The organism is Faecalicatena contorta (genome assembly GCF_022835095.1).
GTDB classification, from domain to species: domain Bacteria; phylum Bacillota; class Clostridia; order Lachnospirales; family Lachnospiraceae; genus Faecalicatena; species Faecalicatena contorta.
On record NZ_BQNQ01000001.1, the window covers coordinates 3,342,553 to 3,573,238 of the forward strand.

The 230,686-nt window shown below is 45.1% G+C and carries 207 protein-coding genes, 1 tRNA gene and 2 pseudogenes (2 of these 210 running past the window's edge); 29 read left to right on the plus strand and 181 right to left on the minus strand.

Annotated features, from left to right (window positions below; translation table 11 throughout):
- Both fucO and MWG26_RS15060 read right to left on the minus strand, forming a co-directional pair.
- On the minus strand, positions 1–796 hold the 5' portion of the coding sequence (gene fucO, locus MWG26_RS15055) for a lactaldehyde reductase (protein WP_025656837.1). It extends 353 nt beyond the left edge of the window; only the first 796 of its 1,149 coding nucleotides appear in the window; the start codon lies at positions 794–796; the stop codon falls past the left edge of the window.
- 287 nt (positions 797–1,083) lie between these two features.
- A complete protein-coding gene (locus tag MWG26_RS15060) occupies positions 1,084–1,653 on the minus strand; it encodes a TetR/AcrR family transcriptional regulator C-terminal domain-containing protein (protein ID WP_025656836.1) in 570 nt (189 codons plus the stop codon).
- Between the two features lie 189 nt (positions 1,654–1,842).
- Here MWG26_RS15060 and MWG26_RS15065 point away from each other — a divergent pair, with 189 nt between their 5' ends.
- Positions 1,843–2,019: a hypothetical protein gene (locus MWG26_RS15065; protein ID WP_173005595.1), complete on the plus strand. Its 177-nt coding sequence runs from the start codon at positions 1,843–1,845 to the stop codon at positions 2,017–2,019.
- Positions 2,020–2,087: 68 nt separating this feature from the next.
- Positions 2,088–2,228: a hypothetical protein gene (locus MWG26_RS15070; protein ID WP_153918368.1), complete on the plus strand. Its 141-nt coding sequence runs from the start codon at positions 2,088–2,090 to the stop codon at positions 2,226–2,228.
- Positions 2,229–2,609: 381 nt separating this feature from the next.
- Here the strand turns inward: MWG26_RS15070 and MWG26_RS15075 are convergent, their stop codons facing one another.
- The 10 genes from MWG26_RS15075 to MWG26_RS15120 form a co-directional block, all read right to left on the minus strand.
- A complete protein-coding gene (locus MWG26_RS15075; RefSeq protein ID WP_025656834.1) occupies positions 2,610–3,875 on the minus strand; it encodes a peptidoglycan-binding domain-containing protein in 1,266 nt (421 codons plus the stop codon).
- Positions 3,876–4,037: 162 nt separating this feature from the next.
- Positions 4,038–5,072, minus strand: coding sequence for an RIP metalloprotease RseP (rseP, locus tag MWG26_RS15080; protein ID WP_025656833.1), 1,035 nt, complete (start codon positions 5,070–5,072; stop codon positions 4,038–4,040).
- A 3-nt stretch (positions 5,073–5,075) separates the two neighbouring features.
- Complete coding sequence (gene dxr, locus MWG26_RS15085; protein ID WP_025656832.1) at positions 5,076–6,218, minus strand: 1-deoxy-D-xylulose-5-phosphate reductoisomerase; 1,143 nt, start codon at positions 6,216–6,218, stop codon at positions 5,076–5,078.
- 143 nt (positions 6,219–6,361) lie between these two features.
- Positions 6,362–7,171, minus strand: a complete 810-nt coding sequence (locus MWG26_RS15090) for a phosphatidate cytidylyltransferase (RefSeq protein WP_025656831.1) — start codon at positions 7,169–7,171, stop codon at positions 6,362–6,364.
- Entirely contained in the window at positions 7,164–7,880 is a 717-nt protein-coding gene (locus tag MWG26_RS15095) for an isoprenyl transferase (protein ID WP_025656830.1), read from the minus strand. The genes MWG26_RS15090 and MWG26_RS15095 overlap by 8 nt, the downstream gene beginning before the upstream one ends.
- Before the next feature lie 100 nt (positions 7,881–7,980).
- Complete coding sequence (gene frr, locus MWG26_RS15100; RefSeq protein WP_025656829.1) at positions 7,981–8,532, minus strand: ribosome recycling factor; 552 nt, start codon at positions 8,530–8,532, stop codon at positions 7,981–7,983.
- Between the two features lie 14 nt (positions 8,533–8,546).
- Positions 8,547–9,242, minus strand: a complete 696-nt coding sequence (gene pyrH / locus MWG26_RS15105; protein ID WP_025656828.1) for a UMP kinase — start codon at positions 9,240–9,242, stop codon at positions 8,547–8,549.
- Between the two features lie 34 nt (positions 9,243–9,276).
- Entirely contained in the window at positions 9,277–10,848 is a 1,572-nt protein-coding gene (locus MWG26_RS15110; RefSeq protein ID WP_117440709.1) for a ClC family H(+)/Cl(-) exchange transporter, read from the minus strand.
- A gap of 60 nt (positions 10,849–10,908) precedes the next feature.
- Entirely contained in the window at positions 10,909–11,586 is a 678-nt protein-coding gene (locus MWG26_RS15115) for an LrgB family protein (protein ID WP_025656827.1), read from the minus strand.
- Positions 11,586–11,945 carry a CidA/LrgA family protein gene (locus MWG26_RS15120; RefSeq protein ID WP_025656826.1) on the minus strand — a complete coding sequence of 120 codons (360 nt, stop codon included), beginning with the start codon at positions 11,943–11,945 and terminating at the stop codon, positions 11,586–11,588. Before MWG26_RS15120 ends, MWG26_RS15115 begins: the two co-directional genes overlap by 1 nt.
- 235 nt (positions 11,946–12,180) lie before the next feature.
- On the opposite strand from MWG26_RS15120, the gene aroF reads away from it, so the two are divergent.
- From aroF to aroE, 3 genes are all read left to right on the plus strand, one after another.
- A complete protein-coding gene (aroF, locus tag MWG26_RS15125; RefSeq protein WP_117440702.1) occupies positions 12,181–13,194 on the plus strand; it encodes a 3-deoxy-7-phosphoheptulonate synthase in 1,014 nt (337 codons plus the stop codon).
- Between the two features lie 78 nt (positions 13,195–13,272).
- The gene (gene aroB / locus MWG26_RS15130; RefSeq protein ID WP_025656825.1) at positions 13,273–14,328 is read left to right on the plus strand and encodes a 3-dehydroquinate synthase; all 1,056 of its coding nucleotides are present in this window, start codon (positions 13,273–13,275) and stop codon (positions 14,326–14,328) included.
- Between the two features lie 2 nt (positions 14,329–14,330).
- Entirely contained in the window at positions 14,331–15,161 is an 831-nt protein-coding gene (gene aroE / locus MWG26_RS15135) for a shikimate dehydrogenase (protein ID WP_117440701.1), read from the plus strand.
- Between the two features lie 49 nt (positions 15,162–15,210).
- Here the strand turns inward: aroE and MWG26_RS15140 are convergent, their stop codons facing one another.
- A complete protein-coding gene (locus tag MWG26_RS15140; RefSeq protein WP_025656824.1) occupies positions 15,211–16,194 on the minus strand; it encodes a D-isomer specific 2-hydroxyacid dehydrogenase family protein in 984 nt (327 codons plus the stop codon).
- Between the two features lie 27 nt (positions 16,195–16,221).
- Complete coding sequence (locus MWG26_RS15145; protein ID WP_025656823.1) at positions 16,222–17,013, minus strand: Cof-type HAD-IIB family hydrolase; 792 nt, start codon at positions 17,011–17,013, stop codon at positions 16,222–16,224.
- A gap of 181 nt (positions 17,014–17,194) precedes the next feature.
- Between MWG26_RS15145 and pdaA the strand changes: the two genes are divergently transcribed.
- Positions 17,195–18,025, plus strand: a complete 831-nt coding sequence (gene pdaA, locus MWG26_RS15150; protein ID WP_044927192.1) for a delta-lactam-biosynthetic de-N-acetylase — start codon at positions 17,195–17,197, stop codon at positions 18,023–18,025.
- Between the two features lie 300 nt (positions 18,026–18,325).
- Here the strand turns inward: pdaA and MWG26_RS15155 are convergent, their stop codons facing one another.
- The 7 genes from MWG26_RS15155 to MWG26_RS15185 all read right to left on the minus strand — a co-directional run bounded on the left by MWG26_RS15155 (position 18,326) and on the right by MWG26_RS15185 (position 24,465).
- Positions 18,326–18,604, minus strand: coding sequence for a BMC domain-containing protein (locus MWG26_RS15155; protein ID WP_025656821.1), 279 nt, complete (start codon positions 18,602–18,604; stop codon positions 18,326–18,328).
- Positions 18,605–18,621: 17 nt separating this feature from the next.
- The gene (locus MWG26_RS15160; protein WP_025656820.1) at positions 18,622–18,921 is read right to left on the minus strand and encodes a BMC domain-containing protein; all 300 of its coding nucleotides are present in this window, start codon (positions 18,919–18,921) and stop codon (positions 18,622–18,624) included.
- A 142-nt stretch (positions 18,922–19,063) separates the two neighbouring features.
- Complete coding sequence (locus tag MWG26_RS15165; RefSeq protein ID WP_117440700.1) at positions 19,064–20,407, minus strand: MATE family efflux transporter; 1,344 nt, start codon at positions 20,405–20,407, stop codon at positions 19,064–19,066.
- 142 nt (positions 20,408–20,549) lie between these two features.
- Positions 20,550–21,743 carry a dicarboxylate/amino acid:cation symporter gene (locus MWG26_RS15170; protein WP_025656819.1) on the minus strand — a complete coding sequence of 398 codons (1,194 nt, stop codon included), beginning with the start codon at positions 21,741–21,743 and terminating at the stop codon, positions 20,550–20,552.
- Positions 21,744–21,852: 109 nt separating this feature from the next.
- Entirely contained in the window at positions 21,853–22,866 is a 1,014-nt protein-coding gene (gene xdhC, locus MWG26_RS15175) for a xanthine dehydrogenase accessory protein XdhC (RefSeq protein WP_025656818.1), read from the minus strand.
- A gap of 29 nt (positions 22,867–22,895) precedes the next feature.
- Positions 22,896–23,882: a diaminopimelate dehydrogenase gene (locus tag MWG26_RS15180; RefSeq protein ID WP_025656817.1), complete on the minus strand. Its 987-nt coding sequence runs from the start codon at positions 23,880–23,882 to the stop codon at positions 22,896–22,898.
- Positions 23,883–24,099: 217 nt separating this feature from the next.
- Entirely contained in the window at positions 24,100–24,465 is a 366-nt protein-coding gene (locus tag MWG26_RS15185; protein ID WP_025656816.1) for a heavy-metal-associated domain-containing protein, read from the minus strand.
- Between the two features lie 338 nt (positions 24,466–24,803).
- On the opposite strand from MWG26_RS15185, the gene MWG26_RS15190 reads away from it, so the two are divergent.
- Positions 24,804–25,484, plus strand: coding sequence for an ABC transporter ATP-binding protein (locus MWG26_RS15190; protein ID WP_025656815.1), 681 nt, complete (start codon positions 24,804–24,806; stop codon positions 25,482–25,484).
- Positions 25,484–28,162 (plus strand): ABC transporter permease, encoded by a 2,679-nt coding sequence (locus MWG26_RS15195; protein ID WP_117440699.1) that lies wholly within the window; start codon positions 25,484–25,486, stop codon positions 28,160–28,162. Before MWG26_RS15190 ends, MWG26_RS15195 begins: the two co-directional genes overlap by 1 nt.
- Here MWG26_RS15195 and MWG26_RS15200 read toward each other — a convergent pair.
- From MWG26_RS15200 to MWG26_RS15255, 12 genes are all read right to left on the minus strand, one after another.
- Positions 28,143–29,402: a sensor histidine kinase gene (locus MWG26_RS15200; protein ID WP_025656814.1), complete on the minus strand. Its 1,260-nt coding sequence runs from the start codon at positions 29,400–29,402 to the stop codon at positions 28,143–28,145. The genes MWG26_RS15195 and MWG26_RS15200 overlap by 20 nt on opposite strands.
- Positions 29,399–30,064 carry a response regulator transcription factor gene (locus tag MWG26_RS15205; protein ID WP_025656813.1) on the minus strand — a complete coding sequence of 222 codons (666 nt, stop codon included), beginning with the start codon at positions 30,062–30,064 and terminating at the stop codon, positions 29,399–29,401. Before MWG26_RS15205 ends, MWG26_RS15200 begins: the two co-directional genes overlap by 4 nt.
- Entirely contained in the window at positions 30,061–30,282 is a 222-nt protein-coding gene (locus tag MWG26_RS15210) for a hypothetical protein (RefSeq protein ID WP_181969561.1), read from the minus strand. The genes MWG26_RS15205 and MWG26_RS15210 overlap by 4 nt, the downstream gene beginning before the upstream one ends.
- Before the next feature lie 331 nt (positions 30,283–30,613).
- Positions 30,614–31,972, minus strand: a complete 1,359-nt coding sequence (locus tag MWG26_RS15215; RefSeq protein ID WP_025656811.1) for an MATE family efflux transporter — start codon at positions 31,970–31,972, stop codon at positions 30,614–30,616.
- Positions 31,965–32,402, minus strand: coding sequence for a MarR family winged helix-turn-helix transcriptional regulator (locus tag MWG26_RS15220; protein WP_025656810.1), 438 nt, complete (start codon positions 32,400–32,402; stop codon positions 31,965–31,967). Before MWG26_RS15220 ends, MWG26_RS15215 begins: the two co-directional genes overlap by 8 nt.
- Positions 32,403–33,066: 664 nt before the next feature.
- Complete coding sequence (locus MWG26_RS15225) at positions 33,067–34,248, minus strand: phosphopentomutase (protein WP_025656809.1); 1,182 nt, start codon at positions 34,246–34,248, stop codon at positions 33,067–33,069.
- Between the two features lie 40 nt (positions 34,249–34,288).
- A complete protein-coding gene (gene cdd / locus MWG26_RS15230) occupies positions 34,289–34,702 on the minus strand; it encodes a cytidine deaminase (protein WP_025656808.1) in 414 nt (137 codons plus the stop codon).
- Positions 34,703–34,784: 82 nt separating this feature from the next.
- Positions 34,785–35,561 (minus strand): uridine phosphorylase, encoded by a 777-nt coding sequence (udp, locus tag MWG26_RS15235; RefSeq protein ID WP_025656807.1) that lies wholly within the window; start codon positions 35,559–35,561, stop codon positions 34,785–34,787.
- 54 nt (positions 35,562–35,615) lie between these two features.
- A complete protein-coding gene (locus MWG26_RS15240; RefSeq protein WP_025656806.1) occupies positions 35,616–36,806 on the minus strand; it encodes a GGDEF domain-containing protein in 1,191 nt (396 codons plus the stop codon).
- Positions 36,807–37,201: 395 nt separating this feature from the next.
- The gene (gene ilvC / locus MWG26_RS15245; protein WP_044927189.1) at positions 37,202–38,188 is read right to left on the minus strand and encodes a ketol-acid reductoisomerase; all 987 of its coding nucleotides are present in this window, start codon (positions 38,186–38,188) and stop codon (positions 37,202–37,204) included.
- Between the two features lie 212 nt (positions 38,189–38,400).
- Complete coding sequence (locus tag MWG26_RS15250; RefSeq protein ID WP_025656805.1) at positions 38,401–39,117, minus strand: FadR/GntR family transcriptional regulator; 717 nt, start codon at positions 39,115–39,117, stop codon at positions 38,401–38,403.
- Positions 39,118–39,412: 295 nt separating this feature from the next.
- Positions 39,413–40,333: a ketopantoate reductase family protein gene (locus tag MWG26_RS15255; protein WP_025656804.1), complete on the minus strand. Its 921-nt coding sequence runs from the start codon at positions 40,331–40,333 to the stop codon at positions 39,413–39,415.
- A gap of 234 nt (positions 40,334–40,567) precedes the next feature.
- Between MWG26_RS15255 and MWG26_RS15260 the strand changes: the two genes are divergently transcribed.
- A complete protein-coding gene (locus MWG26_RS15260) occupies positions 40,568–41,158 on the plus strand; it encodes a TlpA disulfide reductase family protein (RefSeq protein ID WP_025656803.1) in 591 nt (196 codons plus the stop codon).
- A 225-nt stretch (positions 41,159–41,383) separates the two neighbouring features.
- A complete protein-coding gene (locus MWG26_RS15265) occupies positions 41,384–48,943 on the plus strand; it encodes a GEVED domain-containing protein (RefSeq protein WP_240285798.1) in 7,560 nt (2,519 codons plus the stop codon).
- 309 nt (positions 48,944–49,252) lie between these two features.
- Here the strand turns inward: MWG26_RS15265 and MWG26_RS15270 are convergent, their stop codons facing one another.
- The 6 genes from MWG26_RS15270 to MWG26_RS15295 form a co-directional block, all read right to left on the minus strand.
- Positions 49,253–50,443, minus strand: coding sequence for a tyrosine-type recombinase/integrase (locus tag MWG26_RS15270; RefSeq protein WP_118610115.1), 1,191 nt, complete (start codon positions 50,441–50,443; stop codon positions 49,253–49,255).
- Positions 50,444–50,521: 78 nt separating this feature from the next.
- On the minus strand, positions 50,522–50,725 hold the full coding sequence (locus MWG26_RS15275) for an excisionase (RefSeq protein WP_002347229.1): 204 nt from the start codon (positions 50,723–50,725) through the stop codon (positions 50,522–50,524).
- Between the two features lie 399 nt (positions 50,726–51,124).
- The gene (locus tag MWG26_RS15280) at positions 51,125–51,364 is read right to left on the minus strand and encodes a helix-turn-helix domain-containing protein (protein ID WP_054344675.1); all 240 of its coding nucleotides are present in this window, start codon (positions 51,362–51,364) and stop codon (positions 51,125–51,127) included.
- A gap of 4 nt (positions 51,365–51,368) precedes the next feature.
- On the minus strand, positions 51,369–51,797 hold the full coding sequence (locus tag MWG26_RS15285; protein ID WP_002347231.1) for an RNA polymerase sigma factor: 429 nt from the start codon (positions 51,795–51,797) through the stop codon (positions 51,369–51,371).
- A gap of 367 nt (positions 51,798–52,164) precedes the next feature.
- Positions 52,165–52,530 carry a hypothetical protein gene (locus MWG26_RS15290; RefSeq protein ID WP_002347232.1) on the minus strand — a complete coding sequence of 122 codons (366 nt, stop codon included), beginning with the start codon at positions 52,528–52,530 and terminating at the stop codon, positions 52,165–52,167.
- Between the two features lie 16 nt (positions 52,531–52,546).
- Positions 52,547–52,771: a hypothetical protein gene (locus MWG26_RS15295; RefSeq protein WP_118610114.1), complete on the minus strand. Its 225-nt coding sequence runs from the start codon at positions 52,769–52,771 to the stop codon at positions 52,547–52,549.
- A 159-nt stretch (positions 52,772–52,930) separates the two neighbouring features.
- On the opposite strand from MWG26_RS15295, the gene MWG26_RS15300 reads away from it, so the two are divergent.
- Positions 52,931–53,299: a helix-turn-helix domain-containing protein gene (locus MWG26_RS15300; protein ID WP_002347234.1), complete on the plus strand. Its 369-nt coding sequence runs from the start codon at positions 52,931–52,933 to the stop codon at positions 53,297–53,299.
- A gap of 37 nt (positions 53,300–53,336) precedes the next feature.
- Here the strand turns inward: MWG26_RS15300 and MWG26_RS22935 are convergent, their stop codons facing one another.
- The 31 genes and pseudogenes from MWG26_RS22935 to MWG26_RS15460 form a co-directional block, all read right to left on the minus strand.
- Positions 53,337–53,573, minus strand: a complete 237-nt coding sequence (locus tag MWG26_RS22935; protein WP_025478642.1) for a winged helix-turn-helix domain-containing protein — start codon at positions 53,571–53,573, stop codon at positions 53,337–53,339.
- Between the two features lie 189 nt (positions 53,574–53,762).
- Positions 53,763–54,395 (minus strand): ATP-binding cassette domain-containing protein, encoded by a 633-nt coding sequence (locus tag MWG26_RS15310; protein ID WP_002347235.1) that lies wholly within the window; start codon positions 54,393–54,395, stop codon positions 53,763–53,765.
- A 13-nt stretch (positions 54,396–54,408) separates the two neighbouring features.
- A complete protein-coding gene (locus MWG26_RS15315) occupies positions 54,409–55,719 on the minus strand; it encodes an ABC transporter permease (RefSeq protein WP_054344611.1) in 1,311 nt (436 codons plus the stop codon).
- 12 nt (positions 55,720–55,731) lie between these two features.
- Complete coding sequence (locus MWG26_RS15320; protein ID WP_054344610.1) at positions 55,732–57,054, minus strand: ABC transporter permease; 1,323 nt, start codon at positions 57,052–57,054, stop codon at positions 55,732–55,734.
- Between the two features lie 73 nt (positions 57,055–57,127).
- Positions 57,128–58,501 (minus strand): sensor histidine kinase, encoded by a 1,374-nt coding sequence (locus MWG26_RS15325; RefSeq protein WP_226855677.1) that lies wholly within the window; start codon positions 58,499–58,501, stop codon positions 57,128–57,130.
- On the minus strand, positions 58,491–59,162 hold the full coding sequence (locus MWG26_RS15330; RefSeq protein WP_002347239.1) for a response regulator transcription factor: 672 nt from the start codon (positions 59,160–59,162) through the stop codon (positions 58,491–58,493). The genes MWG26_RS15325 and MWG26_RS15330 overlap by 11 nt, the downstream gene beginning before the upstream one ends.
- A gap of 119 nt (positions 59,163–59,281) precedes the next feature.
- Positions 59,282–59,518 (minus strand): winged helix-turn-helix domain-containing protein, encoded by a 237-nt coding sequence (locus MWG26_RS22940; protein WP_025478644.1) that lies wholly within the window; start codon positions 59,516–59,518, stop codon positions 59,282–59,284.
- A 246-nt stretch (positions 59,519–59,764) separates the two neighbouring features.
- Positions 59,765–59,956 carry a PspC domain-containing protein gene (locus tag MWG26_RS15340; protein ID WP_004614926.1) on the minus strand — a complete coding sequence of 64 codons (192 nt, stop codon included), beginning with the start codon at positions 59,954–59,956 and terminating at the stop codon, positions 59,765–59,767.
- A complete protein-coding gene (locus MWG26_RS15345; RefSeq protein WP_120136714.1) occupies positions 59,949–60,698 on the minus strand; it encodes an ABC transporter permease in 750 nt (249 codons plus the stop codon). The genes MWG26_RS15340 and MWG26_RS15345 overlap by 8 nt, the downstream gene beginning before the upstream one ends.
- Before the next feature lie 9 nt (positions 60,699–60,707).
- Positions 60,708–61,442, minus strand: a complete 735-nt coding sequence (locus MWG26_RS15350; protein ID WP_120136713.1) for an ABC transporter permease — start codon at positions 61,440–61,442, stop codon at positions 60,708–60,710.
- A complete protein-coding gene (locus MWG26_RS15355; protein ID WP_002347243.1) occupies positions 61,435–62,358 on the minus strand; it encodes an ABC transporter ATP-binding protein in 924 nt (307 codons plus the stop codon). Before MWG26_RS15355 ends, MWG26_RS15350 begins: the two co-directional genes overlap by 8 nt.
- A 151-nt stretch (positions 62,359–62,509) precedes the next feature.
- Positions 62,510–63,427 carry a sensor histidine kinase gene (locus MWG26_RS15360; protein WP_095906132.1) on the minus strand — a complete coding sequence of 306 codons (918 nt, stop codon included), beginning with the start codon at positions 63,425–63,427 and terminating at the stop codon, positions 62,510–62,512.
- 2 nt (positions 63,428–63,429) lie between these two features.
- Positions 63,430–64,128, minus strand: a complete 699-nt coding sequence (locus MWG26_RS15365; protein ID WP_002347245.1) for a response regulator transcription factor — start codon at positions 64,126–64,128, stop codon at positions 63,430–63,432.
- A 61-nt stretch (positions 64,129–64,189) separates the two neighbouring features.
- A complete protein-coding gene (locus tag MWG26_RS15370) occupies positions 64,190–64,414 on the minus strand; it encodes a hypothetical protein (protein WP_117995142.1) in 225 nt (74 codons plus the stop codon).
- Between the two features lie 16 nt (positions 64,415–64,430).
- Positions 64,431–64,631, minus strand: a complete 201-nt coding sequence (locus tag MWG26_RS15375) for a helix-turn-helix transcriptional regulator (RefSeq protein ID WP_002347247.1) — start codon at positions 64,629–64,631, stop codon at positions 64,431–64,433.
- Positions 64,632–64,719: 88 nt separating this feature from the next.
- The gene (locus MWG26_RS15380; protein ID WP_002347248.1) at positions 64,720–65,622 is read right to left on the minus strand and encodes a conjugal transfer protein; all 903 of its coding nucleotides are present in this window, start codon (positions 65,620–65,622) and stop codon (positions 64,720–64,722) included.
- Between the two features lie 16 nt (positions 65,623–65,638).
- Positions 65,639–66,646 carry a C40 family peptidase gene (locus MWG26_RS15385; protein ID WP_095906133.1) on the minus strand — a complete coding sequence of 336 codons (1,008 nt, stop codon included), beginning with the start codon at positions 66,644–66,646 and terminating at the stop codon, positions 65,639–65,641.
- Positions 66,643–68,853, minus strand: coding sequence for a CD3337/EF1877 family mobilome membrane protein (locus MWG26_RS15390; protein ID WP_118609937.1), 2,211 nt, complete (start codon positions 68,851–68,853; stop codon positions 66,643–66,645). The genes MWG26_RS15385 and MWG26_RS15390 overlap by 4 nt, the downstream gene beginning before the upstream one ends.
- The gene (tcpF, locus tag MWG26_RS15395; RefSeq protein ID WP_118609938.1) at positions 68,853–71,303 is read right to left on the minus strand and encodes a conjugal transfer ATPase TcpF; all 2,451 of its coding nucleotides are present in this window, start codon (positions 71,301–71,303) and stop codon (positions 68,853–68,855) included. Before tcpF ends, MWG26_RS15390 begins: the two co-directional genes overlap by 1 nt.
- Complete coding sequence (locus tag MWG26_RS15400; RefSeq protein ID WP_003061368.1) at positions 71,281–71,679, minus strand: conjugal transfer protein; 399 nt, start codon at positions 71,677–71,679, stop codon at positions 71,281–71,283. The genes tcpF and MWG26_RS15400 overlap by 23 nt, the downstream gene beginning before the upstream one ends.
- A gap of 114 nt (positions 71,680–71,793) precedes the next feature.
- The gene (locus MWG26_RS15405) at positions 71,794–72,300 is read right to left on the minus strand and encodes an antirestriction protein ArdA (RefSeq protein WP_054344650.1); all 507 of its coding nucleotides are present in this window, start codon (positions 72,298–72,300) and stop codon (positions 71,794–71,796) included.
- A gap of 15 nt (positions 72,301–72,315) precedes the next feature.
- The gene (locus MWG26_RS15410) at positions 72,316–72,813 is read right to left on the minus strand and encodes an antirestriction protein ArdA (RefSeq protein ID WP_002606084.1); all 498 of its coding nucleotides are present in this window, start codon (positions 72,811–72,813) and stop codon (positions 72,316–72,318) included.
- Complete coding sequence (locus MWG26_RS15415; protein ID WP_002606083.1) at positions 72,801–73,028, minus strand: hypothetical protein; 228 nt, start codon at positions 73,026–73,028, stop codon at positions 72,801–72,803. Before MWG26_RS15415 ends, MWG26_RS15410 begins: the two co-directional genes overlap by 13 nt.
- 87 nt (positions 73,029–73,115) lie before the next feature.
- Complete coding sequence (locus MWG26_RS15420; RefSeq protein ID WP_002606082.1) at positions 73,116–73,586, minus strand: GyrI-like domain-containing protein; 471 nt, start codon at positions 73,584–73,586, stop codon at positions 73,116–73,118.
- Positions 73,583–73,825, minus strand: a complete 243-nt coding sequence (locus MWG26_RS15425) for a DUF3781 domain-containing protein (RefSeq protein WP_002303262.1) — start codon at positions 73,823–73,825, stop codon at positions 73,583–73,585. The genes MWG26_RS15420 and MWG26_RS15425 overlap by 4 nt, the downstream gene beginning before the upstream one ends.
- An 85-nt stretch (positions 73,826–73,910) precedes the next feature.
- On the minus strand, positions 73,911–74,132 hold the full coding sequence (locus MWG26_RS15430) for a hypothetical protein (RefSeq protein ID WP_002323342.1): 222 nt from the start codon (positions 74,130–74,132) through the stop codon (positions 73,911–73,913).
- Positions 74,133–74,246 (minus strand): annotated as a pseudogene (locus MWG26_RS15435) (DUF3789 domain-containing protein); the annotation flags it as partial.
- A gap of 33 nt (positions 74,247–74,279) precedes the next feature.
- Positions 74,280–75,476, minus strand: coding sequence for a MobT family relaxase (gene mobT, locus MWG26_RS15440; RefSeq protein ID WP_023921737.1), 1,197 nt, complete (start codon positions 75,474–75,476; stop codon positions 74,280–74,282).
- Positions 75,477–75,659: 183 nt separating this feature from the next.
- Complete coding sequence (locus tag MWG26_RS15450; protein ID WP_000813488.1) at positions 75,660–77,045, minus strand: FtsK/SpoIIIE domain-containing protein; 1,386 nt, start codon at positions 77,043–77,045, stop codon at positions 75,660–75,662.
- A 28-nt stretch (positions 77,046–77,073) separates the two neighbouring features.
- Positions 77,074–77,457, minus strand: coding sequence for a YdcP family protein (locus MWG26_RS15455; protein ID WP_001234286.1), 384 nt, complete (start codon positions 77,455–77,457; stop codon positions 77,074–77,076).
- Between the two features lie 18 nt (positions 77,458–77,475).
- The gene (locus MWG26_RS15460; protein ID WP_000420682.1) at positions 77,476–77,790 is read right to left on the minus strand and encodes a YdcP family protein; all 315 of its coding nucleotides are present in this window, start codon (positions 77,788–77,790) and stop codon (positions 77,476–77,478) included.
- A 469-nt stretch (positions 77,791–78,259) separates the two neighbouring features.
- Between MWG26_RS15460 and MWG26_RS15465 the strand changes: the two genes are divergently transcribed.
- Together MWG26_RS15465 and MWG26_RS15470 are read left to right on the plus strand one after the other, a co-directional pair.
- Complete coding sequence (locus MWG26_RS15465) at positions 78,260–78,496, plus strand: helix-turn-helix transcriptional regulator (protein WP_244062750.1); 237 nt, start codon at positions 78,260–78,262, stop codon at positions 78,494–78,496.
- Positions 78,497–78,663: 167 nt separating this feature from the next.
- On the plus strand, positions 78,664–79,434 hold the full coding sequence (locus tag MWG26_RS15470; protein ID WP_025656799.1) for an AIM24 family protein: 771 nt from the start codon (positions 78,664–78,666) through the stop codon (positions 79,432–79,434).
- 129 nt (positions 79,435–79,563) lie between these two features.
- Here MWG26_RS15470 and MWG26_RS15475 read toward each other — a convergent pair whose 3' ends face one another.
- The 5 genes from MWG26_RS15475 to rpsB form a co-directional block, all read right to left on the minus strand.
- Entirely contained in the window at positions 79,564–80,493 is a 930-nt protein-coding gene (locus tag MWG26_RS15475) for a metallophosphoesterase family protein (protein WP_025656798.1), read from the minus strand.
- 146 nt (positions 80,494–80,639) lie between these two features.
- Entirely contained in the window at positions 80,640–82,067 is a 1,428-nt protein-coding gene (gene glnA / locus MWG26_RS15480) for a type I glutamate--ammonia ligase (RefSeq protein ID WP_025656797.1), read from the minus strand.
- A 439-nt stretch (positions 82,068–82,506) separates the two neighbouring features.
- Positions 82,507–83,907 carry a glutamate decarboxylase gene (locus MWG26_RS15485; RefSeq protein ID WP_330587842.1) on the minus strand — a complete coding sequence of 467 codons (1,401 nt, stop codon included), beginning with the start codon at positions 83,905–83,907 and terminating at the stop codon, positions 82,507–82,509.
- Positions 83,908–84,135: 228 nt separating this feature from the next.
- Positions 84,136–85,056 carry a translation elongation factor Ts gene (gene tsf / locus MWG26_RS15490; protein ID WP_153918300.1) on the minus strand — a complete coding sequence of 307 codons (921 nt, stop codon included), beginning with the start codon at positions 85,054–85,056 and terminating at the stop codon, positions 84,136–84,138.
- Between the two features lie 88 nt (positions 85,057–85,144).
- Positions 85,145–85,903: a 30S ribosomal protein S2 gene (rpsB, locus tag MWG26_RS15495; RefSeq protein ID WP_025656793.1), complete on the minus strand. Its 759-nt coding sequence runs from the start codon at positions 85,901–85,903 to the stop codon at positions 85,145–85,147.
- 382 nt (positions 85,904–86,285) lie between these two features.
- Between rpsB and MWG26_RS15500 the strand changes: the two genes are divergently transcribed.
- Positions 86,286–86,654, plus strand: a complete 369-nt coding sequence (locus MWG26_RS15500; RefSeq protein WP_025656792.1) for a VOC family protein — start codon at positions 86,286–86,288, stop codon at positions 86,652–86,654.
- 50 nt (positions 86,655–86,704) lie between these two features.
- Here MWG26_RS15500 and MWG26_RS15505 read toward each other — a convergent pair whose 3' ends face one another.
- From MWG26_RS15505 to argS, 15 genes are all read right to left on the minus strand, one after another.
- The gene (locus MWG26_RS15505; protein WP_044927183.1) at positions 86,705–87,853 is read right to left on the minus strand and encodes a C40 family peptidase; all 1,149 of its coding nucleotides are present in this window, start codon (positions 87,851–87,853) and stop codon (positions 86,705–86,707) included.
- 227 nt (positions 87,854–88,080) lie between these two features.
- Positions 88,081–89,253, minus strand: a complete 1,173-nt coding sequence (locus MWG26_RS15510; protein ID WP_025656790.1) for a coiled-coil domain-containing protein — start codon at positions 89,251–89,253, stop codon at positions 88,081–88,083.
- 362 nt (positions 89,254–89,615) lie between these two features.
- Complete coding sequence (locus tag MWG26_RS15515) at positions 89,616–94,430, minus strand: InlB B-repeat-containing protein (protein ID WP_117440694.1); 4,815 nt, start codon at positions 94,428–94,430, stop codon at positions 89,616–89,618.
- Complete coding sequence (locus MWG26_RS15520; protein WP_025656788.1) at positions 94,431–95,108, minus strand: hypothetical protein; 678 nt, start codon at positions 95,106–95,108, stop codon at positions 94,431–94,433.
- 86 nt (positions 95,109–95,194) lie between these two features.
- Positions 95,195–95,527, minus strand: a complete 333-nt coding sequence (locus MWG26_RS15525; protein WP_025656787.1) for a hypothetical protein — start codon at positions 95,525–95,527, stop codon at positions 95,195–95,197.
- A gap of 75 nt (positions 95,528–95,602) precedes the next feature.
- Positions 95,603–96,076 (minus strand): hypothetical protein, encoded by a 474-nt coding sequence (locus MWG26_RS15530; protein WP_025656786.1) that lies wholly within the window; start codon positions 96,074–96,076, stop codon positions 95,603–95,605.
- A gap of 25 nt (positions 96,077–96,101) precedes the next feature.
- Positions 96,102–96,257 carry a hypothetical protein gene (locus MWG26_RS15535; RefSeq protein WP_167702492.1) on the minus strand — a complete coding sequence of 52 codons (156 nt, stop codon included), beginning with the start codon at positions 96,255–96,257 and terminating at the stop codon, positions 96,102–96,104.
- Between the two features lie 172 nt (positions 96,258–96,429).
- Entirely contained in the window at positions 96,430–97,932 is a 1,503-nt protein-coding gene (locus MWG26_RS15540; RefSeq protein WP_025656785.1) for a hypothetical protein, read from the minus strand.
- Positions 97,929–99,002, minus strand: a complete 1,074-nt coding sequence (locus MWG26_RS15545; protein ID WP_025656784.1) for an ATPase, T2SS/T4P/T4SS family — start codon at positions 99,000–99,002, stop codon at positions 97,929–97,931. The genes MWG26_RS15540 and MWG26_RS15545 overlap by 4 nt, the downstream gene beginning before the upstream one ends.
- A gap of 22 nt (positions 99,003–99,024) precedes the next feature.
- Positions 99,025–99,192, minus strand: a complete 168-nt coding sequence (locus tag MWG26_RS15550; protein ID WP_167702491.1) for a hypothetical protein — start codon at positions 99,190–99,192, stop codon at positions 99,025–99,027.
- A 1,135-nt stretch (positions 99,193–100,327) separates the two neighbouring features.
- Complete coding sequence (locus tag MWG26_RS15555) at positions 100,328–101,827, minus strand: glutamate synthase subunit beta (RefSeq protein WP_117440693.1); 1,500 nt, start codon at positions 101,825–101,827, stop codon at positions 100,328–100,330.
- 12 nt (positions 101,828–101,839) lie between these two features.
- A complete protein-coding gene (gene gltB, locus MWG26_RS15560; protein WP_025656783.1) occupies positions 101,840–106,375 on the minus strand; it encodes a glutamate synthase large subunit in 4,536 nt (1,511 codons plus the stop codon).
- A 317-nt stretch (positions 106,376–106,692) separates the two neighbouring features.
- A complete protein-coding gene (locus tag MWG26_RS15565; RefSeq protein ID WP_025656782.1) occupies positions 106,693–107,625 on the minus strand; it encodes a CPBP family intramembrane glutamic endopeptidase in 933 nt (310 codons plus the stop codon).
- Positions 107,622–108,791, minus strand: a complete 1,170-nt coding sequence (locus tag MWG26_RS15570) for a serine-tRNA(Ala) deacylase AlaX (RefSeq protein WP_025656781.1) — start codon at positions 108,789–108,791, stop codon at positions 107,622–107,624. Before MWG26_RS15570 ends, MWG26_RS15565 begins: the two co-directional genes overlap by 4 nt.
- A gap of 9 nt (positions 108,792–108,800) precedes the next feature.
- Positions 108,801–110,567 (minus strand): arginine--tRNA ligase, encoded by a 1,767-nt coding sequence (gene argS / locus MWG26_RS15575; RefSeq protein ID WP_025656780.1) that lies wholly within the window; start codon positions 110,565–110,567, stop codon positions 108,801–108,803.
- A 164-nt stretch (positions 110,568–110,731) separates the two neighbouring features.
- On the opposite strand from argS, the gene MWG26_RS15580 reads away from it, so the two are divergent.
- The 4 genes from MWG26_RS15580 to MWG26_RS15595 all read left to right on the plus strand — a co-directional run bounded on the left by MWG26_RS15580 (position 110,732) and on the right by MWG26_RS15595 (position 113,602).
- Complete coding sequence (locus MWG26_RS15580) at positions 110,732–111,646, plus strand: deoxyribonuclease IV (protein WP_025656779.1); 915 nt, start codon at positions 110,732–110,734, stop codon at positions 111,644–111,646.
- A gap of 94 nt (positions 111,647–111,740) precedes the next feature.
- On the plus strand, positions 111,741–112,109 hold the full coding sequence (locus MWG26_RS15585; protein ID WP_025656778.1) for a GntR family transcriptional regulator: 369 nt from the start codon (positions 111,741–111,743) through the stop codon (positions 112,107–112,109).
- Complete coding sequence (locus MWG26_RS15590; protein WP_025656777.1) at positions 112,110–112,808, plus strand: ABC transporter ATP-binding protein; 699 nt, start codon at positions 112,110–112,112, stop codon at positions 112,806–112,808.
- Complete coding sequence (locus MWG26_RS15595; protein ID WP_025656776.1) at positions 112,802–113,602, plus strand: hypothetical protein; 801 nt, start codon at positions 112,802–112,804, stop codon at positions 113,600–113,602. Before MWG26_RS15590 ends, MWG26_RS15595 begins: the two co-directional genes overlap by 7 nt.
- Before the next feature lie 176 nt (positions 113,603–113,778).
- Here the strand turns inward: MWG26_RS15595 and MWG26_RS15600 are convergent, their stop codons facing one another.
- From MWG26_RS15600 to MWG26_RS15675, 16 genes are all read right to left on the minus strand, one after another.
- A complete protein-coding gene (locus tag MWG26_RS15600; RefSeq protein ID WP_025656775.1) occupies positions 113,779–114,111 on the minus strand; it encodes a branched-chain amino acid transporter permease in 333 nt (110 codons plus the stop codon).
- On the minus strand, positions 114,102–114,806 hold the full coding sequence (locus tag MWG26_RS15605) for an AzlC family ABC transporter permease (RefSeq protein WP_117440692.1): 705 nt from the start codon (positions 114,804–114,806) through the stop codon (positions 114,102–114,104). Before MWG26_RS15605 ends, MWG26_RS15600 begins: the two co-directional genes overlap by 10 nt.
- Before the next feature lie 178 nt (positions 114,807–114,984).
- Positions 114,985–115,056, minus strand: a tRNA-Arg gene (locus MWG26_RS15610).
- A gap of 281 nt (positions 115,057–115,337) precedes the next feature.
- Positions 115,338–116,282: a DUF5688 family protein gene (locus MWG26_RS15615; protein WP_025656773.1), complete on the minus strand. Its 945-nt coding sequence runs from the start codon at positions 116,280–116,282 to the stop codon at positions 115,338–115,340.
- 460 nt (positions 116,283–116,742) lie between these two features.
- Positions 116,743–117,300, minus strand: coding sequence for an elongation factor P (gene efp, locus MWG26_RS15620; protein WP_025656772.1), 558 nt, complete (start codon positions 117,298–117,300; stop codon positions 116,743–116,745).
- 91 nt (positions 117,301–117,391) lie between these two features.
- Entirely contained in the window at positions 117,392–117,904 is a 513-nt protein-coding gene (locus MWG26_RS15625; protein ID WP_025656771.1) for a YqeG family HAD IIIA-type phosphatase, read from the minus strand.
- Entirely contained in the window at positions 117,904–118,689 is a 786-nt protein-coding gene (locus tag MWG26_RS15630; RefSeq protein ID WP_025656770.1) for a shikimate kinase, read from the minus strand. Before MWG26_RS15630 ends, MWG26_RS15625 begins: the two co-directional genes overlap by 1 nt.
- A gap of 148 nt (positions 118,690–118,837) precedes the next feature.
- Positions 118,838–119,530, minus strand: a complete 693-nt coding sequence (locus tag MWG26_RS15635; RefSeq protein ID WP_025656769.1) for a peptidoglycan recognition protein family protein — start codon at positions 119,528–119,530, stop codon at positions 118,838–118,840.
- 325 nt (positions 119,531–119,855) lie between these two features.
- Positions 119,856–121,310, minus strand: coding sequence for an IMP dehydrogenase (gene guaB, locus MWG26_RS15640; RefSeq protein ID WP_025656768.1), 1,455 nt, complete (start codon positions 121,308–121,310; stop codon positions 119,856–119,858).
- Between the two features lie 981 nt (positions 121,311–122,291).
- Entirely contained in the window at positions 122,292–123,917 is a 1,626-nt protein-coding gene (gene groL, locus MWG26_RS15645; protein ID WP_025656765.1) for a chaperonin GroEL, read from the minus strand.
- Positions 123,918–124,025: 108 nt separating this feature from the next.
- Complete coding sequence (locus MWG26_RS15650) at positions 124,026–124,310, minus strand: co-chaperone GroES (RefSeq protein WP_025656764.1); 285 nt, start codon at positions 124,308–124,310, stop codon at positions 124,026–124,028.
- Positions 124,311–124,532: 222 nt separating this feature from the next.
- Positions 124,533–124,859 carry a hypothetical protein gene (locus tag MWG26_RS15655; protein WP_025656763.1) on the minus strand — a complete coding sequence of 109 codons (327 nt, stop codon included), beginning with the start codon at positions 124,857–124,859 and terminating at the stop codon, positions 124,533–124,535.
- Positions 124,860–125,000: 141 nt separating this feature from the next.
- Entirely contained in the window at positions 125,001–125,780 is a 780-nt protein-coding gene (codY, locus tag MWG26_RS15660; protein WP_025656762.1) for a GTP-sensing pleiotropic transcriptional regulator CodY, read from the minus strand.
- A 96-nt stretch (positions 125,781–125,876) separates the two neighbouring features.
- Positions 125,877–127,949: a type I DNA topoisomerase gene (topA, locus tag MWG26_RS15665; protein WP_117440690.1), complete on the minus strand. Its 2,073-nt coding sequence runs from the start codon at positions 127,947–127,949 to the stop codon at positions 125,877–125,879.
- A 36-nt stretch (positions 127,950–127,985) separates the two neighbouring features.
- Entirely contained in the window at positions 127,986–129,068 is a 1,083-nt protein-coding gene (gene dprA / locus MWG26_RS15670; protein ID WP_025656761.1) for a DNA-processing protein DprA, read from the minus strand.
- A 4-nt stretch (positions 129,069–129,072) separates the two neighbouring features.
- Positions 129,073–130,605: a YifB family Mg chelatase-like AAA ATPase gene (locus MWG26_RS15675; RefSeq protein WP_025656760.1), complete on the minus strand. Its 1,533-nt coding sequence runs from the start codon at positions 130,603–130,605 to the stop codon at positions 129,073–129,075.
- A gap of 151 nt (positions 130,606–130,756) precedes the next feature.
- On the opposite strand from MWG26_RS15675, the gene MWG26_RS15680 reads away from it, so the two are divergent.
- Positions 130,757–130,903, plus strand: coding sequence for a hypothetical protein (locus MWG26_RS15680; protein ID WP_155857968.1), 147 nt, complete (start codon positions 130,757–130,759; stop codon positions 130,901–130,903).
- Positions 130,904–131,430: 527 nt separating this feature from the next.
- Complete coding sequence (sigK, locus tag MWG26_RS15685) at positions 131,431–132,048, plus strand: RNA polymerase sporulation sigma factor SigK (RefSeq protein ID WP_025656759.1); 618 nt, start codon at positions 131,431–131,433, stop codon at positions 132,046–132,048.
- A gap of 756 nt (positions 132,049–132,804) precedes the next feature.
- Here sigK and MWG26_RS15690 read toward each other — a convergent pair.
- From MWG26_RS15690 to mtaB, 8 genes are all read right to left on the minus strand, one after another.
- Entirely contained in the window at positions 132,805–134,043 is a 1,239-nt protein-coding gene (locus MWG26_RS15690) for a peptidase U32 family protein (RefSeq protein WP_025656758.1), read from the minus strand.
- A gap of 16 nt (positions 134,044–134,059) precedes the next feature.
- Complete coding sequence (locus tag MWG26_RS15695; RefSeq protein ID WP_025656757.1) at positions 134,060–134,722, minus strand: O-methyltransferase; 663 nt, start codon at positions 134,720–134,722, stop codon at positions 134,060–134,062.
- Positions 134,723–134,725: 3 nt separating this feature from the next.
- Positions 134,726–136,396, minus strand: coding sequence for a ribonuclease J (locus MWG26_RS15700; protein WP_025656756.1), 1,671 nt, complete (start codon positions 136,394–136,396; stop codon positions 134,726–134,728).
- A 292-nt stretch (positions 136,397–136,688) separates the two neighbouring features.
- On the minus strand, positions 136,689–137,156 hold the full coding sequence (locus MWG26_RS15705) for a Fur family transcriptional regulator (protein ID WP_025656755.1): 468 nt from the start codon (positions 137,154–137,156) through the stop codon (positions 136,689–136,691).
- Positions 137,157–137,262: 106 nt separating this feature from the next.
- Positions 137,263–137,523, minus strand: a complete 261-nt coding sequence (locus tag MWG26_RS15710) for a DUF1292 domain-containing protein (RefSeq protein ID WP_025656754.1) — start codon at positions 137,521–137,523, stop codon at positions 137,263–137,265.
- 51 nt (positions 137,524–137,574) lie between these two features.
- Positions 137,575–138,021 carry a Holliday junction resolvase RuvX gene (gene ruvX, locus MWG26_RS15715; RefSeq protein WP_025656753.1) on the minus strand — a complete coding sequence of 149 codons (447 nt, stop codon included), beginning with the start codon at positions 138,019–138,021 and terminating at the stop codon, positions 137,575–137,577.
- Positions 138,022–138,026: 5 nt separating this feature from the next.
- The gene (locus MWG26_RS15720; protein WP_009003184.1) at positions 138,027–138,290 is read right to left on the minus strand and encodes an IreB family regulatory phosphoprotein; all 264 of its coding nucleotides are present in this window, start codon (positions 138,288–138,290) and stop codon (positions 138,027–138,029) included.
- A 127-nt stretch (positions 138,291–138,417) separates the two neighbouring features.
- On the minus strand, positions 138,418–139,740 hold the full coding sequence (gene mtaB, locus MWG26_RS15725) for a tRNA (N(6)-L-threonylcarbamoyladenosine(37)-C(2))-methylthiotransferase MtaB (RefSeq protein ID WP_117440689.1): 1,323 nt from the start codon (positions 139,738–139,740) through the stop codon (positions 138,418–138,420).
- A 277-nt stretch (positions 139,741–140,017) separates the two neighbouring features.
- On the opposite strand from mtaB, the gene MWG26_RS15730 reads away from it, so the two are divergent.
- Entirely contained in the window at positions 140,018–140,254 is a 237-nt protein-coding gene (locus MWG26_RS15730) for an HPr family phosphocarrier protein (RefSeq protein ID WP_025656752.1), read from the plus strand.
- A 204-nt stretch (positions 140,255–140,458) separates the two neighbouring features.
- Here MWG26_RS15730 and thiI read toward each other — a convergent pair whose 3' ends face one another.
- The 30 genes from thiI to MWG26_RS15880 form a co-directional block, all read right to left on the minus strand.
- Positions 140,459–141,640 carry a tRNA uracil 4-sulfurtransferase ThiI gene (thiI, locus tag MWG26_RS15735; protein ID WP_025656751.1) on the minus strand — a complete coding sequence of 394 codons (1,182 nt, stop codon included), beginning with the start codon at positions 141,638–141,640 and terminating at the stop codon, positions 140,459–140,461.
- 53 nt (positions 141,641–141,693) lie between these two features.
- A complete protein-coding gene (locus MWG26_RS15740) occupies positions 141,694–142,851 on the minus strand; it encodes a cysteine desulfurase family protein (protein ID WP_025656750.1) in 1,158 nt (385 codons plus the stop codon).
- Between the two features lie 119 nt (positions 142,852–142,970).
- Entirely contained in the window at positions 142,971–143,714 is a 744-nt protein-coding gene (locus MWG26_RS15745) for a 16S rRNA (uracil(1498)-N(3))-methyltransferase (protein ID WP_025656749.1), read from the minus strand.
- A 52-nt stretch (positions 143,715–143,766) separates the two neighbouring features.
- Complete coding sequence (gene prmA, locus MWG26_RS15750; RefSeq protein WP_025656748.1) at positions 143,767–144,720, minus strand: 50S ribosomal protein L11 methyltransferase; 954 nt, start codon at positions 144,718–144,720, stop codon at positions 143,767–143,769.
- On the minus strand, positions 144,717–146,096 hold the full coding sequence (locus MWG26_RS15755) for an MATE family efflux transporter (RefSeq protein ID WP_025656747.1): 1,380 nt from the start codon (positions 146,094–146,096) through the stop codon (positions 144,717–144,719). The genes prmA and MWG26_RS15755 overlap by 4 nt, the downstream gene beginning before the upstream one ends.
- 265 nt (positions 146,097–146,361) lie before the next feature.
- The gene (locus tag MWG26_RS15760; protein WP_025656746.1) at positions 146,362–147,264 is read right to left on the minus strand and encodes a DMT family transporter; all 903 of its coding nucleotides are present in this window, start codon (positions 147,262–147,264) and stop codon (positions 146,362–146,364) included.
- A 12-nt stretch (positions 147,265–147,276) separates the two neighbouring features.
- Positions 147,277–147,750, minus strand: a complete 474-nt coding sequence (locus MWG26_RS15765; protein ID WP_025656745.1) for an MOSC domain-containing protein — start codon at positions 147,748–147,750, stop codon at positions 147,277–147,279.
- 2 nt (positions 147,751–147,752) lie between these two features.
- Positions 147,753–148,754 carry a GTP 3',8-cyclase MoaA gene (gene moaA / locus MWG26_RS15770; protein ID WP_025656744.1) on the minus strand — a complete coding sequence of 334 codons (1,002 nt, stop codon included), beginning with the start codon at positions 148,752–148,754 and terminating at the stop codon, positions 147,753–147,755.
- A complete protein-coding gene (locus tag MWG26_RS15775) occupies positions 148,751–149,275 on the minus strand; it encodes a MogA/MoaB family molybdenum cofactor biosynthesis protein (RefSeq protein WP_025656743.1) in 525 nt (174 codons plus the stop codon). Before MWG26_RS15775 ends, moaA begins: the two co-directional genes overlap by 4 nt.
- An 814-nt stretch (positions 149,276–150,089) precedes the next feature.
- Complete coding sequence (locus MWG26_RS15780; RefSeq protein ID WP_025656742.1) at positions 150,090–151,439, minus strand: alanine/glycine:cation symporter family protein; 1,350 nt, start codon at positions 151,437–151,439, stop codon at positions 150,090–150,092.
- A gap of 75 nt (positions 151,440–151,514) precedes the next feature.
- Positions 151,515–152,252 (minus strand): PepSY domain-containing protein, encoded by a 738-nt coding sequence (locus MWG26_RS15785; RefSeq protein ID WP_025656741.1) that lies wholly within the window; start codon positions 152,250–152,252, stop codon positions 151,515–151,517.
- A gap of 247 nt (positions 152,253–152,499) precedes the next feature.
- Positions 152,500–153,873: a sensor histidine kinase gene (locus tag MWG26_RS15790; protein WP_025656740.1), complete on the minus strand. Its 1,374-nt coding sequence runs from the start codon at positions 153,871–153,873 to the stop codon at positions 152,500–152,502.
- A 101-nt stretch (positions 153,874–153,974) separates the two neighbouring features.
- Positions 153,975–154,655 (minus strand): response regulator transcription factor, encoded by a 681-nt coding sequence (locus MWG26_RS15795; RefSeq protein ID WP_025656739.1) that lies wholly within the window; start codon positions 154,653–154,655, stop codon positions 153,975–153,977.
- Positions 154,656–154,679: 24 nt separating this feature from the next.
- Entirely contained in the window at positions 154,680–155,171 is a 492-nt protein-coding gene (locus MWG26_RS15800) for a GNAT family N-acetyltransferase (protein WP_025656738.1), read from the minus strand.
- A 45-nt stretch (positions 155,172–155,216) separates the two neighbouring features.
- On the minus strand, positions 155,217–155,843 hold the full coding sequence (locus tag MWG26_RS15805) for a CatA-like O-acetyltransferase (RefSeq protein WP_025656737.1): 627 nt from the start codon (positions 155,841–155,843) through the stop codon (positions 155,217–155,219).
- 60 nt (positions 155,844–155,903) lie between these two features.
- Complete coding sequence (locus MWG26_RS15810) at positions 155,904–156,323, minus strand: pyridoxamine 5'-phosphate oxidase family protein (protein WP_025656736.1); 420 nt, start codon at positions 156,321–156,323, stop codon at positions 155,904–155,906.
- Positions 156,324–156,620: 297 nt separating this feature from the next.
- Entirely contained in the window at positions 156,621–157,634 is a 1,014-nt protein-coding gene (locus tag MWG26_RS15815) for a DUF5643 domain-containing protein (RefSeq protein ID WP_025656735.1), read from the minus strand.
- Between the two features lie 2 nt (positions 157,635–157,636).
- On the minus strand, positions 157,637–158,191 hold the full coding sequence (locus MWG26_RS15820) for a sigma-70 family RNA polymerase sigma factor (RefSeq protein WP_025656734.1): 555 nt from the start codon (positions 158,189–158,191) through the stop codon (positions 157,637–157,639).
- 444 nt (positions 158,192–158,635) lie between these two features.
- Positions 158,636–160,480, minus strand: coding sequence for an ABC transporter ATP-binding protein (locus MWG26_RS15825; protein WP_025656733.1), 1,845 nt, complete (start codon positions 160,478–160,480; stop codon positions 158,636–158,638).
- Positions 160,473–162,893, minus strand: a complete 2,421-nt coding sequence (locus tag MWG26_RS15830) for an ABC transporter ATP-binding protein (protein WP_025656732.1) — start codon at positions 162,891–162,893, stop codon at positions 160,473–160,475. Before MWG26_RS15830 ends, MWG26_RS15825 begins: the two co-directional genes overlap by 8 nt.
- A gap of 34 nt (positions 162,894–162,927) precedes the next feature.
- On the minus strand, positions 162,928–163,383 hold the full coding sequence (locus MWG26_RS15835) for a MarR family winged helix-turn-helix transcriptional regulator (protein WP_025656731.1): 456 nt from the start codon (positions 163,381–163,383) through the stop codon (positions 162,928–162,930).
- A 337-nt stretch (positions 163,384–163,720) separates the two neighbouring features.
- Positions 163,721–164,929, minus strand: a complete 1,209-nt coding sequence (locus MWG26_RS15840) for an MFS transporter (protein WP_025656730.1) — start codon at positions 164,927–164,929, stop codon at positions 163,721–163,723.
- A 57-nt stretch (positions 164,930–164,986) separates the two neighbouring features.
- Positions 164,987–166,360: an MATE family efflux transporter gene (locus tag MWG26_RS15845; protein WP_244062751.1), complete on the minus strand. Its 1,374-nt coding sequence runs from the start codon at positions 166,358–166,360 to the stop codon at positions 164,987–164,989.
- 324 nt (positions 166,361–166,684) lie between these two features.
- Positions 166,685–167,452 carry a glucose 1-dehydrogenase gene (locus MWG26_RS15850; RefSeq protein WP_025656728.1) on the minus strand — a complete coding sequence of 256 codons (768 nt, stop codon included), beginning with the start codon at positions 167,450–167,452 and terminating at the stop codon, positions 166,685–166,687.
- A gap of 17 nt (positions 167,453–167,469) precedes the next feature.
- Positions 167,470–168,822 carry an ABC transporter substrate-binding protein gene (locus tag MWG26_RS15855; protein ID WP_025656727.1) on the minus strand — a complete coding sequence of 451 codons (1,353 nt, stop codon included), beginning with the start codon at positions 168,820–168,822 and terminating at the stop codon, positions 167,470–167,472.
- A gap of 33 nt (positions 168,823–168,855) precedes the next feature.
- Positions 168,856–169,164 (minus strand): hypothetical protein, encoded by a 309-nt coding sequence (locus tag MWG26_RS15860; RefSeq protein ID WP_244062752.1) that lies wholly within the window; start codon positions 169,162–169,164, stop codon positions 168,856–168,858.
- Positions 169,165–169,199: 35 nt separating this feature from the next.
- Entirely contained in the window at positions 169,200–170,045 is an 846-nt protein-coding gene (locus MWG26_RS15865) for a hypothetical protein (protein WP_240285802.1), read from the minus strand.
- A gap of 1 nt (position 170,046) precedes the next feature.
- Positions 170,047–172,365, minus strand: coding sequence for a glycoside hydrolase family 31 protein (locus MWG26_RS15870; protein WP_465221127.1), 2,319 nt, complete (start codon positions 172,363–172,365; stop codon positions 170,047–170,049).
- A gap of 165 nt (positions 172,366–172,530) precedes the next feature.
- Positions 172,531–173,361, minus strand: coding sequence for a carbohydrate ABC transporter permease (locus tag MWG26_RS15875; protein WP_240285803.1), 831 nt, complete (start codon positions 173,359–173,361; stop codon positions 172,531–172,533).
- Complete coding sequence (locus MWG26_RS15880) at positions 173,361–174,236, minus strand: carbohydrate ABC transporter permease (protein WP_025656724.1); 876 nt, start codon at positions 174,234–174,236, stop codon at positions 173,361–173,363. The genes MWG26_RS15875 and MWG26_RS15880 overlap by 1 nt, the downstream gene beginning before the upstream one ends.
- Positions 174,237–175,586: 1,350 nt before the next feature.
- Here MWG26_RS15880 and MWG26_RS23045 point away from each other — a divergent pair.
- Positions 175,587–175,727: pseudogene (locus MWG26_RS23045) on the plus strand (histidine kinase); the annotation flags it as partial.
- 38 nt (positions 175,728–175,765) lie between these two features.
- Here the strand turns inward: MWG26_RS23045 and MWG26_RS23050 are convergent.
- The gene (locus tag MWG26_RS23050; RefSeq protein ID WP_334301680.1) at positions 175,766–176,437 is read right to left on the minus strand and encodes a dicarboxylate/amino acid:cation symporter; all 672 of its coding nucleotides are present in this window, start codon (positions 176,435–176,437) and stop codon (positions 175,766–175,768) included.
- Between MWG26_RS23050 and MWG26_RS15895 the strand changes: the two genes are divergently transcribed.
- Positions 176,333–176,611 carry a hypothetical protein gene (locus tag MWG26_RS15895; protein WP_240285880.1) on the plus strand — a complete coding sequence of 93 codons (279 nt, stop codon included), beginning with the start codon at positions 176,333–176,335 and terminating at the stop codon, positions 176,609–176,611. The genes MWG26_RS23050 and MWG26_RS15895 overlap by 105 nt on opposite strands.
- A gap of 308 nt (positions 176,612–176,919) precedes the next feature.
- Here the strand turns inward: MWG26_RS15895 and MWG26_RS15900 are convergent, their stop codons facing one another.
- The 11 genes from MWG26_RS15900 to MWG26_RS15950 form a co-directional block, all read right to left on the minus strand.
- The gene (locus MWG26_RS15900) at positions 176,920–177,777 is read right to left on the minus strand and encodes a DeoR/GlpR family DNA-binding transcription regulator (protein WP_025656720.1); all 858 of its coding nucleotides are present in this window, start codon (positions 177,775–177,777) and stop codon (positions 176,920–176,922) included.
- Positions 177,778–177,841: 64 nt separating this feature from the next.
- Positions 177,842–178,822, minus strand: coding sequence for an NADH-dependent methylglyoxal reductase (ydjG, locus tag MWG26_RS15905; protein ID WP_025656719.1), 981 nt, complete (start codon positions 178,820–178,822; stop codon positions 177,842–177,844).
- An 81-nt stretch (positions 178,823–178,903) separates the two neighbouring features.
- Positions 178,904–179,890 carry a carbohydrate kinase family protein gene (locus tag MWG26_RS15910; RefSeq protein WP_025656718.1) on the minus strand — a complete coding sequence of 329 codons (987 nt, stop codon included), beginning with the start codon at positions 179,888–179,890 and terminating at the stop codon, positions 178,904–178,906.
- Between the two features lie 3 nt (positions 179,891–179,893).
- Positions 179,894–180,730, minus strand: a complete 837-nt coding sequence (locus MWG26_RS15915; protein WP_025656717.1) for a ketose-bisphosphate aldolase — start codon at positions 180,728–180,730, stop codon at positions 179,894–179,896.
- Positions 180,731–180,753: 23 nt separating this feature from the next.
- A complete protein-coding gene (locus MWG26_RS15920) occupies positions 180,754–181,809 on the minus strand; it encodes an NAD(P)-dependent alcohol dehydrogenase (protein WP_117440687.1) in 1,056 nt (351 codons plus the stop codon).
- 43 nt (positions 181,810–181,852) lie between these two features.
- On the minus strand, positions 181,853–183,229 hold the full coding sequence (locus tag MWG26_RS15925) for an MFS transporter (protein WP_025656715.1): 1,377 nt from the start codon (positions 183,227–183,229) through the stop codon (positions 181,853–181,855).
- A 114-nt stretch (positions 183,230–183,343) separates the two neighbouring features.
- The gene (locus tag MWG26_RS15930; RefSeq protein ID WP_025656714.1) at positions 183,344–184,030 is read right to left on the minus strand and encodes a beta/alpha barrel domain-containing protein; all 687 of its coding nucleotides are present in this window, start codon (positions 184,028–184,030) and stop codon (positions 183,344–183,346) included.
- 59 nt (positions 184,031–184,089) lie between these two features.
- Positions 184,090–185,166, minus strand: a complete 1,077-nt coding sequence (locus tag MWG26_RS15935) for a zinc-binding dehydrogenase (protein WP_117440686.1) — start codon at positions 185,164–185,166, stop codon at positions 184,090–184,092.
- Between the two features lie 463 nt (positions 185,167–185,629).
- Positions 185,630–187,219, minus strand: coding sequence for a sodium:solute symporter family transporter (locus MWG26_RS15940; RefSeq protein WP_025656712.1), 1,590 nt, complete (start codon positions 187,217–187,219; stop codon positions 185,630–185,632).
- Between the two features lie 88 nt (positions 187,220–187,307).
- Positions 187,308–188,519: an MFS transporter gene (locus tag MWG26_RS15945; protein ID WP_025656711.1), complete on the minus strand. Its 1,212-nt coding sequence runs from the start codon at positions 188,517–188,519 to the stop codon at positions 187,308–187,310.
- Positions 188,520–188,550: 31 nt separating this feature from the next.
- Positions 188,551–191,535 carry a glycoside hydrolase family 2 gene (locus MWG26_RS15950; protein ID WP_025656710.1) on the minus strand — a complete coding sequence of 995 codons (2,985 nt, stop codon included), beginning with the start codon at positions 191,533–191,535 and terminating at the stop codon, positions 188,551–188,553.
- Positions 191,536–191,687: 152 nt separating this feature from the next.
- Between MWG26_RS15950 and MWG26_RS15955 the strand changes: the two genes are divergently transcribed.
- Positions 191,688–192,548 (plus strand): helix-turn-helix transcriptional regulator, encoded by an 861-nt coding sequence (locus tag MWG26_RS15955; RefSeq protein WP_025656709.1) that lies wholly within the window; start codon positions 191,688–191,690, stop codon positions 192,546–192,548.
- Positions 192,549–192,809: 261 nt separating this feature from the next.
- On the opposite strand, the gene MWG26_RS15960 is transcribed toward MWG26_RS15955, so the two are convergent.
- From MWG26_RS15960 to MWG26_RS16005, 10 genes are all read right to left on the minus strand, one after another.
- Complete coding sequence (locus tag MWG26_RS15960; protein WP_025656708.1) at positions 192,810–195,011, minus strand: ABC transporter permease; 2,202 nt, start codon at positions 195,009–195,011, stop codon at positions 192,810–192,812.
- Positions 195,012–195,016: 5 nt separating this feature from the next.
- Positions 195,017–195,697, minus strand: a complete 681-nt coding sequence (locus tag MWG26_RS15965) for an ABC transporter ATP-binding protein (RefSeq protein ID WP_025656707.1) — start codon at positions 195,695–195,697, stop codon at positions 195,017–195,019.
- A gap of 88 nt (positions 195,698–195,785) precedes the next feature.
- Positions 195,786–196,970 (minus strand): sensor histidine kinase, encoded by a 1,185-nt coding sequence (locus MWG26_RS15970; protein WP_117440685.1) that lies wholly within the window; start codon positions 196,968–196,970, stop codon positions 195,786–195,788.
- Positions 196,967–197,638: a response regulator transcription factor gene (locus tag MWG26_RS15975; protein WP_025656706.1), complete on the minus strand. Its 672-nt coding sequence runs from the start codon at positions 197,636–197,638 to the stop codon at positions 196,967–196,969. The genes MWG26_RS15970 and MWG26_RS15975 overlap by 4 nt, the downstream gene beginning before the upstream one ends.
- Before the next feature lie 250 nt (positions 197,639–197,888).
- Entirely contained in the window at positions 197,889–199,031 is a 1,143-nt protein-coding gene (locus MWG26_RS15980) for an aldo/keto reductase (RefSeq protein ID WP_025656705.1), read from the minus strand.
- A 284-nt stretch (positions 199,032–199,315) separates the two neighbouring features.
- Complete coding sequence (locus MWG26_RS15985) at positions 199,316–201,307, minus strand: thioredoxin domain-containing protein (RefSeq protein ID WP_240285804.1); 1,992 nt, start codon at positions 201,305–201,307, stop codon at positions 199,316–199,318.
- A 389-nt stretch (positions 201,308–201,696) separates the two neighbouring features.
- A complete protein-coding gene (locus MWG26_RS15990; RefSeq protein WP_025656703.1) occupies positions 201,697–202,314 on the minus strand; it encodes a manganese catalase family protein in 618 nt (205 codons plus the stop codon).
- Positions 202,315–202,770: a spore coat protein CotJB gene (locus tag MWG26_RS15995; RefSeq protein ID WP_025656702.1), complete on the minus strand. Its 456-nt coding sequence runs from the start codon at positions 202,768–202,770 to the stop codon at positions 202,315–202,317.
- A gap of 148 nt (positions 202,771–202,918) precedes the next feature.
- Positions 202,919–203,473, minus strand: a complete 555-nt coding sequence (locus MWG26_RS16000) for a DNA-3-methyladenine glycosylase I (protein WP_025656701.1) — start codon at positions 203,471–203,473, stop codon at positions 202,919–202,921.
- Positions 203,474–203,498: 25 nt separating this feature from the next.
- Positions 203,499–203,744 carry a Uma2 family endonuclease gene (locus tag MWG26_RS16005; protein ID WP_025656700.1) on the minus strand — a complete coding sequence of 82 codons (246 nt, stop codon included), beginning with the start codon at positions 203,742–203,744 and terminating at the stop codon, positions 203,499–203,501.
- Between the two features lie 343 nt (positions 203,745–204,087).
- Between MWG26_RS16005 and MWG26_RS16010 the strand changes: the two genes are divergently transcribed.
- Positions 204,088–205,242, plus strand: coding sequence for a Gfo/Idh/MocA family protein (locus MWG26_RS16010; protein WP_025656699.1), 1,155 nt, complete (start codon positions 204,088–204,090; stop codon positions 205,240–205,242).
- A 79-nt stretch (positions 205,243–205,321) separates the two neighbouring features.
- Here the strand turns inward: MWG26_RS16010 and MWG26_RS16015 are convergent, their stop codons facing one another.
- The 6 genes from MWG26_RS16015 to MWG26_RS16040 all read right to left on the minus strand — a co-directional run bounded on the left by MWG26_RS16015 (position 205,322) and on the right by MWG26_RS16040 (position 211,519).
- Entirely contained in the window at positions 205,322–206,197 is an 876-nt protein-coding gene (locus tag MWG26_RS16015; protein ID WP_025656698.1) for a helicase associated domain-containing protein, read from the minus strand.
- A 367-nt stretch (positions 206,198–206,564) separates the two neighbouring features.
- Positions 206,565–207,398 (minus strand): tyrosine-type recombinase/integrase, encoded by an 834-nt coding sequence (locus MWG26_RS16020; RefSeq protein WP_117440684.1) that lies wholly within the window; start codon positions 207,396–207,398, stop codon positions 206,565–206,567.
- 150 nt (positions 207,399–207,548) lie between these two features.
- Positions 207,549–208,334 (minus strand): ABC transporter permease subunit, encoded by a 786-nt coding sequence (locus MWG26_RS16025; protein ID WP_244062753.1) that lies wholly within the window; start codon positions 208,332–208,334, stop codon positions 207,549–207,551.
- An 11-nt stretch (positions 208,335–208,345) separates the two neighbouring features.
- Positions 208,346–209,242 carry an ABC transporter ATP-binding protein gene (locus tag MWG26_RS16030; RefSeq protein ID WP_025656695.1) on the minus strand — a complete coding sequence of 299 codons (897 nt, stop codon included), beginning with the start codon at positions 209,240–209,242 and terminating at the stop codon, positions 208,346–208,348.
- A gap of 227 nt (positions 209,243–209,469) precedes the next feature.
- Complete coding sequence (locus MWG26_RS16035; RefSeq protein ID WP_025656694.1) at positions 209,470–210,093, minus strand: TetR/AcrR family transcriptional regulator; 624 nt, start codon at positions 210,091–210,093, stop codon at positions 209,470–209,472.
- Positions 210,094–210,322: 229 nt separating this feature from the next.
- Positions 210,323–211,519 (minus strand): MalY/PatB family protein, encoded by a 1,197-nt coding sequence (locus tag MWG26_RS16040; protein WP_025656693.1) that lies wholly within the window; start codon positions 211,517–211,519, stop codon positions 210,323–210,325.
- 340 nt (positions 211,520–211,859) lie between these two features.
- Here MWG26_RS16040 and MWG26_RS16045 point away from each other — a divergent pair, with 340 nt between their 5' ends.
- Complete coding sequence (locus MWG26_RS16045) at positions 211,860–214,640, plus strand: hybrid sensor histidine kinase/response regulator (RefSeq protein ID WP_025656692.1); 2,781 nt, start codon at positions 211,860–211,862, stop codon at positions 214,638–214,640.
- 75 nt (positions 214,641–214,715) lie between these two features.
- Positions 214,716–216,161 (plus strand): GntR family transcriptional regulator, encoded by a 1,446-nt coding sequence (locus MWG26_RS16050; protein WP_025656691.1) that lies wholly within the window; start codon positions 214,716–214,718, stop codon positions 216,159–216,161.
- Positions 216,162–216,260: 99 nt separating this feature from the next.
- On the opposite strand, the gene MWG26_RS16055 is transcribed toward MWG26_RS16050, so the two are convergent.
- Positions 216,261–217,454, minus strand: a complete 1,194-nt coding sequence (locus MWG26_RS16055; RefSeq protein ID WP_025656690.1) for a DUF4317 domain-containing protein — start codon at positions 217,452–217,454, stop codon at positions 216,261–216,263.
- 534 nt (positions 217,455–217,988) lie between these two features.
- Between MWG26_RS16055 and MWG26_RS16060 the strand changes: the two genes are divergently transcribed.
- Positions 217,989–219,290 (plus strand): MATE family efflux transporter, encoded by a 1,302-nt coding sequence (locus MWG26_RS16060; RefSeq protein ID WP_044927155.1) that lies wholly within the window; start codon positions 217,989–217,991, stop codon positions 219,288–219,290.
- 87 nt (positions 219,291–219,377) lie between these two features.
- Here the strand turns inward: MWG26_RS16060 and MWG26_RS16065 are convergent, their stop codons facing one another.
- Positions 219,378–220,655, minus strand: coding sequence for an HD-GYP domain-containing protein (locus MWG26_RS16065; protein ID WP_025656688.1), 1,278 nt, complete (start codon positions 220,653–220,655; stop codon positions 219,378–219,380).
- Positions 220,656–221,002: 347 nt separating this feature from the next.
- Here MWG26_RS16065 and MWG26_RS16070 point away from each other — a divergent pair, with 347 nt between their 5' ends.
- Positions 221,003–221,869, plus strand: coding sequence for a tyrosine-type recombinase/integrase (locus tag MWG26_RS16070; RefSeq protein WP_044927153.1), 867 nt, complete (start codon positions 221,003–221,005; stop codon positions 221,867–221,869).
- A gap of 1,024 nt (positions 221,870–222,893) precedes the next feature.
- Here the strand turns inward: MWG26_RS16070 and mgrA are convergent.
- The 7 genes from mgrA to MWG26_RS16105 form a co-directional block, all read right to left on the minus strand.
- Entirely contained in the window at positions 222,894–223,892 is a 999-nt protein-coding gene (gene mgrA / locus MWG26_RS16075) for an L-glyceraldehyde 3-phosphate reductase (RefSeq protein ID WP_025656685.1), read from the minus strand.
- 130 nt (positions 223,893–224,022) lie between these two features.
- Positions 224,023–225,339: an MFS transporter gene (locus MWG26_RS16080; protein ID WP_181969560.1), complete on the minus strand. Its 1,317-nt coding sequence runs from the start codon at positions 225,337–225,339 to the stop codon at positions 224,023–224,025.
- Positions 225,326–227,122: a sensor histidine kinase gene (locus MWG26_RS16085; protein WP_025656682.1), complete on the minus strand. Its 1,797-nt coding sequence runs from the start codon at positions 227,120–227,122 to the stop codon at positions 225,326–225,328. The genes MWG26_RS16080 and MWG26_RS16085 overlap by 14 nt, the downstream gene beginning before the upstream one ends.
- Before the next feature lie 21 nt (positions 227,123–227,143).
- Complete coding sequence (locus MWG26_RS16090; RefSeq protein ID WP_025656681.1) at positions 227,144–228,667, minus strand: response regulator transcription factor; 1,524 nt, start codon at positions 228,665–228,667, stop codon at positions 227,144–227,146.
- 85 nt (positions 228,668–228,752) lie between these two features.
- The gene (locus MWG26_RS16095) at positions 228,753–229,568 is read right to left on the minus strand and encodes a carbohydrate ABC transporter permease (protein WP_025656680.1); all 816 of its coding nucleotides are present in this window, start codon (positions 229,566–229,568) and stop codon (positions 228,753–228,755) included.
- On the minus strand, positions 229,569–230,477 hold the full coding sequence (locus tag MWG26_RS16100; RefSeq protein ID WP_025656679.1) for a carbohydrate ABC transporter permease: 909 nt from the start codon (positions 230,475–230,477) through the stop codon (positions 229,569–229,571).
- A 106-nt stretch (positions 230,478–230,583) separates the two neighbouring features.
- On the minus strand, positions 230,584–230,686 hold the 3' portion of the coding sequence (locus MWG26_RS16105) for an ABC transporter substrate-binding protein (protein ID WP_025656678.1). The gene runs 1,241 nt beyond the window's last position; only the last 103 of its 1,344 coding nucleotides appear in the window; its start codon lies beyond the right edge, outside the window — the gene reads right to left on this strand; the stop codon is at positions 230,584–230,586.

Genomic DNA, 230,686 nt, shown 5'->3' on the forward strand with positions numbered 1-230,686 from the left:
GTGCCATAGAATGCACGATTCCCAGCCCTACATTGGAGAATCCCATCCCTGCCACATACTGTCCAAGCGCCATGTCCGCTCTTCCCTCCGGCGTATTGTCAACTGCGCCTCTCAGGGACCGGGCAATAATCTCAATAGATTTTAAGTGGAACATATCTGATAATTCCCATGCTCCGGCCGTAATATACCCCTCAATTGCATGTGTCAGCGCATCCATGCCCGTAGATGCAGTCAGCCCCTTCGGCATACTGGACATCATGTCCGGATCAATCACCGCCACGATCGGGATATCGTGGGGGTCAACGCATACAAACTTTCTGTTCTTTTCAACATCTGTTATCACATAGTTAATCGTAACTTCCGCTGCTGTACCAGCTGTTGTCGGAACCGCAATAATCGGCACACACTTATTTTTCGTAGGCGCGGTGCCTTCCAGGCTTCTGACATCCTCAAATTCCGGGTTGTTAATGATGATACCTACCGCCTTGGCTGTATCCATAGAAGATCCACCGCCAATTGCAATGATGTAGTCCGCACCGGAGGATCGGTACGCAGCGACTCCCGTCTGCACATTCTCAATGGTCGGATTGGGCTTAATATCTGAATAAAGTTCATACGGCAGATCATTTGACTCCAGCACATCCAGCACCTTCTGTGTAACCCCAAACTTCACCAGATCCGGGTCAGAGCACACAAATGCCTTCTGAAATCCCCTGGCCTGAACTTCAACCGCGATATCATTGACCGCCCCTGCTCCATGGTAAGATGTTTCATTCAAAATAAATCTGTTTGACATAGCACATTTCTCCTTTACCTTTTATAGATTGCCTTGCGGCATCATTGATTGTTATAATTATAACAACCTTGAACACACAGAGACAAGTTACAAAATGGCGGCTATGTAACATTTATCGTTACTATTCACGGGGCCGTGCACCACGCTGCACGGCATCCGAGCCAATAAAATGATGGGGTCGGGCATCTGGCTCCTCGCCACAGGCGACTTTAAATGAGCCAGATGCCGTTACTATGCACGGCCCATAGGCCGTGAATAGTAACCATTTATCATCACTATTCCCAATCCTATTCATCCTGTAAATCAGGCTGCAGTTCAGAGAGCAGTTCTTCCAGTGGCTGCGGGAGCGCCTGTATGAGCAGATCGGCCATCTTCTCCGGGGCCAGATCCATATTTCTCCTGGCCCACCTGGCAGTCATATAGATGGAGCCTCTGCAGTACATCTCCAGCAGAAAACAGATATCCTCATCCAGCGGTTTTTTCGTCTTCTTTTCTATGATATTCTTGTAAAACTGCAATATGCATTCATAGTCATAAGCAACCAGGGAATTGTAATCCTCTGACTGAAAGGCTGCAGCAAAGAAAGTCTGTTCGTTTTTGATAAACCAAAACTTTTTCTCAAGCCCCTCCCTTAAGGTCATGCTGACACCCATCTGCAGAAAAGACTTCTCCGCAAGACGTTCAAAATGCCAATTCACCAGATCATATTTATCCAAAAAGCAGCGGTAAAAAGTCTGCCGTGTCATACCACTCTTTTCTACGATCTCTTTTACCGTTATCTTATCCAGCGGTTTCACGCCCATCAGTCCTGTCATGGCCGTCACGAACTTTTGTTTTGTCCTATCCCCATTATCCATGTTTTCACCTCAATTAAATTATAGTTTAGGATCTTCTAAACTTCAAGGATGTTGTGTTATAAATTACCTCAAAATACATTATGATCAAGCTACGTGTTTCTTTCCGTCACACATAACTCTCACCCTTAACAATATTTTAATTCTCACAATCCTTATTTTATGGTATGATAGCAGAAAGGAGTGATACAAATGATGCATGTATTTTATTGTATAAAATGCAAAAGATACCATTACACCAACAATCAGTCGCACGCAAACTGCTGTGGAGAGCAAATGTATTATGTAGACGTGGATTTCACAGAATTTGTCAGAATGAACCGGGAAGAGCGTGCAAACTTCTTACAGCTTTATTCTCTCGCAGAATAAGGCTGTGTTTCTGCATATTTACATCAATTTTGCACACACTATCATAAAAAGTGTAAGGAGGTTGTAATATGAGAGAAATCAAAATGCCCTCAAAGACAGCTGAAGAAAATGAATACGATGACCATAACATTCCCGAAATTGATCTGCCGGGAAAAGCAAGCGTAGGAAACATCATCCCCGATGAGGTTCCGCGGCGCGACGGGGATTAAGTAAGGGGACGCTAAGTAAAGCAGGAGGCACCCAGCCACTTCAATCCGCCGCCCCCGCCCAGAATCCCCACCGGTAAATTCATACCCCCGGCCGGATGCAAGCAGCCGCCGGAACCGGAGATAGGTGTGGCTGGAGGCGTAGCAGCGGTTGTAAGCTGGAGTAAAGTAAAATAGAAGGAAAACCGGGGCAAAAAATGTAATCTCCAAATTACATTTTTTCCTGGGCCCAGCGCGCGAACCCATCAGGGGTTCGGGTGATGTGCCCAGGCTGCCCCGGTTTTCCTTCTATTTTACTTTACTCCAGCTTACAGCCGCAGCCCCGTCTCCAGCCACACCTATCTCCGGTTCCGGCGGCGGACTATACTTCCCCCCTGCAAGAATTCACCCCAATTCCGCGATACGTGATACTCCTACGTAGATTTCTGATATTTTATACCAAGTTCTATAGTCCACGGTTCCCGTCTGCGGAAGGCCGAACACGGACTGGAATTTTTCTACAGTTGCGGCCGTTGCCGGACCGTATATTCCGTCTGCAGCGATTTTGGGGATGGCGGGATATGCCCCGGCTATGACGTTGAGCTGTTCCTGCATCTGCCTGACTTTGTCGCCGCTGGAACCGATCTCCAGGATGTAGCCCGGCCAGGAGGACGGGACTCCGGATATTTCCTGGGCAGTGTTGATATACATATCATCTCCGTAATAATAACGCAGAATCTCGATCGGGCTATAGCCCTGTTCCCCGAGTGCCATAGAGCCCCACTGTGTCATCCAGTTTGGACAGGTTACCCTGCGCCCATCACAGTACTGTGTCAGGATCGGCTGCCTTACATTCGGCCTGGACAGATAATCCGCAAACAACTCATCCACGATTACCGAGATTGTATCAAAAAAATTTCTCTCCGGGATCCATTTGTGGTCAAATGCTGTGGAGGATGTAATTGTAAAATCATATCCTTTATTGCGGTACCATTCTGTGTACACGCGGTTTAGAGTAAAAGACATAATGGCCAGGACATTTGCCCGGATTGTATCTGCCGGCCATGTGGCGTAGATTTCACTGGATGCCACATTTTTGATATAATCTTTATATTTTACATAATAATTCTGTGCGGTAGTATCCCGTGGAGAACCGTCATGCACAATTATAAATTCCGGCACTACTACCCTGCTCAGAACGATTTCGCCGGTCTCGTTTATCGGCTTTATTTCGTCCTCCGCTATCTTCGGAGGATATTCACCGTATAATGTATGTGCAGGTATTACAAAAACCTGTTCATTCACACCCGTCTGGTCATTCGGCCTAAGCGCCACATTCTGTATTGCTCTTACATCCGGCAGAATCTCTGTCCCCGCAATGCTCATAGGTTCAAAACCCGGTGCACTGATATCCAGTGTGTATTCGGAGTAAGGCTGGTACTCAATTGTAGGATTCAGGCTGTACTCCAGGGGCGGAGCATCCAGATCCAGTATATCCGTCTGTCCGGATGAATCCGTGTTCACCTGCTCCAGTGTACTCTCCGGAACTCCGGTATAAGATATCGATATTGTCGCCCCAGTAACAGGAAGTGCTGTGATCTCTGATGTAACGTTAATCTGCAGCTGGCCTTTGTCTACAGCATTATTCTGCATTGCTCTTAAAGAAGTCATATATTCCCTCGCAAAAAATTCATCTCTATTATATATATGCACCGGAATTTAAAATGTGCCTGCGGGCCAAACAGGGAAATTACCGTCAATTCAAATACGCCCCTGAAAAGACACCCGCTGTTTACCGCACGTATCTTCTCCGAGGCGTCCACACTTATCTCGTCAAAAAATATTCCGTATATCATTGAAAAGAACTACGACCATAAGAACCATCAGCAGTGCAAAGCCTGCAAAGTGCACCATCCCTTCTTTTTCCGGGGGCACACGCTTCCGGCGTACGGCCTCGACGATCAAAAAAACCAATCTGCCGCCGTCCAGCGCCGGAATCGGCAGCAGGTTCATCACTCCCAGGTTGGCCGACAGCAGAATGGCAATGTTAAGCAGATTCAAGATTACCGTTACGGCCCCCGACGGAGCCGCCTGCTTGTATGTGTCATCCACAAAATTCACAATCCCCACAGGCCCTGACATCTGTTTGATTCCGATCTGCCCGGTAACAAGCATCCTGAGGCAGTCAAACGTATAATTTACCCAGTACCGCAGCGTGTATGCCCCATATTTAACAGAGTCTACCAGCCCGGCCTTTGTGTTGGCCGTGCTGCCACGGATTCCCAACCGTTTCATGCTGTCCCCCTCAAGCTGCCTGGGTACAATCGTGGCCGTATACTCCTGCCCGTCTCTTTCGTATGTGACCTCCACGGAATCTGCATCGCTGTTCATCATATTAAAGAGGCTGACCTCTCTCCATAGATGAATATCCTTTCCATTCAGTCCCGTAATGACATCGCCCTCCTGCAGTCCCTGCTCCATGGCTGAATATCCTGCATCCACCCCCTGGACTACCGGAGCATCATACCCGATCCAGGCCACCAGAATGACTGAAAATATCAAAGCCATAATAAAGTTGAACACCGGGCCTGCCGCAATCACAGATATCCTTGCCCAGACAGACTTGCTGTTAAAGCTGCCCTCCGACAGATCATCCGCATCATCTTCCCCCATCATACATGCCCCGCCAAATGGCAGAAGCTTCAGAGAAAACTTTGTCCCCCCGAATTCTTTTCCTATGATTGTAGGACCAAGTCCCAACGAAAATTCGTCCACGCGTATGCCATTAAGCTTCGCCAAGGTAAAATGTCCCAGCTCATGGAATATAATAACCACGCTGAACAGAAGTATTGCTAAAATTATCCCCATATACTACCACCTGTTTTTTATAAATTCATATGTTGCCTGCTCCGTATTTAGTATCTCTTCCACTGTAGGATGTTCAATTATTTTATGTTTCTCCATACAAGCCTGTATCATCTCCGGAATCTGCAGGTAACGGATCTTCCTTTCCAGAAAGAGGGCTACGGCCTTTTCATTGGCTGCATTGAAGACAGTAGGCAGGGATCCCCCCCGCCTTCCGGCCTCGTATGCCAGCTTCAGGCCATAAAATGTTTCCATATCTGGTTTCTCAAATGTAATCTGTGACAGCGCCCCAAAGTCCAGCCTGCCGCCCGGAAGATATCTTCTCTCCGGATAATACAGGGCGTACTGAATCGGAAGCTTCATATCCGGTGTCCCAAGTTCAGCGATAACAGCTCCGTCCTCGTACTCAACCATAGAATGGATAATGCTCTGCGGCTGCACGACTACTTCAACCTGGTCTACCGTTACATCAAAAAGCCACTTCGCCTCGATGACCTCCAGGCCCTTGTTGACCATTGTGGAGGAATCGATCGTGATCTTGCGCCCCATCTCCCAGTTCGGATGCTTCAGGGCGTCTTCCACCTGAATGTTCTCAAGCTCCGTTTTTGAACGGCCCCTGAAGGGCCCTCCGGAGGCCGTCAGCAGTATCTTGTGGAGAGCGGCCCTCTGTCCGCCCTGCAGGGACTGAAAAATGGCGCTGTGCTCGCTGTCCACGGGCAGGATTGACACTCCATATTCCCTGGCCAGCGGCATGATGATATGCCCTGCCGTGACAAGTGTTTCCTTATTGGCAAGCGCAATATCCTTCTTCGCACGTATCGCCTCAATCGTAGGCAGTATCCCGATCATACCGACAACGGCCGTTACCAGAATCTCCGATTCTGGCTCTGCCGCTGTTTCCAGGATTCCTTCCATTCCCGCCGTTACTTTTACATCCAGATCCCGGATATGCGCTTTCAGTTCCTTTGCTTTTTCCTCTGACCACACTGCTGCCATCTTAGGATGAAACTCCCGGATCTGCTTCTCCAGCAGTGCAATGTTGCTGCCCGCAGCCAGTGCGGTTACTTCTATATCGCCATTCTCACGCACGACTTCCAATGTCTGGGTCCCGATAGAACCTGTGGAGCCCAGTATTGCAATTTTCTTCATATGCAGCTCCTTCCTTTATCATCATTTGTTCAGGACTATAAGCAGATACACTGCAGGGCAATAAAAACCACCACAAATGATGGACGTGCCAACGAATGTTTCCTGTTTCAGAACAGTCCTGTACCAAAGAGTTACTCTTTCCCCTAAAGAAGAACCGCCAGGTAATATATGATAGGTGCCGTAAATATCACACTGTCGAATCTGTCAAGTATCCCGCCATGCCCCGGAATCAGCTTTCCATAATCTTTTATATTGTGGTTGCGCTTGATTGCGGAAGCCGCCAGATCACCCACCTGTGAGATCGCGCCTCCCGCTGCGCCAATGATTGCAAACCTGACAATGCCTGCGCCCGCATTCCCCCACTTGTTGATTGCAAGGGCATAAAGCACGCCCAGAAGTGCGGCTCCTGCGATCCCGCCTATGCCGCCCTCCACTGACTTTTTGGGACTCAGCTTCGGAGCCATCTTATGTTTTCCGATCAGCATGCCCACGCAATAGGCACAGGTATCGCATCCCCAGGAGCAGATGAACACAAGCCATACAGTAAATACCCCGCCCGGCAAGATGCGGATCTGGTAAATATAGGACAGCATCACAGCCACATAAAATACACCGAAAAATGCTGCCAGTATCTGCTCTGTCTTGTATTTGGGAAAGGAGAATACAAGTACTCCCATCATACAGATTAAAAATGCCATGAACAAAAGCATAAACCAGTCTGTCCCAGCCGGCAGAACCGGCTTCAAATAGATCAGCGCATAATAGGCGGCCGCAAAGAGGTAGCCGCAGATTCCCGGAGCCTTGTTACGGATATCAAAGACTTTGTAAAGTTCGCTCAGGCCGATCATGCTGATGATTAGCAGCACTAAAAACAGAATGCTTCCGCCGGAAATCACTGTAAATAGTGCAATGAGTACTAATAGTATTCCACTGAGTAGCCGTGTCTTAAACATCCTGTTCCTCCTTTACGCCCCCGTAACGTCTGTCTCTGCTATTATACTGCTCGACAGCTTTTACCAATTCCTCTTTTGTAAAATCCGGCCATAAAACATCTGTAAAATAAAATTCCGTATAGGCCATCTGCCAGAGAAGATAATTGGAAAGCCTCTGCTCACCGCTCGTCCGGATCAAAAGATCCGGATCCGGAATCCCATGTGTATCCAGATACGACTCATAGACCGGGTCACTGATCTCATCCACACATATCTTCCCATCCACACAATCCTGCGCCAGACATTTGACTGCCCTTATCATCTCATCCCTGCTGCCATAATTAATGGCAATTGTGAAGTTCAGGCCATTGTTGTCTTTGCTGGCTTCCTCCAGTTCTATTATCCTGTTCTTAATATCTTCATCCAGCGCTTTTATATCCCCGATTACACGGATTTTCATATCATTTTTCTCAGCCGTCTTCAGACAGGTCTTCATGTAATTGCGGAGCAGCTTCATCAGCGCATCTACTTCGCTCTTCGGCCGGTTCCAGTTTTCCGTGGAAAATGCATAAACGGTCAAGTATTTTATTCCCATCCGCCATGCCTCCTCGCAAATTCTTTCCACATTTTTGCTTCCCTGCGCATGTCCGTAATTTCTCGGCATTCCTTTTGACTTTGCCCACCGGCCGTTGCCGTCCAGTATGATTGCTACATGCTGTGGTACGTTCATTCTAAATATCCTCCTAATACCGACAATTTTATCGCATGCCTTATATCAGCAAAAGAGAGGCTGCATACGAGCCCCTCTTGTTTACAAGTTAACCTACCCGCTAAACTGTAAGCACTTCTTTGGATTTTGCTTCCACACAGCTGTCCACTTTTGCAATGAATTTATCGGTCATCTTCTGAAGGGATGCTTCCAGATCTTTGATGCCGTCCTCAGAAATCTCTCCGCCTTTGAGCTTCTTGAAAGCTTCGTTTCCGTCGCGGCGGATATTGCGGACTGCAACTTTCGCCGCCTCACCCTTTTTCTTAACGTCCTTAACCAGCTCTTTTCTTCGCTCTTCCGTTAGTTCCGGAAATACCAGGCGGATGGTGCTGCCGTCGTTCGTCGGATTGATCCCGATATCTGACATATTGATTGCTTTCTCTACCTCTTTGAGCAGGCTCTTTTCCCAGGGCTGAATCTGAATCAGGCGCGCCTCGGGTACAGAGATGTTCGCCACCTGCTGAATCGGTGTAGGGGAGCCATAATAATCAACGGTCAGCTTGTCCAGTACATGCGGATTGGCACGTCCTGCCCTGATGGTTGCCAGTTCACTGTTCAGGTTGTCTACGGTCTTCGTCATCTTTTCTTCATATTTTTTTAATTTTTCATCCATGTCAATTGTCCTCCTTATACTGTTACTTTTGTGCCGGTAAATGTCCCGCTCATCGTCTCTGCGATACTGTTCTCTTCATTCAGTCCGAATACAAGCATCGGCATCTTATTCTCCATACACAGGATGGATGCTGTCAGGTCTACTGCCGCAAGCTTCTGGTCAATAACCTCCTGAATCGAAATCTCTTCATACTTCTTTGCCTCCGGGTTCACCTTCGGATCGCTGTCATAGATCCCGTCGATTGCCTTCGCAAGAAGCATAGCATCTGCTTCTATCTCGATTGCCCGAAGCACCGCCCCTGTATCCGTCGAAAAATACGGATGGCCTGTGCCGCCGGCAAAAAAGATAACCTTACCTTCTTCCAGGGCCGCGACTGCCGCATCCTTGGAAAATAATGTGGTAAATGCCCCACATACAAACGGGGTAAAGATCTCTGTCTTCATTCCCACATGTCTGAATATATCGGATACATAAATACAGTTCATAACCGTTGCCAGCATCCCAATCTGATCTGCCTTTGTCCGGTCTATTGTCTCGCTGGTGCGGCCCCTCCAGAAATTGCCTCCTCCGGTCACTACCGCGACCTGAATTCCTTCGTCCACAAGCTGTCTGACCTGTTCTGCCACACCAATGCAGGTAGCCTCGTCAAACCCGGTCTTCTTATCTCCTGCAAGTGCTTCACCACTCAGCTTTAACAATACTCTTTTCATACGTTTTTAGCTCCTTCAAATTCTGTTGATTACTCTAAAATGAAGTATAACATAACTTTTCCATTTTGTCATGCACATATCCGGCATCTCTTTCATCTGTCATCGTAGTCAGTGTATCCCCTGCCATTAACATGGTCCGCCCCTTTGGAATCCGCTCTTTTCCGCCCCTTTCCAGGGCAACGAGAAGGCAGTTGTCGGGCCAGGTAATCTCCTCCACGCTTTTGCCTTCCAGCACGGAACCGTTCATGATCACAAAGGTGCTAAGCACCTTCTGTCCCGGGCTTTTCATATTCTGAGTCTGGTTTTTTCCGGAAGTATACAAAATACGGTCCAGCATACTTTCATAGATTGGTTCCGACTTCATCAGCGTAGCGACGATATAAGCAGTAACCGAAACGATTGCCAGGGAAAGCATCTGGCTTACGGAACCTGACATTTCAAACAGAAGGATGATACCGGTTATCGGAGCCCGCACAATCGCCGTAAAATATCCAGCCATGGCCAGCAGGACAAAATTATTGATATACATTTCCTCCAGTCCGAAGAATTCAACGCCTGTCATGGCAAAAACACCGCCGATCATGGCTCCCAATATCAGAAGCGGGAAAAAGATCCCTCCCGGGGCCCCGGATCCGAAACTGACTGCAGAGAAAAGAAATTTTACAACAAAGGTCACGATGACCAGACTGAGCGCCATTTCCCCGTTTGTTAATGTGATGATCAGTTTGTGGCCGCTGCCCAGCACGGACGGCATTACAAGTCCCAGGATTCCTGCTGCCAGAAAGGCAATCATCAGCCTGGAAGTCTCATTTAAAAACTTTGGCTTTTTATACAAATCCTGGGCTTTCAGCATGACCCAGTTATAGAAGACTCCCATCACACCGCAGACCGCTCCCAAAAGAATCAGCATCCAGTAATAATTCTGCGGAAGATAGTGTTCGAGCTGCAATTTAAAAACCGGATCCAGACCGAGGATATGGGAGGATATAAAGTCCGACGTTACGGATGCTGTCATGACGGAAATCAGTATGGACATGGAAAAACCTTTATGTATCTCCTCCAGAGCGAACATCATGCCCGCGAGAGGTGCGTGGAAAGCCGCGGCAAGGCCTGCGCTGGCCCCGCATGTCATAAGAAACCTTTCCTCCGTCTTACCCCGGTCGAGCATCCTGGACAGTCCCTGTCCTGCCATCGCCCCGAGCTGGATGGAGGGGCCTTCTCTTCCCAGCGATAATCCGCCGAACAGGCAGAGAAAACCGCCAGCAAACTTGGCAGGCAGCACCTTTTTCCAATTCTGCGTTAGTTTTCCGGTTACTTCCCCTTCCACCTGGGGGATACCGCTCCCGGATATCATTGGCGCCCATTTTACCAGTCTGCCAACCACATATGCCATCAGAAGCAGGATTATGAACCATCCTGCGATCCGAATGGGGTTGCCCCTGATATATTTGAGCACAATATCCAGCCACTTTCCCGCATACGTCAGTGCAACCCGGTACAACAACACCAGCAGACCTCCCACTGCACCTACAAGAAGGCCCTCTCCGATCAGGATAACCGGAAAGCGCTGTGCCCGTTTAATGGTATGTGTAGTATCCTTTTTCAATGTTTTTCCCTCTTTTCCTCTCATTGAGGTGCGCCCCCGCAGCACCCGCTTTATAAAACTCTAAATGAACATGGAAAACAAAACCGTCACCACTCCGCAGATTCCAATGGCGAGGCCACTCATAGCCCCTTCTACTTCACCGATCTCAATTGCCTTGGATGTCCCCACCGCATGGCTGCAGGCGCCGATGGCAAGGCCTGCCGCTACGGAATCCGATACTTTAAAAATCCGTATAAGCAGCGGCGCGGCAATGCTCCCTAATATCCCTGTGAAAATTACCGCCACGACCGTTACGGGTACGACGCCGCCGTGTGCCTGCGCAACGCTCACAGCGATCGGTGTGGTAACGGATTTGGGAAGCATGGACATGGTCAGGCTCTGATCCAGTCTGAACAGTCTGCACATTCCGTACACGCTGGCCATGGACGCCAGAGAACCTGCTATACATCCTACTATAATAGGAAGCCAGTATTTTTTCAAGATGGAAAGCTTCGTAAAGATAGATACTGCAAGGCAGGCCGTTGCCGGAGCCAGGAACATATTAATGATTTCTCCGCCTTTATTATAGGAATCATATGGTATTTTAAAAACAAGGAGCACGCCTATAATAAGAACGATTGCAATAATAAGAGGATTACAGAGAGGCGATTTTGTTTTCTGCTGAATCCTGACTCCTGCGCCGAAAGCAATTACGCTGAGAGCCACTCCAAAGTAGGGAGATGTATACAAAGCTTCCATTATTTTTTCCTCCGATCTATTAATTTCATGGTCAGCTTCACACTGTATGCCGTCACCGCAAACGTGATGACTGTAGATACGATACAGATAATCAGCAGCTGTACCGCACTGCTTTTGAGAATGTCAAAATAATTCATGATGCTCACCCCTGCCGGTACAAAGAAAAAGGCCATATTCCCAAGAAGAAAGTCCGACTTTTCCTGGATATGTTCTATCTTCAGCATGCCTGTCAGCAGACAGATAAATAAGAATATCATTCCTATGACGCTTGCCGGAAAATCAAAGGGCAGAAACTCAGCGATCACCTGGCTCAGCCAGCAGACAGTAAAAATGATTCCAATTTGCCTGATTATTTTCATAATAATATCCCTCAATTCTTTTATGTTTTATATCTAGATCCATATGGCTATCTTCCAAAATACACCCGCTGGTTTCTGTTGTCAACGGAATGGGCCAGGATTGCTGATTTCTCTTATACTATTTTCCCCAAACTTATTGACATTAAGCCCGGGATGTTTTATGATACTTATGTTTTCACACTTTAAACAGTTAAAATTTTACAGTGCGAAGTCATTGTAAATGGGAGGTAATAGAATGATTATTGTATTAAAACCACACACATCGGAAGGTAATATCGACCGGGTGGAAGGCCTTGTTAAAAAGCGCGGACTGGATACCCACATTGTCAGAGGACAGGAAATGACGATCATTGGCTGTATTGGGGATACTACAGCGATTGATCCCAAATTATTTGAAGTCGATGACTGCGTGGATAAAGTCATGCATGTCCAGGAACCTTACAAACTTGCAAACCGGGCATTCCACCCGGAGGATTCCATCATTGATGTCTCCGGCGTGAAGATCGGCGGGAACCACCTAGCCCTTATAGCCGGCCCCTGCTCCGTAGAATCTTTTGCTCAGGTGATGGACATAGCCAAATCCGCAAAGGCCTCCGGTGCCAACCTGCTGCGCGGCGGTGCATTTAAGCCCCGTACAAGTCCATATTCTTTCCAGGGACTCGGCATGGAGGGCCTGGATATCCTCTGTGAGGTCAAGAAAGAAACAGGGCTTCCTATTGTAACGGAATTAATGTCCCCTGAATACCTGGAGATTTTCAACGAGAAAGTAGATTTAATCCAAATCGGCGCCAGAAATATGCAGAATTTCGATCTGCTCAAGCAGCTCGGACAGCTGGACCGCCCCATCCTTCTAAAGCGGGGCCTCAATGCAACATACGAGGAATGGATCATGTCCGCCGAATACATTATGGCATCCGGTAACGAGAACGTTATTCTCTGCGAACGTGGAATCCGAACCTTTGAGACATTCACAAGAAATACGCTCGATCTTCAGAGTATACCTGTTCTGAAGAAAAAAACACATCTGCCTGTCATCGTAGACCCGAGCCATGCAGGCGGAAAATGGTGGCTGGTAGAGCCAATGGCAAAAGCGTCTGTTGCTGCGGGTGCTGACGGACTAATGATCGAGGTTCATAACGATCCCGAATCCGCTTTATGTGACGGGGCTCAGTCACTGAAACCGAAAAAATATAACGATTTGTTAAAACAAATTAAAGAAATAGCTCTGGTAGTCGGAAAAGAAGTATAGGAGCGCAAGGGGGTCAGACCCCTCTGCAGAGGGGTCTGACCCCCTTGCGTACCATTTTGTCTAAAAAGGAGAAATCTCGTGGAATTAACAGTAAACTTAGGTGAAAACAGCTATCCAATCTATATAGAATCCGGAATTCTAGCAAATGCAGAAACTTTTGTAGCACAAGTCTTTCATGGAAAACGCATTATGATTATTTCTGATGATCATGTTTTTCCTATTTACGGCCAGAAACTGGTAAAGGCACTTCCGTCCTATGAATGCCACAGCCTCGTACTTCCACACGGGGAGCTGACGAAGAGTTTTCAGTCTCTCCCCCGGATTTATGCCGCTATGCTGGAAAGTAACATTACCCGCAGTGATCTCGTCATTGCACTGGGGGGCGGTGTCATAGGTGATCTGGCCGGTTTTGCTGCCGCAAGTTATCTGCGCGGTGTGAAGCTGGTTCAGATACCAACCTCTCTTCTGGCTCAGGTAGACTCCTCCGTGGGGGGAAAGGTAGCGGTTGATCTTCCACAGGGAAAGAATCTGGCAGGTGCATTTTTTCATCCCAAGCTGGTGCTGATAGATCCCGACGTGCTGGATACCCTTCCCAAACGGTATATCACTGACGGCATGGGGGAAGTGATCAAGTATGGCTGTATTAAGGATGCCAGCCTCTTTGAAACCTTAAGTTCCACTCCTTCGTTTGATGGATTAAAAGACAGGCTGTCCTCAATCATATACCGCTGTGTAGATATCAAAAGAATCGTTGTGGAAGGCGACCAGTTTGACACTGGTGAGCGGATGCTGCTGAATTTCGGCCATACTCTGGCACATACGATCGAGCAGTATTATCACTATGAACGCGAAAGCCATGGTGAAGCCGTTGCAATTGGCATGTACCAGATGACAAAGATTTCCGAAAAGGCCGGGCTTACTGTCCCCGGCGAAGCAGAACGAATCAAACAGGTGCTGGATACCTACGGTCTCCCCTGTGAATGCGGACTTCCGGTGTCCGCACTCCTGGATGCTGTCAGGCTGGACAAAAAGAATCTGGATAATCATCTAAATGTAATTCTTTTACACGCTATTGGTGACAGCTTTATTTACCCTACCAATCTCGATTTTTTTGGAATAGCAGGAGTGATTTAACCATGAATACAGAAAAGAAGGAACCTCTGCATTTTGGTGTACTGGGTAACCAGCTTGGACACAGCCTTTCTCCTGAGATCCACGAAGATCTGCTTCGGCAGCAGAAGATCTCCGGTACGTATAAAAAATATGAAATGAACGAAAACGAAGTCCCCCGTATACTGGAAGTAATGAGGGACGAACATATTCTGGGCATGAATGTAACAATGCCATATAAAGAAGTCGTTTATCAACTCGTGGATGTCCTTGATCCACATGCAGAAAAAATAGGCGCTGTCAATACTGTTTTAATGAAAGACGGTAAATTTTACGGTTACAATACAGATTATATCGGGGCCGTCAGCATGTTCCACAAAGCCGGCATCACACTGGCTGGGAAAGAAATTGTCATTCTCGGTTCGGGCGGGGCGGCCCGGGGGCTGATCTATGGATTCCATACGGATGGCGCCGCTAAAATTACAGTCGCAGCACGTAACGAAAAAGCGCTCGATTATCTGCAAGAACGTTTTCCTTATATTAAAACCTGTAAACTGACAAATGTTCCTGCCGGTGATATTCTGGTCAACACCACTCCCCTGGGCATGCATCCCCACGTTGGCGAAAGTCCGGTAGATGCAGCCGTAATCCGGCAGTTTAAAGCAGCCTCCGACATTGTCTATAATCCTTTGATTACGGAATTTTTAAGAATTGCAAAAGAAGAAGGACTGCAGATCGTAACCGGACTCATGATGCTGGTAGACCAGGCAATCGGATCTGAAGAAATCTGGCTGGGTAAAAAGCTGGATTATAATATGGGCAATCGGATACACGATGAATTAGCCAGAAAATTCTGACAATGGTGTTCAAAAGGGTCAGACCCCTCTGCAGAGGGGTCTGACCCCTTTACGCAATTTCCCATGGATTTTCTTTCCCTGCCTCATTCAGACAACAGCTTTCTATGGAATGTCTCACCATATCACTCACTGCCTGATCCGTATAAAACGCCATGTGAGGTGTTACGATCACATTAGGGAATCCCCGCAGTATATATAACTCCCTCTTACTTATAATATCGGATTTTCGGTCATAATAATACATCCCAAATTCATCTTCAATCACATCCATTGCAGCCGCACCAATCTTCTCTGACTCCAGACCGTCCAGCAACGCTTTTGTATCGATCAGACCACCCCGGGCCGTGTTAATCAGGACTACCCCCTGTTTCATTTTAGCAATGGCATCTGCGTTGATCATATGGTAATTGTCATCCCCAAGGGGCATATGGAGTGTTATCATATCACATGTTTCAAAGATCGTATCAAGTTCCGCGTATTCTGCATATGCTTTGACCTTTTGGGATGGAAACAGGTCATAAGCATAAATCTGGCATCCAAATCCACTCAGATCGCGGATTACGGCCTGCCCAATCTTTCCGGTGCCTATCACACCCACGGTAAAATTGTGCATCTCATGTCCCTGTATGCCCGGAAGGGAAAAATCATTGATCTCCGCTCTCTGCATGATCCGTTTCATTTTACGGATCGCCATAAGCATGAGCATGACCGTGTAATCCGCCACACACTCAGGCGAGTACGTTACATTGCTAACTTTGATTCCAAATTTCTGCGCTGCCTCCAGATCCACATGGTCATACCCTATTGTCCTGGTTGATATCATCTTTACCCCCAGCTCGTGGAAACGCTTGATTAGCTGTGCATCCATCTTGGTGGTAATAATACTGATATATTCATATCCCTTGGCAAGACTGGCATTTTCCATGCAGGGGTCATCATAACAGATCCCCAGCTCCACGCCGTATTCTTTGGAAAATCTCTGAAAATATACAGCCTCATCGAACTCCCGGTAATTATAAACAAATATCTTCATCACAAAACCTCCCTGCAAGAGCGTACTTTACATCAGGCCATAGTGGCTGAATGCACGGGCTATCCCGTCCTCCTCCACCTTAGCCGTTACATATTCGGTGTACGGGTCAAGTTCTTTTGCATGATCTCCCATAGCTATCGCATGCCCCGCATATTCGAACATTGATAAATCATTCGAGCTATCCCCAAATACATATGCCTGCTCAGTCTCTATTGCAAACTTCTTCAAAATATACTCACACGCGGTTGCTTTAGAATAGCCCTTCTGAATGCACTCATAAGTATCGCCGCCCCGGTTGATCGGCTCGATATCTTTCTCCACAAACTTGAAAAAAGTGTCTTTGTCGCTGAGTTCATCCGCATAAACAAACAATTTGTCATACACAAAGCTTCCCTTTTCAATATACTCCTCCAGGCCCAGCCCGGCGTTCTGAAAATATCGTCTGGAGCTCTCCAGCCTGTCAAAACGCGACATTCTGCTTGGCAGATATATGTCCTGAGTCCCCTCCATAATCCCATCCAGCCTGCATTCTATCATTTTATCAATAATCTCTCTTCCCCGCCTTTCGGGAATTGATCTGGAAAATAAAACCTCGTCATGATAAGTGAGATATGTCCCGCATCCACACAGGAATCCATCAAATTCAAACTGGCTGATCTTCGGCGGTATACTGCAGAATGTCCGCCCTGTATTTATAAAAAGCAGGTGTCCCGCACGCTTTGCCGCACGCATGGCATCCAGCGCGCTCTGCGGGATCTCCTTCGTAATCTCACTCAGTATGGTGCCATCAATATCCAAAAACAGTGCTGCTCTTTCCATCTTTTTCTCCTAACGTTTCAGATTTTCTTCTATCACTTTATCACTCTTTCCCCGAAAAATCCATTTCTATACCTCACAAAAAAATAAGATTTCTCCCTGCAGCTTCCGCTGATTTGCCATATGATGAAAATATTTCTGCATTTTCATCATATACTATAGGAAATAAGATACAGGAGATGTAATGAGAATCAATCTAAAACCCGATACGAAAAAGAAAGCTCTTCTAAAAAACACTGCCAGACTCGCTCTGCTCCTTGCTGTTGCATTTTTGGCCGGACGCGCCGCCGGAAGGGCTCAGGATTATTTTGCCCCCCAGGCTGTTGCCACCTCCGCAGAAGGGAACTGGGGATTAAGCTTCCAGGACGAGGGCCAGCCGCCGGTCGCTAATGCAACCGCCGAAGAGCTGAAACAATTTGACGCATACTATTCCGGAAATACGGATGAAAAGGTCATATACCTGACCTTTGACGCGGGATTCGAAAATGGCAACACCCCTGCGATTCTAGATGCGCTGAAAAAACACAATGTACCTGCGACATTCTTTGTAGTAGGCACCTTCATATCGTCCAATCCGGATCTGATTAAAAGGATGGTGGAAGAGGGCCATACGGTGGGCAACCATACATATCACCATCCCGATATGTCACAGATATCAACCCAGGAAGCCTTCCAAAAAGAACTGGGAGATGTTGAAGAGGAATATAAGAAAATTACCGGTCAGGACATGACGAAATACTATCGTCCTCCGCAAGGAAAATACAGTGAAACAAACCTGAAGATGGCAAAAGAAATGGGGTATAAAACCTTTTTCTGGAGCCTGGCCTATGTAGACTGGTATGAAAATGACCAACCCACAAAAGAGACGGCTTTCGAAAAACTGCTTGGCAGGATCCACCCCGGTGCAATCGTACTGCTTCACAGTACCTCAAAAACAAACGGCGAAATACTCGATGAACTGCTGACAAAATGGGAGGAAATGGGGTATACATTTAAACCACTGTCGGAAATTTAAGGAGATGGGCCGCCTATCGAAACATGGAGCAGGAAGATACAGGGAGACAGGAGTGTTTCTATGGACGGACCCTTTGTGAAGAAACTCTTACAGCAAGACAGAAGAATCTTATGACTATAGACAGATTTACGGAAAAAGCTTGATGCTTTCTCGGCTCAGCCGTCTCAAATCTTTATTTTGTGAATCAAGATTTGGCCATAAGATTCTTCTGTTTTTCTGTAAGAATTTCTAATCACACGCTTTATGCCCACAGAAACACCCCTGTCACCCTTCTGTCCTGCGTTCCTTCGGCCCATTCGGCTATCTTGCCTTAAATTCCTCCACAATATGTATCATTTCCTCTGATGGATTGGATATTACTGCTGAGTTAAGTATCTTACACGGTGAATTTACAGCTGCGCTCTCTACTGCCGCAGTTACTGCAGAAACACTGCCACTGATAAATATGAGGGCATGTCCTCCGCATTTTGTGTCCTGTGTCTCATAGGTTACTTCTGCCGCTTTCAGCATCTGATCCGTGACCAGTACGGCGTTTGCTTCCCCAAGGACTTCTACAAGTCCGAATGCTCCATATGCCATAAAAATATACCTCTTCCCTACTTGTTGATTGTCATTGTAATTGCTGGTTCAGTCTCAGCTAACGGTGCTGCTATTATCGTATGGGATACAATCTTGGAGATTGGTTCCGCTGCTCTGAGCGCAACTTCCATGGCTGCATTGACGTTGGAGACATTGCCTCTCATCTTTACACATGCACCCGCTCCCAGACGATTTCTCTCTACTGCCTGGATCTTTACATCCGCAGCTTTTGCTGCCGCATCTAATGCTACAAAACATGCGCACTCACTGTCGAGCTCGAATACGCCTATTGCCATACCTTCATACTGTCCGGCCATAATTCCCTCCTGCCTGCAGAACTACTATTTTTTCTATTCTGTCAATATTTTTATTATATATAACCAAAGATAAAATTTCAACAAAAAAGTGGAGAATCTTTAGTTACTATGCGCGGCCTATGGTCGTGAATAATAACAATCTTTACCATTTCTCCACCTTATTTATTTTATAAAAATAATACGGAACCAAAGGGATTAGTGCCGCAAGCCAGGCCGCCGGGTCTGAAAGGCAGACCCCGAAGAAGCTCGTCTTTCCGGCAACCGCTGCTACAACCAGGGCGCGCGCAGCCAGTTCAAACACCCCGCCCAGCATAGGCACCAGGCCGTATCCCATTCCCTGCAGTGCATTGCGGTACAAAAAGATGCTTCCAAGGAACGGATAGCACCAGAATACCGCCAGGAAATAAACCACAGCAGCATCAATTACACCTTTCTCCGCAGGGGAAACAAACATAAGCACCATGTATTTTCCAAAGAAAAATATCAATACCATCAGTACCGCGCTGCAGATTAAGATCATCGCCTGTGTATACCAAACGCCCTTTTTCACCCTGTCTAACCTGCCTCCCCCCCAGTTCTGCCCTACATAGGTTGCAATGGTTGCGCCGAATGCTATAAAGACACATGCGATCAGGTTCTGGATCTTGGCTCCGGCGGAAAAGCCTGCAATATAGACTGCCCCGTAAATGTTAACCGCACCCTGTACAATGATCGTTCCAATCCCGGTGATGGAAAACTGCAGGCCCATCGGTGTTCCCAGCGCCAGAAGTTTTTTTATACTGTTCCAGGAAATATGGAAATCCTCTTTTTTCAGATGCAGAATCAAAAATTTCTTTTTGATATACAAAAAACACAGCAGCGCTGAGATTCCCTGCGCGATCACTGTTGCATAGCCGCACCCTGTTACACCCATGTGAAACCAGGTGATAAATACAATATCCAGAAAGATATTAATCACTGCGGAAATGATCAAAAAATACAGCGGTGATTTGGAATTCCCCAGTGCCCTGAGCACGGCAGCCAGAGAATTATAAGCGGCCGTCACGATCAGGCCTGCATAGATAACTGTCATATAGCCTTTCACATCCGGCATCAGTTCTTCCGGTGTATTCATGAGCCTGAGTATCGGCTCATTTGCTGCCAAAAGCCCCACTGTCATAACTACAATAATGACAAATGTCAGATAGACCGACATGGCTGTATAATGCCGCATCCGGTCGTATTTGCGGGCACCAAACCATTGTGCCACTAAAATAGAAAAACCACTGCTGATTCCGGTGATCCAGCCGGTCACCATAAACATGAGTGAACCTGTGCTCCCAATGGCGGCAAGGGCATTCACCCCTAGGAACTGCCCTGCTATAATCGAATCCGCAATATTATAAAACTGCTGAAATATATTTCCCAGGCACATCGGGATCATAAACCAGATTACCAGCATTACCGGGTTTCCTGTGGTCATATCGTTTGTCTTATTCTTTCCCATTTATCTCTTCTGCAGCATCGCTGCCTTCCTCTTTTTTTATACCGGTCTTTTATTTCCTATGGCCGGACTTTCCTGCTAAGATAAAATACGGCTGTACTCTCGTGCTGCCTTACTGCCAGGCACGTTTGTACAGCCAGATATTTTATAAATCTATGCTGATTTCCTGTTTTTCGATATTATGCTTCTTGGCATAGCCGGTCAGGATCATGGTCAGCGCACCGTCCCCGGTCACATTGCATGCGGTTCCAAAGCTGTCCTGCAGGGCAAATATCGTAAGCATCAGCGCGGTTCCGGTCTCATCAAATCCAAGCACCCCGGTAATCAGCCCCAGTGAAGCCATTACGGTGCCGCCCGGAACCCCGGGAGCCCCGATTGCAAAGATTCCCAGCAGCACACAGAACAGTATCATTGTTCCCGGTGAAGGAATGCTGCCGTAGAGGATTTTGGATACTGTCATGACAAAAAATACTTCCGTCAGTACAGAACCGCAGAGATGGATATTTGCAAACAGCGGGATCCCAAAATCAACCATATCCTCTCTGAGAGGCGGCTCTGATTTTTTCGCACACCGCAGGGCAACCGCCAGAGTCGCTGCAGAAGACATCGTTCCGACCGCGGTAATATATGCCGGGCCATAATTCTTGATGACATCCAGCGGGTTACTCTTCGAATAAGCACCGCCTGCTGCATAGAGCACAGCCAGCCAGATATAGTGTCCTGCCATAACGATCAGTACGACTTTAATAAATACCGGCAGCTGTTTTGTGATTGTACCTTCATAGGACAATGCACAGAATGTAAAGGCGATAAAGATTGGAAGTACCGGAATCACGACTTTGGTCACGATCTCCAGTACGATTTTCTGGAATTCATCCAGTACTTGTGTAATCACTTTTGCTTTTGTCCACGCAGCCGCAAGTCCGATCATAACGGAAAATACCAGTGCGCTCATGACCGGCATGATCTGCGGAATATCCAGCTGGAATACTACACCGGGAAGTTCTTTTAGCCCATCCACCTCGGATACGATGGAGAGGTGCGGGATCAGGCCGTAACCTGCCAGCATGGAAAGAAGCGCTGCCAGCACGGAGGACACATAGGCGATAACGATTGCCACACCCAGCATCCTGGAGGCATTGTTGCCCAGCTTCGTAATGGATGGGGCAATAAAGCCGATGATAATCAGCGGAACACAGAATGTGATCAACTGTCCGAGAATGTATTTTACAGTGACTACAATATTCATAAATCCCTCATTGGCAATCTGGCCAATCAGGATACCAGCCACCACTCCGAGCAGCAGCCGGAATGGCAGATTATTAAATAATTTCTTCATAGTTTCAATCCCTTTCCTATAGAATCGCTATATTATAACATCTCTCTCTTTCTCTCCGCAAACATCCGCCTGCAGTTCCTGTATTTACCAGCCGTCTGATGGCTATGGCTCAATATCTTCCGGCTCTATGCTGAATCAACTGAGCCGTGATGCTCACCGCAATCTCCGCAGGCGTTTCTGCTCCGATGGCAAGGCCGATCGGAGTCGTGATTCTGTCCAGATCTGCATCCGTAAACCCCTGTTCTTTTAATTTTGCAAACACACCGGCTTTTTTATGTCTGCTCCCGATCACTCCGATATAAGCTGCGGAAGTCTTTAAAACCTGTGCCTGAACCGCCAGATCGTCCTTATGCCCGCGGGTCATGATACACACATAATCCAGGGCATCGATTGTAACATAATCTGCAATATGGCTGTTCTCAATTAACAGGACCTCTTCTGCCCCGGGAAATAATTCAGCCCTGCTGAACTCCTCCCTGTCCTCCAGAACTACACACCTGAAATCAACTGCTGCTAGAGCCGGCACCAGCGCCTGTGAAACGTGTCCTCCCCCGAAAATATAGACACGCTCCTGCTGCTGCATATTCTCACAGTAAAACTTACGCCCCTGTGCTTCTATCTGCACGGGTTTCTTCTGCAGACCTTCAAGAACAGCCGCTGGAAGTGATATCCCTGCGATAGCTCCAGAACGGCGGCAGACCGCCATACCTCCCTCTCCGTCCTCAGAAATCTCGCTGACAAGCCAGAATTCTTCTTTTGTTTGATATAATGCCCCAATCTGCCTAAATAGAACCAGTTTCTGCTCATCACCTGCAGAAATGTATTGAAACTGCACATTCACATCCCCCCCGCAGATCATTCCCAGGTCCTGGATCTCATTTTCCCTGAGCCGGAAGTATTCCAAGCGCGGCTTCTTGCTGCGCAGTACCTCTGCCGCCACGTCTTCACTGCGGTGCTCGACCGCCCCGCCGCCTACCGTCCCCCAGATTCTGCCGGCGGAAGTAACCAGCATACGCGCCCCCGCCCCCCGCGGGGTGGAGCCGGAGCTTGCAACAACCGTGACCAGAACCGCATCCTGCCCCTTTAACATACACTCATACAGTAAGTGAAATAATTTCTCCATGCCATCATCCTTTCATAGGGGTCAGACCCCTATAATAATTGCGCCCTCAGTTCTTCTGCTGTTTTCATGGAAAGCATACCCGGTGCGATATCGAATACTGTCTTTGCACCGGAATCTCCATTTTTAGAGAGACGGTATGCCGCACGCGCGTAGCATACCAGTACGCTGGATGTAAATTCCGGATTGGAATCCAGCTTCAGTGAGTATTCAATTACGTGCTTACTGCCTTCTCTTCCCGTCTCACCACTGCGGATGACAAATCCACCGTGCGGCATTTTGCTGTGTTCGGCTTTCAGTTGTTCTTCTGTGATAAAAGTTACGGTTGTGTTGTAATCCGAGAAGTAGTTCGGCATGTTTTTGATTGTTTCTTCGATCTCCTTCAGATCCGCGCCTTCCTCAGCCACTACATAACATTCTCTTAAGTGTTTGTCTCTTGTAGTGAGTTTGGGACCGCACCCGCTTCTTACCTGCTCTACAGCTTCTTCAACCGGCACGGTATACTGGATGGCGTTCTTCACACCCTTCACGCGGCGGATCGCGTCTGAATGTCCCTGGCTTACGCCTTTTCCCCAGAATGTATATGTATCTCCCTGTACAAGGATGGACTCCGCATAGATCCTGTTCAGTGAAAACATCCCCGGATCCCAGCCTACGGAAATGATTCCGATATGGCCGCCGGCTTTTGCGGATGCGTCTACATTTGCAAAATATTCCGGTATCTTGGCATGAGTGTCAAAACTGTCGATCGTGTTGAAGTTCTTTACAATCTCAGGTCCGATTACCGGCAGGTCCGTTGCTGAGCCGCCGCACAGGATCATAACATCAATCTCATCTTTCATGCTAAGTATATCATCCATATGAACGACCGGAACACCCTCTGTCATAATCTGAACGCTCTCGGGTTCACGCCGTGTAAAGATGGCTTTTAATTCCATATCCTCATTGCGCTCAACCGCAAGCTCTACTCCACGTCCGATGTTTCCATAACCAACAATTCCAATTTTGATTTTCTCCATCGTATATCCTTCCTCTCCAATATTTCTTTCTTAAATTTTTTGAATCGTTAATAAGTATAACATATGAATCCTGCGTGTACAATTTAAAATTAAAGCGCACCCAGGCATATTAACCGCGGATGCGCTCTGTGTTTTCCTCTTTAAACTTATTCGCTGCTTCTAAAACGGAATCTCCGGTACATCAAAAATCAAATATTCGGACTCATGCCCCACCATGTCACAGCTTCTCGATCCCTGTTGCAAAATATCCTGCCGATCGGACGGCTTCTTTCAGTTGACTGTCTTCGCACTCCTTCTTCATTCTGACCGTTACGCACCCCTCTGCAAAATCAGCCTTAGCTAATACGCCATCCATACTGTTAAAAACATTTTCCACTCTTTTAGCACAATTTGTGCAGGTCATTCCCTCGATCCGTATTTTTCTGATGTACGGATAGTGGGCAATATTTTTATCCGCAGGCCTCACGCGTTTCACCGGATCATGGCCGCTCCCGCAGCACCCGTGCGTCAAACGCTTTGTATAGCTTCTGATCCCCAACACACAAACGATAATAATCATGATACATATAATTCCAGTTGCCATAATACTTTACTCCTGTCTGATCTTGTTTTAGTAATTCATCTCTCTTCCTATAGAGGCGGGAGAATTTCCACATCTTGTGAAACATTCAATAGGAGGAGACACACGCCATGAGTTCATTATGCTCTCTTCTTCTCAGTTAGTCCTCCCTAACTATATAATACAACATAATTGCAAAAAAGAAAACCCCTTTATATTTTTTCTGCTTTAGATCATAAATCAAAATGAATTCTATCTTAGGCAGTTACATCTGTGAATGCGCCGATTCATACCTTTGTCACTTTCCTGTCACTTTTCTTTTTTAATATGGTATCATCAAACATGAAAGGAGTTATTAACTTATGGAAATTTTACGCTGCAGCCATCTTACAAAAACATATGGCAGTGGTTCCAATACGGTAACAGCATTGGACGATGTCTCGCTTTCGCTTGAACGGGGCAGCTTTACGGCTATTGTCGGTGCGTCCGGTTCCGGGAAATCCACTCTGCTGCATATGCTGGGAGGCGTAGACCGCCCTACCAGTGGCAGCATTTTTATCGAAGACACAGACATTTCAACACTCAGTATGGAGGAACTTGCGGTTTTCCGGCGCAGAAAGGTAGGGCTGGTCTATCAGTTTTATAATCTGATCCCAACACTGAACGTAAGGAAAAACATTCTCCTGCCTGTTCTTTTAGATAATCAGAAGCCGGATGAGGAGCGGTTTCGCCATCTGGTTTCCACCCTGGGGCTTACAGACCGTCTCGCACACCTTCCCAGTGAATTATCAGGAGGCCAGCAGCAGCGCACCGCTATCGCAAGAAGCCTCATCTACCATCCGGCGATCCTTCTTGCCGATGAACCAACTGGCAATCTGGACCGTAAAAATTCAGAAGAAACCATCGAGCTTCTGAAGCTCTCTAACCGGCAGTACGGACAGTCTGTCCTCCTGATTACACACGATGAAAAGACCGCTCTAAAGGCAGACCGCGTAATTACTCTGGAGGATGGGAAAATTCTGCATGACGAGGTGGTGTCCTGATGAAAATTTTACGAGAATATGTTTGGGACACGATACGAAGAAATAAGAGAACCAGCATTGCCATCATGACCGCATTATTTCTTATGACCACGATGATGTCCTGTTTCTGCGGTTTTGTCTACACAATGTGGACAGATGCCATTGTCCTCACGAAACTCGAAGACGGGGACTGGCACGGAGAATTGTTCGATACAACGTACGGAAAGGATCTTGAACACATTGAGAACTACGCCTCTGTCTCTGCCGTTCTGGTCAAAGGCCCGTGGGAAGCCGCGAAGCTGGAAGAGGAGGGACGCAGGACATACCTCATTACCCGCGGCGCCAACCAGGAATACTGGGATTCTATGCCGGAAAAGGATACTCTGACCGAAGGCAGGCTCCCGCAAGCCGCCAATGAGCTTGTACTTTCAAAACAGTATTTTGATGACCACCCCGGCACAAAAGTGGGCGATACCCTCACGCTTCCGATCGGGCAGCGCATGTATCAAGGGAAGGTATGCATGGAAACAGACGGATATCACGAGGATGAGACCTTCCGTCAAACAGGTACAAAGACATACAAAATTGTAGGAATTCTTGATGTTACCACATCCTCCTCCGTACCAGCCTATACTGGAATGAGTTATCTGGATACAAAGACTGTGAACCCGGCCGATGAGCTAACGGTCTATCTTCGTTTTGACCCCATGAGGAGTACTTATAAGGAGCTCCCGGAACTGGCGCGCTCCTTAGGCTACCAGGCCGATGAATACGGAGACTATACGCTCAGATATAATGCAGGCCTGCTCTCAAAATACGGGATACTCTCGCCGGATCAAATCGGAAGCATCAGCAGCCTCTCTGTTCTTGCCGTACCTGCCATGTTTCTGGTCATTGCGCTTCTGCTGATCGCCGTATTTGTACTGGTCATCCACAATGCTTTTGCCCTTTCTGCCAGCGAAAAACTGGTGCAGCTCGGAACCCTGGCCGGTATTGGCGCATCCCCCAAACAGATCAAGGCGGCGGTGACATCCGAGGCAATGATCCTGCTGATTGTGCCTCTCCCTGTCGGAATATTATGCGGCTGGCTGCTGGATACAGAGTTGTTCCGTCTGATTAATGCTGCAAATAATATCGGCAGAACCGCGCCGGATATTGTACTTACATTCGGGCTTCCCGCCATACTTCCTGCAATTCTCCTGTCCGCTGCCACAGCCTGGCTTTCGGCGAGAATACCGGCCCGCAGAGTTGCAAAACTGATGCCTGTAGAGGCCCTGAGGCAGGTGGAGGTGCTGAAAGGAAAAAAGATCCGGCAGGGACGCATATCCAGCCATTTTGGAATCAGCGGTGAACTGGCTTCCAACGCCCTCACTGCCCGTAAAAAATCGTACCGGGCCGCAACGATTTCCCTTTGTCTATCTTTCCTTCTGCTCACCGGATTTTTATATATTATTACTACCCAAAATGCATCGAAAGAGGTTTACAGGGCGCAGAATGAATCCCAGGGCCATGTCTTTTTCAGCATCAGCGATGGCCGGCAGCCCGAACAGAAGGCGTTAGATGAGGTTTTAAAAGTGCCCGGTGTCTCCAGGGGAATAATCATGAATAAAATGCCTTGTGCTACCTGGATTACAGAAGATCAGACTTCAGATGATATCGAGACATATCTGGGCGGATTTGATGAGATAATTTCTGAGAAAAAGTACTCTCCCATTGAAAGGGATGGAAAATACAGGATTTATTCTATACTTATTGGCCTGGAGGATGACAGTTTCAGAGAATACTGCAAAGAAATGGGGACAGATCCTGATTCCTACTATAAAGATCCTGCAAAGGCGCTGATCTATAACCGTACCGAAGACCCTGAGGTAAGTACCCGTAAGCAGGGTGTCTACCGGGATATCCTGAAACTTCAGCCGGGACAGACCCTCACTTTTACAGAAAAGGCCTATGATGAGGACACCGGTAACTTTGAATTCCGTCTGACCGCAGGGGATCTGGTAACTGAACTCCCCGCCGAAGGCATCGGCCTGCCGCGTTTTTCCTTAGCCGCTGTTATGCCTATGGAACATGTACTGGATATCTCCGCGTCTTGCAGCGAAAAACGGCAGTATTCTGCTTCGGCCGTCAACGGAATCTTTCTGACAGACGATAAAGACGGCATCTCTTATCCGCTGATCCAAAATGTTTCCGGCCAGATCTCCCAGATCCTTGGTAAATACTACGGCAGCGGTGACTACATGGTATCTGACCTGGCAGAAAAAGAAGAGGTACAAAGGCAATCCACCAGCGTTATGAGTATTGTTGTCGCGTTCTTAGCCGGGCTGCTGGCACTGATCGGCATTTCCAATGTATGGGCAAGTATTTCAGGCAACCTGCGCCAGAGGAGCCGGGAATTCGCTATGCTCAAGTCGGTCGGCCTCTCACCCGCACAGCTCTGGCGCATGCTGTTCCTGGAGGGATTGGATCTGGGATTGAAGCCGCTGCTTTACAGCCTGCCATTCCAGGCCGCGGTACTTGCGTGCTTCCTTTACCTCAATGAGGTAACCTTGATCGAATATCTGCCTTTTGCGCCATATGCAGCTGTCCTTGGCTACACCATGCTTGTTCTCGCTTCCATTATCGGAGCTTACTATATGGGCGGACGCAGAATTGTACGCCAGAACATCATATCCGCAATTAAGGATGATACCATCTGATGCAGAAACGGGCATGTCCCTGCGCAGAATTCTCTGCCCGGACCTGTCCGTTCTGCTTTTCTATAATGCCTTTTGCAAGCGCCAGCCCGATTCCGGCGCTACCTTTTGCCGCATCCGCTCCTCTGTAAAATCGTTCGAACAGATGTGGAATATCCTTTTTAGAAAAGCCCCGTCCACCGTCCTCTATCACCATCTCCGTATAAAGAGGATTTTCTTCACAGATTACACGAATCTTACTGTTTTCAGGAGTATGCTCCAGACAGTTCTTCAAAATATTCAACAGAGCCTCCGCTGTCCACTGCATGTCTGCAGAAAGCCAGACTTCCTGTTCTCCCTGCCCTTTTGATAAAATTTCCAGATCAACCTGTTTCTGCTGCAGCATGGCTCTGAGCGGTTCTGCTGCAAGTTCCGTCAGTTCCTTTGCTTCTACATCCTCCCTATGAAATTCAAGCGTATGCGAATCCAGCTTTGCCAGGGTCAAAAGCCCATCCACCAGTCCCTTCAAACGCTCTACCTGGCCCTCCAGCCGGTTCAGATACTCCTGGTCTTCCGCCTCCAGGGCAGGACTTAAAAGCTCTGTCATCAGCGACATGGAGGTCAATGGCGTCTTGAGTTGATGCGCGATATCGGCTGTTCTCTCTGCCAGGATCTCGTGGTCCCTGACCGCCTCTTCCCTGGTACAGGCAAGCTTGGCAACAGTTTTGTAAATTTCATCCTCCAGATGGGAAAACATATCTTCCCGCCGGTTCAGTGCAGCTGCCTCGCCGCGCCCTGCCGCCTTCAGATACTCTGTAAGGTCTTCAATCCTGGTCCTGAAACGCATTTCCTTTCTCTCTCTAACCAAGAACACGATTCCACCGGCTATTTCAAACAGAACAATTCCTGCTGCCAGGGCATATGGCAAATGATCCGGGAAACGCGTCAGTCTCCTATGTCCATATTTACGCAAATAGGCATCCGCATCTGCTGCATCCGCATCCGTTTTAACCGCACCGCCGCCAGATTCCGGCATGACTTGCTTCCCCTGGCTGCTGCCCTGATCCGGACCGTCCGCTCTTCCTGCTGCATATTTCAGGCCCTCTGGAATTGAACTGCCTTCAAGCGCGGCTTCGGTCAGACGAACCGTGTAATCGTACTCACGGAAGCTGAAACAGACAGCAGTCACTACGCCCGCCAGTATCCCGGGAATCAGCCAGAATACACAGGATAAAAGAAATGCCTGCACCCCACGTCCTTTCATATCTTTTCCTCCATCCGATAGCCAATCCCACGGATCGTTACAATATACCCCGTATCCATCAGTTTTCTCCTCAGGCGTTTTACAGTCACTGTTAATGTATTATCATTGACAAAATTCCCCTCTGTATCCCAGAGCTTATCCAGGATCAGGTTCCGGGGCAAAGTCCGCCCTTTATTCTCCATAAGCACCTCAAGCAGGCGGTATTCCAGTGCCGTTGCATCCACGGACTGCCCATCCACCATCACCTGCATTTTCTCCCGGTCAAGCTGTATATTCCCACAGGAGAGCACATTCCCTCCATCGTCAGACGTACGGCGGAGCACCGCCGCAATTCTGGACTCCAGTACTGCTATATGAAATGGTTTGGTAACATAATCGTCGGCCCCCATATCCAGTCCCCTGGTAATATCCTTTACATCGTCACAAACCGTCAGGAAGATAACCGGGGTATCCTCCCGTTCCTTCACCCATTTACAGAAATCATAGCCACTGCCGTCAGGCAGATTCAAATCCAGGAGAATCAGCTGGAATCCCTCCGCAAACAGATCCTTCGCCTGCCCTGCAGAAGCACAGCTTGTACACATATACCCTTTTCTCTTTAATGCCGACTTGATTCCAAATGCAATTGTCTCGTCATCTTCCACCAGCAATATCTTTGTCATATTTCCTCCATCCGGTCAAATTGATTATAATATCTGCGCGCCGCTTCAGGGCTCAGGGAAAAACGTCGGATCAATTTTTCTATGATTTGTTCCTCAGCCTTGTTCTCCTCCAGATTATCCAATATCATGGCCTTAATGCCCTGTTCTACATAGCGCAGAAAATCAATGAGCGTCTGTTCCACCTCATCGTTATTTGCTCCTTTTGTATTAAGTATCACTTTTTTACAATCACCTCCCAAGGCGAGTCCCTCCACTTCACAGCACCGGTTTTCGAAGGTATATCTGTATCTACTTATTCTGTTATTTCTTCTCCTGCATGTATCTTATTTCTCCTTAATTATAGTATTTTCCAACTTTCTTTGCAATCATAAGCAAACTGATATTATACGCCTAATAGGCACCATCCCCTCTTCGTTCAGTTCTCTAACATTGTGCTGAATGTTCCGGCGGACCGCCGGCAGGGAAAGGCAGAGGCAGCAGGAGCCAGACACAACTGTGCCCGCTTTCTGCTGCCTCTGCCTTTCCCTGGTTTCGTAGTGTCCCCACGAATTAATTCTCTAAAAGTTTCCTTGCCTTCCATTTCCCACTTCTAATCCGCAGGAATGAAAAGATCGATCCGATTCCCCATCCGATAGGTATTGACCACCAGATGGCACTTGACCCGATAAAATAAGCCAGCAGGTAAGCAATCACCACTCTTGTAACCAGATTTGATATGGAACTCAGCATAAATGCCCCCATATCCCCAGCCCCCCGAAGCAGACCATTTCCCACAAACATAAAGCCCATCAGCACATAAAATACAGAAACTGTCTTCATATATTTCAGCCCGTATCCCATAGCAGTACCTGCAGAGCCGGCATTCAAAAAAAGCCCCAGAAGATGCGGTCCAAACAAAAAGATAACGCTGGTGATTATGATTGAAAAAATCAGAACCATCAGCAGACACGCCTTATACCCCTGTGTCACCCGTTTTTCCTTGCCTGCTCCAATATTCTGCGCCGTATAGCTCGACATTGCATTGGAAAAGTTCATATTGGGCATCATGGCCAGAGTATCGATCTTAGTAGCCGCTGTATATCCTGCAACAAACACTTTTCCATAAGAGTTTACAAGACCCTGCATAAACATCATGCTGACAGATACAATGGACTGCTGAATCATAGAAGGCACTCCTACTTTTGCGATCCTTTTCACCGCAGACATCTCAAACAGCCCCGGCTTCTCTCCTATAAATTCGGGTTCATTTTCCATCTTCCTCATCCTGCGCATCAAAACGTAAAATGAAAACACTGCGCACATCCCCTGGGCAATCAGTGTGGCCCACGCCACTCCCGCCACTCCCATATGAAAACGGATAACAAAAAGCAGATCCAATACGATATTGGTCAGCGCCGAAACAATCAAAAACTTAAGAGGCGTCTGGCTGTCCCCCAGTGCGTTATAAATACCATTCAGAGAATTATACAAAAACAGGAAAATAGCGCCCCCAAAATAAATCCGCAGGTATGTAAGTGAATCCGCAAAAATTTCCTTGTTCGTCCCCAAAAGCCCAAGCAGAGGAGAGGAAAAAATCTCTCCCAGCGCCATGATAAACAGCCCAACCACACCCAGCGTAATCAAAGCCGTATAGATCGTTGTCTTCATCTCTTTAATCTGCGCGGCTCCGAATAACTGTGAGATCACAACCGTGCACCCCATAGAAAGCCCTGCCGCAACTGCAATGGAAAGAAACACGACGGGAAAGGACGACCCAACTGCCGCCAGCGCATCCTCGCCAACGAACTTTCCCACCACCATAGAGTCCACCATATTATATAGCTGCTGGAACAGATTCCCCAGCACCATAGGCAGCGCAAAGAAAAACAGCAGCTTCAGCGGCTTGCCGTTTGTAAGATTCTTAACCATGATTCTTTCCCCCATTCTCCTTTTTGTATCCCACTACATTTTGGGAGATACGCTTAACAAATTCCTGATTTATCTTCCGTTCTTCCTCCGTGAATCCCCTGTAACAGATATCATCCCAGGCTTCATAAATATCACAGATAGCATCATAAACCTTCAGTCCATTTTCAGTCAGCGAAACAATCTTCTGACGTCTGTTCTTTTCATTAACCACCCGATGTACCAGCCCTTTTTCTTCCAGAAGAAACATTGTGCGGGCAATTCTGCTTTTATCAATGTCAAGATCCTCAGCCAATTGTTCCTGGCTGCAGAACTTATCCTTTAAAAGCCGTATCAGGCGCCCTTCCAGCGGGCTCAGTCCAAACTCTTCCAATTCACTGCGAATATATGCCAACTCACACCGCCTGATAATACTGACGTAATAATTCTTCATGCTTCCTCCCATAATTACCTTTGTTGCTCGTACAACTGTTGTGTTATACAACTGTTGTACAACACAACAATTATACCTTCACTTCCCCCAAAAGTCAAGGAGATTGTGAACTTGTGCGGAAGGGGGGGATGCGAAGGGGGCGCTAAGTGTGAGTGAAGGATGGAGACCGCAGGGGATGGGGAGGCGATTTCTGGATCCTGTCCGTTTGCGGAGAACCCGTAGGAGAAAAAACAGAAAATAGGGAGGGTACTTGCCGCAGTTGGCCCGAATGCCGATGCATTCGCGCCGCCGGCGGCAACAGAATTTGTTTTAGTAAAACAAATTCTGCCCTCCCTATTTTCTGTTTTTTCTCCAACGGGTTCTAACCGCGCTCTCTATGGACTCAGAAATCGCCTCCCCATCCCCTGCGGTCTCCATCCTTCCCTCACACTTAGCTAGGTGCATCCTATATGCACGTAAGTTCATTGCCCATAGGGCTGCTCCTAACGGGAACAGCGGATGTATTACGACTGTGCGTGAATGTTCAGTACTCTGTACGGTATCATTATTTTCTTCGTTCAAATACTTTTAAAAAATCTTCAGAAATGAACTATTTACTGCAATTGTGCGTCTCCTATATCCAGCTCCATCAGCCGGGCGTCCCCATACCAGCCACCGCTTCCGCTTACAACAAAGCCTCCCCTATGGTACCTGAAGGCATTTGTATATTAAAGTTTTTTGTGATTGTCGCTCCAATTACCGCAAAAGTATCTGCCTCAGGCAGTTCACCTCCGCTTTCCATGGATTTGGAATAGGCCAGGAACGGTACTTTTTCTCTTGTATGGTCTGTACCCGTATAAGTAGGGTCATTCCCATGATCGGCTGTTATGATCAAAAGATCATCTTCTCTCAGCCTATCCAGCAGGATTCCCAGTTTTTCATCGAACCGTTCCAGTTCCTGGGCATACCCCAGGGGATCCCTTCGGTGGCCCCATAAGGCGTCAAAGTCTACAAGGTTGACGAAACACAAACCCTTGAAGTCTTCGTGCTCCGCAACTTCGATAGTCTGCTCCATTCCGTGTACGGAGCTTTTGGATTTCAGTGCCTTTGTGATCCCCTGGCCTGCAAAAATGTCGTTGATTTTACCGATTGATATAACATCCAAGCCATTTTCTTTCAGCGCATCCAGCGCGGTCTTCCCGAATGGCTTTACTGCATAATCATGCCGGTTGCTTGTTCTTTTGAATTCTCCCTTCTTTTTCCCCACATAAGGTCTTGCTATCACGCGTCCGACCTTCCATTCATCCCTCATGGTCAGCTCCCTGGCTATCTCACAGCAGCGGTACAGCTCCTTTAGGTCAAAGGTTTCTTCATTGCCGCAGATCTGGAGCACAGAGTCTGCAGATGTATAGACGATCATATGGCCGGTCGCAATCTCTTCTTCTCCAAGTTCGTCCAAAATCACCGTACCGCTCTCACTTCGGTTTCCGATGACTTTGTGGCCGGTACGTTTTTCCAGTTCTTCGATCAGTTCTTTTGGAAACCCGGTTTCTGTAAACGTAATAAACGGCTTTTCTGTCCTTAGCCCCATAATTTCCCAGTGGCCGGTCATTGTGTCTTTTCCCCTGCTGCATTCATTCAGCTTTGTATAATATGCCAGCGGATGTTGTACAGGCGGAACCTGTGCAAGAGGATGCAGGTTTCCGATCCCCAGCTTCCCAAGATTCGGGATATGGAACTGTTCCACACTCCCGGATATATGTCCAAGCGTGTCGGCACCCGTATCCTGGTACTCTGCCGCATCATCGGCCGCGCCCACCCCCAATGAATCCACAACAATCACAAAAATTCTCTGATATTTGCTCATCGTATCCCTCTTTTCTGTATATAATGTCTTCTTTCCTATATTATGCTAGATTTGCCGGACCGAATCCCACAGGAAGCAATTCTTCCAGGGTATGGATTTCATAATGCTCCGTATCCAAAGCCAGGATAATCTGAAACTGGTCCGGGCGGCAGAATTCCATCATTACCTGTCTGCATACGCCGCAGGGAGCCGTCAGATCCGTTACGATTCCATCCATTCCTCCCACAATACAGATTGCCTCAAACTTTTTTTCTCCCTCGCTTACAGCCTTAAAAAATGCCGTCCTCTCCGCACAGCAGCTGGGGGAATACGCTGCATTTTCAATATTACAGCCCTGGTAGATACGTCCGTCTTCCGTCAGAAGGGCTGCCCCCACTTTAAATCCGGAATAGGGAGCATACGCGTTCCCCATTGCTTCTATCGCCTGCCCAATCAATTTTTCCACCGGCGCCATTCCCTATCACACTCCTTATGATCTAAACCGATTCGATATGTGAAAATTCTCATCTATCTCCTTAAAGCTTATAACAGTCCATTTAAACCTGATCTTCTTTTATCAATTCTCTCACAGCCTCTACCGCCACACGGATTGCCGCGTCTGTATCATGAACAACCGGATTCTCCAGTCCCTGTTTTGCCCTTTCCTGATTTGCCATCACGAGAAATACCGACCCCGCCCTCACTCTCAGATAGGAGGCTGCTATAAATATTGCCGCAGACTCCATCTCCGAAGCCTTGCAGCCCAGTTTCACCCACGCATCCCATTTTGCTGTAAGTTCATATCCCACAGGCTTTGTCTCCGGTGAATGCTGGCCGTAAAATGAATCTTTGCACTGCACCACGCCTACATGGTAAGTTTTTTCCAGTCTTTGTGCCGCTCTTACGAGTGCATTCGTTACCCCAAAGTCCGGCACTGCCGGAAATTCTATGGGTGCATATTCTTTACTTGTCCCTTCCATGCGGATTGCCCCGTTAGCAATGACAAGATCCCCGCTTTTTACATCAATATCCATCCCCCCGCTGGTTCCGATCCTGATAAATGTATCTGCACCGGCCATCACCAGTTCTTCTACGGCAATCGCCGCAGACGGCCCTCCGATCCCGGTGGACGTCACACTGACCTTCACGCCGTCCAATGTGCCTGTATAGGTGATGTATTCTCTATTGTCGGCAATCAGTACCGGTTCCTCCAGATATTTTGCAATGAAGGCACAGCGTTTCGGATCACCTGGCATAATCACATACCTTCCCACATCTCCCTTGCCAACCTGAAGGTGATATAATTTCTCTTCATTTTCAGAATAATTGATCATAATCTCAGTCCTTTCCTATTCTTTCCGTTTGCAGCAGTTCCGTTTTACTATTTGTTATGAATTCACCTGCATACTGCTTCTACGATAATAACAGATACAGTCCCTTCCTGCTTTTTTTGCGTCATACAATGCCCGATCCGCATACTTCAGAGCCTCCTCGAAACTGTCCAGTTCCTGAAGACTGCCTTTCCATACACCAATGCTGACAGTCACCCTGCCGGTTTTGACATCCGCTCTTGGCAGGCCGGCTTTTGCTATCCGTTCCTGCAGTTCTCCTGCAAAATCTCTGTCCCCATGAGCCTCAGAGAACTTAATGGCAAGAAATTCTTCCCCGCCATACCGAACTGCTATCATCCCGTTTTCCTGGGAATAGGCCCTAATTACAGCTGCCATCTGTTTCAGGCATTCGTCTCCATTTAGATGACCGTAAGTATCATTATACTGTTTAAAATAGTCGATATCCAGCATCAAAATTACTGCATGCATCCGGCTCTTGTGATAGGCCTCAAAAAGCCCGCGCACATTTTCTATCAAATACCGGCGGTTATAAAGCCCTGTCAGCTGATCCGTGCAGGCCATTTTGTTCAACATCACATTTGCTTTTTCTATTTCCCTGTACTGCCGGGCAATTGTCTCCCTGTCACGGTATGCTACCGCCATGCTCTGGTAACTCCGTATCGAGATAAACAATGCCAGGATCGTCGCAAACGAACTATTAATCAGATCTGCCGTAAAGTTGGGTAATGCAGTAAATGCAAGCATTCCTGTCAGCACGCTCCAGGAAACCCCGAAGATCAGAATGCTTTCCAGCGGCGGCTGAAGCATCACTGCCGCCAAAGTCGGAACCAGATAGCAATAAATGACAATCCCCATTCCATTTCTCTTATCGAGAAGGGTTATCCCAATAACCCAGGCATATAAGATCACCACGTAGAGCCTTCTGATCCACAGATACTCCCGATATTTCTTTTTCTTCACTAACCATGCATGAATAGGAAGAATACCTGCTGTTGAAAGAAAGAGCATCGCATACATAAAAAAATACCGGGCTGATTCTGCATCAGCAAAAGGCCCTCCTGCCTTGCATGCCGAAACCAACAGCATACAGAGCTGAGTGCCTGCTACGATCATGGCAATATTCCGTTCCGTTTTATACACCTTTTGGGGAAAATAATCACGGAAGCCCATTTTCTGATCCGGAGTCAGTATGGGATCCAGCTTCTTAAAAAATATGCCAGCCTTCATTCAGTATGCCTCCACATGCCATAATCCACTTACATACACAATGGCATTTCCCACGCTCGCTACTATAAAAGATATAATGATATTTTAACACGAGATGCATTTTTTCTCTACCATAATTACAGGATTTACATATACAGACAAAATTAACCTCCCCTTTTCATCCCCAGTCAAGAAACCAAGTTGACAAGCTTTAGCCTTATCAACAAATGGTTCTCCAACTAAAAGGATAGCCGCCAGCCTCCCAAGGGCGCACATGCAGTTCAAATCTACTAGAACAGGCCTTAGAATTTCTTAGGTCTGTGTCCGCAGATTTGAACTGCATGTGCGCCCTTGGGGGACTGGCGGCTATCCCTTCCTTTAGCGTCTCACCTCCCCCGTGTCAACTAATCTCCAATTTATTTTAAACGCTCCTTCAACCGATCTTCTGCCTTTGTAAATTCGCAATTAAATGCTTCTTCCTCCAGTTTGTTCAGCGTACTTAAGTGATTCTCATGCTGTTCCTTATCCCACTCCTCTGCAAATGCGCCGCCTTTAATCCCCTCGTACTGTTTCTTCAGGAAATTCCGGATCTCGGTCGTGTCCACTTTTTGGAATCCGGTCAGTTGTCCATACTGGCTGGTATGAGAGTGATAGGGAAGCTGACGGAAGAATCCCACTTCGGCTGCCTTTTCCATCATGACCGCCGGCTCTTTGGATAGATACATTTCCATCAGAACTGCTTCCTCCGGATGCCCCATTTCTACCTGGAGTTTAAATGCCTCCATAAATACATTGTAAATAATCGGCCAGGTTCCCTGCTCTGCCATTAGATCCAGACAGGTCTCGTCATCAAACGTTACTTCAATTGCGCCTTTTCTCGTAGCTCCGATTGCTTTACACAGCGCTTTTCCATATTCCAGGGCCTTTCCGGATGCGTCCTGATGAACGCCCACAAATGCCGGAGCGCCTTCCCCCTGTTCATACAGTTCGCGCACGCCTTTTCCAATCATTCTCGGAGCTGCCATGACAACGTCCAGATCTGCCGCCGGTTTGATCCGATGGAATGTAATATTATATGCGGATGCAAAGTTCACGATATTGCCCGCTTCCAAATTCGGTGCAATCTGTTCTTCGTAAATCTCCGGCGCCACTTCATCCGGAAGCAGCAGGAAGATGATGTCAGCCCGCTTCGCGGCCTCATCAATCGGATATACCATAAATCCATCCTCATTAGCCTGGTCATATGACTCATCATGACGGCTTCCAACGATCACATTCTTTATACCGGAATCACGCATATTGAGCGCCTGGCTCCGTCCCTGGTTTCCATAGCCAATGATTGCGATGGTCTTGTCGATCACCATGCCCAGATCTGCATCTTTGTCGTAATAAATGTTTGCCATAATTTTCTCTCCTTTGACCATTTCTTCTAGACATCAGACATCTGATGTCTGTTCTCTAGTGTTAGCGTACCACCTGAAACCCTCTCCGTCAACAGCATTTTTAATTTCTGTGGATTTCAACAATATTTATCATCTATTTTTATAAATACTGCACAACCCCCGGCCCCTTATGACCGAAGAAGGCAGGTACCATTTCTGATACCCGCCCTCTTCTAATCCGGATTCTCGTCCAGAGACAGTTCTTTCCATTTGTCCAGCGAATCGGCAACCGCAACCGCCATAGCCTCTTTATCCCTATGCATCAACGCTTCCAGGATCTTATCATGGTTTTCTGTTACGATTTTGGAATAATCCCGGTTCGAGATTACAAGCGACGGCTGGAACATTTCCATGATACTGTTTCCGATACTGGCCACAAAGGGATTGTGTGTGCTCTTGTAAATCCCTGCGTGGAATTCCATGTCATTGTCCACTGTCGCCCGGCCCTTTTTGAAATCATTCATCGTCTTTTCGTGAATCTCTTTCAGCCGCTCTATGTCTTCCTCATCTGCATTGTCAATGGCCAGGAGGCTGGCGGACATTTCGATCATCTTACGGAATTCCACCAATGCATCCTTGCTTTCCGCTTTACTCATCAGGATCATTTGAAAAATTAGCGGATTCATAACAGAAGCATCTACTGTGCTGCAGATACGGCTCCCATTTCCTTTACAGATCTCCACAACCCCCAGAGCCTCCAGCATTTTGACCGCCTCGCGGATACTGGATTTGCCCACGCCGAACCGCTCAGATAATTCTGCTTCCGAGGGCAGGAAATCACCGGGCTTTAACTCCCCGCTGATCAGGCCTTCTTTGATCTTTTCCACCACCATTTTTGATAGCGACTGCTTGGGAACCGGGGTCAGCCAGTCTGATTTTTTCTGTTCCATCCTTTTAAGTCCTCCTCCAGCAATGTCAATTTTGCTTTTGTTTCATTATAATCCGTTTTTAGTTTACCCTTTTCACACACCTGCTGTCAAATCTTATTAAATTGTGACTTTATGATTTAGATGAAACACAGTAAAAGGTGAGACTGATTCCTGGGTATTGAGATAAAAATTCAGAAAATATTAAGTCTTTATTGGTGAATTCTTTAGAACGTGGGTGTACTATGGGATGAATGGTAATGTTTTCTAAAACGTAAATGGAGGAAATATGAAAAAATTATTGTGTGCGTTTTATACTTTAGAAGCAGTTCTTCTCTTCCAGCACTTTGATTCCCTGCAGCAGCATCCAGCAGACCGGGGTCTCAATTCCCAGTTCTTTTCCCATTCGTACCATGCCCCCTGCAAACATATCGATCTCCGTTTTATGTCCTGCTTCCAGATCCTGGAGCGTAGAAGGCTTGTTATTATATGGGATTCTGCAGACCGTATCGTACTGCTTTCTCATCTGCTCTTCCGTTATAATGATTCCTTTTGCTGCCGCTACCGCCTGAACTTCCTTCATTGCCGCCCAGCGGATTTCATTGGCCGGTTCGCTGCTGCGGAATGCACCGAAGGGAATCCCCAGCAGTGCACAGGTCAAGTTTTCCCCGACATTGCACATATATTTAAACCAAAGCCCCCACATCATATCTTTTTCTACTTTATATGGGATATCACAGCGTTCCATCAATTCGCTGACCGTCTTTACCCGCTCTGTTTGGACAGTATTTTCTGATTCACCAAAATACACCTTGCCCCAATAAGGGTCGAAGTCAGCCCTGCCATTTTTCATGACAATGGACATTCTCATATAAGAATAAAGTACATGATTCCATCCATAAGCGGCTGCCACCTTTTCCTCACTCTCCACACCATTCATAACACAGAGTATCTGTGTCCTGTCACCCACAAAATTTCTGATATCCTCTATGGCCTGCTGCAGCCCCATATCCTTCACTGCCATGATAACCAGATCCGTCTCACGGCCTTCTTCCGGAGTGCAGATTGGAAAATGATAATTCACACCATTCACCGTGACACCCCGATTCTCGAGGCGCTCTTTCCGCTTCCCCTGTGCGATTACGCAAAAGTTGTCTCTCCCCAGATGCTCCTCCAGCCTTGGCGCAAAAAACACCCCCATGGCTCCAAGCCCAATCAGTGCCACTTTTTTTATTTCCATTTAAAATGCCTCCTTTTTCTTGCAATTCCCTTCCTTAATAAATACTATATATGCGGTTTTCACGAAAATCAATCATTTGCAGCCGAAACATTCCCTTTTCCAATATTAATGTAACATTCGGGCGGACCTGAACTGTTACATATTAATACCAAACGCTTGACAGTTCATACTGTAACTGTTATGATTACAGTATGAACTGTATTTCTTTTCGTTACAGAAGGAGGTGAAAAAACCATGAAAAAAAGAAACACGGTCTTTGCCGTTCTGTTAAGCGCAGCGTTTCTGCTGACAGCCTGCCAGAATTCTACAGAACCGGCAGCCGAAGATACAGCGGTGAATACTAACTCAGATACTGCCGGCTTTGAGAATATAAAAGTCCGGAAACTGGACGGAACAGAGACAGATATGAACAGTATCCTTAGCAGCGCCGAGCTCACAGTCTTTAATGTCTGGGAATCCTCCTGCATCTCCTGCCAAAGCGAAATGGAGGCCCTCGCAGCGCTTGGAGATCAATATTCCGGCAGGGGTGTCCAGATCATAGGGGTCATGAAGGGAGTTACCCAAAAAAGGGATGAGGAGGCTCTTGCGGTCATTTCCAAGACGGGCGCAAATTATATCCAGCTGCTGGATTCCGAAGAGCTGCAAAAAATGATGCCCGGCCTTTACGAAGAGACTCCGTCAACCGTTCTTTACAGCAGAGACAAAGAGCAGCTGGGAACTGTATATGCAGGTGCCCGGGATGAAGATTTCTGGGGAAAGGAAATCGAAAAATATCACAGCGAAGTCTGTGAAAATGATCATCCTGCAGATTGCGCTGTCGGGTGAACACCCTGGTAGCAGCAGGCTGCTGCTTTCCGCAAACCTCCGGACCACTGCCGGCTTCTCCGGCTTTTGTCCGGAGGTTTTTTCTACTACATTCAGCTTCATTTCCCCATCCAAACGGCATGCACCTTATTTTTCTACTTTGAATACAATAAAAACAGGCAAACTGCGCCGATACACAAACTATGTAATCAACCAGAATCTTAACTGATCAAGGAGGAATAGATCATGCCCGCAACCCTTAATGGAACCGTATTTCATGACCTGAACCATGAAGGCCAGTACGTCCCCGGCTCACCAGGTATCTCCCAGGTGGTCCTCGTACTTTATTCAGATTCTGCCTCTGGCCCCGTCTGTGCGTCAACAGCCACAGGTTCAGACGGCCGATACTCTTTTTCAATCACAGTCCCAGGAACTTATACTGTCTATGAGACTGTAGCACATTCCGGAAGCTGTCCGCCCACTTATGCGGTACAGCCCGCCGGTTATGCATTTTCCAACAACCCCAGAAAACAAACCATCACAGTCAGTGCCGATCAGATTAACAACCACGAAAATATTGTCAATCTGAACTTCGGCCATGACCCGCTGAGCGCCCCTTATCCCTGCAGCCAAGAGATGATACTTTTTGAGGGCAGGCCCACCATGCGGCACACCGTCAATCTGATCACCGGTGCATCCCTCCTGCAAGGCCCCCTGTCTAATAATGGGTCCGTGAATGCGATCGGTTTCAGCACAATAGATTATCATGTCTACGGATATGACCAGACAAACAATACTATTGTCCGTGTCGATAATCATGGCGAAGTGGCTCTTCTCAATCCCCGCCCTGCCGGTATGCCCGCTGCCCCTTATTCCGCCGGCACAATGGATATGGCAGGATTCTATTATATCTACGTCCCTGGAACCAGCCGTTTCTATACGGTCGACCTGCGCGCAGATTCTCTTACTTTCTTAAAGCTTGTAGATCCTGCTAACGGCTTTACTGAACAGACCTCCAATTACGGCACTCCCATATCCTCCCCTCTTACCATCGGAGACTGGGCTTTCAGCCCTGCGGACCAGAGGTTGTACGGTGTAGAGAGAGACGGTACCGTATACCGGATTGATGAATACACCGGAATCGTGACGCCTCTGGAAACAACCGGGCCTAATCCCGGTGATACCTTCGGCTCTGTAGTCATAGACGGCAGCGGAAACCTCTATGCGGTTAACAATGGAGACGGCACCATTTACCGTTACCGGATCAGCGGAGATACCGCAGCGGGCACACGTTTTTCCATGACACGTGCGGACGCATTCAATGACGGCGCTCTCTGCCCCTATGCGCTCATCGAACTGGATTATGGTGACGCACCGGATGCAGGCGGAGGAGGAACTGGAAGCTATCATACCCTGCTTGCAAACAACGGCCCGCGCCACGGTACCGGAAGCCCCCTGTACTTAGGAACACAGGTGACATCCGAGGAAGACGCTTATCAGAACGCCACCGCTACCGGAGATGACCTGTTCCAGGGAATCCAGGATGACGGCCTTTCCGTCCCTCTGCCCATGCTGGCAGTGGCGGCCCTGAATTACTCTCTATCTGTCACTGCTACAAATGATACGAGTGAAACGGCATACCTGTACGGATGGATTGATTTTAACAAAAACGGGCTGTTTGAAGCCTCCGAGGCGGCGCCTGTGATTCCCGTTCCGGCCTATTCAGGAACCAGCCAGTATACCTTAGATTTTGCAATTCCCGCCGGTACTGTGATAAGACCTGACCATACCTTTGTGAGACTCCGTCTTACCACAGAGCTTTTGACAGACACGGGCCTGGAAACACAGGATACCCGAAGTGTAGGCCCTGCCGCTGACGGAGAAGTGGAGGATTATATTCTCAAAATCGGCGCCACTACGGATTTGGCACTCACAAAGACTGCCGACAGAGACGTACTGGTAACAGGAGATCTCATCCATTACACAATCACCATCATAAATCACGGCCCGGAAACGGCACTGAATGTCATTCTGGAAGATTTGATTCCGCCGGAGATTACAAATCCCATGTACAGCCTGGATCAGGGTTCGTTGGATTACTGGCCGGGAACCCTTACACTGGGCGATATGCAGCCCGGTCAGGTCATCACAGTTGTGATCCAGGGTGTTTTTGATGGCTCCACACTGGGACCGGTCGTAAACACGGCTTCCGTCACCTCTCATTCCGAAGACTCCAATCCTGTCAACAACTCGGATACTGTGATTATCCCAGTCAACCGGGCCGCCAGCCTTGTCATTGAGAAAACGCCTGACACAGATCCTGCTGTGATAGGAGAACGCCTCACATTTACCATCTCAGTAACAAACAATGGCCCCGATGCCGCCGAAAATGTCATCCTATATGACATGGTTGAAACAGATTTTGAAAATCCCGAATATTCCCTGGACAATGGCGCCACCTGGTATCCATGGTATGGCCAGCTTTTCGCGGGAACACTGGATGCCGGATTTGTTTACACTTTTCTGCTTCGCGGAACCGTTCTTTCCGGAATTTCTGATGCACTCACTAATACGGCCTCTGTCACTAGCGATACCGATGACCCGGATCCGGATGACAATACCGTTACCGTTATCGTCCCCAAGTCTTCGTCCGCGGACCTGTCTGTGGTGAAAACCGGTGTACCAAACCCAGCGGCTGCGGGGCAGACATTAACTTATATTATAACTGTTACAAACGGCGGCCCTTCCCCGGCACAGGATGTTGAAATAACCGATGTACTTTCCCCGGATCTATTAAATGCGGAATATTCTATGGATCAGATCAGCTGGTTTGCGTGGAACGAAAGCCATACGGTAGGAATCCTGGAGGCAGGCGCCGTTTATACACTGTATCTGCGTGCATCCGTCAGTCCGGATGCAGTGCCGGGAACGATTTCTAATACGGTGAATGTCACCTCCCAGACGCCGGACCCGGATCCGGGCAATAACGAATACACGGAGGTAATAACGCTGGAAGGATCTGCGGATCTCAGTATTACGAAAACAGCGTACCCGGATACCGCCATATCAGGTGAAAAACTGACCTATACCATTTATGTTACGAATAAAGGCCCCTCAGATGCGGTAAATATCCTAATATCCGATGCACTTCCTCCCGCACTGGAAAATGCACAACACTCCATAGACGGAGTCAATTTTCTGCCTTGGAACGGACAATACAATCAGATATCCCTGTCTGCCGGCGACGCCATTACCCTGACGATCATAGCAGATGTTTCCCTTTCCCAGGCAGAAGACCTGTTCAACACGGTTTCGGTGTTCAGCGATACCTTTGACCCGGATATGGATAATAACACAGATTCGATCCTGACACCGGCTGACGCCCTCGCAGACATGCAGATTGTAAAAACCGGTCCTGACTCTGCGGCGGCTGGTGAGACTGTCCGATATACACTCACCATTACAAACAATGGCCCCAGCAGAGCAATGAATATTAATATAACAGATGTCCTTCCGGCCGCAGTCAAAGATCCGGAATTCGCCTTAAATGGTATATATACAGGCGTATGGAATGGCAGTTATTTTCTGATATCCCTGGATCCGTCTGAATCAGCGGAGCTGGTAATCACAGGAACACTTAGCCCTTCCGCATCAGGAACTCTGGAAAACGTTGCCTCCGTATCTGCCTCCACACCGGATCCAGATCTCACAAATAACACCTCTGAGACCACGACAACGGTCACATCCTCCGCAGATCTTTCGGTTATAAAAGCGGCCTCTCCTTCCCCTGCCATAGCCGGGCAGTATCTGATTTATACGATTGTGGCAGGCAATGCGGGTCCATCTGCCGCGGAGGGCGTGATCCTGGAAGATACGGTTCCGTCCGGCCTCTCTGATCCGGAGTACTCCACAGATGAACAGAACTGGAGCCCCTGGGTTTCTCCTTTTACAATCGGTGCAATCAATCCCGGAGAGCCGGTCATCATTTATATCCGTGGAACTGTTGCTGCATCCGCCTCAGGGCTGATTACCAATACCGTGGCCATATCCTCCCAGACGCCGGATCCTGATCCAGATAATAATACGTCTGCCACTACAACACCTGTCGAGACCTCCGCAGATCTTTCCATTGTAAAGACTGCAGCCCCGAGCCCCGCAGTACCGGGCAGCCTCCTTACCTATACCGTGTCCGTTTCCAATGCAGGTCCCTCCGATGCACGGAATGTACAGTTGATAGATCCCATATCTTCGTTGTTATCTTCCGTTGAATACTCGGTTGACAGCGGAGAAAACTGGACGCCATGGCAGGGAACTTTCAATCTGGGAACACTCCAAGCCGGAACAGGCGCTATAATATTGATACGGGGGAATTTGAGCAGCGCAGCAACGGGCGCCATAGAAAATATAGCCATCATCAGCTCCACAACTCCGGATCCCGATCCGGAAAATAACGCTTCCACCCTATTTACGCCGGTACAGAATTCTGCCGATCTATCTGTTGTAAAATCTGCAGAGCCGGTTCCCGCAGCACCGGGACAGTACCTGACCTACACGGTTACCGTCCATAATGCCGGGCCGGATGCGGCAGAAGATGTCTCGCTGTCCGACATACTGCCGGCAGAGCTGTCTCAGCCGGAATTATCAACGGACGGAGGCACTGTCTGGAATCCATGGTCCAGCCCCTATCTCATAGGGACGCTGGAGAGCAATGCCGATGCCGTCATTCTGCTGCGGGGCGCATTGGGCGCATCCACTGCCAGGCTTTTGACAAACGAGGCATTTGTCTCCTCTTCCACTCCGGATCCTGACCCGGATAATAATACGTACACGCTTCAGACACCGGTCGGAGCTTCGGCTGATCTCTCAGTCACGAAAGCTGCATTACCGGTTCCTGCAGTTCCGGGCTCACTGATTACCTACACCATTACGGTTGCCAACGCAGGACCGGATACCGCGGATCAGATTGTCCTGACGGACCTTCTGTCTGCAGAGATCCAGAATCCGGAGGCCTCTCTAAACGGAGGCGACTTCTCCACCTGGGACGGTTCACTGAATATCGGCAGCCTGGAAGCTTCCCAAAGCGCCCTCGTTACGATTCGGGGAACGATTGCTGCCGATACTGTCACACCGATATATAACAGGGCTTCTGTGTCCTCCGATACGCCTGATCCGGTTCCGGACAATAACACGGCTGACCTGGAGACTCCGCTTGTTCCCTCCGCGAATCTCTCCGTCACTAAAAGCGGAAGTCCCAATCCTGCTGTTCCAGGAGAACCGGTAACCTACTCGCTGACAATACGCAATGCAGGCCCCTCCCAGGCCAGCAGCATCATTGTGATTGATGCGGTTTCCAGTCTTCTGGGGCAGGCAGAATACCGCACCGATGATGTCTCCGGCTGGGAACCGTGGACCGGAACCTGGCAGCTGTCTTCCCTGGAACCTGGCGGATTTGCCGTACTGACGATCCGCGGCACATTAAGCACATCTGCCGCAGGAGTGCTTAAGAACACAGCTGTCGTTACCTCCTCCACACCTGACCCCGACCCGTCAGATAACCAGAATACAGAAGAACTGCAGATCGCACCGTCTGCTGATCTTTCCATTACAAAATCCGTCAGCCCTGTGCCGGCAGTTCCAGGCGGCCTGGTAATCTACACACTGACTGCATCCAACGCCGGGCCTTCCGATGCTGCAAACGTAACTCTAAAGGATACACTTCCGCCGCAGCTGGCCGGCCAGGAATACTCTGCCGACAATGGCCGTACCTGGAATGAATGGAAGGGCTCCTTTACGCTCGATCAGCTGAACGCCGGAACGACCTGCACACTGCTGCTGCGCGGCCTGCTCGCAATCCAGAATCTGGGTGCAAAGGAACTCATAAATACAGTTTCCATAGACAGTGATACCCCAGACCCTGATCCGGATAATAATACAATGATCCTCATAACTCCTGTCAGAGCCACGGCTGACCTTACGATTCGTAAAACAGCTTCACCTTCTCCCGTTTCACCGGGGGAGGCCATCACTTATGATATCTCTGTAAACAACCTGGGACCGGATGCGGCCGAGAACGTGCTTATCACAGATGCCGCCATATTAAGTGAACTGGAAAATCCCCTATATTCCACGGATGGAGGAGCAACTTGGAGCAAGTGGAGCGGCTCTTTCTCCATTGGTACTCTGCAGCCAGGGAGTACTTTTTCCGCCCTGCAGATAAGAGGAACCGTCCCCGAAGGAATAGCAGCTGTTCTGAACACAGCAGCGGTCAGCAGCACGACTGCAGATCCGGATTCCAGTAATAATACGTTTTCTATCACAACACCTGTAATTCCATCGGCGGACCTGTCGATCACAAAAGAAGCCGCACCTTCCCCTGCCATTCCCGGGGAAACACTGACTTATACCATAACTCTGGAAAACCATGGCCCCGGGAACGCCCGGAATATTACACTGATTGATACAGTGCCTGCGCAGTTTATGAATGCGATGTTCTCACTCAATCAGGGGCAGACTTGGCAGACCTGGCACTCCCCTTACCAGACTGCGGACCTGGCAGCCGGAAGCAGTATTGTGGTCCTCATTCGGGGTACACTAAGTAAAACTGCATCCGGCACCCTAACAAATACAGCCGCAGCAACCTCCTCTACACCCGACCCGGATCCCACAAACAACACTGCAACTGAGGAGACGCCCGTTGCGGACACGGCGGATCTGTCCATCACCAAACTGGCCCATCCCGATCCTGCTGTTCCAGGCCAGTACCTGACGTATACCATCCTGGTTTCCAACGCCGGTCCTGCTGATGCGCTGAATGTATTATTAACTGATCCCGCCGCAAACGCCGAATACTCCCTTGACTCCGGCATACACTGGCTGCCATGGTCCGGTTCATATACCCTGGGAACCGTCTATGCCGGCACGGTAATCAGGGTTCTGCTGCGCACGATTCCTGATGCGGACAGCACCGGCATACTCAGCAATACTGCTGGTGTAACATCCTCGACACCAGACCCCGCCCCCGATAACAATACAGTTACCATTGATACACCTCTTGCGGACACAGCAGATCTAAAGCTGCAGAAAACCTCCGATATCACTTACGCAGTTTTGGGCGACACGGTCACTTATCAGATCAAAATCTCGAACCTTGGGAATAGAGATGCGGAAAATGTAATGCTCCGGGATGATCCTCCGGAAGGACTAGAAAACCTGGAATATTCCACCGACAATGGAGACACCTGGCGCCGCTGGAACAGCCCTTTCACTATCGGAACCATACCAGATCAGGAATCACGGATTATTCTGCTGAAGGGAACCGTGACGGCAGCAAGCGGCAGCATTGTAAATATGGCTTATGTCACCAGTGATACACCCGACCCGGATCACAGCAACAACAGCGGATATTCCAATATCAATGTAGGCAATGTACCGTCAGCTGACCTGGCTGTTACCAAAAAGGCGCATTGCCGGACCGTGTGTCCCGGACGATTTGTAGAATACTGTATCACTGTGACCAATCTGGGCCCGGATATGGCAAAAGATGTTCTTATTACGGATCTGCTTCCGACAACCATACTGGAACCGCGCTATTCTTTGAATAACGGCCATACCTGGCAGCCCTGGACAGGGCAGCTTACGATAGGAAGCCTGGCTGACCACGCCTCTGTAACTCTGTTTCTATCCGGAAAAATAGATTGCTGCGCCCATGGTACTATTACAAATACCGTTACCGTATCCGGCTCCGTACAGGATCCAAATCCGGATAACAACAGCGCAGATGCTGCTGTTACTGTATGTAGTAACTAAAGGCTTCATAAAATAAAGACAGGAAACCGGTTGCGGGATACTTCATCTCTCCGCCCGGTTTCTGCGTATGGATGTATCTTATCGCAAACCCTTATACGTTCCAGTTCACATTTTCGTAACAATTTATCGTATAAAAAAACTTACTAAATTTCTGATTATCTTTTCATAAGTTGGTAAATGCCGATATATCCCGTATTTTAGGGCTTTATCGGTATTTTCTTTTCGGAAGATACCTTGCATAAGCTGGCATTTACCAGCATGAAAATGCAACCAAAAGTAGTAAATAAGTAGTAAATATAAGTTCCGATATTAACAAGCCAGTCTTTCCAGCTCCGCTTTTGCAGATTGAAATGTACCGTGTGCGTAATAACCAAGTGTCATGGTTATGTTAGCGTGTCCCATAAGATATTGCAGAGTGTTTGGGTTCATTCCTTTGTTTGCCATATTCGTACAATAAGTATGTCGGAATGAATGTGGTGTAATGTTCGGTAACTTGTCCGTATGATACTTGTTATACTTCTTAATCAGTCCTCGCACCATGCCCTCATAGTTTCCTGCAACTTTAGGCAAGCCCTCACGGTTTAAGAATAGGAAATTGCTGTAACCACCTACAATCAGCGGTTGTGCCTTTTCTCTGTTCTTTAATATTCTTTGGATTGCTTGATAAGCCCGTTCTGTCAATGGAAGTTGCCGTTTTCCGTTTTTGGTCTTTGGCGTTTCAATATAGTAACCGATTTCGCTATCTTTCAATAACTGGTGGTCTATATTGAGTATTCTGTTCTGCATATCAATATGTGTCGTCAATCCGCAAAATTCAGAAATGCGAAGTCCCGTTTCCAGCAGAAGCACAACCTCATCGTAATACTTACTGTAAATCTTGTCCGTTTCCATAAAAGCAAGCAGGCGTTCTTCCTGCTCTGGTGTAAGGATAACTTTCTGTTCGGTATCATCTTCCAGAACATCACTTAGCTTAAACTCAAACGGGTTCTTTCTAATACAGTCGTCTTGTATCGCCATGTAAAATGACGCTTTCAAGGAACGCTTATAGTTATCAATCGTTTTATAGGCATATCCTTTTTCACTCATTCTGATAGCCCATTCTTTAGCGTCAGACTGCTTCACAGTATCAATCGCCCTCATACCCAATGGGTCATTTTTCAAAGTGTTCATAAGATACTGTCGTCCCTTTTCAGTAGCCCTCTTGATGTTCTTTCTTTGGCTGTTCTTCTTCTCGTAGAGCTGGCAGACTGTCATTTTACCGCCGACTGTGTCGATACCATCGTTAAGGTCTTTTTTTATCTGTGCTTCTTTTTCCCTCAACGATATATCATCACGCTTTCCAGCAGGTGTCTTATCTGTCGGTACAAGTTTCCAAGAATAGATAAATTGTGGCTTTCCGTATATATCGGTATATTTATAAACGTATCTTCCGTCTTTTCGCTGGCTCTCTCCATTACGCAAATTGCGATTTTTACTGTCTTTTCGTTTTACATTAGACATAGTGTAAAGCTCCTTTCCGTCATGGAATGAGCCGTGATACGCTATACCTTATTATACCATATCTACGGCTCAATGACATTAGATTTCGTCCAATGTATCTATGATTTTTTCAAATTGTTTTCGCTTAATCTGAATACGATTACCGTTCACGATAACCCAGCCAGCGTCAAGATTTTCTTCGGCTAATTTACGCAATTTCTTTTCGCCGATACGGAAGTATTTGGACGCTTCTTCAATCGTCAGCGTATATTTTTCCCAGATAGGCACATCAGTATTGTTCATAATCTATGCACCCCCTTTACTGTGTGTCATTTTTTACAAGCAGGCAGACGGCTTTGGAAAGCTCCGTTAGTATCTCAACTATTCCCATTCTTGTGGGCAGAACCGCACCATGCGGACGTATCATTATTCTGTGAGGGTAGGTCGTGGCAAAGCGACTTTTCCAACGGTCGCTCTCGGATCACTGCGTGGGTCGCTCGCTTTCTTTTGGAAAGGTCGTGGCGTACAGTTCCCGTGGCTTGCTACCTCACAAACGTATCTGTCTGCTTTATTCAGTTTTCAAAGAACAATCGGCTTGTCAGCCTGTGAAACCTATCAACTTTTGATAGGTTTTCATAGATTGGCAAGTTTTAATATTAGGACAGGAAAGAGGGAAAGTGTCAAATCATGTCCTTGATGGATTTATTTTATTTCCACTTCAAACTTTGGTATCATCAGCATAATTGCTTCACGAATAAGTCCCTTTAATTCCATATCAATGGCAAAGTAAACATTTCCGTAATTATCAAACAAGGGACGCATACTGGCTTTTGAAATATATGGGTCATAAAACTGTAACAGTTTTTCAATAGCCTTTTCGTTGCCATCAACAGCAGAAGCAATCAGATGATAGGGTGGACATTTCTTTACTGATTTTTCCATTTCCTCATTCCTCCGTTTCGCTCTTTTGCAAAAGTTCACGCATTTTATTCAAAGCGTTCTGCCTGTTCTTAAATGCACCAGCTCTGGAAATCTTTTGAAGTTCTGCAATTTCCGTATCACTCATATCAAGAAAATAGAACATCAGAAGATTATTGCGTTTCTTTTCTGGCAGTCTTTTCAATGCCTTGCATAGTTCATCTCCAGATACACGGGCTTCCATGCCATATACATCAAATACGGTTACGTCCATTTCATAGTTGTCTTGTATAGCAAAAGAATTTACCTTGATTTCTGGAAGCTCACAGAATGATTTTTCATGGCTTGAGAGAAACTTCATGTGTCTATCGTAATCCTTGACGGTCGTGTCAATAACTCTTTTTACCAAAGTATCAAACTGTAAGCGGATTGCGTTTTCAAATGTGGTCGGCTTCATCATTACACCTCCTCCCTGTCTGCTATGAAAGATTGTTCTATCCCTCTTTCCGCACCAACACTCGATTGAGAGGTGTGATTTGCTAACCAATTTTTGAAAAAATTTTGAAAAATTTTTTGAGCATGAAAAAAGCCCGCACAAAATAACGGTTCTGTACGAGCTGAAAATACGGTATGTATGGTTGTTAAGGTAGTTTGACTAGATAAACTTTTTATAGATTATGTCTTGTGTTTCCATGATAATTGCTCCTTTTATGGCAGAGTTTATATTTCCCCTATATAACTATCTTATCAATCAAAACTGTCCAAATTCTGTCTAAATTATCACTTTTCGGCAAGAATTAAAAAAGCCATTGAAATTCAATGGCTTAATATTCCTGCTTATTCTCTTTGATAAGTGTACGATAGTATTCCTGCCTGTCCTTTGGTATCTGAGAGCAAAAATCTTCAATCCATTTGTCGTATTTCTCATAGATTTCTTCATCATCATAATATTCTGGATATTCTAAATAGATTTTTCTTTCCCGTTCCTCATGTTCTTCAAGTTCCACAGCCAAATCCATGTGTTGACTGCAAATAAGCTGTGTATAGGGTATGAAGCCCAGTGCCATAGTGATATGCGTGATACGTTCAAAATCTTCTTTCTTCATTTCTTCTTTCCCCGTCAATACAGCTCTGTCATAAGCAGAACAGATAGACAGGAAGATGTTCTGTTCTTCTTCTGATTTCTTCATAGCCAGTTCTCCATTTCTAAGGTTTGAAATTGTTTGTTGCGATACATAAAAATTCTTCTGGAGTAGGTGTTTTGTTTCCGAAAAGCCTGTAAAATTCTGTCTCTGTGTCTGGGGCTGGATTGTTTCTGGCTTCTTCAATCGCAATTTCCAATTCCTCTCGAATTTCGGAAACAGAAATCCCTCTTAGACGTGCTACTTGCTTTAGTATTTTTTTGCTGTCCCGTTTGGTATATCTTATCATGTATTACACCACCTCTTTTCTTGTAAACTATCATACAACATAAACAAAATAAATAAAAATATAACTTATACAATAGTTACCTTTATCAGTCTATTATAAAGCATTTCTACAAAGGTTACAATGTATAAGAATAGTTTTTATGAAAGGAGTGTGCCAGCTATGGAGCTTGATTATAAGGCAATCGGGAAAAGAATAAAAATCGCTCGTATCAAGAAAAATCTTACCCAAGAAGCCATTGCTGACAAAATCGGTATCACTCCGCAACACGTCAGCAATATTGAAACTGGAAATGCTTCGGTCAGTCTAACAACCCTAGTAGCGATTGCAAACACATTAACTGTTTCTGTAAATGATTTATTATGCGATACGGTCTTGATTTCAAAAGCCGTATTTGAAAAAGAAGCAAAAGAATTGTTTGAGGATTGCAATGAGTATGAAATCCGTGTACTGGTTGATGTATTGAAAGCAACAAAGCAGTCTTTACGGACAGTTAAATTATTTGAAGATAAGATAGAAGATAACAGATAAAAACCGTACCTGTCAGATCACACAAGTGTGAAAACAGTTACGGTTTTTCTTCACTGAATTTATAGCCCACACCCCAGACAGTGATAATGTATATCGGATTGTCTGGGTCGGGTTCTATCTTTTTTCGCAATTTACGAATGAACGAGGGAAGATTACTAGTATCTTTTGGCATATCTTCAAATCCCCATACATTCTCGTAAAGCTGTTCTTTGGTAAATACCTGTCCTTTATGTAAATAAAGGAAGTATAATAAGTCAAATTCTTTTGAAGTCAAGGAAATAGCAATACCATTTTTGTCTATAACAGTTCTCTTAAATAAGCTGAATTGCAGTTCCTTTGATTTATTTTCTGAAATGGCAGAAGTAGATAACTGCTCAGCAATCCATTCAATAGCCTGCTGAACTATTTTTTCTTTATTGTCTGAAATTTCAATTAGTATAATTTTCCCATGCTAATCGCTCCTTTACTTGTCAATTTTTAACTCTCCACGTTTTAGACGAAATATGACATCAGCTCTTTTTGCAATCTCATTTGAATGAGTAACAATTACAGCACATTTGTTCATCTGATGTACGTTTTCTTCCAATATATCCATAATTGCCATTGCTGTATCTTCGTCAAGATTTCCTGTCGGCTCATCAGCAAGAATGACAGGTGCTTCCGTTGCCAATGCACGAGCAATCGCTACACGCTGTTGCTGTCCGCCAGAAAGCTGTAGCACATTTCTTTTTGCTTCTTCTTTTGTCAGCCCCATTTTTTCTAAAATTGGAATTGGGGGCAACTTACTTGTCAATTCTACATTTTCTTTCGGTGTCAGATAATCAATTAAATTATAAGACTGAAAGATAAAAGATACATGATTACGTCTGTGATAAGCAAGTCCTTTTTCAGTAATATCTTCTCCATTAAAAAATATTTTTCCTTTTGTTGGACTGTCCAATCCGCCAAGCAATGAGAGAAGCGTTGTTTTTCCACAGCCAGATGAACCAAGGATTGCATAAATCTTTCCAAGTTCTAATTCAGCGTTCAGCCCCTTAAACACCGTTTTCTTTTGATTGTAACTATAAGATAAGTCTATAAATGATAGTATGCTCATAATAAAATTCCTCCTATTCCATTTTTGTTAAAATATCTTTTGGTCGTAAACGAATGATTGTATAAGAAGCAATTATAACCGCAAGACATATCAATATGAAGCCAATTCCAAATACTTTAATCATATCTGATGTAGCAATCTGAATATTCAGATTAGAGATATTTTCTCCCGCTTTACTGATAATGAATGAACCAATCTGATTGGCAAGTCCAAAAGATAATGCCGTTGACGCAAAGATGGATAATATTCCAATCAATATATTTTCTACTAGGAACTGTGCGATAATTTCCACTTTACTTCGACCAACTGCAAGTAAAATAGCAATTTCCTTATTACGACTTCTTGTCCATAAAACAAGGAACAGTACAATAATAAGCATACCGATGACTGTTATTGTCAATACCGCTGTATCAACCATACTTCCAAAAGAGGAAAGTGGAGTAGATACCATATCAAAATCCTCTGTATTAACATCAAAAGTAAAGGTTTTTCCTTTCACTTCTGGAAGATCCTTGATGGTTTCCATAAGTTCTTTGGCTTCCTCTGGAGAATGTGTATAAATATCAAGATTGTCATATCCTTCTAATTTTTCATTTCCTCTGCTATAAAACTTTTTAAGTCCTTCCATATCAATATAGCCACAGTTCGCAGGAATACCATCTGGTGTGATAGCCTGCTTTGTTGTTCCCTCTGTACCGCTATAAATTCCTACAATGGTAAAGGTACATTCAGTTTTTCCCGTTTCAAACTCTTGAAAAGTAATTTTATCTCCTACAGATAGATTATTTCTATCTGCCAGTTCTTTAGAAATTAAAGCAGTACAGGAATCATTGGGTTTAATATGCCGTCCTTCTTCCAGTTTGTATGAACCATTTAGAAATTTTACATCTAATGAAGAATCCAATATTGCAGTATAAGGAATTGACAACCCTGGTGCATTGACCATGCCTGGGATTGGTTCAAAATTTTCAGGAAGTCCCCAATACGCATCTTCTATTTTAGCATTATAACTTACGACATTTGGAAGTTCTGCAATAGAGTTAATTATTTTTTCTGTAATTCTATCGCCATTATAGGTATAGCCAGAAGCACCATTTCCAAAATCCTCGGCTGGACCAAAATTATTTTGATTATTCATATCAATTTCCATACGAACGGAAGCACCTACTGTTTCCTTTATCTGCTTTGTTCCTTGCTGGACTGCTTTTTCGCTGGAAAGTGCAATTAAAATAGTTGTAGATAGCAGAGTAAATGTCAAAAATAGCAATAGACTTCGTAACTTCTGTCTGGCACTATATTTTATAGCTCGTTTGAAAAAATTCATTGTAATATCCTCCTAGCTCATTTTTGTTAAAATCTCTTTTGGCTTCAATGACAAGATGGCTCCACTGCATACAAGAACCGTCACAAAAGTGCCTAGACTTTCTAAAACAAACAATATAGCAAAGTGCAGAAAATCTGGTTGCAAGTAATTCTTATGAACAGTTGCCTGTGTTATCGAATCAAATAGGAATGAATTAAATGTATCCGCAAGTGGAAGAAAGATAATAGTTGAAAGCAAAAATCCAAGCGACAGTAAAATCATTGCTTCCAATAGAAATTGCCCGATAATCTGCTGTTTTGTTTTTCCTATCGCAAGAAGAATACCAGCTTCCTGTATTCTTCCACGAATCCTCAATGTCAGTATCAGCATGAGTACCACAAGTCCTAATATCGAAGTAATTATAGTCAATGCTATAACGACTTTTTGCATACTTTGTAGCTGTTCTGCAATTTTGGAATACTTGAAGTCGTTCGTATTGACGATATGATTTTTCCAGTCAATCGAAGCAATATCTTTAATTTCTGTTACCATTTTATCAAGGTGTAGTGGGTCAGCAATGAAAAAAGAAATTTCTCCCTCATAGATACCTTGTGTCTGCTCTTTCAGATTTATAAGCAGTTGACTATCTGAGAAAAGAAGATTTTCTACCTTTTTTGCTGTTGGATTTAAGGCATTGTCGGAATTGTTTTTTATTTGATAGATGCCTTTTATCTCCACCGTTTCATAAGCACTTTTTTCTTTTATTAAGTCTGTATAAACACCTTTATCTGAACCTAATTTTGCATGGGTAAGGGTAATCTTATCTCCGACAGAAAGATGATTCTGCTTTGCAAGAGCTTCACTGATAAGTATTTTATCCTTATCCTCTGGTTTGATATGCTCGCCTACGCTCAGTTCGTATTCCTCATCTAAAAAATTTTGACATAAACTGGAATCTCGAACCGCTTTTACAGTTCCCATATTGCTTTCTTCATTGTGTCCTGCTCCTGCCAAGAATGTAAGTTTTTCTCCTTTTACATAGCCCGAATGTTCCGTATTATAACATTTCAGTTCTTTCCCAACTGCTGAAATAACACGCTGAATAGACTGTTCATCAATCGTAGGAGTTCCTTTGCTGGAAACCTGTCCATTATCCATGTCAAATTGTTCATACGGTCTAATAGAGAAAGATGCACCAATATTGGAACGTAAATCTTTAGAAATTTGCTGTATTCCTAGATATACTGAACTTCCAGTCAGTAAAGAGAATGAAATCAATAGAAATACAATAGCAAGCAATAGATTTTTTCCTTTTTTGCGGGTCAGATATAGAAAAGCCCGCTTTTCTAAGTTCATAATAAACAAACACCGTCCTTTCTTTACTTCTACAGTATAAGAAAGAACGGTTTAAATTCGATTTAGATTTGATTTAGTTTTGATTTAGATTTTGCGAATTTAATGTGATTTCAAAACAAACGCTGTCATTTATGTTTTCAATCTTAAAAGATAAATTATGCTGTTCCAAAATAATTTTTACAAGATATAGCCCAAGTCCACTTCCACCAGTCAATCTGTTATGTGATTTTTCCACACGATAGAAAGGCGTAAACAGCTTGTCCAAATCTTCCTTTGGAATATTAACACCACTGTTTATAACACAAAGAGATTGAGGAGATAAGTCTATCTTCATTTCAGCTCTGTTGGGAGAATGTCTTATTGCATTATTGATAATATTGTGGACTGCCTTTTCCAAAAGTGGTTCATTCCCCATAAGTATAATATCTGCTGAAATATTATTATTAACGTGCATATTTTTTTCTGTCGCAAGTGGAGCAAGATGTTCACATACACGTTTAAGAATATCTGTAAGAGAGATAAACTCCATATGATTGATTGTATTCATTTCCAGTTTGGATATAGAAAGTATCTCCTTTACTAACTGTTCCATGTTCTCTATTTCTTTTAATGTTTCTGGAAGTACCTCATGTGTATCTTTGTATCTTCCAATCCCCATAATCATACTTTCCACTTGCCCTTTGATAATAGTGATAGGAGTTTTCAATTCATGGGAAGCAGTTGCAAAGAAATACTGACGTTGTTTATTCAATTCATCTATATGCTCCATGTCCTGTTTTAAATGTTGGTTTGCTGTTTCTAATTCCATCATTGTATTTGATAAATTGTGTGACATGGAGTTAAGACTGTTCGCCAAAACACCAATTTCATCAGTGCGGTTGATTCTACATTCCCATGTCATATCCAAATTTGCCATTCGTCGGGAAATTTCGCTGATTTCTGTAATAGGTCTAACAATAATACGACTGCATATCCACGCAACCAAAAGAGAAACTGAAAAAATAAGAGCAAGAAGAAACGGCAATAATTTCAATAAGGCACTTATCAATTCTTGATTGGAAGAAGTAAGAGAAACAATCGTAAAAAGGTACGATTGAGGTCTATCAGCAAACATCATTTCCTGTGATAATGATGATATTTTATCTGTGCTTGTTTTCACTTTATTCGTATCGCCATATTGATAAATTCTTCCGTTTTCTTCAAAAGAAACAATCATTTGATTCTTTTTACAAAAATCTTCAATGACGTTTTCTGCGTCCTCAAATTTAGTATTTACAAGAGTTTCAGAAAGGTTTCCGATTTCTGATTCGATATGTGTAGATAAAATCATTTCGTAACTTCTAGGCAGAAAAAACAGTATGCTTCCATAAATAATCAGACAGCATAAAACCAAAGCACTAAAAATCCATAAAAAAACTTTTATGTTAAGACTATCTTTAATCTTCACTTTCAAATTTATATCCCACCCCTCGTACCGTTTGAATACAGTCAATATCCAGCTTGCGTCGAAGATTCATGACGTGGATATTGACAGCCTTTTCATCTCCTGTAAAATCATATCCCCATACTTGATTGATGAGGTTATCTCTGGTCAACACTTGATTTCTATGTTTCATAAATACTTCCAATATATCAAATTCCAACTGTGTAAGATTTATTTCTTTCCCATTTACTTCAACGGTATGTCTATTTGTATCCAGCTTGATACCATGAGAAATAAAAATGTTGTGATTTTCTACTTTTTCTTTAGTGCGTCGAAGTACAGCTTCTATTCTCATTAAAACCAGTTTTAAAGAAAATGGTTTTGTAATATAGTCGTCAGCCTGTAATTCAAATGCTTTAACCTGTGCTTCTTCTTCGTCCATAGCTGTGAGCATGATAATTGGAATATCTGAATTTTTGCGTATTATCTCACACACCGCATACCCGTCGATTTTCGGCATCATAATATCCAGCAGTATCAGTGAGAAATACTGTTTTTCAAATTGTGAAAGACCCTCCAAGCCGTCATTTGCTAAAGTAACTATATATCCAGCTTCTGTCAGTAATTCATATAGAACAGACTGAATGGCTTTTTCATCTTCGATTATCAATATATTATCAATCATATAAGCACCACCTAATAGTTATTATTCAATGTTCATTTTATCATACAATTATTTAGATTTGATTTAGATTTGTTAAATAAATAAAAAACCGTAGCTGTCAGATCACACAATGAAAACAGTTACGGTTTTTCTTCGTTGAATTTATAACCTACGCCCCAGACAGTGATAATGTATATCGGATTGTCTGGGTCGGGTTCTATCTTTTTTCGCAATTTACGAATGAACGAGGGAAGATTACTAGTATCTTTTGGCATATCTTCAAATCCCCATACATTCTCGTAAAGCTGTTCTTTGGTAAATACCTGTCCTTTATGTAAATAAAGGAAGTATAATAAGTCAAATTCTTTTGAAGTCAAGGAAACAGCAATACCATTTTTGTCTATAACATTTCTCTTAAATAAGCTGAATTGCAGTTCCTTTGATTTATTTTCTGAAATGGTAGAAGTAGATAACTGCTCAGCAATCCATTCAATAGCCTGCTGAACTATTTTTTCTTCATTGTCTGAAATTTCAATTAGTATAATTTTCCCATGCTAATCGCTCCTTGTAAAATAATGTGAAATTTAAATTTTAATGAAACACTCTTAATATATATTGCAAATTTAACGTATTTTAACCTCCTTAGGTATAACAATCATAAGAATGATATATGCAATAATGATTTTTGGAAAAACAAAAACCGTTACAGTAAATAGTAATCTTACTATTTTAGCGTCTACATTAAAACACTTTGCTAAACCACCACAAACCCCAAAAAAGATTTTCCCTTTTCTTATTCTATATAGTTTATTCATTAGCCTTTTTCCTTTGTCTATGGTTTAAATTTTTTAATAAGATAGCTGAGATACAACCGCATAAGATCAATATTCCCAAACTACAAATATAATTCTGAATAGTTGTTTCGTAATACCCAGAAATACCAAATATTGCTGTGATAGGATAAAAAGTTCTCGCAGTATTTGACATACTCATAAATAGTCCGGCAAATGAATAGATTTCTGCTAAAAGAAGAGCTAACCAGTAACTTTTCTTTAGATATGGCACGATTGCAATAATAGGGGAAACGGCAAAAAATACACCAATACCTTCTAATAAATACATTTTTAAAAATTCTACAAATACCACCATAGATAAATCAGAAAAATGTAAAATAACTTCTGTCATAAATGTAATTACAAAAAGTAACAAATACACCAGCATACTAAATACCAATGCAACAATCATTTTTGCAGTTGTCAATTTTGTTTCATTTACTGGAATTAGACGTAGAGATTTTAATGTATCGTCTTGTTCCTCACGACAAATCATATAACTTCCCAAAAGTGCAATAACGGCTGGAAGAACAAACATAGTCGCCCAGACTTGTGTAATTGTCATATACCAACCGACTGTGCTTGTAGTTAATTGATTGTCAGACACCGTTGTTACACCGCTAACAAAAACAATTACAGCAATTAAAATTGTAGCAAAGATTGTAAACATAATAATATTTGAACGGCGGAGTTTTTGAAATTCCGCCCATAAAAGTATTCGCATTTTTCCACCTTACTTTCTCTTGCTTAATTTAATTTTAGCAAGTAAAACTGAAGCAATTCCCCATACACAAATACTCAAAAGTGCTAATGATATACTATTCTGTGGAAGTGCCAATCCTAAAATTGCTTCATTTCTTGCAACAATAACACTAATACAAGAAAGCGGGTGCAGACAAGAATTTATCGGTGTTATTAAGAACCCAGCAAACACATAAAGCAATGTAATACAAATAGGGAATATATATCCTTTTTGCGAAGCAGAGATTGCTAAAATAGGAAGTATAGCAAATGCTGTTAAAATGGCAATTTCCAAACATCTTTCAAATAATAATAGAATGCTACTGAAATCAAATGCTACATAGTTTGGAATAACACTAAACAATACAGATGCAAATGCTGTAATAAGCATAAAACAAACGGAATAAATCAATACAACGAAAAATTTACTGAAAAAATATCCCATTTTACTTACTGGCACAATCCAAAGTTGTTTTAGCACATCATACCTATTTTCATCATGCATAAGCATTGTGCCAAATAAGCCTAATATAAATGGCAGTATAATGAATAATGTATATCCAAATGCAGACCACTTATAAAATAGTCTAGGGTCAATATTGGTCTGCCCCAAATAACCAAAATATAAAAATGCAAAGAATGGCATGACAAAAGCAGATAGTAACATCAACCAAATAAGTTTTTTACGACGCAACTTGCAAAATTCAAGTTTAACTAGCTTAAGCAATACCCTCACCCCCTGTAATCTTTTTGAAATAATCTTCTAAGGTATCATTACAAAGTCCAGAACTGATAACTGTTATATCTTCCATAACAAGAGCTTTATTAACTTCTCCCATATTCAATGTCGTGTCATAAATTTGCACTGTCTGTTCATCTTGAACTGAATAATCTTTCACATGAAATTGACGCTCTAATATTAGTATTGTTTTTGGAATGTCCGAAACTTGCAACGAAATATATTTCCTATTTCGCTTTTCTAACTCACTCATACTGCTTTCTTCTAAAAGAACACCTTTATCAATAATTCCTATGTCATCTGCAAGCACTGCTATTTCAGAAAGAATATGAGAAGAAATTAAAATTGTTTTTCCGTGTTCTACACTGAGCTTCTTTATGAAATCTCGTACTTCTGCAATCCCAATAGGGTCAAGCCCATTTGTTGGCTCGTCCAAAATTAACAATTCAGGGTCATGTAATATCGCATTTGCAATACCTAAACGTTGTTTCATACCAAGAGAGTATTTTGCAAATGTCTTTTTGTCTTTATAGGGCAGACCTACAACTTCTAATGCGTGTTTAACAGCATTAGGCGAAGCTGTTCCTCGTAACTTAGCGAAAATTTCTAAATTTTCTGTTCCAGTCAAATTGGGATAAAACCCCGGCGTTTCTATAATTGCACCAATTCTGGAATATATCCTTTTCTCATTTCCGTCTATATTTTTTCCAAAAACTTCTACATTTCCAGAAGTAGTTGTTGTCAATCCTAATATCATTTTCATTATGGTTGTTTTCCCAGCTCCGTTACGTCCCAGCAAGCCATAAATCCTACCTTTCTTTACATTAAGATTAACCTTATTTACTACGGTTTGTTTTCCGTACTTTTTGGTTAATTGCTTTGTCTTTATCACAGTATCACTCATACAAATTTCCTCACTTTCTATTTACTGTTCTATCTAAGTGGCAATTTATTAGAATTACCACTTACACCTAAATTATAGTATATGAACCTTGCCAAAACCTTGCCGTAACCTTGTTTTTATCTTGCTTTCACAAAAAGAAAGCTCTGCATTTTTACAGAGCTTTTGGAAATGATAGGATAAATTCTGTTCCATGATTTAGAATACTATTTGCAGTAATTGTCCCTTTATGTGCGTTGACAAGTTCCTTTGTAATTGCCAATCCTAGACCATTTCCTTTGGTAGAGCGAGAATTATCGCATTGATACAACCTTTCAAATATATGTGGCAATTTATCAGAAGCAATTCCTTTTCCATTATCTGTTATAATAACTTTAATTCGTTGCTGATCTTTCAGAACTCGCAACATCATTTTGTTTCCCTCACTATGAACAACTATATTTTGTAAAAGATTGTTGATAATACGAGTGTATGCGTTTATATCAATTCGCACTTGATATTCTTCTTCTGGTATCTCAACCTCATATTCAAAATGACTATTTTCCAATATTAAAATCCAATCAGTCATAATATTACGAGTCAATTCGTTCAAATCCAAAATTTCAAAATGAAAAATCTGCTCCCCAGAGTCTAATTTTACCCATTCAAATAAGTGTTCTACAAAATGTTTAAGATGTTGTGCCTTTTCAGACGCAACATGAATATATTCGTCTTTTTCTTTGCCGATTACAATTTGACTTTCAACCGCTTCTAAATAACCGACTAAAGAAGCAAGTGGAGTTTTCACATCATGTGAAAGGCTTGTCATTAGTCGTTTGTACGCTTGTTCCGATTGCTTTTGATGAATGAGCTGTGATTGATTATTGATTGCTATTTGATTTATATCATAACAAATCTGTTTAGTTATATCGTTTTCTTGTACTAGAATACGTCTGTTAAGGTTACCAGATTTTATGTCAACAAGCACTTCTTTGATAAAAGAAATTTGCTCGTTAATATGATAAAGTTTATAAACAAGACAAGCGATTATTACAAGTGCTAAAACAAAGGCAATAAGCAGATAAGTATTCATAATTAAGCCTCCTTGTTAAAACGGTAGCCAACCCCTCGTATCGTCAAAATATAAAAGGGGTGTTCTGGGTCTGCTTCAATCTTTTTCCTTAATTTGCTGATGAAAGACATTATATTGTTATCATCAAAAGCATAGTCGTCTTTCCATACTTGTGTATAAATCTGCTTTTTTGTAAATATTCGCCCCTTGTTAGAAGCAAGAAATGTAAGTAAATCAAATTCCTTACTTGTAAGTTCAACAGAAATATTATTAACTAAAACAGTACGGTTCACTTTATCAATTTTCATGCCTTTTAAAGTTATACAATCTTCTTCTGCAAATGTAGGATTTAAAGTCGTGTAACGTCGGATAAGTGAATTGACACGAGCCATAAGTTCCTTAATACTAAAAGGCTTTGTCAAATAATCGTCTGCTCCTAGACGCAGTCCAAAAACCTTATCGTCCTCACCACTTTTTGCTGTGAGCATTAGAACGGGAATATTACTTGTTTCCCTAATTTTTTCTAAAACTTGAAACCCGTCTATATCAGGCATCATTACATCTAAAATAACAAGAGAAAATAAATTTTTATTTTCATCTATCAAACGTAAACCCTCTGTACCACCATTTGCCACCAAAGCTGACATTTCTTCTTGCTCTATACATTTTTTCATTAACGTACATAATTCTTTATCATCGTCTATAATCAAAACACTTCCCATGTTATAACTCCTCTCTGCATAGATTTTATCATAGCTTAATTTTCGTTAAAGTTTTTCAACATTAAACTTTTGTCTTTTTTGTAATTTTATAAATATATTCTTCTGGTGTAGGGCGTTTATTTCCAAAATACTTTTTGAAATTTGCCTGCACTTCTGGGTCGGTACTATTCATAGCTTCATCAATCGTCGCTTCAATATCAGCTCGTACATCAGCCAATGAAACACCACCAGCCTTTGCACCTGCTTTCAAGGCTTTCTTAATATCTCGTATTTTTAGTCCTAACATGGTATCACTCCTAAATTCAATCGTCTATTACTGTGAAAACTTCTTCAATTGTTACATGAAACGTCTTTGCAATATTCCAAGCCAATACGAGAGAGGGATTGTATCGTCCTTTTTCAAGATTACCAATCGTTTCCCGTCGAACACCGACAGCTTTTGCCAAGTCCTCTTGTTTCATATCATACCTTGCTCTAAATTCTTTAATTCTGTTCTTAATCATTGTCCACCTCAAAATGCGGTATATTTCCAACATTACGATAAAAATATACCGCACAAGAGAAAATAAGTCAATAAATAAACACTCTTGATTATTCTATAATTTTCCAGTTACTATCCTTATGTAATACAAGCTCATACTGCGACACCTGCGTTGCCTTTGTCTGATTATCAAGGAATTTCACAGCTACCTTGACTTTCACATTGTCCCCGTCCTTTGTAAAGATAGGGGTTACCAATTCAGAATAAAGGTAGTCCCTGCCGATAGGTTCAAGCACATTTCCCGATACATAATAGGCAAGTTCTTTTTCTGTGGCTGTTGGATAGAGCTTAAAGAATGTTTCCAGAAATGCGGTAGCGTCATTGACGGTATCAGCGTCTACGCTATTGTCTGCTTCTGGTGTCTTAGGTTCATAGTCCGATTTTTCGCTTGCTGGGGCAAGGGTAGGGTTCTGAACGATTACCATATTTCCGTCAGCGTCCACATGGACTTTTACGGTATAGGTTGCTTTTACATTGCTTGTCTGTTCTCCCTCTTTTATCTGCTGATCTACTTCGTAGGTAGCAGAAAAAGTGTCCGTGCCAGATTGTTCAATGCTCCATACAAGCACATCTGTTACCGTGGAGCTGGTCGGTATATCCGTTCGGATTGTATCAACATTCAAGTCCTGCAATTCCTTTGTCAGATAACCGCTGATTGCCTGCGTCCTTGCTTCAATCGCTTCTTTGCTGTTGTTCCATGTATAATAGGACTTCGCAAAGTTCTTCACGAAATTTTCAATACCGCTGGTATCATGTAGTCTTAACTGGATTGTTTCTGTTTCATGTACCGTGTGCATATCAATAGCGGTAAAGTTCTTATATACGCCAAAGCTCACACTTGCGATAAGCACCGCCCACAATGCAATCACGGATTTTTTATGTGTGCCTACTTTAAAAGTACGCACCTTTTTTTCTCTGATATTTTCTGTCTGTTTCTTATTCTTCTTAAACATATTTTTCAAGTCCTTTCTATTGTTTTACTCGTCCTGCACCGATTAAGTGCTGTTGCCAGTAACTATTAGTTAGGTCTGCATATCCTATCGGGTCGCCTGCATGGTACATCTGTGTCGGTGAAACGAGAATACCGACGTGTGTTACATACGAACCAGCGTTATAGGTAGAATGGAAAAATACCAAATCGCCAGCCTTTGCCTGCGAAAGTGGAAGATGTTGGGTAGCGTCATACTGTGCCTGTGCCGTTCTCGGTAAGGAGATACCAGCTTTTCCATAACACCATTGCGTCAATCCCGAACAGTCAAAAGAAGTGTTGGGATTGCTACCGCCATATACATACTTCCAGCCTTGATATTTCAACGCTTCATTCATTACCTTTTGTGCCAGTTCTCCCGACACCTGCGGAACTGCTAAATACTGATTGACTAATTCCACATAGAACATATTTCCATAGCCATACCGCCAGCCCCCATTCTTCGCAACGGCTATCGGGTTGGTGTAGGTTACTTTCGTTCCACCCGATTTTTCACGGGCAAAATTTTCCGCAAGGTTAAAGGTGTGATTTTTTCCTTTTCCTGCCACATATCCCACATAACCACCGCCATAGTTATAGGACTGTATCGCTACATTCAAATCGTCGATACCTTGATTTTTGCAGGAAGAAAGCAGGGACGCAAAATACTTACACCCCTGCTTGATTGAGCTTTCCGTATCTAAGGAATTAGGCGGTAAACCAAGACTTTCTGAACTCTGCATAACATCTTCTGCCGTACCGCCACTTTCTACTTGAATGATAGCCAATAACACATTGACATACTCGGAAATGCCGTTTTCTCTGGCGTATTTTTCTACCATAGGCTGATGTTTCAAGACTTCTGCGGATAAGTTCATACCCGTAATGCCTGAAGAAAAGTTGCTGTTTTCGTCGTCGCTGTCTGCACTAATCAAGACACCAAAGAAAAGTACCAGAGAAAAGAGGATAGGAAACAGACTGCCGATAAGAGCGATATGTTTCAGTTTCATTTTTTCTTCTGTCCTTTCTTCGTTACAAGGTTACGACTTTTCTCTGTGGTCTGCTGGTTCTTCTGGACGCTCTGCGTCTGCTGAACCTTTGTCCTGCGGTCTTTGGTGTCATTCTGGCGTGTTTCCTTTGATACCACTTTTTCTACATTCTGCCTATGTACTGGCTGTGCAGACTGGGTCACTTGCTTATCAGAAGCACCCGAAGATAACGGACGCTCTTTCACAACATTTGTCTTGACTGGCTCACTTGCTTTAGAAGCTGGAGCTGTGGCAGGGCGTTTGACTTCCTGCATTTTTTCCGCACTCGGCTTTGGAATGGTTGAAGCTGTGGCTGGTCGCTCATGGGGACGGGTAGCTCCCGTTGTCGCTGATCCGTCAGCCTTTCGCTGTGCCTGCCTTGCTTCTTGTGCCTTTTGAAGCTCCATACGTTTGTCAGCGATATTTTTCTTATGCTGTTCCTGCTTTTCCAAGCGTCCCGTCTGTCTGGACTGCTGTTCCTGCACCATGCCACGCTTAAAGTCAGACACGCTGGACTTTGCCTTTTCTTTTGCGGAATACACCGCATAAGCGGTCTGTGTCGGCATATCCTTGATATTTTCTTTGACAGCGTTTGCCTTGTCTTTCACTTTATTTTTCGTATCTAAGACAGCACCCACCTTTGAGCCTGCACGCTGTCCCATGCTGGAAGTGGTGTTGCCCCGATTTTCTTTAGAAGCTGTATTTTTTCTTTCTGCTCGTTTGCCAGCAACGGCACTTCCAGCCACCGCACCAGCCACACCGCCCGAAATACCGCCAGCACTTACAGCCCTTGCAATACGGTGTTCCATACGCCTAGCCCGATGTCGCATAAACAGATACGGTCTGCGGAATATCCTGCGTCCCATACTTTGACTGTCGCCAACATTAAGTGAGAACATACTCATTAAATCGCCCAGCTTCATGTAGATACCAGCGAAACATACTATCTGCAAGAACGCCACCATGAAAAACGGATAGTCCGTGGATATGTTATAAAACATACTGGAAATGCTGAACGCCACCGTTACAATGAGCGTTATTCCTGCCCGTGTCATTATGGTATTAAATACCCTCACGATTGCCTGCTTTGCCATGCTTTCATAGCTCGGTATCATGGAAAGTAAAAAGCTGATAGGCAAAAACATTGCAAAGATAATAAAAAGTATCTGGCTGAACAACATCATACCCGTAAGCAAGAATACAAATATTGTGATACCCAAGTTGAAGAACAAGAGGAAGAACACCATACCTAAACGGTTTACTACTTGCGGTATCGTCAGATTGTTGTTGTCGTTGTCCTCGATTTCTGTTTTCACGATTTCCTCTCTGGTCTTTCCGTCCTCGTCCTCTGGGCTTGCCGATACGAGAGCTTCCACACGGTCTGTTCCGATTTCCTCTGCGTTGCTGTTTCCGAATTGTAAAAGTAGCCACGGCTGTTGTACTTGAATAGAAAATAAGCTGTCCCGTATCAAGTCCACGCTGTCCTTGCCCTCGCTGTCAGAGTTGGGGAGCATGATTTTTGTTCCCAAGTCCAAAGAAGCGGTACTGATGTCTGATGAAAACTCATTTATCTTTTTGATGTAGTCGGGAGCATAAGCGATAAACGAAGCGGACAGCACGAACACCACCACAAAGTTGATAACAGCGTGAAGTGCCTTGCTGGTTTCCCGTTTTATCAGTCCCGTATAGGCAACATACATTCCCACCACTAAGATAATGAGAAGCAGGAAACCAACATAGAAGCCCGTAGAAGAAAAGCCGTTCTCGGTAACGCCTGCAAGGGTCTGTATGCTCTTTCCGATACTGTCTGCCATATCGTTGATGAAGTCCAGCTTATAGGCTTCCTGCACCACATAACCCGTTGCATTGCTTAAATAAAGGCTTATCGTCCAGACAAAGTTGGTAATGCAGTAAAGCCCGTACTGCACCGATTTTCCGATACCGTCCAGCCAGTTCCACGGAAGCCACGACCAGCTATTATCCACATAAAAATCAAGCTGGTAATTCGACAGCGGATATTTTGAATATAGATTTTCTGCGTTTATGGTATCGTCCACAAGCCCCGTCGCATGAGCCACCGTCCCCAGAAGTGAAAGCAGGATAAGGGAGAGTGCCACCACGAACAGAGCCATTTTGAGAAAGTGGAAAATCTTCTTTTTTGTGAACGCACCTTTTATCCTTTCTTTCATCACTCCACCTCTTTTCTCTGTACGGGCGGTCTGGTATCAAAGGCGTGTAGCAGTTCTTCAAATACTGGGTGTATCTGCACCACACCGACACGCCCGTATAAGTCCTGCAATAAGCATTGTCCGTTCTCCAAATCACGAAGCCGTTTCTGGTTGTTCTCGTCGTCCTTGTCGATACCGAAAAATTCTAAGGTCTGCTTTATCTCGTTAATGTCAGTAGAACGAAAGGCAAATTTCAAGCCGATATTGTTTTTCAGACTTTCCTTTGACACGTCCCCAGAAGATTGTGTAACGAAATAAACGCCTGCCTGCATAGCTCGCCCAGCACGAACCAGCTTATTTGATAAGGTTTCGCCTTGTGCTACATTTAAGAACGCCCACGCTTCATCAAGGTCTACAATCTTAAAAATGCTTCTGTCGCTGTGAATGAAGTCGAGTGCAAAGGTACTAATCACAATCAGCATAGACACCGACAATAATTCAATGGTCGTGTATTCCTCAAAAGTGGTATCTTTATCTGGCAGTACAAGGTCTGCTACTTGAATGATATTGAGCTGGTTATCCAGACTGATTGCATTTTCCACCGTACCGTCCGAAAACAGCAGATGTGCAAAGTCGTAGTCTGTGAAGCTGTCGATATGGTCTGCAATATTTCTTGATATGGGCGTATCTTCACGGCGAAGCTCGTCTATCACATGGAGTAAGCCCCGACTGTCGCTCTGGGTAACGGAGCGTACCGCCTTACGAAGTACGGGGAATTTTTCGCCGTCCCTAGAGGAAATACCCGTAAGGAATGTTAAGATGTCGATTGCCAGACTTTCAGCGTCTTTTACATTCTTCATAATCACAAACGGGTCAAGAAGTCCTGCATTGTCCTTGTCGCTGGTAAGATTTACGATATTGATTTCATGGGCTATCTCTGGGAGCGTTTCTTTCCAGTTGCCACGCTCGGCTTTGGGGTCTAAAATGACTGCTTGACCGCCAAACAACACCGAATAATACACCAGAAGATTGTTGCAGAACGACTTCCCACCGCCAAGAGAACCGACAAAAGCAGACGCAAGGGCGTTGGTAACTGTACCTTTTACGCCCTGCGAAGCCAAAGACGGTTGCAGGTACACATTTCTTCCCGTATCAACGGAATAGCCCATATAGATACCCGTAGTTTCTCCTAACTGCTGGGTCGCTCCAAAACCAAGCCCAGCCAAGAAGTCTGATTTTACATACTGCACATAGTCATTGATATATCGCTTGCTGGCAGGTAAAAATTCAGAATGAAGCCCCAGCATATCCCCAGCAGGACGCACCAGCTTTACATTGAGGTCGTCGTAAAAGTCCTTGACTTCATCACAACGGCGTTTCAGCTCGTCAAGATCGGGTGCAGACACCCGTATGACATAGCTTAACTTATACATACTTTCTTTGCTCTGGTCTAAATCGGTTTCCAGCTCGTCCACGCTGTCTAAAGCGTCCACCACATTTGAGCTGGTTTCACTTCCTGCTTGATAAGCGTGATTGTCAAGGTCTTTCAATTCCTTTTTCTTATTGCGGACGGTTGTTAATGCTTTTCTGTTCTCCACGATTTCTACATTCATAGAAGTATCAACGGGGAATGTGAATTGCTGTTGCTGGAAATAGAATATTTCAGACGACGGGAAATCAAGCTCCCCGACAATCGCATTGACGGTAAAGTAGGACACATAGCTTTCCTTGTCCTCATGCTCCAAGCGTAAATATCGTTGACTTTCTTCAATCACACACCTTGTCGGACGGATAAGGTCATAATACTTTATCAGCGTTTCTTTCTTGTATTTCTTCTTTGGTAGCTGGTACTCATAATCTTCATAGGCGATACCGTCCCTGCCGTAAAGATGTTCCATGAGATACCCAAAATCATTGATTTCCAAGCGACGCACCTTAAAGCGACGGGAGATTTTATTTTCCAGTAACTTTTCCATTTTCATGTAACGGTTGATTTCATCATTCGGCATGGAAACAAAATCATTCATCAGCGTATGGTTCACTTCATGGAGAAATTCCGTGAACGTCAGCCACGCCGATTTTTTGATGTTCTTCAGATTGAGCTGTTCTTCCGTAACCATGAGCTTAAAGCCAAGAAAAAAGCGGTAGTCCACTTGATTGTCCCCAATCATTGATACTAACGCTTCGGTCTGTTCGTCTATTTTCTGGCAGGCAACTTCCTTTAATTTCCCCGTAACCAGCTTCTTTGACTGCTCCTGCATACTTCGTATGGAGCTTTCCGTGGCAATCTGCAACGCATGAATTTTACCCTCACGGGACTGTGCGATAAGCTGGCGAAAGCTGTCATGCACGATAAATTTCTGCTCTGCGGATAAGAAAGAATAGTTGTACGGTATCAGCTCATAATAGGCAAATACCTCATTGTCCTTGTTCCAGACAAGGTTGTTATCAATATATTTTATCGGGAACATAGTTCACACTCCTTACTGCCGTGATTGTTTCATTCAATATCTGCTTATGCAGTTTTACGGCTTTTCCTGCATAAGTAATTTTCGGTCGCAGAGCATAAGTTATCTGTGATTTCAAAAAGCTGTACGGCTTCTTTCCGTCAAAGGTTTTCTGCGACATAAACCAAGTGAGAGCAACGGGAATACCAAAGTATTTGAGAAATGCTCCCTCAATCATGGAAAGTGGGGGAATATCCCCAAACAGAATGATGATAAATTCTGTAATCACAAACCATGTAATCTGTGTAAAGGTAACGGGAAAGGGTAAGTTAAAGTCATTGATTGCATACAAGACTTTTTCCACGTTCCAGATACCCGTGTAGCTCTTAATCTTTTTCAAGTTCTTCCAGCTCCTTTCGTAAATTTCTAAATGGAAAAGGACAGCCATTTTCAGACTGTCCCTCAATATAAAATCGCTGTCAGTAGCAACAGTTCTTGTTGCTGATCTTCCAGCTTATCGTTTGATTTCACACATACCGTACCTTGTTTTTACAAAATAGTCTTGAATTTCAATATCTCTGCCATAGGCTTCACAATCTATGTAATGGAAAAAGGCAGGCGGTATTTCCCCAAGTACATTTTCTTCATAAATCTTCTGATACGCAACATCTTCCATTGTTTCACACCCCGAATAGCAGATAATATCGCCAATATGGTCTGCCAGTTCTTCAAGGTCGCCATAGTAGGAAATAAAATCGTCAAGATTATCTAACACTTCCTCTGGAAAGTCTTGTATCAGCTCATAGATACGGTTTAGTTCTTCTATGGACGTATATTCTTCCAACTCGCAAGGGAAGTTTTCGCTATCGTGGATAACGTATTCTTCATAACGACCATTCAGCCCGATACGCTCTGCGATTTCTTCCTCGTCGAGTGGAAAATGAAACCACGCCCCTTTGACATCGCCCTCAACATAATCCCCTAAATTTGCGATATAGACTGCCATATCATCCACGCTCATTAGACCACCTCATTTCTATGGAAGTTCGTAGATACCGTGTTCCGTTTCTATGAATTTTCCATTGTCGTCAAGATACTGTCCGTAGGCTTCAAAATTGAAGTATCGGACTAGGCGTTCGTCAATCTCTGCAAAGGCAGGGTCGTTGTCTAGCAGATGTTTCGCCACATCAGCCATGTTCTTACACCATGAATAGTGGATAATGTCGTGTCGGTGCTGGTGCAGTTCCTCAAGGCTGGTAAAGTGGCACATCAGCTCCCCGTAGTCCTCTTTCAAATCGGCTGGCAGGCTTTCATAAGTGTAGTAAAAATCATTGAGCCTATCCACCGTAGTATCTTCGTCCACTTCCTCGGCAAAGGGCAGTTCCTTTTCTGTGATACGGTAATCATTGCTTTCTGCGTCCACGCCCAGCCTTTCAGAAAAGAGTTCCTCGTCAATCGGCAGGGTAAACCATGCGGATAGTATATCGCCCTCGACTGTTGGGACAGCTTCAATCTGTACTCTTAATTCATACATTGTTTTTCACTTCCTCTCTGTTGTTTCATAACTGCCTGTAATATCTGGTAGGACATACCAAAAACATAGACAGAAAAATCTTCCAGTTGTTTTTTAGGATAGTCGGCAGGGCTCAGCCGTTTCATTTCCTGCCATACTTCACGCTTGTAAAAGGGCATGTCGGAAAGATATTCACAGCCGACTTTTGCCTGCATATCCTTAAAAATATCGTTCATTTCATCACTCCAATCTGATTTTTAGGTAAGAAAAAAGCAGTCAATCCTAAGACCAACTGCTTTGTGTGTATGGATATGAAATTGTTTTTAATCTTGAATAGGTATCCAAATTTCAATAACTGAATTATCTCTATTCCAATGGAAACGGTAATCATATTTTTCAAAGTGCAGGATAATATTTTTTATAGGGGTATATGGTGTATTAGGAATAATTTCCTGATAAATTTTTCCATAAGTTTCATATATTTTTTCCATAGCACCAATATGTTCCACAACCAAATATTTATAAGACGGTATTTCTTTATACAGAAAGCCCTCTGGGGTAATGGTTCTTTGGGGAATAGAACAGAAATAATAAAGTTTTCCATTTCTTCTTTCCATAAAAGCATATTTTACCCAATTTCCCGATTGTGAAAGATACGCTTTTTTCAAACTACTGTTAAACTTTCTCCAAAACTGTGTACTAATCTGAATATTCTTTTTTTGATAATTAGTCAGTTCTACTTCTTGCCCAATAACTGCAAATGCGTTTAATTCCTTTATAGAAAAATTTATCATTTTACCTTGTGAGCAGTGATAACGGTATAACTGTACGCATTTACTGTTATAATACAATTATCAATCGTTATATACCAGTTTTTTCCTTTTCTTGTGATTTCCGCATTAGAAAGGCTAATTTTTTCTTTGCACCATTCAATTACATTTTCTACATTCAAAGATAAGTTCTTTTTAATTCTAATAACGCCTAGTTCAGTTGTGTGAAGTCTTCCTAAGTTTTCCAGTAATTCATTTTCCATATTTTGATACCTCATTTTTCAGCAATTTATTTGTATGTTTTATATCCCAATTATAACATTCTCATATCAGCACTACAATAAATTTTTATGCACCGATGATTTTGTTAAACAGCTCTAACAGTACATCTTTTACACCGCCAGCATTGAATACCAAGCCGACAGCAATTAAGGCAACTACCAAGAAGCCGATAAGTTTGGAAAACTCACGCTTGAAACCTAAGTAGATACCGATAACCACGATCGCCATAAGCACTAAGCTCTGTGCGTTGCTTAAAAACCATTGATACAAATTTTGTCCGAAATTCATTTAATTGTCCTCACTTTCTTCTAATTGTTTCGTTTCACAGTCAGCTTCTTTGCCGACATTCAAAATACACATCAAGACTACGCCGATACCCATTCCCATAGATACCAGCAGGAAGTCTTTTAATAATACCCACATTTTTTATCACTCCTAACTTTCCACCAAATCTTTTGCAGGGGTCGTCTGCTGTTTGATTATCATTTCATGCTTTTCTGTGAGCTTTGCCTGCTGTTCGATTGTTTCCATGTAGTCTGTACCGTTTCCCTTATCAATCTTTTTCAGCATTTTCAAGGTTGGTGCTACCTGCCTTTGTACCCACCGCAATGTACGGTCTAAGGTGTAAGGCTCTGGCTTTGTCGTCAGCTTCAAGCTCTGTCTGTTATCGCCAATAAACCAAGCCCAGCGGTCATTGAGTTTCCAGTCATTTTTTCGCTTGTCTGGTTCTTCATCAACAAACCGCACATACTGATTGATGATAGAAAATGCGGTCTGCTCTGCGTCATAATAAGTCAGCAAATCTCGTACTGCATAATAGGCTCGTTCATTCCGAAGCCGTATCTCAAAACGGTTGATAATGTCGGCTTCTTCCAGCGGTGTCCCTAACTTGACGTACTGCTCATAGTCCTTTTCATAGATACAGAAATATACATCAGATTTCAGCGAACCAAGATAAAGGGTACGTCCCATATATTCTCTGTCGTCCTCTCTGTGCTTGATAAGCTCGCCCGACTGATAAAACTTATAGCTTCTGGACTTTCCAATATATTCCCGTTTCCTGCATTTTTCCGCAAGCTCTGGAATATCCAAAATGCCCGTATGGTCGTTGATAGCAAGGTCGATACGCTTCATCACGCCACCGTCTACGAGTGCGTCCATGAGAAAGTCATACCAGCTTCTTTGTTGTGCTAACAGGTAACTTTCAAACTGCCTGCAACCACGCCCCTTTAACTCTAAAAGGACACCTTTTTCTTCGTCAGCCGACGTATAGATAAAGATGTCCCCTAAAGAATAATGCTCCGTATAACTGTAATGTCCGTAATCTTCATGGAGCATATAATTGATATTCAGTTTTAATATATCTTTGATGATGTGCTGTATATCCAGCGTGGGAAAACGAATTTTCACATAATCAAACAGCATGGTAAGCGGTGCTTCTGGATTGAACCTTGCCAGTTCCTTATGCAGAGTTTCCAGAAGTTCCTTTGACGGCTTCATTTTTCCGCTTTCTATCTTGTTGAGATATTCCCTTGTGATACCAGAAGCCACCGCCAGCCTGCCTTGTGAGATACCGTAAGCAATCCGTTTCTCCCGTAATTCTTTTATCCATTGTTCTTCATTCAGAACCATACCCCCAATCTGTAAAGTGTGAAGTTTTTTAAGACGACTTCACAGTCGATTTTTGCTAGGAAACCATGCCAGAAGCCTTATGTTTCCTATGTTTTTTGTCTTTTGTCTATTTGCAAACGTACCCCTCTGTTAGATACGGGGGGTTAAGTGCTGGCGTGGCTATTGCCACACCAGCCAGCAAGATCAGTCCACACCTGCGACTTCCGCTTCGCACGTCGCCTGCGTGGACTGTCTGCTGTTGGATAACTTTTTAATTTCCTCCAAGAAATCATATCCTTTTGGTACAAGGGGAGTATAAAACTCTGATATGACACTTGTTCCTACATCAACATAGCCACGACCTTTGATTCGCTTTAAGAAGAAATCCTTTTGTACGTCACTGCCAAACATCATGCCATAGCCCATTTCAGACATACGACCTAAAGCCACTCTGAAATTAAACTGATCACGGATTCCGTCGCCTAAATATTTTGCGTCTGGACGTTGACAAGCCAGTATTAGAAAGAAGCCAGCTTGACGACCTAACATGACAATCTGTTTCAGCTTATTCATAACTGCGGTGTTTTCTTTTGTTCCCAGCATTTCCATGAAAGCGACGTATTCATCAAAGATTAAGAAGTGTGCCGGGAGACCTAAGTAAGCATAATTTTTGCCAGTCTTATAGTTCTTCATCTGCTTCATTTCCTCACTACGTTTCATCATTTCTTCATAGAATGTTTCAATGCAAGAAAGCAAGTCTTCTTTTCTATAGTAGACATTTGCCATCACAGAACCTAAGTCCGCAAGATCAGCATTTTTCGGGTCAAGAATATACAGTTTTGAATCTGTATGAAGCAAGGCTTCAATCAGTGTCAGTATAAAGTAAGTTTTACCGCCACCTGTACCACCAGCAATCAACATATGAGGGAGCTTATCATATTCCCACCATACGTTTTTCATTAAGCGAAGTTTACCATCTTTAGCTTCTACTTCATCAATAGAAATACGACTGGCTATGGTGTCATAGAGCAAAGTATATTCCACATAGGAATCCTTTAACTCTTTATCCGTCAGCTCACAGTACAAGCCACTCTCTAATTTCTTTTCCAAGTGTAAGAGTTGGTCTTGATATTTTCCCAGCGTGATTTCCACCCGTATCTGTATCAAGCCATTTTTAAGTCGATAATACATTTTAGGGAAGTAGGTTATCTTTTCCTTTGTACGACCAGCACTATCTTTAAAGAAACCCTCTGTTTTGACCTGTTCAGATTCATACCACTTGTTTTCAAGTATCATCTTTGCCAGTTTTTGACGGTGGTAAAGTTGTTTAACCGTATCATAGCGAACCCGTTTGAATACAAACGCTACCAGCAAGCAGATAAGAATTGCGACACTGAAACTGATAATTAAATAGGGAATGTCAATCTTATCTGCTTGTGATAGGTTAAAATCCTGCCAGTTGATCTGCTGGATTGTCTTCACATGAAACAGTCCGACAACCAGCAGGAAAACAGGCAGGAGTGACGCTATCGTAAAATGAAAGACTAAATCTTTACCAGATGGGCGAATCCTTTTACCACGCTGTTTCATGCGAAAAAGTCTCCTTTCTACCTAGCGACTATTTGTCTTGTGTCGGTTCTTTCTTTGCTTGTGGTTGAGCTTTGAATGAACTAGAATCCTTTGTCAGCACAATATCGTCTGCCTTGATATACCAGTCAACATCTGCTCCTTGATAGGTGGCAGTAGCAACGGTGTCCGCAATGGGATTGATAAGTTCCACCCGTGCGTTATAATCAAACTCTTTCAAAGGCACGCTGGCAGGAATACTTACTTGAATCATGCGTCCTTGTCCTTTGGATTTTAAGTCATAGGTACGTTCCTTGATTTCATCTGAAACCGACCCGTCTTCATTTTGGATTCTCACTTCACGACGTAGAGCAGAGAATTTCAATTCTCCAAAAGTCGTGTCTTTATCTAATACAATGCCATTTGCTAATCTCATCATTTTTCCTCTCTTTCTTTATTCTTTTATCATGTCGTCAGCATGTAAAAGGTAATTTGTAAAACCACGAGTGCCGATTTTGTAGCCCTCTGCGGTAATACGTGGATTGACTAACTTCACACGTTCCTCAAAGCCGAAATGTTTTTCGCCAGCTTCAGCAGGAAGCACCACCACAATATCATCTGCTCTTTGAACATCAGAATAGAGATTATAGCTTCTTGATAAGACAGTTAGCCGTCCGTTGATTCTTCGCTGAACGACTTTATCCTCGCCAGCAAATTCTAAATTGCCGAATGTTTTTTCCATGTTGGGAATCACAAATTTAAGTTCCATATTTTTACCTATCCTTTCTTTTTTATTGGCTGAATGAATGTTTGATGGTCTTAAAGAGTGGGGAACGACCTTTTGATTCTTGATTTTTTGTTTTCATAAGTTCACTTCCTTTCAAAATCGGGTAAAAAAATAGACACCTCATTTTTTGAAGTGTCTACCTATTAAATATTCAAATTTTATTGGAAGTATCTTTATATCTTCACTTTTCAAGGATAAATCGTCGTATCAAAGCTCATTCATAAGTAGTAAATTAGTAGTAAATTGAGTGGTTTTGACCTTGATAAAGTGTGATAAGTCCAGTTTTTATGCGGATAACTAGATTTTTATGCTATTTTTATATAAAAAACTTACGCAAAATAAATGATTTGTTACCATTATGTAACAATAAGGCACTTTTTATTTTACACTTCAATGCAAAATGTTATTATTGTCCTACTTTAAGATTACAAAAGATGAGGAATAAGAGATGATGACTAATAAAATAGGCAGTAACATCAGGGCGCTGAGGAAAAAGAATTACCTAACCCAGGAGCAATTGGCAGAAACGCTGAATATGACACGCCAAACACTCTCCAACTACGAATTAGGAAAACGGATTCCTGATATTTATGAATTGATTCGAATAGCCGATCTATTTCATGTCTCTTTAGACGAAATGGTCGGAAGGAATCCAGATAATTACAAGAACAAAGGCTGCGGTTTATAATCGTAGTCTTTGTTTTATTTATCCCATAAAATGCCTTGTCAAAAACCATGGTTTCATGTATTGTAAATATGTAACTGAAATATGCTTACCTGTGTTTTTTTGAGATATCAAAAACAGATTTTCAAATTACATAAGGGCATTTTCACTCACTACAGGAGGGCAAAACTATGTTTCAGATTTCCAATTTTACAGATAATGACGATGTTAAGATACTGGCCTCATCAGGCCCTTTTACCGTAATTGAGTACCAGCGGGATTTAAGTGTAACTCCCGGTGATGCACAGACTGCTTATTTCTGCAGCGCTATGAATGTGCGTAAACGCCAGGTAATCTGTGATCTCAGCAAGGCGAATATAACACTGCAGGCAGGGGCCATGCAGTGGACCGTAGGAAATGTGAATGCAACAACCGGTTTAAAAGGGGTCGGAGATTTATTCGGCAAAGCAGTGCGCGGAAAAGTTACCGGTGAATCGGCAATAAAACCCGAGTATAAAGGAGATGGTATTCTGGTACTGGAGCCTACCTACCGCCATATACTTCTTCTAGATCTTGTAGATTGGAACGGTTCAGTTGTGCTGGACGATGGGCTGTTCCTTGCATGCGATGCAAAGCTTCAGCATAAAGCAGTCATGCGCTCCAATTTATCTTCTGCTGTCGCGGGTGGTGAAGGCTTATTCAATCTTGGTATCGCAGGGAAAGGAATGCTCTGTCTGGAGTCGTTCTGCCCGCGGGAGGAACTGGTAGAAATCACGCTGGAAAACGACATCCTAAAGGTTGACGGCAATATGGCAATTGCCTGGAGCGGAAGCCTCGACTTTACCGTGGAACGATCCGGTAAAACACTGCTTGGTTCTGCCGCATCCGGCGAGGGACTGGTAAATGTGTATAAGGGAACAGGAAAAGTACTGCTTGCCCCTGTAGACAGGCCGGCCGTTTAAGATAAAAGAATTGTACAGCCATAACAAAAAGCACATCAGAAATGGCGTGCTTTTTATGATCTCAGTGAATCCTATAAGGAGATTTAAGCCACCTACTGGTAAAAGGAGTATTATTGGGGGCTATACATCTTATGAACAAAACCTTTCCAGAATAATATCCAGTACACCCGAGGCGGCCCTTCTCCCTTCCAGGCCGCCGCTTGCCCAGCGCGCTTCCTTTACAAGCCATTTGTACGATGTCAGCCGTCCTTTATTTGCCGATATATCAACCTCTCCTATTGAAAATGTAACCGCAGTATCCCGCTCTGCCTTTCCGCTGCCGCACTGAAAAGATGGGATTCCCCTTCCCCCGCTTGAATTAAAATTATAGGCCCCCTTGTGCATGTGTCCGCATAAATAAAAATCAATATTAAAATTGTTAAAATTCTTCCAAATAATCTGCTGGTCACTCTCTGAAAACCAATTGACCGGATGATGGCCTGCAGCTATATTAATACAATTTTCCTGATCTTTTAATTTTCTGATTTCCTTATAAAAAGATCCTTTTTCGAGGATAAGCTTTCCTTCGTCCTCATCAGTTCCGGATGTAAAGGCCGTATTCATTAAAAATACATTAAACTTATCTTTTGTAATCACTTTATATATATATTGAGCCTCCTCATTTTTTATTTTTCTATAAAATATATTATATTTGCTGAAATCCTTCTGTAATTGCCCAATAATCTCCTTTTCATACTCAAATCCGCTTTTTCTTGTTTCCGCCACGGCAAGATCCCTGGAGTGAGACCTGGCCAGGTCATGATTCCCCGGTATCATAAATAACTCATCCGGAGTGAGTTTTAAGATATAAATTAATGCTTCAATAAATTTCTTCAGATTAAAATCATAATATCCGCCCTGATAAGTCAGGTCTCCGGTGATAAATACTGCATCAAATTCATGTTCCTGGGACATCTCCCATAATTTTTCTAATAGACTGTCCCTCATTCGTTTCATTTCATTGTTCTCATCAGCAGAAAAGTGTATATCTGACAAATGTACCCACCTTATAGTATCCATTTCTACCTCCAGACCTTAAAACTGGTCCCCCATTATTCATGACATCATTTTAGCATATTCTTATAGAGTTGTCCCTTATCATTACAAAATAAAAAAGAAGGCTGCTCTAGGCAAAGCGCCTCCTTTTTTATAATAATCAAAGCTGATTACAAATCATAATATTTCTCAAATTCCGCTGGATGTGGTATCTGTGATATCTCCAGGCTCTCTTTCCGTCTGCGTTTCAGCCAGATCTCAATCAGTCTCTCCGGAAATACCCCGCCCGCCGTCAGATATTCATGGTCAGCTTCCAGTGCATCCAGCGCTTCATCCAGCGTCTTTGGAAGAGACTGGATCTTTGACTTTTCCTCCTCCGGCAGATCGTAAAGATTGCAGTCATAAGGTCCCCAGCCATGTACAGTAGGATCAATCCGGTTCTTGATACCATCCAGGCCAGCCATCAGAATGGCAGCATAAGCATAATATGGATTGGCCGTGGCATCCGGATTTCTCAGCTCAAAACGCTTTGCCTTCGGTGACTTTGCATAGGCTGGAATACGGATTACAGCGCTGCGGTTAGATGTTGCGTACCCAATCGTAACAGGCGCCTCATATCCCGGAACAAGGCGTTTGAAAGAGTTTGTAGAGGGATTGGTAAATGCGCAGAGAGAACCAATGTGCTTCAAAAGCCCGCCGATAAAGTAATGCGCGGTTTCGCTTAAACCAGAATAGCCTTTCTCATCATAGAAAATCGGCTCTCCGTCTTTCATAAGGAGCATATGCACATGCATTCCGTTTCCGGCTTCGTTATGGATTGGTTTGGGCATAAATGTAGCAGTCTTGCCCTCCAAAACGGCAGCATTTTTAATGATATATTTAATAATCATTGTCTTATCCGCCATGTCCACCATATCGCCCAGTTCTACTTCGATCTCCATCTGTCCAGAGCCGCCTACCTCATGGTGGTGGTATTTCACGTCGATTCCCCAGTCTTCCATATACATACACATCTTGCTTCTTAAGCTGTAAGCGATGTCATGTGGCGCTGAAATATGATATCCGCCGCCTTTGGGCACCTGATATCCTGCATTGTCAGGCCCTTCTTTTCCGCTGTTCCAGGATGCCTGTCTAGTGTCTACCGTGAAAGAGGTCTTATAGGGCTCTGCCATATAGCTTACATTGTCAAATAAATGAAATTCAAATTCCGGCCCGATCAGCATCTCATCTGCAATTCCCTCTGACTTCATATATTCCATTGCACGCAGGCTGACGTTCCTTGGGTACTGATCGAAAGGGGTATTCTCCTTCCCAATCACACATACGTTCCCGCACATGGTCATGGTAGGAATCTCCGTAAATGGGTCGACAACCGCGGTTGCCGGATCGGGGATGAATACCATATCGCTCTTCTCCACCGGTGCATATCCGTAGTTGGAACCGTCAAACCCAATGCCATAGACGAAAATATCGTCGTCGAACCTTTCTACAGGGATTGTGATGTGGCGCCACCTTCCGTCCAAATCCGTCATCTTGAAATCAATCATTCTGATTCCCTTCTCATTGCATACCTTCCTGATATCCGTGCTGTTTAACATGATATACCTCCAATTAGTAAATTTGTTTTTCCTGAACCTTGTCCCAGTATTTGTTCAGGCAACATGTCTTGTCTCAAGATATTATTACTATTTTAGCATATCCTGGCAGCAAAAGGGAATGTTAAGTTCACCATTTCATTATAAAACAGGATGCTGCTGGTAACAGTTCAGACAGGTCTGAACTGTTTCGCATCCAGCCCATTAAAATTCGCCTGCGGCGAAGGGTGCTGTGCGCCACTGGCGCACGTTTAGCACGAACCAAAGCGGAGCGGAGTTCTGTATGCCTGCAGCCACTATGTTTTCGTACGGTCTGCGCAGTAAATGCACAGACCTGTCTGAACTGTTACTGCTGCTGTTCACACTCTGAGGGTGTACACAGTAACGTTATCCGGACATAGGTAAGCCACCTATAACCTTTGGTTTCTGAAGCATGAGCATCTTAATGTGTAAACCCGTATACCTTTGGTTTTTTATCTTTCGCATGGGGAAGTATGACCGCTTCGTCTAATTCCCGGATACCCTCTTCTATGTCACGCATGAGCAGTTCTGCCATATCATAATTCAAATCCGCACGGCAGACAATTCTCTGAATGACAGTGTCTTCCAGATTCACAGGCAGCGGATAGGTAGGGATCTGCCATCCCTTCATAAGCAGACGGTCAGAGAGATCATAAAGAGTCCACTCCTGCCCCGTTTTTTCTTTTAATGTATAGCATACAACCGGCAAGTCACTTCCGTCATGGTATATGAGAAATCTTCCCGTTTTCTCAATTTCCTTTGCCAGATAGTGGGCCACGTCCTGCGTTTTTTGCTGAATGCGGCGGTATCCCTCCCTGCCAAGCCGGATGAAATTATAATACTGGCCGATAATCTGGCTGGCCGATCTGGAGAAATTGATTGCAATTGTAGGCATCTTGCCTCCGAGATAATCTACCTCAAATATTAGTTCCTCTGGAAGATATTCTTTTTCTTTCCACAAAACCCATCCAATTCCCGGATAAACAAGACCATATTTATGACCGGAACAGTTGATTGATACTACATTTTTTAAACGGAAATCCCAGCAAAGCTCCGGATTGACAAACGGAACGAACAAACCTCCGGAAGCGGCGTCAACATGGATATAAACTTTGTGCTCTGTAGAAGCATTGTATTCTTCAAGTATCTGGTCAATAGCCTTCAAGTCATCAAATTTCCCGGTATATGTAATGCCGAGGATTCCGACTACACCGATCGTATACTCATCCACATAGTTTAATACGGCGTCTGGACGCATGCTCATACATTCTGTATCCATCGGCACCTGACGAAGTTCCACATCCCAGTAAACACAGAATTTCTCCCAGCAGACCTGATAACCTGATGAAATGACCAGATTCGGCTTTTTGTTTACATCAAGCCCTAAAACAGAGGCCCGCTTACGCCACCGAAATTTCATTGCCATCCCTGCCAGCATGCACGCTTCCGAGGAACCTACTGTAGATGTGCCGATTGCAGCGTCTGTTTCCTCAGCATTCCATAGGTCCGATATAATCCGTATGCAGCGCTGCTCAATCTCGGCTGTCTGCGGGTATTCCGTTTTGTCAATGGCATTTTTTTCAAGTGTCTCTGACATCAGCCTGATCGCCTCATCCTCCATGTAGGTCTGACAGAAAGTAGCCAGATTTAATCTTGCATTCCCCTCGTTCATCAGTTCGTCCATTATGAGACGAGATGCAAGGGCTGGTTCTAAGGGCTGTTCCCTTATCTTGTTTTTCGGAATCGGGGAGTCCGCCGCTAACGTCCCGAATAGAGGCGTATCATAAGAATCTTTTAGTTTTCGTTTTTCCTTATCACACATTATAATCATTTCCTCCTGATCTTCATTTGGTATAGACTGGCACAGTATCCGTATTCTCTGCAGCTAATACTACTTTACCACAAAAGACGTTATAAAGGAAAATATATGAGCAACTTCTTCTATCGGTTTCTAATATCCATCGAAACTTTTTACATAAAAAGCCCTTACAAACAGCGTAAACCGCTATTTATAAGGGCTTGTTTCTAAAAGATTAACACAAACTTAGCATTACTGTCCCATCTGCGCTGCTACTTCTGCCGCGAAGTCTTCATTTTTCTTTTCCAGGCCTTCACCAGTCTCAAAACGTACAAATCTCTTAATTGATACATTCGCATTGTTCTCTTTTGCTACTTTTTCTACATATTTAGCAACTGTCAGATCACTGTCCTGTACATATGCCTGATCTAACAGACATACTTCTTTTAACTCTTTGTTCAGACGGCCAATGATCATTTTCTCAATGATATTGTCCGGCTTTTCTGGATTTTCCTTCTTAGCCTGTGCTAACAGGATCTCTTTCTCATGATCCATGTACTCCTGGGAAACTTCTGCGCGGGATACATACTTCGGATACATAGCCGCTACCTGCATTGCCACATTCTTCAGGCATGTTCTGATTTCGTCATTTACTACATCAGCATCAGCCTCTACGAGAACACCGATGCGGCCGCCGCCATGGATGTAGGATACAACACATCCGTCTGTTACTATTTTTTCAAATCTTCTGATATTCAGATTCTCACCGATTACTGCAACTTTCTCTACAAGCGCGTCTTTCACAGTCTTTGTTGTGTCTTCTGCCCATGCCTCAGCCATGAATGCATCCATATCTGCTGCATCTGTATCTGCTGCCTGATTAACAACTGCCTCTACGAATGTCTGGAAATCTGCATTCTTAGCAACAAAGTCTGTCTCAGAATTAACTTCTACAATTGCTGCTACTTTATCATCTTTAACAACGGTTTTTACAATACCTTCTGCTGCAATTCGTCCGGCTTTTTTCTCTGCCTTAGCCTGTCCATTCTTTCTCAGGTATTCGATTGCTGCGTCCATATCTCCGTTAGTCTCGCTTAGAGCCTTCTTGCAGTCCATCATGCCTGCGCCCGTCATTTCTCTTAATTCTTTTACCATTCCTGCTGTAATTGCCATGATTCATTCCTCCATTATTCATTCTTGATTGCATATTTTAAAAATGCTTCAACCTGTATCCACAGGCTGAAGCATCCCAAGTCCATAATTACTCTGCTTCTACAGTCTCTTCAGCTACTGCTTCTTCTGCAGCTTCTTCATAATATTCTTCTTCAGCACCTGTTGCGCCCTGATTAGCCTCGATTACTGCATCAGCCATCTTGGAAACGATTAATTTAACAGCTCTGATCGCATCATCATTACCCGGAATTACGAAATCAAGTTCTTCTGGATCGCAGTTTGTATCACAGATACCGATCAATGGAATTCCCAGTGTATGTGCTTCCTGAACACAGATTCTTTCTTTTTTCGGGTCTACGATGAAGATTGCATCAGGGATTCTCTTCATTTCTTTGATACCGCCCAGGTTCTTCTCTAACTTAGCCCATTCTTTTTTCAGTTCAATTACTTCCTTCTTGGGAAGTACATCAAATGTTCCGTCTTCGGACATTCTCTCTATATCTTTTAAACGCTGAACTCTGCTCTGGATTGTCTTGAAGTTGGTCAGCATACCACCGAGCCATCTTTCATTAACATAGAACATTCCGCAGCGCTCTGCTTCTGATTTTATGGCATCCTGTGCCTGTTTCTTTGTTCCTACAAACAGAATTGTACCACCCTCAGCTGCAATGTCAGCAACAGCCTGATAAGCATCATCAACCATGCCTACAGATTTCTGTAAGTCGATGATATAGATACCATTTCTCTCTGTGTAGATGTAAGGAGCCATCTTAGGGTTCCATCTTCTTGTCTGATGTCCAAAATGTACACCTGCTTCTAAAAGTTGTTTCATTGAAATAACGCTCATGTTTCTTCCTCCATTTGGTTTTTAACTTCCGCATGTTTTTGCTCTCCTTTGAGACCGGTCTGCACTGTGCAGGCTTAGGCACCGTCAAAGATATCCGCATGCGTGTTTTTTTGCAACGGTTGTAGTATAACATAGAAAATACTGGAATGCAAGGCTTTTCTGTGGTATCTTGTCTGTATTCATTCTTGAATTTCCATGCTAAATTGTGTGGTATATTCTGCCTTATGTGGCTTTCCTACTTTTCTGATATTACTTCTTATAACTTGTCTCTGCCCCTTCTCTATGTTATGCTAGAAACGGTATACTGTTTATATCTTCTGTTTTACGACAGTATATTATAACACAATTATGTAAAACTTACATATATAGGGAGGTAAAAGCTATGAAGTTTACATTTGCACATAACAATTTAAATGTTTATGATTTACAGAGATCACTTGCTTTTTATGAGGAGGCGCTTGGACTCAAACCTGTCAGCACAAAAGATGCCAAAGACGGAAGTTTTACACTGGTATACCTGGGCGATGACACCACTCCGCACCTTTTAGAACTTACCTGGCTGCGCGATATGAACAGGCCCTATGAACTGGGTGACAATGAAATCCACCTTGCGTTTAGAGTAGATGATTTTGATGCGGCTTTTGCAAAACATAAAAAGATGGGCTGTGTGTGCCACGAAAATTCCGAATTGGGGATATACTTTATCGAGGATCCGGACGGATACTGGTTGGAGATTGTCCCCGGAAAATAAGAACATAATAAAAGGAATCCATTATGTGGATTCCTTTTTTATATTCTGAATTACCAATATCTTACGTATACAGAAACACGTACAGGGCTTACACATATCGTTGTGCCCGGCTGCTGTGCTTCAATCATCTGGCCATTGCCTATGTATATTGCCACGTGTCCGGGAGTCCATGCGATGTCCCCTGGCTGCGGATCACTGACTCTCTGTCCTCCATAGAGCTGGTCTGTATCAACACGGCCGATTGAGATACCTGCCTGTGCGTGGCACCACTGTGTGAGTCCTGAACAGTCAAGGCCTACATATGGTGTTGTACCGCCCCATACATACGGAACACCAATCTGAGTCCATGCTGCATTTACAATTGCCTGCGCCGCGGAAGTATTTCCTGAACCGCCGCCTCCGTTATTGCCCGGATCAGATGGAGTCTCTGGTGTGCTCGGGGTATCTGGAGTACCAGGAGTCTCTGGGGTACCAGGTGTTTCCGGAGTGTTTGGTGCAGTTCCGCCACCATTGCTCGTTCCTCCGCCATTATTTGCGCTCTCATTCTTTGCCGCTTCCTCCGCTAAACGCTGTCTCTCGCGTTCTTCTTCTGCAGCTTTTCTCGCAGCTTCCTGGATCTGTGCGTCAAGATTTTCTACTTCGGCACTCTTGCTTTCAATCGTATTGCTCAACTCAGTCTGCTGCGCCTCATACTCTGTCTGCATATCTTCCAGCTTGTTCATATCTTCTTCCAGCGTAGTTTTCAGTTCTTCTACTTCATTCACCGTTTCCACATACTCGTCCAGCATGTTACGGTCATAGGTATGTATCTTCTGAACATATTCTGCCTGGCTTAACATCTCTGCAATACTTCCGGAACTTAAGATCCGTTCCACTGCCGAGCCATCGCCCTCTTCATACATATACTTAATACGAAGCTTCATATCCTCGTACTGCTGCTTTTCTTTTGCTTGTGCTTCTTCCAGCTGCTTCTCTGCTTTTGTGATTTCCTCACCTTTCGTAATCAACTGATTCTGAAGATCTGTCATCTTAGACATCAATGTTGATAACTGTGACTGAAGACTGTTCACCTCATTCTCCGCAGCTTTTTTCTGTTCTTCCAGACCTGATGTGTTTGGCGCTGCAAACACAGGTACGGCAATCATAGAACATGTCAGTGCCGTTGCAACAAACATATTGCGTACTCTTTTCATTTTCATAAAATTACACCTATCCTTATTTTTTATTATCTATGTCCCCACATATATTCTTTACTATACAATATTCATCAGCATTTTTCAACAGGATATTCTGAAAAAAACTATAATATTGCTGGAAAATAATTGAAAAGGATCCTCAGTACCGATTATACTGGGGATCCTCTGGTTTCTTCTAATATTGCATTCTGTCTTTTATGAAATAGCAATTCTTTTATATAATCTCGATCTTAATAGCGTACGTAAATCATGCCGCCCTGCACTGGCCCGCTGATCACTCCTATGCCATAATCAGCTGCATGAATCATCTGGCCGCCCCCTATATAAATACCGCAATGACTGGCATTCACACACACATCACCCGGCTGTGGATCACTTACCTGGGGCCATGTAAGGAAGTCAAAGGTTGTACCCAGACGGATATAACTTCCAGTCAGACAGTAGCTGACAAAGCCTGAACAATCAAAAGATCCCGGTGCACAGGCTCCCCATGCATATTCCGCATTGTTAACCCAGCTATATGCCCGATCCACAATTGCATTTCCTGTAGAAGGATTGTAGTTAGGTTCCGGGGTTCCGGTATTGCCGTTATCCGGTGTATTATTATCTTCAGGTACATTCTGCTCCGGCTGCTCGTTACTATTTCCTCCGCCTGTACCAGGATCTGTAGTTCCGCCTGTACCCGGATCACTGCTTTGGCCTCCATTTGTTCCTGGCTGTGCAGTATCTTCATTCTTCTTATCAGCAGCTTCTTTCTCTTTCGCAGCTGCCTCCTGCTGTTTCTTCTGTTCTTCCAATGCGGCTCTTGCTGCTTCCTGAATCATGGAATCCAGATTGCTAACCTCTGCCTGCTTACTGTTGAGCATGGTTGACAGTTCGGTTGACTGTGATTTATATTGTTTTTCCAGATCCTGAAGGTTTGTCATGTCGTTTTCAAGCGTTGTCTCCAGAGTCTTTATTTCTTCTACAGTATCCGCGTATTCCTGCAGCATATTGCGGTCATATGTATGAACCTTTTCTATGTACTCTGCTTCACTGAGAAGATCAGCGATACTTCCTGAACTCAATATCCTCTCAAGCGCTGAACCGTCTCCCTCTTCATACATATACTTAATGCGAAGTTTCATATCTTCGTACTGCTGCGTTTCCTTTTCCTGCGCTGCTTTAAGATCCTCTTCTGCCTTCGAGATCTCCTGCCCTTTTGCTACTAACTGCCCTTCCAGTTCATTCATCGTTGACATTAATGAATTCAACTGGGACTGCAGGGAACTCACTTCGTTCTGCGCTGCATTTTTCTGATCCTGAAGGCTTGATGTATTCGGTGCCGCTAATACAGGCACAGTTATCATAGAACATGTCAAAGCGGTTGCTGCAAACACGTTGCGTACTCTTTTAAAATTCACAATCAATTCACCCATCCTTATTTTATTTATGATCTATCATGTCCCCGCAAATACATACTGCAGTATCTTTTCTGCCGGCTGCCGCTGAAACGCCCGCAGCCTGTAAGTTGCAGAATTCCCTATCGATACGCAGTCTCCAGTCCTTTTCATCAGAACACAGAAACTATATTATATGCAGAGGACTCGTCAAAATTCGTCTTATGCTTACATAGACTAAATTATAAAGGATAACTGAATAAAATGCAATATAATTTTAACATATTTGTAATATTTTAGAAATTCGTCATGATTGTTCGCGCCCTTGGGGTGTGGGAAGAAACAATCCGCTGTTACCATCTGGTCTGCAGCCAGTAAAGAAGCGCTTACATGACTCTCAAATGGCTGAATTCTTCATGGAATCTCAGAAGCGATGTTCGCTCCTGGCTGTTTCCTATCCCATGCTCTTCCACATAACTCTTTATATTTTTTACATCTGTATTTTTGAAAGTCCATACCTCTCTTGCTGGTCTTTCTTCATCCCATGCACCAGACAGCAATGCTCTGAATTCTGGAATCCTATACCACTTGGAATTTGAATAAAGGCCGCCGTTTTGCAGTTCCCCTGAAACAGTTTCTGACTCCGGTTTTCCTGTTTCTTTTCCTGTCTTTTCATTCTGTCTTTTTAGATTCTTTTCGTAATATTCTCTGTTGATAAACCGCACGTATTTTAAAGGCTCCGGCGACGTTATTTCCCCATCCTTTACAATATGTACCGTACATTGACTGAAAGTCTCTTTGCCCTCTCCGTCCGGCCCCATACTGTCTTTGGCCGAAAAAGTAATTACGATATAACCCGAATCTTCAAATCTTGTAAATTCGTCCGGATGAAAATCTTCCAATTTTACTGCCTGTTCCATTCTGCCGGGATATCGCTCATCCTCTTCCTTATCCTTTACCGTCAGGGCGCCAGATTCTATAGCGCCGCGCAGCAGCGCTTCTTCGGTTATTCTGCCTTCCTTTGCCTCTTCCAGTGTGAAATACCGATCCTCCGCCTCTATCACAGGAAATTCATTATACTTTACCTTAACCGGCCATTCTCGTGTTGTCTCATTACCAGCACTGTCTTTCACACTGTAAATAATCTGGTGTTCCACAGGTGCATCTTTGTCATCCAGCTCTAAAAACCAGGTATCCAGTTTTTTATCGTCTGGCATGCCGGTCTTCCATCGTACTTCATACGCCTCCTGTTTCTGTCCATCCCGAAGCTTTCCTCTTTGATATTTGATTCCAAGTATGCGGATGTCTTTTGTTATGTCTCCGTCTTCTTGATCCTGTGCTTTTATGTTTGCCAGGAGCATGTCCCTGGTAACCTCGGTGCCTTCGAAGAATTCCTGTATACCTTCTGCAGTGATTTCGGGAAACTTATCCCAGAGTGCATATAACCGTACCTGCTGAACCGTCTTTTCTCCTGATAAAGGACTCTTCGCCTGCGCCTCAGCAATATCCAGCAGTTCTTCAAATTTTACCCTGTTCTCTTTCTGGTCAGGATATTTTACTGCCTGAACAGGAGCCACCGCAGAGACATCCCAGCCTGCGAATTTGTATCCCTTTCTGATATAATCCGTATATCCTTTATTTTTATGTATAAGGTAGCCGCCATTCTTCATGCACTCCTGCAGGGTTATTTCTTCTGACTTTTCCTTTAGGACGTCGCTTCCGTTTCCATAATAGCTCACCTGGATTTTGGTTCCCCAGACTGCATATAGTGTGATATTTCGATTGATAGCTGCGCTTAAGACAGCTCCTGGCTGATAGGCAGGTTTTTCCGCTGCAGCATTCTCGGACCAGCCCAGAAATTTTATTCTTCCTTCAGATGGAATCTCTCCTGCTATTTCTGCATTTTCATACCAGTATTTTGGAGTGCTTTTCGGGACATTCGCCACCTCTCCATCATAATTTTTATGATATTGGATCGTATACTTCGTACTCAGTACAATATCTGCCGCCATGGTGTTTGCACCGGATGCCTGCATGTCCCCCGGACGAAGGCAGTATCCGCCTTTTTGCGTTAATGCATACCTAGCATACTGCAAACTGCCCTTTTTAGTGCCATATGCAACTTCTGCCGCCTTTCTGCCATTGCTATAGCCTGACGGTGTCAGAACTGCAGCAGGCGAAGATTTTAGGGCTGATGTTACTGTAATATACTTATTTGTCTGAAGATATACATCATTCCCCGCATCTACTGCACCGTTTCCGCCCATTTGGAAGACAGAGCCGTTATGGTATATACCATTTCCGTTTTTCGCTTTGTTCTTTGCAATGGTCCCCCCGGTCAGCCTGAGTGTCCCCCCAGACAGACAAATCCCGCCTCCACTGCCGGAAACCGCATTACCCGTGATGCTGCCTCCTGTCAATGACAGCGTACCGCTGTTTGTTATTCCTCCCCCGTTTACGGCCGAATTATCGTGAACATCCCCCCCGCTGATGCTTAAGGTTCCACTGTTGACTATTCCGCCTCCACTGCCTGCATTCGAATTTGAAAAGATTTCACCTCCGCTTAACTTCATGCTGCCTTTATTTACAATTCCTGCGTTTTGGTTTTCATATATTTTTCCATTTTGTACAGCTGCTTCCCCTCCATGGACTGCCACCCCGGTTCCTTTATTGTTCCGGATAACAGCTGCGCCTGATATACTCAAAGATTTTCCTTTGGCGGAAATTCCATACCGGGTATTGCTGTAAATGCTGCCTCCCTGGATGATAATGGTTCCATTACCGTCTATATTCCCCACGCCATCCACATTGTCATGTATCGTTCCTCCGGTCATCGTACAGATACACGCGCCTTCTCCCACATGCACGCCGCACTCACCATTATTGTACAGATTACCACCGGACATACTGATCACCTTCTGTGCACGGATACCATCATAAGAATTGCCGTAAATGCTGCCGCCAAATAGATTGACCGTGTTGCAGGTTGCAACTCCATGCGCTTTATTATTATAAATGTAGACTCCGTCATAAACGTTTGTAATTCCCATGTCGTTCCATACACCATTGCCTGCGGAGTTCATAAATCTGGAGCCGTTCTTCAGGTTGATCGTTGCACCGTAAGCTGCTATTACACCCGATGAACCTTTTCCATTCGCATCAAATGTTATTGTATACCCACCATTGCCGCTGAAATTCCAGGTGGGACTTCCCCGCCAGCCTTCTTCTGTGCAGATTATGCCGGCAGGTATCAGCGAATTTTCTTTAAAAGTAACCTTAACGTTCCTTTCTTCCGGGAATATCGAAAAGGATTTTCTGGTCGTTATATGTGTTGCCGAACAGTTTTTTATCACGTACATAGATCCTCGGTCCGGCATGGCATCAAATGCCTCATTAAATGTTTTGTAGTAACTGCTGCCGACCCTTGCAGCAGCATCTGTCTTCAGCGGAGCAGCCGTTGTTCCGGGGGCAGCCCCGCCTTTTGCTGTAATTCTCACCTGAAAGGCTTCCATGCTTTTTCCAAGATTCACTGTACCGGCTGACTGTCCATTCTTGGCCCAGTCCAGCCATCCATAGGATTCGCAGTATGTACGGTAATAGATATCATAGGAGCCTGCGCTTGCCCCGGTCAGCAAAATCCTGACTGCTTCCACTCTCAGCGACTGTCCGGTGGTACCTGCTGTACCGCTGCTGTTTACCCAGCTCATCCATCCATTGTTTTGTACATGAACCTGATATTTGACACCAAGATTCGTGTCACCGGACGTTTTTATCTGCAAAGCCTCCAGCCGCTTATTTTCTCCGATCGTTCCTGCAGTGGCGCCGCCTGCACTCCAGTTTTTCCACCCATCATACTGGCAGTACGCCCTATAACTGACGCTGGCCGCGGCACGGGCCGCCATGACATTCGCAGTCTCTTTTGGCTTTACAATGACCCTGGCATAGGGCAGGGCCTGGAGCCCGTCTTCCTCCCCCTTAAGCAGTTCTTCACTCCATTCATACCCTTCCTGGGGAACCGCCGTATATATATACTGTTCATATTCCGTATGTTCAATATCCTCCGCACACTCCCATGTAACATTGATTGTCTTTTCCGTCGGCTTTGTATCCATCGGATCTTCGTCCTCGTACAAGGCATCCTTAAGAATCTCTTCATGATCAGTATCTTTCTTGTTATTTTCTTTCTTATCAGTATCTTCCTGATCAGTTGCTTTCTTGTCAGTATCTTTTTTATCTATATCCGAATTCTCTTCCAGCAGTACTTCCAGATTTTTGGGCAGCAGTTTTATGACATCGGCCCGTTCCTGATCCGATATCGTAACGGTCAGATACGGCTCCTTTTTCTGTACATCGAAATCCTGGATACCGCAGATTATCTGTAACTTTGGAGCTATTTCCGGCTTCGTACTGTGAATCTCATCCAGCCGGTTAAGTGCCGCCTCATATGCTTCCGTTGCTTCCGGCTCATTTTCGGACTGCATCTTTTCCAAGACATTCGCAAGTCCGATGATATCTGCATGAGTCTGTGTCTGGAGATACTCTGTATATTCTTGAAAGTCATGATATTCTGCAGATTCTTCCCCCTTGGCGGCAGCCTTTCCTCCCATGCCTTCACAGAATATACGGAATGCCTCTTGTTCTACGGCCTCCTTCCACCGAATATCCTCTATTTCTTCCTGCGCCAGACCAGTATCCTTGTTTTTCATCAACAGCTCCCATAGAAAGTGAATATGCTCTGTCTTCCCGGATACTGCTTCCATCTCTTTTACCGTTACATCATCCAATGACTGCATACCCTCAGAAAAGGATGTATCCTTCGCAACGGCTGTGAGCAGCAGATATTTATACACAATAGCGAATTCAAAATGCTCCCTGGCAGTTATTCTGTTTAAAAATAATTCCCTCTCCTTTTCATCTGTTTTTTCCATTACCTTCAAAGGTTCTTCCATAAGGAGCAGCCCGTGTAAGGTTTCCTCAAACCATGAAGCAGTATCCTGCAGCGGCTGCTGTTCATTTGATCCATCAGGTTCTTCCGGTACAGTCGGGCTTTCTTCATCGGCTTCCGCGATTTCGTCCGGTTTTTCGGTTTCCTCTGTTCCCATTCTTCCCGTCTCTTCCTGTGCATACAGGGATATGGGGGCACATACAGACAAAATTACTGCCGCAGCAGCCAGCATTGTTATGCATCTCTTCTTTTTCATCTACAAAACTTCCTCCTGCTCATAAACAGCCTGAAATTCCATATCATCCCCTGCACATAACGTATTTATATTTTCTTTGCCGTACAGAATCCCGATCCCATTTACCGGTTTTGTCATTTTCCAGCCGCAGAAAATATATCCTTTCTTCTCCAATCCGCTTTCTGGCAGCATTGCCGCACTGAGCCTGTCACCACAGTGTACGCTGATCTTCTTTAAAACATAGTTGTTTTCCGTATCCGCTTCTTTGGCAGGCTTCTCTGCGAAGAATGAAATATAACAGGGGGTTTCTTTATCTTCTTCGAGTTCTTCCAATATCACTGTCTTACGGCAGGATACCTCACCATATCCGATTATCTGCCTGAATCTGGACTTAGCCCTGACATCCAACAGACCCTTTTCGACATCCACATTTAATATCTCTACCGTAAACTCAGAATTACTCGTTGTTTTCATAAGAAACCCCTGAATAAAATCTGCTGTAAATTCATCCGTGCCGGATTCCTTTTCGATATGATATACTGGATTTACTGTCAGGATCTTCATTGATTGTTCCATGGCTTCGCTAAGACTGCTGTCCAGTTCATTTTTTCTGGTAGTTCTGTTCTCCGCAGTCTGAATGGCTGCTAAAGAAATTACCAGTATTACAATCATAAAAAAGCCTATTACGGCATTCTTCATACCTTCCCCTTTCCTTTTTATTGACCCCGGAGGTCAGGCATTACGGGGTGCTTTTTCACAAAGCATCCGCTGACTTTTCCCCGCTTTTATCTTGCATATCCTACTATTTGATGCTCTAAAAACAAGTTCAGCACAGGAAGAGTATAGTCATATGTCAGCGTCACTTTTGCAAATTTCCCGCGGTCTACGCTTGTCATCGGTTCAACGAATAAATCCGTATATCCGTTTTCCAGTGCTTTTTGCCTGCAGCTCCGTATTACAGGGGCTGTAAAGTCCCCTGCTTCGACCTCTGCCACTACCGCAGAATGGTAATTCTGCGCACTCTGGGTGTTCAGGGATGCCATGATATAGGCTGCGCTAAGCACGGCCATGAATGCGATCATAATCATCCCCATCATTGTCTCTACCGCTCCTTTCATCTTCTGCCCTCTTTTCTTTTGGGACTTCTTTACCGTCCCTTTTATTTCTGTCCATATACCTAACACAAGATCACTTTAGTCAACCAGGACAGAATATTTCTTTTCTTTTGCCCTCATACTTCCCTGAAAGGATTCTTCTGCACGATATGTGATCTGATATTCCCCGCTTATAAAAGGGACAAACATGCGGGGATCTGTCTCCCCGGTGATATCCTGCTGCCCGGGAGCTGTTAATTTGACAATCGTAACAGGCACCGCCTCCCCTTCCTGATTGACCGCCTTGATCTCAAACAGTCCGCTATCCAGCAGATTATATTTCCTGCCTTTTTGCAGCTTTCTTACCGAGACAGAGAGCTCCGGGGCTTTGCGCGAAAATACGGTCTGTGCCATGGCAAATGAGTCCTCGTTTCCTACAGCTGCCTCTGGCCTTGCCTTAGAAATCATTCCAAGAAAGCCATGATTCCCCCTTCCGAACAGGAACAGAACCAGCATTCCCAAAACAACCGCCAGGATAATCACTTTTCCATATTCTCCGATTACAGCCTTCACCCGCAGACACCTCCTTCAAATACCTTCACCCCCGCATCGGCCCAAGTCCTTCCAGAAATCCGGCAAACAGATAAGAAATCTGTCCATCCGCTCCAAGCAAATCTGCCATTGTTCCCAGTAGTATCAGGCTCAAAATACAAGCGGTAATGATACCGCCATACTCTTCCAGAAATTCTTTCATAGTTCATCACTCCCATATCCATAAGGAATACCCCATAGCTTCTATCCCCCAGTCTCACAGATCATTCTCAAAATATCCCACAATCCGGACATCACTGCGTAACCCATAACTGAGATTGCAATGATACCGCCATACTCTTCCAGAAATTCTTTCATCTCTCAATCCCCTCCTCTCAGCCGGCATGATTCACCGCTGATAAAATGTAAACTACAACCAGCGCAAGATCGGCCAGCATCTTTAATACACCGGTTATCATTGGCAGCAGGATCAGAAAACTGATCCCTGCAATATAATCCTCTGTCCTGAGACGCTCCGCTTTATCTGTCATTACAGCTCCTCTTTCAGCCAGAGGGCCTATCTGACCGCCGATATCTGAGGCGCCGAATTCTGCCATCGAATACAAAACCTTCATTGCTGAAGTCACATCGGGAAGCGGCACCTGCTTCATAAACGAAAGATAAGGGCGTACTGAATCCGGCTTTTCTTCAATCCCCGCGAGAAGAGTATTCAGTTCTTCTCTTAGTATTGCCGGGGCATGAGGAATCGATTTTGATAAGGAAACATGTACATTATCGGTCTGCAGATGGAGTGACATACTCATCAGCCATTCTGGAAATGACTTCTCCACCTCTCTTGACACATGTTTCAATGAAACTCTGTATCTGCGTTCCGGCTGGCCTGCCAAAAGCGCTGCCAGAATCACAGACAGCACTGCAGCCGGCAGGCCAACGTACAATGCCATAAGAACACTCACCGGAATCAGCAGGATGGCAATACACCATGCCTTGCGCCTTTCCTTTTTCCTATTGCTATGCATTACATACTCATATTGCCGTTTTACCGTTTCTTCTCCCTGGCCCTCTTCTCCACGGATCAGGCTTTTTGACAGCTTCATCTGCGCAAGATACCAGATCAGCATATTCAGCAGCACCGTCACCGTTGTCACGGTCTGGGAGACGACATTTTCTGTAATGCCAAACTCCTTGGGAAGCATGAGTACGGTCATGCCGCAGATCAGAAAGGATAGCCCTATGCCAATGGTAATTTTAACCTTCACATTTTTCTTTTCCCTCTGCAGTTCATACACTCTGTCCATCCAGAGTTTCCTGTCATTCAGCAGGATATCTGCAGCGGCAGTAAAATCCCCGCCCACAGCCTCCGCCTCGATCAGAAAATCATGAACTTTATACATCCTTCTGCATCCGTATTCTTTTTCAATCATTGCAAATGCTTCCCGGTAAAGATTTTCTCCCGTGCTTTCATTTTGTATATAGCGTATAGCGCTATGTACTGCATCGTACATGCGGCTCTCCCCCTCCTCAAACAAAACGAGTGTATCCTCCAGCGCCGTCAGTATCTTGGACCTTCTTTTAAAAGAATACAGCATCTGTTCAATATAGGAGGTAACATCCTCAAAAAGCCGGGCTTCATATAAGTTGCGGTATGTCATGGCAAATATCCCCGGTACAAAACAGGCAGATGCCGCGGCAATGATTATAATACTGGGCAGCTTCAGCCTAAAAGCAAACGCTAATACCGCCACACATCCATACAGCCCCAAAAAGTATCCCGCATATCTGCGGGCCGAAAACTGATACCCGAATCTGTGCACCGTTCTCTTTAAATACCCAGGATTCAGATAACAGATTTCCTCTCCTATCTCTTTCTTCTTCATCCTCTCCTCCGCATATTTACCGGCATACTTTCCATATCGGAAAATGGAGCCGTAATATCTTCCAGCTTAAACTTTTTCATTACGTTTTCCGGAATTTCTCTGGATATAAACTTCCCGTCTTCCGCAATCAGGCATTTTACATTCTGCTCGCCTATACGGTCAAAAAGACATATCTGATCGATAAACCTGACAACTTTTTGTCTTTCTGTCACCTTTTTTCTAAGAAGCACACCTACATTCAAAAAACTGTAGATATCATTCTCTAACCTTGTTGCAGCATAGGCATCCTGCATCATATTCTGGATTCTGTCCGGGATCTTCCTCGTGTCGTCCGTATGCAGAGTCGTCAGTCCATGAAGTCCTGTAGAAAAACACTCCAGCAGATATTTCACCTCCACCGAACGTGCCTCTGAAAGCAGAACCCACTGGGGATTCTGCCTCAGGGCAGTCTTGATTGCTTTCGTGTACGGGAAAAATTCCTCATCCACCTTTAGTTCCACGCAATTAGAACCCGGATTAATCTCCTTGTAATGTATCTCCAGGTTGTCCTCTATGGTCATCACCTTTTCTTCTTTTGGAATATATTGCGTCAGAAACTTTAAGAGCTCCGTTTTACCTGCCCCCGGACGTCCGCAGAAGACCATGTTCATACGAGCCCGGATGCAGTTAATAAGAAAGATCAAAAGCTCTCCCGAACAGTACTGCTCCTTTAACATGTTTTCAACAGTCATCCGCATCACCGCAGGTGTCTTTCTAATAGATATTGCGTAGCCTGTATTCGTAGCACTGGAGTGGATAATCGAAATGCGAAGGATATCTGTCTCCGCCTCAAGAACATTATTATACTTATTAATCTGGCTGCTAACCACATTAGACACTCTGATGCTGAACTGGCTCACAAATTCCGCCGGCAGCTGTACCTCAACTTTATAAATCCCGCGCTTTAAATGCTCTACCCACACATCCGCCCCATTAAAATTAATGTCCGTGATATCCGGGTCTATTACATAGGGAAGCAACGGTCCAAAACTTTCTTCTTTTAAATTCCAAGCCTCCCTGGAAACCTTCACAGGCAGCTCTCCTTTCCCTCAATCACCCTACGACAGATGCCGTAGTGCCAAGTGCAGTGGTCAGCTTTTCCACCGCAGCGGTAATTCCCAGCTTAATACTATTACCAAGGGGCGTGGCAGCCACAACAATAATCATAATCACAATTGCCGCCACGACAATGACACCATATTCTTCCATAAATGTTTTCATACACAATCCTCCTATACTTTCAATCCATGCACAGTAATTTTATAGAGTACGACTCCCTCTATAAATGCGCAGATTGACCTCATGTCAGTGGGGGATACCGATTTCTCTCCGTCCGCCACTGCCGCTCATCTTGTTTTATGTGATCCCTCTCTCCACCTGCTAAGGTTGGAGACTTCTCACTCAGTTAGTTAAACATGTTACTGCAGACTATTCATGCAAATTCAGACAATCAATAAACATCACCACACTTTCATTTAAATTCCGCAGTTTCTGCACTAAAACCCGCACAAAAACCACAGTACTATGCTCAAAACCGTCCCTGACGGCCCAAAGCCACTATCAGCCCAAAAAGGAATAAAGCCGGGAGAATTCCCGAAAAAAATTACTGCGACAGAACAAAAAAATGCCCTGAAAGAATAAACATAACAAACAAAATTCAACTACACCCTGGAATAAAATCACGAAAAAAGAACTTATCCGAATCAGTGCCCAACACACTGAAAAGAAAATAACCGATTAAATCAATAATTTATAGAACTAAATTATATAACATATAATATCATATGTTATATAACATGTCAATACCAAAACAAATAAAAATAAAATAATATTTTAAAACTTTCTATCTCTTAAGCGCCCAAATCTCCACGCTAAATAAAGATAACCCTGCAAAAAATACATAGCATACTATTTAATCTTGCCAAAAATATCAGACCCATAGCACAGCCCCAAACCCTAAATTTTAAAAAAGGAAAAACAAAAGATTCTCAGATTCCCTGACCAAAAAGAAAAACTCCAGATACCAACCAAGATACGATCTACATCTAGATTACCCTCCCCACCCTCAAATGTCAAGACCAAATCACCACAAAAGCTAAAATTGTAAAAAACAAAAAATTAAAAATAAAAGTAAGTTACTTATTTTATGAAGTACTAGTTCTCAATCCATAGAGTAAGCGTTAGAAGCTGTCAACAAAAAACAGGAAAATGGAGGGCAGAATTTGCTTCGAAAGCAAATTCTGCCCTCCATTTTCTCCTGTTATTTTCCTCTACAGCTTCTTCGCGAACGGACAGGATAGAAAACCAGCATGCACAGCCCCGGCTGAAGCAAGCTTCCCCTCGAACTTGGCGCCCTCTACTGCACCGACAGATTCGTATACCCCATCAAGCTCAAATCCACCTCCCGTGCTACTTCGCGTCCCTCACGGATAGCCCATACAACCAGCGACTGCCCTCTGTGTATATCTCCCGTTGCAAATACATTTTTTACGGCCGTCTCATACCCGTCTGGCGCCGTCTTCACATTGTGCCTTTCATCCACTTCAACACCGAAGGCTTTTGTCACATAGCTTTCACTTCCGATAAATCCCGCCGCAATCAGCACCAGATCCACATCCACGCTATATTCGCTCCCGGGTATTTCCGCCATCATCATTCTGCCGGTTTTTTCATCCAGCTTGGCCTGAAGCTTCACAAGCGAAGCCTTGCACACCGTCCCCTTTTTATCCTTAATAAATTCTTTCACCGTAGTTGTATATACCCTGGGATCTGCTCCGAATAAGGCGGCGGCTTCCTCCTGGCCATAATCCGTCTTGCAGATTTTCGGCCATTCCGGCCACGGGTTATTATCCGCTCTTTGATCCGGCGCCTTTGGCATCATTTCCAGCTGAAGCACGGACTTTGCCCCATGCCTGACAGCGGTTCCAACACAGTCATTTCCCGTATCTCCACCTCCGATTACCAGAACCTTTTTCCCTTTTGCCGAGATATACGCGCCATCCTTCAGTTTCATTTGATTTGCCCAGAGGGCCTTTGTTGTAGATTTCAAAAAATCTACCGCAAAGTATATTCCCTCCGCATCACGCCCCGGTACCTTGATATTCCTCGGTTCCGAAGCACCGCAGGCCAGGATCACTCTATCATATTCTTTTAAAATATCTGCTGCTTTCACTGTTTTTCCTACATTGCAGCCTGTTTTAAACTGAATGCCCTCTTCTTCCATGATTGCAAGCTTCCGGTCAATGATCTGCTTCTCCAGCTTCATATTGGGAATTCCATAACGGAGCAGGCCTCCGATCCGATCCTCCCGCTCAAATACGGTCACCAGATGTCCCCGTCGGTTCAGCTGGTCGGCAGCAGCCAGGCCTGCTGGCCCTGAACCAATGACTGCGACCTTCTTTCCCGTTCTTACCTTGGGAGGGCAGGCACGGGCATATCCCTGTTCATAAGCATTTTCAATGATACTGAATTCATTTGCTTTTGTTGCAACAGGCTTTTCATGGAGCCCGCATGTGCAGGCTTCCTCGCACAATGCCGGGCAGACACGAGCCGTAAATTCCGGAAAATTATTTGTTTTAATAAGACGCGCATAGGCCTCCTCCCAATTTCCGTTATAAATCAAGTCATTCCATTCCGGCACCAGATTATGCAAAGGACATCCGCTTGCCATCCCGTTCAATATTTGACCTGATTGGCAGAAGGGCACCCCGCAGGCCATACACCTGGCCCCCTGCTGCTCCTGCTCTTCTTTAGAGAGAGGCGTATGGAACTCACGGAAATGCCTGATTCTTTCCTTTGGTGTCTCTGCCGTCTTGTCCTGTCTTTCGTAATCCATAAATCCTGTTGGTTTCCCCACTATTAACGCCTCCTATCTTCCCTTTTTGATTTTGTTAAATGCTTCCATCTTTGCCTGTTCACTGCTTAAGCCCTTTTCTTCCATCTGCAGAATTGCCGACATCATGCGCTCATAATCTTCCGGTATGATCTTTTTGAATTTGGGCAGATACTCTTTAAAATGATCCAGTATCTCTTTACCAATCACAGAATTTGTGTATGCAACGTGCTCCTGAATCATATTTTTCAGTTCCTGGACGTCGTACTTATCCGTTAACCTCTCAATGTTTACCATATCTTTATTCACTTTACGGTATAGATCGTTCCTCATATCCAGTACATAGGCTATACCACCACTCATTCCGGCTGCGAAATTTTTCCCTGTCTGTCCCAGAATCACAACACGGCCACCGGTCATATACTCGCATCCGTGGTCGCCTACACCTTCAACTACCGCACGTACTCCGGAATTACGCACGCAGAATCTTTCACCGGCCACGCCGTTAATATAAGCATTTCCGCTCGTTGCTCCATAAAGTGCTACATTGCCGATAATAATATTCTCACTGGCTTCAAACCGGGTTCCTTTAGGCGGGCATACAACCAGCTTTCCTCCTGACAGTCCTTTCCCAAAATAATCATTGCTGTCTCCCGTCAGTTCCAGAGTCAATCCCTTTGGAATAAACGCACCGAAACTCTGCCCGCCGGCGCCTTTGCATTTTACAACAAAACTGTCCTCTGGCAAACCTTCGGGATAACGCTTTGTTATCTCAGAACCAAACATGGTGCCAAACGTACGGTCTGTGTTGGAGACATCTACCTCTATGCTTCTCTTCTGTCCTTTTTCCAGAGCCGGAAGCAGTTGTTTCAAAAGAATTTTCTCATCCAACGTTTTTTTCAGCTCAAAATCATATACCTTCTTTGGATTGAAAATTCTCCCCTTCCGCTCTCCTGAATAGGGATTATAAAGTATGCTGTCCAGATTCAGAACGGATGCCCGTTCTGACGCCGGAATTTCCCTCCTTTTCAAGAGGTCCGTCCGGCCCACCAGCTCATCGACGGTGCGTACTCCCAGCTTCGCCATATATTCCCGCAGTTCTTCTGCGATAAATCTCATAAAATTCACTACATATTCCGGTTTACCTGAAAACCGTTTTCTAAGCTCCGGATTCTGCGTTGCCACCCCCACCGGACAGGTATCCAAATTGCACACCCGCATCATGACACATCCCATGGTCACCAGAGGCGCTGTTGCAAATCCGTACTCTTCTGCACCCAGAAGCGCCGCAATTGCCACATCCCTGCCGCTCATCAATTTCCCGTCGGTCTCAATCCGCACCCGGTCCCGCAGCCCGTTTTGGATCAGTGTCTGGTGTGTCTCCGCCAGGCCCAGTTCCCAGGGCAGGCCTGCGTTCTGAATAGAGCTTCTGGGGGCAGCTCCCGTACCGCCGTCATAACCGGAGATCAGGATCACTTCTGCTCCTGCTTTTGCAACGCCTGCGGCTACGGTTCCAACCCCCGCCTCAGACACCAGCTTAACGGATATCCGGGCTTCTTTGTTCGCATTTTTACAGTCGTAGATCAGCTGCGCCAGATCCTCAATGGAATAAATATCATGATGCGGAGGCGGTGAGATCAGGCTGACTCCTGGTGTGGAGTGACGCGTCTTTGCAATCCAAGGATATACCTTTTCTCCCGGAAGATGCCCTCCTTCCCCTGGCTTGGCGCCCTGGGCCATCTTGATCTGGATCTCCCGTGCACTGACCAGGTAGCGCGATGTCACGCCAAATCTTCCTGAAGCAACCTGTTTGATTGCAGAGCAGCGGTCCGTGTCCAGACGTTCAATATCTTCGCCGCCTTCCCCGCTGTTTGACTTGCCGTGCAGCTGATTCATAGCTGCGGCAAGGGTCTCGTGTGCCTCTTTGGAAATGGATCCGTAGGACATGGCGCCAGTCTTGAACCTCGTCACAATAGACTCTACGCTTTCCACTTGATCCAGAGGAATACCCTTAGCGGGATAGTTGAAATCAAGCTGTCCTCTCAGATTGATCTTTTCTCCTTCCATATCCACCATCTTCGTGTACTGTTTGAACAAGCCGTAATCACCGCGTCTGGATGACTGCTGCAGCATATGGATGGTCTGCGGATTATAGAGATGCTCTTCTCCCCCGCTTTTGGACTTATGTTTTCCAATACTGTTCAGCGTCATATCTACATCCAGTCCGAGCGGGTCAAATGCCTCAGAATGAAACGCCGTATAATCCCCTGCTATCTCTTCGATACCGATCCCGCCGATCCGGCTGACCGTGTCTGTAAAATACCGGCTGATAAACTCTTCCTTCAGACCTAACGCCTCAAATATTTTTGCCCCCTGATAGGATTGAATCGTAGATATCCCCATCTTGGAAGCGATCTTGATTATGCCATGGATCACCGCATAGTTATAATCATCCACGGCGGCATAGTAATCCTTGTGAAGCATGTTCGTATCAATCAGCTGGCGGATGGACTCGTGAGCCAGATATGGATTGATCGCACAGGCGCCGTAACCCAGCAGGGTTGCAAAATGATGTACCTCCCTCGGCTCCCCAGATTCCAGTATCATTGCCACAGATGTCCTCTTCTTTGTGCGTACCAGGTGCTGCTGCAGACCTGATACAGCCAGAAGCGACGGGATAGCCACATGGTATTCATCCACCCCCCGGTCCGACAGGATCAGGATGTTTGCTCCCTCCCTGATTGCCCGGTCAACTTCAATAAAAAGATAATCAATGGCTCTTTCCAGGCTTGTATTCTTATAATATATAATTGGAATTTCAGCCACACAGAAACCATCCACCTTCATATTTTTGATCTTCAGAATATCAGTATTTGTCAGGATTGGATTGTTTACCTGGAGCATTTTGCAGTTTTCCTCCCGCTTCTCCAGAAGATTCCCGTCTTTCCCGATATAGATGGTCGTAGAAGTTACTACCTCCTCCCGGATCGCATCGATTGGAGGATTGGTTACCTGAGCAAACAGTTGTTTAAAGTAACCGAACAATGGCTGGTTTTTATGAGACAGGACGGACAGCGGAGTATCAATCCCCATTGCCGCAATTCCTTCGGCTCCTGTCCTGGCCATATTCAATATAGACGTTTTTACATCCTCGTAGGCGTAGCCGAATGCTTTCTGCAGCTTTGTACATTCTTCTCTTGTATACTTTGGCACATCCTCATTCGGAATCTTCAGGTCTTTCAACTGAATCAGATTGCTGTCCAGCCATTCTCCATATGGATACTCATTTGCATACTTTTCTTTCAGTGCCTCATCGTCAATCACTTCTCCCTTTATGGTATCAACAAGCAGCATTTTTCCGGGATGCAGGCGCTCCTTTAAGATGATCTTTGCTGGATCAATATCCAATACTCCCACTTCGGAAGAAAGGATCAGATTATCATCCTCTGTGATATAATATCTGGAAGGGCGCAGGCCATTGCGGTCGAGAACCGCTCCCATGCAGTCTCCGTCCGAGAATAGAATGGAGGCCGGCCCGTCCCAGGGCTCCATCATGGTTGAATAGTACTGGTAAAAATCCTTTTTATTCTGGGACATGCTGCGGTTATTTGCCCACGGCTCCGGTATTGCAATCATAACTGCCAGCGGAAGCTCCATGCCGCTCATTACCATAAACTCCAGCGCGTTGTCCAGCATCGCGGAATCGGAACCGGAAGTATTGATCGCAGGCAGCACCTTGTGCAGTTCTCCTTTCAGATCATCGGATTCCATTGTCTCTTCTCTTGCCCCCATTTTATCCGCGTTACCGCGTATCGTGTTAATTTCGCCGTTGTGCACCATAAAACGGTTCGGGTGCGCCCGCTCCCAGCTCGGATTCGTATTCGTGCTGAATCGGGAATGCACCATCGCGATTGCGGATTCATAATCCTCATCCTGCAGATCTTCAAAAAACATTCTGAGCTGCCCGACCAGAAACATCCCTTTGTAGACAATTGTTCTGCTGGAAAGTGAAGCCACATATGTATCGTCGCTGCTCTGTTCAAAAATCCGGCGCACCACATAGAGCCGCCTGTCAAAGGGAAGTCCCTGCTCTATTTTCTTCGGCCTCTCGATAAATGCCTGCATAATACACGGCATACAGTCTACCGCCTTTTTACCCAGAATTTCAGGTTTAACAGGTACTTCTCTCCACCCCAAAAACTTCAGACCCTCTTTTGCTGTGATTACCTCAAATATCTTTTTCGCCTGATTTCTTTTGAGTTCGTCCTGGGGAAGAAAGAACATCCCCACCCCATAATCTCTGTTTTTGGGCAAAGAAAAACCGAGGGGTTTACAAACCTTAGAGAAAAATCTGTGTGAAATCTGAAGTAAGATTCCTACACCATCTCCTGTTTGACCCTCGGCGTCCTTGCCTGCTCTATGTTCAAGATTTTCTACAATTTTCAAGGCATTCACCACTGTCTCATGGCTTTTTATGCCCTTAATATTCACAACCGCCCCGATCCCGCAGTTGTCATGTTCAAAACCGGATCGGTACAGCCCGGCCTGCCGGCCCATATTTAGTTCACCCATAATCCCTTTCCTTTCTCCATAATAGTAATGTTGACTTTTTATTTTTCCCTACTATACTACAATTTTTTTTATTTGTAAATAAAAACTTTACTTTAAATTATCTGTTAATTTGTCAATATGAACTATTCCCCCTTTTTTTCAGGCATTTATTCTTATTTTCTTATTTTTACCTCAATTCTTCACATTTTTAAGTCATTTTCCCAATCCATGCCAATTGAAAAGCCGAGTACATACACCTCTTCAATGTCCTGTACCCGGCTTATGTTAGAATTGGTTACTATTCACGGCCACGTGAATAGTAACTCAAATTGTTTTATTTACCGGAACATATCCGGTGTAATCTTATTTTCCGCAGGAGGCGGAGTCACATCCGGTTTTTCGTCAATTCTCTGAATAAGTACGAACATAATGGAACCTGCAAAAGCGCAGACTACTGCCGCGATTCCCATTCTGGAAACTTTTGCGGCAAGCCAGTCGAATCCCCCGATATCAGTGACGATCAAAGAGGTAATGTTAGCAACCACATGCAGCACAGCGGGAGCCTTGAAAGATCCGTATTTCTCATAAACATAAGAAAGCAGAAGTCCCAAAATAAAGCTGTACAAAAACTGCACCACATTCCCATGGATCAGCCCGAACAAAAGAGAAGAACAAACCGCGGCCTTCATAAAGCTGCCGCGCTCCCGGTATCTTTTAAACAGAACTCCACGAAACATCAGTTCCTCGGTCAGTGGTATTACGAGCCCAAGGCAGAGGACCTGAACCGGCACGCTGGCCGAATAGAACACTTCCGAAGTCTCCTGATACTGTTGGCTTGCCATTGCCAGGCTGCTCATGATTGTCAGACAGTTCGCTCCTATACATACTGCCACGCCAAGTCCGATGATTTCGCCGTATTTCCAGATATTTGCCTTCTTATTCTGCGGAATATTCAGCATCTTCTCTCTTTTTCTATCCATTAAAAACAGCGACAATGTCAACGGAATCGTAAATAAGGCCGCGAACCCAAGGATCTCAACCTGATACTTCTGCACGATCTCCATGACCTTGCCCGCATTCTGCCACGCCAGATTCATAATCTCATCCTGCGTCATATTATCAGAAAATGCGCTGTAATCTATAATTTCTCCGAGATGTGGAATGATTGCAAACATTTCCACTATAAATCTTGCCACAAACTGGATGACCCAATACAAAAGAAGAGGACCAAACAGCCGCCAGAACTGCTTTGATTCCGGATTCTTATTCATTCTTTTGTTATCCTCGCTTTCTCCTCTATCCACGCCCTCACTTCTTCTTCTTTCCCTTTTAGAGATCCCTGTACCATCTCCGGCTTACCGCCTCCGCGTCCGCCAAACGCCTCATTCAGTCCTTTCGCAAGGGGACGGATATCCATATTTGTACTGCCGATCACATAGCGGTATGCCCCGTCTTCTGTCTTCAGAAATACTGCGCAGCACTCTGCTCCGCGTGCCAGAACCAGATTCATCAGGATTCTGGGGCCGTCCCCTTCCAGCCCGTCTTCAAACAGGCATACGAAAGTTTCCTCCCCGGATATCCCGCCGGCCCTATACTCCAGCAGCTTTTTCTGTTCTTCCAAAAGCTTTGCCTTCAGGCGGCCGCACTCGTCCTTCAGATGCTCCGCTGCCTGGCTGATTTTATCCTCTTTTGCAGACAAGAGTGCAGAAATATTCTTCACGTGCTGTTCCTTCCCCGCATAGTCAGCCAGGGCGCGGAACCCGCACAGCATCGTAACCCTCACGCCGCCTTTATACCGCTGTACATTTGTCAGTTTAATCAGGCCGATCTCGCCTGTTCTTTTTACATGAGGAGCACAGCAGGCACAGGCATCGTAACCCGGAATCGTCACAATCCTGACCGCCCCCTCTATCTCAATCTTACTTCGGTACTCCAGCGAAGCCAGTTCCTCCTTTGATGGCCAGGACACCTGCACCTCCAGGTTTTTCACGGCTGCTTCATTAGCCTGCCACTCAATCTTCCGCAGCTGCTCTTTTGTAATCTCCCCGTCAAAATCCATGGTGCAGTCTTCACTGCCCAGGTGGAATCCCACATTATTGTATCCAAATCCGGCATGCACAAGTCCTGATACAATATGCTCCCCGGTATGCTGCTGCATCTTCAAAAAGCGCATATCCCAGTCTATTTTTCCCGTCACCTGGAGACCTTCCTCTAAAGGCGCCTCCATGACATGATAGATGATGCCGTCTCTTTCCCGTACATCCGTCACCCTGATATCTTCAAGCCAGCCCGTATCCGCATACTGTCCGCCGCCCTCTGGAAAAAAGGCAGTCCTGTCAAGGACCACCTCGTAATATTCCCCTTTTGGCCGGCACATTTGTACATTTGCGGTAAACACTTTTTTATGACTGTCTTCATAAAATAACTTTTCTGTCATATTCTGTATTTACATCCTTTCCGGCGCTTCAAAGCCGAGCAAATCAATACAAGTCTCCAAAATCTCTTTCACCAGCTTTAGAAGAGCAATATATCCTGCTTTGCGTTCCTCATCCTCTTCTGTGAGAATCTTTGTCTCATGGTAGAATTTATTAAATGCATTGGCCAGGTCGTAAATGTACGCGCAGATCTTGTGCGGTGCGCTCTCCTCGTAGGCCGCGTCAATTACGTCATTGAATTTGACCGCCTCCAGCATCAGCGCCTTCTCAAACTCGCTCTGTGCGTCCCTTACCGCCAGGCCCTCCAGGGCTCCCTTTCCTTCCTGATACTTATTCAGAATGGACTTAATCCGTACAATCGTATACAGAATATAAGGCCCCGTATTCCCTTCAAAGGAGGTAAATCTGTCTACATCAAAAACATAATCCTTGGATGCCTGATTGGACAGATCCCCGTATTTAATTGCCGCAAGTCCCACAATCTTCGCTGTATTCTGCGCTTCCTCCTCACTCACGGTACGATTGTCCATAATTTTGCCATACATCGTTTCATTGATCTCACGGATCAGATTCTCCAGGCGCATGACTCCGCCTTCTCTAGTCTTAAACGGCTTGCCGTCCTTCCCGTTCATCGTACCGAAGCCCAAGAATTTCATTTCCACTTCCGGGCGCACAATTCCAGTTTTCTTTGCACAGCGGAATACCTGTACAAAATGCAGTTCCTGGCGCTTGTCCACAACATAAATCAATTTGTTCGGCTGGTAAAGTGCTTCCCGTTCCACCAGCGTTGCCAAATCTGTCGTATCATATAATGCCGCGCCGTCTGACTTCAGGATCATACACGGAGGCACTTCTTTTTTATCCGCTTCCTCCTGCACATCGACTACAAGCGCTCCCTGGTCGTAATGGGCATAGCCTTCGTCTTTCAGCCGCTGCACCATGTCGGGAATATACTTCTGCGCATCCGCCTCGCCCTTCCAAAGGTCGAATTCCACATTCAGGCTCTCATAATTCTTCTTAAGATCCGCCACAGATACATTCATGATATGGTTCCAGATGGCCCGGTATCCTCGGTGCCCGTTCTGAAGAAGAAATGTGGCCTGCAGCGCCTTATCACGGTATTCCTCGTGTTCTTTGGCATATGCGCTGGCAGTTGGATAGATCTCCTCCAGCTCGCTGATTGTAAAAGGAGCTTCTTTGGGATATTCTCCCTCATACGCTTCGTCAAAATATGCCAGGTCAGGCTTTCTCTTCTCCAGCTCCGTTATAATCAGCCCCATCTGATATCCCCAGTCTCCCAGATGAATATCTCCGATTACCTTGTGTCCTTTAAACCTCGCAGTACGCTTAACACTCTCGCCGATAATCGCAGACCTGAGGTGCCCTACATGAAGCGGCTTTGCCACATTCGGGCCGCCGTAATCTACCATAATTATCTTGGGCTGTACGGCTTTCTCCACGCCAAGTCCCTCCGCAGCCATCATCTCATTCAGATATGCTGCCACGTACGCAGGACTCATCTTCAGATTCATAAACCCGGGCTTGACCGCTTCTGCTGTCTCAAAGCAGGAATACTCTCCGAGCTTCCCCAGAACATCCTCCGCAATTACAAATGGCGGCTTTTTATAGGTCTTTGCAGCCGCCATCGCACCGTTGCACTGGTATTCGCATAAATCCGGCCTGTTGGACAGAGTCACTTTCGCAAAAGACTCATCGTATCCTGCTTCCTGGAAGGCTTTCTGCATCTCTATGGTAATCAGTTCCAATAATGTCTTCAATTTTATTCCACACTCCGTTCTAATTTTCTTCCATTTTGCTATTTTATCACGTATAATCAGGGAGGGCAAGTGTTATGAGGGAACTCTCCCCGTATTTTGGGGCATTTAAGTATGTTTCCCAAACCAAAAACCCTAAATACTGTTTGGAAAGGCAGGAATAAAGAATGATTATAGGATCACACGTAGGAATGAGCGGAAAGGAAATGCTTCTTGGCTCCGCCAGAGAAGCTGTTTCATACGGAGCAGACACTTTTATGTTTTACACCGGGGCGCCCCAGAATACGCGGCGTAAGGATATCAGTGAACTGAATATTGAACCCGCATGGGAATATATGAAGGAAAACGGAATCAATGAGATTATTGTACACGCCCCTTACATCATCAACCTTGGAAATGCAGTTAAGCCGGAAACTTTTGAACTGGCAGTGGAATTTCTGGATAAAGAACTGCAGCGTACGATTGCCTGCAGAAGCCATCTGCTGATTCTGCATCCGGGCGCACATGTCGGCGCCGGCGTCGAGACCGGTACTCATCAGATTATCCAGGGACTGAACGAGGTTCTTACAAAAGATACGGACTGCTGCATCGCACTGGAAACAATGGCTGGAAAAGGCTCCGAAATTGGCCGGACCTTTGAGGAGCTGGCCCGTATATACGACGGCGTTAAGTATAACGATAAATTGCGGGTATGCTTTGACACCTGCCATACCAGTGATAGCGGATATGATATTATCGGACAGTTTGATAACGTGATCGATAAGTTTGACAAAATCCTAGGAATAGACCAGATTGCAGTGTTCCACATAAATGACAGCAAAAACGTACCCGGAGCTGCCAAGGACCGGCATGCAAATATCGGTTTTGGAGAGATCGGCTTTGATGCCCTGAACTATATCGTCCACCACCAGGATTTTGAAAACGTGCCGAAGATTCTGGAGACGCCTTATGTTCCATCCCCCACATACGAGAAAAAATCCTATGCACCATATAAATATGAAATCGAAATGCTCAGGAACGGGAAATTTGATCCCGGTCTCACAGATAGAATTATCAGGGAGAATGAAAAGACAGGCTGCTAGTACTTGACAACTGAGGCGCCTCATTGTATGATTGTACTATATAGATAATACAGTATTACAAAAACTTTATCATACAGAAAAAGAGGTGACTTAGATGCCATGGGATTTAGATAATGACCGCCCTATCTATCTGCAGCTCATGGAGCGCATCCAGCAGGACATCATTGCCGGCATATATAATCCCGGAGATAAGCTCCCATCCGTACGTGACCTGGCTCTCGATGCTTCCGTGAACCCCAATACCATGCAGAAAGCGCTCTCCGAACTCGAAAGAAGCGGCCTGGTATATTCGCAGAGAACCAGCGGCAGATTTATTACAGAGGATGATGCAATGCTGAAAAAGATGAAAAAAGATTTAGCATCCGAACATATTCATCAATTTTTTGAAAAGATGAAGCTGCTCGGTTTTGGGGATGAAGAGATTCTGGAATTAATCCAGGAGACAATCAAGGAGGAAAAGTAAATGAAACCAATTCTGGAATGTCAGGGACTGACTAAGAAATATAACAACTTCTATGCGCTGTCCAACCTGAACCTGACTCTGGACAGAGGGCAGATTGTAGGGCTTCTTGGCCCCAACGGCAGCGGAAAGACTACATTGATCAAGCTGATTAACGGTCTTTTAACCCCTACTGACGGACGCGTCATGATCAACAGCCTGGCTCCCGGAGCTGAGACAAAAAAGCTGGTCTCTTATCTGCCGGAAAGAAGCTATCTGAATGACCACATGCGGGTGGACGATATACTATCCTACTTTTTAGATTTTTATGATAATTTTGATCTGGACCGCGCCAGGAAAATGCTGCACGATCTGGAGATCGATACACGCTCACGGCTGCGCACCTTATCCAAAGGCACCAAGGAAAAAGTACAGCTTGTGCTGGTCATGAGCCGGGATGCCGAACTTTATATCCTGGACGAGCCGATCGGCGGTGTGGACCCTGCTGCGAGGGACTATATCCTGCACACTATTCTGACCAATTATAACGAGAATGCGACCATTCTTCTGTCCACACACCTCATCACCGATATTGAAAATGTACTCGACAGAGTTCTTTTTATCCAGAACGGACAGCTTTCCCTGAATGCTTCTGTAGACGAGATCCGCACAAAGGAAGGGAAATCCGTAGATGCTTTATTCAGGGAGGTATTCAAATGTTAGGCAGACTCATTAAATACGACTTAAAATATGGAGCCAAGTTATTTATTATACTCCACGCACTGCTGCTGTTGGCCAGTATACTCGGACGGTTTTTCTTTCTTGAAAAACTCGACTTCAGCGCAGAACCGAATGTCCTGATCACCTCTCTTGGTTTATTTATATCCATTTTTCTGCTTCTATTTACGGCAGTATCCTTTGGGGTGATGTTAATGCTTGGTATCCGTTTTTATAAAAATCTGTTTACAGATGAAGGATATCTGACATGGACCCTGCCTGCAACCCCTGCACAGCAGCTCTGGGCCAAGATTATATCCGGCACAATCTGGTATGTCATTGATATTTTGCTCTACAGCCTGAGTCTTTACATTTTGGTCAGCGGTAAAAATGTTACAACAGCCTACGCAGAAATCGCCTCTGAGGTAACAGAGTCACTTGGGATGCCGCTCGGCCGGTACAGTCTGTACATGCTGTTATTTATACTGGCCAGCAGTATAGGAAGCGTCATCATGATCTATTCTTGTGTGGCAATTGGGCAGTTGTTTCCGGGCCACAGAGTGCTGTGCTCCGTTGTTGCTTACATAATAATATCTACAATCATTCAAATATTTACCTTTATAATCCTTACTGCCCTTGGCATATTTCCGAACGGCAGCAACTACCCGCCTGGTGCAGGCAATGTAGGCCATTACTTATTTGAATTGTTTAGGTTAAGCGGAATCCTGATATTTGTTACAACAGTATTGGAATACGCCGCAACACATTATATTATGAACAAAAAGGTGAATCTCATCTAAAGAAATTCACCCAGCGTCTGAAAAAAGCGTTCCGAATCAACCGGCTTTGGGAAATATCTATTCCTCCCGCTCTGCGTTGCCTTATCTATATTCCTCTGAAAGGCATTTGCAGAAAGTCCGATGAGCGGAACGCTTTTTGCTTCTCTCTTGTTCTGCGGGCCCAATTTGCCGGCCGCTTAAAATATGACTTGTACCAGGAACATATAGAATACAGTACCTGCTCCAATGCTCAAAAGGTTGTTGCGTTTCCAAACGTGCAGCAGGATAACGGCCAGCACGGCTAATGCTTCCGGAAGACCATGGGGGGCTGTCCTTATGGGGGTATCCTTCAAACAGTATACGACCAGCATTCCAATGACAGCCGGAGTCAGGACTTTTCCAAGATACTCAATTGTCTTGGGGATTGCCTTCCCCTTGGGAAATATTAGAAATGGCACAGCCCTTGTGGCAAACGTAGTGACAGCCACGGCCAAAATAATGCATAATGAAGTTCCTATATTTACGGGCATGTCTCCACCTCCCCTTCCAGGCGTTTTCTTGCGGCAAAGAGTATCAAAATGCTCAATATCATTGTCGGAAACACAAAACTTCCGCTCCCGAAAATCTGAAGGCATAAAACGGCTGAAACCACACCGATCATTGCAGGTATCCTATTCTTTGCTTCCATCCATTGCTCTACAAATATCACAACAAACAGGGCGGTCATGGCAAATTCTATTCCCTCGGCGTTGATGGGCAGTACGCTTTTTAAAATACCTCCGATGGCTGAGCCGATGACCCAGTAGCTCTGGTCCAGAAGCGCAATGGCAAACAGAAACTTATCTTCCTCAACATCCTCCGGAATTTTGGTAGTACACAAAAGAGAGTACGTCTCATCCGTCAGTCCAAAGATCATATACCAGCGCTTGCCGCCCATTTTGTTAAACTTATCTAACAGGGACAGGCCATAGAATACATGCCGGATGTTCACCATCAAAGTCATAAATATGACCTGTAGAAAAGAAATACCCGGCACAAAAAAATTCACAGCCAGGTACTGCCCCGACCCCGCATAAACAAGCAGGCTCATTAAAACCGCCCACCAGGCAGAATATCCTTTTTCCGCATACATAACACCAAAAGCAATCCCTATGAACAGATATCCCGTCAGTACCGGGATCGTATAAGGAAAAGCCCTCTTAAACGCAGTCTTATACCCTGACATGACTACCCCTCTCCTCTGCTTCTCTTTTGTTATAATCCACGCTCAGTAATTTCACTGAGTACGCTGCATCTTATCTATATAAAATAATATGCCTGGAAATGTATTCCCAGTTTTCTGTTAATGCCCGGTGCTAAAATACATATTTTAATACGATACTTTTTCCAGGGCATAAAAAATACACGTCTGGGCGGAGTCGAACCGCCGCACATGCCTCCGGAGGGCATTGCTCTATCCACTGAGCTACAGACGCATAATTGCTGTGCAATTCTGCTGTAATGGAATGAACCCTTAACAGAATGCTTTATTATCCTAGCACAAAATTTGTGAAATGTAAAGAGGAAAACAAGATTTCGTGAAGAGCTTTCACCTCGGTGCGGATCGGGAAACGCTCCAGGTAGGAGCAACCGAAATCCTCCCGGAAGAACCTGTCTGGCAGGCAGGTTCTTCCGGGGGCTTTCGGCTCCCCCTACCTGGAGCTGGCGCACCCGGCAGACAGGGAAAGACTCGTTTCCAGGATGCCCCGTGTACGATCTATCCCCGTTCTCCGCACCATGCATCCCCCTTTTTCATGGACATTAACTTCTTCTCCTCTCTTTGGTAAAAATAGGCATGATCGCTCAGTACTTCCTCCGGTTCTACCTGGGTTTCATTAATTTCAACAACCATCTCGCTCATTTCATCTGCATCGAGTGCCTTGGATTCCGGAACAATAATCAGTTCGTGTATGCTGCTTGGCAGAATATAATAGTCTTCTTTTAACATTTCCCCCACCATCTCCAGTACATGAGGGTAAAACAGGCATGCAGCTCCATAATTGCGGAGAGAATTCGTCAAAACGTACATAACATCCTTCTTTTCATCGTTTTGAATTTCTAGCAGATTATCCTCCTCATCCGAGTCCACTTCCAGCATCTCCTCAATGGCATGGCGCATAGTATAAAACTCTGCCGGCAGAAGGTTTGTTACATTCCTGACCGCAGCCCGGTACAACTCTTCTTTCTGTACGCCCCACATCTTCAGATGTTCATTACTGATCTGAATACTGGCCGTCCCATTCCTGTCTTGTTCTAAAAGTACATAGAACACAATCGATAAATCCAGTACTTCCATAAAAGGGATACACTCCAAAAGCTTTTTGTTTTTTTCTGTATGGATGAGACGGAATACCACTCGCTCCCTGATATTTTCATACTTTTGAAACTGGCTGCAGTCCCATACTTTCCTGCAGTCCACCTCTTCATAAAAGTCCAGAATCTCCTGGACAACCCTGTCTATCCGTTCTCCCTTCAGGACCCGTTCAAATAGTTCTTCCAGATAAATAGCCGGCGCAGCATTCACGCCATCTGCCTTAATCATAATTCCCTGCTTCTCACTGCCATTATTCTTTCGGGCAGTATAGACGCTCGCCTGAATTCCCTCCTTTAATTTTTTATTTAATTCCTGTTCAACAGCACACAAAAAATCCTGATAATTCATAATTCTCCTTTCAAATTTTCTGTGCTCATCAAAACAAATTAGGAAAATTGACACGACCTGTGTCCATGATAAAATAATGATTTGAAACATATTAGGTGAGTAAATTATATATGATTTTCGTCAAAAACACAATCCCAAATAAGGCAAAATATTGTTGCCCTTCATCTAGCCGATGCATCCCAGTACTATACTGGTATATGCCGTTGTAAAACACTTTTGTATGCTTACTGCATCTAAAAAAGGAAGCCGGATATGCAGAGAAAACTCGATTTTCAAATCAAGTTTTCAGGAAACCCGGTTCAGGAAATCATCAGATTCCCACAGGGGTTCCCCAGTCCTCATATCCGGCATCGGTTTTTCTCAGATACAGCTAGCGGCACAGGTGTCTAATACAGGCCAATACCCTTCCTAGCAGCCCTGTCGTAGAGCGTCCCCTGCTCCGCTCTGTTTCTTTTCCACATTAAACACGTGACAAATATTCCCCTGTACGTGTATCAATCTTTAGGACATCTCCCTGCTCTACAAACAGAGGTACCATGACAACTGCCCCGGTCTCTACTGTCGCAGGCTTTGTTGCTCCCTGTGCAGTATCACCCTTAAATCCCGGCTCTGTCTCTGTGATTGCAAGCTCTACAAACAGCGGCGGCTCAACAGAGAATACATTTCCATTATGAGAACAGATTTTTACTACTTCATTTTCTTTTACAAACTTCAAAGCATCACCGACAACTTCAGCATTCAGTGCGATCTGATCATATGTCTCAACGTCCATAAAGTTGAATAAATCCCCGTCCTGATACAGATACTGCATGTCTTTCCGGTCAATACGAGCCTGTTCAAACTTTTCATTCGGTCTGAAAGTCTTTTCAACAGCACCGCCGTTAATTATATTTTTTAACTTTGTTCTTACAAATGCTGCACCTTTACCTGGTTTTACATGTTGGAATTCCAGAATCTGATAGATGTTCCCCTCAATCTCAACGGTTAATCCATTCTTAAAATCTCCTGCTGATATCATTGTAATCCTCCTTCAATTGCGCTGCCAATGCGCCTACCTTTTTACACTGTTTATAATTTTATAATAGTTTCATTCATTTTTCAACCTTTTTTTAACCGGAGATCCGCTTCTTTTGCTTCTTTTTATAGAAATGCAGCACAATCTTCTCCAGGTACCGTTTCAACACGATCTGAATCTCCTCTTTCGGATGAATCGGCTTAACCAGTATATTGCGGATGCCGCTTCTCTTAGCCCCCCAGACGTCTGTAAATAGCTGGTCTCCTACAAAAAGAGTATTGGAATCGTCCGTCCCCATAATCTCCATCGCTTTTTTATAATTCTTTGTGGAAGGCTTATGGGCATTATAAATATAGTTCGTCTGAATCTCTTCGTTGAACATCTTAACCCGCGCTTCCTGATTGTTTGAAATCAGGCATGAAGAAAAACCGATTTCCTTCAGTCTGGCAAACAGTTTTTTAGCGCGGTCATCCGCAGGGGCGCCATGAGGTACAAGTGTATTATCTATGTCAAATATAACGCCTCTGAATCCATCTTCATATAATTTTTCAAATGGGATGACGTATGTAGACATCTTATAGTCATCCGGGAAAAATCTGTCAAACATTATTCCGCATCCATCTCCATTAACTTTGTAATCAGTTCCTCACAAACCTGCAGCACCGTCTTGTTATCAGTCTGAATCACGATATCGGCAGCCGCCTCGTATTTCTCACGGCGGTTTTCCATCAGATCAGCAATAAACTCTACATTATTATTCTCTTTGAGCACCGGTCTGTCATCACTGTCTTTCACCCGTTCATAAACGGTCTCCGGACTCGCAGTCAGAAGAACCACACGGCCGTTTTTCTTCATCTCGGCAACATTCTCCGCCCGGAGGGCTGCTCCTCCGCCGCAGGAAATAATGGTATTCTTTTTATTCTGCAGTTCGATCAGCAGTTTTGTTTCCTGCTCCCTAAAATATTCTTCACCATATGTGGCAAAAATATCCGGAATACTCATTTCTTCACGATCCGCAATTACCTGATCCATCTCCACAATACGCATCGCAAACATTGTGCTGAGATAGTCAGACACCGTAGACTTGCCTGCGCCCATAAATCCAATCAGTACTATATTGTAAGAAAACAGCTTCCTTGCCTGTATCCTCTTGCTGTTACGTACAATTCTCCTGAACACATCGTAAATCTCGTCCTGATACTTACTGCCTTCCAACTTATCCTTCAGTCTCTGTTCCTGCTTGGCTTCCTGTGCCGGCTGCAAAATCGGCATGCCGTATTCCTCTTTATATGCCATGATCTTTTCTACAATTGCATTGCGCTCTACCAGCGCATCTATGATCTTGTCATCACACAAAGCAAGCTGTTCGCGGTACATCTCTAAATCATTCATCTTCCAACGTCCACCTTTAATCTCTTATTCCAAAACAATACACCATATTATAGCAACTTTCCCAGATGATAGCAAGCAGAAACTAACCGCCTATATCCCTATTTTCAGCTTTTTCGATCCTTTTTTCATTTATATAAAGTATTTTCTCCTACTCTTTATGGGATTTCTCCAGAGCGGCTTTCACATCGCCTTTAAACAGTTCCCATGCATCTTCATGATCCACAAAATATTTGGGACAGATTTTTCCCGTAACGTCATAGTGCCGGATCACATTCTCCTCCGTCAGGCCAAACTTTTTACACAGCCATGCTGTCAGCTGGACCACAGACTTATAAGTCGCGTCATTAAACTCTCCCGACTCATTCGGGTGGCAGCATTCGATTGAAACCGTGTCATGATTTCTACTGTTAGATGCGTAAGCAATCTCCCATGTCGGCACGCACTGGATAATTTCTCCGTCCAGGCCGACCACAAAATGGCTGCTTACCGACGTCTCATGGCTATCCTTCAATCCTTGAAAATAGTCCCTGTTATTTTGTGCCGTGCTGCCTGGATTAGCCGTGTAATGAATGACGATGCCGGTAATCGGATCAGATTCAGCCCCCGGCCTCGAATACTCATTCACATCCAGCAGCTGTACATCAATCTTCGGCTCCGAGGCATCCACAGACAGCCCCGTATTGGCACGATTTCTCCTCCCATCGGCAACGCAGGAATAAATTCCCAGGACAATTGTCAGGATTACCAGAAACACGATTCCTCCATATATATAGAGAGACTTCTTATCGATTCTTATATTCTTCAGGTTTATTTTTCTTTTTGTATATTTTCGTCTTTTCATCCCTGTACCCCAATCCAAAAACTGTTTATATCTTATCATATTTTGTCGAAACAAAAATGAATATTTTATTAAAATTGTCTTAGCAAGAGTACCCTGTAACAGATAAAACCGGCAGACATGATGAGTTTTAACTGATGGACTGGCATTATGGTAAATAAAAAACCGGACAGTTCCGGGATCCCCGCTTCTTTACTGAATATTTCGGGTATCTCCGGAATTGTCCGGTTCTATATGATTCAAGGGGCATCTGGCTCCTCGCCGCAGGCGACTTTTAATGAGCCTGATGCTGTTACTATGCACGGCCCTTAGGACGAGCATAGTAATTTTATTCGTCCACGCTGTAGTTCGGAGCCTCTTTTGTAATATGAATATCGTGCGGATGACTCTCTTTCAGAGATGCTGCAGAAATTTTCACAAATTGTCCGTTCTCCTTCAACTCATCAATTGTTGGCGTTCCGCAATAACCCATGCCGGAGCGCAGACCGCCCATCAGCTGGAATACGGTGTCTTCCACGGTTCCCTTGTATGCAACCCGTCCTTCAACGCCTTCCGGAACAAGTTTCTTAGCATCCGCCTGGAAGTATCTGTCCTTGCTTCCGTTCTCCATAGCAGCAATCGAGCCCATACCGCGGTATACCTTATATTTTCTTCCCTGGAATAACTCGAATGTTCCCGGGCTTTCATCACATCCGGCAAATATGCTGCCCATCATACAAACATTTGCACCAGCAGCGATTGCCTTAGTCATATCTCCGGAATACTTAATACCGCCATCTGCAATAATCGGTATATCATATTCTTTTGCCACTGCATAACAGTCCATAACTGCAGTAATCTGCGGAACACCAATCCCTGCAACAACACGTGTCGTACAGATAGAACCAGGCCCGATTCCAACTTTGACAGCATCTACTCCTGCCTCAATCAGAGCCCTTGTTGCGTCCCCGGTTGCAACATTCCCTGCAATGATCTGAAGTTCCGGATACTTTTCTTTTACCATGCGTACCGTACGCAGAACATTCGCAGAATGACCGTGTGCAGAATCCATAACCACAACATCTACTTTAGACTTCACCAGCGCATCCACACGCTCCAGAAAGTTTGCTGTAATTCCGATCGCCGCCCCACAGAGCAGCCGTCCTTGACCGTCCTTTGCAGACAAAGGATATTTAATCTGTTTTTCAATATCCTTAATTGTAATCAAACCTTTCAGGTTTCCTTCATCATCTACGATCGGCAGCTTTTCCTTTCTTGCCTTCGCAAGAATCTTCTTCGCTTCGTCCAATGTGATACCTTCCTTCGCTGTAATCAGCCCTTCGGAAGTCATGGACTCCTTAATCTTCTTAGAGAAATCTTCTTCAAATTTTAAATCACGGTTTGTAATAATTCCGACGAGTTTTTTTCCTTCCGTAATAGGAACTCCTGAGATGCGGTACTTTGCCATCAGATTATTGGCATCTTCCAGTGTATGTTCAGGTGATAAATAGAAAGGATCTGTAATTACCCCATTCTCAGATCTCTTAACCTTATCAACCTCATCCGCCTGCTGTTCAATAGACATGTTTTTATGAATAATACCAATCCCGCCCTGACGAGCCATCGCAATAGCCATACGGTGTTCAGTAACCGTATCCATTCCTGCGCTCATCATCGGAATATTCAGTCGAATCTTCTTCGTCAAGTTCGTTGATAAATCAACCTGGTTCGGAATTACTTCGGAAAATGCTGGAACTAAGAGCACATCATCAAATGTAATACCTTCTCCAATAATTTTACCCATGATTTTATTTCCTCTCTTTCTCTAATATGTAAGCTGATGTTTTAACTGATATAGTACAAAAATTAAACAAACTTGTCAAGGGATTCCCAGGTTTCCGCCTGAAAAACACATAATAAATACTAACCCCCATTAAAAACCACCACTTATAAGTTGGAATATATGGGGGGACTTTTTTGGCTGAAGGGGACGCAGGGGAGCAGGCGGACAGGGGAAGCGGGCGATGCAGGCGGACAGGGGAAGCGGCTAAATAAAATTTCAGATAAAATGGCAGACTCCGCAGACACTCAGAAAAAATCTGATGATTTTTTCCTGCGGGTCTGCTCATTTCCCGAACTTGTGGTTCGGGAAATGGTCTGCATTTTATCTGAAATTTTATTGAAGCCGCTTATCCCGCCCTCCTTGATGCATCGCCCGCTTCCCCTGTCCGCCTACTCCCCTGCTGGGCGCATCAAGTCGGAAGAAAAAATTCCCCCTTGGAGGGATTCCGGCGGTAGCTGCGGATTGATACGATGTGGGGCGCTTTGATTTAGATAAGGAAGTTTTGAAGATTGCAGACCTTGTGCGAGCTGCGCTCCCTTATCCAGCCCAATCCACCGCCTCACGTAATCCTACTGGTAAAATGGGCATCTTCCGTCTTGATGTGCGCAGCCTGCCGGGAGCGGTCAGTGGAATGGACGGAGGCGTACATCTGTTGGGGCTATGCGGCTTAGAGAGCACGGCTGGAAATACTTACGTAAAAAGAGCGGCCCACTGAGGGATGGGAATTGATTTACCAAATCAATTCCCAGTACAACCTAAAACGGGAAAGCATCAAGCTTTCCCGTTGCATGTTGCACGTGCCCTCAGTGGGCCGTTCTTTTTACGTTAGTATTTCCCCGTAAACGGGTTGCCGCATAGCCCCAACAGATGTACGCCTCCGTCCATTCCACTGACCGCTCCCGGCAGGCGGACCCTTCTCCCAGAAGATCCCCTTTCACCCAATTACATCATACCCATTCCGCCGCCTGCTCCTGCCGGCATTGGTGGTGTATCTTCTTTGATTGTAGCCACTACTGATTCTGTTGTCAGCAGTGTGGATGCTACGCTTGTTGCATTCTGTAATGCGCTTCTGGTAACTTTTGCAGGATCCAGGATTCCTTCTTTTACCATGTCTACATACTCTTCTTTGTATGCGTCAAATCCAACTCCTGGTTCGGACTCTCTTACTTTATTAATGATAACTGCTCCTTCAAGACCAGCATTTGATGCAATGTGGTACAGTGGTGACTCCAGAGCCTTCAGAACTACTTTAGCGCCTGTTTTCTCGTCGCCTTCCAGTTCCTCGGCAAATTTTTCAACTTCTTTCGCTGCGTGAATGTATGCAGAACCGCCGCCTGCAATGATTCCTTCTTCTACTGCAGCTCTTGTTGCGTTCAGAGCATCTTCCATGCGGAGTTTTGCTTCCTTCATCTCAGTCTCTGTTGCAGCGCCTACGCGGATAACTGCTACGCCGCCAGCCAGTTTTGCGAGTCTTTCCTGTAATTTTTCTCTGTCAAAATCAGAGGTTGTCTCTTCGATACCCTTCTTAATCTGGGCAACTCTGTCTTCGATTGCTTTCTTTTCTCCACACCCATCAACAATAACAGTGTTCTCTTTCTGAACTTTAACGGATTTTGCACGTCCCAGCTGATCCAGGGAAGCTTCCTTCAGATCCATTCCCAGTTCCTCTGAAATCACTTGTCCGCCTGTCAGAATCGCAATATCCTGCAGCATTTCTTTTCTTCTGTCACCATAGCCCGGTGCTTTTACTGCTACTACGTTAAAGGTTCCGCGCAATTTATTGACAATCAATGTTGTAAGAGCCTCTCCCTCAATGTCTTCCGCAATAATCAGAAGCCTTGCGCCTGACTGTACAACCTGCTCTAAGAGTGGAAGAAGATCCTGGATGCTGGAGATCTTCCTGTCTGTGATCAGGATGTAAGGATCTTCCAGATTTGCTTCCATTTTTTCCATATCTGTTGCCATATATGCGGAAATGTATCCACGGTCAAACTGCATACCTTCTACTAGATCCAGTTCGGTAAGCATTGTCTTAGACTCCTCGATCGTGATAACGCCGTCATTGGAAACCTTATCCATAGCGTCTGCTACCATCTGTCCTACTGCATCATCTCCTGATGATACGGCTGCAACCCTGGCAATCTGCTCTTTATCTTTCACTTTGCTGCTCATTTTTGCAATGGCATCTACTGCTACATCTGTAGCTTTCTTCATTCCTTTACGGAGAATGATCGGATTCGCGCCTGCTTCCAGGTTCTTCATTCCTTCGTGTACCATGGACTGTGCAAGTACTGTAGCTGTTGTTGTACCATCTCCGGCCACATCGTTTGTCTTGGAAGCCACTTCTTTTATCAGCTGAGCTCCCATGTTTTCAAATCCGTCTTCCAGTTCGATTTCTTTTGCAATCGTTACACCATCGTTTGTAATAAGCGGTGCTCCGAATGATTTGTCAAGAACAACGTTTCTTCCTTTTGGTCCCAATGTTACTCTTACTGTGTCGGCCAGCTTGTTAACTCCTTTTTCCAGCGCTGCTCTGGCTTCTGTTCCATATTTGATTTCCTTTGCCATGTCTGTCACTCCTCTTATTCTAATTAAATTCTTTCTTCAAGTTCATCTGTTAAAACATATTATTTTATAGAAATTAGTCAAGCAATTAAATTAATTTTGACGGACATCCTACTCAACAATTGCCAAAATGTCGCTCTGTTTTACAATGATATACTCTTCTTTTTCCAACTCTACTTCCGTTCCTGCATATTTGGAGTAGATAACTTTATCGCCGACTTTTACCTGCATTGTCACTTCTTTACCGTCTATATTTCCACCAGGTCCAACTGCAATTACCAATGCCTCCTGCGGCTTCTCTTTTGCCTGACCCGGCAGGACGATACCTGACTTTGTTGTTTCTTCCGCTTCAAATTGTTTTAATACAATCTTGTCACCTAATGGTACTAATTTCATAGTAATTCCTCCTTAATTAATTTTGCTAGTTATTAGCACTCATTTCTTTTGAGTGCTAACCTCATGAATATAAAATAGCACTCTGTTTCCAATTTGTCAACAGAGTTTCTAAAATTTATACATTATTTTGCAGCTTGCTGCAAATCCGCCCGCAGGGTATGTGTTACGGTATGCCCTGCGGGTTTCTTAGTTTATAAAACTGACTTCTTTTAAGTCTTTTGCTTACTTTCGTTTAATCGGCCGTTTTACGCTGTCCACATTATAGAATCCATTCTCTATCTTAAAGACAAGCATATTGCCATTCTCACACTGAAAGCGTTCTTTCACTGCTCCTGTACAGTAAAGCAGTTCTTTCTTAGTGGAAATATAGCACTGATATTTGGCATCCAGGGAAATTGCCGTCAAATCATCTTCTTTTAATTGCAAGTATATGTAATCTTCCTCCAAATCATACTTAAAAACCTGGCAATGATGTGTCGCATCATCAAAAATTACATCTGCCGAAATTACTTTTTCCATCTGTAAGTCTACCGGGTTACCTTCATACATATTTCTCTGCCTCCTAAACGATTTGATTTTCTGTCCTAAACTTCCGGATAATTATTGATTGTTATCATAAGAGAGGGTATCAGCTGCCTGATACCCTCTCCAATTTACTATACTCAGTAATAGATAAATACGTCTGAACATCTACAGACGCTCTTTTTTTATTTTTTCCAGTTCCGTAAACACATAATCATTCAGAACCTTAATATATGTCCCTTTCATGCCGGATGACCTGGACTCTATCACGCCTGCGCTTTCAAACTTTCTAAGTGCATTGACAATTACGGATCTGGTAATGCCTACACGGTCTGCAATCTTACTTGCTACAAGTATGCCTTCCGTACCGTCCAGTTCCTCGAAAATATGAATAATTGCCTCCAGCTCTGAAAAAGAAAGGGTGCTGATCGCAGACTGCACGATGTGTTCTTTTCTCGTCTCCTCCGCGCTCTCTTCATTGACAGAGCGAAGCATCTCCAGCCCTACTACCGCTGTTCCATACTCACTCAAGATAATGTCATCAATCTCATATACGGAATTCTGTTTGTAAATAAATAAAGTCCCCAGACGCTCTCCTGCTATGTCGATCGGTGTAATGATAGCCTGGTACCCGCTCACCGCTTCCGGCGAAAAACCAAGTGTTTCCAGATTGACATTCTCTTTAGTAGATAAGATATTCAGCAGACGTTCGTTCAGCATCTCATCGATATGCGCGCCAACTGACTCGCCTACGAGTTCCCTGATGCCTTCCACCTGTCCACATTTGCTCACTCCCAGTATCTTGCCCTTTTTGCTGACAACAAGGACATTAGAATCCAGAATCTCCGTAAGGACGGCACAAATATCGTTAAAAACCACCTTGCTGGAATTGTTGTTATGAAGCAGCTTATTAATTTTTCTTGTCTTATCCAATAACTGTACGCTCATTGATTTCCTCCAGATTTAATTGTGTATACAACTCGTTTCAATTCGTTCGATATAGTTATGTTATCATACAACTCACGAAATATCAACGTCATTTATCTAATTTTTTTTCAGATTTCGGACATATCCACATTTTTCATCTGCACATACGAGTTTACTTCCTTTTTCTACCATATAATTGCCGCATTCAGGGCACTTTTCCTTGGATGGCTTCTGCCAGGACATGAACTCACATTCCGGATTATTTTCACAGCCATAATACTTTCTGCCCTTCTTTGTCTTGCGGATTACTACTTCTTTACCGCAAACCGGGCATGGAACGCCAATCTTCTCCAGATATGGTTTTGTATTCTTGCAGTCCGGGAATCCCGGACAAGCCAGAAACTTTCCGTGAGGGCCATATTTTACCACCATGTTCCGGCCGCACTCTTCACAAATCACGTCTGTCACTTCGTCTTCGATCTTAACACTTTCCAGCTCTTTCTCGGCAATCTGCACTGCTTCTTCCAGATCCGGATAGAAGTTACGGATGACCTCTTTCCAAGGTACCTTGCCTTCTTCCACCATATCCAGCAGGCCTTCCATATTGGCAGTGAAGTTCTCGTCCACAATACTTGGGAAAGACTGCTTCATGATATTATTCACAACCTCGCCGATCTCTGTGATATAAAGGTTCTTTGCTTCCTTTGTGACATAGCGGCGTCCCAGGATCGTGGAGATCGTAGGAGCGTAAGTACTTGGACGGCCAATGCCCAGTTCTTCCAGCATCTTGACCAGAGTCGCCTCCGTATAATGCGCTGGCGGCTGCGTAAAATGCTGCTTTGAATCAAAGCTCTCCTTATTCAGCCGGGTGTCCATACTCAGTCCGTTTACCAGAACATTGCTCTCTTCTTTCTCTTCGTCAGCCTCTGTGTAGACACTGCGGAAACCATCGAATACTACTTTCGAAGTTGCTACTGTAAACCGGTAATCACCTGCTCCTATTTTTACAGAAATGGTCTCATACTTTGCAGGCTGCATCCTGCTTGCTGCAAACCGTTTCCAGATCAGCTGATAAAGGCGCAGCTGATCCCTGGAAAGAGAATCTTTCAGGGAGGCCGGAGTCCTGGTAATATCGGTAGGCCTGATGGCCTCATGCGCATCCTGTATCTTCTTCTCGGTCTTTTTCGCCTGAGCGCCTGCAGCCACATACTCTTTTCCATAAGCTGACGCAATATATTCTCTTGCCGCTTCATCCGCCTCTTCGGAGATTCTGGTGGAATCCGTACGCAGATAAGTAATCACACCGACTGTCCCATTCCCCTTGATATCAATTCCTTCGTACAGCTGCTGTGCAATGCGCATCGTTTTCTGTGTTCCAAAATTCAGTACCTTAGCGGCTTCCTGCTGCAGCGTACTGGTTGTAAAAGGAAGCGGGGCCTTGCGGATGCGTTCTCCTTTTTTAATATCAGTGATTTTAAACTCTTCGTTGTCTACTGCTTTGATTATCTGATTCAGTTCCTCTTCTGAACCAATCGTCATCTTCTGTTTCTCTGTACCGTAAAACTTAGCCACCAGCGGACGCTTTTCGCCTTTTACCTTTAAAACAGCATCCAGAGACCAGTATTCTTCCGGAATAAATGCATCGATCTCGGCCTCCCTGTCTGCAATCAGACGAAGCGCAACCGACTGCACGCGTCCCGCACTGAGTCCCCTTTTTACTTTTGCCCACAGCACCGGGCTTATACGGTAGCCCACCATTCTGTCCAGGATACGGCGTGCCTGCTGAGCGTCAACCAGACTCATATCAATATCCCTGGGGGCCTTTAAAGATGCCTTTACAGCATTTTTGGTAATCTCGTTAAATGTAATACGGCGCATTTTCTTATCATCTAATTTCAAAGCCGTTGCCAGATGCCAGGATATCGCCTCTCCCTCTCGGTCGGGGTCAGTTGCAAGATAGACTTTGTCGGCTTTCTTTGCTTCCTTGCGCAGATTCGCCAGGATATCTCCCTTTCCCCTAATCGTAATATATTTGGGCTCATAGTCGTTTTCTATATCAATGCCCAGCTGGCTCTTGGGCAGATCTCGGACATGTCCGTTCGATGCAGCAACTGAATAGTTGCTCCCCAGGAACTTTTTGATTGTTTTCACCTTGGCAGGTGACTCCACAATAACCAGATAATGTGCCATAAAACTTCCTCCAATAGGCTTTCACGCCTCTATTTATCATTTTATCTTAATATAATGATTTTTTGAAATCTCTTTGATGTATCCTTTCAGTTCTAACGACACAAGCCGCTCAAGCACCTCGTTTGCCGGCAGCTTCGTTTCCTCTGTGAGCTGGCTAAGATTCTTGGGATACAAACCAAGACGACTATACACCATATTTTCCCCACTTTCAAGCACTTTTTCAATTTTGGCTGTTTTTTTGTTCTCTTCGGTACAGTTCATATTCAGCTCCTCCAGGAGCATTTCCGTCGACAACAGAATACCTGCCCCCTGTCGGATCAGCTCATTGCAGCCCTGGCTCAGGCTGCTGTTAACAGGCCCCGGCAGCGCATACACATCCCGTCCCTGCTCCAGGGCCATATCCGCGGTGATCAATGATCCGCTCTTCTCTCGTGCCTCGATCACAAGAACCAAATCCGACAAACCGCTGATAATCCGATTCCGCCGGGGAAAATTCTGGGGTGCGGGAGGGGTTCCAGGCGGAAATTCGGACAGGATTCCTCCTTCTTCTTCTAAAATATCCACATACAGCCCGATATGTTCCCGTGGATAACAGATATCCACACCACAGCCTAATACCGCATACGTATGCCCTTTTCCCATCAGAGCGCCCCGCTGGGCGGTTCCGTCTATGCCCCTCGCCAGCCCGCTGATAACCGAAACATCACACTCTGCAAGCCGCTCCCCGAATTCAAAAGCATACTTTTCTCCATAGGGTGTACAGCGCCTGGCGCCCACAATCGCAACCGCCCTTTTCTCCTCTTGCGGCAGTCTGCCTTTTACGTAAAGCGCATAGGGCGGATCCGGAATTGTCCTCAGTCTTCCTGGGAATTCCCGGGAAAAACAGGGAATAAAGCGGATGGATTTCTCCTCCAGCTTTGCTGCTGTTTCTTCCGGATTTCGCTCCTTTTGCGCCTGCATAATTGTATGGATGTCCCTTTCATTTAAGAACTCTAATTCTTTTAGTTTTGTTTCTTCTATATAAAATATACATTCACCGGAACCAAGATGTTTTCTCAGCAGATATTTTTTACGGTCACTCAAAGGTGTAATAGCAGCAAGCCAATATTCATATTTCATTTTCTCATCTCCCCCAGTATTTTTTGTCCATCGTACGGTAACCTATTGCTTCTTTTATATGTTTCACAGCAATTCTATCCTGTCCGTCCAAATCTGCAATCGTTCTGGCCACCTTCAGGATTTTGTGGTAAGTCCGGGCTGTGAGCCTGAGGGAAGTAAATGCCTGCTCCATCAGCCTGTTTTCCGCTTTTCCAAGCCTACAGTATACCTCCAGCTCTTTAACCCCAAGCATCGCATTCGAAACAATACCTGTCCCTGTATAGCGCCGGTTTTGAATTTCACGGGCATCACATACACGCCTTCGTATCTCTGCTGAACTTTCTTCTTTTCTTTTTCGCAAAAGAGCCTCGAACTCCACTTTGGGAGCCTCCACGCAAATGTCGATACGGCTAAGAAAAGGCTGGCTGATCTTGCTCAAATACTGCTGGATCTGGCCGGGAGTACAGGTGCACCGTTCGAAATCGGGATAGCAGCCGCAGGGGCATGGATTCATGGCCGCAATCAAAATAAAATTAGCCGGGAACACATAATTGCCGTGTGTCCTCGCTATGTGTATCTGATGTTCCTCCAGTGGCTGCCGCAGCACTTCCAGCACAGCCTTCTGGAACTCCGGAAGTTCATCCAAAAACAGTACGCCTCCATGAGCCAGGCTGATCTCACCGGGAGCAGGAACCAGGCCGCCTCCAATCAGCGCCGCCTTTGTAGCCGTATGGTGTACACTGCGGAACGGCCTCTGTCGTATCAGCGGTGCTTCCTTATCTAACAGCCCCATTATGCTGTATATCTTCGTAATCTCCATGCTTTCCTCCAGTGTCATAGGCGGAAGGATCCCCGGAATTCGTCTGGCCGCCATTGTTTTTCCGCTTCCCGGCGGCCCAACCAGCAAAAGGTTATGGCCGCCCGCTACGGCTACTTCTGCGGCCCGCTTTACATTTTCCTGCCCCTGTATCTCACTGTAATCCGGAAATTTTTGTACAGGCTCCCCTTGCTTATGTTTTGGATACGGCTCTGGCTCCAGCCGCACTTCTCCAGATAAAAAAGAAATAACTTCATGAAGATTTCGAACCCCCAGCACCGCGACCCCTTCTACTAGCGCACCCTCAGGTGCATTGGCTTTCGGTACTACACACACGGGAATCCCTGCCGCCCTTGCCTCCATAATCACAGGAAGAATTCCCGGAACTTTCTGTAAACATCCATCCAGGCTCAGCTCCCCTATAACCAGGGCATTCTTCACATTCTCCTCAGGAATCAGCCCCAGGGATACAAGAATTGCCACCGCAATGGGCAGATCAAACGCCGCCCCTCTCTTTCTCATCGTTGCCGGTGACAGATTAATCACCGTCTTCTTAGCCGGATAATCCAGCCCCGAATTGCGGATTGCTGTCTGCACTCTTTCTGCTGCCTCCTTCACCTCAGAAGAAAGATACCCAACCATATGAAAAGCAGGAAGCCCATTGCTGACATCTGCCTCCACATGTACAAACTCCACCTTCAGCCCCTGAACAGACGCTGATAAAACTGTGCTGAAACTCATTCATACACTCCTTTCAAGCATTGATCAAAAATAGATAAGTAAATAAATGGAACATGGCCGAAACGGCCCGAATTGACAACCAGGGAAGAAATCCCCGGAACTGGTGAATCCATCATAGCTTACTATCGCACTCCTGTCAAGAAGGAGATCTTTGAAGGGAGTTTTTTGCTTTGAGGGGGCGCTGAGAGAGAGGGGAGACTGGTTTCCGGCGGGGCGCATCAAGGCGGAAGATAAAATACTCCCACGGAGGGTGGATCTGCGGCTGAGGCGTATTTGTGATGTATGGACGGATATCTGATGGCTGGAGATGGCTTATCAACAAATTACACAAATGCTTCAGTCATTAAGTCACTCATATGCGATTCAATCCGCCTCCCTCGCAGCTTCCCGCCCCGACAAAAGAAATATCCATCCGTCCGGATGCGACCAGCCTGTCCGGGAGGGGGCTTCTGCCGCAGGCCAGGAAACTTCCATGCCCCTTTTCGGCTGCATAGAGTGCGCGTAGTCTCGTTTGATAAAAACCGTATCGGATGGGGAGGCTGAAATCTGCTTCCGAAGCAGATTTCAAAGCGGCCTGAGCCGCGCAATTCTTCAGAATTGCGGGGTGAATGCCGCTGGTGCCTCCCCATCCGATACGGTTTTTATCTAGCGAGACTAAGCAAACGGGCCGCAGCCGAAAAGGGGCATGGAAGTTTCCTGGCCTGCGGCAGAAGCTCCCTCCCGGACAGGCGTCCCCTCCGCAACTCCCTATTTATTTTGTGTGGAAAAGCACAATTTTGACGTTTTTCACATAGACTATATCAAATGTGCTTAGAGGTGCTGTTCTTGAAATCTTTTCCAAATCCCCTCACTCCATCGGAAGAAAAATATTACATGCAAAAATATACAGAGGGCGACCTTCAGGCAAAACATGTCTTAATCGAACGAAATCTGCGGCTCGTTGCACATGTCATTAAAAAATACCAGTATCTCGACGAGGACCCTGAGGATCTCATATCTATAGGAACCATTGGCCTGATCAAAGCTGTCGTTACATTTAATCCAGATAAGGGCAACCGGCTTGCAGCCTATGCTTCCAAATGTGTTGAAAATGAAATTTTGATGTATCTGCGGGCCAAAAAGAAAACAAGCAAGGAAATCTCGCTGTATGAACCCATCGGCACCGACAGAGAAGGCAACGAAATCAAGCTCTATGACATCATCGAAACCGACGAAGCAGACGTCCCCGAAAAAATCAACCTCAAAGAAAATATCCAGAAGCTTTATGACAAAGTTGAAAACGAACTCTCCCAGCGCGAAAGGCTTGTTCTAAAAATGCGGTACGGCCTCTACAACGGGGAAGAATACACACAGCGGGAAATTGCCAGGCAGCTGGGAATCTCCCGCTCCTACGTCTCCCGCATTGAAAAAAGTGCGGTGGAAAAGCTGCGGGAATTCTTTTAAGGTGGGTATTGGGGAGTTTTTTGCGGAGAGGGACGCTGAAAAACCGGGAAGCCTGCCCCAGGCGGGGAGTACCTATGCCATTTTAAAAATCCGCGCCTCTTACGTAAACGGCGCGGATTTTTAAAATGGCATAGGTACTCCCCGCCTGGGGCAGGCTTCCCGGTTTTTCAGCTGGTTCATCCAATCGGCAGTAAAAGCCCCTCCCCTGAAAGTGGCACCAAACGGTTGCCACGTATTAATTCGCTCGGTGCAATGTAAAACCCCCAGTAATTGACTTATAGTAATACTGTTATGTTTTGATATAAAGAAAAAATCTACTTATCACTGCATAGGGTTATCCATAAGTTCTTCAAAATATTAGACTAACCATCTTCTTTACAAACCAGGACATACTGCCCCCTCAACGACTCAATACGCCTTTACCGTCTATAAGCCTCTGGCAGACAGGTCTTCCCTACCGTCCGGATGCACCAGCGAAATAAAGGGATAGCCGCAAGCCGTCCAAGTGCATACATGCCGTTTTGAAGTGCTAAAGCGGACCTAAGAAATTCTTGGAAGCCGGCAGCTAAAAAAGTGGGGAAATTTTGTGATCACCAAATCACAAAATTAGGCGACCCAGCGCGAGAAATCATCGGATTTCTCGTGATGTGTCGCCTGTGCCTCACTTTTTTAGCTGTCGGCTTCCTAGAATTTCTTAGGTCCGTGTCCGCACATCAAAACGGCATGCATGCACTTGGACGGCTTGCGGCTATCCCTTTATTTCGTGTCCCCATCCTCCCTCCGCCTAAGAAGATCAAACAGCTCCGCATTTCTGCTCAATTTGATCCTCAGTTTTTGTTTGGAATGCGGCGCGCTCTCCTGTTCTTCTCCATCTTCATTTATGATCTGAAGCACAGTAGTTTCTATATTATCTCCGTTTGGTTTCATGATCTCTATTGTTTCACCTACGGAAAATTTGTTTCTCTGCTCTATTTCGTACAGCCCGTCCCGCTCCTGACCGATAATTCCGAGATAAGTGTATTCTTTGACATAGGTATTACTGTCATAGATCTGAGTTGTCTCATCCGGCTTTCCAAAGAAGAAACCCGTTGTAAACTGGCGGTATGTGCAGTTTGAGATTTGTTCCAGGTACCAGGGCATGTTTTTTCTGTACAGCTCCGGATCTTTTTGGCAGTCATCAATGGCTTTGCGGTAAGTCCTCGCAACGGTTGCCACATAAAGGGCAGTCTTCATGCGTCCTTCAATCTTCAGGCTGTCTATGCCCGCTTCCAGAAGTTCGGGAATATGTCCGATCATACACAGATCCTTTGAATTGAAGATATAGGTGCCTCTCTCGTTCTCGTAGACCGGCATATACTCGCCGGGCCTTGTCTCCTCTACAACCGCATACTTCCAACGGCAGGGGTGGGTACAGGAGCCCTGGTTTGCATCTCTGCCCGTAAAATAGTTACTCAGCAGGCATCTTCCGGAATAGGAGATACACATTGCTCCGTGGACAAATGTCTCTATTTCAAGATCATCTGGTATATTATCACGCAGTTCTCTCAGTTCATCCAGGGAAAGCTCCCTTGCCGAGACAACACGGCTTGCTCCCTGTTTGTACCAGAAATTATATGTGCCGTAGTTCGTGTTATTGGCCTGTGTACTGATATGACGTTCAATCTCAGGACATACTTCTTTTGCAATTTCAAAAACCCCCGGATCCGCTATGATCAGGCCGTCCGGTTTTATTTCCTTCAATTCTTTAAAATACGCTCTCACACCGGCCAGATCGCGGTTATGCGCCAGTATATTGGCTGTAACATAGACTTTTACAAAATGCTCATGGGCAAAGGCAATCCCTTCCTTCATGTCTTCCATAGAGAAATTCTTGGCCTTTGCACGAAGCCCGAAAGCCTCTCCGCCAATATATACTGCATCTGCTCCGAATATGACTGCTGTTTTTAATACTTCCAGACTGCTTGCCGGAATCAAAAGTTCTGGACGTCTTCCCATTTCCTAATCCTTTCTATCACATTTCCTCTTTTAACTGTCCTCTTTTTGTGCTGACTGCTACGCCGTCCCCCAGTGGCAGTATGGACGTTACCAACTCTTCATTATGTTTCAGTTCATACAGATATTCCCGCATCCTGGCATGAATGGTACGGTTCCTGCGCTCTACTGCAAAGCGGGACTCGATGATGTCCCCATCCTGCATGACATTGTCTGAAACGAGCGTGCCGCCATCCGCCAGAAGCCGCAGGACCTCGGGCATAAAGTGGATGTACTGGCCCTTGGCCGCGTCCATAAAGATAAAGTCAAAGGATTGGTACAAGTCTTTCAGCACCTCAGAAGCATCCCCCTCCAGCAGGGTTATCTGCTGCTCTTTCCCCGCTCTCCTGAAGTTTTCACGGGCAATGGGAATTCTTTTTTCATATTTTTCTATTGTTATGATCTCACACCCCTCCGGGGCGTATTCACTCATCAATAACGCAGAGAAACCTACGGCAGTCCCTACTTCGAGAATGCGCATAGGTTTTTGTATGGTGATAATCACCTTGAGGAAGCTCTGCATTTCTTTTCTTATGATCGGAACGCAAGTATCCAGGGCTTCCCTCTCGATGGCCTCCAGTATTTCACTGTTCTCTGTCTCCATAGAATTGATGAATGTAACGATACGTTCATCTACTATCATGTCTTACACATCCACATCCATTATGATTGGTATAATCATCGGGCGTCTCTTCGTCTTTTTCCAGATATAATCATTCATTGTATCCCGGATGACCAGCTTAATCTTATTCCAGTCCGCATGCTTATTGGCAAGGCAGCGCTCCAGGCCGTCTGTCACAACCTGGCGTGCTTCTTCCATCAGTCCTTCTGATTCACGCACATAGACGAAACCGCGGGATACAATATCCGGTCCTGCAAGCAGACGGTTAGTCCCCTTTTCCAGCGTCAGTACGACGATAAGAATACCATCCTCGGCCAGATGCTGCCTGTCTCTGAGTACGATGTTCCCAACATCTCCGACTCCCAGACCGTCCACCAGAATTGCTCCTGTGTGTACCTTATCCACGAGTTTAGCCTCATCCTCGCTCAGCTCCATAACATCTCCGGATTGCATGATAAAAATATTCTCTTTTGGTATCCCCAGGGAACTGGCAATCGCCGCATTCGCCTTGAGGTGGCGGTATTCACCGTGCACCGGAAGCGCGTACTTAGGTTTCACAAGCGAATAGATCAGCTTGAGTTCCTCCTGGCAGGCATGCCCGGAAACATGGGCATCCTGGAAAATTACATTGGCTCCCTTTGCAGATAATTCATTGATAACACGTGACACTGACTTCTCGTTGCCCGGTATCGGGTTGGAGCTGAAGATGATCGTATCATTCGGCTGGATTGTAACTTTGCGGTGTACATCCGCAGCCATTCTGGACAGCGCCGCCATGGATTCTCCCTGGCTTCCTGTTGTGATCAGCACCATCTTCTCCGGAGGATAATGTCTCATCTGGTCAATCTCAATAAGTGTATTCTCCGGTATATTCAAGTATCCCAATTCTGATGCCGTTGAAATAATATTTACCATACTGCGGCCTTCTACAACCACCTTGCGGCCGTACTTATATGCAGAATTGATCACCTGCTGTACACGGTCTACGTTGGATGCAAATGTGGCGATAATAATTCTTGTGTTCTGATGCTCCGCAAAGATATGGTCGAACGTGATTCCCACTGTCCTCTCGGACTGGGTAAATCCTTTCCTCTCTGCGTTCGTACTGTCCGACATCAGCGCCAGCACGCCCTTCTTTCCGATCTCTGCAAAACGCTGCAGATCAATCGCATCGCCGAATACTGGTGTATAATCCACTTTGAAGTCTCCGGTATGCACCACGATGCCCGCCGGTGAATAGATTGCCAGCGCGGATGCATCCTGAATACTGTGGTTGGTCTTGATAAACTCTATCCTGAACTTACCAAGGTTGATTGACTGCCCGTGGCGTACTACTTTCCGCTTTGTACCGCGAACCAGATTGTGTTCTTTTAATTTATTTTCAATAATACCCATGGTCAGCTTTGTTGTATAAATCGGGAGATTAATCTCCTTCAGTACATAGGGCAGAGCGCCGATATGGTCCTCATGTCCATGGGTAATAACAAATCCCTTAACCTTGTCGATATTATCCTTAAGATATGTTACATCCGGTATTACAAGATCAATACCGAGCATATCGTCTTCCGGGAATGCGAGTCCGCAGTCCACTACAATAATACTGTCCTCGTATTCAAAGGCAGTAATATTCATCCCTATCTGCTCAAGACCGCCGAGAGGGATAATCCTTAATTTACCATTGTTTGTTTTTTTCAATAATTTTACACCTCCATGTGTTTTATGTACTTACTTCGTTACTGCTCAGACCGTGCCGTGCATCTCGCTGCACGGCATCGGAGCCGATGAAGTGATGGTCTCGGGGCATCTGCTCCTCGCCGTAGGCGACTTTAAATGGACAGATGCCGTTACTGTGCACGCCCGTAGGGTGTGAACAGTAACCTTACTTCATTAATGTCCAGAACATGCCGTGCGCACCTGAAGTGTGTGAACAGCACCTACTTCTGCGCATGAAAAAAACAGCAACCTTCCGTTGCATTTAGACAACGGATTATTTGCTTTTACTGAGGCATTCTTTACAAAGTCCGTAAAATTTCAGTTCGTGATCCAGCACATGAAATCCTGTATCCTCCTCAATATGACGCTCCAATTCCTCCAGGAGGTCATCTTCAAAAGGAAGTACCTTTCCACATGTCCTGCATATTAGATGATGATGGCTGTGCTTTGTATCACCTTCAAAAATATGTCCGATCTCATATCTGACACACCCGTCATCTAAATTAATGCGGTCCACCAACTGCATTTCAAGGAGCAGCTGCAAAGTACGATAAACGGTGGCAAGTCCAATCTCAGGATAGCCCTCCTTTATCACTTCGTATATGTCTTCAGCCGCCATATGGCTGCCGCTGTTCTTAGCCAGCGTTTGTAAAACTAGCAATCTCTGCTGTGTTACTTTTAAACCTTTTTCTCTCAGTTTTACTTTAAGCAGTTCCTGCACTTTTTCCTGTTCCATTGCCATACTCCGATTCATTAGCAGTAAGTAAATCTATTGTAAAAATCTTTTGCCTTTTATGGCCTTCCGCAGCCCGGCCCGGTTTAACTGTGCCGCACGGCGGATACAGATCTTACATTTCAATATCTACGTCCTCCAGCAGTTCCTCAAAAACCTTGGAAACCGCCAGAAGCTCAGTATCATCTTCAACAACCTCATAGACACTGTCTGCATCCTCTGCAGAACTCATGTCCTTTAATATGAGACATTCCGCGTCATCTTCTTCTGAGTCTGTGACCAGTATGTATACAGCGCCATTAATTTTTGTCTGTTCCAGAACAAAAAATTCTACTGTTTCACTTGTATCCTCAAATGTAAATTTAATCTTTTCCATACAAATGTCCCCTTATTTCCGCAGCATCTGCATCTGCCCGCAGGCCATACTTTACTCGCCCTGCCCGGTCTGCCTTTGCAAATATACAGAATCCAGATACCCCTGCAGGATGAATATTGCTGCAATCTTGTCAATATACTTTTTCCGGTTCTCACGTCTCACATTGCTCTCAATCAAAGTCCGCTCTGCCTCCACGGTTGTCAGGCGCTCATCCCACATGATGACTTCCAGCCCGGTGCGCCGCGCAAGCATATCCCTGAACTCTAAAGATTTCTCCGCACGTTCTCCTATGTCGTTGTTCATATGTTTTGGAAAACCAAGCACAATCTTCTCCACCTCGTATTCAGAAACCAGTTCTTCGATACGCGCCAGAGTCCGCCTCAGCTTGTTCTCCTCTTTTCTCTGAATTGTTTCAATTCCCTGGGCAGTAAGTCCCAGAGCATCGCTGATCGCGACGCCGACTGTCTTCGTGCCATAATCAAGTCCCATAATCCTCATAATGATTATTCCCAGGAATTGTGCGTAATATACGCTTTTAACAATTCTTCTACCAGTTCATCCCTCTCCACTTTCATCACCAGGCTTCTTGCGCCGTTATAACTTGTGATGTAAGTCGGATCGCCGGACATAATATAACCGACAATCTGATTCACCGGGTTATACCCCTTCTCTTTCAGAGCTTTGTATACGATCTCCAGAATATCCCTTGCGGAAATCTGGGGACCCGGCTCTACCTGAAAGAATTGGGTGTTGCTTAAATCGCTCATTTCTTCTCCTCCATTTTTGTGTACCCTGTTATTTTAGTGCTATCTGTATTTTCCAACATTCTTTTGATAAATCCGGCATTCTTGCCTAATACCCTATTTACAATTCTAATATAAACACTGCCAAAATTCAATGTATAATTTGTAAATCATTTTCAATTTCAACTTTTACGATACAATTCTGCTGATTTTTATCCGCGTCTAGTGCAATTTTCATATACTCTTTTGTATGGCCGGCCAGCTTTTTCCTGCCATTTTGTTCTATTTCTTCCTCGAGCAGAACTTCCACTTCTTTTCCGATAAAACTTTTCTCATAGGCCAGTCTCTTTTTCTCATTTAGGGCAAGCAGAATATCGCTTCTATGTGCCTTTACCTGTTCCGGCACCTGATTTTCCATAACCGCTGCCTTCGTGCCCTGCCGTTTTGAGTATTTAAAAATATGGGTCTCATAAAAATCCACCTTATCCACAAAGGCCCTGGACTGCTCGAATTCTTCTTCTGTTTCCCCCGGGAATCCGACAATTATGTCGGTTGTCAGAGCAGGATGATCAAAGTACTTTCTCAGCAGCTGGCATTTTTCATAGTATTCCCTGCTGTCGTACCTTCTGTTCATTCTTTTCAAAGTTGCATCGCACCCACTCTGCAGAGACAGATGAAAATGCGGACAAAGCTTTTCGAGTGACGAAAGCCTCTTAGCAAACTCTTCCGTTATAATGCGCGGCTCCAGGGAACCCAGGCGTATCCTTTTGATCCCCCCAGTCTCATGCACCGCCTGAATCAGGGACAGCAGGCTTTCCGGCTCCTCCAGATCAATCCCATAGGAACTCAGATGGATTCCTGTGAGGACGACTTCCTGGTACCCGTTTTCGGCAAGGCGTTTTACCTCCTCCATCACGTCCTCTTTTGCCCGGCTTCTCACGCGTCCCCTCGCAAAGGGAATAATACAGTAAGAACAGAACTGATTGCAGCCGTCCTGTACCTTAATATAAGCCCTCGTGTGCTCCCCCGTCTTTGACAGGCGCAGGGGTTCGTATTCCTTCGTATGGTTGATATCTATCAATTCTCTGGCGAGTGCGGCGTTGTGCCCAGCCGCTTCTTTTGCATCATACTTGTTTTCATATTCTCCCAGGATAGTCAGCAGATCCTGTTTCTTATTATTGCCAATCACAATATCAATACATGGATCTATCTCCTGCTTGTCCTCCTGCGCCTGCACATAGCATCCCGCAGCCACCACAACCGCATCCGGATTCATCTTCCTGGCCCGGTGGAGCATCTGCCTGGACTTGCGGTCCGCAATGTTTGTAACGGTGCAGGTGTTGATAATGTAGATATCCGCGCCTTCTTTAAACGGAACGATTTGATACCCTGCATTCTCCAGCATTTCCTGCATCGCCTCAGTCTCGTAAGCATTCACTTTACACCCCAGATTGTGCAGTGCAACCTTCTTCATAGATTAATTCTCCTATTTCCTTGTCTAAATTGTTGTAACAGTTCAGGCAAGCCTGAACTGTTACGCATCCAGCCTATTGAAATTCGCCTGCGGCGAAAAGCTGGATGCCAGCAGCCACTATGTTTTCGTACGGTTTGCGCAGTAAATGCGCAGACCTGTCTGGACTATTATAAATTGTTACTTTTTTCCTTCTTTGTTTCTTGACTTTTAAACTGTCTTCTCGTAGAATAGACGTAGGGTAAAGCCCTGTAAATGTATATTAAGGAGGGATTTCACGATGAAAACAGTACAGATTTCTTTAAACTCGATCGACAAAGTAAAATCATTTGTAAATGAAATTACAAAATTTGATAATGACTTTGATTTAGTATCCGGAAGATATGTCATAGATGCCAAATCAATCATGGGTATTTTCAGTTTAGATCTTTCAAAACCGATCGAACTGAACGTACATGCTGAGGGAAATGTAACTGACGATATTCTCAGCGCACTGGAACCATACATTATTAAATAGTAAGTGATTGCAACACCACACAAAGCGTGTCCGCCCCGGACACCGTATACAGAATGCCGGATCGGCATACATCTGCATGATATGAGCTGCCTCTTGTGAGACAGCTCTTTTTATGTAATAGGAAAGTGCCCGGCACTTACCTATTACATAAAACTCTCCGGGGGATGCACATGCCGCAGCCGGAAGACTCATGCCCCAAGCACACTACTTCACTGTCAGTATCTCTGTCGTATCAATTGCCGTCTTCACAAGCTCATCTATCTTCTCTGCCAGATTCAGCTCCGACTTTTCAATCCGCTCCAGATTCGGTTTTGTAACCGGATGTTTTGCCACAAAGATGGTGCAGCAGTCTTCAAATGGCTGGATCGAAGTCTCATACGTATCGATCTTCTCTGCGATTTCCACGATTTCCCGTTTATCAAATCCGATCAGCGGTCGGTAAACAGGCAGCGTGCACACTGCGTTTGTGGCTGCAAGGCTCTGCATGGTCTGACTCGCAACCTGTCCGATGCTTTCCCCGGTAATCAGGCCCAGGCAGCCGTTCTCCTTTGCAAAATGCTCCGCAATCTTCATCATATATCTGCGCATAATAATGGTAAGCTCCTCATGCGGGCATTTTTCATAGATATAGAGCTGGATATCCGTGAAATTAACAACGTGCAGCTGAACCGGCCCTGCGTACCTGGAAACCAGTCTGGCCAGATCAACCACCTTTTCTTTTGCCCTCTCGCTGGTATACGGCGGTGCATGGAAATAGGTGGCATGCAGCCCGACGCCCCGCTTAGAGATCATATAGCCTGCAACCGGGCTGTCGATCCCGCCGGACAGCAGAAGCATGGCGCTGCCGTTCGTACCCACGGGCATACCGCCAGGTCCCGGTATGATCTCGGAATAAAGATAGATTTCCTCCCGCACCTCCACATTCAGCCGGATATCCGGATTGTGCACGTCAACCTTCATCCCCGGAAATGCATCCAGTATCACCCCGCCCAGCTCGCAGTTGATCTCCATCGAGGTCATGGGATACTGTTTTCGGCTTCTCCTGGCCTCTACCTTGAATGTCTGGTTCCCATCGGGATACATTTCCTCCATGTAGGATATAACATCCTTGGAAAGCTGCTCGAATCCCCGGTCTTCCACACGCACAACCGGGCAGATTCCCACGATGCCGAATACTCGCTTCAGGCTCTCTACCGTCTCTTCATAGTCATACTCGCCTTCACATTCCACATAGACCCTGCCCTGGGCTTTGTGAACATAAAAATCTCCGTCTACCTCTTTTAACGCAAAGCGCATCTGGCGGACCAGAGCGTCCTCAAACAGATATCTGTTTTTTCCCTTAATACCGATTTCTCCGTATTTAATCAAGAATGAATGAAATCTCATCTCTCTCTCCTTATGTGCTGCGCTTCCCGCATCCTGGCAGGAAACGCAAGATTTTAGTGTCTTGTATATTTCCGAAGCATTGGAACACAATTATATAACGTCTCCAGCGTATAGTCAATTTCTTCTTTTGTGGTGAACTCCGACATACTGAATCTCAGTGTTGCATCCAGATACTCTTTCGGGGCTCCGATTCCTTTGAGTACACCGCTGACAGACGGATGGTTGGAGGAGCATGCCGAACCGGATGAAACATAGATCCCTTTATCTTCCAGGGCATGCAGAAGCACTTCGCTGCGGATTCCGGCTATTCCAACACTAATAATGTGAGGCGCGCTGTTCTCATCGGTCAGGCCGTGTACGGCGATATTCTCGATTCCGGAGATTCCTTCCAGAAAATATGCCTTCAATTCCCGCATCAGGGCCACCTTCATATCCAGATCACTGTAGATCATCTGCGCCGCCAGACCTAGCCCGGCAATCCCCGGAACATTTTCCGTCCCGGAACGGATATTCTTCTGCTGTTCCCCTCCGAACACGATCGGTTTTATCTTCACCTTTTCATTGATATAAATAAATCCGGTTCCCTTCGGCCCGTGAATCTTATGGCCGCTGGCAGTCAGCATGTCGATTCCCTGCCTTTTCGGGTATATGTGATATTTGCCAAATCCCTGCACAGCGTCTGAGTGGAATAAAATGTTCGGGTTATATTTCTTTACGATCTGAACCGCCTCGTCTACGGGCTGTACAGAACCGACTTCATTATTCACATACATCATTGATACGAGGATCGTGTCTTCACACAGAGCTTCCTTCAAAGCTTCCATTTTTGCCCTTCCATGTGCATCTACCGGCAGGTACGTGACACGGAAGCCTTCCTCTTCTTCAAGATACCGCATTGTATTCAGAATGGCAGGATGCTCAATTGCTGTTGTAATCAGATGGTTCCCGGCCCGCTTATTGGCACGAGCGGCGCCGATCAGTGCAAGATTATCGCTTTCGGTTCCTCCTGAAGTAAAAAAGATTTCTTTCGTGTTCACCTTCAGAATCCTGGCCAGTCTCTCTTTTGCCTCTTTCACGTACCGTTCTGCTTCCACGCCTTTTCTATGCATAGAAGAGGGATTGCCGTAATCCTGGCACATCACTTTATAAACCAAATCCCCAACTTCCGGATAGCATCTGGTCGTTGCTGAATTATCCAAATATACTTCCATGATATTCTTCCTTTACTGTTTCTTATTATTACACTATGCTTTCCGAACACTTAATGTTCAGAAAGATCCTTTCCCGCAGCAATGAAATCACCCATAATGCTCCGCCTTAAACGCATAAATCACACGGAAAGCTCCAAGTGGTACATCAGAATGGACAAAATCGTTAATCCGGCCGTCTCCGTGCGCAGTATTCTCCTGCCCAGCGTGATGGGAAGCGCCCCCATATTCACGGCTTTTTCGATCTCTTCCTCCTCAAATCCGCCCTCCGGCCCGATAAATATTCCGATGCTCTGCCCCGGCTCAACAGACGAAATCAGCTGCCTTGTCTCTTCCATTCCTTTTGCCAGTTCATACGGGATCAGCACAATATCCAGCCCCGCCGCATATTCCAGCGCTGCGCCAAAGCCTTTCACCTGCGTCACCTGCGGGATGATGCTGCGGCCGCATTGCTTTGCGGCGCTCAGGGCGATCGCGTTCCAGCGCTCCGTTTTTTTGGCCGCCTTCTTCTCATCCAGCTTTACCACTGCACGGTTCGTAGCCACCGGGATCACCTCATAGACTCCAAGCTCCACGGCTTTCTGGATAATCAGTTCCATTTTATCACTTTTGGGCAGCCCCTGAAACAGGTAAATCTTAGATGGCAGCTCTGCAGGCTCTCCTGCTGATGACAAAATCCGGAGAATCACAGCTTCCTCTTCATACCGGTCTATCTCACACAGATACTCTGTCCCTGCTCCGTCACTGATTTCCACCTTTTCTCCAGGCTTCATGCGGAGCACATTTTTTATATGGTTTACGTCCGGTCCACCAAGCTCTATCACGGTTTCATGAACCCTGAACGGTTCTGTAAAGAAACGATGCATCTCACATCCCCCACTTTCTTTTGAATCTGCCTCTTTCTGACGCCGTATCTTTCTAATTCTTTCTTGCAGTTACAGATACCCATTCGCCCTGGTAAGTCACTTCCAGCACTTCCAGCCCGGCTTCCTCCACTGCGCGGATCACGGTCTGTTCCTTATCATCGATAATACCGCTGGTAATATAAATACCGCCTGCTTTCATATGGTCCGCGATCACCGGCGTCAGCTCCACCAACACGTCTGCCAGGATATTTGCCGCAACAATATCGTACCGTGCGTATCCTGCTTTTTCCTGTACCGCCTTATCATCAATGATATTCCCGATCATTACTTCATACTGATCACGGTTGATTCCATTGACCTCCATATTCTCATTGGTGGCATTTATCGCACAGGGATCCAGATCCGTTCCCACGGAATAGGCTGCACCGAACTTCAGCGCCAGCATTCCCAGGATACCGCTCCCGCAGCCCACATCCAGAATCTGTGTCTCAGAAGTCACGTATTTGCGCAGCTGACGGATGCATAGCTGCGTCGTCTCATGCATGCCCGTGCCAAATGCAGTGCCCGGATCAATGTGGATCACAAGTTTATCGCTGTCTTCCGGTTTTACATCCTCCCAGGATGGAATGATCAGGATATCATCCACATAGAACTGATGGAAATACTGCTTCCAGTTGTTCACCCAGTCGACGTCCTCTGTCTGGGACTCCTCTATGATACATTCTCCCACATCCACATAGGAAGACATCTCCTCCAGTTCTCTTCTGACATCGCCGAGAATCTTTTCTTTATCCGCTTCCACTTCCAGGTAAAAGTTCAGGTATGCCACTCCGTCATCAGCTTCCCCCTCGGGAAGAATATCTACAAACATCTGCTCTTTGTCCGCCTGCGTCAGCGGAACCTTGTCCACGATCTCCACTCCCTGGATTCCCAGGTCCATCAGCATACTGCTGACAATATCTTCCGCCTCTGTTGTCGTCTTTAACCGGAAACTATTCCATTTCATCTTATCTTTTCCTCCTGAAACAATCTTCTTAATCTCTTCATCACCTGAAAAAACGCCGGAATCAGAAACAAATCTGCAGCCAGCCACGCAAGCCCGTTGCCAAGGCACACTGCTCCATATCCGAAGGCCGGCACCAGAATAAATCCTGTAAATCCTCTCGCCGCCATTTCACACACTCCTGCGAGTATGGCAAACATACTGTATCCCATACCCTGTATCAGAAAACGTACAATATTCACCGCGGCAAGCAGCATGTAACAGACCGCGGAGCCCAGCAGGTATTGGTACACCTGCCCCAGAATCTGGCTTTCCCCTTTATCGATAAACAGCCATGCAATCTGCTTTCCCCACAGAACAGTAATTCCCAGTGCCACTGCAGAATAAACCGCGCCGATGATAAGGCAGCCTTTCAACCCTTTGCTGATCCGGTCCAGACGCTTGGCCCCTACATTCTGTCCGCCGTAGGTCGCCATGGTAGAACCCATCGCATCAAAGGGACAGCACAAAAGCATCTGAATCTTAGAGGCCGCGGTCACCGAAGCCACTGCCATAGACCCCAGAGAATTCACCGCAACCTGCAGAACCACGCTACCGATGGCAGTGATGGAATACTGCAGTCCCATAGGAATTCCCATCCTGCACAGCGGGCCGACATATCTTCGGTTCAGTTTCCAGTCCTCCTTCTGAAGCCGCAGAATCGGGAAATGCTTCATCATATAGAAGAGACACAATATCCCCGAAACCGCCTGGGATGCTACCGTTGCATAGGCAGCTCCCGCCACACCCATCTTAAACACTACTATAAACAGCACATCCAGCAGAATATTCAGCAGGGAGGACACGGTAAGGAAAAGGACCGGCGTCCTCGCATCTCCAAGTGAGCGGATGTAGCCGGAGAGCAGATTATATAGAAAGATAGCCGGAATGCCCGCAAATATCACAACAATATACTGGTAGGCGCCGTCTATAATATCGGACGGGGTGTTCATAAGTTCCAGTATCTGGCGGCACAGTACCACTGTGATGCCTGTCATCACTGCCGCAAAGATCACGCTCAGAGTTGCCCCGTTTCCAGCCGATTTGCGAAGCCCCCGCTCATCTTTTGCGCCGAACTTCTGTGCAACCGGTATCGCAAATCCATTGCATATCCCCATGCAGAATCCAATGACACAAAAATTCACGGAGCCCGTGGCGCCTACGGCCGCAAGCGCTTTAACCCCCAGGAACCGGCCGACAATCACGGTATCCGCCATATTATAAAACTGCTGGAACAAAAATCCAAATATCATGGGCAGGGTAAATTCCAGAATCAGTTTAACCGGGCTGCCCTGTGTCATATCTTTCATCAATGTTTTCTTTTTTACTGTACTTTTCATCTTCTAAGCCTCTGTATTTCTTCCTCATGTTATGACCGCTTTTCAGCAATCCATTGTCCACTATATAACTTTTCAGATACACATGCAAGAAATTTTTCAGAAGCCAGAGGAATCAGCCTCCGGTCAGAAGCTGTTCAGGCCGTGCTGTACGCAGCCGCCGTGTGTGAACAGCTCTCTTTTTTCTGCTCTTTACAGGCCGGTCCGTGGGCAGCGGCTCTTTTCTAATGTAACCGTAAGATTACAGGCAGGCCTGGACTGTTACATTTTAACGCACTTTCTCAGGAATTGCCAGGATAAACAGAGTGGACAGGACAAGCGCAAACCCCAGAATATCCATTTTCATAAATCTGGTACCCAGGAACACCGCCGCTACAACTGAGGCCGCGACCGGCTCCACGCAGGAAAAAAGCCCGGCATAAACAGAACCGGTGTACTTTACTGCGGATAGATAAAAGCAGAACGGCAGGATTGTCCCTACGGTGATGATGGTAACAAAAGCCGCCGCAACCTGAACATCGATCACAACAGGTATCCGCCACGGCCTCGTCACAGCCATCAGTACCAGGCCCCCCACAATCATCCCCCAGGCGCTGACTGCTTCCGCGCTGTACCGTTTAACCAAAGGCGCCGGGAGCACACCGTAAAAGCAGGTCGTCACTGCCAAAAGCATGCCAAGTAAAAACCCTTTCGGTGAAATCGCCAGTGACGAAAAATTACCGTGCGTCGCAACGATGGCAATCCCGGAGATTGCCGCCAGAACAGCTGCGATCTCCTTCTTTCCCGGCATGATTTTATAAACAACCGCGAAAAACAAGATCAGCATGGCCGGATTCAGGTACTGAAAGATTGTCGCCGTCCCGGCATCCATCTCCTGCACAGCAGAGAAAAAGGTAAACTGCATGCCCAGCATGCCGAATACTCCGAATAGAACCAGCCTGCACGCATCTGTCTTCTCCTTCCAGACACTTGTAATATCCTGCCGCCTTACTCCCGCATAGATCAGCAGAAGCAGCCCGGCAAAGACCAGTCGGAAGGGCACAAGCCATTCGGAAATGATATTCTTTCTTTCAAATAAGTATTGTGCCGCGGGACTTGTAATCCCCCACAGCATACCTGCCGTAAAGGCATACAGACACCCTTTTAACTTTACATTTCGATTCTGTGCCATTCTTATCAGACCTCATATTCCAGCTGGTGTATACATCGTAAATTCTTCATTTTCATTGCAAATCACTTCCAGGATATCTCCCGTCCGGATTGCCCCCCCTCTTATCACGATTGCAAAGACGCCTTCCCTTGGCATAATGCAGTCTCCCATTTTCTGAAAGATCTCGCAGCCATGATGGCATTCTTTTCCGATCTGTGTCATCTCCAGGATCACATCATTGCACTGAAAACGGGTTCCTACAGGGAATGTCTTAAAATCGATCCCTTCAACAACCAGATTCTCCCCAAAAGCGCCGTCGGCCACCTCCGCACCGCGCTTGCGGAAATCCTCTATTTTATCATAAGAAAGAAGGCTTACCTGTCTGTGCCATTTTCCGGCGTGGGCATCCCCCTCAATCCCAAAATTTTCTATAAATACTGCCTCCCCGACATTGGTCTTCTGTGTCCCCTTTGCAGGACTTGTACAAATCGCAATTACTTTTCCCATGTTTATCCCCCAATTCTTGACATTTGTTTTCCTTCCAGCGGTCCCTCATTCTCTGTCCCCTGTCCCTCATCTCTTTTCAGCGTAAACTGATGGCACCGGGGCTTCTCAAATATGACCTTCCCGATGACCTCATCCAGCTTTGAATCATCGGCCCCGCTTCTCAGCAGCCGCTTTAAATCCGCCCCTTTCGAATACTGCAGACACGGTTTTAAAAGACCTTCCGCAGTCAGGCGAACCCTGTTGCAGCTTCCGCAGAACTGATGTGAAATGGCGCTGATGAAACCTATTTTCCCGGAAAAGCCCGGAAAAGCAGCATATACTGCGGGACCATTTCCAAAACTTCCGGCTAAAAACCTCGGATCACCATACGCTTGTTTCAGCACCCGGCACACCTCCTCCTGGCTGCTGCCGGCACAGGATTTTCCATGCCCGATGGGCATCATCTCTATAAACCGCACATCCACCGGCTCATTCTTTGCCAGTGCCGCCAGGGGGACCCACTGGGTTTCATTGACTCCCTGCAGAGCGACACAGTTTACTTTTACCCGGATGCCCGGATACTTAAGCGCCGCCTCCAGACCTTCCAGCGCTTTCCCAAGCTCGTCCCGTCTGGTAATCTGTGCATACTGTTCCCGCTCCAGCGTATCGAGGCTGATATTAACAGCATCCAGGCCCGCTTTCGCCAGTTCTTCGATCTGTCCTGCAAGCAGCACTCCGTTTGTTGTCAAAGTAATTTGCTCAATTCCATCTATTTGCCTGAGTTCATACAAAAGGCCACTGATGCCCTTTCTCACCAGCGGCTCTCCGCCTGTCAGCTTGATCTTTGATATCCCCTTGTCCGCACAGATCCGGCAGATCCTGGCAATCTCGCTGTAAGTCAGGATCTCACTGTGGGCGACCTGCTCGACTCCCTCCTCGGGCATACAGTAGCTGCACCGAAGATTGCACCGGTCTGTCACAGACACTCTCAGATATTCTATTTCCCGTCCATATTGATCTGTCATGCCTTTACCCCCGGGTTTTTGGCTTCGCTTCCACATTCCCCCGTGATTCCCTTCATGATCTCCAGCCCATGGGACAGAGACGGCAGAATGTATTCCAGATTTTCTTTTACCGCTTTCGGGCTGCCCGGAAGGTTAATAATCAGGGTCTTCCCCCGCATTACGGAGGCGCCCCTGCTCAGCATGGCACGAGGGGTAACCTGCAGGGAAGCATACCGCATCGCCTCGGCAATTCCCGGCGCATTTCTTTCCGCCACGGCAAGAGTCGCCTCCGGCGTACAGTCCCTCGGCGAAAATCCTGTCCCGCCGGAGGTAAGAATCAAGTCTGTCTCCCTCTCATCGCAGAGTTCTTTCAGCTTCTCCTCAATCATCATACGCTCATCCGGAAGCAGAACCATCTCCGTCACCTCATATCCGGCCCGCTCAATCATCTCCCTGACCAGCGGCCCGCTTTTATCCTCCCGCTCCCCGGCGTATCCCTTGTCACTCAGTGTAATAATCGCTGTCTTCCATTTTATCGGCATCTTATTTCTGCTCCTTATATATAATCCAACTCTTTAACAATTGACTATATTATAGCATGAACATGCGGCCCTTAAAAGACCCGAATCATCCATGGCTTTGTCCATTGACAGTCAGCTTATATATATGGTAATGTTAATAAATCCAATAGAATGAATTGGATTCATTTCAAACATTCTTTGTATTCATTATTTTGAAATTTCTAATTTCAATCCTGAGGGCAGTTTCGCCCGATAATTCAATGTTTGGAGAAATCAAAAATCGCAGGGAGGGATGCCTATGCTTGTTTTTTCGCGTGCCAAATACTATTAACAGATGAAAATATATGTTAAAATAGAGGAGAAATATATGTATACTTTCAAATCCAGATGCGAGGAGGTACCAGAGTGCTGCCTGGAGGACGGAGCAGGGAATCAAAGCATTGGTACAGGATTATATTGAGGAAGGATTTGACAAGGATAAAATTATAAAAAAATTACAGAAAAGGTTCACTATGTCTGAGGACAAAGCAAAGGAGTATTATGAAAGATTCAGGCAATCAGAATGAAGGCGTATCTATGCCATTTTAAAAGTCTTAGAGTCCCTTAAGGAAAAAACATAGAGAATATGGCTGGACCGCTATTCTCTAGTATAACTCAAAGTAAATAGCATGATGGTTCGCTGCGTATAATTTTTCGAGAGTGCAGATGCAAAAACGCAGGCGTAGTGGGGCTACGCTGATGCTTTTGCATCTGCGCTTTCGGGAAATTAGACCGGCGAAACATTGTGCTATTTACTTTGAGTTGTACTCCGGCATGAGGCAGGTTTCCCGGTTATTCAGCGTCCCCCGCCCCTTGCACTCCCAAAGCTCGCCCCAGTCTCCTGAATCACCACTTTCCGGAGCATCCAGATGCAAAGTATATTAGGAATCGCCATAAACGAGTTAAATAGATCTGATACCGTCCACACAAGATCCAGGGACATCACTGCCCCCAGATATACCGCCGCTATATAGGCGATTCTAAAGGGAAGGATTTTTTTATTTCCCCACAAATACTGCACCGCACACTCGCCATAATAGCTCCACCCAATGATAGAGGCATAGGCAAAAAGTACCAGTGATACGGACAGCATCGTGCTCCCGCCCACCGGCAGTTTTTCAAATGCCAGGAAGCACAGCTGGTCATCCGCAGCCCCGGCATAAATCCCCGGTTCGCTTAACATACTGCTCACGATGGCGATTCCGGTGATTGCACACATCACGACCGTATCCCAGAATGGCCCTGTCATGGAAATGATGCCCTGCTTAACCGGGGAATTGGTTCTGGATGCAGCCGCAGTCATGGGGATGGAGCCCAGGCCCGCCTCATTTGTGAACAGTCCCTTTGAGATCCCCGTCCGCATTCCCACCATCACAGCTGTGCCGGCAAGCCCTCCAAATACTGATTTGGAGGTAAATGCAGACTTCACAATCACAGCAAGTGCCGCCCCCAGATATGCCCGGTTTATCCAGATCAGGAACAGGCATCCGCCGAAATAAAAAACACTCATAAAAGGAACCAGATATGTACACACTTTTGAGATCTGTTTTGCACCGCCAAGCATCACGGCCCCCACCAGGACTGCCGCGACAATTCCGATTACGGACGGAGAAATCGGAAATTCTACCTGCACCGCGGCACAAATTGAATGTGACTGGACGCTGCTTCCCATTCCCAGAGAAGCCAGAATTGTGCTGACGGCAAACACCACCGCCGCACTTTTCTGATGCAGCACCTTTTCCATCACGTACATCGGTCCGCCGGTATAAGAACCGTCCGGCCTTCTTATTTTGTATTTTGCGGATAGGAAGCACTCGGCATAGCAGGTTGCTATCCCAAACACTCCGGTCAGCCAGCACCAAAACACCGCACCAGGCCCTCCTATGGCAATCGCGGCAGAGATGCCCACGATATTCCCTGTACCAATTGTAGCCGCCAGCGCCGTCGCCAGCGCAGAAAAGGGTGAGATACCATCGTCTCCGGCTTCTTTTTTCGAGAAGCTAAGCCGTATTCCCAGAGGAATCTTACGCTGGATAAAGCCAAGCCTGACGGTAAAATACAAGTGGGTACCCAGAAGAACCACCAGCATCGGCATTCCCCACAGGTACCCGTAGATCGATTTCATGATCTGTGATAATGTCTCCATGTCATAACCCCGCAAACGGATATCACTCTATTTATATGACAGGAGTCCTCACTTTATCATCTTCTCTCATTTACATTATTCTTTTCTCCATTCCAAAAATTCTCCGGTCATGGCATGGATTTCAAAATCGTATTTATGTCCGCTGTATATAATGTCTCCTTCGTACTTATACCCGCCGTCATCGTACTCCAGAGCAATCACAATATCATCCTTTCCCGCGCCCTCCACACGCTCTAGGGCCAGCTCTTGTGCTTCCTTCAGGCTGACACCGATCAGCTGATCCTTATTATTCTCCATATAAGTCTGCAGATCCTGTAGGTGGTACGTGACAGACTGCAGTTCCTCGTTTACTTCATCCAGATTTTCCTGAAGTTCTTCGCTGTCTAAGTCTTTCTCCTCCCGCGCAAGCAGATCCTCTAACCGCTGCTTCTGCTCTTCAAGGCCTTCTTTTAACGCCTCCGCTTCCTCGAGCTGGTTCTGGATATCCAGCTTGTACTGTGCGTCCTGCTGGCGTGCATATGTGCTTTCACTTTCTGCCTTTAATATCGTTCCGTCATCGGCCAGAATTTCATACTCATATTCCACCTTGCTTTCCGTATTCATAAAATAAATTTCATAGACGGACTTCCCATCCTCTTTTTCTCTGGAAACCTGAAGTCTGGACGCTTCTTTCTCATCGGTCTGCGCATCTGCGAAAGCTATTTCCTTCGCTTTCTCTTCCCCGATCCCTTTTTTGGCGCATCCGGGCATCAGAACCACAGACACCATACACAGTACGGCAGCATATACTTTCAAAACATTCTTTTTCTTCATCTTTTTCCTCCTTTCAGCAGCTACATATTAGTGCATCATATAATAATTAACTGCCACATAAACCGGCCTGCATTTCCGATCGCACTGCTCCACAAGCCTCAGTGCAGCCCACTACGCCTACGTTTGCGGAGCAGCACTCTCGATAATTTATCTCAGCTTATGCGTCAGTTACTTATTTTACGATGTACTAGTTTCCCCGCATCTGTCATTCATATTCTCAGTATACCTGCCTTAGATTAAAGAAAGATTAAAAAATCCCGTCAGGAAAGAAAAATTGAAACGTACTGCCCTCCCCGGTTCTGCTCTCTGCCTCAACGCCGCCTCCATGTGCCTCCAGGATCCATTTCACCATCGGAAGCCCCAGCCCCACATGTCCGTCTGAGGTTCTTGACTGATCGGCACGGTAGAATCTCGTCCAGATATGTGGAAGTTCCGCTTGTGATATACCGATTCCGTCATCCACTACCGTGCCAATAATACTCCCCTCCTTTTTGAAAAGGGACACCTGTATATAGCCGCCTTGTCTGCCATATGCAGCTGCATTTGAAAGCAAATTGTCCAGCATATGTATATATAAGGTTTCATCCACACAGGCATATACCTCCGGCTCTATCTCAGTCTCTATTGTTATCTTCTTTTCCCTTGCAGCGCTCTCTAGTTCCTGCACGCACATCAGGGTTAGCTCGCTCAGGTTCAGATATTCCCGGTTCAATTCCAGCATCCCCCGCTCTCCGCGGGATAAAAGCAGCAGCTTTGAGATCATTCCGGCCATATCCTCTGCCTTTTTCTGTACGACCCGTACCCTGTCGCACTGTTCCTTTGGCATCTCCCGGCTCTGCAGTAGTTCTTCACACTGGGCGAGAATAACGCTGACCGGAGTTCTGAGTTCATGGGATATATCGGAAGTAAACTGCTTTTCGCGCTCAAAGGAATCTTCCAGCCGTTCCAGTGTCCGATCAAAAGTAACAGCCAGTGTATAGATCTCGTCCCGGTTTTTATCTTTGCGTTCTAAAGGGAACACAATCCGCCTGGACAGGTCTCCGTCCTTTTGGATCTGCTGTACGGTGTCTGTCATCTGCTTCACGGGAAGCAGCGTCCGCCGTGTAAAGTAATAACATGCCGCCGCTGTGACCACAGCAAGCAGAGGCAGCAGTACAGCGGCAAACCTCTGCGTGATGCGGAAGCTGTATATCACCCTATCCACAGAAGTAATGCCTCTTACATAGATATTTCCGTGGATTCCATCATTGTGCAGCATATCATAGATATACCAGGCCTGTCCGTTCTGCGACACGGTCTGAAGACTTTCTACCTCAAACGCAGGATGCTCCTCAAATTCATAAGGAATCCTGCCATAAAGAAATTCGCCCGCGCCGTCATAGAGTGACAGATAGACATTTTGTTCCAGATCGTAGAAATCTGCATCCACCTCCAGCTCCCAGTCCTTATAGCTGATATATCTAACCCCTTTCTGCACCTGTCTTTTCAGCGTTTCCTGGGCAGAGAGGAGGACTTCCCTGCTACTGAGCGAGAACAGGATCGCCAGAACCGTACCGATTATTATGATCAGAAATGAAGAGTATAAGAGCGTCAACTTCATCTTCAGGGAAAATCTTCTCATAGCCACCTCCAGTTTCAAGCAGAATTTCCGAGAGTATACAGGCATACCCCGGTATGCTTGCAGCGATGCATGCGCCATGTGCTGCATTACAAGACAGACGGTTATCCACAGTTCTTGACTTTCAGGACATATCCTGTTCCGCGCACGGTATGGATAAGTTTTGTCTCAAATTCCTCATCGATTTTCTTTCTCAAATAGCGGATATACACATCAATCACATTGGAGCCACCCGGATAATCATAGTTCCAGAGATGCTGCTCCAGTTTTTCCCGCGACAGCACGATCCCTTCATTCTGGATCATATATCTGAGCAGCGCAAATTCTTTCCCTGAAAGCGCAATCTGTTTTCCACCGCGCATAACCTCGTGGGTATCCAGATGTACTTCCAGATCAGCTATTCTGCAGCACACCCCGCCTGTGTCACGGGGGGATCTCAGCAGCACCCTGATCCGGGCCAGCAGTTCCTCAAATGCAAAAGGCTTGACCAGATAATCATTAGCTCCGGCATCCAGTCCCGCCACCCGGTCTTCGATACTATCCCGTGCCGTCAGCAGCAGAACCGGTATATTCCGGCCCTGCGCCCTGAGCCGTTTTAAAACAGTCAGCCCATCCACGCCCGGCATCATAATATCCAGAATCACTGCATCATAGTCCGCGGCCGCGAGGTAATCCAATGCCGTCTGCCCGTCCATGCAGGAGTCCACGCTGTAATGCTCTGCCTGCAGCTTATCTATAATCAGCCGGTTCAGATCCGGCTCATCTTCCGCCAGTAAAATCCTCAATACCACACCTCCTGGTACTCTACTCTAATCTGTCGTTTTACACGCCAGTTCTTTTAACGTATTACCCGCAAGACGGTAAACCGTCCACTTTTCCATCGGCTCGGCTCCCAGAGATAAATAAAAATCAATACTGGGCTTATTCCAGTCAAGACAAGACCACTCAAGCCTGCCACACCCTCTTTCGATAGCTGTCTGCGCCAGCTTTTTCAATATGCCTTTCCCATAACCGCGCCCCCGATATTCCGGAAGAACAAATAAATCCTCAAGATATAGCCCTGCCCGTCCCAGAAAAGTAGAAAAATTATGAAAAAATAAGGCAAAACCCACTTCCCGGTTATCTGCCATAGCAAATATAACTTCCGCCTTTTGCTTTTCAAACAGCGATTCTTCCAACAAATCTACCGTTGCAATTAATTCATTTTCCATTTTTTCGTATTTTGCAAGATCCCTAATAAACTTTAAAATAAGTTCCGTATCCTTTCGTTCTGCATAACGAAACGTTAATGCTTCTGCCATTTCCAGTCCTCCAAAATTCAAGTTTCATTTAAATTTCTTATCTTGCTAAAATTCATTCAGATATTTTTGCAGCCTATCCGCAAATTTCCCAATATGTATACCATCTACGAATGAATGATGTGCCTGAACAGATAAGGGCATAACAATCCGTTCGTCTTTTTCATAATATCTGCCCCAGTCGAATAAAGGTGTGGCGTTATCTTTTTTGCCTGAATTTGTATGGGAGATGTGAGTATATGTGATCCACGGCATTGGAGAACATTGAAACACATCATTCCCCAAAGGTCCGGTAAAATACTCTTTCTGCTCTCTGGCTGTTTTGGCGGCCAGTTCCACATAATCCTGCATATTTTCCTGCATCTGCACATTAACTACCTTGAATAATTCACTCTCCGTATTTAAATATGTAAATGCGGTATCAATCTTGTCAAACAACACAACCTGCCCATCCAAAAAACGGTATCTGAACGCTTCTATCTCATTCGCACACTTACACACAGCATACACCATAGCAAGGGTAAAAGAGTATTTCTGCTGTTTTACCTTTTTCAAAAAATTCGTAACATCTGCCTCAAAGGTCACACAAAAAGCAGGCTCAACACTACTCCTAAAAACCATACAGTGCATGGCCCTCTCCCAACTTTTTTCATCAATTACCTGATAATGATTCAATACAATTACACGCTCCTTTCTGATTTCATTTGTAAGAAATGATATTACAAAAATAATAGTTTATTCAATATCGAATGTTTGAGAACTAAAATTGCTATAAAACCGCCCCTGTCTTGCTGTAAAACGCAAAACACAATAATCCGGGTCGGTCACCCCTTCCGGATAATACATCGTATCCCCTTCCTGCCAGATCATCTCCTTATAAGAACTATCTTCCAGTACCTCCATAGTACCAGTCAACATAACGCCCCGGAAAAATCTTCTGTCACAAAAATAAATACAAGCCTGTGGATTTTTTCTATACTGCGTTACCCTCATAGAAGAAGTATTGGTAGTAAAATAAAACACCTGAATCCCCTCCCTTTTCCTCGGCGGCAGCATAGCCTTCGTATTAGGAAACCCTTCCTCATCCACAGAACTAATAAAAGACACGCCCTGCTTATCAATCAAATTCCCAATCGTTTTTACCGGATCTCTCATTTTCTTACTTTCCTCCTTATCATAATCCCTATCACAAATCAACCAAATCAGCCGCCCCTTTAAAATCCCCTTCTCCCCAAAAGTTCCCCCTTCCATATACTCATTATAATTATTAACCCCATCAATAGCAAGCAAAGAACCTCTCCCTTATCTTGTCAATCCACCACCATACGCCCCCTCTCATCCCTCCCGCCCGGATGCACCAAAGCGACGTGAAATGCGCTGCGGTAAGCCCTTCACATACACACATGGCGGTTTGAAGGGCTTACCGCAGCGCATTTCACGGAGCGTCCCCCTTCATCGAACCTCAATCGTGAAAGCCTCTCCAACTTGCTCAAAATCATTACTAAGTCTCCCGCTTGTTTCCGGATACTTAACCGCATAGGGCGTCAATGTGAGCGTCTCCGCCTCATCGCTTAAATTCCCGGCCGAGTTATCAATGACGAACCTTCCACCCTCTTCATTGGATGAGCTTACATAGAAACTTACCGGATTTCCCAGATTATCCGTACCCTCAAGCTTCATATCATAGTCATTTTTATTTCCGTCATTGGTATAAAATATTTTCTGTCCCATGGCATTGCTCGTATACTTCGTAAATGTGATATTACATCCATCCGGCAGCTGGTACTGGTATGTGAGGTCTATGGTCTGCGTATCAGCAGAAAGCTGTTCCCCGCTGGCAGTAAATTTAAATTCCCAGCTGCCCCTGTTTTCCTCATAATCGCTGAACCGTATGGCCACGTTGACCTCCTGGCTCAATTCAGCCAGATCCACCTGATTCAGATAATATTTCATCACCACCTCCCGCGTATGCTCATCGGTAGTGTAAGAACCGCCTCCTGCTGCGCCCGATGCCCTCACGCCATTGATGTAAACATTTCCCATTAGCCCCGGCCCTCCTTCTGTGATAGCATCTTCATAGACCTCTGTCGTCGAAACAACAAGCTCATCCACGTCCAGCACCACAGAATTCAGTGTAATCGTTATCCCGTCTTCCGTCACAGACTGATTGACAATCTGTTCATACGGCGCCAGATTCTTATCAATCCCGAGAAAAGTGCCGATCCGGTAGGACAATTGTTCCACCGCATCTGCCACAGCTCCCCGAAGAGGCATGACTGTCAAAAGGGCAAAAGCTGCTGCCGCACATACACCTGCCATAACATATTTCTTCTTGCCCTTTCTGCGAACCCTGCCAAGAACCTTTTTCTTAACCCTTTTTGTTTCCAGCTCCGACCACTCTTCCTCCTGGAACGCATCGGCCTCAGAATCTATGTCATTTAACAACATATATATATTACTCTTCATATTCATCTCTCCTTCTGCTCTCTTGGAAACAAGTTTCTGATTTTACGTTTTCCACGGGATACATGATTATAAACTGCCGACTCCTGCATGCCCATCTCCCTGCTCACCTGGCTGATATCCTGTTCCTCAATATAAAGCCTCCGAAAAAGCTCCTGATCCCGTGGGTTCAGGCATGAAAGCATCTGTTCCAGCTCCCTGGATATCTCCTGGTCAACCAGCCTCTGATAAGCCTCTTCCTCCTTTGCTGCGGCCACATCCTCAATATTTTCCACTTCCAGCTCCCTGCGGTGCTTCCGCAGGCAGTCAATGGCACGGTATCGTGAAACTCCCGCGATCCAGTTCTTAAAAGAATTCTTCATACAGTCAAAATATTGAATGTTATTCCACACCTGGAAGAAAATATCATTCATACATTCCTCCTGATACTGCGGCAAAGCATAAAGATTCTTTCTGACAATCGACTTTACAAGCCCTCCATAGCGCTCAATAATATAGGCGAGAGCCGACTCATTATGCTGCTTTAGCTCCCTGATATAATTTTCCTCATTGATTTTCATAATCTGCGTCCTTCTCTAAAATTGTAAGCTTACAAAATATCGTTACACCTATTATTACGTACAAATATGAGGGAAGTCTATCAGAAAATGAAAAATACTTGGAGGAAGGACGCTGTGCGGAATTGGAATATGCCTCTCCTGGATGCGGAATCTGGATATAAGTGCCGCTAATCAAAATCGGAGCCGCCATGGTGAACACCGCGGACACTTGCGGGAATTCTGATGAATTCCCACTTCGGGTCTGCTTGTTTTCAGGCCTTGTAGGCCTGAAAACAGTTCACATGGCGGCTCCGATTTTGATGAAGCGGCACTAATATCCTGAAAGACACATCCAGGAGAGGCATATTCCAATTCCGCACAGCTGGGTTCATCCTCCGTAAGGAAAAAACCTTTCTGATGCCCGGGACTTCGAGGGGGGCGGCGAATTGAGCTGGCAACCAAACTCTACCCCGCCGCCTTCTCGAATTGGGAGTTGTAGAGTTCTGCATAGAACCCGCCTTTGCGGATAAGTTCTTCGTGGTTCCCCTGTTCTACGATGTCTCCATCCTTCATAACAAGGATGATATCGGCATCCCTGATTGTAGACAGCCTGTGGGCTATGATAAAACTGGTTCTGCCTTTCATCAGGGTGTCCATGGCCTTCTGAATCTGGATCTCTGTTCTTGTGTCTACGGAGCTGGTTGCTTCGTCCAGGATCAGGATCTTTGGGTCCGCCAGGATGGCTCTTGCGATGGTTAGGAGCTGTTTCTGTCCCTGGGATACATTGCTGGCTTCCTCATTCAGTTCCATATCGTAACCGCCCGGAAGTGTCTGGACAAAACGGTGCACTCTTGCTGCCTTTGCCGCTTCGATCACTTCTTCGTCTGTTGCATCCAGTTTTCCGTAACGGATATTATCCCGGATGCTTCCATGGAACAGCCACGTGTCCTGGAGAACCATGCCGAACATCTGGCGCAGCTCGCTCCGGTTGAAATCTTTGATGTTATGGCCATCTATCAAAATGGCTCCGCTGCTAACATCATAAAAGCGCATTAAAAGCTTGATCATCGTGGTCTTACCCGCTCCGGTAGGCCCTACGATCGCTATCTTCTGGCCTTCTTTTACCTTGGCTGAGAAATCATTGATAATGATTCTGTTCTCATTGTAGCCAAACCGTACATGTTCGAACTCTACGTTGCCCTGCAGACCTTCCACGGATACCGGATTCTGCACGGTCTGGTCTTCCTCCTCTTCCTCCAGGAATTCAAACACACGCTCGGATGCCGCTGCTGTGGACTGCAGCAGATTGGCTACCTGCGCTACCTGCTGGATCGGCTGTGTAAAGTTTCTTACATACTGCGTAAAGGACTGAATATCTCCGACCTCGATTGTACGCTTTGCTGCCAGATACCCTCCCAGTATAACAACTACCACATAACCCAGGTTCCCCACAAACTGCATGATCGGCATCATCATACCGGATATGAACTGGGACTTCCATGCAGAGTCGTATAGTTTATTGTTAGTTTCTTCGAATTCTTCTATTACATCTTTTTCTTTATTAAATACCTTTACGATGTTATGGCCGCCATATACTTCCTCCACCTGTCCGTTGACTTCACCGAGGTATTTCTGCTGTCCGCGGAAGTACTTCTGGGAACGTTTCATGATCACGGAAATAAAACCGATGGAAAGCGGAAGTATTAAAAGCGCCACTACTGTCATCAGAGGACTGATCGACAGCATCATGACCAGCACACCGATGATTGTCGTAACAGAAGTAATCATCTGCGTCATACTCTGATTCAGGCTCTGTCCCAGCGTATCAATATCATTGGTCACTCTGGACAGCACTTCACCATATGTCTTTGTATCAAAATAATTCATCGGCATTCTGTTGATTTTTTCTGATATTTCTCTCCTCAGACGGTATGTCATTTTCTGGGAAATGCCGGTCATCAGAAAGCCCTGAACAAAAGAACACAAGGCGCTCACTAGATACAGGCTCAGCGTAAAGATCAGGATCTGACCGATTTTCCCAAAATCCATGCCACTGCCGCCGGACACTTTGCTGACCAGGCCGTTGAATATCTCCGTAGTTGCCTTACCAAGGACCTTCGGGCCAATGATGTTAAAGATCGTACCGCCAATCGCAAATACGATTACGAAAAACAGCTGTATTTTATATTTGCTCATATATTTGAGCAGTTTTTTTACGGTTGCTTTGAGATTCTTTGGCTTCTCACCTGGAACCATACCCTTCATAGGGCCCCGCCTGCCCATAGGCCTTCTGCCGCCTTCTCTACTCATGGCTGTTTTCCTCCCTTCCTTTCGTGTCTGACTCTGCTGTCTCCATCCCCGCCTTCAGTTCTTCCTCCGACAGCTGGGATGCCGCAATCTGCTGATATACTTCACAATTCTTCAGCAGCTCCCGGTGTGTACCCTTCCCTGCTACCATACCATCGTCCAAAACAATAATCTGTTCTGCATGCAGGATCGTGCTGATACGCTGCGCAACAATCAGTACCGTGCTTTCTTCTGTCTTTTCCTTCAGAGCTCTTCTCAGTGTGACATCTGTCTTATAATCCAGCGCAGAGAAACTGTCGTCGAAAATATACAGATCCGGATGTTTTGCGATTGCCCTGGCTATGGCGAGGCGCTGTTTCTGTCCACCTGATACGTTCGTTCCTCCCTGTGAAATCGGACTCTCATATTTCTGGGCTTTTTCTTCAATGAATCCTGCAGCCTGTGCGATTGCTGCTGCCTCTTCCATCTCCTCATCGCTGCCCTCCGGGTTCCCATACATAATATTAGAAGCAATGTCGCCGGAGAACAGTACCCCTTTCTGCGGCACATATCCCAGCTTATCCCGCAGGTCATGCTGGGTTATATCACGGATATCTATGCCATCCAGGGTAATACAGCCTTCTGTAACATCATAAAACCTAGGAATCAGATTTACCAGCGTGGACTTGCCGCTTCCCGTGCTTCCGATGATCGCAGTTGTCTCACCCGGCTTCGCTGTGAAATCAATATCGTGGAGCACATCTTCGCTTGCCCCCGGATAACGGAACGATACGTGGTCGAACTTCAGAACGCCTTGCGTTTTTTCCGGCAGTTCCACTGCTTCCTCCGGATCATGTATCATGGTTGTGCTTGTGAGCACTTCATCTACACGGTCCGCAGAAACGGCCGCCCTTGGCAGCATGATGGAAATCATGCACAGCATCAGGAAGCTGGCAATGATCTGCATTGTATATTGAATAAACGCCATCATATCCCCGACCTGCATCTGTCCGTTATCAACACCGTGAGCGCCGCTCCAGATAATCAGAACGGAGATGCCGTTCATAATCAGCATCATAGCCGGCATCATAAATGTCATGGCACGGTTTACAAAAAGGGTCGTTCTCGTCAGATCCCTGTTTGCCTTGTCAAAACGCTCTTCCTCGTGCTTTTCCGTCGAAAATGCACGGATAACGGATAACCCTGTCAGGATCTCCCTTGTAACCAGGTTAAGCTTATCTACCAGGGTCTGCAGAATCTTAAACTTCGGCATAGCCACGGTAAATAGAGCCAGAACTACCAGTCCGATCAGGATCACCGCCAGTGCAATGATCCAGGACATGGATACATTGGTATGGAATACTTTATAAATGCCTCCCACGGCCATAATCGGTGCATATAATACCATCCGCAGCAGCATAACCATCAGCATCTGGATTTGCTGGATATCATTTGTGCTCCGTGTGATCAAAGACGCAGTTGAGAAATGGTCGAATTCGTTGTTCGAAAATCCGACAACCTTTCTGAATACCTTTCCCCTGAGATCACGTCCTGCAGTTGCACCCACGCGGGACGCCATGAACCCGACCAGAATGCTGGCTGCCATCCCCAAAAATGCAAGGCCTACCATCTTCGCCCCCGTGGACAGCAGGTAACTGTTCTGCAGTTTATTTGTATCCACGTTCAGCCGTGCGTATGCATCCTTAATGTACACTTTGGCAGCCTGGTCTATCATAGTCGCCGGCATGTCGGAAAATTTATCCTCTATCTGCTTCGTCACCTCAGAACGCTGCTCCTCAGGAATCATTCCAAACATTTCAAACACATCGGCTTCATCTATCTTTTTCAGCTGGGCGTCAATCTGTTCTTTTGCCTGCTTCTGCATCTCTTCCTGCTGCTTCTGCAGTTCAGGATTCATTGCGATAGCCGCCTTCTGCTCATCCGTCATCTTGGACGCGGCCTTATCCATCTGCTTCTGTGCCTGCTCCTCAATCATAGACTTCATCTTATCTTTCATGGAGACTTCCATCTGGTCAGTCACATCGTTTCCGGATTCAAAGCCGGACACAAGCATCATTGGGCTGCCAAGGATAGAAGACAGTTTCTCCACCTGCGCTTCCTCCTCTTCTACTCCACTCTTCAGGACATACACAGAACCGTCATAGTCATACCCTGTGTCCTTTTCCTTCAACTGATAAGCTGCTTTCACTGTATCCGCATCTTCGCTGCCCACAAAAAGCAGAAGCTTATCCATATCATCCGCCGTAACTGCTTTCGGTATCGATTCGTCAATACCGCCCTGCTGAATCCCGACATTTACAATGTCCGAAGTATATCCAGGCAGCGACAAGTCGCAGTACGCCTGTATGATGAGGACTGCCAGAATCGCTATAACGGCTTTCCAGTACATCCCCATATACTTAAATAGTTTCTTCATAATATCTCCCTTTCTGCATATACTTTTATGTCTGTCATTTTAATCCGGAGAGTTCTTTTTCCTCTTTTAAATTCTTCTGCATCTGAAGAAGAAGTCTTCTAAGCAGCAGCTTCTCCTCCTGGCTCATGCCCTTAAACATAAGTTCATCCATCTGCTTCGCCACTTTTTTAATATGTTCCAGGCATGCCTTCCCCTTATCAGTGGGACTCAGACGCATAATTCTCTGGTCTTTATCATCCGGCTTACGCCTGATGTATCCCAGACGTTCCATCTTCCCGATTGCCGCGGTAATAGACGGCGGAGTCACATTCATCTTCGAGGCAAGTTCCCGCTGGGACATCTCTCCAAAATGTTCCAGCATAAAGAGAATCCCCGCCTGCCCAATCTTTAAATCATACTCATCAAATAACAGCCTGGCCCGATTCATGCTCATATGCATAATCTGGCTCATAATTCCTACTGTGGGAACATGGTTGACATCACAATTCATACAAATCTCCTTTCCCGGAATCCTTATCCCAAACCCCAAAATTAGTTAGACGTTTAACGATTATATTAGTAGTATTATATAGAAATGTCAATATATGGTTCAATATTTCACATTTTTTTAATAATTATGCATCACAATTAATTAGTTATATAAATTAATACTATAACAGTACCCAAGGGAAACAGTAAGCTGACATACTCTTTGGCAGGCATAAAAAGCCCACATAAAGGGCGGGGGTGAAAATTCATTGCTGCAAGCAATTTTCACCCCCGCCCAAATATTTTTTCACAAAGCGTCAGTCTCCGGAAAAGGCAGAATGCCTCCCGGAAGGTTCCTGTCACCGTTTTCCATACGGCGGTCTCCGAACCTTCCCGGCCCGCCTCCCCAAAAGTATGCCTGCCATCCCAACAGGAAATACAATAGCAAAGAGCAGGCCCGCCTTCAGCCCCCATCTCGGGAATTGTTCCGCCACTACACCCGTTAGTCCCGGCCCCGCCATGCATCCGGCATCCCCAGCCAGTGCAAAAAACGCAAACATCGCCGTTCCTCCCCGGGTACATTCTCTTGCCGCAATACTAAACGTACCCGGCCACATAATTCCCACTGAGAGTCCGCACATCGCACAGCCCAGCAGGCTCAGAACCGGAACCGGCATAAAGACCGCAAACAGGTAGCTTATGATACACAAAATACTACTGCCCAGTATAAACTTCTCCAAAGGGATTTTGTCCCCGCATTTTCCGTAGAATACCCGGGATGCCCCCATCAATGCTGCAAAAGCACAGGGCCCCAGCAGGTCGCCCATCGTTTTCGATACCTGCAGACTGCTCTCTGCAAAGTAGGAAGCCCACTGGGACATGGCCTGCTCGGATGCACCGGCGCAGAGCATCATCAGTACAAAAACCCAGAACATTTTCATGGAAAACAGCTTTCTTACCGGCAGCCTTTCATCTTCCTCAACCAGGGTACGGATCGGAACTTTTGTAAAAACAAATATGTTGACAAATGGAACCACGGCCCAGATAACTGGCAGGTAATTCCAGTGTTCCATCCCGAATATTTTAAAGCCCAGCGTGGTCAGTATCACCACGCCCACCTGCCCGAAGCAGTAAAAAGAATGAAGAAGGCTCATGGCCTTTTCCTTCTCCCTCGAAGGTGCGGCCTCCACAATCGGACTGATCAGGACTTCTATCAGACCGCCGCCGATCCCGTTCAGCACAATAGCTGCCAGCAGGCCCAGATAGGGATCCGGCATCACAAACGGGAACAGGCCCATTCCCACAAGCCCTGCGGATGCCATGATGTGGGCGGCCACAATACTGATTCTGTAGCCAATACGGTCCACATATTTTGCGGCCAGCAGGTCAACCACTAGCTGTACGCCAAAGTTCAGTGTAATCAGGAAACCGATTCTTTCCACAGATATATCGAACTGGTTTTGAAAGGTCAAAAACAGCAGCGGCCCCAAATTATTAACGATTGCCTGGGTAATGTACCCTGTATAGCAGGCATAAATTGTTTTTTTATAACTTTTCATGATCTCCATATGCTCAGAACAGGGGGGATGCAGGTTACTATGCACGCCTCCTGTTATCGGTCCTTTCTATTCTGCTATTGCTTTTTTCTTCCACCGTCCGGCGCGGTAGCAGAGAACTGTAATACACGCTCCCAGTATCCATGAGATCAGCAGGGAAATAAAAATACATGCACTGTTTCCGTTCGGCATGGAATCGGATCTGGTCAGCCACGCGATACCATAGGCCAGCGGAACGCGGATTACAACTGTGGTAACCATAGAAATCCACATCGGCGTCACGGTATCCCCTGCCCCTCTCATTACACCCGACAGACACTGGGTCACCTCCATGGCGATATACCCCACAGCCAGTATCTTCATCATGGAAAAGCTTAATTCCACCAGTTCCGGTGTGGAGGTAAATATAGACATCAGGTATCTGCCGAACAGCAGAATCAGGATGGTGATCGCCGTAGATGTTCCGACTGCTATGGCAGTCCCCTGCTTAGCCCCCTGCACAACCCGGTCCATCCGGCGCGCGCCCACATTCTGGCCGGAATAAGTGGTCAGCGCGGTTCCAAAGGAAAACGCCGGCATGACTGCAAACCCATCCACACGCATCACAATCACATTGGCAGCGATAAACATTTCACCAAAGCTGTTTGTCAGAGATTGTACAATGATCATGGACAGCGAAAAAATCGCCTGGGTTAACCCGGAAGGCAGCCCCAAACGTATCAGGCCCCACATATACTTCTTCTCCGGCACAAGGTATTCTTTCTTCATATCAAATACCTCTTTCATCCTGAGCAGCTTCCGCAGAGATAACAGCGCCGATACCATCTGTGCAATCACAGTAGCCAGGGCAACTCCAGCAACTCCCATGTTAAAATACGCAACAAATATGTAATCCAATACAATATTCAATACGGTAGCTACAAGCAGATAAACAAGGGCCGAGATGGAATCCCCCAAACCTCTGAGAATCCCGCCCAGAATATTATAAAATGCACACCCGATAATCCCCATAAATAGAATCATAAGGTACGAATTGCACCATCCGATAATCGTATCCGGCGTATTCAAAAGCCTCAAAAGCGGCATTGTGACAATCGGCGTGACCACCATGACCAGGATCGTTGTAATCACGGTCAGGGTAATACAGCAGCCTATCGTTTTAGATAACTCCAGTCTCTGTCTGGCCCCAAAATACTGGGACACCATGATCCCCACTCCGACCGAAATCCCTACAAACAGAACCAGCAGCAGATTGAGAATCGGCCCCGCGCTCCCGACTGCTGCAAGGGCATTATCCCCCACAAATCTTCCCACGATAATACTGTCCACCGTGTTGTACAGCTGCTGTGCAATATTTCCCATCAGCATAGGAATTGTGAATGCAACAATCCGTTTCCACGGACTTCCCTCCGTCATATCTACCGGGGCAAATAATTTTTTCATACCTGTTAACATAAGGTAACCTTCTCTCTTCATCCTCTATAATTCTATATAAATCAAACAATTACAGTATATAAGATTTCTGCTTGTATTACCAGCAGATTATATCAAAAATGGAGCCATTGCTCCAGTAGATTATTCATCTGCTGAAGCAACAGCCCCTTAAAAGTTACTGTTCAGACCGTGCTGTGCATTCACTGCACAGCATCGGATTCACAGCGTAATACAGCCAATGAGCCTGCCCCTCGCCGAAAGCGGCTTTAAATGGGAAGGCGGTGTTACTGTTTACTGACTTGCCTGTGAACAGTAACCCTTAAAACAGATATCTCAGATGCAGGTAAATGCCCCATCTATCACCATATTCAAACCAGATGTGTAGCTGGACATATCTGACGCAAGATAGATTACCGCTCCCGCAAGTTCTTCGGGTGTTCCCATTCTGCCAAATGGTATCATTCCTTCCCAGAGCTTTTTCCAGTCTTCACGCACACTCTCCGTCATCTCCGTACGAATATATCCGGGACTAATTGCATTTACTCTTATCCCCTTATCAGCCCATTCTACCGCCAGGGATTTCGTCAAATGCATAACCGCTGCCTTTGATGCATTATAGGAAGATTGCAGCTGTGGAACATTGACAATGACTCCAGACATAGAAGCCGTATTAATAATAGACCCCTTCTTCCCTTTAAGTATTAACTGTTTTGCAAATTCTCTCGCCATATAAAAAATTCCATTTAAATTTACATTTATTACTTTTTCCCACTCCGCTGGTGTAACTTCTAAAGCACTCTTATGTAAACAAATACCTGCATTATTAAACAAAATGTCCAAACTTCCCATCTCTTTTGCGGCTTCATTCATAACCTCTTTTACCTGCTTTGAATCTGAAACATCACATTTAAGAGCAATTGCTTTCACCGGATACTCAGAAGCTATCTTTCTTGCCTCTTGTTTTGCATCCTGGATATCCACTATTACAATATCTGCTCCCTGATGGGCAAGATATCCCGCTACTATCTTTCCTATTCCCTGACTACCGCCCGTTACAACCGCAGTTTTTCCTTCAAGGCAAAATGAAATTTTTGTTTCCACTTGTTTTCCCCTCCTCACTATTTATTCCAATTTTCGTCCTTTGCCGCCTTTGCCTGAGTTTCCCGTCTTGCATCAATCCGCTCCAGTACCTGCTGGGGTGTCATATCATCAATAAACATAGAAACCATATCCTGTCCCAATTCCGTCCACTGTGGATTTAAATACTTAATCGAATCTTGAAATACTGTTCCAGCTTTTTCGAAAGAATCTAAGAAATCCTGCGTATACTGACTATAAGATGGTGTCTGTCCCACTTCGTAAGGAAGGTTTTCAATTTTCCCTTCATTATCTATCATATACTGTATACTTTCTTTTTGTGTGATATACTCCAAGTACTGTTTCGCCTCTTCTATATGTTTGGATCCTGAATAAATAAATCTGGATGGTCCGCACGGATGCATATTCAGTACATCGTTATCCAAAGTAGGTATCAAGAAAAAGCCAAAATCCTCTTCCGTATATGTCCCATTAGACGCTGCTACGATTTCAGCCACCGTTCCCGGCTTGCACATTGTCATTGCAAATTCACCGCTTCCCAATGCCGACGGCAAATCTGTATACTCATCTGAAAGATAATTATCTCCAAAATATCCTTTATCCGCGAGGCCCTTTACCTGTTCCAAAACAAGCTTAAATTCAGGAATTTCAGCAAACGTAGTTTGGTTTTCATTCAACTGGTTAACAATATCTGGATAGATATCTTCATATTTTCCGCCTATCTCGCAGAACCACATAACATGATGCCAGCCATCTCCACAGGGCTCAAAAAATGGCAGCACTCCATTATCCATAAGAACCTGACAGTTGGTCTCAAATTCAGCAAAAGTGTTTGGTTCTGTAAGATTATATTTTTCATATATCTTTTTATTATATACAACATAAAAATCCACACTGACATCTGTATACGTTGCGCCATATAGCTTGTCTCCAACAGAAGTCTGTTCTTTTGCAAATTTATCGTATGCTGCAACCCATGGTTCATCTGTCAGTTCCACTGCATTTTTCTCTATATTGTACTGTGATACGAGATCAAACGTTCCAGATTGTCCGCCAAAAATATCAGGTCCTTCCCCACTGTTAAGTTTTGTCATTAAAAGACTGAAATATTGATCATAAGGAACAATCTGATAGTCCACCTTAATCCCTGTCTCTTCTTCAAATTTACGCCCCAGCTCTTTTTCCGCATCATAAACCCAGTCCTGACTGGCCATAATCGTAAGGGTAACATCGGAAGATGCTTTTTCCTGTTCTGTCACACTGTTTTCATTCTCTTTTTTGTTGCTTTCAGCTTCCCCGCTGTTCCCACATCCAACCAGACAGCCTGCTAATATGGCCAGTACTAATAATACACTCATCATTCGTTTTCCCATAACTTAATTCCTCCTGTTTTTTCTAAAATACCTTTATTTAACTTCTATATCAAATGTTCCTGCTATGTTACTCCAGTTGCTTTCTGCATAAGACAAAAGTGTCTTACCCTGCTCCATGGACATTTCCGGGAAATCGAAAAACAGCCCGGCCGATCCATACTTTTTTACGATCCTTTCCGCATTTTTTATCCAGTCTTCAAATTCACCTGTGTAGACCTTTATCCACAAACTCTTTCCGGCTTTTCTCACTTTGTCATAAATCTCGTCCCACTCCTCCATTGTACCATCTGGAGCGGTATCCCCGCTGCTCCACTGTAAAGCATCAATTTCTTCAATTTCCATCAACGAATCCAGATGTCTGATTGCATCTGATCCATCTAAATGATACAACACACAATCCGCCTTTTGAGCCTGTACGCGCAGGGATTCCTGAATAAATTCACGAAAATTATCCGGTGACAACATAGCCTAAAATCACACTGCAGTTTTACAGTCCTGCCCGGTCCCCAAATTTGAAATACTGCGTAAGCATTGCCTCCTTCCTCTTCTTTTATTTCCTCATAAAACTGATTAAAATAATCATAATAGATATTAGTAATTTGGGTGATTCGATTTTTAATAAGCTCAGGTTCATCAACTAAATCAAAAAGTGTATTTTGTGCGCCCCGCAGAGATGCAATTACATCAATATTTTCCATTATATCCGGCATTGGAATTAAAAAATCTCCATTTGCAAGTTCCTTACATTGTTTTACCAAATTTAAATGCTGACGGAACCATTTACTATTTGGCCGAAACAGAAAATCGTCTGCATCTTCCCATTCTTCAATGCAAGATTTATACCATACTGTATCTTCCTGAAAACAAATCTCCGCCCCTAAATAAGAGGCCATTGCTCCTGGCCCAAAATCCACATCAAGATTAGGAAAACTTTCACCTAAAAATGCATGAGTGTCACAAAATTGCCGATATCTCTCTACCATTCTTTCTGCTGTCAAGTATTTATCATTCATGTCTGTATATTTTAAATGCTCCGGAAGATTATAATACTTTCCCTGACAGTGAACATCCTTAATAGTTCCCTGTACCGGCCTTTTTCCTGAAAATTCTTCTATCTCCGGACGTCTTACAATGACGTTCATTAATGGACGTCCCTGATTCTTTTGTTTCCAATACCCTGCCCATTTTTCTTTTGTTTCTTCCCAATTCTTTTTATACTTCATTTTATACCTCCGAAAGTGTAACGGTGACCTTCTCCCCCCTATAGGTAATTTGTTTTCTCTGTTCCCCCAGGATAATTTCTATACTGCGTCCTATAATTCCCTGAGCAAATGTATACTCTGCTGTCCCTATAGTCAAACTATGTTCAAAATCCTTCCATTCCATGGTTATTATATTATAAATTCCTTTTTCATAACCATATCCATCCCCTTCATCCTCATAATATTCATAAACTGCATCTTTTCCAGGATAAATATAAAGTTGTAGTGGGGTAAAAATTTTCTGACCTGTATACATCATTTTCTTTTCCATGGGCAGAACGGACCCGGCCCGTACAAACAATGGAATTTTATCTATTCCTGATTCCACATTCACCATCGTTCCTCCCGGATATCTCTCATTTCCATCAAATTCATACCATTCACTCCCGCCAGGCAAATAGCAGCTCCAACTTTTACATCTGTTAATTCTTTTCCCTTCTTTTTCATAATACATAGGTTTTGTAATGGGGCACACCAGAATGCTTTCCCCAAACATGAATTCCGTTTCTATATCCCTTGCTTTTTCATCTTCATAGAAATCAAAAAGCAGGCTGCGCATCATGGTCTGATTCCTGCTGTATACTTTTCCTGCCATAGAATAAATATACGGAAGCAGCCGATATCTCAGTTCAATGCTTTTTGCAATTGCATCATAGAAAATTTCCCCTTTCTCTCCAAAATTCCAGATTTCCCGAGGTGTATCTGTTCCATGAGACCGAAATACAGGAAGAAATGTTCCATATTGCAGCCAGCGAACATATAACTCCCGATACCCTGCGTCAGACACCCCTTCTTCATATCCCCCCTGCCAGAACCACTTTGGCAGCGGATCACTCTGACGATTGCATCCCCTTTTTTCCCAGTTCTCTTTCACCACAAAAAAACCACCAATGTCTAATGTCCAATAAGGGATACCGCTCATACACATATTGAGCCCTTCTTTTATCTGCTTTTCCAACGTATCCCAGGTGGCACAAATATCCCCGGACCAAAGAACTGTACCATATTTCTGAGAACCCGCATATCCGGAGCGGGTCAGATTCACTACTCTCCTTTCTTCCGTTTCTAATCTCTGATTTTCAAAAACTCCTTTTGCATGTGCCACTGCAAAAAGATTTGCCCTTTCCGCTCCCAAGTACTTTTTATGCTCCTCCCCGACAAGCTGATATCTTTCCCACGGTTCCCTGAGACAGCCTCCATCCCAATCCGGAGCAGAATAAGGTTCTGTGGAATCGCACCACCAGCCATCTATGCCTGCAGAGTACAATTCTCTTTTCACTTGACTCCAATAAGTCCGTCTGGCTTCCTCAGAAAACGCATTGTATGTAGAAAAATCATATAAGAGCTGTTTTTTCTCCAAAAATTCCTGGTTATTCTTCGTTCCCAAATTCATATTTGGCCAAATAGAAATCATAACCTTCGCATGCATCTCATGTATCTGCTTTACAGCCTCTGCAAAATCCGGATATCTCTTTTTGTCCAGAATCTTTTCTCCCCACGCATCCTTCTCCCAGGTATTCCAATCTTGAATAATTCCATCCAGTGGAATATTCCTTTTCCGGTACTCGGCAACTGTCTGAACCAACTCTTCCTGGTTATGATAGGATTCCTTGGACTGTAAATAGCCAAATGCCCACTTTGGAAGCATTGCTGCCTTTCCTGTCAAAAACCGGTATCCATCAATAATTTCATCCAGATTCTTTCCTGAGATCAAGTAGTAATCCAGCTGCTCTATTGCATCCAACATTAGGTAACTGCCGCGCGCATCATCATTCCAAATCATCAGGGAACCACAATCCACTAATACACCATAGCCTTGGTCAGAAATGAAGAATGGCACAGGTATCCGCATATTATGCTGATAAAGATACTGGGTGTTTCCTCTGTAGTTAAAAATCCCCTCCTCCCCCTGTCCTAAACCATGAATACGTTCTGTTTTCTTAAATTGAAAATGTAATTTTCCAGAATACCCTTCCTGTTTTTTTAAGGGCCGCAGGTTCTTCACCATATTACGTTCTCCATCCACCGTATATATACGCTCTATATCAGGTTGGTCCCCTAAAATCCCATATTCCTCAAACACTTTTTCCTGTAGTTCTTTTTCCTTTTCCGCCAGCAGCAGACAACCTGTTTTTCTATCTATCCATCTGAATTTTCCCGTGTCCTTTTCTATACTAACTTTCAACCTTTCTGTGCATATCTCTATTTCCTTCAGATGGTTTCTGACGTCTATATCAGCCTCTGCATGCGCTTCTATATCCAAAGGTGATTCTTGATTCATCTCTGCCTTTTTGTGAAATACACAGCGTATAATATTTTCTTTTATACCCTGCAAAAATAAATTTCCCTGATTTGTTTGAATTAATATTTCTTTTCCTTTCTTTTGGAATTTCCTGATTTCCATACCCTTTCCTCTCTTTCACAACAATTCTGTTTCCCGACATTCTTAGCCCTTTACCGCTCCGGCAGTTTGTCCCCCCACAATATACCGTTGGCATAACAAATACATAATAATAACAGGCAGGCATGTGAGTAATATATCGGCACATATTAAATTCCAGCTTTTCTCAAACTGCCCGAAGAAATTATAGACGGCCAGTGTCATTGGCCATTTCTCCGAGGAATTTAAGAAATACAATGGCATAATAAACTCATTCCAATCATTTAAGAAACATAAGACACCTGCAGTCACCATACCTGGCTTTAGCATTGGCATAATGATACTTATGAAAAGCCTTATGGGGCCGCACCCGTCAATCACTGCCGCCTCATCTAAATCGACAGGTATCTTGCAGACAAATCCATATAAAAGAAACACAGTAAAGGGAAGCTGTGTAGCTGTATATAAAAGAATTATACCCAGGGCAGTGTTATTCATCTGCACCATCTGCATAACCTTCATCAATGCCACATAATTTATAGGTATTACAATCCCAAGTACTAAATAAAAGTATACAATCCTATTTTTCCTTCCTTTTCTCCTTGCGAAGAAATAGGCTGCCATACTTCCCAGAAATATTGTAATCAACATGGCTGCACCTGCATAAAGCAAGCTATTAAAAAAGCTTTCCAGAAGTTTTCCCTGCTTAATTACAACTGCAAAATGCTCGACTGTCCAATTCTTTGGCAGCTGCAGAGAAAGAGTATATGTTTCCTCGACCGGTTTAAATGCATTGACTAAAATCAACAGCAACGGTATTATCATCGTAAGAGAAACCAGCCAGGCAATCAGATTTTGCATTACGCTCTTTAATCTCTTTTTGCTTTTTGCCCCCACTATTCATGCACCTCCTCTCGTGTAAGAAACTGAATTAAAAACACTCCGATGCAAACCATGAATATAAACATAAGAGAACTTATAGTAGTACCTACCGCATACATTCCCTGGGAAAATTGTTTAAACACTGCTGTATACATCACCTCTGTTCTATGTCCGGGCCCCCCGTTGGTAAGTGCGTATACCATATCAAATACTTTTAATCCGTACAACACATTCAGGACAATCGTAACCGCCAGAGTAGGTCTTAATAAGGGTAATGTAACATTTTTAAACTTACTGAAGCTTCCTGCTCCATCCACACCAGCCGCTTCATAATAAGACTCTGGTATAGCCAGGATCCCTGCAATTAAAATCGTCATAATATATCCGGTCCCGCGCCATATATCCACCCCCATAACTGACCAAAATGCAATTTTAGGATCTGTCAGCCATTTCTGAGTCATACTCTCTAACCCAATCATCCTGAGCATTTCATTCAATACACCCGTTTTAGGATTTAATATGGAGGTAAACACCAGACCGATAATCAATATAGACAATACTGCCGGCATATACATAATACTTCTATGAAAATTAATAGCTTTGACCCCTTTACTGAGTATTACTGCCAGCAGCAGGGCTAATACTGTTTTTATCACTGTAGTAACAGCCGTAAACAGCAGGGTATTGCCAATATACCCCATATAATTTTCGTTCACATTAAAGATGTTTTTGAAATTATCCAGCCCTACAAAGTTAACTTTTTCTGAATACGCAGACCAATCAGTAAAGGAATAGCCAATTCCAAGCAAACTGGGGAAGACATACAGAATACTATATATCAGCAATGCCCCCGCTGCAAAATACCATGGGTAAATCTTGTTGCTTTTCACAACGCACCCCTCCTTTTTCTTATTTATTTGGATTATATTACATACTCCCCCCTTTTTTACATGTATATTTCCCGTTACTTTATGCCATTTTTTAACCATTCATAGATTTTGTTTATGCATTATGCTATAATTATCAAAAACTTAGAGAAAGAAGGATGGATATTGAAATATTATAATAAAAAGGGTATTCAAAAAATTTTATTTTCCAATATCCTTTCTACCATGCTTATTATCCTAATCTGCACTACTGCCATTTTTTCCGTTGCGCTTTACAATAATATGAAAAACAATGTGATTGACAGTCTGCAGCAAACCTGCTCCGCCGTCTCTAAGGATATTGATTTACAGCTACACCAATTAGATACCGTGTGTATCAATATCCTTTATTCCAACTTGATAAAAAATACATTTGGAGAGTATTCCGATACCACCAGTCACTCCTCCTATCAAAACAAACAATATGAGTCCACACTTTCAGGCTATCTCACCTCTATCCGAGGAGTCTACAGCGATATTCGCCAGATTAACTTGTACAGCTTAAACGGTGGGTGCTATGGTACCGGAAATTTTATCGGCTATCAAGATATTAATGCCAGCCTGCAAGAATGGTATCTGCCTACCATAGAAGCAGGCGGTTCCCGCTATATTCCTACTGCAGCAAAAAATGCCTTGCTTTCCAAAAGTGCAGGCACAAATTTAGATCGCTACTATCTTTCCCTTTACCGCCTTTATTTCGATAATTATCACCAGCCACAGGGGATTATTGAAGTAGCACAATATTATGACACTCTATTTGAGCGTGCATATCATTTAGAAAGCAGCTACAATATTAAAATTATGATATACGACTCTGATGGAAATCTTTTATTTCCTATTGTACAGGAATCGACTCAACCTTTTCCTTACTTCAAATTTCAGACAACAGACTCCAATGTAATAGAAGAAAGCATCAATGGCAAGAATGAATTAATGTGCTTTTCCAATATGGAAGAAATGGATTTCACTGTAGTTGCCGCCATCCAGAAAAATGAACTGTTTGCCCCTATATACACTTCTTTAGCCACGGTAATGCTGTTGCTTTTGGCTGCTACGCTTTTCTGCTATAAGATAGCACTTGCCCTATCCAGACGTCTCAGCGCGCCATTGACGGAAATGTATCATTACCTTACAAATTCCGAGGGAATCAATCAACAAATTGAACTTCCACTGGAAAACTCCGGAGTTCTGGAAATAGATGCCTTGAAAGATTCATTGAAGCACTTCCAAAAAAGACAAAAAGAAACGATTGATTCCATGCTGCTTTTAAAGGAACAAGAAGTGCAGTCACAAATGCTTGCCTTACAGTCACAAATGAATCCTCATTTTCTCTATAATTCTTTATCTACAATCAATGCTATGGCGGAAGAAGGTATGAACGAAGAAATCAGTGTCATGTGTAATAATATCACTGAAATATTGCGATATATATCCTCTAATAAAAAGCAAGTCACATCTTTGGAAGAGGAACTGGAACATTGTACTCACTATCTTCAATGCCTGCAATTAAGAATTGCTATGGGACCGGCTTCATCAATCAGAAAATCCAGAAATCGCTGTACAATCTCGTTTAAATTCTCAAGAACCTTTTTCAATGGCTCTGCCTTTTTCCCCATTGCCGTCATGCACAGGCCCATGATAATGGCAACTACTACTACAGACAGGATGGAACTGTTAGATGAGAATACGGAAAAGATATTAGACGGCACGGCATTTACAATTGTGACCAGGGGGTTATATCCTTCCATGGTGACCGCCTCTGTCACCATCTCTCCCGGAAGCTTTACATCAAACCAGCCCATACTTTTCACGAAATAGGCCGCCGCTCCTGCGAGGGCTGCAGCCACCGCATAGAAACAGATATATGTAATAAATGTCTTTCCTGCAATCTTGCCTAGGCGCTCCGGATCTGCCAAACTGCAGAGCGCCAGGCTCAGAGAGGTGATGACCAGCGGAACAATCGACATCTGAAGTCCCCGCATAAATACCTGCCCGATAATATAGAACAGCCCGATTCCTTCGATTCCGTCTGTCGCCGTGATATCCTGAAAGAAAATGGCATGAATCGTATTCCAGACATCACTGTTTCCATTTCCAAGCAGAAATTCTCTCAGCAGCAGACACAAAAAACCGGCGCAGAATCCGAACAGTACTGCAAACATCATCCGCCTGATGATCGACATTTTTTTCCTTCTCTTACCCATAAATTCCACCAACCTCTTCCTTCTTTGTTTTTGCTTTACATCGCTTCTCTATTTTTGGTTTTCCAAGAACGTCTCCGGCTTTCCCTCCCAACCTGTATTCCCCGTTATCAAGAAGAAAGAAATGCCGGTTTTTAGGGATTTACTCATACTTTTAAGGTTACGCGCCCCTGTCTTTGATCTACTTTTATTTTACATTTTATGGTGATTAATGTCAACATCATTTCTGTGTTTCAAATATTTTTAGTTGTTATTCACAACTTATCTATCCTATTTTTATGCATATTTTTGTTTTCGAAGCAATTTATTCTTTGTTTCAAATATTTTTACAGTCCATCGAGTCCATAACAAAGAAAGCTGCCCAAAATGGCAGCTTTTCTAATGGAGTTTGTTTCACAGTATAGCCGAAAACTCATGTATTCAGTTTTAGTTTATGGGTGTAGTCATTAATATATAAGCTCTATCCCGTTCTCCCTGCAGTAATGTATCCAGATATCGCTGGGCTGTCTGTCTGTGATAATATAGTTTACACTCTTCAGATCAATCAGGCATACGAATGCCGTCTGGTCAAACTTGGTATGATCCGCAAGGAGGGCCACCTCATCCGCCTGCTCAAGCATAATCTTTTTAATCTCCGCCTCGCTTTCATTGGAGTCCTGGACACCCTTTTCAATATCCACGCTTTTGCAGCTGATTAGGGCCACGCTGACATGGTATTTGGACATGTTGCTCTTCGCAAGCTGTCCCTGGAGAGACAGCGATTTCTTATTAAATTCGCCTCCCACGGATATGACATTTACCGCGGACTGCTGAAATTCACGGAATACTTCCGTGGAGTTGGTGACAATTGTGACATCCGGATTATCCTGCATCAGCTTCAGCGCCTCCATAACGGTGGTGCTGGAGTCTGCGATAATCGTGTGCTTTCCCTCAAGCAGCTCTGCCGTCTTGCGGGCGATATTCTGTTTTTCTTTCAGATTCTTAGACATTCTCTTATAAAAATGAATGCCTTCCTTCTGTACATCCGCATTCCAAATTGCTCCGCCGTGGATCCTGGTTACAACGCCCTCGGCTTCCAGCTTATCCAGATCCCGGCGGATTGTCTCTTCCGTCACGGAGCACTGACTGCTCAGCTCCGCAACAGATACTTTCTTCATATTCTGAATACATTGCCTGATGACCATCAGTCTCTCTCTGCTCGACATGCTTTCCTTCCTCTTCTCATTACTATTTTCAGTGCCTGTTTTCTTTAATAATATACCCGCCACTTGAGTTTTAGCAAGAGTTTTTTCCTTTGAAAGCATTTTTTTCTCCTTCGAACCACAAATTATTTCTTCGAAATGCGCAGTATCGGCTTTCGGGGTTCTCCTATTGATCAATGGCTTCCGCCATTGCACGCATTCTGAGCAGGTCGGAAGCGGAGATCTGGATGTCTGCCGCTTTTGCATTAACCGCGATCTGCTCTGCTGTTGTAGCGCCGCTCAGCAGGTTGATGTGCGGTCCCTGGTTCATGATCCATGCAAGTGCAAGCGTCGGAATATTGCAATTGTATTTTTCGCAGAATGGTTTCCAGTCATCCATCATATCCATCGCCTTCTGCATGTTCCCCGGCTGGAACCATTTCTTGTTTGCACGGGCGCCTGTGGGCACATAGTCTCTTGGAAGGGTTCCTGTCAGAAGTCCCTGCTCCAGCGGGGAATATGCCTGGAGTGTTACCTGATGCTCTTTGCAGATCGGCACCAGCTCCTCCTCAACTGCACGGTCAAGAACACTGTATTTTCCCTGGACAATATCCAGTTCTCCGTATTTTACGTATTCTGCAATGTGCTCTTTTGTCACATTAGCAGCACCGATTGCTTTAATTTTACCTTCCGCCTTCAACTCATTGAGCACTTCCATCGTCTCTGAGATCGGGGTAAAGAATGGCTCTACTGCCTGCCAGTGTGTCATATATACATCGATGTAGTCTGTCTGCAGCCTTCTCAGGCTCTCTTCGATCTCCTCACGGATGGATTCCGGTGACAGATTTTTATACAGCTGGGTGTCTCCGACCTTGTTGAACAGGGCGCCCTCTCTTGTCCATACGATGCCACATTTTGTTACAAGGCATACTTTTTCTCGGTCTACTTCTTTTAAGGCTTTACCGACGATAACTTCACTGTTTCCAAAATTATATCCCGGCGCTGTGTCGATCAGGTTGATTCCGAGATCTACTGCCTTTACGATTGTGTCGATACAGTCGCGCTCATCCAGGTCGCCGTTCCACGCCGGACCTCCGCCGATTGCCCATGTCCCAAGACCCATTTTGGAAATCTGTGTGCCTGATTTTCCTAACTCCATATATTTCATTTTTCTCACCAATCTTTCTGAATTTCTATATGTTATACCTTATTCTGCAGCTTTGCTGCAGACCCGCCCGAAGGGCATGTGTTACGGGGTGCCCCTTGGGTATTCTCTATTCTGCTGTCTGTGATACTCTTCCAGCCGCGCATCCACCTGCGCCCTGTTCTTCACACCTGTTGTCGCTCCAATACTCTGGACACTGATGGAGGCAGTCACATTTGCAAATTCCGCACACTCTTTCAGGCCTTTGCCTTCCAGGATGGCTGTAATAAAGCCGGATGCAAAGTTATCGCCTGCGCCGATCGTGTCAATCGCCGTTATGCCCTGCATTGCAGGAACCTCCAGGATACTGCCGTCCCGGCTCTTGATGAAACATCCTTTTTTACCGGTCTTAATCACGACATGCCCGATTCCACAGCCCAGAAATGTATCCGCTACCTTATTCAGATCCGTCTCTCCCGTCATCATGCAGGCTTCCTCGTAGTTCGGGAAGAAATAATCCACATAGCCCAGTGCTTCCCTGATATCGTCCAGCGTCTCGCCAAGCCTTGCCTTGATCATATCTGCACAGATAATCATGCCCTGTTTCTTTGCTTCCTGAAAAATCCGCACCAGCGCTTTACAGTCCAGAAGAGGATTATTGAAAATGCTGGCGAGTGAGAGCAGCCTTGCTTCGGACAGTTTGGAAAGGTCCACATCATCGATGGTCATTTTCCATAGGCTTCCATTTCGGTTTGTAACAAATGTCCGTTCCCCATCCTCTGTCACGAGCCCTACATTGATGGAGGTATCAACGCCTTCCCTGACCCGGATCCCTGAATCGTCAATCCCGTTCTTTTGGCAGTGTTCCCGGATGAAAGCGCCGACCGCATCTTTGCCGACCATGCTCATCAGCCCGATCCTGTGTCCAAGCCGGGACATGATTGTGGCCTCGTTAATTGCATCTCCGCCGATCGTCATAGATATCTGTTCCAGCGGATATGACTCTATCTCAAACATATCTCTGCATACCGGCCGCAGCGGGATATCAACAACCGCTGCACCCACACAGATTGCATCCAGTCTTTTTTCCACGTTTTATTCCGCCTTTCCGTCGTCTCCAAACAGATAGATTTTCTCCAGTGCACGCTGTTTTACTGCCGCTCTTACCGCTCTTTCCACCTCCAGGAATGGTTTTTCCACATTTGCCGCAATGGCAGTCATAGCTGCCTGGCACAATTCTGTGTGGATGTTGATTTTTGCGATTCCAAGGGAGATAGCCTTCTTAATATCCTCGTCGCCGATTCCGGAAGCTCCGTGAAGTACAAGCGGAACGGATACGGCGTCTCTTACTTTTTCTACCACCTCAAAGTTCAGCTGCGGCTCAGAAGTATAAACCCCATGCTGGTTTCCGATTGCTACTGCAAGGGAATCGCATCCTGTGCGCTCTACGAATTCTGCTGCCTGGGAGGGATCTGTGTACTGATAGCTTGCCAGCGCCTCCTCATATACCGTCTCATTTCCCACGTGTCCCAGTTCCGCCTCAACCGGGATTCCCAGTGGATGGAAATAGTCTACCACTTCTTTTGTCAGTCGGATGTTCTCCTCAAAATCATATGCGGAAGCATCTCTCATGACAGAGTTCATGCCATGGTTGTAGGCGTTCTGTACGATCTCCATGCTGCGGCCATGATCCCAGTGCGTAATGACCGGGACCGCCGCTTTCTTTGCCATAGAAACCATCATGTGGGAGAAGTCCTCAAATGAGGTATTCCCTACAAACCCGGTTCCGAAAGAAATGATGACCGGAGCCTTGGATTCTTCTGCTGCATCAATAACACCCATCAGCATTTCCGCATTCCATACATTAAAGTGCGGAATTGCAAACTTTCCTGCTTTTGCTTTATTTTCCCAATATCTGATATCTGCTAACATTTTTTATTCCTCTCTTCTCTTCCTTAATCACACACTTTGACTACGCCTTTTACCATCTCTGTTTTCTTAACCGGGTCAATCGCTTCTTCGAATGCCTTCTGAACATCCTTGTAATCATAGATGTTGGTAACCATATCTTTTACATTAAACTTACCGGAAGCAATCGCATCGATCGTCTGCGGGAAATTATTGCAGTAGCGGAATGCGGTCTGAATAGTAACTTCGCGGTTGATCTTCAGAAAATCGATCGGCACCGGTTGGGACTGTGTGCCCACCATCATGATCTTTCCGCCGCGGCTGACGATCTGAACGGCCTGCTGTGCAGTGAATACCGCGCCTGCCGCCTCAAATACAAGGTCTACGCCATGGTCCCCGTATAGTTCCGGTGATCTGAGCACAGCAACCGTATCCTGCTCCTTTCCGTTGATTACCCTCTTCGCTCCGAGTTTCATTGCAAGATCCAGACGTTTTTCAATCACATCCACCACCGTGATATCTGTTGCGCCAAGGCTCTTGCAGGCCTGCATTGTCATCAGGCCGATTGTGCCGCCGCCCAGAATCACGATGCTCATGCCTGGCTTTGCACCTCCGAGAATTGCTGCGTGCATTCCAACTGCCGCCGGTTCAACCAAAGCGCCCTCCAGTGTGGTCATCCCCTCCGGAAGATGGTATGTCCATTCTTCCGGAGGGGTCATGTACTGTGTCAGTGCGCCTTTATAATTCGGCTGTGTAGCCATGAAATCAACGCCCGGGCAGATGTTATAACGTCCGGTCCGGCAGTATTCGCATGTATCATCCGGCACACCCGGCTCGATCAACACTTTATCGCCCACTTTAAACCTGGTTACCTTTGCCCCGATTCCCACTACTTCACCTGCAACTTCATGTCCCAGGCCGATCTTCTGGTTCGGGTCTTTCGGCGGGATAAACGGCCCGCATTCGAATCCGTGGATATCGGATCCGCACATGCCGACATACTCAACCTTCATGAGAATCTCATGGTCTTTCGGCTCCGGAACCGGACATTCCTGAATCTCAAAGTGTTTCGGGGTTACTAAGATTGCTTCCGAATTTTTCATATGATATCCTTCCTTTCTGTGCAAAGGGGTCTGACCCCTTCTGTTATTCTACGTTTCCAATGTCCTCAACAGATTCGCCTCTTGTCTCTACGCCAAAGATGAAAATGCATACAGCAATGATTGCAGCAACGATAGAAATCAGTACAAACACTCCCGTGCTTCCAATGGAGCCTGCAATGTATGTCACAAGGAACGGGAAGAAAATATTGCTGACGCGGCCCATTGCGTTACAGAATCCGGAACCGGACATTTTTGCTGAGGTCGGCCACATTTCCGGGACGTATACCGCGGATGCGTAGCATACGTACATGTAAATAAATGTATTGAGGAAAAATGTAGTTACAATTAATGCGGTCATTGTGGTCTGCTGTCCTGTAATAATTCCCATGACAGCCATAGCAATCAGCAGGATCACCCCCATAACGCGTCTCGGAATTTTATCCATGATCAGAGATGCGATAAAGATTCCAAAAGGTGCGCCGAACAGTCCGAACATGGTCATAAACTGTGACTGTGATGTGTCATAACCTAAGGACCTTAATAGGGACGGCATCCAGGTCATCAATGTGTACTGGATCGTATTCATGCCGATCAGAACAAGGGAACCGACAATCGTTCTTTTTAAAAGCTTGCCCTTGAACAGTGCTGAATATGGCAGCTGCTTTACCTGCTTTGCTTCTTCTGTTACAGGCGGCAGTTTTTCACCTGTGGATGCTTCGATCTCTTTTTCAATCTTTGTCATGATCTCATCGGCTTCTTCTAATCTGCCCTGAGATTCCAGCCATCTCGGTGATTCCGGGTATTTCTTTGCAATCAGGATGGATGCGATGATGGAAAGAACAGACGGGATCATGAACTGAATTCTCCAGTTCATCATATAGCTGACGCCTGTTGAAACTATTAAAAATGCGATACCATTACAGATTGGATGCGCCCAGTTGCCGATGAAGGAATTCCGGCTCGACCATACCCCGCGGTTTCTGCCCGGTACATATTCTGTAAAACCGGCGAACAGTACGACCAGAAGTGCACCGAGACCGAATCCCTGAATCAGCCTGAAAACATAAAGTACGTAAATATTTGGTGATATTGCGCCGCCCACCATTGCGATGATATGTATAATTTCATATAAAAGGATGCTCTTTTTCCGGCCGATCTTATCGCCGATCGGCCCGCCCACCAGAGCGCCGAAGAGCTGACCGGCTGTATATGTAGTCCCCCACATTGCCAGAAGCTTTGTTCCCGGCTCCAGCCAGTGGATCTCATTCAGGAGGATATTCTGGACTGCTCCTCCGATTCCATTTGACCAGCAGACCAAAAGTGCAAAGGCGGATACCAGCCACATTTTGATATGCCACCCTGAATTCGGAAGACGATCCAGCCTTGCACCGATATTCACATTTTTTATATTTGAATTCATAACCTTTTCCTTTCTCTATCTCATTCTTTTGATACTTTTTTATATTCCGTATATTCATGCCGTAAAGGCTGCTCCCGCCGGCAGGCGCCTGGAACTGCCTGCCGGATCTCTGAATTATTGATCCAAAAGAGCGCTTTCCACTTCTTTTTCCATGATTCCCCACGCTTTTTCTATATCTTTATCTTTGTTCCAAAGCGCCGGCGGTCCTAAAACCACAACATCTGCCCCGGCTTCATACAGAGGCCCGTATACGTCTGCATTCATGGAGCCGTCTGCCTCGATTAAAAAGTCCAGCCCCATCTCCTCTCTCCATTGTACAAGAGTTCTGATTTTGTCGTACATCTGGACAATCACTTTCTGGCCTGCATATCCCGCGTCTACAATCATAATCGTAACTTTGGAAAGCAGCGGCAGGTAATACCGGATTGCCTCCAGCGGCGCGGCAGGATTCATTGCGATTCCCGCCTTGCAGCCCAGGGAAAGGATCTTGTTAATCGTGACAAACGCATCGCTCTCAATACAGTCCGTATGGGGGGTGATATAGGCTGCTCCCGCTTCAGCGCAAGCCTCGATGTAATCCTGGGGATGTTTTACCATTAAATGTGCGTCCATGGGTGTATGGACTACCTTCCCCAGCACGGTCATAAAATCCGGTCCCACGCCAAATGTCTTTACATAATTTCCGTCCTTGATATCAATATGCAGAAAATCGGCCTTTTCGTCGATGCAGCGTACCTGGTGTTCAAAATCATATAAGTCACAGCATCCCATGGATGGTGCAAGCAGTAATTTTTTTTCCATATTCACTCGCTCTCTTATTCTCCAACTAAGTTCCATATGTTCTTTATTTTAACCCTTATTTAATCTTCAAAGTCATAGTGGAAAATTACTTTGATCGCTTCTTTATCTGCCATAGCCTTAAATCCTTCTTCCCACTGTGAAAGCCCCAATCTGTGGGTGATCATCGGCTGTACTTTGATCATTCCTGATTCCAGAAGGCGGAGTGCATTCCTCCAGGATGTGGAGTCATATGCCATGTGTCCGATAATGCTCTTATTCCAGGATGTAATATCGTTGATGGAGAACTCAAGCGGCTTGAATCCCATGCCTACACGGACAACCTCGCCGTTCGGACGAAGCATCTCGATAGCCTGCTTCAGTGCGATGTTGGCGCCGGAGCACTCTACAACCAGCCCCAGATTGTCTCTTCCGCAGATCTCGGTACATCTCTTCACGACATCTTCTTTGGATCCGTTAACTACATGTGTGGCACCCAGTTCTTTTGCAACGGCAAAACGGACTTTTTTGTCTTCTTCCAGGCCGACCATTACGATATTGACTGCCCCCATGATCCTTGCAACCTGTACAGCGAATAACCCGAGCGGTCCGGTTCCGAATACAACAACGTCCTGTCCCGGAAGGAGATGGGCCTGCTGTGCGATTGCTTTGTAAGAGTTACAGATCGGATCGAGTACTGCTGCCTCTTCATATTTAACATTCTCCGGAATCTCCCAGATTGCATGTTTATGTATTCTCAGGATCTCTCCCGGAACCTTGCAGTATTTTGAAAAGCCGCCGCCCCAGGTATTGTTGTCCAGTCCAAGGTTCACCTTGTTCTCGCAGCAGAGGAAGTCGCCCTGTTCACATGCCGGGCAGACACCGCATACATGGGCGCTGTTGTCAGATACTACCCGCTGTCCGACCTTCCAGTCCTTCACCAGCTCCCCGACCTTCACGATCTCGCCTGCGAACTCATGTCCGCGGATGGAATTGAATTCATCGGAACCGTTGTCCACTTTGTAATGCTTCATGTCTGCACCACAGATTGCCGCTGCCTTGATCTCAATAATAATGTCCTCCGGTCCGCATTCAGGCTCCGGCACATCTATCATCCGATATCCACCAAACTCTTTACCATACCTTGCTAACGCTTTCATAATTATTCTCCTTTTTATAAACATATATTTTATTGCTGCTTTGCAAAATCTGTTTCCGGCCGGAAACGTTGTTTCTTTTGATTTAACTAAATTTTACACCCGTCCTTTGTTTTAGTCAATCATTTTCTGTGTTTTAAAGATAAATTCGTCATTTTATACAGATATCACTACCGTTTCAAATGTATAACTCCTGTTTTATCGTCTTTAATCTTGTGTATTTTTACAAATATCTTTGTTTCAAAGATTTTTTCCTAGTTTTTATTGAAATACCTATACTTTAAGAATCACATTTTAAATTTTTTTCGTTAAAAGTTAAAAAGATCATTTTCCCTCTGCTTCATACTGACTCAGGAAAATGATCTTTTATTAAAAGGGGTCTGACCCCTTTGCAGGATGGTCTGTCCTTTTTATTCAATTATTTCATAATCTAGATGCTGGTACTGCTCATACCAATATTTTCTCACTATTGCATCACAAACAGTACAAGATACTGTATGATGAAAAACAGCGCAAGCCCCCATGCATACTTGTCCATACAGCCCGGAAGATCTCCGGCCATTTCCGGGTTTTCTTTCATTTGAAGCCGAATTTCAAGCCGGCATCCCTTCAGCGTATAGGTATCGGCTGTCTGATCCGGCTGTCTTTTATGAAGTATACTGGCCAGATATCCGATTCCCATAGTAAGTGCCAATCCTGTCACGTTATACCAGAGATAGTTGACCGGAAACAGCCGTGCCAGTATCACAGTTCCTGCCACACCTGCGAAGAACCCTATAGAAACCCCAAAATCATTTGCCTTTTCCGTAAGCATACCCAGTAAAAACATCCCAAGAATCGCTCCGCACAGATATGAAATATAGCTTCCCACTGTAGCCAGTATGGAGGCGGTAGTATCCATATATGCAAAGGAAGCAAAGATAACGATAATAACGGCCATTGTCAGTGTAAAGTATCGCGAAACCTTAAGTGACGCCTCACGTTTCCCTTTTAATACCCTTTTTTCATAGATATCTTTAATAAATACAGTTGCCATAGAATTCAACAGGGAATCCACACTTGACATAGCTGCAGCGAAAATTCCGGCAATAATGCATCCCATCACTCCCACAGGTACCTGGTCTGCGATAAATTGAATCATTACCTGATTTGTATTCTTAAATACTTGGCCATTATATACTGAAAACATAATAAATCCGATTATCATAAATAAAAAGTACATGGTATTCATCAGGATTCCGCTCGTCAAAAGAGAGCGTTTCACTGCTTTCACTGATTTAGCAGCAAACATACGCTGCACTTGTGACTGGTCAGCCATATAATACTGCATCCAGAGAATACCGCCTCCCAGCAGGGTCACGAAAAAACCGTTTTCTGCCTCCAGGCTGAGTGAAAAGTCCAGTGCCGTCAGTTTTCCAGCCTCCCGTGCCACCTGAATGGTGTCCCAAAAGCCGATATCTAAATTCTGCAGTGCCAGGAAAACAATTGCGAACAGCCCGCCCCATACCACTGCCATCTGAATAGCATCCGTCCATATCACAGCCTTGATACCCCCTAAAAGTGTATACCCCGTGGATATAATCACAATGAGTACTAAAATGAAACGGATATCCCAACCGGTCAGCTGACTGATGATGAGTGATGGAATATAAACCATAGAACTCACCTGAATCAGGGCCGTCACTAAAAAACCGGCGGCCCCAAGAATTCTGCTCTTTTCCCCAAACCGTTTCTGCAGATATTCATAACATGAAGTAACCCGGATGTGATATAAAAACGGCAGAAACCAGCAACAGACAATAGCCAGCACAAGGGGAATGCTGGCATTTAGCATAAAGGCCTTCATTCCGGACTGGTAAGACCAGCCCGGACCTCCTATCAGACCATTTCCACTGATTGTAGTTGCGGCAATAGACAGCGCCACCGGCATCCAGCCCATTGACCGGCCTGCCACAAAGTAATCTTCCTGTGTTTCATTCCCTCTGCCCAGCCTGACTCCCATATAAAGCAGGCCGCCCAGATAAATCACAATAATTCCCAGATCGATAATTGACATGTTTCTCCTCCACACCTCATACTGTCTCTGCTATAGCAGGCCTGCCATACATGGCATCCCGGCCGGCGACATGCTTCTTGGGCGCTGGCTATTGTGCGGCCTGCCCTGTAAGCTGTTTTGCTGCTTTTTCCTTTTTATCCATTGTTACAACAATGGCTCCGAAGGCAACCGCTAATACAGCAATCACGCCTCCCGCAAGCCGATATACATTCGCGACGCCAATCGCATCAACAAGCGTACCGCCAACAACACCTGCAACCGTATTTCCGACTCCTGCATACATGGCAACCGCAAAGGTCTGCGCAGTACTGGAAAGCTCCTTCTTCGTAATACGTGCGATAAAGTATACGGATGCCGGCAGGAACAGTCCGTAAGATAATCCTTGCAGCGCAGTCATCCAGATTAACTGCGTCGGTGTTGTGGCAAAGGATGGAAGCAGGACTCTCAGTATGAAAAAGCACATTGAGATAAACAGCAGATGGGAGTCCTTCATTTTCCTCAGAATAATCCCTGCGAGAAATAATGCCGGCACCTCACTCAGTCCCAGTACGGACCATGCATACCCCAGCTGTTCAGTAGTACCTCCCACCTGCGTCATCAGAGTCGTCAGGAAACCGTGCGCCGAACGGAACGCTACATATAGTAAAGTCGCCACAATGACAAATGCCACGTATCCATAATTTGTTGCTAACAGCTTTAAGTCTGTAAACTTTACTTTTTCCTTTTCAATAGAATTGTTTGTATCCTTAGGTCCAAGGCAGCCCAGGACTGCAATTACCATCATCGCAATGAATAGTATAAACATCCACTGGAACCCGTTTTTATCGAAAAAACCGCCCACAATCGCCGATGTGGCCGCATATCCTAAGGAGGCAATGCCACGTGTAATACCGTAATTTGTGGTTGGGTTAATCTGCGCATCCAGTACAGTCCAGTTGTCAATCAGAGGATACACCGCCTGAATGACAAATGAGATTGCGGTGGAGAAAAACAAAATCGCCATATAACTGCTTCCCGTAAAATAAAACAGTGCCGCCAGCACCGATCCGCCAAGCAGGGTACATATCATTACTTTTTTAATGGACCCGATTCTATCACAGATATAACCGAATACAGGCTGCCCGATAATACTCGCCAGTGAGTTGGCCGATATAATAACCCCCAGCTGTGTGTTAGAGCATCCCAGACTTAATATATAAGGACTTAAGTAGGCAAACAGGATACAGAATCCCGCCCAGTATGCCGTCTGGATTATTGTAAAGCTAATATTCTCTTTTGTAAAAAATTTCTTTAAACTCATCCTTCTCTTCTCCTTTATCCGCGCTCATTCTTTATGGTTCAAAACTAAACTGCAGCGTATACTTCATTGTTTCTTCATTTAATTTATATATATCTTTCAGTTCTGGCCCGCAGCTCTGCGATCCAATCCCACTCATTTTATAATCAAGGCACAAAACCGAAGCGGACGATTCCTGCAATTCATGATTATGCTTTTTCATCGTCAGCTCTTCCTGAGTAAAGGGAAGAATCTGGAATGAGAAAGTGTCCTCTGATGATACCGATATTGTCTGGCCGGCTGCATTTTTTACAGCTGCCTCGTAAGTATGTAGATGACTTCCGTTTTCCTGCGGCCTTATGTGCTCCTCCATCATCCCTCTGACCGTCGCCTGATAGCGTCCGAATCTGGATGCCTGGTGCTTGTCCACGTAGGCATCTTCCGGTCCGTATCCCATGTATGAAACATTGTCAAATTTCTCCGGAAGAAACATACGTATCCCAAACCTTGGAAGATACGGCATCTCCGGATTTTTCGTTCCCTCGATATCCGTCACTATTGTTCCATCCGCGAAGATACGCCAGTAAGATTCCACCCCCACGCATGTTTGGATATGCGAAGCTGCCAGTTCAAGAGAAGAATGGATTAGAATGCTTTCCACTTCTTGTGATACCTCCGTCTGTCTGACACAAGCTTGTATCCTGTCGTATCCTGCTTTGATCCATTCCAGCTTTGCCAGGCGGTCATTGTCTGTCGGGGCTCTCCAGATATTATACTGTATCGGCACATTTGTGTACATACAGCCATGACAGATGATCCTGTCAGGAGCACCTTTATACTTATCAAAACGGTATTCAAATGCTTCGCCGGATACCAGGATATATCTCTCCTCTTCTCTCACCTGTATTTTCCCTTTTACAGGATTTGCAGGCGCCGTTTTATAGTCTTCCTTCAGGAAAAATTGATCAAATCCCAAAACTGCATCTTTTCCTGCAGCCTCTTTCCCACTGACCGCCCGGTATTCCAAAGTCAGTGTCCAGACGCCTTGTCCCAGCGGCGGTATGGTGAGCTGATACTGTTTCTTTTTATGCGCCGGATGGCAGGAGGGGTACAGATTATTCTGATCGATTATCCTGCCGTTGCATGCCACCTCGTAATGAATGTAAAGCCTTTCTTCCAGACTTGTGAAGTCCATTTTATTCTCCAGCTCTACCACACCATTTACCTGATCCGTCAGTACAGCACGTACCGGACGGTGCACATTTTTAAATTCCTTAAGCCCATTATGGGGAGTTCTGTCCGGAAACACCAGTCCATCCACACAAAAGTTATCGTCGTGCAGTTCTTCGCCAAAGTCCCCGCCATAGCTGTAGTTATCCCTGCCGTTTGCCGTTTTCCCCATATATACGGCATGGTCGCACCATTCCCAGACGAAGCCTCCCAGTATTCTGGGATTTGCCTCAAATACCTTTTGATAATCTTCCAGGTCACCCGGGCCGTTTCCCATCGCATGTGCATATTCAATCAGCATATATGGTTTGTTCCATTCCGGTTTTTTCAGGTATTCTTCTATCCCCTCAACGGAATCATACATTCTTGTATATAAGTCCAGCATGGATACATCATTGCTGTGTCCACCGGTTTCCCATATGCTGCCTTCATACTGCAGCAGGCGTGATGGATCAAATGTCTTGACCCAGCGCGCTGCCACCTCCATGCTTGGTCCATAACCGGCTTCATTGCCCAAAGACCAGATGATGACACAAGTTCTGTTTTTGTCACGGATGACGCACCTTTGTACTCTGTCCATGACGGCCGCTGAAAACACCGGATTCTGTACAATATCGCCATACGTCCCGTCACAGGATCCTCCGTATTTTTCAGCTGCCCCGTGTGACTCCAGGTCTGCTTCATCCAGAACATAAAACCCGTATTCATCACAAAGTTCCATAAACCACGGCGCATTAGGGTAATGGCTGGTTCGGATAGCATTCACATTGTGCTGCTTCATGAGGTGCAGGTCCCTTACTGCCTGTTCCCGGTCTATGGCCGCCCCCGTCACCGGATCAGAATCATGCCGGTTCACCCCTCGGATTTTTATAGGTACCTGGTTTAGGAGGACTACAGATTTTTCAATTTCAATCTGCCGGAAACCGATTCTCTGTATAATGGTCTCCTCATCGGAAACCAATTTCAGCGTATAAAGTTTTGGCTGCTCCGCATTCCAGAGCACCGGATTTTTAACTGTAAACTGCAGCCGGTCGCCCTTGCCCTCAATTTCAGCAAGCGTTTCCCCCTCAGGTGTTTCCAATATCCCCCTGAGATGAGCCGGCATCATCTCATTTAGGTATTCCAGTTCTACATGGAGTTCCCCGCTCTTTAAATCTTCTGTTAAGAATGTACGGATTGTTAAGTCCCGTATATGCTGAGCCGGGCGCTCTAAAAGATAGACATCCCTGAATATTCCTGACATCCTAAATTTGTCCTGGTCTTCCAGATAGCTTCCGTCGCACCATTTAAGAACCAATACCGCCAGCCTATTTTCCCCTGCACAGACCAAATCGGTAATATCAAATTCGCTGGTTGAGTGTGCCACCTGGCTATATCCTGCGAAATTCCCATTGACCCATACATAAAAACAGGAATCAACCCCCTCAAAATTCAGATACTGCCTGTTTTTAAGCGCCTCTTCCGACAGGCTGAAAACATGGACATATGCTCCCGACGGATTTTCCTTCGGGACAAAAGGCGGACGGTAGGGAAACGGATAATAGTTGCAAACATATTGGTGGGTATCGTATCCGTAATTCTGCCAGCAGCCAGGTACCGGTATTTCGTCCCAGCTTTGTGACTGGTAATCCGGCGCATAGAACCCCTCCGGTATTTCTGCCGGATTTGATGCATAATAGAACTTCCAGCACCCATTTAAACTTAGCCTGGATGTTGTGCCATCAGCCTTGTTCGGAATATAGTATGCCCGGTTTTCCATGGTGCCCATATGTAGTATCTCCGGATTCTCATGGTAATTTTCTAATCGCATGCTCTTTTCTCCTTTATTTTTCTATGTTTATTATGCAGTATATTTTCACAGGGTTCTATAGAGAATATCTGCTTATATATGGACAAAATCACACTATTCCTTTAAAGGATATCATGTGGTACAATAAATAAAAATCTTTTTACAGAAAGGATGTGTCTGCTATAATCAGCATAACTGGTTATTACCGCAGTAAGCTTGACGAGGTCGAAGATCATACCGTTCCGCTGCTTGTAAACAGCGCGGGCCACTACCGGCTTGTAAAGTTAAACTACCTGGAAACCACACGTCTGAATGGACGCCGGGATTATCAGATTCTATATATGAAAAAAGGTACCGGGCACTTTCTGCTTCACGGGAAATATCAGACGGTAACCGCAGGCAGCATTATCATCTATTATCCAAATGAACCTCAATTTTACTATTACCGCCTGGAAGAACAGCCCGAAGTTTACTGGATTCACTTCACCGGATATGAATGTGAAGAGCTCTTAAAGCGGTACCACATGTGGGGAAGTTCTATACTTTACATTGGAGTGGATACAACACTGGTGTCGTTTTTTAATAATGCCATACAGGAACTGCAGCTGCGGCAGCAGGACTTCCTGGAGATGAGCATTCTGATCTTAAAGCAGCTATGCCTTCTTCTGAACCGTACAAGAGAAGAGCAGAAAAACCATTATTATAACCGACAGAAGGATATTTCTGCTTCTGTTTTATATATCCATGAAAATTATAAAGCCCCCATCGTTATCCGGGAGCTTGCTGAAAAATATCATATGACTTATAATTGGTTCATCCGATGTTTCAAAGACTTTACCGGTTCTTCTCCTCAGTCCTACCTCACGGATATCCGGATAGAAAAGGCAAAGGACTTATTAAGCCACAGATCTTTCCAGATCGGGGAAATAGCGGAACTGGTGGGATACTCTGACCCACTGTATTTCAGCAGGATTTTTAAAAAGAAAACGGGCTGTTCGCCGAAAGAATATAAAAAGAGTGTCTGTTCCCATTAATTTATACGACATGAAGCCAGGAATACCATTATTTAATGATGTATCCAAAAGTAAAGTTTTAAGTTATTGATGAATCTGTCAAGCTGAAATTCTCCCGCAGATACACCGCAGAACTTTTTGATTTTTTTACGAAACAGCTCATAAGAAATGTGTAAGGAAAGAGGGTAATGGTTAAAATCAGATATTAACCCTTACCCCCCTGTTTCAGGCTGCCTATTCCTAGAATACCTATCCTGTCAGTTATCTTATCCAGTTCATTTATTAATCTACCGTGTCATCCCGCAGAGCATCAGACAGATTATAATTAAGAGCCCTTTTCCCGCCAACATAATAAGCCAGAGCGACAAACCCCAAAATTACCAGACAAAAAATTACAATTGGAATTATGGGCGCTACAACGATAAATTCCATTGGATTTAAATGACTGGCCTTAATCATGAATGCCATGGAAGCCACAGTAAGAGGTAATGTAATCAGAAGCGGTCTGCCTGCAATGACCAGGGCTTCGATACAAAACATCTTTCGAATGCCTCCCGTTGTCATGCCCACAGACATATACTGTGCTAATTCCCGTTTTCTCTGGCGCAGAAACCCCAGTGTGTTGGAGAATACATTTGCGATTCCGATCACTGCAAGGATGGCACAGAACCCGCCCAGAATCAGTTGATATCCGAAAATGATTTCATCATTTGTGATTTTCTCCTGTATGCGGTTTTCTATTTCTGTTTTATAGTTTGGAGCAAGAAGATGCAGAACCTCTTTTTCTATCTTATCCAGAGCTTTCAGCGAAGCGTTTTCTCCGGCCAAAATTCTGACGTAAGTATCTGATTCTGCGCCTCCGATCTGTCCAGACACTTTTACCCAAAGTGAAAGAGGCATAAACTGCACCAGCGCGTAGTCTTCATATTCTTCCCTTAAGGCTGGCATTTCCTGCGTATATGCTGTCACTGGAACTTCTGTCTTCTCTTCTTCCGATTCAGCATCCTGCAAAAACACGGACTCACGTTTTTCCCCTACAAAGGGTACATATTTGGGATATCTGAAATTGCTGTGCAGACTGTCCCAGATTCTGTTCAATATGATCGTACCGTCAAGCCTGGGTGCGACTCCTATTTGTCTGCAATATTCCGTAAATGCGGCATCATCCAGTATCACAACTGGCGCCTTCACCAGCCACGTGTCCCCCTCTTTTGTAACGGATGTCCCTGCAACAGCCTCCGGCCCTCCAAGCGAGGCCAGTTCTTCACTAAGCCAGTCTTGCGGAACATGGCTGACTGCTGCTGCCTTTTGGTATACCGCAAGATCCCGGACTCCTTCCAGTTCCCTAAGCTCTCCTGTCTGCCCGAATTTCTCTATACCTGTATCTTTTACAGTCGCCATAACATCCCACACATCCTGGTATCTTTCAAAATAAGTATACCTGGTGCTTATACCTGAAAGCGTAAAGAAACACAAGATCAGCGTGAATCCCAAAAAAGAAAGCGTCAGTGAGAGTGTAGAGGTACGCAGAGCTTTTTTTCTGGCTTTTAATGCATTTCCCGCAAGCTCCCCCTCTAACCCAAAAAGTAATGTCAGTATTCTTGACTGTCTTTTCTTCTTTAAGCACAGTTCCCCGGTATTGCGAATCGCTTCCAGCGGCGTCATTCTGCTAAGTTTCCTGGCCGGAAGCCATGCAGAAAACAGGACAGTAACTATAGAGGACGCCAAGGTCAATGCAAGTACCAGCGGATGATACCGAAAACTTAATTCGTACCTCCCCGGAATGTTTTCCGCCAGGACGTTCATTGCCTGGTTCACTCCAAAACTTAAGGCTATACCGAGCAGGATGCCAAGTATTACAGGAATTGTACAAAGTACGGCCGCTTCTTGCATCAGACACGTCCGGATCTGTCCGGGCGTCGCCCCCACACTGGAAAAAATGCCAAACTGATGAATTCTCGCATTCATGGTCAATGCAAAAGAATTACGTATAATCAGTATGAGAGACAGTGAAACCAGTACCAATACTGCCAGATAAAACGTCAGCAAAAGCGGCGGCTCATCATCATTTGGATCATGTATCAGATACCTGGATAATAACAAAAGATGGTAAGAAGCTGCATCTTCTTTCAGCCCCAGTTTTTCTACAAGCAGAGGCATATCCTCAAAAACTTTTCTGGGATTCTGAAACCATACGTCCACTATTGTTCCATTTTCTCCCGACAACTCCTCATTAATTTCCGCCTTTTTAATATTACCAAAATTCTGTATAGCAGACAAATCTTCCCCACTTATCTGACCAGTAATACGGCCCTGCCAGTCCCCCTCATCCAACGTAATCTTTTCGACTTCATATACCCAGAAGTTATAAAACAGACTGCACAGAAATGACAGGAACAGTGCTGCAATAAATGCCGCCACCTTGATTGATATACCGGAGGCTCTGTTGTTCTTTATATAACCTGATGAATAATCCCTCCACATCCTGATCACCTCTGTCTTTCGTCGCCGATGATCCGGCCGTCTTCGATCGTTATAATGCGGTCTGCTTCCAGCGCAATCTTCTCATCGTGGGTAATCAGCAGAACGGTCTGCTTTAGGTTCCGGTTCGATAACTTCAGCATGTCAAGGATCTCCGCCCCGTTCTTCTGGTCCAGATTGCCGGTAGGTTCATCGGCCAGCAGCAGCGCCGGACGGTAAATCAGGGATCTGGCTATCGCCGCGCGCTGCTGCTGCCCTCCTGACAGCTGGCTGGGCAGAGCCTCCAGTTTATCGGATATGCCCAGCGAGTTTACGATAGACTCAAAATATTCACGATTTGGTTCCTTTTTGTCCAGCATAAGCGGCATCAATATGTTTTTCCTGATGGTGAGCGTTGGAATCAAATTGTAAAACTGATACACCAGCCCTACCTTCCTGCGGCGGAATATGGCGGACTGGGTCGGATTCATAGCCGATATGTCAACACCATCTACCCATACCTTTCCCTCCGACGGCTTGTCCACGCTTCCCAGGATGTGCAGCAATGTAGATTTCCCGGAACCTGAGGCCCCTACAATCGCCACGAATTCCCCCTTATTTACCGAGATATGAACCCGGTCTAAAGCGACCACCCGGTTCTCTCCTGAGCCGTATATTTTACTGACGCTTTCACATCTCAAAATCTCCATGCGATCCTCTCCTCTCCTGTAAAAATGAATGTAGTCCGTACCTGTTCAACAGGTGTGTATCATCATTATAACAGGTTAAAGTGACTGCTCAGTGACTGTAAAACCTGATTTCAAAACAGCCCCCGCCGCCAGGAATATTCTTCGCCCTGATTGTACCGTTCTGGAGTTCAATGATTTCTTTCGCAAGGGACAGACCGATGCCGATCCCGTTCTTCCCGGCATTCCGGCCACGGTAAAAGCGTTCAAAAAGGCGGGGTATATCTTCTCCGGCGAAGCCTTCACCTTCGTCCCGGATTATGATCGTCTTATAGAGCGGATTCTTATCATAAGAGCAATGTACGGTACCGCCGGCCGGAGTATGCTCCACGCAATTTTTGAGCAGGTTCATGAGAGTCTCCATTGTCCAGCCGAGGTCTGCGGTAATCTCTATTTGGCCCCCCTCCGGAATGTCAATGCTGACATCCGCATCGGTTAATACTTCCTGTAAATTATCGGCAGCAAGAGTCAGTACAGTATAGACATCCACGGCCTCCTGTTTCAAAGGAAGCGTCCCTGCGTCCAGCCGGGATAATAGAAGCAGCGCCTCCTCCAGGTAGACCAGACGGTTCAGCTGCTTCTGTATCTGCTCAGGATAATCTCCGGACGGATGGGACCTCATCATCTGTGTCGTAAGTGAGATAGCAGTGACGGGCGTTTTTAACTGATGTGCAATATTGGAAAGATTCTCAGCAAATTTGTTTCTCGCATCCAGCGCCGCATCTCTCGTCTGGTAGAGCATCGTCACGGTTTTATAGATCTCATCCTGTAATTGTGAGAAATCGTCTTCTCCGGTTTCTGATATCAGGCCCGGACTGCCCGTATTCACATTTTCCAGATAAACCGTCAACGCCTTTATACGCGCCGCTTCCTTTTTTCTCCTGCAACGGAATGTAAAAAGAAACAGAATACTTCCTGCTGAAAAACCAATTGCAGCAAACAGATATGGATACCGGTGGGTGGTCTTAAAAAAATCCGACTGCCTGTAGCCATAACTGAGCAGTACATTTTCCTCTTTCTGCATTGCCGTTGTGTCACTGTACTCTTTTAAAACATTCAGCACCGTCTGTTCCATGTCCGGCTGCTCCTCTGTCAGCTCCCGGAAAAGATGGCCTATAAACTGAAAATGCATCCTGTTGTTAAACTCTGCCATGAACATGGCCGTGACGGCGGAGGCAATCAAACTGACCGCCAGTACGAGCCCGATCAGTACGCCTGCATTTTTTCGTCCTGTCATAGGGTATCCTCCATGCGGTATCCAAAGCTTCTTACAGTTTTCAAGCAGGAGGGCTGATGCAGTTTCTCCCTCAGCCGCTTAATTGTCACCGTAAGAGTGTTATTATTCACAAAGTTTCCATTGCAATCCCAAACCTGCTCCAGTAACTTTTCTCTTGGGATTGTCTTTCCCTTATTCTTCATAAAGAGCATAAGCACCTGGTACTCCGGCTGGCTCAAACTGATTTCTTCCTCCCCACAGAACACTCTCATCCCGCTTTGGTCAATGGTAATTCCGTCGCAGGTCAGATATTGACCCGATACATTCCCGGATCTGCGCAGCAATGCACAGATGCGCGAATACAAAACTTCAAGTTCAAAGGGCTTCACGACATAATCATCTGCACCATTTTGGAATCCGGATACGATGTCGCTGGAACCGCCCCGGACGGTCAAAAAAATCACCGGAAGCTCCTGCCATCTGGAGCGGATCCACCGGCAGAACCTGTCACCATCCCCATCCGGCATATTCCAGTCCACCAGGGCAATTGCGGGCAGATTATCCGTAATCGCCTTCCTTGCTTCTGCTATTGTTGTGAAAACGGATACGCTGCAATTGTGCTGTTCCAAATATGCTTTCACTGTCTGCGCGATATTTTCATCGTCTTCAATATAATAAACGTCGATCATCTTTCCTTCCTTTCTCAGAACTTCAGGTTCGTGTCCCATCCTGTAAGTAATTGTAGTTCCGCTCTGCATGGAGCACGAATGCCGCTTCCTATATCTGCAGTAAGTATAATAAATTCTGATGCTCCCGTAAAGCCAATCCTATTTTCAAAAAATGCAGGATATCTAAAAAAGGATATCCTGCATTTTATTTTTGATTATGTAAAAAACATTGTAACAGTTCAGACCTGTCTGAACTGTTACAAAAGATTCTTTATGCTCCAAAGAGCCGGTTTGCTTCTTTCATATTTTCAACCACGGACACTCCAAAAGGACACCGTTCTTCACAGCTTCTGCATCCAATACACTCGTCCCCCCTGTGCAGCAGGCTGTGATAATGTGACCTGACAGAAGGAGGCACCTGATTTGGTGTAAGGCGGGCGATATCCAGATATTTGTTCACCGCAGCAATATCAATTTCTACCGGACATGGATGACAATGGCCGCAGTACACGCAATTGCCCTTGAAGTCATTTTTCATCGTCGCAATGACCTGGGAATAATCCTTTTCTGCTTCATCCAGATCAAAATAACTGACCGCACTTTGCACCTCTTCTCTTGTCTGCGCTCCAACCATGACACTTGCGACCGATGGTCTTGATAATGCATAGTGGATGCACTGAGGTACTGTTAATGGTTTCGCAAAAGGAGAATGCTCTTCCGAGATCAGCTTTCCGCCGCCCAGGGATTTCATGACTGTTATTCCTACCTGATTTGCGCTGCAGATCCGGTAAAGTTCCGCCCGCTTCGGATCCAGGCCTCGGTAAAGCTTGACTCCCATATCGGTTTCTATATGGTCGAATATATATTCTTCTGACGGCAGCATATCAAAAGCAGGATTGATGCTGAACATCATCATATCCGGCACCCCTGTGCTGATGACCTTCGCCGCTGTGATCGGATTGTGGGAGCTGAATCCAATATGCCTGATATCTCCCTGCTCTTTCAGGCGGAGTACATAATCGACGAAATCCGTCTCAAATACATCCTTGTAATCTTTTTCCGTGTCAATAAAAAACATCATCCCAAAATCTATGTATCCGAAGATGCCGAGCATCTCCTCAAAATACTTTTTCACTGAGGGCAGATCACGGCTTACATCATACTGCTCATGAATGTCCGTGGATCCGATGTGCCCCTGGATCATAACCTGATCCCGCCGGTTTCCAAGAGCCTTTGCAATATTTTCGCGGACCTCCCGGCCCGGCATAAACACATCAAAGAGATTGATTCCATTTTCAATTGCAGCATCGATGACCTCTTTGACCTGCTCATATGTCTTTCCGTCAAGATGCTCACATCCAAGTCCTATGGCACTTACTTTCTTTCCTGTTTTCCCCAGATCGTTATAAATCATATGCATTTCCTCCATACTGTACACCATCTTTCATTGCGGCTGTATAATAAGAATAGCATAATCATCCAAATTTTACTATCATATCCTGCTAATCAGAGCCGATTAATTCTTACCTATTCATAACCGTATCCCCAAACAAATCCATACGCTGCCCCATTACGGAGTCCAGCCAGTTGACGCTCTTTCCTACCGATTGGATGCACCCAGCGAAAGGAAGGGATATGCGCGCTTGGGGGGCTTGCGCCTATCCCTTCCTTTCGCGCCCCTTTGCCCCCTTCGGCCGCTCAAAGCTTCTCTAACTCCCTTACAGGAGCCCTGCACCTTCCGTTCTGGCACAGATAATACATGGCGCCCTCATCAGGTATAGGATATTCTTTTACATATGGTATTATTTTCTCTAATTCAGCCTGGTTATTGCTGGTCTTGAGAATTACCGAGCGGTTAAATACAGGTACTTTCAATAAGTGTTCTTTTAATGTCTCCGGCACTCTGTCATCCGATGCGGTGCAGATAAGTTCCTGTGACGGATAAAGGATCCGCAAAAGAGCCTGCAGTCCAAAGCTGTGTCCGGAAGGATATACTTTTGCAGTACCGGTAAGAAAATTTGCCTGCCGTTCCAGAGCTTCCTGCCAAAATGAATTGCAAGTATACTGCGCCAACTGGCTCAATAATACTGCCGCCGACGAATTACCGGAAGGGATCGCGCCATCATAAGTTTCTTTTGGACGGGTTATCAAAGTTTCCGCATCCGATGCGGTCAGAAAATATCCGCCATTCTCTTTGTCTTCAAACAATTCTGTCATTTGGCGAGCAAAGAATTCTGCATCTTCCAGGTATATTGGTTCATAGGTTATACGGTACAGCTCCAGAAGCGCCAGTCCATAGACCGCATAGTCATCCAGCTGCCCTGCTATAACGGCCTCCCCCTCTCTCCATCGGTGATAAAGTCTTCTGCTGCTGTCTGTCATAGATTCCTGGATAAACCGGTACGTATCCTCGGCGGCATTTTGGAAACGGGCATCATCCAGTAACTGCGCGGCTTTTGCCATTGCGATCATCATCCAACTGTTCCAGGACAGAATTACTTTGTCGTCCCTGTGCAGTGTCGTGCGGTTTTTCCGGTAATCATAAAGTTTTTTCAGCCGTATGTCATCTGCAGGCCACGCACTTCCCTTCTGCCCGATCAGATTTGGGATACTGCTTCCTTCAAAATTCCCGCTGGCAGTAATGTCATAGATGCGGCAGAATTCCTCTCCGTCCTCACTGCCTAAAACTTCCAGAACCTCATCCGGAGTGAAAAAGTAATATTTTCCTTCGATCCCCTCACTGTCTGCATCCTGCCCGCAGTAAAACTGCCCTTCCGGTCCGGTCAGCTCCTTTAATACATAATCCAGAGTTCTTCCGGCAGTATCACCGTAATCCCTTTTCTTCGTTATATGGAAGGCATCCAGATATGCAATCGCAAGGAGGGCATTGTCATAGAGCATTTTTTCAAAATGAGGCACCAGCCATTTTTCATCTGTAGAATACCTTGAAAACCCTCCGCCAATCTGGTCATTCATACCGCCGCACGCCATTGCTTTCAGTGTGTGTTCTGCCATTTCCATAGTCATTCTATCGTTCTCTAAACTGCCATAATGCAAAAGGAAGAGCAGGTTATGGGGAGCCGGAAATTTAGGCGCATTACCAAAGCCGCCCCACAGTCTGTCAAACTGCTGTCTATATAGGTCTACCGCTTTTTTTAGAATCCTTTTGTCCGGAGCGCTCCCTTCCTCGTGGTCTGAAATTGCGATAAAATCTGTGATCTGCTGCCCGGTCTCCAAAAGCCGCTCCCGGTCTTCTCTCCAGAGCCGGCTGATTTTCTGCAGCAGTTCAATGAGCCCGGGATGCCCGTAGCGCGGATATTTTGGGAAATAAGTTCCCAGAAAGAACGGCTTTTGGTCAGGCGCCAGAATCGCCGTAAGAGGCCATCCCCCCGCTCCAGTTACTGCCTGGCAGGCCGCCATATATACCGAATCTATGTCGGGACGCTCTTCCCTGTCAACTTTGATGCAGACATAATGATTGTTTAACAATTCAGCAACCTGATCGTCTTCAAAAGATTCATGTGCCATAACATGGCACCAGTGGCAAGTAGAATATCCAATGCTTAAAAAAACAGGACGATCCTCTGCTTTTGCTTTTTCAAACGCTTCTTTGCCCCAGGGATACCAGTTCACCGGATTTTCGGCATGCTGTAATAGATATGGGGATTTTTCGTTTTTTAAATGATTCATATATATTTGCCCTCCCATCTGCGGTTAATATGCCCCTTTGAGGCGTACCTTATTCCGCAGTTGACTGCGAATTGAAGCTCTATTTCTTCACGAACAGTAAATACAACACAAGCTTCCGAATTACTAGAGTGTTCGAGGCAGAGCATAGAGGATCTGGTAAAGCGGGATTAGCTGCATCCAGTAAAAGTGGATGTTAAGAGCAAGTTATTTCTGAAAAGTGAGATGCAGCAGTGTCTTTGGATGTAGTGGATAGTAACTAAAAAACCTAAAGGCCGCATTTGTTTATATCCATGTGGTCTTTAGGTTTTTAAATCAGATCATTAAACTAAACTCGTTTATAATCCTATTCAATGCTTATCAAGTCATCAAATCATACTTCCATTTAAATTCTACAATTCTCCATGAAACATTTCTTTATCAAACTCCGGATTAAAGTAGTAGAAATTCTTACTGTCTAACTGCTCTTTTGTCTTTTCCAGTGCTTCTCCGAATCTCTGGAAATGAACGATCTCCCTGCTTCTCAGGAACTTAAGCGGTTCCCTGATCTCTGCATCCGGGATCATCCTTAGCAGGTTGTCATAAACCGTACGCGCCTTCTGTTCCGCAGCAAGGTCTTCCGTTAAGTCAGCAATGGCATCCCCTTTGGACTGGAATTCAAGCGCCGTAAAAGGTACTGCAGATGCAGCCTGCGGCCATAGTGCGGTAGTGTGGTCAATATAGTAAGCATCAAATCCTGCCGTTTTTGCTTCTTCAATTGTCAGGTTCTTTGTAAGCTGGTACACCATGGAGCAGATAATCTCCATATGAGCAAGCTCCTCCGTACCGATATCTGTCAAGAGGCCGCCGACTGACTTCACAGGCATGGTGTATCTCTGTGCAAGATAACGCATGGACGCGGAAAGTTCGCCGTCCGGCCCGCCATACTGGCTGATAATCATCTGTGCAGTTTTGGGGCAGGTTTTTGTAATTTTAACCGGAAATTGTAATCTCTTCTCATAATACCACATTTATACACACGCTCCTTCCCACGGCATCGGTCCCTTTTGCCAGCAGAATCTGTCATCATGGCTGCCGCAGTCTGCGATCTGGCAGCGCGTCAGCGGATTAAATGCGGATGCATATTCCTTCAGGAGCATTTCCCGTTCCTTTAGTTTTTCTTGATATAGTTCTTTTGCTTCCTCCTGCTCTTCGTGAGTGTCCAAATAAAGCGTCAGGTCATCTAATACAAAGCTGACCTGGGCAATCTTTCTCATCATGTCCTCTCTTTTGATCTGCTCATCTGACTTCTTTTCTTCCGGCTTTTCGGAATCAGAAGTATGGTGATCCATCACGATACTTGCCGCAAAAAACGGTTTGTTCAAATCTTTAAAAATGGTACCAATATCCAATGCATCTTTGTCATCATATAATTCTCCCCATTGCTGCATAGGGATGGTTGCAATTGCAAGCTGTGTTTCTGACATAATTATCTCCTTTCTTGTAAATACTAGTGTTGCATATTTAGTATCTGCAAAAATCAGAGCACTATATTGTCAAAAATTGCAATAAGGACTCGAAACGCCTTATTGTGTTATCTTCCAAATGTTACTAAGCAATTGAAAGATCATTCAGTTATCCATTTTTACAAAAGCAGTTTTTATCATGGTCATTCACCACACCCACGGCCTGTAAGTACGAATATATGGTTACAGAACCCACGTACCGCATGCCTCTATTCTTCAAATCCTTTGATATACGGTCTGATAGTTCTGTCTTTACAGGAATTGTATCTGCCTGATTTATGATGATCTTGCCATCCGTAAATCCCCACAGATATCTGGAAAAAGATCCGTATTCCTTCTGTATGTCCATAAAAATTGCTGCATTTTGAACCGCCGCTGTTATCTTTCCCCGGTTCCTTATAATCTGTGGGTTCTGCATCAGGTCCTCCACTTTTTCTGTTCCATAAGCTGCAATCTTTTTTACGTCAAAGCCATCAAAAGCCACCCTGAAAAATTCCCTTTTCTTTAAAATGGTGATCCATGAAAGCCCTGCCTGAAATGTTTCCAATAAAAACATCTCGTAGAGCTTCTCATCGTCGTACACCGGTATGCCCCATTCTTTATCATGGTATTCTATATAAACAGGTGAAGATAAATCCACCCAGAAGCAGCGCTTCTTCTCCATATTGTATTCCTCCTTCTCCGCCGCATTATTCTTGTTCAGCCCACTTTGCAATACGGCACATCTTCAAAACCAGTTTCCTGTCAAAAATATGAACCGGTATGTCCGCATCAATCGGATAAATAATCGGGCAGGCTTCGTCTTCAAAAAAGTACACCAGCACCGCTTTCTGATTCGGATCTACCAGCCAGTATTCCCGAACTCCGGCGTCTTCAATCTGTGCATACGTATAACCTTTCTCTTTCTTCTTCTGCTTCATCTCCTGAATGGTCATAACCATTCCTCCTCCGCAGCATCCGTTTATGGTTATATTTTACAACATTTACGGGGAATTGCAAACCGAATCTTATGCAATATCGGTTAAAATTCGGTGTGCGGATAATCTTTAAAAAATATGCCGCCCTTCTCCTTTTTAGCATTCGTGGAATACATTGCTCCCAGCACAAACAATACTGAGTTTATCATAACTCTGTCCCCCTGGTTATCGGCAAAAAAACCAAAATGATACTGTTAAATCTGCGCATCAGGCATTATAATAAAGCCAGTAGATCGTAAAATAAGTAACCTGCTGTTTATAGCCTGTGAATGATTCTTGAGAAGAAAGGAAAATGCGGACAATGAATTTTTTAACAAACGAAAAAACAAACCACAATTATGCAACAAATAACAGCAAAAAAATCCGGACCGCTGTGGTAGGCTGCGGTGCTATCAGCGATATTTACCTGACCAATATGATTCATCGGTTCCCGAACCTGGAGGTCACAGCCTGCACGTCAAGACATTTGGAGTCAGCTCAAAAAAAGGCGGCTCAGTATGGAATTCGGGCCTGCAGCTATGATGAGATACTACAGGATGTAACAATTGATATGGTAGTCGTGCTGACGCCTGCGCCGACCCACTATGAATTAATCCGGCAGGCTCTGCTTAACGGAAAGCATGTGTATACGGAAAAAACAATGACCGTTGGCCTGGAGGAGGCTAAGGAACTGATACAATTATCGAAAGAGAAAGGCCTGTATCTCGGTTCTGCGCCGGATACATTCCTCGGAGCCGCACTGCAGAATGCCAGGCGGGCAATTGATGAAGGTGTAATCGGCGAGGTAACTTCCTTTCAAATCCATGCCAACCGCAATATCGATATCATAGCGAGTTTCGCAACGTTTCTGTGTATGCCGGGCGGTGGAATCTGCTATGATTACGGGGTTTATTATCTGACCGCTCTGGTGAGCCTTTTAGGTCCGGTTAAGCGGGTATCTGCGATTGTACGGAACAAGAATGAAAAAAGAAAGAATACGAGTCCGGGAACACCGGGCTATGGGCGGGAGTATGAATACCGCAACGAAAGCCAGGCTGCTGCAGCTATGGAGTTAAAGAATGGTGTATTTGGTACATTTGTATTGAACGGCGACAGCATTTTGCAGGATCAGGCGGAATTTATGATATATGGAACAGAGGGTATTCTAAAGCTTTCTGATCCGAATCAATTTGGCGGGGAAGTGATTCTTATGGCCAGTGACAGCAAACAGTGGGAGGCGACAACGAAAAAAGCCGTTCATTATACGGATGCATTTTCGGAAAATAGCAGAGGAATCGGTCCGGCAGAGATGGCATCAGCAATCATTGAGGGGCGGCCAAACCGGGCTAATAAGGAGATGGCATATCATGTGCTTGATGTCATCAGCCAGATGATAGCGAGCAGCGAGAGCGGCCGGTTTGAGGAGGTTCTGTCGGAATGCGAACGGCCAGCCGTTTTGGAAGATAGGATGTTTTAGAAAACGGACACTAAAATACATAAACGCTCAAAAAGCCAGGAAGCTGATAACCTTTCTGGCTTTTTTCGTATAAACCTAGTTATAGCGGATAGATTTCCAGAGCTTCCAGCCGTTTTGCTTTCGCCGCAGGGATCTTCCCCTTTCTCAGGGCTGTTCTTTGCACGGAAATCCAATTTCCCATGCTCCGCCCGTCCGGTGCTTTGAGGTCTCTTCGCAATGGAAGCCGGTCATTTTCTCTCTTATAGTCACTAACCCACTGATACATGGCATCCCATTTTTCGGCCCGGACATTGTCCAGTTTCCATATCATAGAAAGCCGGTCCAGAGCCTGAATCTGTGCCATGTTAAGAGGCTTTCGCTCTCCATTGCCATTATAGCGTTCCCGCTGAACGAAAACCCATAATCCAAGCCGTTCCCCTCTCTTTGTCTTATAGGTCAAAGGAACCAGCAGGTTCCCGTTTTGCTGAAAATACTCTGCAGCCAGGGCATACCAGTCATTCCAGTCTCTTCTTTCATAACAGCTCCAGATCATACCGTACCGGTCTAAATCCCTGATTTGTTTTTCCGTCAGTTTTCCGGATTTCCGCTTTTTACGCTGTTCTCTGATCCAGTTTCCGAGCCTGTATCCATGGGCCATATAATCTTTATGGACCTCCAGGTTTCCATATTCATTGTAATATTCTCCTGCAATAAAAATCCATTCATCCCACGCCAATCTGTTCTCCAGCTTCCATACCATTCCGATCTTCTCCAAAGCGGCCTGCTCATCCAAATCAACCGGATTTGCAAGAACACCGTTATATCTGGCGCGCTGCCGCTCGATCCAACGCCCCAGCCTGTAACCGTCTGCTGTTATGTAATTGTAAGGGACCAGCAGATCACCATATTCTTCAAAATAATTTTTTGCACACAAATACCATTCATCCCAGGTCTGCCTGCTATATATTCTAGACATTATTTCACGCTCCCTCAGCTGCGTAAAGGAATCACAATAGCCGGAATTTATGGATCCATTCGGTTATCTTGTGATCCTTTTTTCTCCTCCCGGAGACATAATGTCTATTATGTCGTCCAGGAATATATTCTACATAGATTTTTACTTTGCTCATTATAGCATGAATGGAATTTTTGCTCAACTTGAAGTAGCAAAAACAAGAAAATCTCCAAGCATGTAAAATCCTGTTTAATTAAAAAGATATGAAAATAAAGCCGTTAAGATTTTCATTCAAATACGGCTTTGTTTTTGTACTGTTTTTTAAGCTTAGAGATAGACCTCAGCATTCAATTATAGGATAACGACAGGTTTGACGACATAATAGACATTATGTCATCAGGCACATCTGTACACGTTCCAGACAATTCATATGCTGCCTTCCCGTGCTAATCGTATAGATACGCGTTGTGTTTATGCTGCTGTGCCCAAGCAGATCTGCAAGCCGCACGACATCCTTCTCCATCGAATAAAATGTCCTGGCAAATAAGTGGCGGAGATTATGCGGAAATACCTTATGTTCAGATATCCCGGCCCTTGTGCACAAGGCTTTCATGTCTCTCCAAATGTTTTTACGATTGAGGGGTTTTCCATTTCTGCTTACGAATACTGTTCCATTTTTTAGACCTGTTTCTTTTATATACTTTAATAATATTTTCTGAAGCGCTGCCGGAATGAATATGGCCCGTGTCTTGTTTTTACAGTGGACAATAGCTTTACCGGCCCTGACAGCCTCTACTGTGATATACTCCAGTTCACTTACCCTGATGCCTGTACCGCAGATCGTACGGATGATAAATGCCATCCTTGTATTGCCGGCAGCTTTCACCAAACGCTGGTATTCCTGCCTGCTCAGTTCTTTATCTTCTGAGGCAAAGATCTGTTTCTGGATTTTCAATAATTTTACACAATAGTCCTGCCCGCCTGTATAGCGCAGAAAACAATTAAGTGATACCAGCATAGAATTCACACTGGCGGGAGCGTATTTTTCAGACAGATATTCTTTGTAGGCAATTGTCCGTTCTTTGCTGACGCACCCGTTCTTTAAAAACCCTATAAAACAACGGATATCTCTCATGTATTTTTCAATAGTGGCTTTGCTTTTTTCCTCTTCCGTTAAATATTTTTCATACGAAATAAGATGATCCTGATTCACTTTGTACATGCTTTTCCTCCTGAGAACAATTTTTTTGATAATATCATTCCCATTATACGGAGAAGTATTATGATAAAGAATGTCAGTACACTTTCATCCGAAAAGTCACATACACCGCTATGCTCTTATACTTCATGTATTATTTTCCTACAATTATGATTAAAGCGGCAGATCCCGCTTACTAAACCGAACAATCCCAATCCCGATAAGCACCAGCCCGGCTGCATACAAAATGATGCATGTCATCCATGCTTCACCGTCACCTGCACCCAATCCATCAACATTAAATAATGTCAGCGGAGTTGCATACTTCAGGTTTTCAAATTTATCCCCTACTCTGGAAAGCATCTGTACCAATAGGGAATATACTAATACTGCTGTACTGATTGACGAGGAATATTTGGATTCGTTACAGAAACAGGATGCGCAGAACCCTACACCGCCTAAAAATATCAGCAGCCCCAGCAATCCTATATTTACTCTCAGAAATGCTTTGATTTCCATTTCTCCAGGAAACATTCCCTCACTGAAAGCAAGTATCAGCACCGTCGCAAATCCTACCATAATGACCAGGCACAGAATCATGAAGACCGCCTGTGTCAGCATAATCCTCCAGCGTTTTACCGGAGCAGCCAGCAGATATGCCATTGATCCATTGTCTACATATTTTGCAGACAGCCTATTAGTCAGAATAATAATAAACACTCCGGGAAAACCGATAAAAAGCCAGCCATACAAATAGCTTGAAACAAACTGCAACAGGGTCGTTCCGGGACTATCCATGCCGAAGGCCGAGAAGATGCCCGGCATACTTTCTGCCATCAGCTTTAAACTGTCACCCATTTTCGGGTCAAACATGATTGTAATCATGCTTCCATACACACTGAGTACTGCCAGAAAAATAACAAGCAATAGCCAGTTTGATTTTATTTCCTTTTTAAACAACGCGGCATTCATTATCTGTCCGCCCCCTCTCCGTAAAAGTGCATAAAGAACTCTTCCAGGCTCTGCGTCCGCACATCTAAATCCACTATTGTATATTCGCCTGCCTTTTTTACAAAAGAATCCAGATTTCTGCCGACTCTGGCCGTCACAGTCCTGCCTCCTGCCTGATAGGCTGCCCTCGGAAAGTCTGTGGCGAATGCCTCTGCCATGGCTGAATCCTTGAAGGTAACCTCAATATTCTTCTGTCGTCCCTCTTTAAGCTTTTCGATTTCCTCAACGGCAACTAATTTTCCGGCACGGATAATAGCAGTACGGTCGCATGTACGTTCCACTTCTTCAAACATATGGGAAGACATCAGTATCGTCTTTCCCTGCTTTTTCTCAGAAAGAACCAGCTCCACAAAACGGTTCTGCATCAATGGGTCCAGACCTGAAGTAGGTTCATCCAGAATCAGAATGTCCGAATTCGTATCCATAAAGGCGCACACGATTCCTATCTTCTGCTTCATGCCTTTTGACATCTTCTTGAGCTTTCCGGACGCATTCAGCTCGAACATCTGTATCAACTCCTGCGCGCGTCCGAGGCCATTCATATTCTTCATCTTTGCTACGAATTTTATAAACTCCATTCCATTCATGGAGTCAATAAAGGCAATCTCGCCGGGCAGATACCCAAGTGACTGCTGTATCTTATCCGCCTCTTTGAAACAGTCCATCCCCCGGATCGAAAGGCTGCCGCTGTCCGGTTTAATGAATCCCATTAACTGACGGATAGTTGTTGTCTTACCAGCCCCATTAGGCCCCAAAAACCCAAGAACTTCTCCTTGTTTCACGCCGAAGCTTACGTCAAATACGCCCCGTCCCCTGCCATAATCTTTTGTGATATGGCTGATCTCAATTACGCTCATTCTGATATTCCTCCTTATATATAAGCCTTCTCATCATGTCTATCCAGCCCCTGAATTCCCATTCATGACGCGCTCCTCTCCTGGTTCGCTGCAATAAATTGTCCGGACCGGTTTGACTTTCTCAGTCAAACCTTAATATCAGAATACCGGATTGACTATTTTTTACAACCCCTCTGCAGCATTTTTATTTGATTTTAATCTCTTTTAATTCTTCCTGGCCACCCTTCCTAAAACTGATACTCCTCCTTATATACCAGCTTCTTCATCATATCCATCCAATCATTAAATTCATTTAACAGTTCGTTAATATCTATGGCTTTCCCAGCCATTTGTTTATCGTGGATATAACCGTCCCCCATCCACCTGAGCATTTTATAAACCTTAAAAGGCTCCACGCTGTCCTTAAATTTATAAGTGTCTATATGACCAAAATACATCTGGTACATTACTTCTTCCTGCATGGTATTGAAAGATTTTAATGCATCCGACACAATCTCATTCTCCGAGTAAAAAGCCCGCATCGCAAACTCCAGAATATACGGATGCTTCTCAAGTATAACTGCTTTTCCAGTGCCCGCATAGCGCAGCAGTTCAAAAAAATCGGTCAGTTCCAGAAAAGTCGTGTCCGCAATCTGCTCCTTCATAATATCAATCAGACAATGATAGACATACAGATACAGTTCCTTCTTGTTATGAAAATAATAAAAAAGCAGCCCCTTCGAAATCCCGGCCTTAACTGCAATCAAATCCGTAGATGCCCTTTTATACTCATTCTTCCCAAACACTTCCATGGCTGCGTTAATAACTCGCTGCTGCTTCTCCTCGGAAAGTGCCAAAAACTTCTCATTCATACTGTCCCTCCTCCGCTCTTCAGTCATTTTAACTAATCAAAATTACTTTGACTAAACCGGTCAGTCCTTTCTTACAGAATACATGATTGACTATTTTTTTCAACCCCCAAAACCATACAAATGTATACTGTCCCCCTTCCGGCGTCAAAGAGTATGCTTATTCTCAAAAAAAACCACACCGGTGTCTTTCGATCCGATGTGGTTTTATCCAGTGAAACTTTACTCCTACTCATATGAATACATATTTTGCCAGTCTCTCCATAGCCTCTTCCACCAGAACCTTTGGAAGTGCCAGATTGACGCGGATAGAATATTTCCCATAGAACGGCCTTCCATCCTGCCATAAGACGCCGACTTCAACTCCCGCCCTTAAAAGATCATCCAGTGATTGTTCATGCTTTTTGCACCACGCTTCACAATCCAAAAACAGCATGTAAGTTCCCTCTGGTTTTGCCAAGGATACCCCTTCAAAATGATTGGTAATAAACTCGTATGCATAGTCGGCGTTTTCCCCCAGCACTGTCCTGAGTTCATCCACCCACTCTCTGCCCTCCTCTTTGTAAGCGCCGATCAGAGCATGCATGGACAGAACGTTGCAGGAATTATAGTGGGAAGCTGATGCATATTTTGCAATGCGGTCGCGCAGGTACGGCGCATAAATCACATGATATGAACCAATCAGTCCGGCCAGGTTAAATGTCTTGGATGGCGCATAGACGGCAATAGTCCGCTCCCTGGCATCCTCAGATACAGACTGCAGCGGGATATGAGTGTGCCCCGGCAGTGTCAGGTCTGCCCATATTTCATCCGATATCACAACACAGTCATATTTTTGAAATAAAACCATGGCCTGTTCAAGCTCTTCCCTATCCCAGACTCTGCCCGTAGGATTATGCGGGGAACAGAAGATTACGCAGTGAATGTGGTTATCACGAAGCTTTCTTTCCATGTCTTCCAGATCCATGCGCCATGCGCCGCCGTTGCTGCGCACTAATTCACTCAGAACGAGTTTTCGTCCTATACTTTCCACGGTTTTTGTAAATCCAATGTAGGCAGGGGCATGCATAAGCACTGTTTCTCCCGGAGCGGTAAACGCCTGGAGCGCGGATGATACACAGCCCAGAACCCCATTTTCATAGCCTATGTCCTCCCGCGTCATGCCCGTTACCCCGAAACGGTCTTTCTGCCAGTTAATAATACTGTCATAATATACATCCGGCATATCAAAATATCCGAAATGATGATGCTTCAGCCTGGCCTCCATTGCTTCAAGGATCGTCGGAAGCGTAGGGAAATTCATATCTGCAACCCACATCGGAATCCGTGTAAATCCTTTCTTGACCTCCACGCCCTCCATTGGGATAGTGTCCACTGCCAGCGCATCGTGTCCTGCCCGTTCCATGATTGTTGTAAAATCATATTTCATAACTTTGGTTTATCCTTTCCTCAATCGTTTTCCTGATTTTATTAAACTGTTTCTATTCTATACCGCATATTTCCGCCCGTCAAGACACCCTGCCCGTTTCCAAAAGCTGTATCCCTGCCGGTCTGCAGCAGTTCAGGCAGGTCTGAACTGTTACACCGATCTGTCCGGTCAGGCATGATAACCTCTACTGCCTATTGCTTTTCCTTATTTATTCAGATATAATATGAACTAGTATAATATGAACTAGCCTTATGGACTTATTGAAATGTTCTGTATTGCCAGCTGTCCTTAAGAAGTAATGATCACGAAACGATTTTCATATATTAAAGGAGATAAAATCATGGAACTGGAAAGAGATCCGGCTGTTAAAGAGCCCTCCGCTGTATTATCGGAAGATATTGCCGGCAAATATAATGCTTTTCTGGAAAACATCGGCTCCAGCGCATGCAGATTTATATTTGACAACGATCTGACTCTGCTGTATGCAAACAATAGTTTTTTCAAAAGCACAGGATATACAAAAAAAGAATTTCTGTCACACTTTACCAGTCTACGACTGTATCTTAAAAACCATATCACGGAATTCAAGAGCATTCAGAACGCTGCTGCTGATGCAGTCACCAAAAAGGAAACTGTTTTTACAGTGGATTTCACACTTCCGTTAAAACAAAACGGCGGCATCAAATGCCGCATGACAGGGAACCTAACAGGGGTGAGTGCCTCAGGCAGCCCTGTTTTTTCTGCCGTCCTGACAGATATCAGCGACCTGGCAGCTCAGAGTGAGGAAAAAGGAAAGTATTTTGAATGGATGATGGACAGCTATATGGGTAATATTTACATCAGTGATATAGAGACATATGAGCTTCTTTATCTGAATGCGGTCGCAGTTGAAACCCTAAAGACCCCAAAAGAAAAAGTAATCGGACATAAATGTTACGAAGTAATCCAGGGAAGGACTTCTCCATGTCCCTTCTGTACAAATAATAAGCTGCGAACAGATGAATTTTATGAATGGGAATTTCATAATCCAATTCTGGAACGTACTTTTATGATTAAAAACAGGCTTATTAACTGGAAAGGACATAAAGCACGCATTGAGCTTTCCCATGATATGTACAGTGCAGAGTATAAGCTGGCCAAAAAAGACCAGGAACGGGAAACGCTTCTCAGAACGATACCGGGAGGTTTCACCCGCCTGGACGCAAGGGATTTTAACACGGTTCTCTGGTACGGGGCAGAATTTTTAAAAATCATCGGATATACAAAAGAACAGTTTGAAACAGAACTTCATTCCCAGTGTTCTTACATACATCCCGGTGACAGGGACCGGCTGCACACCCTCTTGAAAAAGATGCAGCATACCGGCGGAAACATGATTACAGAGGCCCGTTTTATTACCCGCAGCGGTCAGACGAAGACGCAGACTCTGACACTGTACTACGCAGACGCTGAAAGCAGCTGGGACGGGATTCCTTCCTTTTACAGCGTATGTATCGATGTAACGGAAGAAAGAAGGGAACAGGAACGCCAGCGTAAAGCTCTGGAGGATGCATATCAGTCTGCCAAAGTAGCCAATTCTGCGAAGACCAACTTCTTATCCACTATGTCACACGACATACGGACTCCGATGAATGCTGTCATGGGGATGGCTGCCATTGCCCAGGCCAACCTCGACGAGCGGGATAAGGTCCGTGACTGTCTGAATAAGATCAATGTATCCAGCCGTCATCTGCTAAACCTTATCAATGAAGTGCTGGACATGTCTAAAATCGAGAGCGGAAATATCGATCTGCAGCCGGAAGAGGTGACTCTCCCGGATCTGATTCAGAATGTTTCCGATATTTGCAGGCCTCTCATTACAGAAAAAAAACTGAACTTTAAGATCAGTGTCAGCGATGTCCGGCACGAAAAGATTACTACAGATGGAGACCGGCTGCAGCAGGTTCTCATGAACCTCCTCTCTAACGCCATAAAGTACACGCCGGACGAGGGCACTGTCAGTCTGCAGATTAAAGAAATCCCGTCTGTGTCAGATAAAAAAGGACAATTTGAATTCATCGTAACAGACAATGGCATCGGAATGTCAGAAGATTTCATTCTGTTCATTTTTGAGCCGTTTTCCCGGGCCGAAGATTCCCGTATCAGCAAGATCCAGGGAACCGGCCTTGGACTTGCTATTACGGAAAATATTGTGCGCATGATGAATGGATCTATCGAAGCAGCAAGCCAGATAGGAAAAGGAAGCCAGTTCACCGTTACGCTGCAGTTTGATCTGATTGATGAAGATATCCCCCGTGACAGTGAACTGGAAGGGCTGCCAGTCCTTGTCGTAGATGACGATGAAATCGTATGCGAAAGTGCCGCTGCGCTTTTAAATGAGCTGGGCATGCGGGGCTCCTGGGTGCTCTCCGGAGCAGAGGCCGTCCGCCGCACCTCAGATGCACACCGCAGCGGGGATGACTTTTTTGCAGTTATCCTAGACTGGAAAATGCCGGAGATGGATGGATTAGAAACCTTAAAAGCGATCCGAAGCAATCTGGGGGAAGACGTACCTGTTATCATTATCTCCGCCTATGATTATTCTGATATCGAAGCAGAATTTTTGAGCGCAGGCGCGGATGCCTTTATTACAAAACCGCTGTTCAAATCCAAAATGCTGCATGTCCTGCAGACATTTTTAAACAGCGGCAGGCTGGAAACGGCTGCTTCCCAGGCAGAGATCGTTCATCCGGAGCTTGCCGGAAAACGTGTGCTGCTCGTGGAGGACAATGCCTTGAACCGTGAAATTGCCACTGAACTGCTCCAGATGCAGGAACTATTAATAGACACTGCTGAAAACGGGCGGAGAGCTCTTGATATGTTCGAGGCCTCGGAGCCCGGATACTATTCTGCAATCCTGATGGATATCCAGATGCCTGTCATGAACGGTTATGATTCCACAAAAGCAATTCGAGGCCTTGCGCGGGAAGATGCCAAGAATATTCCTATTCTTGCACTGACCGCCAACGCTTTTACCTCTGATATCGGAAAGGCATACAGCGCCGGGATGGATGACCATATTGCAAAACCCATTGACGTAACCCTGTTAATAGAAACTTTGCAGAGATACCTCTGCCTGTGATTTTATGTGCAAATCCTACCGCGGTATGATATGATAAAAAAAAGATCGTATTATATTCAGGAAAGGGATGACACAATGTCTAATTATAACAGCCAGGAACAAACAATCTACCGTAACCTTGCCGGTAAAATACAACTGGGTTTTTACGATGATGGTGCGCGCTTCCCATCTGCAAAAGAAATAGCCGAAATGTTTCAGGTGTCCTACTGCCCGGCCCAGAGAGCTCTCAAGATGCTGGAGGCTGAAGGACTTATTAAGTTGTGCCGGGGGAAGGCTACAATTGTACTGGCAAAGCCATTCCAGAATTATCTGGAGAGCGATATTTTTAAGCGGCGCAGCAAATCTCTACTGGATCTTGTCAAAGCCATAAAACTGCTCTCTCCCGCCATATGTTCCCACGGCGCAAGTCATATGGAAACGGGGGGTATTTTTGAACAGACTCACAGCCAAAGTCTGCCGTATCGAAACACGAATATGTGGATACAGTTTGAACAGTCGCTTTTTGCTCTGGGCAGCCATACAGCCCTCAGCCTGTACTACGATATCAGCGCGTTTGCCGGAAGTTCTTTTCTGGATATCCTCCGGCTGGTTTGCGGAGATCAAAAAGCTGGTATTCTTATACATAGCACGGCCGATGAATACCTGCGGTATATTCAAAATGATAAAAAATACGGATCTGCCATCACAACACGGCATCTTGATAAGCTTGCAGAAACTTTCTTTTGGATTATAGAAAACTATCTGGAGGATATGCCGCCCATTCCTGAAGACCTGAACCAGGAACTCTTTTACTGGGAACCGCAAAAGGGCCGAACCCGCTACTGTGATGTGGTGGCAATTGATTTGATCTGTAAAATCAACCAGGGCATTTACCCGGTGGGCACTTTGCTGCCGCATATTTCTGTTATTGCGGACACCTATCATATTTCAGAGATCACGGCCAGGCGTACGATTATGCTGATGAATAAGCTTGGGGTAGTGAAAACACTCAACGGAATCGGGACGCGGGTAATTTTTGCCGGTGATGCTTCGATTCCCCAAAAGCTCCAGGATCTGACTTTGGATGACAATATGATCATCTTCCTGGAAGCGCTGCAGTTTCTGGCCATTACGGGAGAGGCGGTTATGGCATACACTTTTCCGTATATTTCAGAACCACTTCTGGAAGACATTGTATATGCGGCATCAATCCCGGGGCATGAACGCTCCAGAGTCGCTACGGTGAGCGCCGTACTGCAGGCCATTGTCCGCAGCTGTCCACTGGCAGCAATACGCGAAATTTACAGCAAGCTCACACACCTGCTGTTAAAGGGCAGTATCCTACGCCTCGAGACTACCGGAAACGAATCCATTCCCGGATGGCCCGGGACCGTTGACTCTATTTTGAAAGGCTGCCAAACGCCTGATGGCACAGAACTGGCCGCCGCCTGCCGGCAGCTGTTCGTAAATAATTTTGTCTCAACCAAACAGACACTGCTGGATTTGGGAATTCATAAGGCTGAAAAAGTAACAGGATTTTAGAACAATAAACCTAAGGAATATAAGCGAGGCTGAAAGATGATTTTGAAATCACTTTTCAGCCCTTTTTATCCTCTTTTATTCACTTATTAATAAAAGCTCCTATTCATTCCAGGGCGGTTCTTCCTCCCCGGATTCAGAGTTTCCGGCAACGGTAATACTTCCGGGGGCCTTCATCGTGCGTACATTGATTCCATTTACCTCAATGTGGTCATCTACCGCGATAACCAGGCACTGCCTGCCATCGATCACTCTTGTTTCCACAAGATCCATCCGTTCCGGATTGACTTTGATGATAACATCCGGTGTTTCAATATTGAACTTTCTTGTCTCTGCAATATTTGCAGCAAGCAGGGAAGCCTTTTCTCCTGCCGTCTCCTCAAAGTTCTTATCGAATTCCTCCATCTTCTCGTTTGGCACTCCGCTCTTCTCAAATAACTTTTTTACATCGGTCTTGTCCAGCGCCAGCGGCTCCGGCTCTTCCTTATGTTCTTCAATCATATCGTTTAAAGTTTCATGGATGCTGCGGACAGTTTCGTAGTCGCCGTCTTCACCCAGCGTATCTTCGATCAGAAGCTGGAATGTCTCTTTCTGGGTGTCTGCGGACATAGGCATCTGTGCCCCCAGTACGCGGTCAATCATCTCTTCCTGCAGATCTTCTGACTTTTTCGTATAATACAGAACGCCATGGATATCCATATTACGATCTGTAAATGCTGGAAACAAAAAGCCCTTATCCGGCATGTCCACAATCCAGTCACGAATTCTGTCCTGAATCCGGTTGTCCTCCGCATTGTAGCAAAGGCCTGGCTTTGACAGGCTTACAGGACAAATGCTGCACAGGAGATATTCGTATACATTATCGGATGCGTCAAACATCTCCATATCATCGGATGATTTGCCTGGAATATCATACATTGCATGGATCAGGACAATATAATAATTCTCTTCATATATGTAACTGTCAATAATCTTATCATAGAATTCTTCTAGCAGCATATCATCTTCCAGCTTGCTGGCCCTGAGCTTCATCAAAAACTCCTGGGTCCCTCCGGGCATCTCTGCATCCAGCGGAAATTCCATGTTCAGCATATTGCGTCCCATTGCCCCTGATAATGTCTTTTTGAAAATATCAAAATATTTAAATGCTTCCTCCTCCGGCAGCGAGAGAAATGCATCTCTGGACTCCATTTTTTTATTCTTTTCATGGTCTACATAACATCCACAAATGCGGGTAATTGCACAGTTTGCAGGTGTAAACTGTTTTCTGATTTCAAGTACTTCTTTTTTATTCATTTATCTTCCCTCTTTCTTCTATTAACTTTGCATAGCCAATGTGTTTTGGTTCTGAACAGTAACTCTATTTTGTTACTATTCACGGCCTATGGACCGCGCATAGCAACGGCATCTGGCTCATTAAAAGTCGCCAGACGCGAGGAGCCAGATGCCCGGCCCCATCACTTTATTGGCTCGGATGCCGTGCAGCGTGGTGCACGGCCCCGTGAACAGTAACTCTATTTTACATCAAAACCTCTTTTCAGAAAAGCATTGATTTCTTTTTTTATCTGTGCTAGAGTATGTTTGTTATTACTATTCAGACCGTGCCATGCAACTCACTGAAAGCGACTCTAAGCGGACAGATGCCGGTTCTGCCATAGAACTTAACAATCGCCTGTTTCCTGCCGCCGGGTAGGAACCCTGAAGCATTCGTATGTCATACCATTAGGCCCTGGAAGGTATGAAACACGGATGTTTTTTTAATCTTTCTTATAAAATCAAGGACATACAGAAAATGCACGACATGATTGGATTAATTCTACGGAGGTTTATATGAAAACAGATTCTATTTTTCCGACTTTTATGAAATATGTCTCTGCCAATATTCTGGGAATGATAGGACTTTCCTGTTATATTCTGGCGGACACCTTTTTTATTGCCCGCGGAGTCGGGGCTGATGGGCTGACTGCTTTGAATCTTGCGATACCAGCCTACAGCTTCCTCAACGGACTGGGGCTGATGATCGGAATGGGAGGAGCCACCCGGTATTCGATAGCCGGAGGCAGCGGTGATACGCATTCACATAAAACCGTGTTCACTCAGGCCCTTTTATTTGTAACGGTACTGGCATCCCTGTTCTTTTTGGCAGGCCTGCTGTTTCCCTATCAGATCGCAGCCCTTCTGGGTGCAGATGAGTCCATTCTGCCGCTCACAGGGATATATCTGCGCATTCTTCTCATGTTTGCGCCCATGTTCATGCTGAACAATCTGCTGATCTGTTTTGTACGCAATGACAAAAAGCCACAGCTGTCCATGGCAGCCATGCTGGTAGGCAGCCTGTCCAATATTGTACTGGATTATGTCTTTATCTTTCCGCTCGGGCTGGGGATGGCAGGCGCTGCATTTGCCACAGGAGTTGCCCCTGTCGTCAGCATGCTGATCCTGTCCCGCCATTTCCGGCGGAAAGAAAACCAGTTCCATCTCTGCCGCATCAGACCTAGCTTGAAACGGATCAGGGATATATCTGCCCTGGGAGTCTCTGCCTTAATCGTGGAGGTCTCCTCGGGAATTGTGATGATTGTCTTTAACTTTCTGATTTTAAAAGACAGCGGAAATCTTGGGGTGGCGGCTTACGGAATCCTGGCCAACATAGCCCTGGTGTTGATCTCGATCTTCACCGGGATCTCCCAGGGTGTTCAACCCATTTTGAGCAGCTGTTTTGGGAAAAAAGAAACCAAAAATGTCAGGAACTTACTGCGCTATGCCCTGACTGCGTCCATCCTTTTTGCATGTATTTCCTATGGGGTCACCTATTTCTTCTCCGATGGGATCGTAGAGCTGTTCAATAAAGAGCGCAGCCCTGCTCTGCACGAAATCGCTGTGAACGGAATGCACATATACTTTACAGCCTTCCTATTCGCCGGTGCCAACATCATTTCGGCAGCATACTTCAGCGCTGTGGATAAACCAGGCCGTGCCTTCCTTATCTCCTGTCTGCGGGGTTTTCTCTTTGTCCTCCCACTGGCATTTATCCTGTCTGCACTGCTGGGGCTTAACGGAATCTGGCTTACCGTACCGGCGGCTGAATTCATGACTACCGCGGTGGTGCTTTTGCTATTTTGGACAAAGAAGTGAGGTCTGCGCCTGTATGAAGCGGGTGTCTGCGGGGCTGGGGAAATGATAGTTGGAGGTTCTGTGATACGCCGATTAATAGAACATCGACTATGCTAAATAACGGGTAAGTAATCTTCTATATTCCATTTGGATTCCATAATAGTTTTCCAGAGCAGGACTGCAGTTTTCTGCTACTTCGTCGACGATTTTGTCAAAGCTTTCTTGTATGACGGATATAATCACCGGATTTAGCTTTCCGCCCTTTGCCATTTCCCGAATAATTGAGAGAGTTCTTTCCTTAGAAAAGGCTTCTTTATAGCTGCGTGTCCCTAGAAGTGCACTGGCTATATCAGAGACAGCGACGATCTCCTCATCTAGCGTCATATCTTTTCCAGTGATTCCTTTTGGATAACCGCTGCCGTCTACTTTTTCATGATGCCGCAGAGCAATCCGGGTCACGTCGGAGTCAACACTTCCGCCCAGTATACGCTCTGTGATATCTACGTGTGTCCTCATGATATTCATCGCCTGCGTGCTGAGCTTTCCGGGGAATTCGAGTATCTCTACCGGAATCCCGATCTTCCCAAGATCATGGAGCATGGCGCCATATCGGATCCTCTCCGTTCGTTCCGGGGTTATACCCATATGCCTTGCAACCGAACAACTGATACTGGTAGTTGTAATGGTATGTGTTACCGTGTGCTGGCTGCGGAAATCAATTGCATAAATCAGCATTCCCAGGTACTGCCTGCACTCCGTATCGGTAAGTTTCATATTCGATAAGATCCCTTTTGTTTCAATATCGCCCTTTTGAAGTTTTGCAAAAAGAGCATATTCCTGGTCTGCCTTTAAAAACAAATCTATTACATGGTCTGTAAATTGTTTGCCGCGCTTTTCTTCCAGAAAAGCTGCCGCCCTGGTTCTGACCTCTTCCAGGGTGCTCCCTTGTCTGAAACTTCTGCTGAAAATCTCCATCCTGTCGGCCAGATTGATCATCTGTGCGGCCCCCCGGATTCCCGGTGTCAGGCGCGGAAGAGCCCCAGCCGCTGTATGATGAAACAACACCGCCTCAGCCCAATCTTTTAAAGGAGAAAGGTAACGTAAAAAGACATATCCATATATGGAATGCTCCCAGACATCTCCTGTCTCAAATTCAACCATCCTGTCAATCTCTTCCGTCTTATATGCGCCTATATCGTGCAATACCGAAAGGAGACAGATGTCCTGCTTTTCCTGTCTGCTGTAACTGCCTTCGGCGTCCATCATATGTGATACGAGGAAAGCCACCCGGACTCCGTGATCCACAAGTCTGGTGTCCACCTCATTCAAAGTACGCTGAATTAACCCAACAATATTGTCGCTGTTTATTACAGTATTTACCCCCATCCCAACTCCCTGTCATCCAGTCAGCATATCTGTAAAAGGCCGGTATTGTGATTTTCCCCGGATCCTCAATACATTCCGCTGCCTGCCGATCCCTTTCTATGTAATAATACTTTTATTTTGCATGCATCCTCAAAATAAGTCAAGCCGAATCCATACATTATCTATACGTTCCCACACGGCGGCAGTTCATGCCTGTATGAACTGTTACTGCGCATGAAAATCGCTTTGCAGGATAAAATACAAAGTATGTTTAAGGCGCATGAAGCATTATGCCCTTTGGACGGGTTTGCAGCATGGCAGCAAAATAAGATATATTTATTACTATCACATTTTATGGAGGTATCTAGATGGACAATATAAGTGAAAAATTTACGTTTAACCCCGAAGAAGCTCTGGAGGATTTTCAGGCATATCTGTATGAACGCGAGAATGCAAAGGCGACGATATCAAAGTATATAACAGATATCCGGACCTTTTATAAATATCTGGAAGGAAATTATGAGATTGATAAAAAATGTATTGTTTCATATAAGGAATGGCTTTATCCCAAATACAAAGCTGCGAGTATCAACTCGATGCTGGTAGCATTGAACCAGTTTTTGGAATTCTGGGGATTGGGAAGATGGAAAGTAAAAAGACTGAAAGTACAAAAGCAGTTATTTATACCTGAGGCAAAAGAAATGACAAAACAAGATTATAAGAATCTAATTGAAGCAGCAAAAAGCAGACATAATTCCCAGCTGGCCATGAGCATAGAGGCGCTCGCGGCAACAGGTGCAAGGGTTAGTGAATTGGTGTTTTTTACTGTGGAAAGCATAAAAAAGGGGGCTATCACCATTTCGAATAAAGGAAAGCACAGAACCATACTGATTTCAGATGCCTTGAAAAAAAAGTTACTTTACTATGCCGTTAAAAATGGGATAACTCAGGGATGTATATTTGTCACAAGAAATGGAAAGCCCAAAGACAGAAGTAATCTATGGCGGGAAATGAAGGCACTCGGCGTAATTTCAAAAGTCCCGGAACAAAAAATATTCCCACACAATCTAAGGCATCTCTTTGCCCGCGCCTATTATAAACTTACAAATGATATAGCCGGTCTCGCGGATCTCCTGGGCCACAGCAATCTGGATGTAACAAGGATATATACTGCAAACACAGCGGAAAATTACAGAAAACTGATTCAACGGCTTGGACTTGTAACAGAGCAATAAAAAAGACACCCTGGTGTTTTTAACAACATAATATTAGTTATGTTGTAGCTCTATGCCTTGTTATCGTTTATATTGAATAAAGGGGGCCCATATTAGAAACTAAAACTTGACATGACTTTTTAAAACTGTTAAATTATTAGATATAAATAATTGTTGCTATGTATGGCTGATTTACAGACTTCCTTGATTTAACAACATAACTAATATTATGTTGTTTAATGTTTTAGGATGTCTTTTTTAACTTCTTTGCCTCAACAACATAACTAATATTAAGTTGTTAGTAGTTCATTGAGAAGTCAAAGAAAAGAGAGGATGAGATAAAATTTACAATTTTTGAAGACAAATGCTGCTTCCCTGAATGATCTATTTCGTTCAATTCCGAAAGCAGTGTTAGTTTCATGTGCCTTAAAACACTCATTTCCTATCCAAATCGGCCCAGCCAGCCGATTTCAGGGAATAGCCAAACAAACTCAGGTATATAAAAATGATGCCGCCGATAATTCATATAGATATCTCCGCAGCCTTTAATCCCTCCTAAGAATTAATGGCTGCGGGGAAAAACAGATCAAAGGGAGAATACATAAGATGAGCAAAATTAAATACCCATTGCATAAGCTAAAATACTGCAGGAAATGTATGAATGAAACATTTGGTATGAATTTACAAAGAAAAGACCTATACGTCTATTCCTACCCCATGAAATGCAGCCGCTGTGGAGAATCCAAAAATATAATCTACAAAGCCCGATTTCCCTATAACCTTATCCTCCGTTCCAAAATAAACCACATGCCCGACCTGGAAGCAAAATTCAACGATTAAAAACCTTCTAACCTAAATACCTTACAATCCGCTAAACACATACGCCGCACACCGCAGCTTCCTTCCCAAGTGAACCGCCATACCGGCCTGATGCGCCAGCCGGGGCGGAGCCGGATATGTGGCGTACCCGGCTCCGCCCATTCATGAACAGCCCGGGTACGCCACATATCCGGCTCCGCCCCGGCATCCCTCCATCCACATCGCCTCATTTACTAAGCGCATCTATAGCTCTCAATTCCTCGTCTGAAAATGTTCTGTTATGTATGATCTCTATATTCTCCGTAATCTGCTCCGGCCTGGAAGCTCCAATCAATACGCTTGTAATATCATTATCCTTTAGTATCCAAGACAATGCCATCTGAGCCAGAGTCTGTCCCCTTTCAACAGCAAGCGCATTTAATCCCTTTATCTGCTCAAGTCTTGTCTCTGTCAGGCTGTCTTTCTTTAAAAAACGTGGATCCCTGGCGATCCGGCTATCCCTGGGAATACCATGCAGATACTTATCGGTCAAAAGCCCCTGTGCCAACGGGCTAAAACAGATGATTCCCAAACCCGCTGCGGAGGCAGCTTCTTTTACGCCATCTTCCTCGATTGTCCGGTCAAAGATGGAATATCTGCGCTGGTTAATAATCAGCGGACACTTCAGATCCTTCATAATTTCCATTGCCTGAATCGTATGTTTCCTGTCGTAATTAGAGATTCCTGCGTACAATGCTTTTCCACTGTGTACCGCCTGCGCAAGCGCCATCATGCTTTCTTCCACAGGGGTATCCGGATCCATGCGGTGATGGTAGAAGATATCCACATATTCCAGATCCATACGCTTCAGGCTCTGGTCCAGGCTCGCCAGCAGGTGTTTTTTGCTTCCAAAATTCCCGTAAGGTCCTTCCCACATATCATAACCGGCCTTTGTACTAATCACCAATTCATCTCTGTATACCCCAAGGTCTTTTGCCAGTATCCGGCCAAAATTTTCTTCCGCACTGCCCGGTACCGGACCATAATTGTTAGCAAGGTCAAAATGTGTTATGCCATGGTCAAACGCTGTCCGGCATAAAGCCCTCATATTCTCAAAATCACAATTGCTTCCAAAATTATGCCATAATCCAAGCGACACGGCCGGAAGCTGAAGCCCGCTTTTCCCACTGTGCAGATAATGCATTTCCCCGTATCGATTTTCAGATGCTTTGTAGTCTGCTCCCATCATATACCTCCTGATTCTTATTTACATACGGCTGTCCACAACTTTAGATGCATCTGCCGAAAGGCATTCCTTTTCTCATACCCGCAGGCGGGTCTGCATCCAGCCGGTCATATATCTGTTTTTTATTGTATCATAATTCATGCTGCCTGTTTAAATCACTTTCTATCTCCGGATATTGTTCATCCAATGTATAAAACGAAATCAAAATGATGACTGCTGCCGACAGCAGAAAGGGAAGTCCGGCAAAATTCACGCGAATTGCAAACAGCGTCTCTGCGCCCCCGGCATTTCCTGCCTGATAGCCGCCCAGTTTTAAAACAAAAGCACATATGTAGCCGGAACAGGCGATCCCCAGCTTCTGTACCAGAGCTATCATAGAGGTAAGAAAGCCCTGAGGCCTCACTCCCGTCTTCCACTGAGAGTAGTCTATTACCTGCGAAAGCATAACAAAAACCATCCCTGTGGCCATGGCCCAGCCAATGCTGGCTGTTATATGAAATAAGATTACTGCCACTACATTTTTACCTGCTGCCCAGGTTCCCGCCATGGACACACACCATAATATATTTCCGCTTCTCACGCAAAACCGCATTCCCCGCCTTCTTGCGATGGACGGCAGTACAAAGGCAACGGCAACCGAGGCCAAGGGCATAATCGATAGAAAAAGGGAGCTTAACGTTTCCTGCCCTAGATAATATTTAGTATAATACAGGGTTCCCTGATTCCTTATCATCATATAGGTAAGGCTCAAGAACTGTACGCCGCAGAGTACCAGCCAGTGCCTGTTATCCTTTGCAGCCTTCAGGGATCGGAGGATTCCGCCCTTTTCCTGTCCCTTTCCGGGCTTCACCCGCTCCACTACATTCGCAGCGCACACGAGGGAACTGCACAGGAAAATAATACCAAACAGGACTGCCGCCAGCATAAAGCCCTGTCTTTTGCTGCTCCCCAGTTCGTTTACAAGCCACAGTGTACAGGCGGTTACAAAGATACCGCCGCAGTTCGCCCCAACATTTTTAAAAAGATTAAATACGATCCGATCTTCCTGTCTGCCGCTCAGCACGGTCAGCATCGTTGAATAAGGAACATTGATAAATGCATACAACAGGCTGAACAGGACATAAATCATTGCCGCATAGAAAACTTTACCCTGTTCTGAAAAAGAAGCCGGTGAATAAAATAATGCACACATCAGCAGACATACCGGAAGTATCCCTGCTGCAATAAAGGGCCTGCACTTTCCATAACAGGTATCCGTACGGTCTACGATAAATCCCATAACAGGGCTGAATACTGCATCTACCGTCCTTCCAGCCAGCAGGATCACACCGATGGCTCCCAGATCCAGCTTTGCTGCGTCTGTATAAAAAAACATTAGATATGTTGATACAAATGTAAAAATACCATTTCCCGAAAAATCGCCCAGCCCAAAACTAATCTTTTCCAACTTCGACGGGCTGCTCATTTTCTGCTCGCTCAAGTCTGTCTTCATCGGTTTTTTGGTATCTGCGGTACGGTATTGTCACCGTTACCCTGGTACCCACTCCTTCCTCACTGACAATCTGAAGACCGTATCCGTCCCCATATATTTCTGCAATTCGTCTGCTGACATTAGCCACGCCGATCGTCCGCATCTTTCCTTTGATTTCTTCATCCGAAGCCAGAAGCTCCTCCACCTTATCACGGCTCATCCCAATCCCGTCATCAACTACGCGGATGACCAGGCATTCCTCTTCTCTGCGCGCCTCGATGCAGAGCCTTCCCGGCTCAATTTTACCCGCCAGCCCGTGAAAAATCGCATTTTCTACAATTGGCTGTATCAGGACATTTGGCACCTCACAGTCCAGCACATCCTCATCAACCTGATAATCTGTCTGAAAACGGTCCGGATACCGGTATTCCTGAATCGTCAGGTAGTTCCTGATGTTCTTCACTTCCTGCCTCATGCTGATGTATATGCTGTCCTTTTCCACCCGCAGCGTATCCTGAAGCAGAGATATGAACGCATTCGCAAATTTTACGATATCGGTGTCTCCTTTCATCTGTGCCATATACACGATGGAGTTCAGTGTATTGTAGATAAAATGGGGATTAATCTGCAGCATAAGCCTGTTAATCTCCATTTCCCGTATATTTTTCTCATGCTCTACAGATTCTTCCAGCAGATTCTGCAGATCCTGCACCATACTGTTAAAAGAGTCCCCCAGGATCTCAAGCTCATCATTAGTATGTATATCCACTTCTACGGCAAAATCACCGGTACGCACTTTCTCGGCAGCCGCATGCAGCTGTCCCACAGGCCTGGTAATCCGGTTGATAAAGTAGTAGATCAGAACAACCAGCAGGGTAATGGCAGCCGCAAATGTCATCAAAAAAAGCTTCTGCATTGTGGATAGCTTATTTCCGATCTGATCGCTGTACACCTCGGAAACCATGATCCAGCCGTCCGAGAAACTTCGGTTGCAGAGTATCACATTGCCGTTTTCCAGCCGGTACTTACTGTTTTCATTTTCAGCGATTGCATCATAGGGCAGTGTCAGCTTCCCACTGCCTAAGATTTTATTTCCCCATCTGTCATAAAGGGCATACCCCTTCAGCAGATTGTCATCCAGTTCCGCCTTCGCAATCAACTCTTTAAAATCCACATGGATGATCAGATCCCCCATGACATCCCGTCCGTTCTGGATGTCCTTAAATGTCATTACATAACTAATCACATCGCTCTGCCACCCGGCTTGCGAAGAAAGATAGGAGTGCAGCGTCGTAAAACCCGACTGCACATCATGCGCTTTAAATTCCTGATACCAGGCTTCCTCTTCCTGCTGAAACACACTCTCATACTGGTTAGTGGAAAATGTTTTGCCGTCCGGAGTGATGACAATAACACTGCTCAAATATGGCTGCATATTTGTATAGGACGAAATAAGCCGCCTTACTTTGTCATGGCTGACCAAAGCCGCAAAGCTGTCCTTTGTACGGCTCTCCTTGATAAGGTTCTGGAGTTCGGATAAAATGACGATCTGTTTTGCCACACCTTCCACAGACTCCTGCACATACTCCAGCTGATGGCTGGTCTGCTCCAATTTCTGCTGCTCGTCCATAATAATCTGTTCTTCCATTGTCCCAAACACATTGTGGTATATTACAAAGCTGCTGATCCCGTAGGTAACTGACATAATCAGCAGCACGGACACGATCAGTTTAAATTTTAATGTATACCGCAGTCTCATATGGCTGTCCCCCCTCCCTGATCATCGCAGCCGGCGCGCATATTCACTGGGGCTGATTCCCTCATATTTCTTGAATACATAGCTGAAGTACTGGCTGGACGTGAATCCGGCCTTCTCATAAACACTGGTAATCCGCTCGCCGTTTTTAATCAGCTCTTTGGCACGGTTGATGCGGTATTCGGTCAGATAATCCACAACCGTTGTTCCGATCTCCTGCTTAAAACATTTTCTTGTATGACCCTCTGAGAGCTGAACCGCCTCAGCAATATCCTGCAGGGAAATGTTTTCTGCATAATGCTGCTGTATGTATTCCAGAATTAACAATACTTTTCTGGAGTACTGTTTTTCATCCTGCTCACGCAGGTGGTGAAATATATCGGATACTATTTTCTGCATATATTCCCTGGCCTCTCCGGCGGAATAAAATTCATTTTGCACCGGAATGGCATTGAAATCCACCTTTTTTCGCATGGCATATCTCTTTATCACACCGTGCAGTTCCTGCAGCATTCTGGTGAATTCCTGTATAGTGTAAGCCGCAGCCTCCTCAAATAAGCGGTCAATCAAGGCCTTTGCCTCTGTTTCCTTCTCACCATCCAAAATTCCAACGAGGTCAGACATATAAACTTCCGTCTGCCGGTCCGCACGAAGTACGTTTTCCACATCGCTCTGATGATAGGTCCTGTCTCTTCCCATACAGAGCATATGCTGGGAGAGCCTGGAAATACGCCTGTAAGCCTGCGGAAGATCTGTAAAATTCCGAAAGACATCTGAAATAATGGCAGATGCCGGGATGCCTGCCTCCTTATATAACTGCAGCATTTTCTCTGCCGACTGTTCCAGCAGCACCGTACTGTCGGACACGACTTCATGAATGAAGAAAACAGCGGCCCACATTTCCTCCGACAGCCTGACCGCTCCCCGGCAGGTGATGCCCTCCGGGTATTCCAGTTCTTCCAGCTGCATGCTTTCAAAGTTTACATGCTCCTCATACACCGTCTGCATACAAACAGGATGGATCCGCTTCACCGCAGTCAGGGCAAATCTGTTCAGCGTGCTGCCTTTATAAATATTTTCCATGCCTTCTGTCCGGCTGCTTTCGCTTTCCAGAAACTGCTTCAGATTATATTCCTGATAGGTATGGAGCTGCTTTCTTTCCAGCCTGACCTGTTCCATAATACTGCGGATCTCTTTGCCTAGACTTTCGGGGGTGAGTTCATTTTTCAGCAGATAATTACTCACCCCAAGCTCCATTCCTCTCTTCACATAATCAAATTCCCGATAGGAAGTAAGCAGCACGATGATTTGGTTTTTATTCTGCTGCAGAATCCGCTCTGCCAGAACCAGCCCATTCATAACCGGCATGCTGATATCTACAAATACAATATCCGGCTGTACCTTTGGGATTTCCTCCAGCGCAGTCGGACCATGGAGAGCCTCTCCCACCACTTTGCAGGCAGGAGAAAGCCCTTCTATTAATCTCTTAAAATACTCAATCGCCATCTTTTCGTCATCGACGATGTAAAGCTTCACATAATTATCCATAAGAATTACCTCATTCCCTGTAATTCCTCTATTGTACCTTATTCTACAGCCTGCTGCAAACCGAGAAAAACTCTCTTTGTCTTCTCTAGCCTTTAACGGCACCCGCGGTGAGGCCTTTAATAAAGCTCTTGGAACCGCAGATGAACATGATAAGCAGCGGAATTGTTGCAAGGAGCAGGCCGGAAAGCTGCGCGCCATAATCTGTACGGTAGGCATTGGCCAGGCTCTTGATAAAGATCGGTATCGTGTTAAGGCTTTCGTTGTTAACAAATACAAGCGGTACCAGGTAGCTGTTCCAGGACCAGAGGAAAATTAAAAGGCACAGTGTTAGTACGCCCGGTCTGATACAGGGGAACACCATTCCAAAAAAGATCTTCAGTTCTCCTGCCCCGTCAATTCTGGCGCTTTCAACGATTTCCATCGGCATGGAACCATTGATAAACTGTATCATCCAGAACGCACCAAATCCATTGGCAAACCACAGCAGAATCATGGGCCATAATGTCCCCGTCAGGTGCAGGGTCCGCATCTCGATCATATATCCGATGATACCGATCTGTGTCGGCACCATCATGGTCAGCATAATAAAATTCATCAGCGCTTTTTTAAACTTAAAATCATAGACAAGCATGGCATACCCAACCATAGCGCTTACCAGAACACAGACTGCCATGGAAACTACGGAGATAAACAGGCTGTTTCCATAGGACTGCAGGAAGTTGGACTGAAACACGGTTGCAATATTCTTCCCGAAATAATCAGATGGCAGAAACGGCATGCTCTGGAATATCTGTTCCGTTTTGTACGTCGACATTGTGATCATCATGTAAAAAGGAAACAGGGAAATAAATGATATGATGGCCAAAATGACATAAGATAATGAACTTGTTAACTTTTTCATTTATTTTCCCTCCTTTTTATTCATCAGCTTCATGCCGACCAGTGATGTGATTACAATAATAATAAAGAGTGTTGTCGCAACAGCAGAGCCGTATCCCAGTCTTGCTGTGGATCCAAATGCCACGTCATAGAAGTTCCACACCATTGTCAGGCATGATCTGTCCGGTCCTCCGATGACACTCGTTGTGGAGACGTTGAACATCAGGTTTGGTTCGTCAAACAGTTGAAGTGCATAAATTAGGCTCGTGATCACAATAAATATTGTGATTGGTTTTAAAAGCGGCAGCGTAATCTTAAAAAATGTTTTTACCGGACCTGCGCCGTCTACCTTTGCTGCTTCGTATATATCCTCCGAGATAGAAGTAATTCCCGCCAGATAGAGTGCCATATAATATCCGGTCGTTTTCCAGATAATCATAAATCCGATAACCAGCGGTGCGAATTTGGCATTGCCCAGCCAGTTGATCCCCTCCCCACCGAAAAATGAGAGAATTTTGTTTATAATTCCTGTATTCCAGTCAAAAAGGAACGTGAAGATCAGGCCGATTGCAACCGGTGTGGTGATGTAAGGCAGAAAATTAATTGTCTGAAATACATTACGGAATTTTTTCAGGTTACTCAAGAATGCTGCCAGCACCAGTCCCAGGAAGATGGACAGCGGAAATCCCAGCACCATGATATACAGCGTATTCCCCAGTGATTTCCAGACCGTCTTGTCCTGGGTAAAGATGCGCACATAGTTGTCCAATCCGATAAACACTTTATCTCCGATTCCACTCCAGTCATGGAAACTTAAAAATACAGAGTACAGAATAGGGAACAAGTTAAATGCCAGAAAGAAGATGATGAATGGCGCCACAAAAAATAACGGCCATAAGATTGTATATTTTTTATTGCCTTTACTGTTCATAGATATTTCTCCTTACATTTTGCCGGCATGTTTCCTGCCGGCGGGCTTAAAAAACGGAAGGGTGTCCGTTTCGGGAAAGCACTCTTCCGTTTCACTTCCATTTTGCTTATTTTACCTTAACGTCACTGTCTGTAATACGGTTTGCACATTCCTCAAGGCCCTTATCAATCAGTGCCTTGGTATCAAGACTTGAATCCGACATTACCGCA

Bases quoted from the DNA above. Each gene is read 5' to 3' on its own strand.
- MWG26_RS15060 (WP_025656836.1), bottom strand. From the start codon at position 1,653: ATGGATAATGGGGATAGGACAAAACAAAAGTTCGTGACGGCCATGACA.
- MWG26_RS15065 (WP_173005595.1), top strand. From the start codon at position 1,843: ATGATGCATGTATTTTATTGTATAAAATGCAAAAGATACCATTACACC.
- MWG26_RS15070 (WP_153918368.1), top strand. From the start codon at position 2,088: ATGAGAGAAATCAAAATGCCCTCAAAGACAGCTGAAGAAAATGAATAC.
- MWG26_RS15075 (WP_025656834.1), bottom strand. From the start codon at position 3,875: ATGACTTCTTTAAGAGCAATGCAGAATAATGCTGTAGACAAAGGCCAG.
- rseP (WP_025656833.1), bottom strand. From the start codon at position 5,072: ATGGGGATAATTTTAGCAATACTTCTGTTCAGCGTGGTTATTATATTC.
- dxr (WP_025656832.1), bottom strand. From the start codon at position 6,218: ATGAAGAAAATTGCAATACTGGGCTCCACAGGTTCTATCGGGACCCAG.
- MWG26_RS15090 (WP_025656831.1), bottom strand. From the start codon at position 7,171: ATGTTTAAGACACGGCTACTCAGTGGAATACTATTAGTACTCATTGCA.
- MWG26_RS15095 (WP_025656830.1), bottom strand. From the start codon at position 7,880: ATGAACGTACCACAGCATGTAGCAATCATACTGGACGGCAACGGCCGG.
- frr (WP_025656829.1), bottom strand. From the start codon at position 8,532: ATGGATGAAAAATTAAAAAAATATGAAGAAAAGATGACGAAGACCGTA.
- pyrH (WP_025656828.1), bottom strand. From the start codon at position 9,242: ATGAAAAGAGTATTGTTAAAGCTGAGTGGTGAAGCACTTGCAGGAGAT.
- MWG26_RS15115 (WP_025656827.1), bottom strand. From the start codon at position 11,586: ATGGAAGCTTTGTATACATCTCCCTACTTTGGAGTGGCTCTCAGCGTA.
- MWG26_RS15120 (WP_025656826.1), bottom strand. From the start codon at position 11,945: ATGAAAATAATCAGGCAAATTGGAATCATTTTTACTGTCTGCTGGCTG.
- aroF (WP_117440702.1), top strand. From the start codon at position 12,181: ATGATTATTGTATTAAAACCACACACATCGGAAGGTAATATCGACCGG.
- aroE (WP_117440701.1), top strand. From the start codon at position 14,331: ATGAATACAGAAAAGAAGGAACCTCTGCATTTTGGTGTACTGGGTAAC.
- MWG26_RS15140 (WP_025656824.1), bottom strand. From the start codon at position 16,194: ATGAAGATATTTGTTTATAATTACCGGGAGTTCGATGAGGCTGTATAT.
- MWG26_RS15145 (WP_025656823.1), bottom strand. From the start codon at position 17,013: ATGGAAAGAGCAGCACTGTTTTTGGATATTGATGGCACCATACTGAGT.
- pdaA (WP_044927192.1), top strand. From the start codon at position 17,195: ATGAGAATCAATCTAAAACCCGATACGAAAAAGAAAGCTCTTCTAAAA.
- MWG26_RS15155 (WP_025656821.1), bottom strand. From the start codon at position 18,604: ATGGCATATGGAGCATTCGGACTTGTAGAAGTCCTTGGGGAAGCAAAC.
- MWG26_RS15160 (WP_025656820.1), bottom strand. From the start codon at position 18,921: ATGGCCGGACAGTATGAAGGTATGGCAATAGGCGTATTCGAGCTCGAC.
- MWG26_RS15165 (WP_117440700.1), bottom strand. From the start codon at position 20,407: ATGGGAAAGAATAAGACAAACGATATGACCACAGGAAACCCGGTAATG.
- MWG26_RS15170 (WP_025656819.1), bottom strand. From the start codon at position 21,743: ATGAAGAAATTATTTAATAATCTGCCATTCCGGCTGCTGCTCGGAGTG.
- xdhC (WP_025656818.1), bottom strand. From the start codon at position 22,866: ATGGAGAAATTATTTCACTTACTGTATGAGTGTATGTTAAAGGGGCAG.
- MWG26_RS15180 (WP_025656817.1), bottom strand. From the start codon at position 23,882: ATGGAGAAAATCAAAATTGGAATTGTTGGTTATGGAAACATCGGACGT.
- MWG26_RS15185 (WP_025656816.1), bottom strand. From the start codon at position 24,465: ATGGCAACTGGAATTATATGTATCATGATTATTATCGTTTGTGTGTTG.
- MWG26_RS15190 (WP_025656815.1), top strand. From the start codon at position 24,804: ATGGAAATTTTACGCTGCAGCCATCTTACAAAAACATATGGCAGTGGT.
- MWG26_RS15195 (WP_117440699.1), top strand. From the start codon at position 25,484: ATGAAAATTTTACGAGAATATGTTTGGGACACGATACGAAGAAATAAG.
- MWG26_RS15200 (WP_025656814.1), bottom strand. From the start codon at position 29,402: ATGAAAGGACGTGGGGTGCAGGCATTTCTTTTATCCTGTGTATTCTGG.
- MWG26_RS15205 (WP_025656813.1), bottom strand. From the start codon at position 30,064: ATGACAAAGATATTGCTGGTGGAAGATGACGAGACAATTGCATTTGGA.
- MWG26_RS15215 (WP_025656811.1), bottom strand. From the start codon at position 31,972: ATGGTTAAGAATCTTACAAACGGCAAGCCGCTGAAGCTGCTGTTTTTC.
- MWG26_RS15220 (WP_025656810.1), bottom strand. From the start codon at position 32,402: ATGAAGAATTATTACGTCAGTATTATCAGGCGGTGTGAGTTGGCATAT.
- MWG26_RS15225 (WP_025656809.1), bottom strand. From the start codon at position 34,248: ATGAGCAAATATCAGAGAATTTTTGTGATTGTTGTGGATTCATTGGGG.
- cdd (WP_025656808.1), bottom strand. From the start codon at position 34,702: ATGGCGCCGGTGGAAAAATTGATTGGGCAGGCGATAGAAGCAATGGGG.
- udp (WP_025656807.1), bottom strand. From the start codon at position 35,561: ATGATCAATTATTCTGAAAATGAAGAGAAATTATATCACCTTCAGGTT.
- MWG26_RS15240 (WP_025656806.1), bottom strand. From the start codon at position 36,806: ATGAAGGCTGGCATATTTTTTAAGAAGCTGGATCCCATACTGACTCCG.
- ilvC (WP_044927189.1), bottom strand. From the start codon at position 38,188: ATGGCAAACATTTATTACGACAAAGATGCAGATCTGGGCATGGTGATC.
- MWG26_RS15250 (WP_025656805.1), bottom strand. From the start codon at position 39,117: ATGGAACAGAAAAAATCAGACTGGCTGACCCCGGTTCCCAAGCAGTCG.
- MWG26_RS15255 (WP_025656804.1), bottom strand. From the start codon at position 40,333: ATGGAAATAAAAAAAGTGGCACTGATTGGGCTTGGAGCCATGGGGGTG.
- MWG26_RS15260 (WP_025656803.1), top strand. From the start codon at position 40,568: ATGAAAAAAAGAAACACGGTCTTTGCCGTTCTGTTAAGCGCAGCGTTT.
- MWG26_RS15265 (WP_240285798.1), top strand. From the start codon at position 41,384: ATGCCCGCAACCCTTAATGGAACCGTATTTCATGACCTGAACCATGAA.
- MWG26_RS15270 (WP_118610115.1), bottom strand. From the start codon at position 50,443: ATGTCTAATGTAAAACGAAAAGACAGTAAAAATCGCAATTTGCGTAAT.
- MWG26_RS15275 (WP_002347229.1), bottom strand. From the start codon at position 50,725: ATGAACAATACTGATGTGCCTATCTGGGAAAAATATACGCTGACGATT.
- MWG26_RS15280 (WP_054344675.1), bottom strand. From the start codon at position 51,364: ATGGAAAAATCAGTAAAGAAATGTCCACCCTATCATCTGATTGCTTCT.
- MWG26_RS15285 (WP_002347231.1), bottom strand. From the start codon at position 51,797: ATGAAGCCGACCACATTTGAAAACGCAATCCGCTTACAGTTTGATACT.
- MWG26_RS15290 (WP_002347232.1), bottom strand. From the start codon at position 52,530: ATGAAGAAATCAGAAGAAGAACAGAACATCTTCCTGTCTATCTGTTCT.
- MWG26_RS15295 (WP_118610114.1), bottom strand. From the start codon at position 52,771: ATGATAAGATATACCAAACGGGACAGCAAAAAAATACTAAAGCAAGTA.
- MWG26_RS15300 (WP_002347234.1), top strand. From the start codon at position 52,931: ATGGAGCTTGATTATAAGGCAATCGGGAAAAGAATAAAAATCGCTCGT.
- MWG26_RS15310 (WP_002347235.1), bottom strand. From the start codon at position 54,395: ATGAGCATACTATCATTTATAGACTTATCTTATAGTTACAATCAAAAG.
- MWG26_RS15315 (WP_054344611.1), bottom strand. From the start codon at position 55,719: ATGAATTTTTTCAAACGAGCTATAAAATATAGTGCCAGACAGAAGTTA.
- MWG26_RS15320 (WP_054344610.1), bottom strand. From the start codon at position 57,054: ATGAACTTAGAAAAGCGGGCTTTTCTATATCTGACCCGCAAAAAAGGA.
- MWG26_RS15330 (WP_002347239.1), bottom strand. From the start codon at position 59,162: ATGATTGATAATATATTGATAATCGAAGATGAAAAAGCCATTCAGTCT.
- MWG26_RS15340 (WP_004614926.1), bottom strand. From the start codon at position 59,956: ATGAATAAACTATATAGAATAAGAAAAGGGAAAATCTTTTTTGGGGTT.
- MWG26_RS15345 (WP_120136714.1), bottom strand. From the start codon at position 60,698: ATGCGAATACTTTTATGGGCGGAATTTCAAAAACTCCGCCGTTCAAAT.
- MWG26_RS15355 (WP_002347243.1), bottom strand. From the start codon at position 62,358: ATGAGTGATACTGTGATAAAGACAAAGCAATTAACCAAAAAGTACGGA.
- MWG26_RS15360 (WP_095906132.1), bottom strand. From the start codon at position 63,427: ATGAATACTTATCTGCTTATTGCCTTTGTTTTAGCACTTGTAATAATC.
- MWG26_RS15365 (WP_002347245.1), bottom strand. From the start codon at position 64,128: ATGGGAAGTGTTTTGATTATAGACGATGATAAAGAATTATGTACGTTA.
- MWG26_RS15370 (WP_117995142.1), bottom strand. From the start codon at position 64,414: ATGTTAGGACTAAAAATACGAGATATTAAGAAAGCCTTGAAAGCAGGT.
- MWG26_RS15375 (WP_002347247.1), bottom strand. From the start codon at position 64,631: ATGATTAAGAACAGAATTAAAGAATTTAGAGCAAGGTATGATATGAAA.
- MWG26_RS15380 (WP_002347248.1), bottom strand. From the start codon at position 65,622: ATGTTTAAGAAGAATAAGAAACAGACAGAAAATATCAGAGAAAAAAAG.
- MWG26_RS15385 (WP_095906133.1), bottom strand. From the start codon at position 66,646: ATGAAACTGAAACATATCGCTCTTATCGGCAGTCTGTTTCCTATCCTC.
- MWG26_RS15390 (WP_118609937.1), bottom strand. From the start codon at position 68,853: ATGAAAGAAAGGATAAAAGGTGCGTTCACAAAAAAGAAGATTTTCCAC.
- tcpF (WP_118609938.1), bottom strand. From the start codon at position 71,303: ATGTTCCCGATAAAATATATTGATAACAACCTTGTCTGGAACAAGGAC.
- MWG26_RS15405 (WP_054344650.1), bottom strand. From the start codon at position 72,300: ATGAGCGTGGATGATATGGCAGTCTATATCGCAAATTTAGGGGATTAT.
- MWG26_RS15410 (WP_002606084.1), bottom strand. From the start codon at position 72,813: ATGTATGAATTAAGAGTACAGATTGAAGCTGTCCCAACAGTCGAGGGC.
- MWG26_RS15415 (WP_002606083.1), bottom strand. From the start codon at position 73,028: ATGAACGATATTTTTAAGGATATGCAGGCAAAAGTCGGCTGTGAATAT.
- MWG26_RS15420 (WP_002606082.1), bottom strand. From the start codon at position 73,586: ATGATAAATTTTTCTATAAAGGAATTAAACGCATTTGCAGTTATTGGG.
- MWG26_RS15425 (WP_002303262.1), bottom strand. From the start codon at position 73,825: ATGGAAAATGAATTACTGGAAAACTTAGGAAGACTTCACACAACTGAA.
- MWG26_RS15430 (WP_002323342.1), bottom strand. From the start codon at position 74,132: ATGAATTTCGGACAAAATTTGTATCAATGGTTTTTAAGCAACGCACAG.
- mobT (WP_023921737.1), bottom strand. From the start codon at position 75,476: ATGGTTCTGAATGAAGAACAATGGATAAAAGAATTACGGGAGAAACGG.
- MWG26_RS15450 (WP_000813488.1), bottom strand. From the start codon at position 77,045: ATGAAACAGCGTGGTAAAAGGATTCGCCCATCTGGTAAAGATTTAGTC.
- MWG26_RS15455 (WP_001234286.1), bottom strand. From the start codon at position 77,457: ATGAGATTAGCAAATGGCATTGTATTAGATAAAGACACGACTTTTGGA.
- MWG26_RS15460 (WP_000420682.1), bottom strand. From the start codon at position 77,790: ATGGAACTTAAATTTGTGATTCCCAACATGGAAAAAACATTCGGCAAT.
- MWG26_RS15465 (WP_244062750.1), top strand. From the start codon at position 78,260: ATGACTAATAAAATAGGCAGTAACATCAGGGCGCTGAGGAAAAAGAAT.
- MWG26_RS15470 (WP_025656799.1), top strand. From the start codon at position 78,664: ATGTTTCAGATTTCCAATTTTACAGATAATGACGATGTTAAGATACTG.
- MWG26_RS15475 (WP_025656798.1), bottom strand. From the start codon at position 80,493: ATGGATACTATAAGGTGGGTACATTTGTCAGATATACACTTTTCTGCT.
- glnA (WP_025656797.1), bottom strand. From the start codon at position 82,067: ATGTTAAACAGCACGGATATCAGGAAGGTATGCAATGAGAAGGGAATC.
- MWG26_RS15485 (WP_330587842.1), bottom strand. From the start codon at position 83,907: ATGTGTGATAAGGAAAAACGAAAACTAAAAGATTCTTATGATACGCCT.
- tsf (WP_153918300.1), bottom strand. From the start codon at position 85,056: ATGGCAATTACAGCAGGAATGGTAAAAGAATTAAGAGAAATGACGGGC.
- rpsB (WP_025656793.1), bottom strand. From the start codon at position 85,903: ATGAGCGTTATTTCAATGAAACAACTTTTAGAAGCAGGTGTACATTTT.
- MWG26_RS15500 (WP_025656792.1), top strand. From the start codon at position 86,286: ATGAAGTTTACATTTGCACATAACAATTTAAATGTTTATGATTTACAG.
- MWG26_RS15505 (WP_044927183.1), bottom strand. From the start codon at position 87,853: ATGAAAATGAAAAGAGTACGCAATATGTTTGTTGCAACGGCACTGACA.
- MWG26_RS15515 (WP_117440694.1), bottom strand. From the start codon at position 94,430: ATGAAAAAGAAGAGATGCATAACAATGCTGGCTGCTGCGGCAGTAATT.
- MWG26_RS15520 (WP_025656788.1), bottom strand. From the start codon at position 95,108: ATGAAGAATGCCGTAATAGGCTTTTTTATGATTGTAATACTGGTAATT.
- MWG26_RS15525 (WP_025656787.1), bottom strand. From the start codon at position 95,527: ATGAAAGGAGCGGTAGAGACAATGATGGGGATGATTATGATCGCATTC.
- MWG26_RS15535 (WP_167702492.1), bottom strand. From the start codon at position 96,257: ATGAAAGAATTTCTGGAAGAGTATGGCGGTATCATTACCGCTTGTATT.
- MWG26_RS15540 (WP_025656785.1), bottom strand. From the start codon at position 97,932: ATGAAGAAGAAAGAGATAGGAGAGGAAATCTGTTATCTGAATCCTGGG.
- MWG26_RS15550 (WP_167702491.1), bottom strand. From the start codon at position 99,192: ATGAAAACATTTATGGAAGAATATGGTGTCATTGTCGTGGCGGCAATT.
- gltB (WP_025656783.1), bottom strand. From the start codon at position 106,375: ATGGGTGAACTAAATATGGGCCGGCAGGCCGGGCTGTACCGATCCGGT.
- MWG26_RS15565 (WP_025656782.1), bottom strand. From the start codon at position 107,625: ATGAATAAGAATCCGGAATCAAAGCAGTTCTGGCGGCTGTTTGGTCCT.
- MWG26_RS15570 (WP_025656781.1), bottom strand. From the start codon at position 108,791: ATGACAGAAAAGTTATTTTATGAAGACAGTCATAAAAAAGTGTTTACC.
- MWG26_RS15580 (WP_025656779.1), top strand. From the start codon at position 110,732: ATGATTATAGGATCACACGTAGGAATGAGCGGAAAGGAAATGCTTCTT.
- MWG26_RS15585 (WP_025656778.1), top strand. From the start codon at position 111,741: ATGCCATGGGATTTAGATAATGACCGCCCTATCTATCTGCAGCTCATG.
- MWG26_RS15590 (WP_025656777.1), top strand. From the start codon at position 112,110: ATGAAACCAATTCTGGAATGTCAGGGACTGACTAAGAAATATAACAAC.
- MWG26_RS15595 (WP_025656776.1), top strand. From the start codon at position 112,802: ATGTTAGGCAGACTCATTAAATACGACTTAAAATATGGAGCCAAGTTA.
- MWG26_RS15600 (WP_025656775.1), bottom strand. From the start codon at position 114,111: ATGCCCGTAAATATAGGAACTTCATTATGCATTATTTTGGCCGTGGCT.
- MWG26_RS15605 (WP_117440692.1), bottom strand. From the start codon at position 114,806: ATGTCAGGGTATAAGACTGCGTTTAAGAGGGCTTTTCCTTATACGATC.
- MWG26_RS15615 (WP_025656773.1), bottom strand. From the start codon at position 116,282: ATGAATTATCAGGATTTTTTGTGTGCTGTTGAACAGGAATTAAATAAA.
- efp (WP_025656772.1), bottom strand. From the start codon at position 117,300: ATGATATCAGCAGGAGATTTTAAGAATGGATTAACCGTTGAGATTGAG.
- MWG26_RS15625 (WP_025656771.1), bottom strand. From the start codon at position 117,904: ATGTTTGACAGATTTTTCCCGGATGACTATAAGATGTCTACATACGTC.
- MWG26_RS15630 (WP_025656770.1), bottom strand. From the start codon at position 118,689: ATGAATGATTTAGAGATGTACCGCGAACAGCTTGCTTTGTGTGATGAC.
- MWG26_RS15635 (WP_025656769.1), bottom strand. From the start codon at position 119,530: ATGAAAAGACGAAAATATACAAAAAGAAAAATAAACCTGAAGAATATA.
- guaB (WP_025656768.1), bottom strand. From the start codon at position 121,310: ATGGGTAAAATTATTGGAGAAGGTATTACATTTGATGATGTGCTCTTA.
- groL (WP_025656765.1), bottom strand. From the start codon at position 123,917: ATGGCAAAGGAAATCAAATATGGAACAGAAGCCAGAGCAGCGCTGGAA.
- MWG26_RS15650 (WP_025656764.1), bottom strand. From the start codon at position 124,310: ATGAAATTAGTACCATTAGGTGACAAGATTGTATTAAAACAATTTGAA.
- MWG26_RS15655 (WP_025656763.1), bottom strand. From the start codon at position 124,859: ATGTATGAAGGTAACCCGGTAGACTTACAGATGGAAAAAGTAATTTCG.
- codY (WP_025656762.1), bottom strand. From the start codon at position 125,780: ATGAGCGTACAGTTATTGGATAAGACAAGAAAAATTAATAAGCTGCTT.
- topA (WP_117440690.1), bottom strand. From the start codon at position 127,949: ATGGCACATTATCTGGTTATTGTGGAGTCACCTGCCAAGGTGAAAACA.
- dprA (WP_025656761.1), bottom strand. From the start codon at position 129,068: ATGAAATATGAATATTGGCTTGCTGCTATTACACCTTTGAGTGACCGT.
- MWG26_RS15675 (WP_025656760.1), bottom strand. From the start codon at position 130,605: ATGAGTTTCAGCACAGTTTTATCAGCGTCTGTTCAGGGGCTGAAGGTG.
- MWG26_RS15690 (WP_025656758.1), bottom strand. From the start codon at position 134,043: ATGGGAAGACGTCCAGAACTTTTGATTCCGGCAAGCAGTCTGGAAGTA.
- MWG26_RS15695 (WP_025656757.1), bottom strand. From the start codon at position 134,722: ATGATAGTAGATGAACGTATCGTTACATTCATCAATTCTATGGAGACA.
- MWG26_RS15705 (WP_025656755.1), bottom strand. From the start codon at position 137,156: ATGGCAATGGAACAGGAAAAAGTGCAGGAACTGCTTAAAGTAAAACTG.
- MWG26_RS15710 (WP_025656754.1), bottom strand. From the start codon at position 137,523: ATGGAAAAGATTAAATTTACATTTGAGGATACAAGTGAAACAGTAGAA.
- ruvX (WP_025656753.1), bottom strand. From the start codon at position 138,021: ATGAGGATTATGGGACTTGATTATGGCACGAAGACAGTCGGCGTCGCG.
- MWG26_RS15720 (WP_009003184.1), bottom strand. From the start codon at position 138,290: ATGAGCGATTTAAGCAACACCCAATTCTTTCAGGTAGAGCCGGGTCCC.
- mtaB (WP_117440689.1), bottom strand. From the start codon at position 139,740: ATGAAGAAGGTTGCACTGCACAATCTGGGGTGTAAAGTGAATGCTTAC.
- MWG26_RS15730 (WP_025656752.1), top strand. From the start codon at position 140,018: ATGAAAACAGTACAGATTTCTTTAAACTCGATCGACAAAGTAAAATCA.
- thiI (WP_025656751.1), bottom strand. From the start codon at position 141,640: ATGAGATTTCATTCATTCTTGATTAAATACGGAGAAATCGGTATTAAG.
- MWG26_RS15740 (WP_025656750.1), bottom strand. From the start codon at position 142,851: ATGGAAGTATATTTGGATAATTCAGCAACGACCAGATGCTATCCGGAA.
- MWG26_RS15745 (WP_025656749.1), bottom strand. From the start codon at position 143,714: ATGCATCGTTTCTTTACAGAACCGTTCAGGGTTCATGAAACCGTGATA.
- prmA (WP_025656748.1), bottom strand. From the start codon at position 144,720: ATGAAATGGAATAGTTTCCGGTTAAAGACGACAACAGAGGCGGAAGAT.
- MWG26_RS15755 (WP_025656747.1), bottom strand. From the start codon at position 146,096: ATGAAAAGTACAGTAAAAAAGAAAACATTGATGAAAGATATGACACAG.
- MWG26_RS15760 (WP_025656746.1), bottom strand. From the start codon at position 147,264: ATGGCACAGAATCGAAATGTAAAGTTAAAAGGGTGTCTGTATGCCTTT.
- MWG26_RS15765 (WP_025656745.1), bottom strand. From the start codon at position 147,750: ATGGGAAAAGTAATTGCGATTTGTACAAGTCCTGCAAAGGGGACACAG.
- moaA (WP_025656744.1), bottom strand. From the start codon at position 148,754: ATGACAGATCAATATGGACGGGAAATAGAATATCTGAGAGTGTCTGTG.
- MWG26_RS15775 (WP_025656743.1), bottom strand. From the start codon at position 149,275: ATGCCGATAAAATGGAAGACAGCGATTATTACACTGAGTGACAAGGGA.
- MWG26_RS15780 (WP_025656742.1), bottom strand. From the start codon at position 151,439: ATGGAGACATTATCACAGATCATGAAATCGATCTACGGGTACCTGTGG.
- MWG26_RS15785 (WP_025656741.1), bottom strand. From the start codon at position 152,252: ATGAAGAAAAAGAATGTTTTGAAAGTATATGCTGCCGTACTGTGTATG.
- MWG26_RS15790 (WP_025656740.1), bottom strand. From the start codon at position 153,873: ATGAGAAGATTTTCCCTGAAGATGAAGTTGACGCTCTTATACTCTTCA.
- MWG26_RS15800 (WP_025656738.1), bottom strand. From the start codon at position 155,171: ATGGCAGAAGCATTAACGTTTCGTTATGCAGAACGAAAGGATACGGAA.
- MWG26_RS15810 (WP_025656736.1), bottom strand. From the start codon at position 156,323: ATGAGAGATCCGGTAAAAACGATTGGGAATTTGATTGATAAGCAGGGC.
- MWG26_RS15815 (WP_025656735.1), bottom strand. From the start codon at position 157,634: ATGAAGAGTAATATATATATGTTGTTAAATGACATAGATTCTGAGGCC.
- MWG26_RS15820 (WP_025656734.1), bottom strand. From the start codon at position 158,191: ATGAAAATCAATGAGGAAAATTATATCAGGGAGCTAAAGCAGCATAAT.
- MWG26_RS15825 (WP_025656733.1), bottom strand. From the start codon at position 160,480: ATGAGTAGAGAAGGCGGCAGAAGGCCTATGGGCAGGCGGGGCCCTATG.
- MWG26_RS15830 (WP_025656732.1), bottom strand. From the start codon at position 162,893: ATGAAGAAACTATTTAAGTATATGGGGATGTACTGGAAAGCCGTTATA.
- MWG26_RS15835 (WP_025656731.1), bottom strand. From the start codon at position 163,383: ATGAATTGTGATGTCAACCATGTTCCCACAGTAGGAATTATGAGCCAG.
- MWG26_RS15840 (WP_025656730.1), bottom strand. From the start codon at position 164,929: ATGGAGATCATGAAAAGTTATAAAAAAACAATTTATGCCTGCTATACA.
- MWG26_RS15845 (WP_244062751.1), bottom strand. From the start codon at position 166,360: ATGAAAAAATTATTTGCCCCGGTAGATATGACGGAGGGAAGTCCGTGG.
- MWG26_RS15855 (WP_025656727.1), bottom strand. From the start codon at position 168,822: ATGGGAAAACGAATGATGAGTGTATTATTAGTACTGGCCATATTAGCA.
- MWG26_RS15860 (WP_244062752.1), bottom strand. From the start codon at position 169,164: ATGGAAATTGAAGAAATTGATGCTTTACAGTGGAGCAGCGGGGATACC.
- MWG26_RS15865 (WP_240285802.1), bottom strand. From the start codon at position 170,045: ATGAAGTATAAAAAGAATTGGGAAGAAACAAAAGAAAAATGGGCAGGG.
- MWG26_RS15870 (WP_465221127.1), bottom strand. From the start codon at position 172,365: ATGAATCAAGAATCACCTTTGGATATAGAAGCGCATGCAGAGGCTGAT.
- MWG26_RS15895 (WP_240285880.1), top strand. From the start codon at position 176,333: ATGAATCGTATTCCAGACATCACTGTTTCCATTTCCAAGCAGAAATTC.
- MWG26_RS23050 (WP_334301680.1), bottom strand. From the start codon at position 176,437: ATGATGTTTGCAGTACTGTTCGGATTCTGCGCCGGTTTTTTGTGTCTG.
- MWG26_RS15900 (WP_025656720.1), bottom strand. From the start codon at position 177,777: ATGCTTTCAAAGGAAAAAACTCTTGCTAAAACTCAAGTGGCGGGTATA.
- ydjG (WP_025656719.1), bottom strand. From the start codon at position 178,822: ATGAAATATATGGAGTTAGGAAAATCAGGCACACAGATTTCCAAAATG.
- MWG26_RS15915 (WP_025656717.1), bottom strand. From the start codon at position 180,730: ATGTTAGCAGATATCAGATATTGGGAAAATAAAGCAAAAGCAGGAAAG.
- MWG26_RS15920 (WP_117440687.1), bottom strand. From the start codon at position 181,809: ATGAAAAATTCGGAAGCAATCTTAGTAACCCCGAAACACTTTGAGATT.
- MWG26_RS15925 (WP_025656715.1), bottom strand. From the start codon at position 183,229: ATGAATTCAAATATAAAAAATGTGAATATCGGTGCAAGGCTGGATCGT.
- MWG26_RS15930 (WP_025656714.1), bottom strand. From the start codon at position 184,030: ATGGAAAAAAAATTACTGCTTGCACCATCCATGGGATGCTGTGACTTA.
- MWG26_RS15935 (WP_117440686.1), bottom strand. From the start codon at position 185,166: ATGAAAGCGTTAGCAAGGTATGGTAAAGAGTTTGGTGGATATCGGATG.
- MWG26_RS15940 (WP_025656712.1), bottom strand. From the start codon at position 187,219: ATGTCAATTATCGATCTGGGAATTATTGTGATTTATCTGGGCGGCCTG.
- MWG26_RS15945 (WP_025656711.1), bottom strand. From the start codon at position 188,519: ATGAGTTTAAAGAAATTTTTTACAAAAGAGAATATTAGCTTTACAATA.
- MWG26_RS15950 (WP_025656710.1), bottom strand. From the start codon at position 191,535: ATGCGATTAGAAAATTACCATGAGAATCCGGAGATACTACATATGGGC.
- MWG26_RS15960 (WP_025656708.1), bottom strand. From the start codon at position 195,011: ATGTGGAGGGATTATTCATCAGGTTATATAAAGAACAACAGAGCCTCC.
- MWG26_RS15965 (WP_025656707.1), bottom strand. From the start codon at position 195,697: ATGGAGATTTTGAGATGTGAAAGCGTCAGTAAAATATACGGCTCAGGA.
- MWG26_RS15970 (WP_117440685.1), bottom strand. From the start codon at position 196,970: ATGACAGGACGAAAAAATGCAGGCGTACTGATCGGGCTCGTACTGGCG.
- MWG26_RS15975 (WP_025656706.1), bottom strand. From the start codon at position 197,638: ATGATCGACGTTTATTATATTGAAGACGATGAAAATATCGCGCAGACA.
- MWG26_RS15980 (WP_025656705.1), bottom strand. From the start codon at position 199,031: ATGATTTATAACGATCTGGGGAAAACAGGAAAGAAAGTAAGTGCCATA.
- MWG26_RS15985 (WP_240285804.1), bottom strand. From the start codon at position 201,307: ATGAATCATTTAAAAAACGAAAAATCCCCATATCTATTACAGCATGCC.
- MWG26_RS15990 (WP_025656703.1), bottom strand. From the start codon at position 202,314: ATGTGGTATTATGAGAAGAGATTACAATTTCCGGTTAAAATTACAAAA.
- MWG26_RS15995 (WP_025656702.1), bottom strand. From the start codon at position 202,770: ATGTCAGAAACACAGCTTGCAATTGCAACCATCCCTATGCAGCAATGG.
- MWG26_RS16000 (WP_025656701.1), bottom strand. From the start codon at position 203,473: ATGGAGAAGAAGCGCTGCTTCTGGGTGGATTTATCTTCACCTGTTTAT.
- MWG26_RS16005 (WP_025656700.1), bottom strand. From the start codon at position 203,744: ATGACCATTCAGGAGATGAAGCAGAAGAAGAAAGAGAAAGGTTATACG.
- MWG26_RS16010 (WP_025656699.1), top strand. From the start codon at position 204,088: ATGAATTTTTTAACAAACGAAAAAACAAACCACAATTATGCAACAAAT.
- MWG26_RS16015 (WP_025656698.1), bottom strand. From the start codon at position 206,197: ATGTCTAGAATATATAGCAGGCAGACCTGGGATGAATGGTATTTGTGT.
- MWG26_RS16020 (WP_117440684.1), bottom strand. From the start codon at position 207,398: ATGTACAAAGTGAATCAGGATCATCTTATTTCGTATGAAAAATATTTA.
- MWG26_RS16030 (WP_025656695.1), bottom strand. From the start codon at position 209,242: ATGAGCGTAATTGAGATCAGCCATATCACAAAAGATTATGGCAGGGGA.
- MWG26_RS16035 (WP_025656694.1), bottom strand. From the start codon at position 210,093: ATGAATGAGAAGTTTTTGGCACTTTCCGAGGAGAAGCAGCAGCGAGTT.
- MWG26_RS16040 (WP_025656693.1), bottom strand. From the start codon at position 211,519: ATGAAATATGATTTTACAACAATCATGGAACGGGCAGGACACGATGCG.
- MWG26_RS16045 (WP_025656692.1), top strand. From the start codon at position 211,860: ATGGAACTGGAAAGAGATCCGGCTGTTAAAGAGCCCTCCGCTGTATTA.
- MWG26_RS16050 (WP_025656691.1), top strand. From the start codon at position 214,716: ATGTCTAATTATAACAGCCAGGAACAAACAATCTACCGTAACCTTGCC.
- MWG26_RS16055 (WP_025656690.1), bottom strand. From the start codon at position 217,454: ATGAATAAAAAAGAAGTACTTGAAATCAGAAAACAGTTTACACCTGCA.
- MWG26_RS16060 (WP_044927155.1), top strand. From the start codon at position 217,989: ATGAAAACAGATTCTATTTTTCCGACTTTTATGAAATATGTCTCTGCC.
- MWG26_RS16065 (WP_025656688.1), bottom strand. From the start codon at position 220,655: ATGGGGGTAAATACTGTAATAAACAGCGACAATATTGTTGGGTTAATT.
- MWG26_RS16070 (WP_044927153.1), top strand. From the start codon at position 221,003: ATGGACAATATAAGTGAAAAATTTACGTTTAACCCCGAAGAAGCTCTG.
- mgrA (WP_025656685.1), bottom strand. From the start codon at position 223,892: ATGGGAGCAGACTACAAAGCATCTGAAAATCGATACGGGGAAATGCAT.
- MWG26_RS16085 (WP_025656682.1), bottom strand. From the start codon at position 227,122: ATGAGACTGCGGTATACATTAAAATTTAAACTGATCGTGTCCGTGCTG.
- MWG26_RS16090 (WP_025656681.1), bottom strand. From the start codon at position 228,667: ATGGATAATTATGTGAAGCTTTACATCGTCGATGACGAAAAGATGGCG.
- MWG26_RS16095 (WP_025656680.1), bottom strand. From the start codon at position 229,568: ATGAAAAAGTTAACAAGTTCATTATCTTATGTCATTTTGGCCATCATA.
- MWG26_RS16100 (WP_025656679.1), bottom strand. From the start codon at position 230,477: ATGAACAGTAAAGGCAATAAAAAATATACAATCTTATGGCCGTTATTT.